The 230,686-nt window shown below is 69.4% G+C and carries 200 protein-coding genes, 2 tRNA genes and 11 pseudogenes (1 of these 213 cut by a window edge); 134 read left to right on the top strand and 79 right to left on the bottom strand.

The window, feature by feature from the left end; translation table 11 throughout:
* Positions 1-318 precede the first annotated feature (318 nt).
* The gene (locus ACIOHC_RS05325; protein ID WP_389636136.1) at positions 319-2,688 is read left to right on the top strand and encodes an N-6 DNA methylase; all 2,370 of its coding nucleotides are present in this window, start codon (positions 319-321) and stop codon (positions 2,686-2,688) included.
* Between the two features lie 867 nt (positions 2,689-3,555).
* Here the strand turns inward: ACIOHC_RS05325 and ACIOHC_RS05320 are convergent.
* From ACIOHC_RS05320 to ACIOHC_RS05305, 4 genes are all read right to left on the bottom strand, one after another.
* Positions 3,556-4,188, bottom strand: coding sequence for a hypothetical protein (locus ACIOHC_RS05320; protein WP_401841530.1), 633 nt, complete (start codon positions 4,186-4,188; stop codon positions 3,556-3,558).
* Positions 4,189-4,413: 225 nt separating this feature from the next.
* Positions 4,414-7,410 carry an NACHT domain-containing protein gene (locus ACIOHC_RS05315; protein WP_401841528.1) on the bottom strand — a complete coding sequence of 999 codons (2,997 nt, stop codon included), beginning with the start codon at positions 7,408-7,410 and terminating at the stop codon, positions 4,414-4,416.
* Positions 7,411-7,691: 281 nt separating this feature from the next.
* Entirely contained in the window at positions 7,692-8,021 is a 330-nt protein-coding gene (locus tag ACIOHC_RS05310; protein WP_401841526.1) for a MazG-like family protein, read from the bottom strand.
* Between the two features lie 26 nt (positions 8,022-8,047).
* Positions 8,048-9,025 carry a UDP-glucose dehydrogenase family protein gene (locus ACIOHC_RS05305; protein WP_401841523.1) on the bottom strand — a complete coding sequence of 326 codons (978 nt, stop codon included), beginning with the start codon at positions 9,023-9,025 and terminating at the stop codon, positions 8,048-8,050.
* Between the two features lie 26 nt (positions 9,026-9,051).
* Between ACIOHC_RS05305 and ACIOHC_RS05300 the strand changes: the two genes are divergently transcribed.
* Together ACIOHC_RS05300 and ACIOHC_RS05295 are read left to right on the top strand one after the other, a co-directional pair.
* On the top strand, positions 9,052-9,603 hold the full coding sequence (locus ACIOHC_RS05300) for an aldo/keto reductase (protein WP_401841520.1): 552 nt from the start codon (positions 9,052-9,054) through the stop codon (positions 9,601-9,603).
* A gap of 424 nt (positions 9,604-10,027) precedes the next feature.
* Positions 10,028-10,924 (top strand): hypothetical protein, encoded by an 897-nt coding sequence (locus ACIOHC_RS05295; RefSeq protein WP_401841517.1) that lies wholly within the window; start codon positions 10,028-10,030, stop codon positions 10,922-10,924.
* 123 nt (positions 10,925-11,047) lie between these two features.
* On the opposite strand, the gene ACIOHC_RS05290 is transcribed toward ACIOHC_RS05295, so the two are convergent.
* Both ACIOHC_RS05290 and ACIOHC_RS05285 read right to left on the bottom strand, forming a co-directional pair.
* Positions 11,048-11,965 carry a restriction endonuclease gene (locus tag ACIOHC_RS05290; protein ID WP_401841515.1) on the bottom strand — a complete coding sequence of 306 codons (918 nt, stop codon included), beginning with the start codon at positions 11,963-11,965 and terminating at the stop codon, positions 11,048-11,050.
* Positions 11,966-12,109: 144 nt separating this feature from the next.
* Positions 12,110-13,429: a tetratricopeptide repeat protein gene (locus ACIOHC_RS05285; protein WP_401841513.1), complete on the bottom strand. Its 1,320-nt coding sequence runs from the start codon at positions 13,427-13,429 to the stop codon at positions 12,110-12,112.
* Between the two features lie 271 nt (positions 13,430-13,700).
* Here ACIOHC_RS05285 and ACIOHC_RS05280 point away from each other — a divergent pair, with 271 nt between their 5' ends.
* The 6 genes from ACIOHC_RS05280 (at position 13,701) to ACIOHC_RS05255 (ending at position 18,274) form a co-directional block, all read left to right on the top strand.
* On the top strand, positions 13,701-13,886 hold the full coding sequence (locus ACIOHC_RS05280) for a hypothetical protein (protein WP_351071621.1): 186 nt from the start codon (positions 13,701-13,703) through the stop codon (positions 13,884-13,886).
* A 125-nt stretch (positions 13,887-14,011) separates the two neighbouring features.
* Entirely contained in the window at positions 14,012-15,919 is a 1,908-nt protein-coding gene (locus ACIOHC_RS05275) for a nucleotidyltransferase domain-containing protein (RefSeq protein WP_365691469.1), read from the top strand.
* Complete coding sequence (locus tag ACIOHC_RS05270; RefSeq protein ID WP_401841510.1) at positions 15,916-16,599, top strand: hypothetical protein; 684 nt, start codon at positions 15,916-15,918, stop codon at positions 16,597-16,599. Before ACIOHC_RS05275 ends, ACIOHC_RS05270 begins: the two co-directional genes overlap by 4 nt.
* Positions 16,600-16,605: 6 nt before the next feature.
* Positions 16,606-17,034, top strand: coding sequence for a hypothetical protein (locus ACIOHC_RS05265; protein WP_401841509.1), 429 nt, complete (start codon positions 16,606-16,608; stop codon positions 17,032-17,034).
* Positions 17,015-17,806, top strand: coding sequence for an SDR family NAD(P)-dependent oxidoreductase (locus ACIOHC_RS05260; RefSeq protein WP_351071614.1), 792 nt, complete (start codon positions 17,015-17,017; stop codon positions 17,804-17,806). Before ACIOHC_RS05265 ends, ACIOHC_RS05260 begins: the two co-directional genes overlap by 20 nt.
* Positions 17,807-17,836: 30 nt before the next feature.
* Positions 17,837-18,274: an NUDIX domain-containing protein gene (locus ACIOHC_RS05255; RefSeq protein WP_351071611.1), complete on the top strand. Its 438-nt coding sequence runs from the start codon at positions 17,837-17,839 to the stop codon at positions 18,272-18,274.
* 772 nt (positions 18,275-19,046) lie between these two features.
* Here the strand turns inward: ACIOHC_RS05255 and ACIOHC_RS05250 are convergent.
* Positions 19,047-19,526 (bottom strand): hypothetical protein, encoded by a 480-nt coding sequence (locus ACIOHC_RS05250; protein ID WP_401841506.1) that lies wholly within the window; start codon positions 19,524-19,526, stop codon positions 19,047-19,049.
* Positions 19,527-20,036: 510 nt separating this feature from the next.
* On the opposite strand from ACIOHC_RS05250, the gene ACIOHC_RS05245 reads away from it, so the two are divergent.
* On the top strand, positions 20,037-20,834 hold the full coding sequence (locus ACIOHC_RS05245; protein WP_401841504.1) for a hypothetical protein: 798 nt from the start codon (positions 20,037-20,039) through the stop codon (positions 20,832-20,834).
* Between the two features lie 197 nt (positions 20,835-21,031).
* Positions 21,032-21,976 carry a DNA-methyltransferase gene (locus ACIOHC_RS05240; RefSeq protein WP_401841503.1) on the top strand — a complete coding sequence of 315 codons (945 nt, stop codon included), beginning with the start codon at positions 21,032-21,034 and terminating at the stop codon, positions 21,974-21,976.
* Here ACIOHC_RS05240 and ACIOHC_RS05235 read toward each other — a convergent pair.
* Positions 21,973-22,641, bottom strand: coding sequence for a hypothetical protein (locus tag ACIOHC_RS05235; RefSeq protein ID WP_401841502.1), 669 nt, complete (start codon positions 22,639-22,641; stop codon positions 21,973-21,975). The two genes, ACIOHC_RS05240 and ACIOHC_RS05235, sit on opposite strands and share 4 nt — an antisense overlap.
* 704 nt (positions 22,642-23,345) lie before the next feature.
* Complete coding sequence (locus tag ACIOHC_RS05230; RefSeq protein ID WP_401841499.1) at positions 23,346-23,813, bottom strand: NUDIX hydrolase; 468 nt, start codon at positions 23,811-23,813, stop codon at positions 23,346-23,348.
* Between the two features lie 18 nt (positions 23,814-23,831).
* On the opposite strand from ACIOHC_RS05230, the gene ACIOHC_RS05225 reads away from it, so the two are divergent.
* The 12 genes from ACIOHC_RS05225 (at position 23,832) to ACIOHC_RS05170 (ending at position 31,562) form a co-directional block, all read left to right on the top strand.
* Positions 23,832-24,611, top strand: coding sequence for a GntR family transcriptional regulator (locus ACIOHC_RS05225; RefSeq protein ID WP_401841496.1), 780 nt, complete (start codon positions 23,832-23,834; stop codon positions 24,609-24,611).
* A gap of 138 nt (positions 24,612-24,749) precedes the next feature.
* Positions 24,750-25,082: a hypothetical protein gene (locus ACIOHC_RS05220; protein ID WP_401841494.1), complete on the top strand. Its 333-nt coding sequence runs from the start codon at positions 24,750-24,752 to the stop codon at positions 25,080-25,082.
* A 3-nt stretch (positions 25,083-25,085) separates the two neighbouring features.
* Entirely contained in the window at positions 25,086-26,432 is a 1,347-nt protein-coding gene (locus tag ACIOHC_RS05215; protein ID WP_401841493.1) for an FtsK/SpoIIIE domain-containing protein, read from the top strand.
* Between the two features lie 36 nt (positions 26,433-26,468).
* Entirely contained in the window at positions 26,469-27,167 is a 699-nt protein-coding gene (locus tag ACIOHC_RS05210; RefSeq protein ID WP_401841491.1) for a DUF2637 domain-containing protein, read from the top strand.
* A 15-nt stretch (positions 27,168-27,182) separates the two neighbouring features.
* Entirely contained in the window at positions 27,183-27,371 is a 189-nt protein-coding gene (locus ACIOHC_RS05205; RefSeq protein ID WP_376687911.1) for a mobile element transfer protein, read from the top strand.
* A gap of 19 nt (positions 27,372-27,390) precedes the next feature.
* Entirely contained in the window at positions 27,391-27,546 is a 156-nt protein-coding gene (locus ACIOHC_RS05200; protein WP_401841488.1) for a hypothetical protein, read from the top strand.
* Positions 27,547-27,569: 23 nt separating this feature from the next.
* Entirely contained in the window at positions 27,570-27,875 is a 306-nt protein-coding gene (locus ACIOHC_RS05195) for a SpdD-like protein (RefSeq protein ID WP_401841487.1), read from the top strand.
* 89 nt (positions 27,876-27,964) lie between these two features.
* The gene (locus ACIOHC_RS05190) at positions 27,965-28,516 is read left to right on the top strand and encodes a GGDEF domain-containing protein (protein WP_401841484.1); all 552 of its coding nucleotides are present in this window, start codon (positions 27,965-27,967) and stop codon (positions 28,514-28,516) included.
* A 100-nt stretch (positions 28,517-28,616) separates the two neighbouring features.
* Entirely contained in the window at positions 28,617-28,811 is a 195-nt protein-coding gene (locus tag ACIOHC_RS05185; RefSeq protein WP_401841481.1) for a hypothetical protein, read from the top strand.
* Positions 28,808-30,193 (top strand): replication initiator protein RepSA, encoded by a 1,386-nt coding sequence (repSA, locus tag ACIOHC_RS05180; RefSeq protein ID WP_401841479.1) that lies wholly within the window; start codon positions 28,808-28,810, stop codon positions 30,191-30,193. Before ACIOHC_RS05185 ends, repSA begins: the two co-directional genes overlap by 4 nt.
* Positions 30,190-30,402 (top strand): excisionase family DNA-binding protein, encoded by a 213-nt coding sequence (locus tag ACIOHC_RS05175; protein ID WP_401841476.1) that lies wholly within the window; start codon positions 30,190-30,192, stop codon positions 30,400-30,402. Before repSA ends, ACIOHC_RS05175 begins: the two co-directional genes overlap by 4 nt.
* Complete coding sequence (locus tag ACIOHC_RS05170; protein ID WP_401841474.1) at positions 30,402-31,562, top strand: tyrosine-type recombinase/integrase; 1,161 nt, start codon at positions 30,402-30,404, stop codon at positions 31,560-31,562. The genes ACIOHC_RS05175 and ACIOHC_RS05170 overlap by 1 nt, the downstream gene beginning before the upstream one ends.
* 51 nt (positions 31,563-31,613) lie before the next feature.
* On the opposite strand, the gene ACIOHC_RS05165 is transcribed toward ACIOHC_RS05170, so the two are convergent.
* Positions 31,614-31,687, bottom strand: a tRNA-Gly gene (locus tag ACIOHC_RS05165).
* A gap of 467 nt (positions 31,688-32,154) precedes the next feature.
* Here ACIOHC_RS05165 and dcd point away from each other — a divergent pair.
* Entirely contained in the window at positions 32,155-32,730 is a 576-nt protein-coding gene (gene dcd / locus ACIOHC_RS05160) for a dCTP deaminase (RefSeq protein WP_072487843.1), read from the top strand.
* A gap of 6 nt (positions 32,731-32,736) precedes the next feature.
* Positions 32,737-33,237, top strand: coding sequence for a phosphoribosyltransferase (locus ACIOHC_RS05155; RefSeq protein WP_351071609.1), 501 nt, complete (start codon positions 32,737-32,739; stop codon positions 33,235-33,237).
* 223 nt (positions 33,238-33,460) lie between these two features.
* Here the strand turns inward: ACIOHC_RS05155 and ACIOHC_RS05150 are convergent, their stop codons facing one another.
* The 3 genes from ACIOHC_RS05150 to ACIOHC_RS05140 all read right to left on the bottom strand — a co-directional run bounded on the left by ACIOHC_RS05150 (position 33,461) and on the right by ACIOHC_RS05140 (position 37,656).
* The gene (locus ACIOHC_RS05150; RefSeq protein ID WP_351071606.1) at positions 33,461-34,408 is read right to left on the bottom strand and encodes a Yip1 family protein; all 948 of its coding nucleotides are present in this window, start codon (positions 34,406-34,408) and stop codon (positions 33,461-33,463) included.
* 193 nt (positions 34,409-34,601) lie between these two features.
* Positions 34,602-36,869: a (Fe-S)-binding protein gene (locus ACIOHC_RS05145; RefSeq protein ID WP_351071603.1), complete on the bottom strand. Its 2,268-nt coding sequence runs from the start codon at positions 36,867-36,869 to the stop codon at positions 34,602-34,604.
* 97 nt (positions 36,870-36,966) lie between these two features.
* On the bottom strand, positions 36,967-37,656 hold the full coding sequence (locus ACIOHC_RS05140; protein ID WP_401841756.1) for a sugar transferase: 690 nt from the start codon (positions 37,654-37,656) through the stop codon (positions 36,967-36,969).
* Between the two features lie 467 nt (positions 37,657-38,123).
* Here ACIOHC_RS05140 and dnaK point away from each other — a divergent pair, with 467 nt between their 5' ends.
* From dnaK to ACIOHC_RS05120, 4 genes are all read left to right on the top strand, one after another.
* On the top strand, positions 38,124-39,965 hold the full coding sequence (gene dnaK / locus ACIOHC_RS05135; protein ID WP_365691472.1) for a molecular chaperone DnaK: 1,842 nt from the start codon (positions 38,124-38,126) through the stop codon (positions 39,963-39,965).
* Entirely contained in the window at positions 39,962-40,603 is a 642-nt protein-coding gene (gene grpE / locus ACIOHC_RS05130) for a nucleotide exchange factor GrpE (protein ID WP_351071598.1), read from the top strand. The genes dnaK and grpE overlap by 4 nt, the downstream gene beginning before the upstream one ends.
* A gap of 93 nt (positions 40,604-40,696) precedes the next feature.
* The gene (gene dnaJ, locus ACIOHC_RS05125) at positions 40,697-41,881 is read left to right on the top strand and encodes a molecular chaperone DnaJ (RefSeq protein WP_351071596.1); all 1,185 of its coding nucleotides are present in this window, start codon (positions 40,697-40,699) and stop codon (positions 41,879-41,881) included.
* Between the two features lies 1 nt (position 41,882).
* Positions 41,883-42,329 (top strand): heat shock protein transcriptional repressor HspR, encoded by a 447-nt coding sequence (locus ACIOHC_RS05120; protein ID WP_093899393.1) that lies wholly within the window; start codon positions 41,883-41,885, stop codon positions 42,327-42,329.
* A 99-nt stretch (positions 42,330-42,428) separates the two neighbouring features.
* Here ACIOHC_RS05120 and ACIOHC_RS05115 read toward each other — a convergent pair whose 3' ends face one another.
* A complete protein-coding gene (locus ACIOHC_RS05115) occupies positions 42,429-43,454 on the bottom strand; it encodes a helix-turn-helix transcriptional regulator (protein ID WP_401841469.1) in 1,026 nt (341 codons plus the stop codon).
* Positions 43,455-43,537: 83 nt separating this feature from the next.
* On the opposite strand from ACIOHC_RS05115, the gene ACIOHC_RS05110 reads away from it, so the two are divergent.
* Together ACIOHC_RS05110 and ACIOHC_RS05105 are read left to right on the top strand one after the other, a co-directional pair.
* Positions 43,538-43,885: a 5'-nucleotidase gene (locus ACIOHC_RS05110; protein ID WP_351071590.1), complete on the top strand. Its 348-nt coding sequence runs from the start codon at positions 43,538-43,540 to the stop codon at positions 43,883-43,885.
* Positions 43,882-44,202 (top strand): (2Fe-2S)-binding protein, encoded by a 321-nt coding sequence (locus ACIOHC_RS05105; protein ID WP_093899390.1) that lies wholly within the window; start codon positions 43,882-43,884, stop codon positions 44,200-44,202. Before ACIOHC_RS05110 ends, ACIOHC_RS05105 begins: the two co-directional genes overlap by 4 nt.
* A gap of 125 nt (positions 44,203-44,327) precedes the next feature.
* Here the strand turns inward: ACIOHC_RS05105 and ACIOHC_RS05100 are convergent, their stop codons facing one another.
* Positions 44,328-44,732, bottom strand: a complete 405-nt coding sequence (locus ACIOHC_RS05100) for a TIGR03618 family F420-dependent PPOX class oxidoreductase (protein ID WP_351071588.1) — start codon at positions 44,730-44,732, stop codon at positions 44,328-44,330.
* A 271-nt stretch (positions 44,733-45,003) separates the two neighbouring features.
* Here ACIOHC_RS05100 and clpB point away from each other — a divergent pair, with 271 nt between their 5' ends.
* The 7 genes from clpB to ACIOHC_RS05065 all read left to right on the top strand — a co-directional run bounded on the left by clpB (position 45,004) and on the right by ACIOHC_RS05065 (position 52,929).
* A complete protein-coding gene (clpB, locus tag ACIOHC_RS05095) occupies positions 45,004-47,604 on the top strand; it encodes an ATP-dependent chaperone ClpB (RefSeq protein WP_365691474.1) in 2,601 nt (866 codons plus the stop codon).
* A gap of 393 nt (positions 47,605-47,997) precedes the next feature.
* On the top strand, positions 47,998-49,263 hold the full coding sequence (locus ACIOHC_RS05090) for an MFS transporter (RefSeq protein ID WP_365691475.1): 1,266 nt from the start codon (positions 47,998-48,000) through the stop codon (positions 49,261-49,263).
* Positions 49,264-49,334: 71 nt separating this feature from the next.
* Complete coding sequence (locus ACIOHC_RS05085) at positions 49,335-49,895, top strand: YbjN domain-containing protein (RefSeq protein ID WP_351071581.1); 561 nt, start codon at positions 49,335-49,337, stop codon at positions 49,893-49,895.
* 380 nt (positions 49,896-50,275) lie between these two features.
* Complete coding sequence (locus ACIOHC_RS05080; protein ID WP_351086852.1) at positions 50,276-50,575, top strand: WXG100 family type VII secretion target; 300 nt, start codon at positions 50,276-50,278, stop codon at positions 50,573-50,575.
* A 66-nt stretch (positions 50,576-50,641) separates the two neighbouring features.
* Positions 50,642-50,938 carry a hypothetical protein gene (locus tag ACIOHC_RS05075; RefSeq protein ID WP_351086850.1) on the top strand — a complete coding sequence of 99 codons (297 nt, stop codon included), beginning with the start codon at positions 50,642-50,644 and terminating at the stop codon, positions 50,936-50,938.
* Positions 50,939-50,969: 31 nt separating this feature from the next.
* Entirely contained in the window at positions 50,970-51,668 is a 699-nt protein-coding gene (locus ACIOHC_RS05070; RefSeq protein ID WP_365691476.1) for a hypothetical protein, read from the top strand.
* Between the two features lie 10 nt (positions 51,669-51,678).
* Positions 51,679-52,929 carry a hypothetical protein gene (locus ACIOHC_RS05065; protein WP_351086846.1) on the top strand — a complete coding sequence of 417 codons (1,251 nt, stop codon included), beginning with the start codon at positions 51,679-51,681 and terminating at the stop codon, positions 52,927-52,929.
* Between the two features lie 144 nt (positions 52,930-53,073).
* On the opposite strand, the gene ACIOHC_RS05060 is transcribed toward ACIOHC_RS05065, so the two are convergent.
* A complete protein-coding gene (locus tag ACIOHC_RS05060; protein ID WP_401841754.1) occupies positions 53,074-57,456 on the bottom strand; it encodes an FtsK/SpoIIIE domain-containing protein in 4,383 nt (1,460 codons plus the stop codon).
* Positions 57,457-57,699: 243 nt separating this feature from the next.
* Here ACIOHC_RS05060 and ACIOHC_RS05055 point away from each other — a divergent pair, with 243 nt between their 5' ends.
* Complete coding sequence (locus ACIOHC_RS05055; protein WP_401841463.1) at positions 57,700-58,671, top strand: hypothetical protein; 972 nt, start codon at positions 57,700-57,702, stop codon at positions 58,669-58,671.
* Positions 58,672-58,674: 3 nt separating this feature from the next.
* Here ACIOHC_RS05055 and ACIOHC_RS05050 read toward each other — a convergent pair whose 3' ends face one another.
* The 3 genes and pseudogenes from ACIOHC_RS05050 to ACIOHC_RS05040 all read right to left on the bottom strand — a co-directional run.
* Positions 58,675-59,259, bottom strand: a complete 585-nt coding sequence (locus ACIOHC_RS05050; RefSeq protein WP_351086843.1) for a sigma-70 family RNA polymerase sigma factor — start codon at positions 59,257-59,259, stop codon at positions 58,675-58,677.
* A 144-nt stretch (positions 59,260-59,403) separates the two neighbouring features.
* Complete coding sequence (locus tag ACIOHC_RS05045; protein ID WP_401841751.1) at positions 59,404-60,267, bottom strand: LamG domain-containing protein; 864 nt, start codon at positions 60,265-60,267, stop codon at positions 59,404-59,406.
* 807 nt (positions 60,268-61,074) lie between these two features.
* Positions 61,075-61,266, bottom strand: a pseudogene (locus tag ACIOHC_RS05040) (Mu transposase domain-containing protein); the annotation flags it as partial.
* Positions 61,267-61,535: 269 nt separating this feature from the next.
* Between ACIOHC_RS05040 and ACIOHC_RS05035 the strand changes: the two are divergent.
* Positions 61,536-61,871 (top strand): hypothetical protein, encoded by a 336-nt coding sequence (locus ACIOHC_RS05035; RefSeq protein ID WP_401841462.1) that lies wholly within the window; start codon positions 61,536-61,538, stop codon positions 61,869-61,871.
* On the opposite strand, the gene ACIOHC_RS05030 is transcribed toward ACIOHC_RS05035, so the two are convergent.
* Both ACIOHC_RS05030 and ACIOHC_RS05025 read right to left on the bottom strand, forming a co-directional pair.
* Positions 61,872-62,405, bottom strand: a complete 534-nt coding sequence (locus ACIOHC_RS05030; RefSeq protein ID WP_401841460.1) for a hypothetical protein — start codon at positions 62,403-62,405, stop codon at positions 61,872-61,874.
* 568 nt (positions 62,406-62,973) lie between these two features.
* Positions 62,974-64,143, bottom strand: a complete 1,170-nt coding sequence (locus ACIOHC_RS05025) for a pyridoxal phosphate-dependent aminotransferase (protein WP_351084171.1) — start codon at positions 64,141-64,143, stop codon at positions 62,974-62,976.
* Between the two features lie 138 nt (positions 64,144-64,281).
* On the opposite strand from ACIOHC_RS05025, the gene ACIOHC_RS05020 reads away from it, so the two are divergent.
* The 16 genes from ACIOHC_RS05020 (at position 64,282) to ACIOHC_RS04945 (ending at position 81,540) form a co-directional block, all read left to right on the top strand.
* Entirely contained in the window at positions 64,282-64,650 is a 369-nt protein-coding gene (locus tag ACIOHC_RS05020; RefSeq protein WP_401841458.1) for a hypothetical protein, read from the top strand.
* A 352-nt stretch (positions 64,651-65,002) separates the two neighbouring features.
* Positions 65,003-65,524: a DUF2617 family protein gene (locus ACIOHC_RS05015; RefSeq protein WP_389636142.1), complete on the top strand. Its 522-nt coding sequence runs from the start codon at positions 65,003-65,005 to the stop codon at positions 65,522-65,524.
* An 85-nt stretch (positions 65,525-65,609) separates the two neighbouring features.
* On the top strand, positions 65,610-67,211 hold the full coding sequence (locus ACIOHC_RS05010) for a polyamine aminopropyltransferase (RefSeq protein ID WP_401841456.1): 1,602 nt from the start codon (positions 65,610-65,612) through the stop codon (positions 67,209-67,211).
* Positions 67,212-67,395: 184 nt separating this feature from the next.
* Positions 67,396-68,349, top strand: coding sequence for an SRPBCC domain-containing protein (locus ACIOHC_RS05005; protein WP_351084163.1), 954 nt, complete (start codon positions 67,396-67,398; stop codon positions 68,347-68,349).
* A gap of 22 nt (positions 68,350-68,371) precedes the next feature.
* A complete protein-coding gene (locus ACIOHC_RS05000; protein ID WP_351084161.1) occupies positions 68,372-69,169 on the top strand; it encodes an aldose 1-epimerase in 798 nt (265 codons plus the stop codon).
* 77 nt (positions 69,170-69,246) lie between these two features.
* Entirely contained in the window at positions 69,247-69,786 is a 540-nt protein-coding gene (gene pyrE / locus ACIOHC_RS04995) for an orotate phosphoribosyltransferase (RefSeq protein ID WP_351084159.1), read from the top strand.
* Positions 69,787-69,997: 211 nt separating this feature from the next.
* Entirely contained in the window at positions 69,998-71,029 is a 1,032-nt protein-coding gene (gene fbaA / locus ACIOHC_RS04990; protein ID WP_401841454.1) for a class II fructose-bisphosphate aldolase, read from the top strand.
* Positions 71,030-71,116: 87 nt separating this feature from the next.
* A complete protein-coding gene (locus ACIOHC_RS04985; RefSeq protein ID WP_351084155.1) occupies positions 71,117-72,292 on the top strand; it encodes a MalY/PatB family protein in 1,176 nt (391 codons plus the stop codon).
* A gap of 90 nt (positions 72,293-72,382) precedes the next feature.
* Complete coding sequence (locus ACIOHC_RS04980; RefSeq protein WP_351084153.1) at positions 72,383-73,945, top strand: DHA2 family efflux MFS transporter permease subunit; 1,563 nt, start codon at positions 72,383-72,385, stop codon at positions 73,943-73,945.
* Between the two features lie 93 nt (positions 73,946-74,038).
* The gene (locus tag ACIOHC_RS04975; protein WP_351084151.1) at positions 74,039-74,452 is read left to right on the top strand and encodes a DUF3151 domain-containing protein; all 414 of its coding nucleotides are present in this window, start codon (positions 74,039-74,041) and stop codon (positions 74,450-74,452) included.
* Positions 74,453-74,776: 324 nt separating this feature from the next.
* Positions 74,777-75,625, top strand: coding sequence for a tryptophan 2,3-dioxygenase family protein (locus tag ACIOHC_RS04970; protein WP_365693574.1), 849 nt, complete (start codon positions 74,777-74,779; stop codon positions 75,623-75,625).
* Positions 75,618-76,814: a kynureninase gene (gene kynU, locus ACIOHC_RS04965; protein ID WP_401841452.1), complete on the top strand. Its 1,197-nt coding sequence runs from the start codon at positions 75,618-75,620 to the stop codon at positions 76,812-76,814. The genes ACIOHC_RS04970 and kynU overlap by 8 nt, the downstream gene beginning before the upstream one ends.
* Positions 76,815-77,078: 264 nt before the next feature.
* Positions 77,079-77,954 (top strand): alpha/beta hydrolase, encoded by an 876-nt coding sequence (locus tag ACIOHC_RS04960; RefSeq protein ID WP_351084145.1) that lies wholly within the window; start codon positions 77,079-77,081, stop codon positions 77,952-77,954.
* 103 nt (positions 77,955-78,057) lie between these two features.
* Positions 78,058-79,542: a sensor histidine kinase gene (locus tag ACIOHC_RS04955; protein WP_401841450.1), complete on the top strand. Its 1,485-nt coding sequence runs from the start codon at positions 78,058-78,060 to the stop codon at positions 79,540-79,542.
* 5 nt (positions 79,543-79,547) lie between these two features.
* Positions 79,548-80,231, top strand: coding sequence for a response regulator transcription factor (locus ACIOHC_RS04950; RefSeq protein WP_351084143.1), 684 nt, complete (start codon positions 79,548-79,550; stop codon positions 80,229-80,231).
* A gap of 70 nt (positions 80,232-80,301) precedes the next feature.
* Positions 80,302-81,540 carry a cytochrome P450 gene (locus ACIOHC_RS04945; RefSeq protein WP_401841448.1) on the top strand — a complete coding sequence of 413 codons (1,239 nt, stop codon included), beginning with the start codon at positions 80,302-80,304 and terminating at the stop codon, positions 81,538-81,540.
* Positions 81,541-81,556: 16 nt separating this feature from the next.
* On the opposite strand, the gene ACIOHC_RS04940 is transcribed toward ACIOHC_RS04945, so the two are convergent.
* From ACIOHC_RS04940 to ACIOHC_RS04930, 3 genes are all read right to left on the bottom strand, one after another.
* Positions 81,557-81,886 (bottom strand): hypothetical protein, encoded by a 330-nt coding sequence (locus tag ACIOHC_RS04940; protein ID WP_351084139.1) that lies wholly within the window; start codon positions 81,884-81,886, stop codon positions 81,557-81,559.
* Between the two features lie 125 nt (positions 81,887-82,011).
* Complete coding sequence (locus tag ACIOHC_RS04935; protein ID WP_389636147.1) at positions 82,012-83,664, bottom strand: ABC transporter permease; 1,653 nt, start codon at positions 83,662-83,664, stop codon at positions 82,012-82,014.
* Positions 83,661-84,602, bottom strand: a complete 942-nt coding sequence (locus ACIOHC_RS04930) for an ABC transporter ATP-binding protein (RefSeq protein ID WP_365693578.1) — start codon at positions 84,600-84,602, stop codon at positions 83,661-83,663. Before ACIOHC_RS04930 ends, ACIOHC_RS04935 begins: the two co-directional genes overlap by 4 nt.
* Positions 84,603-84,703: 101 nt before the next feature.
* Here ACIOHC_RS04930 and ACIOHC_RS04925 point away from each other — a divergent pair, with 101 nt between their 5' ends.
* Both ACIOHC_RS04925 and ACIOHC_RS04920 read left to right on the top strand, forming a co-directional pair.
* Positions 84,704-85,246, top strand: a complete 543-nt coding sequence (locus ACIOHC_RS04925; RefSeq protein ID WP_351084134.1) for a MarR family transcriptional regulator — start codon at positions 84,704-84,706, stop codon at positions 85,244-85,246.
* Positions 85,246-85,464 carry a hypothetical protein gene (locus tag ACIOHC_RS04920; RefSeq protein WP_401841444.1) on the top strand — a complete coding sequence of 73 codons (219 nt, stop codon included), beginning with the start codon at positions 85,246-85,248 and terminating at the stop codon, positions 85,462-85,464. Before ACIOHC_RS04925 ends, ACIOHC_RS04920 begins: the two co-directional genes overlap by 1 nt.
* Before the next feature lie 46 nt (positions 85,465-85,510).
* Here the strand turns inward: ACIOHC_RS04920 and ACIOHC_RS04915 are convergent, their stop codons facing one another.
* The gene (locus tag ACIOHC_RS04915; RefSeq protein ID WP_351084131.1) at positions 85,511-86,368 is read right to left on the bottom strand and encodes a diacylglycerol kinase; all 858 of its coding nucleotides are present in this window, start codon (positions 86,366-86,368) and stop codon (positions 85,511-85,513) included.
* 186 nt (positions 86,369-86,554) lie between these two features.
* On the opposite strand from ACIOHC_RS04915, the gene ACIOHC_RS04910 reads away from it, so the two are divergent.
* Positions 86,555-87,838, top strand: a complete 1,284-nt coding sequence (locus tag ACIOHC_RS04910) for an adenylosuccinate synthase (protein ID WP_351084129.1) — start codon at positions 86,555-86,557, stop codon at positions 87,836-87,838.
* A 282-nt stretch (positions 87,839-88,120) separates the two neighbouring features.
* Positions 88,121-89,035, top strand: coding sequence for a glycoside hydrolase family 19 protein (locus ACIOHC_RS04905; protein ID WP_389636213.1), 915 nt, complete (start codon positions 88,121-88,123; stop codon positions 89,033-89,035).
* A gap of 85 nt (positions 89,036-89,120) precedes the next feature.
* Here the strand turns inward: ACIOHC_RS04905 and ACIOHC_RS04900 are convergent, their stop codons facing one another.
* Positions 89,121-89,942 carry an NAD(P)H-binding protein gene (locus ACIOHC_RS04900; protein WP_351084125.1) on the bottom strand — a complete coding sequence of 274 codons (822 nt, stop codon included), beginning with the start codon at positions 89,940-89,942 and terminating at the stop codon, positions 89,121-89,123.
* 138 nt (positions 89,943-90,080) lie between these two features.
* On the opposite strand from ACIOHC_RS04900, the gene ACIOHC_RS04895 reads away from it, so the two are divergent.
* Both ACIOHC_RS04895 and ACIOHC_RS04890 read left to right on the top strand, forming a co-directional pair.
* Complete coding sequence (locus tag ACIOHC_RS04895; RefSeq protein WP_401841747.1) at positions 90,081-90,686, top strand: TetR/AcrR family transcriptional regulator; 606 nt, start codon at positions 90,081-90,083, stop codon at positions 90,684-90,686.
* 292 nt (positions 90,687-90,978) lie between these two features.
* On the top strand, positions 90,979-91,863 hold the full coding sequence (locus ACIOHC_RS04890) for a glycoside hydrolase family 19 protein (RefSeq protein WP_351084123.1): 885 nt from the start codon (positions 90,979-90,981) through the stop codon (positions 91,861-91,863).
* A gap of 66 nt (positions 91,864-91,929) precedes the next feature.
* On the opposite strand, the gene ACIOHC_RS04885 is transcribed toward ACIOHC_RS04890, so the two are convergent.
* Positions 91,930-93,423 carry a helix-turn-helix domain-containing protein gene (locus ACIOHC_RS04885; RefSeq protein ID WP_389636214.1) on the bottom strand — a complete coding sequence of 498 codons (1,494 nt, stop codon included), beginning with the start codon at positions 93,421-93,423 and terminating at the stop codon, positions 91,930-91,932.
* A 413-nt stretch (positions 93,424-93,836) separates the two neighbouring features.
* Between ACIOHC_RS04885 and dnaN the strand changes: the two genes are divergently transcribed.
* Positions 93,837-94,964, top strand: a complete 1,128-nt coding sequence (gene dnaN / locus ACIOHC_RS04880; RefSeq protein ID WP_351084121.1) for a DNA polymerase III subunit beta — start codon at positions 93,837-93,839, stop codon at positions 94,962-94,964.
* Here dnaN and ACIOHC_RS04875 read toward each other — a convergent pair.
* Positions 94,873-95,555, bottom strand: a pseudogene (locus tag ACIOHC_RS04875) (MFS transporter); the annotation flags it as partial. The gene dnaN and the pseudogene ACIOHC_RS04875 sit on opposite strands and share 92 nt — an antisense overlap.
* A gap of 9 nt (positions 95,556-95,564) precedes the next feature.
* Between ACIOHC_RS04875 and ACIOHC_RS04870 the strand changes: the two are divergent.
* Positions 95,565-95,795 (top strand): annotated as a pseudogene (locus ACIOHC_RS04870) (helix-turn-helix domain-containing protein); the annotation flags it as partial.
* Positions 95,796-96,046: 251 nt separating this feature from the next.
* On the opposite strand, the gene ACIOHC_RS04865 reads toward ACIOHC_RS04870, so the two are convergent.
* The 3 genes and pseudogenes from ACIOHC_RS04865 to ACIOHC_RS04855 form a co-directional block, all read right to left on the bottom strand.
* Positions 96,047-98,038, bottom strand: a complete 1,992-nt coding sequence (locus ACIOHC_RS04865) for an Ig-like domain repeat protein (protein WP_351084119.1) — start codon at positions 98,036-98,038, stop codon at positions 96,047-96,049.
* Between the two features lie 142 nt (positions 98,039-98,180).
* Entirely contained in the window at positions 98,181-98,342 is a 162-nt protein-coding gene (locus tag ACIOHC_RS04860; protein ID WP_389636153.1) for a DUF397 domain-containing protein, read from the bottom strand.
* Positions 98,333-98,527: pseudogene (locus ACIOHC_RS04855) on the bottom strand (Scr1 family TA system antitoxin-like transcriptional regulator); the annotation flags it as partial. The gene ACIOHC_RS04860 and the pseudogene ACIOHC_RS04855, both read right to left, overlap by 10 nt.
* Positions 98,528-98,551: 24 nt before the next feature.
* On the opposite strand from ACIOHC_RS04855, the gene ACIOHC_RS04850 reads away from it, so the two are divergent.
* A complete protein-coding gene (locus ACIOHC_RS04850; RefSeq protein WP_401841767.1) occupies positions 98,552-98,737 on the top strand; it encodes a hypothetical protein in 186 nt (61 codons plus the stop codon).
* On the opposite strand, the gene ACIOHC_RS04845 is transcribed toward ACIOHC_RS04850, so the two are convergent.
* The 3 genes and pseudogenes from ACIOHC_RS04845 to ACIOHC_RS04835 form a co-directional block, all read right to left on the bottom strand.
* The gene (locus ACIOHC_RS04845) at positions 98,738-100,564 is read right to left on the bottom strand and encodes a serine/threonine-protein kinase (RefSeq protein WP_389636154.1); all 1,827 of its coding nucleotides are present in this window, start codon (positions 100,562-100,564) and stop codon (positions 98,738-98,740) included.
* 261 nt (positions 100,565-100,825) lie between these two features.
* On the bottom strand, positions 100,826-101,242 hold the full coding sequence (locus ACIOHC_RS04840) for a MarR family transcriptional regulator (protein ID WP_351086061.1): 417 nt from the start codon (positions 101,240-101,242) through the stop codon (positions 100,826-100,828).
* A 58-nt stretch (positions 101,243-101,300) separates the two neighbouring features.
* Positions 101,301-101,618: pseudogene (locus ACIOHC_RS04835) on the bottom strand (DJ-1/PfpI family protein); the annotation flags it as partial.
* Positions 101,619-101,759: 141 nt separating this feature from the next.
* On the opposite strand from ACIOHC_RS04835, the gene ACIOHC_RS04830 reads away from it, so the two are divergent.
* The 3 genes from ACIOHC_RS04830 to ACIOHC_RS04820 all read left to right on the top strand — a co-directional run bounded on the left by ACIOHC_RS04830 (position 101,760) and on the right by ACIOHC_RS04820 (position 104,982).
* A complete protein-coding gene (locus tag ACIOHC_RS04830) occupies positions 101,760-103,133 on the top strand; it encodes an aspartate aminotransferase family protein (protein WP_351086036.1) in 1,374 nt (457 codons plus the stop codon).
* 113 nt (positions 103,134-103,246) lie between these two features.
* The gene (locus ACIOHC_RS04825; protein ID WP_401841440.1) at positions 103,247-104,149 is read left to right on the top strand and encodes a GntR family transcriptional regulator; all 903 of its coding nucleotides are present in this window, start codon (positions 103,247-103,249) and stop codon (positions 104,147-104,149) included.
* Positions 104,150-104,331: 182 nt separating this feature from the next.
* On the top strand, positions 104,332-104,982 hold the full coding sequence (locus tag ACIOHC_RS04820; protein ID WP_351086063.1) for a hypothetical protein: 651 nt from the start codon (positions 104,332-104,334) through the stop codon (positions 104,980-104,982).
* A gap of 176 nt (positions 104,983-105,158) precedes the next feature.
* Here the strand turns inward: ACIOHC_RS04820 and ACIOHC_RS04815 are convergent, their stop codons facing one another.
* On the bottom strand, positions 105,159-105,938 hold the full coding sequence (locus ACIOHC_RS04815) for an SLATT domain-containing protein (RefSeq protein WP_351086065.1): 780 nt from the start codon (positions 105,936-105,938) through the stop codon (positions 105,159-105,161).
* A gap of 373 nt (positions 105,939-106,311) precedes the next feature.
* Between ACIOHC_RS04815 and ACIOHC_RS04810 the strand changes: the two genes are divergently transcribed.
* The 4 genes from ACIOHC_RS04810 to ACIOHC_RS04795 all read left to right on the top strand — a co-directional run bounded on the left by ACIOHC_RS04810 (position 106,312) and on the right by ACIOHC_RS04795 (position 108,201).
* Entirely contained in the window at positions 106,312-106,647 is a 336-nt protein-coding gene (locus ACIOHC_RS04810) for a YbaB/EbfC family nucleoid-associated protein (RefSeq protein ID WP_351086067.1), read from the top strand.
* A gap of 61 nt (positions 106,648-106,708) precedes the next feature.
* Positions 106,709-107,308, top strand: coding sequence for a recombination mediator RecR (gene recR, locus ACIOHC_RS04805; RefSeq protein WP_351086039.1), 600 nt, complete (start codon positions 106,709-106,711; stop codon positions 107,306-107,308).
* Entirely contained in the window at positions 107,301-107,549 is a 249-nt protein-coding gene (locus ACIOHC_RS04800; RefSeq protein ID WP_365694471.1) for a hypothetical protein, read from the top strand. The genes recR and ACIOHC_RS04800 overlap by 8 nt, the downstream gene beginning before the upstream one ends.
* Complete coding sequence (locus ACIOHC_RS04795) at positions 107,542-108,201, top strand: DUF5063 domain-containing protein (RefSeq protein ID WP_351086041.1); 660 nt, start codon at positions 107,542-107,544, stop codon at positions 108,199-108,201. The genes ACIOHC_RS04800 and ACIOHC_RS04795 overlap by 8 nt, the downstream gene beginning before the upstream one ends.
* A gap of 341 nt (positions 108,202-108,542) precedes the next feature.
* Here ACIOHC_RS04795 and ACIOHC_RS04790 read toward each other — a convergent pair whose 3' ends face one another.
* A complete protein-coding gene (locus tag ACIOHC_RS04790; protein WP_351086043.1) occupies positions 108,543-109,322 on the bottom strand; it encodes a DUF2785 domain-containing protein in 780 nt (259 codons plus the stop codon).
* Positions 109,323-109,747: 425 nt separating this feature from the next.
* Here ACIOHC_RS04790 and ACIOHC_RS04785 point away from each other — a divergent pair, with 425 nt between their 5' ends.
* The 4 genes from ACIOHC_RS04785 (at position 109,748) to ACIOHC_RS04770 (ending at position 114,514) form a co-directional block, all read left to right on the top strand.
* Positions 109,748-111,019: an aspartate kinase gene (locus ACIOHC_RS04785; RefSeq protein WP_351086044.1), complete on the top strand. Its 1,272-nt coding sequence runs from the start codon at positions 109,748-109,750 to the stop codon at positions 111,017-111,019.
* The gene (locus ACIOHC_RS04780) at positions 111,016-112,080 is read left to right on the top strand and encodes an aspartate-semialdehyde dehydrogenase (RefSeq protein ID WP_351086046.1); all 1,065 of its coding nucleotides are present in this window, start codon (positions 111,016-111,018) and stop codon (positions 112,078-112,080) included. The genes ACIOHC_RS04785 and ACIOHC_RS04780 overlap by 4 nt, the downstream gene beginning before the upstream one ends.
* Positions 112,081-112,439: 359 nt before the next feature.
* Entirely contained in the window at positions 112,440-113,012 is a 573-nt protein-coding gene (locus ACIOHC_RS04775) for a SigE family RNA polymerase sigma factor (RefSeq protein ID WP_351086048.1), read from the top strand.
* Positions 113,012-114,514 (top strand): hypothetical protein, encoded by a 1,503-nt coding sequence (locus ACIOHC_RS04770; RefSeq protein ID WP_389636157.1) that lies wholly within the window; start codon positions 113,012-113,014, stop codon positions 114,512-114,514. Before ACIOHC_RS04775 ends, ACIOHC_RS04770 begins: the two co-directional genes overlap by 1 nt.
* A gap of 83 nt (positions 114,515-114,597) precedes the next feature.
* Here the strand turns inward: ACIOHC_RS04770 and ACIOHC_RS04765 are convergent, their stop codons facing one another.
* Positions 114,598-115,497, bottom strand: coding sequence for an SURF1 family protein (locus ACIOHC_RS04765; protein WP_351086051.1), 900 nt, complete (start codon positions 115,495-115,497; stop codon positions 114,598-114,600).
* Positions 115,498-115,749: 252 nt separating this feature from the next.
* Positions 115,750-117,780, bottom strand: a complete 2,031-nt coding sequence (locus tag ACIOHC_RS04760) for a S9 family peptidase (protein WP_401841436.1) — start codon at positions 117,778-117,780, stop codon at positions 115,750-115,752.
* Between the two features lie 71 nt (positions 117,781-117,851).
* Between ACIOHC_RS04760 and ACIOHC_RS04755 the strand changes: the two genes are divergently transcribed.
* Both ACIOHC_RS04755 and ACIOHC_RS04750 read left to right on the top strand, forming a co-directional pair.
* Positions 117,852-118,688, top strand: a complete 837-nt coding sequence (locus ACIOHC_RS04755) for a methyltransferase domain-containing protein (protein WP_351086055.1) — start codon at positions 117,852-117,854, stop codon at positions 118,686-118,688.
* 103 nt (positions 118,689-118,791) lie between these two features.
* Positions 118,792-119,181, top strand: coding sequence for a nuclear transport factor 2 family protein (locus ACIOHC_RS04750; RefSeq protein ID WP_351086057.1), 390 nt, complete (start codon positions 118,792-118,794; stop codon positions 119,179-119,181).
* Between the two features lie 264 nt (positions 119,182-119,445).
* On the opposite strand, the gene ACIOHC_RS04745 is transcribed toward ACIOHC_RS04750, so the two are convergent.
* Entirely contained in the window at positions 119,446-120,252 is an 807-nt protein-coding gene (locus tag ACIOHC_RS04745; RefSeq protein ID WP_351086059.1) for an SGNH/GDSL hydrolase family protein, read from the bottom strand.
* Between the two features lie 788 nt (positions 120,253-121,040).
* Positions 121,041-121,211, bottom strand: a complete 171-nt coding sequence (locus tag ACIOHC_RS04740; protein ID WP_351083164.1) for a hypothetical protein — start codon at positions 121,209-121,211, stop codon at positions 121,041-121,043.
* Positions 121,212-121,455: 244 nt separating this feature from the next.
* On the opposite strand from ACIOHC_RS04740, the gene ACIOHC_RS04735 reads away from it, so the two are divergent.
* A complete protein-coding gene (locus ACIOHC_RS04735; RefSeq protein ID WP_351083165.1) occupies positions 121,456-121,959 on the top strand; it encodes an FBP domain-containing protein in 504 nt (167 codons plus the stop codon).
* A gap of 261 nt (positions 121,960-122,220) precedes the next feature.
* Here the strand turns inward: ACIOHC_RS04735 and ACIOHC_RS04730 are convergent.
* Positions 122,221-123,767, bottom strand: a pseudogene (locus ACIOHC_RS04730) (carboxylesterase/lipase family protein).
* Positions 123,768-123,865: 98 nt separating this feature from the next.
* Here ACIOHC_RS04730 and ACIOHC_RS04725 point away from each other — a divergent pair.
* Positions 123,866-124,351, top strand: coding sequence for a TetR/AcrR family transcriptional regulator (locus ACIOHC_RS04725; protein WP_401841434.1), 486 nt, complete (start codon positions 123,866-123,868; stop codon positions 124,349-124,351).
* A 171-nt stretch (positions 124,352-124,522) separates the two neighbouring features.
* Here ACIOHC_RS04725 and ACIOHC_RS04720 read toward each other — a convergent pair.
* Both ACIOHC_RS04720 and ACIOHC_RS04715 read right to left on the bottom strand, forming a co-directional pair.
* Positions 124,523-124,627, bottom strand: a pseudogene (locus tag ACIOHC_RS04720) (glyoxalase/bleomycin resistance/dioxygenase family protein); the annotation flags it as partial.
* Between the two features lie 60 nt (positions 124,628-124,687).
* Positions 124,688-126,088 carry an NAD(P)-binding domain-containing protein gene (locus ACIOHC_RS04715; protein ID WP_365694321.1) on the bottom strand — a complete coding sequence of 467 codons (1,401 nt, stop codon included), beginning with the start codon at positions 126,086-126,088 and terminating at the stop codon, positions 124,688-124,690.
* A 104-nt stretch (positions 126,089-126,192) separates the two neighbouring features.
* Here ACIOHC_RS04715 and ACIOHC_RS04710 point away from each other — a divergent pair, with 104 nt between their 5' ends.
* A complete protein-coding gene (locus tag ACIOHC_RS04710; RefSeq protein WP_351083171.1) occupies positions 126,193-126,558 on the top strand; it encodes a metalloregulator ArsR/SmtB family transcription factor in 366 nt (121 codons plus the stop codon).
* A gap of 117 nt (positions 126,559-126,675) precedes the next feature.
* Here the strand turns inward: ACIOHC_RS04710 and ACIOHC_RS04705 are convergent, their stop codons facing one another.
* The 5 genes and pseudogenes from ACIOHC_RS04705 to ACIOHC_RS04685 all read right to left on the bottom strand — a co-directional run bounded on the left by ACIOHC_RS04705 (position 126,676) and on the right by ACIOHC_RS04685 (position 128,910).
* Positions 126,676-126,894 carry a hypothetical protein gene (locus ACIOHC_RS04705; protein WP_389636160.1) on the bottom strand — a complete coding sequence of 73 codons (219 nt, stop codon included), beginning with the start codon at positions 126,892-126,894 and terminating at the stop codon, positions 126,676-126,678.
* 115 nt (positions 126,895-127,009) lie between these two features.
* Positions 127,010-127,311 (bottom strand): annotated as a pseudogene (locus ACIOHC_RS04700) (hypothetical protein); the annotation flags it as partial.
* A complete protein-coding gene (locus ACIOHC_RS04695) occupies positions 127,242-127,490 on the bottom strand; it encodes a DUF2180 family protein (RefSeq protein ID WP_365694326.1) in 249 nt (82 codons plus the stop codon). The pseudogene ACIOHC_RS04700 and the gene ACIOHC_RS04695, both read right to left, overlap by 70 nt.
* Positions 127,487-128,605: an ACR3 family arsenite efflux transporter gene (gene arsB, locus ACIOHC_RS04690; RefSeq protein ID WP_389636161.1), complete on the bottom strand. Its 1,119-nt coding sequence runs from the start codon at positions 128,603-128,605 to the stop codon at positions 127,487-127,489. Before arsB ends, ACIOHC_RS04695 begins: the two co-directional genes overlap by 4 nt.
* On the bottom strand, positions 128,602-128,910 hold the full coding sequence (locus ACIOHC_RS04685; protein WP_351083177.1) for a metalloregulator ArsR/SmtB family transcription factor: 309 nt from the start codon (positions 128,908-128,910) through the stop codon (positions 128,602-128,604). Before ACIOHC_RS04685 ends, arsB begins: the two co-directional genes overlap by 4 nt.
* 94 nt (positions 128,911-129,004) lie before the next feature.
* Between ACIOHC_RS04685 and ACIOHC_RS04680 the strand changes: the two genes are divergently transcribed.
* Together ACIOHC_RS04680 and ACIOHC_RS04675 are read left to right on the top strand one after the other, a co-directional pair.
* Positions 129,005-129,427, top strand: coding sequence for an arsenate reductase ArsC (locus ACIOHC_RS04680; RefSeq protein WP_351083179.1), 423 nt, complete (start codon positions 129,005-129,007; stop codon positions 129,425-129,427).
* Positions 129,424-130,480 (top strand): annotated as a pseudogene (locus ACIOHC_RS04675) (NAD(P)/FAD-dependent oxidoreductase). Before ACIOHC_RS04680 ends, ACIOHC_RS04675 begins: the two are co-directional and overlap by 4 nt.
* 86 nt (positions 130,481-130,566) lie before the next feature.
* On the opposite strand, the gene ACIOHC_RS04670 reads toward ACIOHC_RS04675, so the two are convergent.
* A complete protein-coding gene (locus tag ACIOHC_RS04670; protein ID WP_389636162.1) occupies positions 130,567-131,544 on the bottom strand; it encodes an SGNH/GDSL hydrolase family protein in 978 nt (325 codons plus the stop codon).
* Positions 131,545-132,146: 602 nt separating this feature from the next.
* Here ACIOHC_RS04670 and ACIOHC_RS04665 point away from each other — a divergent pair.
* The 6 genes from ACIOHC_RS04665 (at position 132,147) to pglW (ending at position 143,349) form a co-directional block, all read left to right on the top strand.
* A complete protein-coding gene (locus tag ACIOHC_RS04665; protein WP_389636163.1) occupies positions 132,147-132,668 on the top strand; it encodes an RICIN domain-containing protein in 522 nt (173 codons plus the stop codon).
* Between the two features lie 1,166 nt (positions 132,669-133,834).
* Positions 133,835-134,623: a hypothetical protein gene (locus ACIOHC_RS04660; protein ID WP_401841429.1), complete on the top strand. Its 789-nt coding sequence runs from the start codon at positions 133,835-133,837 to the stop codon at positions 134,621-134,623.
* On the top strand, positions 134,620-135,942 hold the full coding sequence (locus ACIOHC_RS04655; protein ID WP_401841426.1) for a 7-cyano-7-deazaguanine synthase: 1,323 nt from the start codon (positions 134,620-134,622) through the stop codon (positions 135,940-135,942). The genes ACIOHC_RS04660 and ACIOHC_RS04655 overlap by 4 nt, the downstream gene beginning before the upstream one ends.
* A gap of 152 nt (positions 135,943-136,094) precedes the next feature.
* Complete coding sequence (locus ACIOHC_RS04650; protein ID WP_401841424.1) at positions 136,095-136,508, top strand: hypothetical protein; 414 nt, start codon at positions 136,095-136,097, stop codon at positions 136,506-136,508.
* On the top strand, positions 136,508-138,709 hold the full coding sequence (locus tag ACIOHC_RS04645) for a caspase family protein (RefSeq protein ID WP_401841421.1): 2,202 nt from the start codon (positions 136,508-136,510) through the stop codon (positions 138,707-138,709). The genes ACIOHC_RS04650 and ACIOHC_RS04645 overlap by 1 nt, the downstream gene beginning before the upstream one ends.
* Positions 138,710-138,912: 203 nt before the next feature.
* Positions 138,913-143,349, top strand: a complete 4,437-nt coding sequence (gene pglW / locus ACIOHC_RS04640) for a BREX system serine/threonine kinase PglW (RefSeq protein ID WP_401841419.1) — start codon at positions 138,913-138,915, stop codon at positions 143,347-143,349.
* 28 nt (positions 143,350-143,377) lie between these two features.
* On the opposite strand, the gene ACIOHC_RS04635 is transcribed toward pglW, so the two are convergent.
* From ACIOHC_RS04635 to ACIOHC_RS04625, 3 genes are read right to left on the bottom strand one after another with little or no spacing between them, the layout of a single operon-like run.
* The gene (locus ACIOHC_RS04635; protein WP_401841417.1) at positions 143,378-144,862 is read right to left on the bottom strand and encodes a hypothetical protein; all 1,485 of its coding nucleotides are present in this window, start codon (positions 144,860-144,862) and stop codon (positions 143,378-143,380) included.
* On the bottom strand, positions 144,859-146,259 hold the full coding sequence (locus ACIOHC_RS04630; RefSeq protein WP_401841414.1) for a KGGVGR-motif variant AAA ATPase: 1,401 nt from the start codon (positions 146,257-146,259) through the stop codon (positions 144,859-144,861). Before ACIOHC_RS04630 ends, ACIOHC_RS04635 begins: the two co-directional genes overlap by 4 nt.
* Positions 146,256-146,768 (bottom strand): hypothetical protein, encoded by a 513-nt coding sequence (locus tag ACIOHC_RS04625; protein WP_401841412.1) that lies wholly within the window; start codon positions 146,766-146,768, stop codon positions 146,256-146,258. Before ACIOHC_RS04625 ends, ACIOHC_RS04630 begins: the two co-directional genes overlap by 4 nt.
* Before the next feature lie 162 nt (positions 146,769-146,930).
* Between ACIOHC_RS04625 and pglX the strand changes: the two genes are divergently transcribed.
* Entirely contained in the window at positions 146,931-150,674 is a 3,744-nt protein-coding gene (gene pglX / locus ACIOHC_RS04620) for a BREX-2 system adenine-specific DNA-methyltransferase PglX (RefSeq protein WP_401841410.1), read from the top strand.
* A gap of 50 nt (positions 150,675-150,724) precedes the next feature.
* Here pglX and ACIOHC_RS04615 read toward each other — a convergent pair whose 3' ends face one another.
* Positions 150,725-150,916, bottom strand: a complete 192-nt coding sequence (locus tag ACIOHC_RS04615) for a DUF397 domain-containing protein (RefSeq protein WP_401841407.1) — start codon at positions 150,914-150,916, stop codon at positions 150,725-150,727.
* Positions 150,913-151,800, bottom strand: coding sequence for a helix-turn-helix domain-containing protein (locus ACIOHC_RS04610; protein WP_401841406.1), 888 nt, complete (start codon positions 151,798-151,800; stop codon positions 150,913-150,915). The genes ACIOHC_RS04615 and ACIOHC_RS04610 overlap by 4 nt, the downstream gene beginning before the upstream one ends.
* 122 nt (positions 151,801-151,922) lie before the next feature.
* On the opposite strand from ACIOHC_RS04610, the gene ACIOHC_RS04605 reads away from it, so the two are divergent.
* From ACIOHC_RS04605 to ACIOHC_RS04580, 6 genes are all read left to right on the top strand, one after another.
* Positions 151,923-152,378, top strand: a complete 456-nt coding sequence (locus ACIOHC_RS04605) for an ATP-binding protein (protein ID WP_401841404.1) — start codon at positions 151,923-151,925, stop codon at positions 152,376-152,378.
* Between the two features lie 174 nt (positions 152,379-152,552).
* Positions 152,553-156,527, top strand: a complete 3,975-nt coding sequence (locus ACIOHC_RS04600) for a PglY protein (RefSeq protein ID WP_401841401.1) — start codon at positions 152,553-152,555, stop codon at positions 156,525-156,527.
* Positions 156,527-159,355, top strand: coding sequence for a BREX-2 system phosphatase PglZ (gene pglZ / locus ACIOHC_RS04595; protein WP_401841399.1), 2,829 nt, complete (start codon positions 156,527-156,529; stop codon positions 159,353-159,355). The genes ACIOHC_RS04600 and pglZ overlap by 1 nt, the downstream gene beginning before the upstream one ends.
* The gene (gene brxD, locus ACIOHC_RS04590; protein WP_401841396.1) at positions 159,352-160,683 is read left to right on the top strand and encodes a BREX system ATP-binding protein BrxD; all 1,332 of its coding nucleotides are present in this window, start codon (positions 159,352-159,354) and stop codon (positions 160,681-160,683) included. Before pglZ ends, brxD begins: the two co-directional genes overlap by 4 nt.
* Positions 160,680-162,803 carry a DEAD/DEAH box helicase gene (locus tag ACIOHC_RS04585; RefSeq protein WP_401841394.1) on the top strand — a complete coding sequence of 708 codons (2,124 nt, stop codon included), beginning with the start codon at positions 160,680-160,682 and terminating at the stop codon, positions 162,801-162,803. The genes brxD and ACIOHC_RS04585 overlap by 4 nt, the downstream gene beginning before the upstream one ends.
* Before the next feature lie 161 nt (positions 162,804-162,964).
* On the top strand, positions 162,965-163,624 hold the full coding sequence (locus tag ACIOHC_RS04580) for an HAD family hydrolase (RefSeq protein ID WP_401841392.1): 660 nt from the start codon (positions 162,965-162,967) through the stop codon (positions 163,622-163,624).
* Here the strand turns inward: ACIOHC_RS04580 and ACIOHC_RS04575 are convergent.
* A complete protein-coding gene (locus ACIOHC_RS04575) occupies positions 163,605-164,879 on the bottom strand; it encodes a transcriptional regulator (RefSeq protein WP_401841389.1) in 1,275 nt (424 codons plus the stop codon). The two genes, ACIOHC_RS04580 and ACIOHC_RS04575, sit on opposite strands and share 20 nt — an antisense overlap.
* Positions 164,880-165,095: 216 nt before the next feature.
* On the opposite strand from ACIOHC_RS04575, the gene ACIOHC_RS04570 reads away from it, so the two are divergent.
* Genes ACIOHC_RS04570 through ACIOHC_RS04540 form a run of 7 tightly spaced genes read left to right on the top strand, consistent with a single transcriptional unit; the run spans position 165,096 to position 171,699 of the window.
* The gene (locus tag ACIOHC_RS04570) at positions 165,096-166,346 is read left to right on the top strand and encodes a methionine adenosyltransferase (protein ID WP_401841386.1); all 1,251 of its coding nucleotides are present in this window, start codon (positions 165,096-165,098) and stop codon (positions 166,344-166,346) included.
* Complete coding sequence (locus tag ACIOHC_RS04565) at positions 166,346-167,284, top strand: phosphotransferase (protein ID WP_401841383.1); 939 nt, start codon at positions 166,346-166,348, stop codon at positions 167,282-167,284. Before ACIOHC_RS04570 ends, ACIOHC_RS04565 begins: the two co-directional genes overlap by 1 nt.
* The gene (locus tag ACIOHC_RS04560; RefSeq protein WP_401841381.1) at positions 167,281-167,997 is read left to right on the top strand and encodes a histidine phosphatase family protein; all 717 of its coding nucleotides are present in this window, start codon (positions 167,281-167,283) and stop codon (positions 167,995-167,997) included. Before ACIOHC_RS04565 ends, ACIOHC_RS04560 begins: the two co-directional genes overlap by 4 nt.
* On the top strand, positions 167,990-169,282 hold the full coding sequence (gene serS, locus ACIOHC_RS04555) for a serine--tRNA ligase (RefSeq protein WP_401841379.1): 1,293 nt from the start codon (positions 167,990-167,992) through the stop codon (positions 169,280-169,282). Before ACIOHC_RS04560 ends, serS begins: the two co-directional genes overlap by 8 nt.
* Before the next feature lies 1 nt (position 169,283).
* On the top strand, positions 169,284-170,306 hold the full coding sequence (locus ACIOHC_RS04550; RefSeq protein ID WP_401841378.1) for a glycosyltransferase: 1,023 nt from the start codon (positions 169,284-169,286) through the stop codon (positions 170,304-170,306).
* Positions 170,300-171,298 (top strand): hypothetical protein, encoded by a 999-nt coding sequence (locus ACIOHC_RS04545; protein WP_401841376.1) that lies wholly within the window; start codon positions 170,300-170,302, stop codon positions 171,296-171,298. Before ACIOHC_RS04550 ends, ACIOHC_RS04545 begins: the two co-directional genes overlap by 7 nt.
* The gene (locus ACIOHC_RS04540) at positions 171,295-171,699 is read left to right on the top strand and encodes an NUDIX hydrolase (protein ID WP_401841373.1); all 405 of its coding nucleotides are present in this window, start codon (positions 171,295-171,297) and stop codon (positions 171,697-171,699) included. Before ACIOHC_RS04545 ends, ACIOHC_RS04540 begins: the two co-directional genes overlap by 4 nt.
* Before the next feature lie 198 nt (positions 171,700-171,897).
* Here ACIOHC_RS04540 and ACIOHC_RS04535 read toward each other — a convergent pair whose 3' ends face one another.
* From ACIOHC_RS04535 to ACIOHC_RS04510, 6 genes and pseudogenes are all read right to left on the bottom strand, one after another.
* A complete protein-coding gene (locus ACIOHC_RS04535; protein ID WP_401841370.1) occupies positions 171,898-172,233 on the bottom strand; it encodes a hypothetical protein in 336 nt (111 codons plus the stop codon).
* A gap of 141 nt (positions 172,234-172,374) precedes the next feature.
* The gene (locus tag ACIOHC_RS04530) at positions 172,375-174,090 is read right to left on the bottom strand and encodes a relaxase/mobilization nuclease domain-containing protein (protein WP_401841367.1); all 1,716 of its coding nucleotides are present in this window, start codon (positions 174,088-174,090) and stop codon (positions 172,375-172,377) included.
* A complete protein-coding gene (locus ACIOHC_RS04525) occupies positions 174,087-174,575 on the bottom strand; it encodes a plasmid mobilization protein (RefSeq protein ID WP_401841366.1) in 489 nt (162 codons plus the stop codon). The genes ACIOHC_RS04530 and ACIOHC_RS04525 overlap by 4 nt, the downstream gene beginning before the upstream one ends.
* A 321-nt stretch (positions 174,576-174,896) precedes the next feature.
* Positions 174,897-176,189, bottom strand: a complete 1,293-nt coding sequence (locus ACIOHC_RS04520; RefSeq protein ID WP_401841364.1) for a hypothetical protein — start codon at positions 176,187-176,189, stop codon at positions 174,897-174,899.
* Positions 176,190-176,273: 84 nt separating this feature from the next.
* Complete coding sequence (locus ACIOHC_RS04515) at positions 176,274-176,972, bottom strand: ATP-binding protein (RefSeq protein WP_401841361.1); 699 nt, start codon at positions 176,970-176,972, stop codon at positions 176,274-176,276.
* Positions 176,969-177,887: pseudogene (locus ACIOHC_RS04510) on the bottom strand (hypothetical protein). The gene ACIOHC_RS04515 and the pseudogene ACIOHC_RS04510 overlap by 4 nt, the downstream one beginning before the upstream one ends.
* A gap of 625 nt (positions 177,888-178,512) precedes the next feature.
* Here ACIOHC_RS04510 and ACIOHC_RS04505 point away from each other — a divergent pair.
* The 4 genes from ACIOHC_RS04505 (at position 178,513) to ACIOHC_RS04490 (ending at position 181,906) form a co-directional block, all read left to right on the top strand.
* The gene (locus ACIOHC_RS04505) at positions 178,513-178,764 is read left to right on the top strand and encodes a helix-turn-helix transcriptional regulator (protein ID WP_351086281.1); all 252 of its coding nucleotides are present in this window, start codon (positions 178,513-178,515) and stop codon (positions 178,762-178,764) included.
* 203 nt (positions 178,765-178,967) lie between these two features.
* Complete coding sequence (locus ACIOHC_RS04500) at positions 178,968-179,327, top strand: helix-turn-helix domain-containing protein (RefSeq protein WP_401841358.1); 360 nt, start codon at positions 178,968-178,970, stop codon at positions 179,325-179,327.
* 30 nt (positions 179,328-179,357) lie between these two features.
* A complete protein-coding gene (locus tag ACIOHC_RS04495; RefSeq protein WP_401841356.1) occupies positions 179,358-180,881 on the top strand; it encodes a LacI family DNA-binding transcriptional regulator in 1,524 nt (507 codons plus the stop codon).
* Positions 180,882-181,063: 182 nt separating this feature from the next.
* Positions 181,064-181,906 (top strand): PE-PGRS family protein, encoded by an 843-nt coding sequence (locus ACIOHC_RS04490; RefSeq protein ID WP_401841354.1) that lies wholly within the window; start codon positions 181,064-181,066, stop codon positions 181,904-181,906.
* Here ACIOHC_RS04490 and ACIOHC_RS04485 read toward each other — a convergent pair.
* From ACIOHC_RS04485 to ACIOHC_RS04465, 5 genes are all read right to left on the bottom strand, one after another.
* A complete protein-coding gene (locus ACIOHC_RS04485; RefSeq protein ID WP_401841351.1) occupies positions 181,836-183,119 on the bottom strand; it encodes a hypothetical protein in 1,284 nt (427 codons plus the stop codon). The two genes, ACIOHC_RS04490 and ACIOHC_RS04485, sit on opposite strands and share 71 nt — an antisense overlap.
* A gap of 516 nt (positions 183,120-183,635) precedes the next feature.
* The gene (locus ACIOHC_RS04480; protein ID WP_401841349.1) at positions 183,636-184,127 is read right to left on the bottom strand and encodes a hypothetical protein; all 492 of its coding nucleotides are present in this window, start codon (positions 184,125-184,127) and stop codon (positions 183,636-183,638) included.
* Between the two features lie 436 nt (positions 184,128-184,563).
* A complete protein-coding gene (locus tag ACIOHC_RS04475; protein ID WP_401841346.1) occupies positions 184,564-185,073 on the bottom strand; it encodes a hypothetical protein in 510 nt (169 codons plus the stop codon).
* Between the two features lie 576 nt (positions 185,074-185,649).
* Positions 185,650-185,723: transfer RNA gene (locus tag ACIOHC_RS04470), tRNA-Pro, on the bottom strand.
* 112 nt (positions 185,724-185,835) lie between these two features.
* Positions 185,836-186,774, bottom strand: coding sequence for a metallophosphoesterase (locus ACIOHC_RS04465; protein WP_351086261.1), 939 nt, complete (start codon positions 186,772-186,774; stop codon positions 185,836-185,838).
* A 79-nt stretch (positions 186,775-186,853) separates the two neighbouring features.
* On the opposite strand from ACIOHC_RS04465, the gene ACIOHC_RS04460 reads away from it, so the two are divergent.
* On the top strand, positions 186,854-187,318 hold the full coding sequence (locus ACIOHC_RS04460; protein WP_351086259.1) for a GatB/YqeY domain-containing protein: 465 nt from the start codon (positions 186,854-186,856) through the stop codon (positions 187,316-187,318).
* A gap of 108 nt (positions 187,319-187,426) precedes the next feature.
* On the opposite strand, the gene ACIOHC_RS04455 is transcribed toward ACIOHC_RS04460, so the two are convergent.
* Positions 187,427-189,673, bottom strand: coding sequence for a transglycosylase domain-containing protein (locus ACIOHC_RS04455; protein WP_351077169.1), 2,247 nt, complete (start codon positions 189,671-189,673; stop codon positions 187,427-187,429).
* Between the two features lie 584 nt (positions 189,674-190,257).
* On the opposite strand from ACIOHC_RS04455, the gene ACIOHC_RS04450 reads away from it, so the two are divergent.
* From ACIOHC_RS04450 to ACIOHC_RS04440, 3 genes are all read left to right on the top strand, one after another.
* The gene (locus ACIOHC_RS04450) at positions 190,258-191,496 is read left to right on the top strand and encodes an IS110 family transposase (protein WP_401841742.1); all 1,239 of its coding nucleotides are present in this window, start codon (positions 190,258-190,260) and stop codon (positions 191,494-191,496) included.
* A 50-nt stretch (positions 191,497-191,546) separates the two neighbouring features.
* Complete coding sequence (locus ACIOHC_RS04445) at positions 191,547-191,849, top strand: hypothetical protein (RefSeq protein WP_351077166.1); 303 nt, start codon at positions 191,547-191,549, stop codon at positions 191,847-191,849.
* Positions 191,850-192,253: 404 nt separating this feature from the next.
* A complete protein-coding gene (locus ACIOHC_RS04440) occupies positions 192,254-192,604 on the top strand; it encodes a WhiB family transcriptional regulator (protein ID WP_187438703.1) in 351 nt (116 codons plus the stop codon).
* Positions 192,605-192,617: 13 nt separating this feature from the next.
* Here ACIOHC_RS04440 and ACIOHC_RS04435 read toward each other — a convergent pair whose 3' ends face one another.
* Together ACIOHC_RS04435 and ACIOHC_RS04430 are read right to left on the bottom strand one after the other, a co-directional pair.
* Positions 192,618-194,072, bottom strand: coding sequence for an ArsA family ATPase (locus ACIOHC_RS04435; RefSeq protein WP_351077185.1), 1,455 nt, complete (start codon positions 194,070-194,072; stop codon positions 192,618-192,620).
* A 242-nt stretch (positions 194,073-194,314) separates the two neighbouring features.
* Positions 194,315-195,313 (bottom strand): ArsA-related P-loop ATPase, encoded by a 999-nt coding sequence (locus ACIOHC_RS04430; RefSeq protein ID WP_351077163.1) that lies wholly within the window; start codon positions 195,311-195,313, stop codon positions 194,315-194,317.
* A 71-nt stretch (positions 195,314-195,384) separates the two neighbouring features.
* On the opposite strand from ACIOHC_RS04430, the gene ACIOHC_RS04425 reads away from it, so the two are divergent.
* From ACIOHC_RS04425 to ACIOHC_RS04410, 4 genes are all read left to right on the top strand, one after another.
* Complete coding sequence (locus ACIOHC_RS04425) at positions 195,385-195,543, top strand: DUF4177 domain-containing protein (protein WP_003967454.1); 159 nt, start codon at positions 195,385-195,387, stop codon at positions 195,541-195,543.
* Entirely contained in the window at positions 195,543-196,013 is a 471-nt protein-coding gene (locus tag ACIOHC_RS04420; protein WP_351077161.1) for a RidA family protein, read from the top strand. The genes ACIOHC_RS04425 and ACIOHC_RS04420 overlap by 1 nt, the downstream gene beginning before the upstream one ends.
* A gap of 199 nt (positions 196,014-196,212) precedes the next feature.
* Positions 196,213-197,121 (top strand): NUDIX hydrolase, encoded by a 909-nt coding sequence (locus tag ACIOHC_RS04415; RefSeq protein WP_351077158.1) that lies wholly within the window; start codon positions 196,213-196,215, stop codon positions 197,119-197,121.
* Positions 197,118-197,957, top strand: coding sequence for an MBL fold metallo-hydrolase (locus ACIOHC_RS04410; RefSeq protein WP_351077156.1), 840 nt, complete (start codon positions 197,118-197,120; stop codon positions 197,955-197,957). Before ACIOHC_RS04415 ends, ACIOHC_RS04410 begins: the two co-directional genes overlap by 4 nt.
* A gap of 142 nt (positions 197,958-198,099) precedes the next feature.
* Here ACIOHC_RS04410 and ACIOHC_RS04405 read toward each other — a convergent pair whose 3' ends face one another.
* Positions 198,100-198,774, bottom strand: a complete 675-nt coding sequence (locus ACIOHC_RS04405; RefSeq protein ID WP_014046869.1) for a Crp/Fnr family transcriptional regulator — start codon at positions 198,772-198,774, stop codon at positions 198,100-198,102.
* 496 nt (positions 198,775-199,270) lie between these two features.
* Between ACIOHC_RS04405 and nth the strand changes: the two genes are divergently transcribed.
* From nth to ACIOHC_RS04370, 7 genes and pseudogenes are all read left to right on the top strand, one after another.
* Positions 199,271-200,098: an endonuclease III gene (gene nth, locus ACIOHC_RS04400; protein WP_365694592.1), complete on the top strand. Its 828-nt coding sequence runs from the start codon at positions 199,271-199,273 to the stop codon at positions 200,096-200,098.
* Positions 200,099-200,160: 62 nt separating this feature from the next.
* Positions 200,161-201,009 (top strand): CoA pyrophosphatase, encoded by an 849-nt coding sequence (locus ACIOHC_RS04395; RefSeq protein WP_351077152.1) that lies wholly within the window; start codon positions 200,161-200,163, stop codon positions 201,007-201,009.
* An 88-nt stretch (positions 201,010-201,097) separates the two neighbouring features.
* Positions 201,098-202,303 carry a MarP family serine protease gene (locus ACIOHC_RS04390; protein ID WP_351077148.1) on the top strand — a complete coding sequence of 402 codons (1,206 nt, stop codon included), beginning with the start codon at positions 201,098-201,100 and terminating at the stop codon, positions 202,301-202,303.
* 72 nt (positions 202,304-202,375) lie between these two features.
* Positions 202,376-202,957 carry a transposase gene (locus ACIOHC_RS04385; RefSeq protein WP_401841340.1) on the top strand — a complete coding sequence of 194 codons (582 nt, stop codon included), beginning with the start codon at positions 202,376-202,378 and terminating at the stop codon, positions 202,955-202,957.
* The gene (locus tag ACIOHC_RS04380; RefSeq protein ID WP_401841337.1) at positions 202,905-203,351 is read left to right on the top strand and encodes a transposase; all 447 of its coding nucleotides are present in this window, start codon (positions 202,905-202,907) and stop codon (positions 203,349-203,351) included. The genes ACIOHC_RS04385 and ACIOHC_RS04380 overlap by 53 nt, the downstream gene beginning before the upstream one ends.
* Complete coding sequence (locus tag ACIOHC_RS04375; protein WP_401841334.1) at positions 203,338-203,535, top strand: hypothetical protein; 198 nt, start codon at positions 203,338-203,340, stop codon at positions 203,533-203,535. The genes ACIOHC_RS04380 and ACIOHC_RS04375 overlap by 14 nt, the downstream gene beginning before the upstream one ends.
* Positions 203,536-203,712: 177 nt before the next feature.
* Positions 203,713-203,889, top strand: a pseudogene (locus ACIOHC_RS04370) (M55 family metallopeptidase); the annotation flags it as partial.
* A 471-nt stretch (positions 203,890-204,360) separates the two neighbouring features.
* Here the strand turns inward: ACIOHC_RS04370 and ACIOHC_RS04365 are convergent.
* The 6 genes from ACIOHC_RS04365 to ACIOHC_RS04340 all read right to left on the bottom strand — a co-directional run bounded on the left by ACIOHC_RS04365 (position 204,361) and on the right by ACIOHC_RS04340 (position 213,163).
* Positions 204,361-204,564, bottom strand: a complete 204-nt coding sequence (locus tag ACIOHC_RS04365) for a hypothetical protein (protein WP_351077145.1) — start codon at positions 204,562-204,564, stop codon at positions 204,361-204,363.
* A gap of 106 nt (positions 204,565-204,670) precedes the next feature.
* Positions 204,671-205,792, bottom strand: a complete 1,122-nt coding sequence (locus ACIOHC_RS04360; protein WP_351077142.1) for an alpha/beta hydrolase — start codon at positions 205,790-205,792, stop codon at positions 204,671-204,673.
* Complete coding sequence (locus ACIOHC_RS04355; RefSeq protein WP_351077139.1) at positions 205,789-206,322, bottom strand: phage holin family protein; 534 nt, start codon at positions 206,320-206,322, stop codon at positions 205,789-205,791. The genes ACIOHC_RS04360 and ACIOHC_RS04355 overlap by 4 nt, the downstream gene beginning before the upstream one ends.
* 47 nt (positions 206,323-206,369) lie before the next feature.
* Positions 206,370-207,776: a Na+/H+ antiporter NhaA gene (gene nhaA, locus ACIOHC_RS04350; protein WP_351077136.1), complete on the bottom strand. Its 1,407-nt coding sequence runs from the start codon at positions 207,774-207,776 to the stop codon at positions 206,370-206,372.
* Between the two features lie 240 nt (positions 207,777-208,016).
* Positions 208,017-210,014 (bottom strand): acetate--CoA ligase, encoded by a 1,998-nt coding sequence (acs, locus tag ACIOHC_RS04345; RefSeq protein WP_365692917.1) that lies wholly within the window; start codon positions 210,012-210,014, stop codon positions 208,017-208,019.
* Between the two features lie 149 nt (positions 210,015-210,163).
* Complete coding sequence (locus tag ACIOHC_RS04340; protein WP_401841329.1) at positions 210,164-213,163, bottom strand: SulP family inorganic anion transporter; 3,000 nt, start codon at positions 213,161-213,163, stop codon at positions 210,164-210,166.
* A 285-nt stretch (positions 213,164-213,448) separates the two neighbouring features.
* Between ACIOHC_RS04340 and ACIOHC_RS04335 the strand changes: the two genes are divergently transcribed.
* The gene (locus ACIOHC_RS04335; RefSeq protein WP_351076998.1) at positions 213,449-214,840 is read left to right on the top strand and encodes a hypothetical protein; all 1,392 of its coding nucleotides are present in this window, start codon (positions 213,449-213,451) and stop codon (positions 214,838-214,840) included.
* A gap of 209 nt (positions 214,841-215,049) precedes the next feature.
* On the opposite strand, the gene ACIOHC_RS04330 is transcribed toward ACIOHC_RS04335, so the two are convergent.
* Complete coding sequence (locus ACIOHC_RS04330) at positions 215,050-216,045, bottom strand: ATP-binding protein (RefSeq protein ID WP_351076996.1); 996 nt, start codon at positions 216,043-216,045, stop codon at positions 215,050-215,052.
* A 102-nt stretch (positions 216,046-216,147) separates the two neighbouring features.
* On the opposite strand from ACIOHC_RS04330, the gene ACIOHC_RS04325 reads away from it, so the two are divergent.
* A complete protein-coding gene (locus ACIOHC_RS04325; protein ID WP_351076995.1) occupies positions 216,148-216,972 on the top strand; it encodes an oxidoreductase in 825 nt (274 codons plus the stop codon).
* Between the two features lie 579 nt (positions 216,973-217,551).
* Here the strand turns inward: ACIOHC_RS04325 and ACIOHC_RS04320 are convergent.
* On the bottom strand, positions 217,552-218,391 hold the full coding sequence (locus tag ACIOHC_RS04320) for an HAD-IB family hydrolase (RefSeq protein ID WP_351076993.1): 840 nt from the start codon (positions 218,389-218,391) through the stop codon (positions 217,552-217,554).
* A gap of 566 nt (positions 218,392-218,957) precedes the next feature.
* On the opposite strand from ACIOHC_RS04320, the gene ssd reads away from it, so the two are divergent.
* The 7 genes from ssd to ACIOHC_RS04285 all read left to right on the top strand — a co-directional run bounded on the left by ssd (position 218,958) and on the right by ACIOHC_RS04285 (position 223,986).
* Positions 218,958-220,019 carry a septum site-determining protein Ssd gene (ssd, locus tag ACIOHC_RS04315; RefSeq protein WP_365692939.1) on the top strand — a complete coding sequence of 354 codons (1,062 nt, stop codon included), beginning with the start codon at positions 218,958-218,960 and terminating at the stop codon, positions 220,017-220,019.
* Positions 220,016-221,164 (top strand): TadA family conjugal transfer-associated ATPase, encoded by a 1,149-nt coding sequence (locus ACIOHC_RS04310; RefSeq protein ID WP_351076991.1) that lies wholly within the window; start codon positions 220,016-220,018, stop codon positions 221,162-221,164. The genes ssd and ACIOHC_RS04310 overlap by 4 nt, the downstream gene beginning before the upstream one ends.
* Complete coding sequence (locus ACIOHC_RS04305; RefSeq protein WP_389636166.1) at positions 221,161-222,042, top strand: type II secretion system F family protein; 882 nt, start codon at positions 221,161-221,163, stop codon at positions 222,040-222,042. Before ACIOHC_RS04310 ends, ACIOHC_RS04305 begins: the two co-directional genes overlap by 4 nt.
* The gene (locus ACIOHC_RS04300) at positions 222,039-222,833 is read left to right on the top strand and encodes a type II secretion system F family protein (RefSeq protein ID WP_389636167.1); all 795 of its coding nucleotides are present in this window, start codon (positions 222,039-222,041) and stop codon (positions 222,831-222,833) included. The genes ACIOHC_RS04305 and ACIOHC_RS04300 overlap by 4 nt, the downstream gene beginning before the upstream one ends.
* A gap of 37 nt (positions 222,834-222,870) precedes the next feature.
* On the top strand, positions 222,871-223,092 hold the full coding sequence (locus ACIOHC_RS04295; RefSeq protein WP_389636168.1) for a DUF4244 domain-containing protein: 222 nt from the start codon (positions 222,871-222,873) through the stop codon (positions 223,090-223,092).
* 67 nt (positions 223,093-223,159) lie between these two features.
* Positions 223,160-223,492, top strand: coding sequence for a TadE family type IV pilus minor pilin (locus ACIOHC_RS04290; protein ID WP_389636169.1), 333 nt, complete (start codon positions 223,160-223,162; stop codon positions 223,490-223,492).
* 122 nt (positions 223,493-223,614) lie between these two features.
* Positions 223,615-223,986: an Rv3654c family TadE-like protein gene (locus tag ACIOHC_RS04285; RefSeq protein WP_389636170.1), complete on the top strand. Its 372-nt coding sequence runs from the start codon at positions 223,615-223,617 to the stop codon at positions 223,984-223,986.
* Here the strand turns inward: ACIOHC_RS04285 and ACIOHC_RS04280 are convergent.
* Positions 223,877-226,468, bottom strand: a complete 2,592-nt coding sequence (locus tag ACIOHC_RS04280; RefSeq protein WP_365692923.1) for a DEAD/DEAH box helicase — start codon at positions 226,466-226,468, stop codon at positions 223,877-223,879. The two genes, ACIOHC_RS04285 and ACIOHC_RS04280, sit on opposite strands and share 110 nt — an antisense overlap.
* A 78-nt stretch (positions 226,469-226,546) precedes the next feature.
* On the opposite strand from ACIOHC_RS04280, the gene ACIOHC_RS04275 reads away from it, so the two are divergent.
* The 3 genes from ACIOHC_RS04275 to ACIOHC_RS04265 form a co-directional block, all read left to right on the top strand.
* Positions 226,547-226,900, top strand: coding sequence for an STAS domain-containing protein (locus ACIOHC_RS04275; RefSeq protein ID WP_003967428.1), 354 nt, complete (start codon positions 226,547-226,549; stop codon positions 226,898-226,900).
* Between the two features lie 578 nt (positions 226,901-227,478).
* The gene (locus ACIOHC_RS04270) at positions 227,479-227,961 is read left to right on the top strand and encodes an ATP-binding protein (RefSeq protein WP_351076982.1); all 483 of its coding nucleotides are present in this window, start codon (positions 227,479-227,481) and stop codon (positions 227,959-227,961) included.
* A gap of 301 nt (positions 227,962-228,262) precedes the next feature.
* Positions 228,263-230,686, top strand: the 5' portion of a protein-coding gene (locus ACIOHC_RS04265) for a sodium-translocating pyrophosphatase (protein WP_365692925.1). Its footprint extends 57 nt past the window's final position; 2,424 of the gene's 2,481 nt are visible here — the first part of the coding sequence; it begins with the start codon at positions 228,263-228,265; its stop codon lies off the right edge, out of view.

Genomic DNA, 230,686 nt, shown 5'->3' with positions numbered 1-230,686 from the left:
CGGTTGGCGTCCCTACACGGTCCGTGCGTCAGCACCTCGTCACGCCATCGGGGTCAAAGAGGTGAGGGCCGACGCGCTTCCTAGGTACCCCATTAACAAAGTGAGACCTCTTGAGCCTCGCAAGTGAGCAGACAGGAGAAGTGTCAGTTAGAAAATGCCCAGCTCAAAGGCTCTTTGGCTTCTGAGTGTCGTACGTGCTGCTCAGGTTGTCTGGCCGCATGCTGTTGTGCGCACCGTCGGTGCGCGGCTTGACGCTCCCGTTGCCGCCTCCCTACGGTTCTTTCGTCGAGAGCAGCCAGGACGGTTTACGGGGGTTTCATGGACAGTACGGGTCACAGCGACGACCGCTTGCTGTCGAGGGCCGAGCTCGCGGAACTGGCAGGAGTGATGCGGCCTGCAGTTACCAACTGGCAACGTCGGCACCAGGGTTATCCAGAGCCGGTCCGGACAGGGGAAACGGAACTATTCAGCCTGCGGGCGGTCCTCGGTTGGCTTGATTCCCGCCAGATTCCGTCGCGCGCGCGTGCGTCCGATGAGCCGGTCGGGTTCACTTACGCCGACCGGGTACGGCGCAACCTCGTCGCATCAGGTGATGCGCGTCATGGCGCGGCTGCGTTGAGCAGTGAGGCAGCCAATAGCGGTGTGCTGGGCGACGAAGAGGAACGTGCGCGGCAACTGGCGCGGCTGCTGGGACCGATGGCAGATGCCGTGCGCGGCGGTGGATCGATGACGGACTACCTTGCCCTGCTCATCTCGCTGGTCTTCCTTCGGGTAAGCGGAAGCCCGCGCTCTGCGTCGCTCCCGCGTACGGCGCGGGCTCGATCCGTGGCTGCCACGGCGGCGTTGCTGCGGGAGATCGGGGAATCGGCCGACGAGGCACTGCGCCTGCGCGGTGTAACGCCGGGCATGCGCAGCGCTATTCTCAGGTTGGAGCCTCGGGAGTATGGAGATGTGGTTGAGGCGATCCGCATGACTGACGGTTTGGGGATCGACGAGTTCCGGCAGTTGGTGGATCAATTCGGCTCCCGAGCTGCGCTTCCCAGCGGAGAGTTCTTCACCCCGCGTGCCGTTGTACGGCTGATGCGGGATGCCGCTATAGGGGACGAACACTCTGCACAGCGCGTGTATGACCCGTACGTGCGCGCCGGAGAAATGCTCGACGGAGTCGCTGAACGCCTCAGTGGCGTCGTGCCTCTGACCCTGTGTGGTGAGAGCCCCCAGCGCGGCACGCTTCGGCTCGCCGGAATGAATCTCGCGCTGCATGGAGTCACGGTTGAGCTGGAGGCCGGCACCACGGCCCCATGGAATGAACGAGTCTGGCCGAACGGCCAACAGGCCGACTTGATCTTGACCAATCCGCCTTTCAACGCTCATGGAGCGGCGCCGAAGCCACGTGAGGGCATCGCCTGGCCGTATGGACAGCCTCCCCCCGGTAGCGCTGTCTTCGCCTGGCTCCAGCATGTCCTGGTCTCGCTCAAGGACGAGGGCCGCGCAAGCGTGGTGATGCCGGTTAGCGCAGGCGCCTCCACCGACCCCCGAGAGCGCGAAATTCGTAGCAGACTGGTGGAGGAGGGGGCTGTCGAATGCATTGTCGCGCTGCCGCCTCAGCTCTTTTCCCGAGCGCAGGTGTCTGTGTGTTTGTGGTTCTTGCAGCGTTCCACAGCGGTGCGCGAGGAGATCCTGTTCGTGGATGCCCGGGAGCTGGGCGACAAGGCAACGCGTGGACCCCGCGTCCTGCCTGACGAACACGTCGGTGCCGTCGTGGGTACCGTTCAAGCGTGGCGGCGAGGCACTGGTTTCCGCGTCGGTCGGCAAGGCGCGGGACATCTTGCGGTCGCTGCTCCGCTAGAAGCGGTTCGGGCTACCGCCTACTCGCTCAGCCCCGCCGACTACGTGGACAGATGGATGTCTGCGGCGTCGCCGCCGACTGATGCGGCGAAGGAGGCAGCAGCCACGGAGCAGACGCTCTCTGCGGCGAGGCGCCGAACGAAAGCCGTGGACGGCGCGGTCGATGCACTCTCGTTCGGGCCACTGCCGTCAGCCGCCACGTTCTCGTACGACGGGCTGCCTCGTGACTGGCATCGTGTACCACTGCGGGAGCTGGTCGATATCACAGCTGGTCCGTCCTACTCGCGCCTTCCAGCTGAGGTTCGTTCCGCGGAAGGCGATCTACCTGTCGTGATGCCCAAGCACCTGCGCGCGGGGCGTATCGACGATCGTGGCATAGAGAGGGTGACCGCGGATGTCGCCCGCTCACTAGCGCGGTTTCGTCTCAGCCCCGGAGACATCCTGTGCGTGCGCTCCGGCGCCCAGATGCCCCCTGCCTTGGTTGAGCCGGCGCAGGACGGCTGGTTGTGCAGCACCAACCTGCTGCGGCTGCGCAGCCTGGACTCAGGCGGGGAGCCGCTTGTCCTCCCGGGCTACCTGCTCGCCTACCTGTCGCTGCCAGAGACGATGCAGTGGCTCAGGGAGTGCGCCCGCGGCACTGCCGTCCCTTCCCTCAGCGCCACCACACTGGCACTTTTGCCCGTACCGCTGCCGCCCCTTTCCCGCCAGCGCCGAATCAGTGCGGCGCTGGATGCCATAGACGCACAGATCACTGCGCATCGCGAACTCATTCAGGCTGCGACGCACCACCGCAGCACACTTGCTGCGCATCTGATGACTGGCGTCCTGGTCCCGGAATGACGCGCTCTCGTTCTTGCTGTCCCTCCGCGAAGGAAGACTTCTGTGAATGCTCCGCCATCTGCGCCACGACCCGGAACGCGGTACCTGTGGCTACTCGTGGCAGCGCTGTTCTCGGTCGTGGTGGCTCTTATCGCCGGGATCCTGAAGACCAGCACTGGAGCTGGGCCCGCCGAGGCAGTTCTTTACGGCGGTACGGCCTTCGCCACATCGATGGGTCTCTGCCTGCTTGTCCTGTCCGCGGCCGGCCAATTTTGAATGAACTGCCGCGCCTTGCGGTACACCCTGCTGTGGGCTGGGTGCGTGCCCTGTGCGGCGGACGCGACGAACATGCCGATGGTCAGTCCGTCCGACCAGCCCGCGGACTCGGCGCGGGCCCGACGGCGCCGCCGCCACCGGCGATCGCACCGTAGATGCCGAACGCCTTGGCCTCCGTAGCGCCAGGTAAGCGGGTCGCCCATCCACCGCCGGATGTGGTGCACGAAGGGTGCGAGCTCTCTGATTGGTCCAGACAACAAAAAGGCCCCGGGCCATTGGCCTGGGGCTTTACATGGAGCGGGTGACGAGAATCGAACTCGCGCTCTGAGCTTGGGAATCACCCGGTACTGCTCCCGTGTATGGCGTCTGACCTGCGAGAACGTGCACCGGTGACCTCTTCCCTGCTGTTCCGTCAGCACCCTTGGTGACCGCTGTTTACCGCCCCTTCTGGCACGTAGTGGCACGGGCTCCCGTGCGGGCAACCGCTCTGACGGGGCTGCCCGGTCCGGGCTCCGTGGCCGATGCTGATCGCCGGGTGGTCACCATCAGAATGCGGTTGCTCAGACGCAGCAGGCCAGCACTCGGGGCGCCCTGGTGCGGTGTGTCCAGTCTTTACCACGGGGTCAGGTCGACTACGTGTACACCGTGGGGGGCGGATGTCTCTGTCACCCAGCGTTCCTCTTTGCCGATGAGCGAGGGCAGGGCGGCCAGCAGGGCGGTCAACGCGCCGGTGAGCTGTACGTCGGCCGCGATCAGACCGTCGGCCTCCTCGACTGCGAGGTAGAGGCGCATGCTGTCCTGGCCGGTGAAGAGGAACCCGCAGAGTGCTGGGCAGGGTGGGGTCTCGGTGAACGGCCAGGCCAGCGTGCGCAGCACGCGCAGCGCTGGATCCGTACTGGTCGGGTCGGCGGGTTCGAGGACGGTGGTGTCCACCGGGACCAGCGGCATGCTCATCACGGTCGCGTCCGTGCGGGGGAGAGGGCCGGAAGTGAGCGTGCATGTCCAGCCAAGTACCAGTGGGGCGGTCACCGGCTCCCCGTCCTCGTCCGACAACGGGACTTCATAGGCCACCAGTTCGTGTGGCGCCGCTGTGCCGGCGGCTCCGGTCACGACCCGAACCGCATCCCGCGCCGGCAGCACACCGCGCAGGAAGGTCCTCCCGGCAATGGGCACCACTGTGTAGTCGAGGAGGAAGCGTGTGATATGTGCCTGCTGCTCGACCGTTTCTCCGCCGGGGTCGTTCACTCGTTGATCTGGTCCGGGCACCTGTTCATACCCTTGCAGTGGGCCGTGATGACACCGATCTTCTTGCCCCTTCCCGCGTCGTACGCACCATCGGACGTGCGGCGGGCGTACTGCACGATGACCACGATCGTAACGAGCTTGGTCTGGTTGCGGGCGACCCCGTAGTACTCGAGTTTGCCTCAGTCACTCGTCCCTCGGGGTCGGTCACCTCGCACTTCACGTTAGCTAAATAGACGCATCTTCTGGTGGCTGCCTGGGCTCTGGAGCAACGTTTGCGGCCCGAGCTGTGTCAATGTCGCCCTTGATCCATCGGGTGATGAAATCTGAAACATCGGGGCTGAAATTGAGGCCGCGCAATGTTGCCATGGCGCTTGGACGCTCTTCGGGATTAATTCGTGCCCTAGCCCACTTGAGGACGACCCGTCTCATCTTTCCATCAGTGCGAGTCACTGCGGGAACCTCGTTGCCTTGGCGGTGTCGAATTACGCCTCGTCGGGAAATTAGTAGTTCTGCGATCGGAAGGAACATTAGGATCGATCCTTCCTTCAGTGGGCCGGACTTTCCGGAGACTGGACCATCACAGGCCCGAAGGATTGGCAGCAGAAGATTGTGTGAAAGCTCGGCCTCGCTTACCCACGGGCATGGTGCTGCAGGAAGCAGTTCCGCCAAAGCCTTGACGCAGTCAGCGGATGCGGAAATGCCAAAAAAGTCGCTAGAATCGATAAAACTGACACCCTCGCGAAACGAGGCATGGAATACGAATGGAGGGATGGCTGCAGCCCAGTAAGAGTTCTGGAATGCCCACAGTTGAGAGGTTCCGAACTTTTCAATCAAGACGCTCATGGAGACATTACCACTAACGGCCCCAAGGCGGGCAGCCCAAAAGGATGAGCCGTAATGCCGAGATATCAACGGTGCCAATTCTTCGCGCAGGTCATTCTTCACCCCACCCCATACTTCTGCGCTGCCAGAGGGAAGAGGGTTTGCGTAGGCGGTCGTGTAACTAGCGATTTCGTTGAAGAATAGCGCTGTTAGGAGTGCCTTATCATCCTCCGGGTAGCTAGCTACGGAAGCCCGAAGTGCTTCCTTTAGATTCTTGGAAACCATCTCAAGGTTTTCGGGGCTGCATTCCATTAGCAGGGCGATGGCTTCGAAATTAAAGGCCGAATCGCTGATGGACTCCAACGATAGGCGTACGGCCTGCTCGCAGATACTCTGAATAATCTGCGGGCGCGGTACCATGAATCCCAGTGATCTTGCCGCAAATGATGCCAGGTTGATCTTCTGGCTAAGCGAGTCGGTATCCTGGATGGCCGACAGGGTGAGCTCAAGGAAGTCATCCCCGCCATCGTCGACATTCTGGCTCAATATCTGCAGCGACAACTGCGCAACAACTTCCCACTCCTGGGCCGAAATGCGTCCATGGAGGACGTCGAAGAGTTTTTCCGGCGTGTAATGCTTCCGTACTAGTTGCGTCGCAGCGAAATATTCGAGGAATGTTCGGTGAGTGAAGGCGTAGAGATTCTGTTGTGTATCCGATCCCATGTCTGTGAGCACCCAGGCTCGACCCGTGCAAAAATCTACGAACTGGTTTGCGGCATCCTCGGCAATTGCCTCATCATCGAAACGTTTCTCCACGAGGAACTCAGTCATGAATGACACAAGTCGCGCACGAGTGAGCCCCTTTTGCGCCTTCGGGTCCGAATACATGCGGAGGGCCAGCGCGTTGAGGGCCTGTCGGACATGGGCGTTAAAAGGAAGGGGGATGACGATACCCCTCTGCTTGTCCCACCTTTCAAATAGGAGTTGGGCGCATTTCTGATATAGGTCTGGTCGATTAGACGGAATGTAGTGCTCGGTGGCGTAGATGCCGCACATCAAAGAAAGCATGAGCGGGTTTTTGCGCAGATCGGCTACGAATTGACTTTCGCGAACAAAGGCGGTGGCGAGTTCGCTGCGTCGCTTTCTCTCTACAGTTTGATCGAGGGCGAACCACTTTTCTGCATACGTCGCTACCTGGCTGTCGCTCAGTTCCGCCAGTGTTACTGCTGCAAAAAGACTCTCATCGAGAGGTGCTTCGCTGTAACCTACGCGCCGTGAAGTGACAAGTACGGGTGCGGATGGGTAACGATAAACGAAAGACTCGACGAATTCCGATACCTTCCGACGTAGGGATGTGTCAGTTAGTTCGTCGAGGCCGTCGAAAATTACCAGAGCTCTTCCGCTGCTGAGGAGGTATTCAATGGCGCCCTCGGGTGGTTCCACATTGTATGGGTTTCGGGAGATGGATTCGAGGAAAGTGACCATTGAATCTTTGCTCGCCCTGAACGCTTCGACGTAATCGCGGAGGACGAACAGTAGAGGGATTCGCGCAGTAGATGCAGGGAAAGAGGATCGGGCAATGTCGTAGGCAAGTTTGAGGGACAGTGTTGACTTCCCCCCTCCTGGGTCGCCCAGAATTACTACTCGGTGATGGTTTGCGATCACCTCATCGAGATCGCGAACATAGGCGTTATGTGATTCATTCTTCTTTGTGGCACTCCGCAGTTTGGGTTCAACGAACAGCTTGCTGTATGGAACCTTCCGAGTTGTACCAGCATGCGGGAGCCGCATAGTGGAGTGCAGATTCTTAATCTGATCGGCCAGCTGGACTTCGAAGTCGTGGTAGGTGGCGAGGCTGCTAAGGGTTGCCAACTGCTCAGCGGATTTCGCATCAGCGGCCGCGTGGCAGGCTGCGATTTTCAGCATCGAGGCGCGTGACTCAGGAGTGAACGTGTCTGAGGATTTAACTGTCTCTACTTGGGAAGTAGTCTTCTCAAGCAGAGCATTCCATAGTGCCTGGGTGATTTCTGCTGTGAGGTCTTCGTTTGGGACGCGAAGTGCCACGAGTTGCCGCAGGCGTTCTAGGGTGGAGTTAAGTTCCTTTCTCTCATTCTTGGCGCCTGCGCTAGCATAGATTTGCGTGGCGATAGAAAGTGCAATCGCCTGAAAATCGGGTGTTTCCAGAAACTCGGCGATCTGCTTGGCGGACTCTGGCGTGAGGTGGGGGCATAGGGCGTCGTAGGTAACGTCTGCGAGTGCCCGTCGCGTCTTGCGGTTCTTCCAACGTGCTGACAGTCCAGCGATAGGAGCGGCTGCCAGCTTCGCTGCTGCACCACCGGCCGCTCGACCGGCAGCGGGTCCACACGCGGTTGCTAGTGCCGCGCCCAGTCCGGTCAGCATTGTGAAGCCTCCATGCGATTAGTCTGCAAGCAGCTAGATTTGACGGCACGTTAGCAGTTCTGTGATGTCTGCGGAGGGGACATCATGGCCATCGCACCCGTGTTGGGTACCGAGCCTGAACTGGCCCTGCCATAGGGGCTGATGAGTGGGGATTGTCTGCGGTGTCACCGGAGGATGAGGGATCCGCTGGGTGACGGCCTGAGTGCCTATAACAACCCGGTCCCCCAGTGCTGCCGCCGACCGCTCCTTACAGTTGCGGCCGGCGGCGCGACTGAAAGCCGTCAGGCCGAAGGGCTGGCCTTCCTGCCCCTGCGGGTGCGGCGGTGGAGGATCTCGTCGAAGGTGGCGCGGGCGCCCGTGGGATCGATGTAGTGCATGGCCAGGAGAGCGGCGATGACGGCGCCGACCAGGTCGTTCTGGACCTCGGACCAGGTGTGGGCGTCGTTGCAGGTGGTGAGGCCCTTCAGGCCGTGGAGGGCATGCATGGCCTCGCCGGCCTCTTCGGCGACCTTGCCGACCTGGAGGGCCTTGAGCTCCTCGTCGGGGAGGTGGGCGCCTGCCGCTCGGCAGACGGCGGAGAGCTTCTCGATGTTGTCCCACAGGGTGTCCACGTCGGACCTCCGATCGATGGGTTCGGCTATTCCTGTGCGGGTCGTCCGAGCTGGCGTACGGTGCATCCGGCCATGCGCCAGGCGTCGGCGTCGATGAGGTTGCGGAGGTCGACGAGGACCGGGGCCGCGACCAGTGAGGCGAGGGCCTTGGAGTCGGCCTCGCGGAAGTGGGGCCATTCCGTGGCCAGGACGATGACTTCGGCGCCCTGGACGGAGGCGTCGAGGGTGTCGGCGTAGTCGAGTTCGGGGTTGCGGCGCAGTGCGGTGGGCAGGGCGTGCGGGTCGTGGACGGTGACGGTCGCGCCGCGCTGGTGCATCAGCGAGGCGATCGCCAGGGCCGGGGATTCGCGGACGTCGTTGGTGCCGGCCTTGAAGGAGGCGCCCCAGACGGTGACGCGTACGCCGTCCACCGGGCGGCCGAGGGTCTGCTCGATGAGCTTCAGCGCGGCGGTGGGGTGTGACTCGTTGACCTCCTCCGCCGCGCGCAGCAGGGTCGCGGCCTTGGTGGCACCCAGGGCGCGGGCGGAGGCGGTGAAGGCGCGGACGTCCTTCGGGAGGCAGCCGCCGCCGTAGCCCGGGCCGGCGTTGAGGCCGCCTCGACCGATGCGCGGGTCGACGCCGATGGCCTCGGTGAGCTGCTGGACGTCGGCACCGGCCGCGGCGCACATGTCGGCGACGCCGTTGATGAATGAGATCTTCATGCCGAGGTACGCGTTCGCGGCGCCCTTGATCAGTTCGGTGGTGGCCGGGTCGGTGACGAAGAGCGGGATGCCGTCGGCGAGGAGCGGCGCGTAGACCTGGCGTACGACGTCCTCGGCGCGGGCCGAGGGGACACCGACCACGATCCGGTCGGGGCGCAGGGTGTCGTCGATGGCGTGGCCCTCGCGGAGGAACTCCGGGTTCCAGACGACCTCCACGTCCTCACCGGCCGGGGAGAGCCGGGCAAGGAGTGCGCCGAGGTCGCGGGAGGTGCCGACGGTGACCGTGGACTTGCCGATGATCACGGTCGGGCGGGTCAGGTGCGGGGCCAGTGCGCGGGCGGCGCCTGGTCGCCAGCGTCCACCGCACCCTGCGCGAACTCGGCTTGGACCGCCTCAACTTCGTCGATCTGCGGCTCCACGAGGACGACAACGAAGCAGTGGCCGAACGATTCGGAACGCTCGCCGCCCTGTGGGAGGAGGGGCCGATCCGGCACCTCGGCCTCAGCAACACGACCATCGGGCAGCTCGCCAGTGCGCAGCGGATCGCTCCGGTGGCGGCGGTACAGAACATGTACGGCCTCTTCCACCGCCGACATCCGGAAGTCCTCGACGCCTGCACCCGGCAGGGCATCGCGTTCGTCCCGTTCTTCTCCTTGAAAAGCCTGGGGCGCCCCGAGCCGACCGAACCTCTCGCCCGGATCGCCGCCCGGCACGGAGCCTCTCCCGAACAGGTCAAGCTCGCCTGGACGCTGGCCAGGTCACCGGTCGTACTCGCGATCCCCGGCACTTCCTCGGTGGCCCACCTGGAGGACAACACCGCGGCAGCCGACCTGCTCCTCGACCCGGAGGACCTCGCCGCTCTGGACGCCATGTCGACCTGATTGGCGGGTCCCACAAAGACGAAGCCCCAGGTCGGCTGACCTGGGGCTTCGTTCAAGAGCGGATGACAGGAATCGAGCCAGCTGTGCTAGCAAGGCCCTTGCTCCGCACCATGCCTGTTCTCCGCGTCGTCAAGGATATTCGCCGGGTGCTGCCTTGTGTCGCGACGCAACCGCTTCCGCAGCAGAGCGCCCGCGGTCACCACAGCCATGGCTGCGAGCGACCCCAGCGCTTCGGCAATCACACCTTCACTGACTGCGGTCCAGGAAACCCCCAACACGGCAACTCCTTCAGGTCGTTCGATGTATCCGCTCCAGCGTGTGCCGTCCGGGGGTTCCCAAGACGCTGATGGACGGCGCCTGGCAACGTCGGACAGAATCGGACGGACTCTGACGCCGAGGGACACAGGGGGAGAGCGTGGCGCGTTTGAAGAGGCCGGACCTGCCCTTCGGCCCGCTGCGTGACCTCAACAACGCTCTGCACGACCTGCACCAGCGCGCCGGGCTACCTTCGGTTCGCGACCTCACCAGAAGCGTTGGTGCCGGGGTGGCCAGCAGGAGCCGCATCCACGACGCGTTCACTGGTAGTCGGCTTCCGTCATGGGGTCTAGTGCAGCTGCTGGCTCGTGCACTTGCGCAGACGGTGCCAGCTGGTGACACCGCCAAGGAGGAGAGAGACCTTCATGCTCTGTGGCTGATCGCCTCGGGTGCGGCCCACGTCGATCACCCGATCGAAGAGCCCACGGATCCACACCCCGCCGTAGGAGCACGTGCCATTCTCGCCATGAGGGTTGAGTGGGAGAGTCCAACTATGGTGGAGATTGGAGAGCGCCGTCTTCTTCGCCAGTACGTGACCAGCGCTCTTCAGGACACCGGCTACCAAGATGCTGCTATTTATCGGCACGATGGCAGTGCTGGCAGCACAGTCGCCTTGGCCCCCACCAGGGAGCGTCCGTCCCTCACGGCAGCGACGTTCTTGGCGTCAGTGGACTTCGAGCATCGCCGGCAAACCGAAAAGATGCGATTCATGGCTCACTTCACCCATTCCGTGGGTAATTCAACGCATGCCGGATTCGGGGTCGAGCAGGCTGTCGGAGAGCTCGAATCCTTCTGCTTCTCGTCACTTATCGAGCCGCACTGGCCTAAAGGGGCGGAGATGCCTATGTATAATCGCGACCGTCCAGTCTCCGCCATTGTGCACGGCATGGACTCTGGCCAAATCGGCGACTTCTGGGGTGGATGGACGTTGGTGCAGGTCGCTCTGCGCCCCGGATTTAGACCTGCCAATTTCTGGTTGCGAGAGCATGCAGAGACGCCCTTCTAGCAGGCGGACGCAGGGGGAATGAGTGTTGCTGGGAGTCTTCGTCAACCCGGCCCAGGGAGTCTCGGCTGCAACTTTTCAGCCGTGTGGCATGGGGCTTCACATGAACTATGCGAGGCTGGCGGCCTAGACGTAGCTGGGGACGCTCTCGTAGTACCGGTAGTGGTCTGCGTCGTAGGCGTCGTGACCCCGGTTGACCTTTCTGAAGGTGATCTCGAAGTTGTCGTATTGTCCGTCATCAAAGGAGACGCCATCGTCGCCAAGCTGCTGACGCAATGTGTACTCATTCATCGGCGGCTCGATCTCCTCGCGCTGCCAACTTCGATATCCGTGCAAGTAGTCGAGGTACCAGACGAACCCGCCGTGCTTGTCGTCGTAGAAGACACCCCGGGGGCGAATTTCGTGCCCAACGGGCAATGCGATCGAGGCGACTCTGTCCAGACGTTCGTCGATCCATTTGAGTGGGAATCCGACTGCGCTTCCGTGTCGGTTGGCGACACGGAGGTAGAAGCCGCGGGTGATACCGATGAAACGGTTGGGCTCGCTCGTGGCGAAGACTTTCCACCCGCTGGCTTCGGCGCTCACCGGGAAGAACCGCTGGGCCACCGCCCAGCCTCGGGGAGTGGCGAGCATGCGTTCAAGTTCCACTCCATCCCACACGTGGGTGTGCACGCCCTTGGTTCGCTCGATCGATTCCAGTCTGGACACCAGGGCGCTTGAGGGTTGGGTGGAGCAGACGAGGAGGAAGCCGTCGGCGTCGTGCTGCGCAACGGCATCCACGATGCCGCCGATACTCCCTACGTCTTCACCGTTGACCGAGCGCCCTGCACCATCCTTGGCATGTGTCATGTGCTTGCACGAGATCACCCATTTCCGCGTCTTCGCTCCCAGCAGGGCGACCCCAGGTTCTTCCAGCAGAAGGTCACGTCCGCCGTCCGCTCCCCGGCCGGACCACTTGGCCCTGTAGCCGAGAGCCAGTGCCAGCTCTCGGACTAGTTGCTCCAGGCCCTCGCCGTCCGGCGCCAACTCGTGAAAGTCGAGCATGGTGATCCTTGTCAGTGAAGTGCGGTGTCGGTCCGCGTGGTGCATGCACCCCGCACCGACTGGGCGGTTGACCTTCAGGTGGTGCCGGGCTGATTGGCTGAAGAACAGGCTTATCACCCGCTACTGACAGAGTTGGCACCGAGATCAGCCTGAGATGCGCGCTGCCTGCTCGCGGAGTTGCTGGGCCTCTGGAACTCCGGTGTACCGGCGCAGGCGGACTCGCATGTCTTGCAAGGCGGCCTGGACCTTCACCGAGCGGATGCCGTCGGCGCAGTCCAGGAACTCGCTCCAGGTGGCCATGGCGCCATCGACGTCGCCTTGGCGCAGGCGCACGCCGCCGAGGTCGGCGAGGACGATGGCGCGGGTGCGGCGGCGGTCGAGGCCGTGGATGTCGAGGGCGAGGTGGAGGTGTTCCTCGGCGGCGTCGAGGTCGCCGAGGCGGGAGAGGATCATGCCGGATTCGTGGGCCCAGCGGCCGGGGGAGTAGTGGGCGGCCCAGGAGTCGCCGGCTGCGGCGGTCGGCTTGCCGATGGCGGTCTCGGACAGGGCGAGGTGCTTGGTGGCCATGCGACGGTCGTCGTCCTGGGCGGCGGCGTTGGCGAGGGTGGCCTCGTAGTAGGCGACTGCACGCGGGTTGTCGAGGTGGCGGCCGTACTCCACGCAGGCTTCGCCGAGCTGGACGGCTTCGGCCCGGTAGCCGAGGTCGACGCACTGGACGGCGAGGCCGCGGAGAGCCGTTGCTGACAGTTCCGGATCGCCAGCCTCTGCCGCCAGGCGGAAGGAATGGGCGTAGTAGCGCTGGGCGAGGCCGCGCAGCTCTGGGGTGTCGCCTTCGTCCTGAGCCATCCAGCCGGCGAGGTGGACGAGCTGGGAGGTGGCGGCGAAAAGGTCGCGGCCGGTGGCTTCGGTGAAGTGGCCCTCCAGCCAAGGGGCAACGTCTTGGATGAGGTAGCGGACGGCCAGGTGGCGGGCGTGCCCGCCACCGAGTTCGGAGGCGGAGTCGCCGAGGGCCTTGACCATGTGGCGTACGGCGGCCACCTCGCCCTGGCCGACGCGGACCGCTCCGGGAAGGGCGGTCTTGGTTCGGCGGGTGATGCTGTCCATGTCGGGCAGGCTGAGTGCGGACAGCGCGTATCCGCTGGAGGCGAGGATGAACTCCCGGCGTTCCACGTCGCTCCTTCCCAGGTGCAGGACTGATGCAACGGTATCTGTGCGGGGTGCCGCAGGCGTGGGCTCCGAGAGGTTGATCGCCTCGGGATTCAGTGCCAGCACCTGCGCGATGTAGGGCCACCAGTGGCCGGGAGTTCGTTCGCCTTCTATCCACCGCCGGGCGTGCTGGCGCTGCAGGCGGCGCGGGTCGCCGCATTCAGCGAGGCCGAGAGCACGCGCCAACTCCGAGGGGCCCCAGCCGCGTTCTTGGCAGGCCCGCTTGATCAGTTCCGCGACGGCCGGGTTCCTCGGCACCCCGTCACCCCTCCCCACCTGGATTACGCGGGATTACGCAGGACTACATCCTGGGCCCTGTCCCGGGAGCGCGGCCCGTCGTTCACTGAACATCACTCCGCAGAACTCCGAATGGCTCGAATAGGCCCTGTTCAGGGCCTGTTGGCGCCTGCCCGGACACCTTGAGAGGAACGACGGTGGCGATGCCCCCTGACAACGCACGGACCCGCACGATTCCGCTCCCGCGTCAGCCCAGTGCGACACAAGGCTCCGCCGTCCGAGAGCCCGTCCGATGAGCCGTTCCCGCGTGCCCGACCCGCTGGAGACCGCCCTGAGCTGGGTGTGGGCCCTCGGCACGGCTGCCGGGCTCGCCATGGTCGGACATCTGGCCCACACCGAGCACTCCTCCGCACAGGTCCCGTTGGCGCAGGCGACGCTCAGCGCCGAGGACGTTCCGTTGGCCGACGGCCCCGTATAGGCACTCCGGCCCGTCCTTGCCTCTCGACCCGGGGGCGAGGTCGGAGCCCCATCGAGTTCTCGCCGCAGGGCGTTCACGGCGCCTTGCAGGCGTACCCGCTCCGCATCACCAGTGAAGGGAAGCCGATGTCCAGTCCGTACAACAGCGATACGTATCCCCTCCCCCTGTCGGTCGCGTTCAGCGGCCCCGACAACACGGGGAAGACCAAGCAGATCGGAATCCTCGCCCGGCGCATGGGCCGGGCCGCGACCTCTGCTGGCTCGCTCGACCACTACGACCCCCGCTGGGCCGCCATCAAGGCCGGCGGCATGGCCCGCTGGTGGTTCGAGACCGATCCGGTCGAGGAGGTCGCCGACGTCCTCGCCACCTCCTACCTGGAACGCTCCCGGCACCCCTTCTCCGCGCCGGTGCGCCTGCTGGACCGGGGCATCCCGATGCTGGAGGCGTCCGTCGCCGCGACGGTCGCCGTACGGGAGGATCTGGGCGCCGAGCAGGCCGCGGACCGGGCCCGACTCCTGCTGACCTCGTATGAGACCGACCTGCGTGCCGCTGAGGAGGGCGAGCACGCCCTCGTCCTTCTGCACTGCGACGACCCTGAGGAAGGCACCCGCCGGAGCCTGGCCCACGAGGCGACGGTCACTGGGATCTACGCGGCGTACCAGCGCCACCTCCACGAGCAGATCAACCGGCTCGTCGACGACGGTCGCTTCCCGACGTCCATCCGCATCGGCGACCGGCCGACCATCGCCGTCCAGGATGAGGTCCGCGGGCTCCTGGCACCCCTGCATCCGGAGGTGCCCGGGAGGGCTCTGGCAGGAGTGCATGTCACCGCGCTGGGCGGCATGTCGGAGAGCGGCAAGAGCACGGCCGGCGAGTACCTGCGTACCCAGCACGGCCACGCCCGCCTCAAGATCGGGTACCTCATCGAGGACGCGGCTGGCCGGGCGGGGATTCACGATCCGTACCGGCTGGGATCGGTCGTGCAGGCCGAGCTGATCGTGGACGCGCTGGACCGCTTCTGCCAGGCCCACCACTTCCTCGACTCCGTCAGCATCGAGTCGCTGCACGACTTCGACTCGACCGCCGAACTCGCCCGGATGCTCGGACCTCAGCTCACCATCGTCTACCTGGACGCCTGCGAGGCCACGCGCACCCGGCGGGGCACCGCCGGGGCCCAGGACGTCGCGGACCGCGACCTCATCAAAAGCGCACGAGGCGCAGACAAGATCGTCTCCATCGCCCACAAGGTCATCGGCAACGACGGGCCGCGCTTGGAGTTGGAGCGGCGGCTGGACCGCATTGCGCTCGACCGCCGCTGGCCGGAGCACCAGCCCTCCACCATGCCGGTCAACGCGCTCGGACTCCCCGTACACCTGGAGTCCTACCTGGCCGAATTTCTCGACCGCACCACCGGCCTGCGCCCGTTGATCGATCTGCTGGCCGTCACCGGCAGCGGCGCCCGGGGCAAGTACCAGCACGGCTGGAGCGACCTCGACGTCCTTGTCGTGGCCGACACGTCCTCCCTCGACGAGATGCGCCAGATCCTCGCGGATCTGGAGACCGAACTCGGCGGGGTCAAGCTGGGCATGACCGTACTGACCCGCGCCGAGTGCCGGGCCGGCGCCATCACCTCTCGACTCCTTCACGTCCTCGCTCTCATCGGCAGCGGGTCGCTGGTCCCCTTGTGGTCCACCCCTGGCCTGGCTCTGCCCGCTCCGGACGCGGCCACTGACGTCGCTGTAAGCCTGCGCGACGGCATCCAGGCCGCCATCGAGATCCGCCGCCAGTTCCTCAAGGGAAGCCCCGACCTCCGCGCCCTTTACAAGGTCACCGCGCTGCTCGCGAAGATTCAGCTCCGCTTCAGTGGGATCGAGTGCCCCTCCGACAGCGACGCCCTCACCGCCCTCCTCGACGCCACACGGCAGGACACGAGCCTGGTCACCACCGCCCGCACCGAGCCGCTCGCCGCCGAAGCGCTCGCGCTCCTCGTTCTCCAGGCTTGGCTGGACACCCTCCCTGGAGAGACACGGTGAGCGCGATCGCCCGACGGGCCACGGCAACAGCGGGTGTCTTCCACAAGCCGGTGGCGACCCGGGAGCGGGTCGCAGCCGAGGCGAACGGATGGGCACGGCTTGCCTCCCGTATGGCAGTTCCCGCCCTTCACGGGCAGATCGCGTTACCGGACAGGCAGCTCCTCGTCTACGAGGACGTCTTCGCCACCGGGCGGTGCGAGCTGCTGATGGGCGACGTGATCGCCCTCGCCGACCGCGATCCGGCCGTCCAGCCCCGCTTGAACCGCCTCGTGGACGGGGTCTGCGCCGACCTGCGAGCAGCGGCTGAGGAGACCGGGAAGAGCGTGCCGCTGTCCGAGTGCGTCCCGGACCTCTACCTCGACCGCATCCGCCCCGGTAGCCGACTGGACCGCTGGTACCTGCGCCGCGACCTGCCACTTACTTTGCCCCTCACCGATACGACATTCACCCTCCGGGAACTGGCTGACTTCACCCTCACTGCCAACGGCAGACCGCTGACGTTGAACGTCGCCGACACCATCGGCAACCTCCGCCTTGCCCTGGCTCCCGACCGCCGCAGACTCGCCGGTCTGACGCAGGGCGACCCCACGGAACCGAACATCGCCGACCCGCTGTGCTGGCTCGACTTCGAGTTCGCCGGGCGCAACACCGTCGCGGGCGAGGCCGCCAACCTGCTCTGATACCTGATGGCATTGGGTGGCTGGCTCGTCCCCCGCTACCAGCCCGACGTGTACGCCCGCACCCTCCGCCTCGCCCTGCCGCCCCTGGCCCGCCCGCGTGTCGAGCACCTGGAACTGCACTGGAGCAGTCGGCACATCGATGTCCGGTACTCCTGGAACACCGGCCCCGGCCGCGCTGCGGCCATCACCCGTGCCCTGGACAGCCTTCACAAGGAGAACGGCAGCGGCTTGGAGGAGATACGTGCCTTTCTCGCCCTGCGCGTCCTCGGCGTCATCCCGCCCTCCCGGCTCACCGGACACGACCTCCTGCTCGTCCTGATCAAACTCGCCGAGAGCCAGGATCCGCACACGGTGCTCGACACCTTCTTCACCACCACACCGGCCCCTCACCCCCACCCCGGTGAACGGAGCAGCAATGTCCCTACCCCTGCTTGAGTCTCCTCTCCAGACCCGGCCGCTCCAGGGCCGCACCGCCCTCGTCACCGGCGGGGCCACCGGCATCGGCGCCGAGATCGGACGGGCGCTCGCCGCCGCCGGAGCAACCGTGGCGGTCAACCACCTCGGCCAGGACCCCGACGTCCAGGCACTCCTTGCCGCCTTCGAGCGTGCGGGCAGCCCCGGGATCGCCGTGAACGCTGACCTGACCGATCCAGGCAGCGTCCAGACCATGGCCGGCCTCGTCCGCGCCGAGGTCGGACCCGTCGACATCCTGGTGAACAACGCCGGTTCCTACCCCCGCGTTGCCTGGCAGGACACCGACGAGACCGCTTGGAACTACTCCCTCGACGTGAACCTCACCGCTCACTACCGCACCTGCCATGTGCTCACCCCCGGCATGATCGAACGCCGCTGGGGCCGGATCGTGAACATCGGCAGTGTCAACGCCCGCGCCGGCCGGACGAACCTCGTCGCGTACAGCACCGCGAAGGCAGGGCTGCTGGGACTGACCCGCTCCCTCTCCCGCGAACTGGGCCCGTACGGGATCTGCGTCAACACCGTCATGCCCGGGGCCATCCAGGTCGAGGCCGAGAACACCCTCCCCGCCCAGCACCGTGCGCGGCCGGAGGACCAGATCAAGCGCCAGTGTGTTCCGCGCCGTGGTCGGCCCGAGGATGTCGCGGCCCTGGTGGCGTTTCTCGTGGGCCCCTCTGCCTCGTTCATCACGGGGCAATCCGTCCACGTCGACGGCGGCTGGCTGCTGCACTGAGACCACCAACAAGCAGGGAGACAAACCGAAATGATGGAACGAGTCCGCGCCGTCCTCGTCACCGCAGACGGCACGATGCTGGTCATCCGCCGCACCCGGCCCGGCATCCCCGAATACTGGGTCCTGCCCGGCGGCGGCGTCGAACCCAGCGACGAGTCCCGGGAGGCGGCCCTCCACCGGGAGATCCACGAGGAGATCGCGGGGAAGGCCGACATCATCCGCGTCCTCCACACGATGGAGTCCGACGATGAGCGGCAGCTCTTCTACCTCGCGCGCATCGCGACTTGGTCCTTCGATGACCGCACCGGTCCAGAGTTCAGCGCCGTAGGCCGCGGTGAATACGCGCTGGAAGAGATTCCGCTGACCATGGAGGGGCTCGACGGCATCGACCTCAAGCCCGAGGAGATCGCCCACGTCCTACGGGGAGCCATCAGTGCCGGAAGCCTCGGAGTTGAGGCATCGCTCTGAGCCTTGAGCCTTCGAGTACGTCAGCACGCCATCAGGGCCGACTCTGAGATGACCCGGCCCTGGTGGCGTCCGTACGCGCTACTGGCTTAACGTCGGCTCGATGCCGCACGCCCTGGGAGTAGTAACGGGAAACGAGCCGCGCCCGCGTCTCCTCGGGGCGAGCGGCGCTGCTACTGGACCAGCCGGAGCACCGGCTTCTGTTCCTGAACGTCCAGCAGGTTCTGCACCCTCTCGCTTGTCCACGCCAGCTCATGAGCCAGTCGGGAAACCGATAGGCCCGCTTCCCTGGCAGCCAGCTCGAAGGCTTGCCCAAGCAGCGAAGGCCGTTCACCGGGGAAGTTCGAGACGGATTCCGCGGTGAAGCCCGGCTGGCCGTCGAGAGCGCGTAAACGCTGATACGGCTGGCTGGCAGTCGCGTCGGAGATCAGCCCCAGCTCGCGGCATCGGTAGACGAGCGAGTAGAGGGAGACTCCCCGGAGCTCGGCACGCGAATGGCACGGGCCCTAAAAGTGGTCTAGACAACAAACAAGGCCCTGGTCTCTGACCAGGGCTTTCATTATGGAGCGGGTGACGAGAATCGAACTCGCGCTCTGAGCTTGGGAATCGCAGGCAATGCCATGCCAGCTCACCATCTGACCAGCAGCTATGTACCTGTTGGGTTGCAAGGGGCACTGCTTCGGTAGCCGCCGTTGACCGCGGTTCGCCGTACCAACTGGTGCGCATCTGGTGCGAGCCTTCTGCGGCTACGGGCTACCGTCCCGCCGGCTGCGTGTCATCGTGCCGTGATCGACTTGGCCGCTCCAAGATCAAGACGCATGACGGTGCGGAGCTCGGCCACGGCAGCATCAAACCTCTCCTCCATCTCCACATAGGCCGCGTCGTCGAGCGAGGCACCTGCCACGAGCAGGTCTCGGGTATCCCTCAGGACCACGAATGCTGATCGTGCGGCTTCCACGATCTCCGGTGGTGCGACGATGGCCAACTGGTGGCGGATCTCGTACGCACCAGGCGTCAGGAACACTTCACGGACCCTCCGTGGCCGCTCGGTAGCTGGGATGTCCTCCTGCGCGCACTCATTGAGCGCTGTCCGGATCCGTGAGAGCGCAGCGGTGTAGTCGGCATACATCTGCCTTCGCACGTCGAGGTCCTGGCCGGCACGGTCCCTGCGCCACCTAGCCCGATCAGCGAGCAAGGTGGAGCCAACCCCGATTGCCGCACCAAGTGCCGTACTGGCCAGCGATATCCACTCCATGACAGGAGAGGCTAGAACCTCCGCCTGTCGGCCGCCCGGCGGTTGCAACTCACGGCTGAAGCCCGTGCAGCTACGGAGCTTGGGAATCACCGGGCAGATTACAGAGAAGGAAGCTTCAGTCTGCGGAAAGCGCCACTTGGCCTGCCGTCAGATGGCCCATTTCGTGACCGCCACTGACCGGGGCTGTCCCACTGTTCTGGCACGAGTCTGGCACGGGCCCAACTCTTCATCGCAGCGCTTAGAGGTCAGGGCCGCTGTTCCGGCTTCGACGACGATCTTAGCGCCGAGGCTGCGTACGTGATACGTGCGCGGTCCTCCGACACGACAGCTCTCGTTGCCCGATCGGTGGTCACATTGCCGTGGACGGCGGCTGCCCGGATGCTCTTCATGGGGGTGGTCAGATCGGTAGCATCCTCGGGTCGGTGAGGAGCTCGGATCCGAGTTGGCTCTCTCATATTCGATCACGGCCGGAGACATAATAATGGTTCGTTGGTGAGATCGGAGGAATCTATGGATGATTTCAGTGCATGGTGGAAGCGACGAGAGGAAGAGCGTGCAGAGCGCCAGCGAAAACACGAGGAGCATCTGGAGTCACCGCAATATCTGGGACAACTGAAACGCCTGGATCGGCTGACCGAGGCTGCGATCAACCTAGTCTATATGTCTCACATGGGCATTACCAGAATTCCCCGAGCGGCCGACACATACCTCGTATACGCAGGAACAGACGATGAGCTTGAATGCATCGTGGCAATACGAGCGCTGGTTGCGCAAGGTGTGCACAATGTGGCGCGACGAGAGTGTCGATATCTTCTCGAGCAAGCGGTTAAGTTCCTCTACGTCGACCAGCAGTGTCCCAGTCTCGCCATAACTAGGGAGCAGCGGATCGACTTCCTCAAGAAGGAGGTTCCGCGGTCAAGTATCCAACCGATCTTTGACGTGGACCCACTGCTGCCACCGGAGGAAGTGAAGACATTCCGTGAGGAGGTCAAGGGCCGATGGTCTTCCCTTTCCGGAGTGGTCCACCCTTCGAAGGAACAACTAGACGAGCGAGCTGCAAGGGCCCGCAGGGGGGCATTTAGCGGTTTTGAGACCGTTAAAGACCTCGCGGCGATGAATGATCAGCTCGCAGCAGTCTACGATTTTTTGGGCGTGATGTGGTTGACGGCTGCTGGGCCCGGAATTGCGGGGGATTTGATACTGGAACTAGATCAGGCAGATTGGATCTTTCGTAAGTCCAAGTGGCTCACAAAGCTGAGTCGCCTATACGATTACAAACTCGAACGTCAGGGGAAATTGCAGAATTAGTTCGAATCGCGTGGCCATCGAGTATCTGGAGTGACGGTCCTCACGGGAAATTTCACTGTCGTTTTCGTTTCAGATGGGTACGAACAGGGCTGAAGATGTTAGAATTCCCCTGAGTGTAATGCTGATGGATCGAAAGGTGAGGATCGTCAAGGATGGACAGTTTGAAAAATATTAGAATCCCCCACCAGGGGCGAGTGGTGGAGATTCACGAAGGGGATGCTTATGACCTGTTGAATAAACTTCCACCAGAGTCCGTAGATCTAGTAATCACCTCGCCGCCGTACTGGGGGTTGCGAACTTACGGGCTCACCCATAACGAGAACATTCTTCAGGAGTGGCTTTCTGAAGGAAACGTCAAGGAGCAGGTCCCTTCTTACGACTGGTACCGCATGCACGGTGGTTGCCTTGGCATGGAACCAATGCCCGAATGGTATGTAAGTAATCTGGCTGACTTCTTTCAGCGGAGCGCGTCCGCCCTCAAACCGGGGGGCAGCCTCTGGGTGAACATCGGTGACACCTATTTCGCTCGCTGGTCCAGTATTCGCCTTGAGGGAAGGCAAGGGCTCGGAGATACACCTAGGATGCGCCGCAAGACGCCAATGGGTGGATTTCGCCAAGAGAAGCAGCTCCTTATGATTCCTGCGCGTTTCGCCATTGCTATGCAGGACAATCGCTGGATTCTGCGTAACGATCTAATCTGGGAGAAACGAAATGTTCCTCCTCGACCAGAGAAAGACAGATTGCGTTTGGCGCACGAGCATTTCTATCACTTCGTGAAGCGGCCGAAGGAGGGGCGCGCGAAGTACTACTACGACATGACGGCCGTCGAGGACGGTGCGCGCGACGTCGTCACTGTTAACGCCTCGTCGGGCTCAGATGGGCACTCAGCCACCTTTCCGGTCAAACTCATTGAACCGAGGATTCTAAGTTCGTGCCCGCCTGGTGGCGTGGTTCTTGACCCATTCTGCGGCACTGGGAGATCGCTCTCTGTTGCTGCGAAGAACGGCCGTAGGGCAATTGGTTTCGAGATCACCTCGCACTTTTCCAGTTCGGCGCGCAAGAATGTAGGAATTGACTTGCCCGAAGAGGTCGAGAATGAGGGCAAGAATGGGCTAGTGGACCAGGATGACGCCCTCTTTTAGAAAAGAGTGGGACCTGTTTCGGTTCGTTGCCGAAGTTGCGATGCCGCTTTTTGCTTCACTTTGGCCAAGAAATCTGTACGCACGGCGGGGGGGCGACCGCTTTTAATCATGGCGGTGGTGTAGTTGTCCAGGCTTGTGCGCACAGTCTCCACGTGAGGCATCGCTAGCCGGCCCCCAGGTTCTGTGGTTCCGTCGTAGTCGAATCCCATGAATGTGATGTCCCATTGGCTAGAGTCCCCCAGTGGAACAAAATTGATGCGTGAGCGTAGCTGCTCAAGGATCTTATGTTGCATTACCACGTAAAGCGGTACTGAGATTTGCTTAAGGTATTCGCCCTTTACTGCAACCTGCGTTCCAAGCCTTTTGTATACGTTTCCCGTATTGATTCCATAGTCGACCGTGTCGCGCCTATTCTTCTCCTCTGCTTCTTTGGTGAAGTACTCACGCCACAACTCCGTCTCACCTGCTTCCCAGGCTCGCCAAGCTGGCCCCACTCCGCCCCCACGCAGGTCGATTGCCTGGGTCTCGATAGCGATTGCTTTGACGCCATTGAGGTAACTTGGGTCATCTGCGTAAGCCACATAATCTAGGTTCAGTCGTGGGCTTTGTGTGACGGTAACTTCTGGTACGAGGCGTGCGGGTTGATCCCCGAAGAAGTCGCGCACGGCCCACTCTGTGGGCTTACCATCTAGGCGATGGTCGCAGACGGCGTATGTTTGTGTCTGATCGTCCCATGCGGCGGAGTACCTGACAGAGCAATATCCCATACCGTCATATTGCTTCTGCTTTTCGCATTCCCCGTTAGTGAAAGGGCAAGCCTTTTCGCTGCGGGCAGCTATGGCCTCAGTGGAAGTGCAGTCATGTGGATATCCGTAAGCTTCCGCAATCGGAAATACTTTTCCCCGGCCCTGCTGTTTACTCGACATATCTGCCCCATCCCCATGTCGTGCTTGTCGCCATGACGTGTTGCTGGGTGATCATAGTGTCGTCCGGGGGTCTTGCGGGATGTGTTGCCGGTTTAGGTCGGCGGAGCGGGTTTGGCCGGTGTCCTGCCCGGTTTGGGGTCGAGCATGATCAGGGGGCCGTACGCTGGCCGGCAACTCGGGCAGGCTGTGATCCTGCCCGGAATTTGAACGAGTGGCCCCCTGGTCTTGCTCGACGCGGGACCCGAACCGGGGAGGTGGCTAAAGCCGTGGAGCCGACCGCCCCAGCCGCAGCGGGTTTCTTCCCCACCACGGTGCTCGCTCCAGCCGCGCGACCGGCGTAGCCGGGGCCAGAGCGGGCCGAAGGCAGGAGCGTCGGGCCCCGGCGGTGAGCCGGGGAGCGCGCGGCGAGCGGAGCGAGGCGCCTTGATGAAGTAGGGAAAGTTCTACCGCGCTGGGATCAGGTGCTTGCCGTCGTGGCTCCGCACGTGGGGGCCTGCCTCGTCGAGGGCGTCCAGCAGGCGGATTGCGTAGACCTCGGACATCCGCTCGGTGATCTGTTCCGGGGTGAGCCAGTCGACTGCCGTCGATTCGGCGGACGTGCGCTCGGTGCCTCCGGAAGGCTTGCACCGGAAGACCATGGCGACGATGCCCCTGGCCGTGTTCTTGTAGACGCCCGTGAGCTGGTCGACCTCGACGTGAATGCCGGTCTCTTCCCAGACCTCGCGGCTGACTCCCTGCTCCGGGGACTCCTCCAACTCCAGCACCCCGCCCGGCAACTCCCATGTCCCGTTGTCCGCCCGGCGGATCGCCAGGAGTCGACCGTCCTCGCGCACCACCGCGCCCGCCACGGACACACTGTGCTTCGGCGTTGACGGGGCTTCTTGGGCGCTGTTACTCATGTACAGGAGCATAGGAGAGTGAGTAGGTCGATGGGAACAGCAGTAGGAGGTGGCAGGTCCGTACCTCGGTACGTTCAGATCGCCGACGAGATCGTTCGGCAGATCCGGGCCGGTGTCCTCAAGCCTGGCGACATGGTGCCGAGTGAGTCCGAGTTGGTCGACCGCTACGGCGTATCCGGCGGCACGATCCGCAAGGCCATGGTGGAGGTCCGCGCGAGCGGCCTGGTGGAGACCCGGCACGGCAAGGGTTCCTTGGTGAAGGCCCGGCCCCCAGTGCGTCATCGGTCCTCGGACCGGTTCCGGCGCTCGCATCGCAAGGGTGGTAAGGCCGCGTACCTCGCAGAGTCCGAGCAGGCCGGCGCGACCGCCAAGGTGAGTGTGCTGTTCATCGGCCCGGCTGACGCACCCGAGGACATTGCGGAACGCCTCGGCGTCGATACCGGAACGAAGGTGCTGGCCCGCCGACGTCTCTACTTCCGTAACGGCACTCCGGTCGAGACCGCTACGTCGTACCTGCCGTGGGACGTCGTGAAGGACATCCCCGAGCTGTTCTCCGAGAACCCCGGCCCCGGTGGGATCTACGCCCGGCTTGAGGACGACGGCCACGTCTTCGCGGAGTTCGTCGAGACCCTCCAGGCGCGGCCGGCCTCCAAGGCGGAGTCCTCCGAGCTGGCGCTGAGCCCCGGTGCCCCGGTCGTTCACCTCATCCGGAATGCCGTGACTGAAGAGGGCCGTGTGGTCGAGGTCTGCGACACCCTCATGGCTGCTGACCAGTTCGTTTTCAGCTACCGCATCCCCGCCGCTGACTGACGCACACTCAACTCACCTCAACCCGCTGCGAATTCTTCTTCGCGGCGGGTTGACTCATGTACAGGAGTGCTGCACTCTTCTTCATGTCACTCATATACATGAGTGACAGAGTCCAGCACTTCTAGAGGAGTGATCTCTGTGCGTGTGATCCCCGTCGACATGACCGGTGTGACCGTGATGGTGGCCCAGCCGCCCACGACGAAGATGCGGGACAAGAAGGCCGGCGTCGTCGCGGTCGACCCGGAGAGCGGCGGCACCCTGATGACCGTCGACGTCCTGTTCGTCGCGAACGGCAACGCTGAGGTCGTCTCGGTTACCGTCCCGGAGGCGGACATCTCCGGTGAGCTGGCCACGGGTACCCCGGTGGCGCTGACCTCGCTGGTGGCCCGGCCGTGGGAGAACGAGTTCAACGGTCAGAAGCGGCACGGGATTTCCTTCCGCGCCGCCGCTGTGACCTCGCTGGCGGGCTGACCCTTGACCGGCGGACAGATCACCGCGTTAGTCACCCTGCTGCTGATAGCCGTGGGCCTGCTGTTCCTGCGCCGTCTGCGGCCCGCCTGGTTCTGGGTCGTCTTCGCCGCCCCCGCCAAGCTGCTCCGCATCGCGATCACCTACCGGTCCGTGATGGAAGCGTGTGGGCTGGACGAACCGCCTTCCCGCATCCGGCTGACGATCGCTGCGGCAACTCGGCGGACGCCGTCCCGCATGCTGCCCCGTGTCACCCGCGTCCGGATCAACGCGAACGGGCTGGTTCTGCGGATACGGATGAGGCCGGGCCAGGAAGTCAGGGACTTCGAGACGGCGGGCGAACGGCTCCGCCACTCCTGGCGGGCCTATGCGGTCCACATGTCTCCCCTGCGGCCTGGATGGCTTCAGCTTCGGGTCATCGGATACGACGTGCTCCGGCGGGTCGTGATGCCGGACACCGGGAAGCCCGAACTGCTGCGTGTGCCCGTGTCCTTACGGGCTGACGGCCTCCCGCACTTCCGTGACTTCCGGGCCATCGCTCACGAACTCGTCATGGGGGCAACCGAGTCGGGCAAGTCGGTGTACCTGCGTGGGCTGATCGCAGGACTCGCCTCACAGCCGGTGGCGCTGGTCGGTATCGATTGCAAGTGGGGTGTAGAACTCGCACCGTTCTCCCGCCGCCTCTCCGCGCTTGCCTGCACCCCGGAGGAAGCCGCGGAACTGCTCGACGCCTTGGTGGCGGAGATGACCGACCGGTACGAGCTGATCCGGACCATCCAGCAGTTCGCCCCCGGCACGGGTCCCGAAGGAATCAGCTCGGACATCTGGGGCCTCCCCGATGACCTGCGACCGGTGCCCCTGGTGCTGTTCGTGGACGAGGTGGCGGAACTCTTCCTCGCGTCCACCGCAGCCGATGAGAAGCGGCGGGACCGGATGGTGACTCAGCTCGTTCGCATCGCCCAGCTCGGCCGGGCCGCCGGTATCTACCTCGAAATCTGCGGGCAGCGCTTCGGGGCCGAACTCGGCAAGGGCGCAACAGCACTTCGAGCTCAGCTCACCGGCCGTATCTCGCACCGGGTCAACGACGAGACCACCGCCAAGATGGCGCTCGGCGACATCAGTCCGCTCGCCGTCATGGCGGCCACTGCGATCGGCCCCGACCAGCGCGGGACGGCGGTTGCCGGTGACTCCTCCGGTGGCTGGTCCATCGTCCGCAGCCCTCTTCTCTCGCTCGACCAGGCCGTTGCCGCCTGTGCCGAGCACGCCCGGCTCACCCCGGACCTTCCCGGCCTCGCCGCCTTCCGCCCGCAGGGTGCCCCGGTCTCGTACGCCCTGGTCCCCGACAAGGACTGACCACCGACGCTCGCAATCCTGAAAGGAGGACCTGTCATGCGGTCATCGTTCCGCCTGGATGCCGTACTCGTTCAAGCCGTGATCGCCGGTGCTCTGTCCTTCTCCCACCTTCACGACCTGGCCCAGGCCGCCGGACAGAACGGCTGGAAGGCGTGGGCCTACCCGATCTCCGTCGACCTGCTGCTCGTTGCTGCCTGGCACCGGCTTTGCAGCCTGCGGAACACCGACTCGCCCCGGCGGGCCGCGTGGATCTGGTTCGCCGTCGCGCTCGCCGCGTCCCTCGGGGCGAACATCGCCACCGCCGGGCTGCTCGACCTGGCGGACGTTCCCAACTGGCTCCGCATCCTCGTCGCCGGGTGGCCGGCACTCGCATTCCTCGGCGGAACGCTCCTGGCCCATTCACCGGCTCCGACTGTGCAGAACGACGAACCGGCCCCGGTCCGGGACGCCGAACCTGAAGCCGAGCCTGAGCAACCGGTCCGCCCCGCCCCGGCACGCGATCTGCCCACCGCACCCGAGCCGTCCCACCAGGAGCCGGACGAGATCGCACCGGCCGCCACAGCGCCCGCTCTTCCTGCGGCTCCGTCCGTGCCCCCGGCCCTGATCGCCCACGCCCGAAAGCTCGCCGACACCCACCACGCCACGACCGGCCACGCCATCGACACAGACACCCTGCGCGCTCGCCTCGGCGTTCCCGCTCCGATGGCCGACGCCATCGCCGCCCAACTCGCCTGAAAGGAGGTGAACTCCATGGCCCGCAACCGCTTCTGGAACGTCGACCGCATCGGCCCCGTCCAGATCGGCACCCACCGCGACCGCCACGGCCGCGACGCCCACGCCGCCGCCTGCACCGCCCCCGGCTGCGACTGGTCCGCCGACTACCTCAACCGCGCCTCGGCCGAACTCGCCGCCCGCACCCACCGCTGCAACGCCCGCTGACTTCCGAGGAGATCACGTCATGAACGTCCCGCTCTGGCTCGCTCTGATCGTCGTCGGCGCACTCGGCATCAAGCTCGTCCGCCCGCCCATGTGGCTGGTCGCCGTCCTGCTCTTCGGCGGCTACCTCCTCGCGGACAGCTTCCTCGCACCTGCCATAGACAGCTTCAGCAAGTAACCGGCCCAGAAAGGAGAACCGCCGTGTTCAAGCCCAGGTACCCGCACTCCGACACCCACACCTTCGCCGTCACGAGCCACACATCCGCACCGCTCCCGGTGCCGACCGAGCACACCGAACGGCCGGCCACCGAGCCCGTGCCCGTCCGGCGCGGAGTCGTCGACATCGCTCGCGCCAACCCCGTCGTCGCCGTCACCGGGGTCGTCGCGGTCGGTGCGGTCGTCACCTCGATGCTGCTGGCCGTCGCCGTCACCGCGCTCGCGCTGTCCATCAGCGGCGTCGTGCTCCTGGTCCTCGTGCGCATGCTCCGCCAGGAATTCCACCGCTGACCGGCCTCCGGGCGGTGCCACAAGCCGCCAAGCATCGCCACCGCCCGGATGGCCCACGCAACCCCTTCCAACCGCATCGAAGGAGAACCGTGGACACCCAAGCGCTCGCCCTCGCCTTACCGCTCATCGGCTGGGCCTCGCACACCACCCTGCTCACCCACCGGCTCGCCACCGCCCGCCGGGACCCGCTTACCGGCCTTCGTACTCGCGCCGGATGGACGGCACTTGCCGAGCGAGTCATCCGCCGGCACCGGGACGCGGTCGTCCTCCTGCTCGACGTGGACGACTTCAAGAACCTCAACGACTCCCACGGCCACGCCGCCGGGGACGTCGCCCTGGCCGTCACCGCCGAACGCCTCGCCACCTGGTGTGGCCGTCACGGCATCGCCGGACGCCTCGGGGGAGACGAGTTCGTCGCCATCGCCCGCCGAACCCCGGACCTGGAGAGCCTCCACCGGGTCCTGCGTCAGCCCGTCGTCCACGCCGGGCAGCGGCTCCCGGTCTCCGTGTCGGTCGGCTCCTGCCACGTGACGGACCTGCCGGTCCGCAGTCTCTCCGACGCGCTCGCCGCCGCTGACTCCGCGATGTACGCGGCCAAGGGAACGGCCGGTCGACGCGGTACCCGTCCGCTCTCCCGCTGATCCAGCACTGACCGGCCTCCGGGCGGCGCACAAGCCGCCAAGCATCGCCGCCGCCCGGACGGTCCGGCCCCTTCCAACCGCAATCGAAAGGACCACCATCATGGCCCAGCACAGCCCTGCCCCGACGCGTATCTGCCCGGACTGCGACGGCTTCCCCGCCGTCGCCATCGACACCGGCACGCTCCTCGACGACGGCACTCGCGCCACCCTTCTGGTTACCTGCCGCCGCTGCCGGGGTACCGGCTCCACCCGCGCCGCCGCCCCGGCCCCGGTCGCCCAGCGGGAGCACGCGTGACAGACACCGCGACCCTCGCGGGCCTGGACCCGGCCACCCTCGGCGATCTGCTGCGGGTGGCCGGGGCCACCGGCTTCGACCGCTGGCGCGACCAGATCCGCCGCACCGGTGGCTGCTCCAACCCCATCCACCTGTCCGGCTGGACGCTCACCAAGGACAAGGCCACCGGCGAGACGCTGCACCGCTACTCCACCAGTACGGAGCCCGGTGGACGCCTCCGCGTCGCCTGCGGCAACCGTCGTGCCTCGCGTTGCCCGGCCTGCGCCTGGACCTACTCCGCCGACACGTACCACCTGATCCGCGCCGGACTTGCGGGCGACCAGGACAAGGACGTCCCCTCCACCGTCCGCGACCATCCCCGCGTCTTCGCCACGCTCACCGCCCCGTCCTTCGGGCCGGTCCACAACCGCCCCGACTCCGGTCGCTGCCGCTGCGGCACCGCCCACGGGCCGGACGACGATGCTCTCGGCACCCCGCTCGACCCCGACTCGTACGACTACGCGGGCGCGGTCCTCTTCAATAACCACGCCGGGGACCTGTGGCAGCGCTTCACCAACCGCCTCCGCCGGGAGATCGCCGCCCGCGCCGGGCTCACCCAACGCGAACTCAAGGAAGTGGCACGGGTCTCGTACGGCAAGGTCGCCGAGTTCCAGAAGCGCGGGGCCGTCCACTTCCATGCCGTCGTACGCCTCGACGGTCCGGACGGGGCCGACAGCCCGCCGCCCTCCTGGGCCTCCGTGCAGCTGCTCAGCGACTCCATCCGGGCGGCCGTCGTGCACTCGTACACGACCATCACCGTCCCGGCCGCCGCCGGCCAACCCGCCCGCCCGCTCCGCTGGGGCACCCAGCTCGACATCCGCCCCATCCGAGCCTTCGACGCCGGTACCGACATCACCGAACAGGCGGTCGCCTCCTACGTCGCCAAGTACGCGACCAAGGCCGCCGAGACGACCGGCACCGTCGACCGCCGGGTCGGCAACCGCGAGGCCCTGGTCCTCCTCGACGTACCCGACCACCCGCGCCGACTCATCGAAGCCTGCTTCGACCTCGATGCGCTCTACCCCGACCGGCGGCTGAGGGCCTGGGCGCACATGCTCGGCTTCCGCGGCCACTTCTCCAGCAAGTCTCGCCGCTACTCGACCACCCTCGGCGCCCTCCGCCAGATCCGCGCCGACTACCGCGCCGCCCAGCAACGCGAAGAACTCGGCCTGCCCGACCCGGATCAGGACTCGACCGTCCTCGTCCTCACGGACTGGCGCTACGCCGGACAGGGCCACAGCCCCGGCGAGTCCGTTCTCGCCGCCTCGATCGCCAGAGACCTGCAACTCAACCGAGAAACCGCCCGCGACGCCCTCGCCGCCCTGGAAGGAGACCGGTCGTGACTGACCTCCTGCTCACCGTCGATCAAGCTGCCGAACGCCTCGGCACCACCGCACGCTTTCCTCGCCGCCTCATCGCCGAACGTCGGATCGCCTTCGTCAAGGTCGGCAGTCACGTGCGCATCAAGGAGAGCGTCCTCGTGGCGTACATCGAGGGGAACACCGTTCAGCCCGTCCGTCGTCGTCGGACCCGCTACGGAAGGGCCGCCTGATGGGGAACGCGAAGGGAAGTCGTCGGCGGTTCGGTGCTGTGCGTCAGTACCGGTCCGGCCGCTGGACCGCGAGCTACCTGGGACCGGACGGGCAGGAGTTCCGCGCGCCCGAGACCTTCGAGACCAAGAAGGACGCTGAGGTCTGGCTCTCCCAGATCGAGGCCGATCTCACGCGTGGGAACTGGCAGGACCCGGACGCCGGTGCGGTGAACTTCAAGGAGTACGCCCTCCAGTGGGTGGACGAACGTGGCCTCTCCGCCACCACTGACGAGCTGTACCGCCGACTCCTGCGGCTCCATATCCTGCCCACCTTCGAGGGCCTGGACCTCGACGAGATCACCGCGCCCCGTGTACGCACCTGGCGAACCGAGCGACTGTCGTCCACCGGGGCAGCCACGACCGTGGCCAAGTCGTACCGGCTGCTCAAGGCCATCATGGAAACCGCAGTCGATGACGAGCTGATCCGCCGGAACCCCTGCCGCATCAGGGGCGCCGGAAAGGAGTCGTCCGCAGAACGCCAGATCGCCACCGTCGCCCGGGTCGACGCGCTCGCCAACGCTCTCGGCCCTCGCTGGCGACTGATGGTCTTCCTCGGCGCGTACGGGCCTCTTCGGCCAGAGGAACAAGCGGAGCTGCGCCGCAAGGACGTGGACCTGGACGAGATGACCATCCGGGTACGCATGGCCGCGCCCGAGCTGACCACCGGTCGCCGTGCTCCCGGCGATACCAAGTCGGAAGCGGGCAAGCGGATCGTGGTCCTGCCGGCCTTTCTCCGGACAGACCTCCGGCGTCACCTCGACTGGTACGCGGAAAAGGGGCCGGACGGACTTCTGTTCGTGGGGGAGAAGGGCAAGCCGTTCCGGCGGTCTACCTTCGGGCGGAAATGGCGCAGGGCTCGCGCGCTCGTCGGCATGCCGGACGGCTTTCGTTTCTACGACCTTCGTCACACCGGGCACACCCTGGCCACGCGGTCCGGGGCCACACTCAAGGACACGATGGTCCGGGCCGGCCAGTCGTCGGAGAAGGCCGCGCTGATCTACCAGCACTCGGATCTTGAGCGACAGCAGGAGGTCGCGAGCGGACTGAACGACTTCGTGCGCGCCGCCCGCGAGAGGGCCAAGGAGAAGCCTTCTGGTGCGGATCTGGTGCGGGACGCTTGAACTGGTCCAGACAACAAAGAAGCCCCCGGCCGCTGGCCTGGGGCTTTTTCATGGAGCGGGTGACGAGAATCGAACTCGCGCTCTGAGCTTGGGAAGCTCATGTTCTACCATTAAACTACACCCGCGTAACGCACCGATCGATCCGCTGCGTATCGTCACACACTGTACCCCATGCCAGGTCCCCGGCGTTCGAGCCGTGGGGCCCTTTTGTTGTGGGGGAGGGTGGATGCGGTTGCTGTGGGCGGGAGTTGAGGGCGTAGCGTGGGTGGTCGGAGTGCCGCCTGGAGTGGCGTCCTGTTCATCCCCTAATGTGGCTTTCTCGTCCAAGGCTTGTTGGGGAAGGGACTTGATGGACTCCATGGAGCGCACCGTCGTCCGCTGTGCCGAAGGGCACGTTTTCGCTACCGCTTCGTTCCCGATGCAGCAGCTCGGGTCCGGGCGGATCGGTCCCGGGCGGCTCATTCGCTGTCCTCGTTGTGCGCGGTTGCGGCATGCCGTGCCCGTGGTGTTCGAGGAGCGGTAGCGGCGGTGTCGGGCGCGCGGGGCGGTCCCGGATTGGGGCGGGCCCGCGCGTTCTGCGTATCCTCGGGGCGTGCTTCTCTCAGACAAGGACATCCGGGCCGAGATCGACGCCGGACGTGTTCGCATTGATCCGTTCGACGCATCGATGGTGCAGCCCTCCAGCATCGATGTGCGGCTCGACCGCTATTTCCGGGTGTTCGAGAACCACCGCTATCCGCATATCGACCCAGCCGTCGAGCAGGCCGATCTGACGCGCATGGTCGAGCCGGACGGGGACGAGGCGTTCATTCTGCACCCCGGTGAGTTCGTGCTCGCTTCGACGTACGAGGTCATTTCGCTTCCCGACGATCTTGCGTCGCGGCTGGAGGGGAAGAGTTCGCTGGGCCGGCTCGGTCTGGTGACGCATTCGACCGCCGGGTTCATCGACCCCGGTTTCTCCGGTCACGTGACCCTGGAGCTGTCGAATCTCGCGACGCTGCCCATAAAGCTGTGGCCGGGGATGAAGATCGGGCAGCTGTGCATGTTCCGGCTGAGTTCGCCCTCGGAGTTCCCGTACGGCTCCGAGCGGTACGGATCGCGTTATCAGGGCCAGCGCGGGCCGACCGCGTCGCGGTCGTTCATGAACTTCCACCGGACGCAGGTGTGATGCCCGATGAGTGTTGAGGTGCGGGAGAATCTGACGTACGACGGCTTCGGCCATGCCGTGCGTGAGCTGGCGCAGGCCGTGGCCGACGACGGGTTCGAGCCCGATGTCGTGCTGAGCATCGCGCGGGGCGGGGTGTTCGTCGCGGGTGGGCTCGCCTACGCCCTGGACTGCAAGAACATTCATCTGGTGAATGTGGAGTTCTACACCGGTGTGGGCACCACCCTGGAAATGCCGGTCATGCTGGCGCCCGTGCCGAACGTCATCGACTTCTCGGACAAGAAGGTCCTGATCGCCGACGATGTCGCCGACACCGGGAAGACGCTGAAGCTGGTGCGCGATTTCTGCATCGATCATGTTGCGGAGGTGCGCAGCGCGGTCATCTACGAGAAGTCGCATTCGCTCGTGAAGTGCGAGTACGTGTGGAAGAAGACCGATCGCTGGATCAATTTCCCGTGGAGCGTGGAGAAGCCCGTCGTGCGACGCAGCGGGCAGGTTCTCGACGCCTGACGCGCGAAACACCGCGCGTGCGTGATGCCCGATGGACCGTGGCCCGACGGTACGGGTGCGTGATGCCACTCCGGCCGGTGCGCGACGGGTGTCGGTCGTGAGGACGGATGGACGGACTGAAGACCCCCGGCGCACAAGAAACCCCCGGCGCACAAGCGCCGGGGGTTTTCTGTCCGGGTTCTGTCTGTCCGCGGACGGGACCGGTTTCCCGCTGGCGGGACCGTCAGATCGTGCCGAGCTTGATGATCGACAGCAGCGCGATCAGCTGGATCGCGGAGGCGCCCAGCGCCTTCGGCCACGGCAGGTCGTGCGATTTGCTCACCATCGAGGTGAAGAGCGCGGCCGAGGCCAGCCAGGTGATCCAGCCGAGGATCTGGACCAGGGAGTTCTCGCCCCCGAGGAAGAGGGCGAATATCAGGCGGGGCGCGTCCGTGATCGACATGATCAGCATGGAGAGGCCCACGGTCGGCTGCCAGGAGCCGTCGCCCCCGAGCTGGCGGGCCAGGGTGTGCGTGACCGCGCCGAGGACCAGACCGCCGATGACGAAGCCGATGCCCGTGATGACGACGTAGGGGACCGCGGTGGAGATCGTCGCGTGGATCGCGTCGTCCCGGGCCTGGTCGAAGCCGAAGAGGGCGAGCAGGCCGTACAGGAACGTGACGATGAGCGCCGGGCCCCAGACCGGGTAGTCGCGCATCTGCCAGAACGTCGGTCCCGGGCGCAGCACGATGCCGCTCAGCAGGTCCTTCCACGGCAGTCGCGGGCCTGCGGGCTGGGCGGGGGCCTGGCCGGCACGGTAGGTGTTGGCGTCGCCGTACGGGTCCTCACCGATGCTGAACGCCTGGGTGTGGCCGGGGGAGTTGGCGTACGGGTCGCCCTGCCGGGGGGACCCGTGGGGGTGGTGGGGCTGTTGGTACGGGTCGCCGAAGTACTCCGGCTCCCCGTGGCCGCCACCGTTGTAGCCGTTGCCGTTCCCGTAGCCGCCGTTGTGGCCGCCGTGGCGTCCACCGTTGTCGTACGGGGGCGGGGCGCCGTCGCCTCCCGTCGGCGGCCAGGGCTGCTGCCCGTACGGCGGTGGTGCCTGTGTGCCGTACGGCTGCTGCCGCGGTTGCTGTTGCCCTTGTTGCGGGGTGCGGTTGTCCCGGCCGCGTCCGATCCTGAATCCAGCCACGTCATCGAACGTACCCGGTCCGCGTGGGTGCGGTGAGAGGGCCCGGGGAACCTGCCCGCCATTGCGGCCGAGCTGTGACATCCCCTAGGGGAACCCTGGGGGCTGCCCCACGTGCGACGCGGTACGCAAGACAGAAGCGGCCGGTCCTGCCCCCGAGGCAGGTCCGGCCGCTTCTGTCGCACGACAGCCCGAGCTACTTCACCGGCTCCGGCTCCGGTGCGTCCGCCGACTCCGTCTCGCCGGCCGGGTCGGCCGGAGTCTTCACGGAGTCCAGCAGCAGCTGCGACACGTCGACCACCTGGACCGACTCCTTCGCCTTGCCGTCGTTCTTCTTGCCGTTGACCGAGTCGGTCAGCATGACCAGGCAGAACGGGCAGGCGGTGGAGACGATGTCGGGGTTCAGGGACAGGGCCTCGTCGACGCGCTCGTTGTTGATGCGCTTGCCGATCCGCTCCTCCATCCACATCCGGGCACCACCGGCACCGCAGCAGAAGCCGCGCTCCTTGTGGCGGTGCATCTCCTCGTTCCTGAGGCCCGGGACCTTCGCGATGATCTCGCGCGGCGGGGTGTAGATCTTGTTGTGACGGCCCAGGTAGCAGGGGTCGTGGTACGTGATCAGGCCCTCGACCGGGGTCACCGGGGTCAGCCTGCCCTCGTCGATGAGGTGCTGGAGCAGCTGGGTGTGGTGGATGACCTCGTACTCGCCGCCGAGCTGCGGGTACTCGTTGGCGATCGTGTTGAAGCAGTGCGGGCAGGTCGCGACGATCTTCTTCGCGGCCTTCGCCTTCTTCGTCGAGTCGTCCTCGTCGTCCTCGCCGAACGCCATGTTCAGCATGGCCACGTTCTCCTGGCCGAGCTGCTGGAACAGCGGCTCGTTGCCCAGGCGGCGGGCCGAGTCACCGGTGCACTTCTCGTCGCCGCCCATGATCGCGAACTTGACGCCCGCGATGTGGAGGAGTTCCGCGAAGGCCTTCGTGGTCTTCTTGGCCCGGTCTTCGAGCGCGCCCGCGCAGCCGACCCAGTACAGGTAGTCGATCTCGGACAGGTCCTCGACGTCCTTGCCGACGATCGGGACCTCGAAGTCGACCTCCTTGGTCCACTCGACGCGCTGCTTCTTGGCCAGCCCCCAGGGGTTGCCCTTCTTCTCCAGGTTCTTGAGCATGGTGCCCGCCTCGGACGGGAACGCGGACTCGATCATCACCTGGTAGCGGCGCATGTCGACGATGTGGTCGATGTGCTCGATGTCGACCGGGCACTGCTCCACACACGCACCGCAGGTGGTGCAGGACCACAGCACGTCCGGGTCGATGACGCCGTTCTCCTCGACCGTGCCGATCAGCGGGCGCTCGGCCTCCGCCAGGGCCGCGGCCGGGACGTCCTTCAGCTGCTCCTCGGACGCCTTCTCGTTGCCCTCCATGTCCTTGCCGCCGCCGGCCAGCAGATACGGGGCCTTGGCGTGCGCGTGGTCGCGCAGCGACATGATCAGGAGCTTCGGGGAGAGCGGCTTGCCCGTGTTCCAGGCCGGGCACTGCGACTGGCAGCGACCGCACTCCGTGCACGTGGAGAAGTCGAGGATGCCCTTCCAGGAGAACTGCTCGACCTGGGAGACACCGAAGACGTCGTCCTCGCCCGGGTCCTCGAAGTCGATCTCCTTGCCGCCGGAGGTCATGGGCTGGAGGGCGCCGAGCGCGACCGCGCCGTCCGCGTTCCGTTTGAACCAGATGTTCGGGAAGCCGAGGAAGCGGTGCCAGGCGACACCCATGTTGGTGTTGAGCGAGACGGTGATCATCCAGATCAGCGAAGTGCCGATCTTGATCAACGCGACGAAGTAGATGAGGTTCTGCAGCGTGCCGAGCGCGAGGCCCTTGAAGGCGAGGACCAGCGGGTACGAGATGAAGTACGCGGCCTCGTAGCCCCCGACGTGGTGGATCGCGCCCTCGAGGCCGCGCAGGGTCAGGATCGCCAGGCCGATGATGAGGATGACGTACTCGACGAAGTACGCCTGCCACGCCTTGGAACCCGTGAAGCGGGACTTGCGGCCGGCCCGGGAGGGCAGGTTCAGCAGCCGGATGGCGATCAGCACGAGGATGCCGACCGTCGTCATCAGGCCGATGAACTCGGTGTACATCTCGAACGGCAGCCAGTTGCCGATGATCGGCAGGACCCAGTCGGCCTTGAAGAGCTGCCCGTACGCCTGGAGCAGCGTCGGCGGCAGCGTCAGGAAGCCGATGGCGACGAACCAGTGCGCGAAGCCGACGATCCCCCACCGGTTCATCCGGGTGTGGCCGAGGAACTCCTTGACCAGGGTGATCGTGCGCTGCTTCGGGTTGTCGGTGCGGCTGCCCGCCGGGACCGGCTGTCCGAGCGTGACGAACCGGTAGATCTGCGCGACGGCTCGGGCGATGAGCGCAACGCCGACCACAGTCAGCACCAGCGACACGATGATCGCGGCGAGTTGCATTTGGGGGCTCCTCGGGCCTGCGAGGGTGGGATCCAGCGTCTGCGGACACTGGGACTACTAAGCAGTAACTTAATCAGTCTGTGCTGACACTATCCACTTATTCCGCCGCGCTGTAGCCGGACCGGCGGTGATCTGTGTCGCTCAGGTGTGCCTTGCCGCGTCGGGTGAGTCCGCGGACCGCCCGGTGCAGCGGAGTGTGTACGGCTCTCGCCAGGATGGCGAGGTCGAGTCCCACCCAGTGGTGCTCGGCGTAGTGCTGGTCGAGCAGGGCGGGTTCGTCCCACGGCATGCCGGAGCGGGAGCGTACCTGTGCCAGGCCGGTGAGGCCCGGTCTCAGTTCCTGCCGCCAGTCTCTCGCGGCGGGGACGGTGACGGTTCCCGGGGGCTCCGTGGTGGCGGTGGTTGTGGCTGTGGGTCCGCAGGGGTCGGCGGAGTCGGTGGCCTCGGCGGCCTCGGCGGGTCCGGCGGGTCCGGCTGTCCCGGCTCGGGCCTCGTCCGGCGTCAGGGGTTCGGGGCCGACCAGGGACAGCTCTCCCCTTACGACGTGCGGCAGCCGGGAGAGCAGGTCCAGCCGCAGCCGGCGGGTGCGCAGCGAGCGCAGTACGAAGAGGTGACCGCCCAGGCCGATCCGGGGTGAGCGGGTCAGTACCCCGCCGGAGGGGCGTCGTGCGGCGAGGGCGAGGGCGCCCGCGGCGAGCAGGGGGGCGGCGAGAGTCAGCAGGATCGAGCCGAGGGTCAGATCCAGTACGCGCTTGGCCGACGGCCACTCCTGCTGTCGCAGGCGCATGCGGGCCGACGAGAGGGCCGACAGGAGGCCCGGCGGGAGAACCGGCGTGCCCGCCGGGGTGCGGGCGGTCGCGTGGGCCCGCAGGTACGCCGACATGCGGCCCGGCCCGCGGTCGGACAGGTGGCCCGGCAGGCGTGCCGCGGCGCGTGCCGGGATGCGGCCCATGGAACGGTCCATCGGCCGGCCCTGTCTCTGTCTCTGCATCGTTCGCGCCTGCCTGGGGTGGGGTGGATCGAGTGCCGGTTTTGTGTGGCTCACGGCAATTTGTGACAGAACGATCCCACGACGCGATGATGGGGGCGGGTTTCCCGGCCCGCGAGGGAGCCGGTGTCGTCCGGGATCATCCGCCGCGCGTCAGGTGCATGCACGATAGTTGAGTCGACTCGACTCAAGTCTGTTGACACTGGGACGGGCGTCATGCATCCTTGAGTCAGTTCCACTCAAGTAGTCAAGCTGGAGGAATTGAAATGGCACGTGCGGTCGGCATCGACCTGGGCACGACTAACTCCGTCGTCAGCGTTCTCGAAGGCGGCGAGCCCACCGTCATCACCAACGCAGAGGGCGCCAGGACCACGCCGTCCGTCGTCGCCTTCGCGAAGAACGGCGAGGTGCTGGTCGGCGAGGTCGCCAAGCGCCAGGCGGTGACCAACGTCGACAGGACCATCCGCTCCGTCAAGCGCCACATGGGCACTGACTGGAAGATCGACCTGGACGGCAAGAGCTTCAACCCGCAGCAGATGAGCGCCTTCATCCTGCAGAAGCTGAAGCGGGACGCCGAGTCCTACCTGGGCGAGAAGGTGACCGACGCGGTCATCACCGTCCCCGCGTACTTCAACGACTCCGAGCGTCAGGCGACGAAGGAGGCCGGCGAGATCGCCGGCCTGAACGTCCTGCGCATCGTCAACGAGCCGACCGCCGCCGCGCTGGCGTACGGGCTCGACAAGGACGACCAGACGATCCTCGTCTTCGACCTCGGTGGCGGCACGTTCGACGTGTCGCTGCTGGAGATCGGCGACGGCGTCGTCGAGGTGAAGGCCACCAACGGTGACAACCACCTCGGTGGTGACGACTGGGACCAGCGCGTCGTCGACTACCTGGTGAAGCAGTTCGCCAACGGCCACGGCGTGGACCTGTCCAAGGACAAGATGGCTCTCCAGCGTCTGCGCGAGGCCGCGGAGAAGGCGAAGATCGAGCTCTCGTCCTCGACGGAGACCACGATCAACCTGCCCTACATCACGGCGTCCGCCGAGGGCCCGCTGCACCTGGACGAGAAGCTCACGCGCTCGCAGTTCCAGCAGCTGACCGCCGACCTGCTGGAGCGGTGCAAGACCCCGTTCCACAACGTCGTCAAGGACGCGGGCATCCAGCTCTCCGAGATCGACCACGTCGTGCTCGTCGGTGGCTCGACCCGCATGCCGGCCGTCGCCGAGCTCGTCAAGGAGCTGACCGGTGGCCAGGAGGCCAACAAGGGTGTGAACCCGGACGAGGTCGTCGCCATCGGTGCCTCGCTCCAGGCCGGTGTCCTCAAGGGCGAGGTCAAGGACGTCCTGCTGCTCGACGTCACCCCGCTGTCCCTCGGCATCGAGACCAAGGGCGGCATCATGACGAAGCTCATCGAGCGCAACACCACGATCCCGACCAAGCGCTCCGAGATCTTCACGACGGCCGAGGACAACCAGCCGTCCGTGCAGATCCAGGTCTACCAGGGCGAGCGCGAGATCGCGGCGTACAACAAGAAGCTCGGGATGTTCGAGCTGACCGGCCTGCCGCCCGCCCCGCGCGGCGTCCCGCAGATCGAGGTCGCGTTCGACATCGACGCGAACGGCATCATGCACGTCGCCGCCAAGGACCTCGGCACCGGCAAGGAGCAGAAGATGACCGTCACCGGCGGCTCCTCGCTGCCCAAGGACGAGGTCAACCGGATGCGTGAAGAGGCCGAGAAGTACGCCGAGGAGGACCACGCCCGCCGCGAGGCCGCCGAGTCGCGCAACCAGGGCGAGCAGCTCGTCTACCAGACGGAGAAGTTCCTCAAGGACAACGAGGACAAGGTCCCCGGTGACGTGAAGACGGAGGTGGAGACCGCGCTCACCGAGCTGAAGGAGAAGCTCAAGGGCGACGACACCGCCGAGATCCGCACGGCCACCGAGAAGGTCGCGGCCGTCTCCCAGAAGCTGGGCCAGGCGATGTACGCCAACGCCCAGGCCGAGGGCGACCAGCAGCCGGGCGCCCAGCAGGCCAAGGCCGACGACGATGTCGTCGACGCCGAGATCGTGGACGACGAGAAGGACGCGAAGGGCGGTGCGGTGTGACCGAGGAGACTCCGGGCTTCGAGGAGAAGCCCGACGTCCCCTCCGGCGCCACCCCCGGCGGAGCCGAGCCGAAGGACGCCGCTTCCTCTCCGGAGGAGGAGGCGTCCCCGGACGGGGACGCAGCACAGACAGTCGGCCTGACGGCCCAGCTGGACCAGGTCCGCACCGCGCTCAGCGAGCGCACGGGCGACCTCCAGCGGCTCCAGGCCGAGTACCAGAACTACCGCCGCCGCGTCGAGCGGGACCGGGCCACGGTCAAGGAGATCGCCGTAGCGGGTCTCCTGTCCGAGCTCCTGCCCGTGCTCGACGACGTCGGCCGGGCCCGCGATCACGGCGAGCTCGTGGGCGGGTTCAAGTCGGTGGCCGAATCACTGGAGACGGTCGTCGCCAAGCTGGGCCTGCAGCAGTTCGGCAAGGAGGGCGAGCCCTTCGACCCGACGATCCATGAAGCCCTGATGCACTCGTACGCGCCGGATGTCACCGAGACGACCTGCGTGGCGATCCTGCAGCCGGGGTATCGGATCGGCGAACGCACCATCCGCCCCGCGCGGGTGGCGGTGGCCGAACCCCAGCCGGGTGCGGCAGCCAAGGAAGAGAAGGCAACCGACGAGGAGAGCGGTGGCACCGAGGAGGTCTGACATCCCGTCTGACCACCTCGCGGCCCACCGCCCGGCCATGCGACCGCCCACCGGGCCGGTCGCATGGCCGATCGTCCGGAAGGAGGGACGTCGATGAGCACGAAGGACTTCGTCGAGAAGGACTACTACAAGGTCCTCGGCGTCCCCAAGGACGCCACCGACGCCGAGATCAAGAAGGCGTACCGGAAGCTCGCCCGCGAGTTCCACCCGGACGCCAACAAGGGCGACGACAAGGCGGAGGAGCGCTTCAAGGAGATCTCCGAGGCGAACGACATCCTCGGTGACACCAAGAAGCGCAAGGAGTACGACGAGGCGCGCGCCCTCTTCGGCAACGGCGGCTTCAGGGCCGGACCCGGGGGCGCCGGCGGCAACTTCAACTTCGACCTGGGCGACCTCTTCGGAGGGGCCCAGGGCGGGGGCTCGGGAGGCGGCGCCGGTGGCTTCGGCGGCGGCGGTCTGGGCGATGTCTTCGGCGGCCTTTTCAACCGGGGCGGCACGGGGACGCGGGTGCAGCCGCGCCGCGGCCAGGACATCGAGTCCGAGGTGACGCTCAGCTTCACCGAGGCGGTCGACGGGGCCACGGTCCCGTTGCGGATGTCCAGCCAGGCGCCCTGCAAGGCGTGCTCCGGCACCGGTGACAAGAACGGCACCCCCAGGGTCTGCCCGACCTGTCTCGGTACCGGCCAGGTGTCGCGCGGCACCGGCGGCGGTTTCTCGCTCACCGATCCCTGCGTGGACTGCAAGGGCCGGGGCCTCATCGCCCAGGACCCCTGCGACGTCTGCAAGGGCAGCGGACGGGCGAAGTCCTCCCGGACCATGCAGGTCAGGATTCCGGCGGGCGTCTCGGACGGCCAGCGGATCCGGCTGCGCGGAAAGGGCGGTCCGGGCGAGCGCGGTGGACCGGCCGGCGATCTGTACGTCGTGGTCCATGTCGACGCCCACCCGGTCTTCGGCCGCAAGGGCGACAACCTCACGGTCACCGTGCCCGTCGACTTCACGGAGGCGGCGCTCGGCGGCGAGGTGAAGGTGCCCACGCTCGGCGGTCCGCCGGTCACTCTGAAACTGCCGGCCGGCACCCCCAACGGGCGCACGATGCGCGCCCGCGGCAAGGGCGCCGTACGCAAGGACGGCACCAGGGGCGACCTGCTGGTCACCGTCGAGGTGACGGTGCCCAGGGACCTCAACGCCGAGGCCAGGGACGCACTGGAGGCCTACCGCAAGGCGACCGCGGGCCACGACCCGCGGGCGGAGCTGTTCCAGGCAGCGAAGGGAGCTTGAGGTGGACGGCCGACGACGCAATCCGTACGAACTGACCGATGAATCACCGGTGTACGTGATCTCGATCGCGGCCCAGCTCTCGGGCCTCCATCCGCAGACACTGCGCCAGTACGACCGTCTCGGTCTGGTCTCCCCCGACCGCACGGCCGGGCGTGGCAGGCGCTACTCGGCCCGCGACATCGAGCTGTTGCGTACCGTGCAGCAGCTGTCGCAGGACGAGGGCATCAACCTCGCCGGCATCAAGCGCATCATCGAACTGGAGAACCAGGTCGCGGCGCTCCAGCAGCGCGTCGCCGAACTCTCGGCGGCCGTGGACGGGGCGGCGGTGGCCATGCAGCAGCGCGAGGCCCAGGTGCATGCCTCGTACCGCCGCGACCTGGTGCCGTATCAGGACGTGCAGCAGACCAGCGCGTTGGTGGTCTGGCGGCCGAAGCGGCCGAAGGACTGAGCGGGCTCGACGCACCCGCACGACGCGCGAGGCCCGCCACCCGGTGGAGAACGGGTGGCGGGCCTCGCCCGTGTCCGCGCCCCCGACTCACGGAGGGCGTCAGAGTGCGTCGCGATCCGTGTCGTGGTCCAGGATTCCCGACTGCGCGATGAGGTAACCGAGTTGGGTGCGGCTGCCGCTGCCGAGTGCGGCATTCAGTTTGGCGATGTGCGCGCGGCAGGTGCGTACGTTCATCCCGAGGCGACGGGCGATGGAGTCGTCGACGTTTCCCTCGACGAGGAGCTGGGCGATGGAGCGCTGGACTCCGCTGATGCCCTTGGGCGCCTGTTCGTACTTGATCTCTTCGAGGAGTGGCTGCGCGCGGGTCCACAACTGCTCGAATACCTTCACCAGATACTCGACCAGCCCGGGGTGGCGCAGTTCCAGGGCGACTTGGCGGTCGTCCTGAGCCGGGATGAAGGCGACCGTCCGGTCGAAGATGATGAGGCGCTCTATGAGTTCTTCGAGGGTCCGGATCTCGACCTTGCCCTCGGCCAGACGTTCCGCGTAGGCAAGGGTTCCAGGGCTGTGCCGGGCCGTGTGCTGGTAGAGCGTGCGGATGCTGACACCGCGGTCCACCACCGAGAGGCCTCGTTCCAGGGCCTCGCTGAGGCGGTCCTCGCTCCGCCCGCCCCCGGGTTGGACGGTGAGGACTTCGGTGCGGCACTCGGCAGTGGCGAGATCCAGTGCCGCGTTGATCCGGTTGACCCCCTCCAGCACCGTGATGGCGTGGGTCGTCGTCGGGTCCTGGGCGCTGATGTCCATGAACGGTTCGAATGCTTCGGCCAGTTCGACGGAGTGCCGTCGGCGTTCCTGGATCTCGCGCTCTATGGGGTGAAGGCGCTGCGCCAGGGCGGCGGACGGCGGGACCGGACGGAGCCAGTCGGAGTCGTCGGGGTCCGGGTGCAGGAGCGTGAAGTCCATCAGGCAGGGCGCGGAGTCCACTTCGCTGCGAGCGATGCGACCGGAGCGAAGTGCGCTGGCGTAGAGGTGTTTTCCGGCGTCGCACAGTTCGGTGATCGCATGAGGATGTGCCTGTTTTGTGTCTCTTGTGGTCATACCTTCACCCCCCAGGTTCCTGAACATGCAAGAACATGATGCATTGACTCGGTGGTGTTAGCGCGCCCAGGTGAGACATCGTCTTAGGTGCGGGGGAGAAGAATCCACAAGTGAGGACGAAGCTGACTATGTATAAGCGAGTGCTTCGCTCGGTGCTTGCCGCCTCGTTCGTCGCGGCTTTGGGCCTTGGAGCAGTGGGTGCCGGCGACATTGCGTGGAACGCCGAGGCGGCAGCCGTGCCGGGTGACATCGCGTGGAGCGTCGAGGCGGCGCCCGCGCCTGGTGACATCGCCTGGGGCACACCGACCTCTGTGCCTGGTGACATCGCCTGGGTCACGCCGGCCTCCGCGCCGGACGACATCGCCTGGATCGCCCCGGGTGACATCGCGTGGAACATCGAGGCAGCGGCCGCGCCCGGTGACATCGCCTGGTCCGAACCGACTCAATCGGGCGCATGACCATCCCGCCGGACGACCGAACCTTCCGGCGCGAGATGGCCACGGCCTACCGATCAGGCTGGCATTTCATCGATCTCGTCACGGCCATCCCCCGCTGTGGCGACTCGCTGATGGTCACTCTGTTCGGCGACCCCATCGTTGTCGCACGTGAAGAAGACGACGAAGTACGCGCCTACCGGTGCCTCCGCAAGCCGCGGGGAGCCCCGCAGCCCGTCCGCTGCGCGATCCGGTACGACATGATCTTCGTCAACCTCGACCGGCGGGACCACCAGCTGTTCGAGCCAGAGACTATCTCCGCCACCCCCCGCAGTGCCTGAGCGATCCCCCGTCGTTACACGTCGCTCAGTCACTCCCCCACACAACGGCGCCATCGTGACCTGAACACGGTGGCGCCGTTGTGCTGCCCGGAGTCCTGTGCTGCCGGGGGTTCTCGCGGTCTCCCTCACGCCCTGCCGAGCGCCCGGTCCAGGGCGATCTCCATGACGACGCGGTCCGGGTTGGGCGACGGCGTGCGCCCGTAGCGTTCCGCGTAGCGGCGTACCGCGTCGGCGACCACCTCCGGCTCCGTGCGGACCGTCGCGCGGCCCTCCAGCGTCGCCCAGCGGCGCCGGTCGACCTGGCAGACCGCGACCCGGGCGCCGTCCGGTCCCGCCGCCAGGACGTTGGCGACCTTCCGCCTGCCCTTGCTGGTGATGATCCGGGCCAGCCCGGCCTCGGGGTCGTACGTCACGCCCACCGGCGCCACGTGCGGCGTGCCGTCGGGACGGAGTGTGGTCAGGGTGCACAGGTGGTGCTCGCGCCAGAACGCGAGGTACTCGGGATCGGGGTTCGTCACGTCGACTGCCATGGCTACAGCGTAGGCAGCGCGGGCCGGCCCCTGCGGTGGCGCGGGCCCGACCCGGCCGGTTGACTCGGTCGGGGCGGAAGCGGACTGCGGACTGCGGGGAGCCGAGGGCCGAGGGCCGAGGGTCGGGCGGGGGCAGGGCAGGGGCGGCGGGTGGGAACAGGGATGCCGGACAGGTGTGATGTGAGGTTGAGTGGAATAGACTCAACTTTGTACACGTTGACCTAGTCAGTGTTGTGGAGAGACCAGTCGACGCAAGGAGGAGAAAGCGCACGTGGACGCCGAGCTGACCAACAAGAGCCGTGACGCCATCAACGTGGCCACCAGCAGGGCCGTGAAGGACGGGCACCCCGATCTGACCCCCGGGCATCTGCTGCTCGCGCTGCTCGCGGGCGAGGACAACGAGAACATCGTCGATCTGCTCGCCTCCGTCGAGGCCGACCAGCTCGTCGTACGCAGCGAGACCGAGCGGCTGCTGGGTGCGCAGCCCAGCGTCACCGGGTCGACCGTCGCCCCGCCGCAGCCCAACCGCGAGCTGCTCGCCGTCATCGCGGACGCCGCGCAGCGCGCGAAGGAGCTCGGCGACGACTACATCTCCACCGAGCACCTGCTGATCGGCATCGCCGCCGTGGGCGGCCGGGTCGGTGAGATCCTGAGTGATCAGGGGGCCAGTGCGAAGAGGCTGCTGGACGCGTTCGAGAAGAACAGGGGAGGGCGCCGGGTGACCACACCCGACCCGGAGGGCCAGTACAAGGCCCTGGAGAAATTCGGTACGGACTTCACGGCGGCCGCGCGCGAGGGCAAGCTCGACCCGGTCATCGGACGGGACCAGGAGATCCGCCGCGTCGTCCAGGTCCTGTCCCGCCGCACCAAGAACAACCCCGTGCTCATCGGTGAGCCCGGCGTCGGCAAGACGGCCGTCGTGGAAGGGCTCGCCCAGCGCATCGTCAAGGGCGACGTCCCCGAGTCCCTGCGCAACAAGCGCCTCGTCTCGCTCGACCTCGGCGCGATGGTCGCGGGCGCGAAGTACCGCGGAGAGTTCGAGGAACGGCTCAAGACCGTCCTCTCCGAGATCAAGGAGAGCGACGGGCAGATCATCACCTTCATCGACGAGCTGCACACCGTCGTCGGCGCGGGCGCCGGCGGCGACTCCGCCATGGACGCCGGCAACATGCTCAAGCCGATGCTGGCCCGCGGCGAGCTCCGCATGGTCGGCGCGACGACGCTCGACGAGTACCGCGAGCGGATCGAGAAGGACCCCGCCCTGGAGCGCCGCTTCCAGCAGGTCCTGGTGGCGGAGCCGAGCGTCGAGGACACCATCGCGATCCTGCGCGGTCTCAAGGGCCGTTACGAGGCCCACCACAAGGTCTCCATCGCGGACTCCGCCCTGGTGGCCGCCGCGACCCTGTCCGACCGCTACATCACCTCCCGCTTCCTTCCCGACAAGGCCATCGACCTGGTCGACGAGGCGGCGTCCCGGCTGCGCATGGAGATCGACTCCTCGCCCGTCGAGATCGACGAGCTCCAGCGCGCCGTCGACCGCCTCCACATGGAGGAGCTGGCCCTCAAGAACGAGACCGACCCCGGCTCCAGGCAGCGCCTGGAGAAGCTCCGCCGCGACCTCGCCGACAAGGAGGAGGAGCTGCGCGGCCTCACCGCCCGCTGGGAGAAGGAGAAGCAGGGCCTCAACCGCGTCGGTGAGCTGAAGGAACGCCTCGACGAACTGCACGGCCAGGCCGAACGCGCCCAGCGCGACGGCGACTTCGACACCGCCTCCAAGCTGCTGTACGGGGAGATCCCCGGCCTGGAGCGGGAGCTGGCGGAGGCGTCCGAGGCCGAGCAGGAGGCCGCCAAGGACACGATGGTGAAGGAGGAGGTCGGCCCGGACGACATCGCCGATGTCGTCGGCTCCTGGACCGGCATCCCGGCCGGGCGTCTGCTGGAGGGCGAGACCCAGAAGCTGCTCCGCATGGAGGACGAGCTGGGCAAGCGCCTCATCGGGCAGACCGAGGCCGTGCGCGCCGTGTCGGACGCGGTGCGCCGTACCCGCGCCGGAATCGCCGACCCCGACCGGCCCACCGGATCGTTCCTCTTCCTCGGTCCGACCGGTGTCGGCAAGACGGAGCTCGCGAAGGCGCTCGCCGACTTCCTGTTCGACGACGAGCGGGCCATGGTCCGCATCGACATGAGCGAGTACGGCGAGAAGCACAGTGTGGCGCGGCTCGTCGGCGCTCCGCCCGGATACGTCGGCTACGAGGAGGGCGGCCAGCTCACGGAGGCGGTCCGCCGCCGCCCGTACAGCGTGGTGCTGCTGGACGAGGTCGAGAAGGCACACCCCGAGGTCTTCGACATCCTGCTCCAGGTCCTGGACGACGGCCGGCTCACCGACGGACAGGGCCGGACGGTCGACTTCCGTAACACCATCCTGATCCTGACCTCCAACCTCGGCAGCCAGTTCCTGATGGATCCCCTGACCGAGCCCGAGGTGAAGAAGGAGCAGGTCCTGGAGGTCGTACGGGCCTCGTTCAAGCCGGAGTTCCTCAACCGGCTCGACGACCTGGTGGTCTTCTCCGCGCTGTCCGGCGACGAGCTCTCGCACATCGCGAAGCTCCAGATCGACCGGCTCGCCGGGCGCCTGGCCGAACGTCGGCTCACCCTCGACGTCACCCCGGCCGCCCTGGCCTGGCTGGCCGAGGAGGGCAACGACCCGGCGTACGGCGCCCGGCCGCTGCGCCGGCTCATCCAGACGTCGATCGGCGACCGGCTCGCGAAGGAGATCCTCGCGGGCGAGGTCAAGGACGGGGACACCGTCCGGGTGGACCGGGTCGGCGACGGCCTGCTCGTCGGGCCCGCGACCTCGGGGAAGACCTTGTAGCCGGCGCACAGCCTGTTCGATGTCGTGTCCCCGGCCGGAAGACCACGTGTTCCGGCCGGGGACCAGGGGCTGTCCCGCAGTCGTCTGCGCCGCAGTGCGATCGACGAAGAATTGCGGTGATTTCGGGAGAACGGAATACCGGCCGCCGTCATCGATGATCCAGTGTTCAACATCGATATTGAGCCAAACGCTTCGCCCCGCGTCGGGGGGTGGGATCGCGTTGTCCTGCTCCGTCCCGGGCCGTATCGCCCGCCTCTGACAAGGGGCGTCCGCTCGGGCACCCGAAGTGCCCGCCCAGCGGCATGCGAGTAATCAGGACACCTCGGGTGGCCCGTCGTGACCTGCCCACAAGCAGGATTAGAGGCCGAATTCGGCAGCCGGTAGCGTGCCCGCATGAACGAGCAGATAGGCGATGAGATAAAACCGGGGCCCAAAAAGCCCAGATCTGACAATCTCTTTCACCTTGGCGAATTCCGTACCCTTTGGGCTGCTTATGCTCAGTCGATCCTGGGCGACCAGTTGGCACGCGTGGCCCTGTCGTTGCTCGTGTTCGAACGCACCGACTCGCCAGGATGGACAGCGGCGACGTATGCGCTGACCACCCTGCCCGCTCTGCTGTCCGGGGTGCTTTTGTCCGGCCTGGCGGACCGTTTCCCCCGGCGTACGGTCATGATCGGATGCGACCTGGTGCGGATGGCGCTGGTCGGGCTGATGGCCCTGCCCGGCACGCCGTTGCCGCTGCTGGCCGGGCTGCTGGTGCTGGCGCAGCTGGCCGAGGCACCCTTCGGCGCCGCGCAGGGCGCACTGCTGCCGACCGTGCTCGGCGAGCAGAGATACGAACGTGGCCAGCGGGTCATGCAGATCACTCACCAGGTCGGACAGCTGGTCGGTTTCGCCGGTGGCGGTGTGCTGGCCGCGTGGCTGGGCAGTCACCTCTCGCTGGGCGTGAACGCGGTGACGTTCCTTCTCTCGGCGATCCTGGTCCGGTTCGGCGTGAAGGCCCGCCCCGCGGCGAGTGCCGACGACCAGAAGACGCGGCTCGGCGCCCAGGTCGGCGATGCGGCCGTGCTGATCTGGTCGGACCGCAGGCTGCGGTCGCTGCTCGCGCTGGGGTGGCTGGCGGGGTTCGTCGTCCTGCCGGAAGGGCTGGCCGCGCCCTTCGCGGACGAGGCCGGCGGCGGGGCCTCCTCGGTGGGACTCCTGCTGGCCGCGCATCCGGCGGGAATGGTGTTGGGGGCAGCCCTTCTGGGGCGGGCCCAGGTCGGGGACGAGCGGCGGCGCCGCCTGCTCGGGCCGTTGGCGATCGGCGCGAATCTTCCGCTGCTCGTCTACTGGCTCGGCCCCGGTGTAGGTGTGGCCGTACTCCTGTTGCTGGTGTCGGGGGTGTGTTCCGCCTATCAGATCACCGCCGGGGCCACCTTCGTGCTCCTGACCCCGGCCGGTCGGCGTGGCCAGGCGCTGGGGCTGGCAAGGTCGGGGCTCATCGCCATGCAGGGGATCGGTGTGGCCTTGGGGGGCCTGGCAGCGGAGCTGTCCGGGTCGTCGGCGAACACCATCGGCGCGTCCGGACTCCTCGGAGTGCTGTGCGCGATCCCGGTCGCCGTTGCCTGGTCACGGGTGCGGGAAGCCGATGCGGGGACGATTCCCCGGAGGGCGTAGACCCTCTGGCGGCGAAACGCGGCTAGGGTCGTCGGCAGGAAACCACGTGCGATCCACAGGAGTACCCAGCGATGTCTATCGATCCGTCCTCGATTCCGAATTTCGGGGGCCAGCCCGAACCGCAGGCGGCAGGACCCGAGGGCCCCGTTGTCCCTGACCAGGACCTCGTCAAGCAGCTTCTCGAACAGATGGAGCTGAAGTACGTCGTCGACGACGAGGGCGACCTCGCGGCGCCGTGGGAGGACTTCCGCACGTACTTCATGTTCCGCGGTGAGGACGAGCAGCAGGTCTTCTCCGTCCGTACGTTCTACGACCGCCCGCACGCCGCGGACCAGCGCCCGGTCCTCCTCGACGCGATCGACGACTGGAACCGCCGCACCCTGTGGCCCAAGGTCTACACGCACACCCACGAGCCCGAGGAGGGATCCGAGGAGACCGAGGTCTCGGTCCGTCTCATCGGTGAGGCGCAGATGCTCATCGGTACGGGCGTCAGCCTGGAGCACTTCGTCTCGTCGACGGTCAGCTGGGTCCGCGCCTCGATCGAGTTCGACAAGTGGCTGCAGGAGCGTCTGGGCCTGGCGCCCGCCGAGGAGAAGACGGACGGCGACGAGCCGGCCGCTCCGGACGCCTGAGTCCCGTACGGCAGCGACACCCCGGCCCGGGGCGGCGGTCTCCACGACCGCCGCCCCGGGCCGGGCCGCGTTCCGCCGGGTCCCGACCCGACCGTCGACCGCGACACGAGGAAGGCCGGCGCGGCGTCGCGAGCCCGCCGGGAACGACGGGACAGGCCCGGGACCGGCAACTGACCTCGTCGCAGTCCGTTGCCGAGCAGATCCCGCTTGCGTCGCAGGTCGGCGCGGAAGCTGTCGCAGTACGTGCCCGGCAGACGCGGCGGCCCGCCACTTTCGTCACTGTTCCGCAACAGGCATGAACCGCCCCGCCGGGTGCCCCGTACAGCCCGGTGTGCGCGGCTCAGCGACCGCGGCGACCCGGAACGAGAGAAGGAACCGACATGGCCGGCGGCAACATCAAGATCAGCCCGGAAGAGATGCGGGAGGCGTCGATCTGGCTGCAGAACCAGAAGGACCTGATGCAGCAGAGCCTCCACGAGGCCAACACCAAGATGGACGAGATGGTCGAGGCGGCCTACGCGACGCCGGGTTCCGAGAGCAAGTTCCGTCCGTTCTGGGAGGAGTACAAGAACGGCACCGAAAAGGCGATCGAGGGCCTGCAGGGCGTCAGCGAGTTCATCAAGCAGGTCGCCGACGCGTTCGTCGACACCGACGACCAGACGTCCGGCTCCATCGGCTGACGTCCCCTTGTGTCCGGTCCCGCCCTTCTGCGGCGGGACCGGACGGCGGCCGGAGAGGAGGAACCGATGACCCGCATCAACGTCCCCATTGAGGACCTGAACGAGACGGTCAAGTCACTTGAGGACATCGGGGAACGGATCAACAACACCGCGCGGCTCAGCGACGTCGGATCGAAGGACGACGTGGGCGATTCGAAGCTCGCCGACTCCCTCGCCGACTTCGACCACGCATGGGGCAGGGGCCACGAGAAGGTGCAGGACAACGTGAAGGTCTTCTCCGAGAACACGAAGAAGATCTCCGACGCCTTCACGCAGACGGACGACGAGACCGTCAAGACGCTGGACGACTCCAAGAAGACCTGACAAGAGCCTGCTGGCAGAAGGGACATGCGTCATGACGCATCCGGTCACGGACCGGGCTACGGGGGCGCCCGCGCACTACAAGCTGCGCTACCCCGGCTCCTGGTGGTACCTGGACCTCGACCCGAGCACCCGGGACGCGTCCATCCGCCGCCGTATCGAGCACCAGGCGAAGGGGGTTCCGCAGCTCTCCCGCGAGCGGCTCGACGGCCTGATCCGCGACACCCGCCGGACCGCCCGCGAAGCCTACGCCCGGGGGGCGCTCCAGGCAGCGGGGATGGTCAGATTCCCCGGCGGGGACGCGATGCTCAGCGCCACGTCCGTCGTGCTGCGGATGCCCGTGCCGGAGGACCAGTCGGCGGATCTGGCCGAGGTGCTGTTCGGGGCGAGCATGCAGGCCGGGGACCCGCAGAGCAGCGGGTACCCGCCGCGCGAGGTGGATCTGCTGGAGCTTCCGGACGTCGGACCGGTCGGACGGATCGCCTCGATCGAGGACATCGACTACAAGGGCACGCCGGTGCGTACGGCGCTGCTGCACACGCTGTTCCCGATCCCGAACCGCCGGGAATACCTGCTGGTCTCCAGCTCCACGCCCAATGTGGAGCTCAAGGACCAGTTCTTCGAGGTGTTCGACGCCATCGCGGGGACGTTGCGCTTCGTGGAGGTCAAGAGCAAGGGCACGGCTGTGCCGGCCGCACAGAGCCCGCAGGGCACGGACGAGAACGGAAAGTGAGGGCGCGGCAATGGCGCGGCCAGCGGTGTCCGACTGGGAGACGGTCTTCGGGTTCTCGGACGACCCGACGCCGGGCGATGCGGAGATGCTCGCGAAGCTCGCGGGCCAGTACCGGTCCGTCGCCGACGACGCGGACCAGGCGCTCCCCATCGTCAGCGGCCTGAAGAACAGCCAGCTCGGCGAGGGCAAGGCCATGGACAAGCTCCGGCACAAGCTCGGGGACCTGGCCAATCAGGTGGAGAAGCTGCACAGTTCGTACGACAAGGCGGCCCGCGCGCTGGACACCTACGCCGACCAGCTGGGGGACCATCAGCGCAAGGCCGACAACGCCCTGGTCGAAGGGCGGGACGCCAAGGAGCGGCTGCAGCGGGCCACCGATGCCGCCGCCGCGGCGGGGTCCGTGATCAGCGGCCTGGACGCGGCGGATCCGCCCCCGCCGGACGACGAGGCGGCCCGGCGCAGTGCGCGGCTGGCCATGGAGGACGCCCGGAACGATCAGTCGGCGGCGCAGGGGGACGCCGACAGCGCCCAGCGGGATCTCGACGCCGCCCGCATGCTCGCCGAGGACGCGCGGGAGCTGCGCGAGATGGACGCCTCGACGGCGGCCCGCGCCCTGGACGACGCGACGAGCGAGGCGGTCCCGGGCAAGAGCCTGTGGGAGAAGATCAAGGACATCTTCAAGAAGGTGCTCGGCTTCATCAGCGCCGCCCTGGGCATCATCGCCATGCTCATCCCCGGATTGCAGGGCCTGGGGCTCATCCTGACGATCGCCAGTCTGGTCACCGCCGCCATCCCCTTCATCATGAACATCGTCGACAGTATTCAGTCGGGTGAGTGGGATGTGCTCGACATGGTCCTCAGTGGCCTGGGGCTGGTGCTCGGCGGCGTCGGCCTGATCAAGATCGCCAATCTGGGCGGGATCGCGAACACCCTCAAATCCGTCACGAACGACCTCAAGGCGATCCAGCTCAACATCAAGAGCGTGGTCCCCACCATCAAGGCGTTCACCGGGTTCAAGAACCCGGGCGACCTGGTCGCGAACCTGCTGAAGAACATCCCCGGTGGCGTGTGGAAGACACCGGACATCCTGAAGCAGCTGCCGGACATCACCAACATCTGGACGAAGACGGCGGGGTGGATCGACCAGAGCTCGAACCTCATCGGACTGGCCGGTCTCGCCTGGGCGATCAACGGCGCCGTCCCCAACGGAACGACGAGCACGATCAAGCACGACCCCAGCTACGTGGAGGGATCGACCTGATCCGGGCCGCGTCCCGTCATGCGTGAGGGCTCCCGCCCCGGCCGTCGCCGGGGCGGGAGCCCTCTGAGCCTGCCGGGTGAGCTTCGATCGCAGGCCGTCAGCCGTGGGACCTCACAGCCGGTGCCGGAACCCCCGCACAGGCGCTCAGCTCCCGGTCGGCGGAAGCACCGTCTCCGGGACCTGGACGGTGCGCAGCACGCCGTCGCCCAGGTGCAGGATCGCCCGCCCCGGGCGGGTCGCCCCCAGGCGGCTGCGGGGCACCTTGACGCCGATCAGTTCGCCGTCGCTCATGTTCTGCGGCTTCAGCAGCAGACCGCACCGGTTGCGGCGGGCCTCGGTGTGCCAGCCGGAGAAGCCGGAGGAGAGCCGGTCGGTCTGCCCGGAGATCACCAGGCCCCGGCCGTTCTCGGCACCGGACTTGGCGATCTGGGTGAGGACGGGCTCGGCCTTCGTCTTCAGCAGCAGGTCGGCGTCGTCCAGGATCACCACGGCCCCCTGAGGCGAGGAAGCCAGCGCCTCCTCCAGCGCGGTGGGGTCGATGTCGGACTCGTCGAAGACCGCGAGCACCCCGGGCCGTCCGGCGAGTTGGCGCAGCTGCGACCTGGCGGGCGCGCCGACGACGATCGGCGTCCCGGTCGACAGCAGCGACAGTGCCAGCGTCGCCAGGACGGTGCTGCGGCCGGAGCGGGCGGGCCCGGCGACGAGGAAGGTCGACGTGACGGCGAAGTCCGGCCCGGACGCGATGAGTTCGTCGCCGCCGACACCGGACAGGGCCCACCGTGCGGACGGCAGCGGCTGCGGCACGTACCGGATCGCCTCCTCCCAGGTGAGCCGGTCCGGCAGGGTGTCGACGCGGAACGGCCGGGTGGAGTCCGGCAGCTGGGCCGCCCGCTCGCGGCAGTACTCGGCGATCTGCTGGAGCGCCACGGCCTGCGCCTGGCCCTCCGGGTTGTCCGTGAGGAGCGCGATCTGCACCTCCGCCTTGTCGGCGGCACGGAACGCGCGGCCCGGCGGGATCTCGTCGGGCACGTTGCGCTGGGTGATGCCGATCATCCCGTACTCGGACTTCTCGTTCAGCTTCAGCACGAGCTTGTCCTCGGTGGAGCCGTTGACCCGGCTGGAGAACAGCGCCCGGTCACCGGTCATCACCAGGTGGATGCCGACGCTCGCGCCGTCCCGGAGCAGGGTCAGCACGGAGCTCAGCAGGTTCCCGGAGTCGTACTCGCCGAGCTGCTTGTCGAAGACCTCCCACCGGTCGATGAACAGCATGATGTGCGGCGGCCGTTCGGCCTCCGGCAGGGAGCGGCGGAGCTCCGGCAGGTCGGCGCTGCCGCGGGAGGCGAGCATCTCCTGGCGCCGGGTCAGCTCCCCGGACAGCCGGGCGAGCAGCCGGGCCACCCGGTCGGGCTGGGTGCGCTGGGTGATGGCCCCGCAGTGCGGCAGCCCCTCGATGGGCAGCAGCGCGCCGTTGCCGCAGTCGATGCCGTACATGTGCAGCCGGTCCGGGGAATGGGCGGAGGCCAGGGTGCCGGCGATGGTGCGCAGTGTCTGCGACCTGCCCTGCCGGGGCGAGCCGATGATGTGCAGGTGCCCGAGCGTCGCCGGGTCGATCACCAGGGGCAGCCGGGCCTGTTGTGCGGGCAGGTCCACCACGCCGTACGCGACGGGCGCGAGGTCGTAGTCCGAGGGCGGGGGCGCCGGCAGTTCGCCGGTGACCAGGACCTCGGGCAGTGGCGGGAGCCAGGGGCTGTGCTGCGCGGGGATGCCCATCTCCCGGTCCGCTTCGCGGATCGCCGTGACGAGCCCGGTGAGGTCGGTCTCCACCTCGGCGGGCACGGCCGCGCCGCGGGGCCGTGCCGGGAGCGGCTCGCCGAGCCGTTCCCAGCCGACCGTCACCGCCCAGGGTGCCGGCAGCGAGGTCGCCGCGGCACCGGGCCGACGGCCGCCGACCCGTCCGGACTGGAACGGCACGAGGGAGTTCTGGCCCAGGCGCACATAGGCGCGACCGGGGGTGCCCTGCGAGATCCCGGCGGCCTCGGGAGAGTTGAGGACGTCCGTGCTCTCGCCGGCGTCCGTCACCCGCAGCGCGATGCGCAGGTTGGTGTTGGCGCGGATCTCCGAGGAGACGACGCCGCTGGGGCGCTGCGTCGCCAGGATCAGGTGGATGCCGAGGCTGCGGCCCCGCTGGGCGATGTTGACCAGACCCTTCACGAAGTCCGGCAGGTCGCGCACCATCGAGGCGAACTCGTCGATGACGATGAGCAGCCGGGGCATCGGCGCGCGGCCCGCCGGGTTGCGCTCCAGCAGCTCGACGTAGTCCTCGATGTCCTTGGCGCCGGCCGCGGCGAGGATGTGCTCGCGCCGGGTGAGTTCCGCCGTCAGCGACACCAGGGCCCGCTCGACGAGGTGGGCGTCGAGGTCGGTGACCATGCCGACGGTGTGCGGCAGGTCGACGCAGTCCTTGAACGCGGAGCCGCCCTTGTAGTCGACCAGGACGAACGTCATCGCGTCCGGACGGTTCGCCACCGCGAGCGAGGCGACCAGCGTCTGGAGGAGTTCGGACTTGCCGGAGCCGGTGGTGCCGGCGACCAGCCCGTGCGGGCCGTCGCGCCGCAGGTCCAGGTGGAACGGGCCGTCCAGGGAGACGCCGACGGCCGCCCGGGTCGAGCGGCCCCCGGCCGTCCAGCGCGCCCGGATGCCGGCGGCCTGCGGCGGGTCGAGGGCGAGGACGTCGAGCAGCCGCGCGGAGCCGGGAAGCACCGCGGCCTCCTCGTCGGCCCCGCCCGGGTCCCGCAGCGGGCCCATCGCGCGGGCCAGCGAACGGCACCAGTCCAGGGACACCGCGTCGGGCCGGATCCCCCCGACGGTGCCCCTCCCGGAGCGTCCCACCCGTACGGTTCCGCCGGGCTCCTCGGCGACGACGGCGTGGCACTCCTCGGGCAGCAGCCGCTCCTCGGCGTCCAGGCAGACCGCGCGGACGCCGACGGCCGGTCCGTCGCGCAGGATCTGCGCCACGCCGGGCAGCGAACGCAGCCTGCGGGCTCCGTCGAGGATGACGAGCACGTCGGGCCCGGCGGGCCGGCTCCGCCGGTCCTCCCGTCCGGCGCGCTCGACGATCAGTGCGGTGAGCTCGGCGACCCGCCGGGCGCAGGTCTCCGTGCCGTAGCCGATGTTGGCCGGGGTGTCGCCGGACTTCTTGCGCACATGCGGCAGCCAGCGCAGCCAGGACCAGCCGTCCCGGCCCTGTTCGCCGGTCGTCAGCAGATGGATCTGGAGGTCACGGGGGCTGTGCAGGACGGCGGCCTGGGCGACCGCCCAGCGCGCCACGGCGCGCGCGGTCGGGCCCTCGCCGGCGATGCCCAGGACATCGTGTTCCCGCAGCGGAACGGTCACCGGGACGTCGTACGCGGTCCGCGGGTCCTCGCGGCGGTGTTCGTCCTTCGTCGGGTCCTGGAGCACCACGTCGGAGGCCAGATCGGCGGTTCCGACGCGCAGTTCGAGGAAGTCGGCGTCGGAGGTGCGGCGTTCCCACAGGCGGCGCCGGGGGCCGACGGCGGTCAGGACCACCTCGGCCGGGTCCGGGAAACCACGGCGCCTGGCGGTGCGTTCGGTCGCCAGGGCCTTCGCCGCGTCGCCCTCGATGCGTGCCTTCTTCTCCTCATAGGCGGCGACACTGTCGGAGTGGGTCTGGCGCCCGCTGCGCCGGCTCATCAGATAGTTGCCGAGGATCGCGACCGGGGAGAGCAGCCCGAACAGCAGCATCGACATACGGCCGAATACCAGCGCCCCGGCCCCCGCCATCACCAGCGGGGCCGCCGCGGTGATCCACGGGAGCGGCCGGGCGGCGGGCGGGACGGGCGGGGAGGGCAGGGTGAAGCGGGTGGCGTTCTCGGCCGGCCGCAGCCGCGGCGGCCGGTTGTAGTCCCAGCCGGTGCCGTCCTCCGACGGCTGCACGGCCGCGTCCGGCTTCTGCGGGAGGGCGAGTTCGAGCAGGCTGTCCCCGACGAGGAGCTGTGCGCCGGCCGGCCAGACGGTCGCCTCGGTGAGGTCCTCACGGTCCAGTTGCAGGGTGCCGCCGTCCGGCGCGGAGGCGTCGGGCGTGATACGGCAGCGTCCTTGGGGGCCCACCGCCAGGACGGCGAACGGACGGTCCGGTACGGCGCGCAGCACCTGGGCGGTCCCGTCGTGGGCCAGCCCGATCCGGTACTCGCCCATGTCGAGCCGGTGCACGGCGCCCGCGCCGGTCCCGCCGACCGCACGGACCTCCACCAGCCCGTCCGGTTCGGCCGACACGGTGCCCGCCGGGCGGCCCAGGCCCACGATGGCCGCGTGGTGCAGCGGCGCGTCCCGCAGCCGCGTATCGGCGGGCAGCAGCCGGTTGCCGGCATACAGGCCGAGGCCCTCCGGGGGCCGGTGGACGCCTCCCGCCCCGGCCAGCGCCTCCGCGACAGCGCGCACAGGCGTGTCGGGATCGGCGTCGAGGTGGACGTCGAACGCGTCACCGCCCTCCTCGACCACGGTCAACATCAACGACACGAGAACGTCCTCCAGCCGGCGTGAATGGGGGGCCTCGGCAGCCGCGCTCGGCGGCTGCCGTGCCACTGACGGGACCTACGGCGCCGGTCCGCGGATGGTTCACCCGGCGCACCGGTGAACCATCCGCCGACGGGCTCCGTAGTGGCCATCGGGTGCACGGCACAGCGACTGTGCCGCGCTCGTTCCCGACCGTCCCGGCTCCGCCGCCGGGGCGTCCCGACAAGGAGTCAGAAGATGATCTGGTACGTCCTGGCCGTGGTGCTGGGGCTGGCACTGATCGGGGCGGTGGCCGCGCTGATCGTCACCGAGCGACGGCCCCGCCCGCCGAAGCCCGTGCGACGGCCCCGCCGGCCGAAGCCCGTCGCCGCCTCGGCGGCCGTCGTGGGCCGGGAGGCGCTGGACGTGGTCAACGCGGGCCTGCGCCGGCTGACGGGCGAATGCCTGCGCTCCGGCCGGTCGCTGCCCGACCTGTATGCCGTCGCCTACTCCGAGGAGCGGCTCGCACTGCTGCTGGCCGGGGCCGAGGAGGTCGCCCCCGCGCCCTGGACTGCCGAGGCGGACGGCGAGCGCTGGACGATCTCGCCCGACGATCTGCACCGCCCCGGCCCGGAGGGCGAACCGGCCCTGCCGTACGCGCTGACGGTGACGGTGGGCCTGGACGGCCCCGACCGCGTACTGGTCGACCTCTCCCGGGCGGCGGGGCCCGTCTCGGTGGCGGGTCCGGACAAGGAGGTGCGCAGCCTGGTGCGGGCCGTCGTCACCGAGGCGCTCGCCGGCCCGGTGGGGGCGCTCGCCGAGGTCACCCTGGTGGGATCCCTGGCCGACGGCGGGCTCCTTTCCGGCGATGAGCCGCGGACCTCGCGGCTGCACAGCGCGGCCAGCCTGGAGGAGGCGTTCGCCACGGTGGCGGCGTCGGCGGGCACGGGAGCGTCGGAGCCCGGCTCGCCCGACGTCACCCAGATCTTCCGGCTGATCGAGGGCAGCAGCCGGATCGCCGTCCAGGGCGAGGCGCCGCATCTGTTCGTCGTGGACGCCTCGCAGCTCCCGCGACGGGAGGGGGCACTGGCCGGTCTGCGGCGCGGGGACGCGCTGCTGGTGGTCGGCGAGGCACCCACGGGGTGGCGCTGGCGTGCCGGTGCGGGCGGATCGCTCGACACCGGGCCGCTCGGCCTGGAGATCAACCGGCACGCGGGACGTCTGGCATGAGTGTCATCCGGCCTCGCGTTCCAGGCCGCCCGCGTACAGCCCGCGGCTGTGCAGCGCCTCGCGCAGGGCGCGGGCGGCGTAGTACGTCCGCGACTTGACCGTGCCCGGCGGCACGCCGAGGACCTCGGCCGTCTGGTTGACGCTGCGTCCCAGGTAGTGCACGTGCAGCAGGACCTCGCGCTGTGCCGGCCGCAGGTCCCGCAACGCGTCGATGAGCACCTGGGAGGTGAGCATGTGGTCCACGCCGTCGGCCACCGGCAGGTGGGCGAGTTCGGGTTCACCGATCTCCGGTGGTCTGGCCTGGCGGGCCCGGTGGCCGTCGATGACGAGATTGCGCAGCACGGTGAACAGCCAGGGCCGCACCGAATCCGCGGTCGGGTCGAGTTCCCCGGCGTGCCGCCAGGCGCGTATCGCGACCTCCTGGAGGATGTCCTCGGCGCGGTGCCAGTCGCCCTCCAGTCGCCGTGCGGCGAACTGCAGCAAGGCGCTGCCGTGGAAGTGGTAGAGCGCTCTGAGGAACTCGTCGGGGCAGGGTTCCGTGGTGCGGGGGCAGGGTGGTCGGTCTTCGGTCGAAGCGCTGGCCGACAAGGGCCTTTTCCTCTCCGGTCGTCTGTGGGGAAGACGGGTTCGGCCGGTTGCGGGACAACCGGCAGGCGCCGCCGCGAGCCGCGGTGCGCCCGTGCGGCGCCCGTCAGCCTGCGGCGGCGGTGAACTTGCCCCCGTCAGCGCCGGTTAGCCCGGCTCGCGAGAGGAAAGCGAGCTCACCTCACGGGATGTCAACTCCCGGTCGTAGACGTGTACGTCGGCGATGTCACCGTTCCAGTAGTCGACGGGCTTCCCGTCGAACTTGGCGCGCCCGATCACCACAGTGCCAGTGGGGTACACGTTGTTGGAGGCCACCCTGGTCCCCGCGAGCCGGCCGTCCACGTAGGTCCGCATCAGGTGGTCCTTCTGGCTGTACGTGCCGGTCAGGTGGTACCAGCGGCCGGGCTGCGGCTTCTCGGACGTCGCGACGGCGCGGGTACCGGAGAAACTGAAGGCGAAGTTCCCGTCCTGGCCGGAGTACTGGAGGAAGAATGCGCTGACCCGGTCGCCGTCCTCGGACAAGGCGGTGTGGAAGCCGTTCATGTCCTTGGGGGTGAGGCGCACCCGTGCGGCGACCGAATAGTCCTTGCCCGCGGTGTCGAGCCGGGTGCCGGTGTCCGCGTATCCGCTGGTGCCGTCCAGTTGCAGGGCGCCGCCCTCGGGGCCGTCGGTCCACTGCGTGCCGCCCCTGACCACGGCGTCGTGCGCGCCGGCCTTCGCGGTGCCCGACTGGTGCAGGGGCCACCAGCTGAGGCCCTGCAGCGACTCGGCGTCGCCACCCGGTTTCGGCGCGGGCGGGTTCGGTGCGGGCGGGTTCGGCGCGGCCGGGCTCGGCGCGGCCGGTTTCGACGCCGACGGTTTCGGCGTGGCCGGTTTCGACGCGGACGGTTTCGGCGTGGCCGGTTTCGACGCGGCTGGGCTCGACGCGGCTGGTTTTGCCTCGGTCTGTTCCTTCTCGGGGGCCTGGCCGCGCACCAGTTGGACGACGACGAAGGCCAGCGCGACGGTCAATGCGGTGATCGTAGTGATAAGCGCCCATCTGCGCGTCATGAATGTCCTCAGGAGGTGCGGCATAAGTGTGTCACTGGTGATCACGCTTCTGATGCGGAAGTGGTTCTGTGCGCCGTCAAGTTGTGACAGGCCTGTGAGCAGCGGACCTGTCCGCCTCTGGATGTGCGTCCGTGCGCCGGGGGATGCGGCGACGGCTTGTCCGGGGCGGTGGAGCATGGGGAATTGTGACGTTCCGGCGGCGCGGGCGCATCGTCCGCCGGCCGTTCCCGAGTGTTCACGACTCGGTCGCCGGCGTCCCGCCGTCCTTCCCCGGCGGTTCACCTGTGCGCGGTGGGGGTGGCGCGTGTCCCGTGGAATCCGCTCAACTCCGTTACGGCTGCCGGTGAGCGGTACGGCGGGCACGCCAAGACTTCGGGACGGGTTACCTGGGCACCCGGTTCCGCCCGGGGCGGCCGTTCGTCCTCGGCCTCCAGGAGCGGCTCCGGGGCGCGGGCTGCCGTTTCCGCCTCGCCGGCCTCGATGGCCACAACATCCGGGCTCGCTGACCCGGCCCTCACCGCCGCGGCGATCCCGATCCGCGTGGCCTCCTTGGGTAGGCGGCGGAGCAGGAGCAGGACCTCGGTCGAGGCCTGTGTTCCCGCAGCATCCCATGGGCAGCCCTGGCGGCGACCCGGAATGCCTTGTGGACGGGGGTGAAGGTGCCCTCGGCCCGCGCGGCTGCCGGCGCGGTGGAATCTGCAGGGCGCCCGGCTTGGCCGGCCGGATCTCCAAGTAGTCGAGGGCGTCCCGGTATTCGCAGCGCTCGGTCAGCCGTGGATGCCGGGCGACCACCTTGCGGCGCTCGAAGACCAGCAGCTCGTTGCCTTGCAGTAGGACACGCACCTGCTGGCCGATGAATCGGGTCGGAACGGAGTAGCGGCACTGAGGGACCGTGATTCGGCTGGAGCGGTCGACCTTCGGCGGCAGGGTGACCCCGCACTCGAAGTCCTCCGTCGGCATCGGTGCCAACTCGTCGCCTCGGCAGCGGAAGTTGAAGCCGATCGAGGCGAGTTTGCCCCGCAGACAGGCGGGCCGGCCGTGTGAGTCGTCGGGCGCCGGATCAAGTCGGTGAGGGCCCGTTCACGGCGAGGCGGTGGCGCAGGGGGCGGAAGGGGTACTACTGAGGGCGGGCAGGCCGGAGGGCCGGGCGAGCGCACCGGTCGACGCCTCGCCGGGTTCTTGCGTCCTGCAGGATTCCGTACGTCGGATTTCAACTCCGCAAAGCGGGTGTGCAATTCGATGCCGTGCGCGTGGATGGTGATGAAGGGCGGCGGCTCGCCCACCTGATGGAGGCGATCGCGGGTGGCGAGCCGGGGCCTGTCGTCGTCGAGGCGAACGGGCGGCGGGCGGTGTACTTCCTGGTTCCGGCGGGGAGCACGGTGGGCAAGTCCTGGCCCGAAGGGGTGATCACGCTGAACGCGGCGGCGGGCGGCATCGGTTGTGTGCCGATTCCCGCTCTGGCCGGCCGTACGTGGCCGTTGGTGTGGCACTTTCCGCCGACGGCGCCCGGCAGGTTCGTCCACGCCCTGTTGTTGCCGAACGCGGCGTGGGCACTGCTGGGCTGATCAGTCGGCTTTGGTGTACGTGAGCCTTTCGCCGGTCTCCGGTATCTCCCGGCTCAGGGTGCCGTTCGGGAGCAGGGTCAGCGTGGTGGCCTTTCCTGCGGTGCAGGACGACATGGGTTCGCCGATGGTGACCGTGGAGGGGCCGACTTCGACGGGGCCGCTCGGGGACGGTTCCGCGGTCAGGTCCGCCTTGAAGACGCAGTGGTAGGAGCCGCCGTTGTCGAGCGGGCCGTCCGCGGTGAGGGTGAGGACCGCCTGGCCCACCTTGCCCTGCTGGACGACGAGTTGCCGGGTGGAGTGGCCCGAGGGGTTGTCGATGGAGCCCGACCAGGTGCCGAGGTAGCCGGCCGGGATGGGGCCGTCGCTGTTCCTCTTCTCGTCGGCCGGGCTCGACGCGGCTGGGCTCGACGCGGCTGGTTTTGCCTCGGTCTGTTCCTTCCCGGGGGCCTGGCCGCGCACCAGTTGGACGACGACGAAGGCCAGCGCGACGGTCAATGCGGTGATCGTGGTGATAAGCGCCCATCTGCGCGTCATGAATGTCCTCAGGAGGTGCGGCATAAGTGTGTCACTGGTGGTCACGCGTCCGTTCCGGAAGTGGTTCGCTGTGCCGTCAAGTTGTGACAGGGCTGTGAGACAGCGGACCTGTCCGCCTCTGGATGTGCGTCCGTGCGCCGGGGAATGCGACGACGCCTTGTCCGGGGCGGTGGAACAGGGGGAGTTGTGACGTTCCGGCGGCGCGGGCGCATCGCCCGCCGGCCGTTCCCGAGTGTTCACGACTCGGTCGTCGGCGTCCCGCCGTCCTTCCCCGGCGGTTCACCTGTGCGCGGTGGGGTGCGGCGCGTGTCCCGTGGAATCCGCTCAACTCCGTTACAGCTAACGGTGAGCGGTACGGCTGCCGGCGAGCGGTACGGCGGGCACGCCAATGACTTCGGGACGGGCAGACTGCTCCCCCGACACCCGGCCCTTCGCCCCGGACTCCTCCGCGCCGCCCGCCCCGGCGCGTCCGGAAACGGCGCCGCGCCATTCGCCACCGGTCCCTCTTCCCTGGGGGACCGGTGCCGAACGGCGCAGGTGGCTCGGGACCGCGCCGGGGCGGACGGGTTCAGGACGCCAGGCGTCGCAGGCGGCCGACCGCCTGCTGAAGGACGTCGTCGCGCTTGCAGAAGGTGAAGCGGACCTGGCTGCGGCCCGCGTCGGGGGTGTCGTAGAAGACGGAGTTGGGGACGGCGACGACGCCGCAGCGTTCGGGGAGGGTACGGCAGAATGCGTAGGCGTCCTTCTCGCCGAAGGGGGAGATGTCGGTGGTGATGAAGTACGTGCCCTGGGGTTCGTAGACCTCGAACCCGGCCGCGCGCAGCCCGTCGCCGAGCAGATCGCGCTTGCGTCGCAGGTCGGCGCGGAAGCTGTCGAAGTACGTGTCCGGCAGGCGCAGCGCTTCGGCGATCGCGTACTGGAAGGGGCCCGCGCTGACGTAGGTCAGGTACTGCTTGGCCGTCCGGACGGCGGCGACGAGCGAGCCGTCCGCCGTGACCCAGCCGACCTTCCATCCGGTGTACGAGAAGGTCTTGCCGGCGGACGAGATGGAGACGGTGCGCTCCCGCATGCCGGGCAGGGCCGCGATGGGGCGGTGCGCGCCCTCATAGACCAGGTGTTCGTACACCTCGTCGGTGACGACGAGCAGGTCGTGTTCGACGGCGAGTGCGGCGATGGCGCTCTGTTCTTCGGCGGTCAGGACCATCCCGGTCGGGTTGTGGGGGGTGTTGAGGAGCAGGAGGCGGGTCCGCGGCGTGATCCTGGACCGCAGTTCGTCCAGGTCCGGGCGGAAGGACGGGGCGCGCAGGGTGAGTGGCACGCGCTTCGCGCCGGCCATCGCGACGCAGGCGGCGTAGGAGTCGTAGAAGGGCTCGAAGGCGATCACCTCGTCGCCCGGTTCGAGGAGGGCGAGCATGGTCGCGGCGATCGCCTCCGTCGCCCCTGCGGTGACCAGCACATCCGTGTCGGGGTCGACGTCCAGGTCGTAGAAGCGCCGCTGGTGGTCGGCGATCGCGGAGCGCAGTTCGGGGACGCCGGGGCCCGGCGGGTACTGGTTGCCGTGTCCGGCGCGCAGGGCCCGGACCGCGGCCTCGCGGATCTCTTCGGGGCCGTCGGTGTCGGGGAAGCCCTGGCCGAGGTTGATGGAGCCGGTCCGTACGGCAAGCGCCGACATCTCCGCGAAGATCGTCGTGCCGAACTCGGCTAGGCGGGGGTTGAGCAGCGGTCGTCCCTGGGTCATGGCCGCCATCCTGCGCGGAAGCTCTGGAGTTGCTCAAGTCTGCTTTGGCCGAACGGGGCCGGGGGCATCCCTCAGTCACGCGGGAAGCGCACGGAAGCGGGGGGACCTCGCTTCGGGGGATCGGAAGGACATGAGGTCGTGAGGACTTTTGTCGTAGTGGTGATCGCGGTGGCCGTGAGCGGACTGATCGTCTCGCTCATGGCGAGGGCCGGGAACAAGAAGAAGGCGCGCGCACGGAGTGCGCGCCGGGGTGCCGGCGGCGGCAGCGCCGCGGGTGGCAGCTGGTGGGCCGGTGGCGGTGACGGCGGCGGTGGTGGCTCGTCCTGCGCAAGCGTCGGCGGCAACCCGGGTGGTCACTCCGGTGGTCACTCCGGCGGTCATTCGGGCAGCCACTCCGGCGGTCACTCGTGCGGCGGTCACTCCGGGGGGCACTCGTGCGGCGGCGGTCACTCCTCGTGCAGTGGCGGCTCCTCGTGCGGCGGGGGCGGATGCGGCGGAGGCAGCTGACACGGGGCAGCTGATCCGTGACCGGGCAGGGCCACATGCCCGGTGCCGGACCCGAGCGGTCCGGTGCCCGACAGGTGCCCGGCGGGTGAACTGCCGCCGGGCACCTTTTTGTTGGGGCTTTCCGCGAGATCCCGGTGAACAGATGAACCGAGGGGCCCCCGAGGGGATGGAAACCACGTCAAGTTGGGTAAAAACACTGTGGACGCGGCTTACTTCGTGATTCCCTCGGTGGAGAGAACTTCCAGCCCTCGGACCTGAGTTGGACCTGATCGGGCGCCTCACCACCTCCCACGTGCAGCACGTCGGAGGCGTCCCCTGTCCATGCGTCCACGCTTGTTTGCGGAGCCGACCCATGCTCACGACCCTCCAGACGGCCTATTCCGACACCCGTGCTGCCGATTTGGCCTGGGCACTGGGGCGCGAACCGCTCCCCGCCCTGGCCGTGCTCGACCTCGATCTCGCGGGTGCCCGACTTCAGATGCGCCTGCTCGGCGCCTCCCATCAGGTGCTGCTCGAGGAGGACCGCGGCACCTGTTCCGAAACCGTGGCGTGCATCCCCGGCAGCAGCACACCGCTGCCGCTGGGTGTCGCCAAGCGGATCGGGGAGTGGGAGTACGAATTCGCGGCGCGCGTCGAGACACTCTCGGCGGGCTCGTTCGCGGGGCGTGCCCAGGAGCTCCTCGCGCTCGTGGCCGACCATCCCCACGGCCTCGCCGGGACGTTCCCCGGCAGCCCGCACGCCTTCACCGCCATGCTCGCCCAGCGGACGGAGGGCCAGGTGCGGTGGCGCACCTGGCACGCGTACCCGCAGGAGGGGCAGTTGGTGGTGACGCGCACCCAGGTGGGCGTGCGGATGCCGGCGGCAGCACTCTGACGCGGGCCCAACTCCGGCGTGAGCGCGCCACTTGCACCCTTGTGGGTGACAGTCGGCAACCGCTTCGTGACGTAGCGTTCGCCTCATGATCGACCAGCAGGTGTCGCTGCGAGGGGGCGGCGCGGCATGCCTTCCCGTACGACCGAGGACCGGTCGGTGTCTCGTGCTGGCCGCGGTCTTCGTCTGCGCAGCGTGCGGTCTGGTGTACGAGCTCGAACTGGTGGCGCTCGCCTCCTACTTGATCGGTGACTCGGTCACCCAGGCGTCCGTCGTGCTCTCCGTGATGGTGTTCGCGATGGGCGTCGGCTCGCTCCTCGCGAAACGTTTACGCAGCCGTGCCGCGGTCGGGTTCGGGCTGATCGAGGCGGTGCTCGCACTCGTCGGCGGCTCCTCGGCGCTCGTGCTGTACGCGACGTTCGCGTGGATCGGGGAGTCGCGGTACGCCCTGGTGGGGTTCTCGCTCGCGATCGGCGTCCTGATCGGGGCGGAGATCCCGTTGCTGATGACGCTGATCCAGCGTGTCGACCGGCAGGACGCGGGCGGGGCCGTCGCGGACCTCTTCGCCGCCGACTACGTGGGTGCGCTGGTGGGCGGACTGGCGTTCCCCTTTCTGCTGCTGCCGATGCTCGGACAGCTCACCGGGGCGCTGTTCACCGGCGCGGTCAACGCGGCGGCGGGTGGGGCTCTGGTGCTGTGGGTGTTCCGGCGGGACCTCGCCCCGCGCTCCCGGTGGCTGCTGGTCCTCGTCAACGTGGCCGTGATTGCCGTACTCGCCGTCGCCACCGCGCTGGTCGACGACTTCGAGCGGGCGGCGCGGCGCGCGGTGTACGGGGACGGGGTGCGGGTCGCGCTGCAGACCGGGGTCCAGGAGGTCGTGCTGACGGGGGCGGGCCGCAGCTCCCTGGGTCTGTATCTGGACGGGCGGCTGCGGGTCAGCGCGCGCGACGAGTACCGCTACCACGAGGCGCTGGTGCACCCGGCGATGAACGGGCCGCGCGCCCGCGTCCTGATCCTGGGCGGTGGCGACGGCCTCGCCGCCCGGGAGGTGCTGCGCTATCGGGACGTGCGCCGCCTCACCCTCGTCGAGCTGGATCCCGGCGTCACCCGGTTGGCCCGTACCGACCGCGCGCTCTCGGCGCTGAACGCCCACGCGTTCCGCGATCCCCGGCTGACCGCCGTCAACGCGGACGCGTTCAACTGGCTGCGGGCGGCGCACGGCGGCTACGACGTGGTGATCTCCGATCTGCCCGACCCCGGGATCTCCACCAGCACGAAGCTCTATTCGGCGGAGTTCTACGGCCTGGTCGCCGAGGCCCTCGCCCCGGGCGGCCGACTGGTCGTGCACGGGGGCCCGCCGGTCACCCGGCCGCATACGTACTGGACGGTGGAGGCGTCGATGAGGGCGGCGGGCCTGCATACCCGTCCGTACCGGATCAGCGGCCGGCTCTCCGACTTCGCGGCCGGTCCCGACCGGGCCACGCACCGGGCGCAGGCCCAGGACGGCTGGGGATTCGTCCTCGCGGGTACGGCCGCCGAGCCCGCGCTCCGGCTCTCCCCGCAGGCGCCGACGCTCCGGTCGCTGACGCGGTCCTCGCTGGTGCGCGCGGGCCGGGACGCGGAGAGCACGCGGCCGGGCGGGCTGCTGCCGTCGACGCTGGTGCATCCGCGGTACTGGGAGGACCGGTGAACCCGCCGCCCGGCGGCGCCGCGGAGCCGAACGGCTGACGGGCCCGGGAACCGCCGACGTGACGCGGAAGCGCGGACGTGACGCGGAACCGCCGAGGGGCAGCGAGACCGCCGAGGGGCCTCGGACCCCCGGCATGACGTGGAACCGCTGACGGGATGGCCGGGGCTGAGTAGGCTCGGTTTCCATGGAGCATGAGGTGTTCGTTCCGGTTCCGGCCCCGTCCCTGCGGCGGACGCTGGGCGATCCCGCCCGCGTCGCGCGCTGCGTACCGGGGCTTCAGCGGGACGCCGACGAGTCCGCCGGCCCGCTGTCCGGTCGGCTCAGGATCCGGGTCGACGGCCACACGATCACGTACCGGGGCGTGCTGCGGCTCACCGCCTCTGCGCAGGACGGTCCGGACGCGGGCGGGATCCTGGTGGCGGGCGAGGGCGTCGAGGCCAGGGGAACCGGCTCGGCGAAGCTGACGCTGACGGTCAGCCTGACGGAGAAGGACGGCGGCACGGCGATCGGTTTCGCGGGTACGGCGAGCGGTGACGGCCGACTGCTGGAGCTGGACCGGGCGGCGGCGCTCGCGGCGGCCCACCGGCTGCTCGACCGCTTCGCGCAGCAACTGGTGACGGAGACGCTGGCGGACGGCGTCGCTGCGGGTGAGGAGCTCGGCGAGGCCGAGCGGTCCGTCGGGGAAGCGGTGGAGCAGGCGATCGAGGAGGGGGCCGAGGAGGCCGACGCGACCGGCGCGGCCACCGCCCCGAGCTCCGGGCCGGAGGCCACCGACGACACGGACGACACCCCGCCCACGCACGACGCCGCCGCGGACGAGACGCCCTCCGCCGAGAAGCCGCCGGGCACGGGCTCCGTCTTCGAGGCCCCCGTGCCTCCGTCGTCGCTCGACCCCATGGCGGATGCGGAGTTCACCGTCCCCGACGGCCCCCCGGCCGAGGCGGCGCACGCTCGGCGCACCATGATCGGCCGCAGCGCCGAGGAGGTCGACCACGCGCCGCCGCGCGGGAGGTACGCGCCGGTTCCGTCACCCGATTCGACCACCGCGGGCGTCACGCTGCGCTGGGTCGCCCCCGCCGCCGCGCTCGCGCTTGCGTCAGCCGTCGTGGTGAGCCGGGCGTTGCGGCGGCGCAGGTAGCGTCGCCAGTAATGTCGTTCCGGTGAGTAGCAGCGAGAAGGACGTCCGGCTGTCCGTCGGCGACGCAGAGTTGACCGTGAACCCCGCCAACGGCTGTCGCATCAGCAGTCTGCGGATCGGTGGTACCGAACTGCTGCGGCAGGGGGAGCGGTACGGCTGTTTCCCGATGGTCCCGTGGTGCGGGCGCACCGAGAACGGGCTCTTCCACAACGGTGACGTCCAGCACCGGTTGCCGCTGAACTCCCCGCCGCACGCCATCCACGGCACCGGCAGGGACACCGCCTGGCGCACCGCCCGGGTGGGCGAGCGGGAGGCCTCGTTCTACTACGACCTCGCCGACCCGTGGCCGTATCCGGGCCGGGTGACCCAGACCTTCGAGCTGGCGGAGGACTCGCTCACGCTCGCGTTCGGCATCGAGACGTACGGGGACTCGTTCCCGGCACAGGCCGGCTGGCACCCCTGGTTCCTGCGGGACATCGGCGGCGGCGAGAACGTGGAGATCGCCTTCGACGCGGCCTGGCAGGAGGAGCGGGGCGAGAACCATCTGCCGACCGGCCGCCGCATCCCGCCGCTGCCCGGTCCGTGGGACGACTGCTTCGGGATGCCGGACGGCGTGGATGTGACGCTCATCTGGCCCGAGCAGTTGGAGCTGACCGTGAAGAGCCGGGCCGAGTGGGTCGTGATCTACGACGAGCAGGCCGAGGCGGTCTGCGTGGAGCCGCAGTCCGGCCCGCCGAACGGGCTGAACACCGACCCCCGGTACGTCACCCCGATCGAACCGCTGGAGATCGCGTCGACCTGGAGCTGGCGCAGGCTCTGACCCGGCACGGGTCCTGGCGCGGGCCCCGGCTCCGGCGCGGGCGCGGGCCCCGGGGCGCGCGCCTTAAGCTCGTAGCCATGACTGACGTACGTGCTGAGCTGCTCCAGCAGATCAAGGACAAGGCCGTGGTGCACGGCAAGGTGACCCTCTCCTCGGGTCTTGAGGCCGACTGGTACATCGATCTGCGCCGCATCACGCTGGACGGCAAGGCCGCTCCGATGGTCGGTCAGGTCATGCTCGACATCACCGCCGAACTGGACTACGACTGCGTGGGCGGGCTGACGCTGGGCGCCGACCCGGTCGCCACCTCGATGCTGCACGCCTCCGCCGCGCGCGGGCAGGAGCTGGACGCGTTCGTCGTCCGCAAGGCGCAGAAGGCGCACGGGATGCAGCGCCGCATCGAGGGCACGGATGTGAAGGGCCGCCGCTGCCTGGTCGTCGAGGACACCTCGACGACCGGGGGTTCGCCGCTGACGGCGGTCGAGGCGGTGCGCGAGGCGGGTGGCGAGGTCGTCGCCGTCGCCACGATCGTGGAGCGGGGTGCGGCTCCGGCCATCGCCGAGGCCGGGCTCCCGTACCTCCACGCGTACACGGTGGCGGACCTCGATCTGGCCTGATGTAGGGGTTGACCTGCGGTTTCTTTCGAGGGTGGGCTGTTTCACGTGAAACGGTCCGCCCTCGACGCATGCCCGCCGACCACTCGTCCGTGTACCGGGGGAAGGGCCGGGTGGAGCCGGAGCGAGAGTCTGGGAAGATGGGGGCGACGATGACGTCGCCCCCAGGTCAGGGAACCAGCACGCACACCCGCACATCCCAAGGAGCGGTCAGATGCCCATCGCAACCCCCGAGGTCTACGCCGAGATGCTCGACCGGGCGAAGGCAGGCAAGTTCGCCTACCCGGCCATCAATGTGACGTCGACCCAGACCCTGCACGCTGCACTGCGCGGCTTCGCGGAGGCGGAGAGCGACGGCATCGTCCAGATCTCCACCGGTGGGGCGGAGTTCCTGGGCGGCCAGTACAACAAGGACATGGTCACGGGCGCCGTCGCCCTCGCCGAGTTCGCGCACATCGTCGCAGCCAAGTACGGCATCTCGGTCGCGCTGCACACCGACCACTGTCCCAAGGACAAGCTGGACGGTTACGTACGTCCGCTGCTCGACATCTCCGCCGAGCGCGTCGCCAAGGGCCAGAACCCTCTGTTCCAGTCGCACATGTGGGACGGATCGGCCGAGACACTCGCCGACAACCTGGCCATCGGCCAGGAGCTGCTCGCCAAGGCCGCCGCCGCCAAGATCATTCTTGAGGTCGAGATCACCCCGACCGGTGGCGAGGAGGACGGCGTCACGCACGAGATCAACGACGAGCTGTACACGACCGTCGACGACGCGTTGCGCACCGCCGAGGCGCTCGGTCTGGGCGAGAAGGGCCGCTACCTGCTGGCTGCCTCCTTCGGCAACGTCCACGGCGTCTACAAGCCGGGCAATGTCGTGCTCCGTCCCGAGCTGCTGAAGGACCTCCAGGAGGGCGTCGCCGCCAAGTACGGCAAGGTGGTCGGCAGCCAGCCCTTCGACTTCGTCTTCCACGGCGGCTCCGGATCCACCGAGCAGGAGATCATCACCGCGCTGGAGAACGGCGTCGTGAAGATGAACCTCGACACCGACACCCAGTACGCCTTCACCCGCCCGATCGTGGACCACGTGTTCCGCAACTACGACGGTGTGCTGAAGGTCGACGGCGAGGTCGGCAACAAGAAGGTCTACGACCCGCGCAGCTGGGGCAAGTCCGCCGAGGCGGGCATGGCCAAGCGCGTCACGGAGGCCTGCGCCAACCTGCGGTCCACCGGCACCCGGCTGAAGTAGCCGCCGGTACGAAGCGCGGCCGTGGGCCCGGTACCCCTCGGGGTGCCGGGCCCACGGCATTCCGGAGAGAAGAAGTGAGGGATCCCTGTGAGTTCCAGCGCCCGCCATGACTTCGACACCGTCGTCGACCGCCGGGGCACCTGGTGCGTCCAGTGGGACGGGGTCGCGGACCGGTTCGGGGTGGACGGACTGCTGCCGTTCACCATTTCCGACATGGACTTCGAGACCGCACCGGAGGTGCTGAGCGCGCTGCGGGCCAGGCTCGACCACGGGGTGTTCGGCTACACGACCTGGCAGCAGGACGATTTCCGCTCGGCGATAGCCCACTGGTACGCGACCCGGTACGGGACAGGGATCGACACGGGGCAGTTGGTGTACGGGCCGTCCGTGCTCAACCAGCTCTCCCAACTGCTGCAGATGTGGACGGCCGAGGGCGAGGGCGTGGTCGTCCACACCCCGACGTACGACGGTTTCCGCAAGGCGATCACCGGGCTGGGGCGCGAGCTGCGGGGCGTGCCGGTGGGGGACACGGCCGCGCTGGAACGCGAGCTCGCCCGCCCCGACAGCAAGGTCCTTCTCGTGTGCTCGCCGCACAATCCGACGGGCCGGGTGTGGACGGAGGCCGAACTGGGCGAGATGTCGGCGCTCGCCGCGCGGTACGGGGTCCCGGTGATCAGTGACGAGATCCATGCGGACTTCGTGCACGAGGGGCGGGTGCATGTGCCGTGGACGCGGGTCGGCGGCGAGGGACGCTGGGCGCTGATCACCTCCGCGTCGAAGGCGTTCAACTTCCCGGCGCTGACCGGCTCGTACGGGCTGATCGGAGATCCGGTCGAACGGGCGGAGTTCCTGCGCCGGATGGAGACGGCAGAAGGGCTCGCCTCCCCGGCGGTGCTGTCACTGACCGCGCACATCGCTGCGTACCGGGAGGCCGGCTCGTGGCTGGACGAGGCCCGCGCGTACATCGCCGGGAACCTGGCGCTGGTCGCGGAACGGCTGAACGGGGCATTCCCGGAGCTGGGGTGGGAGCCGCCGCAGGCCGGCTACCTGGCCTGGATCGATCTGCGTCCGGCCGGGGTCGACGACGACGAGGCGTTGCAGCGGGTGCTGATCGAGCGCGAGAAGGTCGCGGTGATGCCGGGGGCGGTGTACGGGGCGGAGGGCTTCGTGCGACTGAACGTCGGGTGTCCGCGGTCCAAGGCGGAGACGGGCGTGGAGGCGCTGATCCGGGGTGTGCGGGCGGTGACGGGAAGGGCGTCGTAGGGCCGGGGGCCGACCACACCTCCGTGAGCATCCCCCGTCCCGATGGCCCGTCCGATGGCCTTCCCGGCGTGGAACGGGGATGCTGCTCGTATGTCTGACGCAGAGACGGGAGCCATCCGCGTCGCTTCTCCGACCGGACGGTGGGTCATCCTCACCACCGTCCTCGGCTCCAGCATGGCCCTGCTCGACTCCACCGTCATCAACGTCGCCCTGCCCCGCATCGGCAAGGACCTCGGCACCGACCTGGCCGCCCTCCAGTGGACCGTCAACGCCTACATGCTGACCCTCGCCGGGCTGATCCTTCTCGGGGGTGCCCTCGGTGACCGGTACGGGCGGCGGCGGGTCTTCGTGGTCGGAGTCGTCTGGTTCGCCACCGCGTCCGTCATGTGCGGCATCGCGCCGAACGCCGTCGTGCTGATCGCCGCCCGCGCTCTCCAGGGCATCGGCGGGGCGCTCCTCACACCCGGTTCGCTGGCACTGATCCAGGCGAGCTTCCATCCGGACGACCGGGCCCGCGCGGTCGGACTGTGGTCGGGGCTCGGCGGGGTCGGCGCCGCCATCGGGCCGTTCGTCGGCGGCTGGCTCGTCGACGGGCCCGGCTGGCGATGGGTCTTCCTGCTCAATGTGCCGGTCGCCGCGGTCTGCCTGCCGGTGGCACTGCGCCATGTACCGGAATCGCGTGACCCCGATGCACACGGGCGCTTCGACGCGCTGGGCGCCGTGCTCGGCGCGATCGCCCTCGCGCTGGTGACCTACGCGCTGATCGAGGCGCCGGGACAGGGCGCGTCCGGCGTGGTGATCGGGGCGGCCGTCGCCGGGATCGTCCTGGGGGCGGTGTTCGTGCAGGTGGAGCGGCGGCGGGCGGACCCGATGCTGCCGCCCTCGGTGTTCGCGTCCCGGCAGTTCACCGTCGTCAACATCATCACCCTCTGTGTGTACGCGGCGCTCGGCGGCTACTTCTTCCTCTCCGCGATCCAGCTCCAGGTCGTGGCCGGGTACTCGGCCCTCGGCGCAGGCACGGCCCTGCTGCCCACGACCGTGCTGATGCTCCTCTTCTCCGCCTCCTCGGGCGAACTGGGGCAGCGCATCGGGCCCCGTATCCCGCTCACCGTCGGCCCGCTGGTCGCCGCCGCCGGAATGCTGCTGATGCTGCGGGTCGGGCCGGGGTCGAACTCCGTCTCCGGCTACTTCACCGACGTGCTCCCCGCCGTCGGTGTGATCGGCGTCGGACTCGTCACCGTGGTGGCACCGCTCACCGCGACCGTCCTGGCCTCGGTGGACACGGCACGGGCCGGCCTCGCCAGCGGGATCAACAACGCGGCCGCCCGCGCCGCCGGGCTGATCGCGGTGGCCGCGCTGCCGCTGCTCGCCGGAATGGGCCCGGAGGCCTACCGGAACGCCGACGAGTTCGCCGTGACGTTCCGGCGGGCCATGCCGATGTGTGCCGGGCTGCTCGTGCTGGGCGCGGTGATCGCCTGGGCGACCGTACGGAAGCCTGCCGCGGCGCCGGACGAGGAGCGGAAGGCGCGACCCGAGTGCACGGTGCACTGCGGCGTCGTCGCCCCACCCCTGGAGCCCGAGCACGAGGACGTGGAGACGCCGGGCGCGAACCGGCCCTCGGAGCGGCGGCCCGGTACCGCCGGCGCGGACTGAACCTCATGGAGCGTGCGAACGCCCCGGCGCGAACTGTCTTCCCGAGTGGCGGCCGGGTACCCCGGCGCGCATGTGCCAGGCACACTTGAACCCATGTCGATCCACGAGAACCTGCTCGGGGGGCCTCCCCCGACCCACCTGCCCGACGACCCGGAGCCGCGCGAGCTGCTCGCCAACGGCACGGCCCCCGCCGATGTCGCGGCGAAGTACCCGACCTCCTCCCTGGCCTGGGCGCAGCTCGCCGACGAGGCGTTCGAGGGCGGCCGCGTCGTCGAGTCGTACGCCTACGCCCGCACCGGCTACCACCGCGGCCTCGACGCGCTGCGCAGGGCCGGCTGGAAGGGCCACGGCCCCGTACCGTTCGAGCACGAGCCGAACCGCGGCTTCCTGCGCGCCCTGCACGCCCTCGCGCGGGCCGCCCAGGCGATCGGGGAGCAGGAGGAGTACGAGCGCTGCTCGACGTTCCTGCGCGACTCCTCGCCGACCGCCGCCGAGACCCTCGGCTGACGACCTGGTGCACGACGGCGAGCGGGCTCCCGGCGTGCACCGGGCCGTGAGGGCTGTCCCGTACCTCAGGGTCCCCCATTCGGAGCAGGCCGGATCAGCGAGCCGGGACCGGTGCCGGGACACGCGGGCCCGGCATGATCCGGACGAGCGGCCCCTGCCGTACACGTACACCTTGTGACGTTCCGGACCCCGCAGATGTACCGGTATCTGCGGGGTCTGCGCGGTTGTGCGGGCTCCGTCTAGGATGCCGACAGGGGACCGGAGCTCCACCACCTCACGGAAGGGGCGGACCGCTACCCGGAAGCTCGTGTCGAGGAGACAGCAATGTCGACGATCCACCCCGACCCCGAAGCCACCGGTGCGCAGACCCCGCACCTCGACTTCGCGGGAACGACTCCGTACGAGGACTATGTCCAGGCCGATGTCCTGACCCACCTCCAGCACCCTCGCTCCGACGACCCGGGCGAAATGGTCTTCCTGGTCACCACCCAGGTCATGGAACTCTGGTTCACCGTCATCGTCCATGAGTGGGAGACCGCCGCGCACGCGCTGCGCGAGGACCGGACGGTCGTGGCGCGCGACGCGCTCAAGCGGTCGGTGCGGGAGCTGGAGGCGCTCAACGCCTCCTGGACGCCGCTCGCCCAGCTCACTCCCGCCCAGTTCAACTCCTACCGCGCCGCCCTCGGTGAGGGATCCGGCTTCCAGTCGGCGATGTACCGGCGGATGGAGTTCCTGCTCGGCGACAAGTCGGCGTCGATGCTCGTGCCGCACCGGGGCGCGCCCCGCGTCCACGCCGAGCTGGAGAAGGCGCTCGGCGAACCGGGCCTGTACGACGAGACGCTCGCGCTGCTCGCCCGGCGCGGGTACGCCGTACCGCAGGCCGTGCTCGGCCGGGACCTCACGCAGAAGTACGAGCCGTCCCCCGAGGTCGAGGCCGTCTGGACGGAGATCTACGCCAACCCCGACCAGAACGACGAGCTGGTCCGGCTCGGCGAGGCGCTGACCGACGTCGGTGAACTGGTGTGGCGCTGGCGCAACGACCATCTCGTCGCCACCCGGCGCGCGATGGGCTCGAAGACCGGGACCGGCGGTTCCGCCGGGGTCTCGTGGCTGGAGAAGCGGGCCACGAAGAATGTGTTCCCCGAGCTCTGGACGGCGCGCAGCCATGTCTGAGACCTTCGTCGCGCGTGCCGCGGCACTCGACGCGGCCGACCGGCTCGCCGATCTGCGCAAGCTGTTCACCCTCGACGACACCGTCTACCTCGACGGCAACTCGCTGGGCGCGCTGCCCGCCCATGTACCCGCCCGGGTGCAGGAGGTCCTCACCCGCGAATGGGGCGAGCTGCGCATCCGGTCCTGGGGCGAGAGCGGCTGGTGGACCGCGCCCGAGCGGATCGGCGACCGGATCGCCCCGCTCGTCGGGGCCGCCGCCGGGCAGATCGTCGTCGGCGACTCGACGAGCGTGAACGTCTTCAAGGCCGTCGTCGCCGCGAGCCGGCTGGCGCCGGAAGGACGCGACGAGATCCTCGTCGACGCGACGACCTTTCCCACGGACGGGTACATCGCCGCGTCGGCGGCCCGGATGACCGGCCACCGGCTCGTCCCGGTCGTGCCCGCCGAGGTGCCGGACGCCCTCGGACCACGTACCGCGGCCGTCCTGCTCAACCATGTCGACTTCCGCACCGGCAGGCTCCACGACCTGCCCGCGCTCACCGCCGCCGTGCACGCGGCGGGCGGGCTCGCCGTCTGGGACCTGTGCCACAGCGCGGGCGCCCTGCCCGTCGGGCTCGACGCGCACGGCGTGGACCTCGCGGTCGGTTGCACGTACAAGTACCTGAACGGCGGCCCCGGTTCGCCTGCCTACCTCTACGTCGCCGAACGCCACCAGGCGGCCTTCGACTCGCCCCTGCCGGGGTGGACGTCGCACGCCGATCCGTTCGGCATGACACCGGGGTACGTCCCGGCGGACGGTGCGGTACGCGGCCGGGTCGGTACCCCGGACATCCTCTCCATGCTGGCGCTCGAAGCGTCGCTGGACGTGTGGAACGGGGTGTCGATCGAGGCGGTGCGCGCCAAGTCCCTGGCACTGACGGACTTCTTCCTGGAATGCGTCGACGCGTACGCGCCCGAGGGCCGGGTCACCTCCGTCACCCCGGACGCGCACGCGGAGCGGGGCAGCCAGGTCGCGCTGCGGTGCGCGGACGCGGAACCGGTGATGAGCGCGCTCATCGGGCGCGGCGTCGTCGGTGACCTGCGGCGGCCGGACGTGCTGCGATTCGGGTTCACGCCGCTGTACGTGGGGTTCGCGGACGTGGAGCGGGCGGCGCGGGTGCTGGGCGAGGTGCTGGCGGACGCGGCCTGAGGCGGCGGCCGGGTCGGCGGGCCGGGGCCCGTTCCCGCCGGCTCCCGGCCCGCCGCGTCGTCGACGGCCGGGTCGGCGGCGACGTCCGGGTCGCCGTGGCGGGTTCGTACGGCGGGTCCGCGTCGTGGGTTCGTAGGGCGGGTCCGCGGGGCTGGTGCGCGGGCCGGTTCTGATGGTCCGCCGCCGGTACCGGCGGCCTTCCGTACTGGTACCGTCCCCGCAGGTCAGCCCAGTTGGGCTCAGAGACAGGACGGTTGGAGCAGCATGTCGGATTCTGCCGCGCGTGATCGTGACGCAGCCGAGACCGAGTCGGCCCTCTCGCACCCACCGGTCGCCCCCGATGCGTCCGCCGCCTACGGCAACCACCCCGACCAGCTGATCGACTTCTACGCCCCGCGCGACGGCCGGAGCGGTGCGCCGGTCGTGGTCGTCGTGCACGGCGGGTCCTGGCGGGCGCCGTACGACCGGCAGCACGTGTCGCCGTTCGCGGACTTTCTGGCCCGGCGCGGTTTCGCCGTCGCCAGCGTCGAGTACCGGCGCGGCGGCGAGATCCCGCAGCAACGGGGTTCCGGTCCGGTCGCGGGCCGCTGGCCGGAGACCCTCGACGACGTCGCCGCGGCGATGGACGCGCTGCCGGAGCTGCTGGCGCGGGAGCTTCCGGAGGCCGACGCGCGGCGGATCGTCGTCACCGGGCACTCCGCCGGCGGGCAGCTCGCCCTGTGGGCAGCGGCCCGGCACGTGCTGCCCGAGGGCTCGCCGTGGCGGCTGCCCGCGCCGCCGCCGCTGCGGGGTGTCGTCGCCCTCGCACCGATCGCCGACTTCGCCACGGCCGTCGAGCTGAATGTGTGCTCGGGCGCGGTCGTCCAGTTCCTCGGTGGAGAAGGGGACGTCGAGGAACGCTCCGCGCACGCCGACCCGGCCGCGCTGCTGCCCACCGGGATCGCGACGACGGTGGTGCAGGGCACCACCGACCTCGATGTGCCGCAGGCGGTCTCGGAGGCGTTCGTCGACGCGGCGGCGAAGGCGGGGGAGACGGTGGGGCTGACCCTGCTGCCCGACGTCGGCCACTTCCCGTTGATCGACCCGGCGACCGACGCGTGCGCGGTGGTGGCGGAGGAGCTGGCCCAGCTGGCCTGGTGAGCGGGGCCCGTCGGCGGTCGGGCCCGTAGTACTTGCGACGGACGGCGCAGGATCCGTATCACTGCTGACGACCCGGGCGGCGGTCGGCCCCTACCTTGGGAACGTGACCGAGACCAAGAGCAGAAGCCCTGAGTACCGAATGGCCGCGGGAACGCTGGGCGGCCTGCGGCAGGACCTTTTCCGTGACGCCTTCGAATACCGTCCGCTGGAGCGGATGCGGACCGACGGGCCACTGCTCCGGCAGCTGCCGGAGCGGATGCGCGAGCGTATCGCGTGGACGCCCCACGCGCTGGTCGTCACGGCCGCCCTGTTCGTGGTCCTCATCGGCCTGCTCTCGGCGGACTCCGGCGCTCTGCGTATGGCGGTCAGCACCGTCATGCTCATGCTGCTCCCGGCGATCACCGTACTGATGACGCTGGTCAGGCCGGTCGGCGCGTTCTGGATATCGATGGCGCTCACCCCGTTCGCGGCGGTCGTCGGCGGTCACTACTGGCCATGGGGGCCCAGTACCTTTCTCTCGCATCTGACGGTGCTGGTCGTGGTCGCGGCCCGGACCCGGCCCCGTACCGCCGCCTGGATGTGGGGGCTGACCTTGGCGTTCGGCGGCATGCTGGAGAACGTGGGCGGCTGGGACTCCTCCACCACCACCTCCGTCTTCGCCGTGGTCTCCGCGTTCGCACTGCTGGTGGTGGCCGTGGCCCAGATCCGGCGCGATGCGGAGCGCGAGGTGACCGTGCAGCGCACCGTGACCGCCGTCGAACGCGACCGGCGCACACTGCTCGAGGAGCGCACCACGATCGCCCGGGAGCTGCACGACGTCGTCGCCCACCACATGTCGGTCGTCGCGATCCAGGCCGAGGCCGCCCCGTACCGGGTGGAGAACCCGCCGCCCGAGCTGGAGCAGGCCTTCGCCACGATCCGGGAGAACGCGGTCGCCGCCCTCACCGAACTGCGCCGGGTGCTCGGTGTCGTACGGGCCGAGGACCAGCAGGCGCCGGATGCCCCGCAGCCCACCCTCGCCCAGCTCGACGGGCTCCTCGCCAATGTGCGCGAGGCGGGTCTGGAGACGGAGAAGACGGTCACCGGCGCGGTGCGTGAACTGCCGCAGGGCGTCGAGCTGTCGGCGTACCGGATCATTCAGGAAGCCCTCAGCAACACGCTGCGGCACGCACCGGGTGCGACGGCCAAGGTGGAGATCGGCTACGTGCTGGGCGGGCTCGGCCTGCGCGTCGTCAACGGGCCGCCGACCGGTCCGGTGAAGCCCTCGCCGGGTGCCGGTCACGGGATCACCGGGATGCGGGAGCGGGTCGCGATGCTGGACGGCGACATGACGGCCGTGGCGACGGCGGAGGGCGGCTACGAGATCACGGCCTTCATCCCGGTCCGGCTCGCCGAAGAGCCGCACGAGACACAGGGGCCGCACGAGACACAGGGGCCGCACGGGCCGCACGGCAAGACTGATGAGCCGTACGGGACGGATGAGCCGTACGGGACGGGCGAGAGGCTCGGGGCTCGGCTGGAGAAGCGGGAGATCCGGCCGGCGAAGGCGGAAGAGGCGGAAAAGGCGGAAAAGGCGGAAAGAGCATGACCGGCATGACCACCTCCACCTCCACCACTCCGCCCATCCGGGTGCTGATCGTCGACGACCAGATGATGGTCCGCGAGGGCTTCTCGGTGCTGCTCAACGCCATGCCGGGGATCGAGGTCGTCGGCGAGGCCGTCGACGGCCGACAGGCCATCGCGCAGGTCGCGGCGCTGCGCCCCGATGTGGTGCTGATGGACATCCGGATGCCGGAGCTCAACGGCATCGAGGCCACCCGCGAGATCGTCGCCGCCGACGCGGAGGCCAAGGTGCTGGTGCTGACCACCTTCGACCTCGACGAGTACGTGTACCAGGCGTTGCGTGCCGGGGCGTCGGGCTTCCTCCTCAAGGACGCCTCCGCCCGCCAGCTCGCCGACGGGGTACGGGTGGTCGCCTCCGGCGAGGCGCTGCTCGCCCCGACCGTCACGAAGCGGCTGATCAACGAGTTCTCGAAGCTCGCCGAGGCCCCGCGCCCGCCCGCCCTCGCCCGGATCGGCGACCTCACGGAGCGCGAGACGGAGGTGCTCGTCCTCATCGCGCAGGGGCGGTCCAACTCGGAGATCGCCTCGCGTCTGGTGGTCGCCGAGTCCACCATCAAGACGCATGTGAGCCGCATCCTGGTGAAGCTGGGGCTGCGGGACCGCACCCAGGCGGCCGTCTTCGCGTACGAGGCCCGGCTGGTCACGCCTTCCTGAGGGGGACCGGGGACCCGGGGGGACCGGGCGGGGGTGGTCGGCGGGCGGTGGGTCCGGTTAGCGTCCGCATATGCACCCGTCCCCCCGTTCCGTGGCCGATGCCCCCTTCGGCTCGTTCGACCCCTGGTCCCCGGCGTTCGTCGCCGACCCGTACCCCGCCTACGCCACCCTGCGCGCCGCCGGCCGGGTGCACTACTTCGAGCCGACCGACCAGTGGCTCGTCCCGCACCACGCCGATGTGTCCGCGCTGCTGCGCGACCGCCGCCTGGGCCGTACGTACCTGCACCGTTTCACCCACGAGGAGTTCGGCCGCACACCGCCGCCCGCCGAGCACGAGCCCTTCCACACCCTGAACGGACAGGGGCTCCTCGACCTGGAGGCGCCCGACCACACCCGGATCCGGCGCCTGGTCTCGAAGGCGTTCACCCCGCGTACGGTCGAGCAACTCGTTCCGACCGTGCAACGGCTGGCCGCCGGGCTGGTGGACTCCTTCGTGGAGGCGGGCGGCGGCGATCTGCTCAAGGCGGTCGCCGAACCGTTGCCCGTGGCTGTCATCGCCGAGATGCTCGGCATCCCGGAGTCCGAGCGCGCCCCGCTGCGGCCCTGGTCGGCGGCGATCTGCGGAATGTTTGAACTGAACCCGTCCGACGACACCGCCCGTGCCGCCGTGCGCGCCTCGCTCGAATTCTCCGCGTATCTGCGCGAGCTGATCGAGGAGCGGCGGAAGAACCCCGGTACGGATCTGATCTCCGCGCTCATCGCCGCCCATGACGAGGGGGAGCGGCTGAGCGAGCAGGAGATGGTCTCCACCTGCGTACTGCTGCTCAACGCGGGCCATGAGGCGACCGTCAACACCACGGTGAACGGCTGGTGGACCCTGCTGCGTCACCCCGAGCAGCTGGCCGCCCTGCGCGCCGACCACGGGCTGCTGCCGACCGCGGTCGAGGAGCTGATGCGGTACGACACTCCGCTGCAGATGTTCGAGCGCTGGGTGCTCGACGACATCGAGATCGACGGCACGGTCATTCCGCGTGGTTCCGAGGTGGCCCTGCTCTTCGGTTCCGCCAACCGCGATCCGGCCCGCTTCCCGGCCCCGGACACCCTGGACCTCTCCCGCCGGGAGAACCCGCACATCACCTTCGGCGCGGGCATCCACTTCTGCCTGGGCGCCCCGCTGGCCCGGGTCGAACTGGCCGCTTCCTTCGGCGAGCTGCTGCGCCGCGCCCCGAACCTGCGACTGGCGGCCGAGCCCGAGTGGAACCCGGGCTATGTGATCAGGGGCCTGAAGGGACTCCGCGTCGAGCTGTGACGGGGCCGGCCGGGGCTCAGCACTTCGGCCCACAGTTCATCGGCGGCCCGTCCAGCACGTCGAACGCCACTCCGAAGCCGGCCAGGGCCGTGAGGAGCACCGCCGCCCCGAGGGCAGGCCGCCACGCGCGCTGAACGAGGACGAAGAGGGTGAGCCCGGCCGCGATGCCGCCGAGGATCATGACCGGCAACCCGAGCCAGAGCACGTTCCACTCCGACTCGCCCTCGAAGCCGCCGAAGATGCCGCGTCGGCCGTACGGGGCCCAGGCGAGCATCCCGGCGGCGCCGCCGGCGGCGGCGATCGCGCATCCGGCGACCCCGCGGAGGGCTTCGCGTCGGTTGTCCATGATCTGGAGGACGCCTGCGCTTCGCCGGAAGGTTGCACCCTCGGGGCCTCGGGCCCCGGGTCCTCGGGGCCCGAAGTCCCGGGGCGCCGAAGTCCCGAAGCCCGGGTGACCGCCCACGGGCGCCGTCAGGTCAGGACATCGCGTCGCCGCAAGGCCCCCACCCCGGCCCCCACCAGCACCACCGCAGCCGAGGTCAGCGCCAGCACCGGGCCCCACTCCATCCCCGTGCCCCCCGGCAGCTTCGGCAGGTGCGTGAACGGTGACACGTCCATCACCGGCTGCGGCAGATCGATGGCGGGCCCGATCCACCCCAGCGCCAGGCAGATCCCGGCCACGCCCCACGACGCCACCGCCGCCTTCGGGAGCGCCCCGTACAGCAGGACCGCCACCCCGCCGAGCAACCAGACCGCCGGTAGCTGCACCAGCGACGCACCCAGCACGGCCGGGAGGTCGTGTCCGTATCCAGCGGCCAGGCCGAGGCCGCCGACCGCCATGATCAGGGCCGCGCCACCGAACGCGATGACCAGATGACCGGCCGCCCACCCGATCCGGCCCACCCCGCCCGCCAGCACCGGTTCGGCACGCCCGGCGGTCTCCTCGCCGTACAGCCGCAGCACCGACGCGACGATGTACAGCGCCGCGACCATCCCGAGCATGGAGACCATCGCCGCGAGGAACGCGTCGGTCAGTCCGGCCTGTCCGCCCATCCGCTCGAAGATCTCCCGCGTCTTCGCGTTGTCGCCGACGAGGTCCGCCGCCCCGCCGGTCAGTCCGCCGAAGACGGCACCGACCGCGGCGAAGGACGACGTCCACCCGGTCAGTGCACCGCGCTGGAGCCGCAACGCGAGTCCGAACGCCGTGGAGATCCGCCCCTGCGCGGGTCCGGGCCGGGCCGCCAGGAAGCTCATGCCGACATCACGCCGCCCCGCCAGGACGTACGCGAAGGCTGCCTGGACCGCGACGGCGCCCGCGATGAGCAGCAGCACCCACCAGCGCTCGTCCCCGTACGCGCGTACGTTCTGCGCCCAGCCGACGGGGGAGAGCCAGGTCAGTACGGACGAGCCGTCGTCCGTCGCCGAGTCGCCCGCCGCCTTCAGCACGAACGCGGCACCGATCACCGCCGCCGTGATCCCCTTCGCGAGCCGTGCGCTCTCGGTGAACTGAGCGGCGATCGCGGCGGTACAGGCGAACAGCAGGCCTGTACCGGCGACGGCTAGGGCGAGCGCCACCGCTCCGGCGCCGCCCGCGCCGGAGCCGGCCGTACCGGCGGCGATCACCAGTGCCAGCGCGGTGTCGGCGATCAGCGCGGCGAGGAGTGCGGAGGTCAGCGGGGCGCGGCGCCCCACCATGGCGGAGGAGAGCATCTCCTGACGGCCGGTCTCCTCTTCCTCCCTGGTGTGCCGGATGACGACGACCAGGCTCATCACGGCCGCCAGCGCCCCGCCGAAGCCGGCCATCCGCCAGCTGACGAGCCCGCCGACGGAGTCGTCGAAGACCGGCCCGTACAGCGCCCGGATCGAGCTGTTGCCGTTCATCGACGCGGCGAGCTCGGCGCGCTGGGCGGCGGTGTCGTACAGCGAGGCGAAGGACTTGCCGACGGAGGAGAAGGAGGCGCCGAGCACGAGCACCCAGATCGGCATCATGATCCGGTCGCGCCGCAGCGCGAGCCTCAGCAGGGTCCAGGTGCCGGTGAGCCGCCCGGCCCCGGCCCCGGATCCGGTCCCGGCCCCGGTCCGGCGCCCCGCACCGGCCGGTGCGGTCGTGGTCACGGCAGTCATCGCGCCGCCACCCCCACACCGTCGCCGCTGCCCGGCGTGCCCGCCGTGCCCGTCGCGTCGGACGTGTAGTGACGGAGGAAGAGCTCCTCCAGCGTGGGCGGGGTGCTGGTCAGCGTCCGTACCCCCGAGGCGGAGAGCGACTTGAGGACCGCGTCCAGCTTGTCCGTGTCGACCCGGAGCGTGACCCGTAGGCCCTGGACGTCGAGGTCGTGGACGCCGGGCAGCTGCGCGAGCCCGTCCGGAGCAGCGGCCAGTTCGGCGGTGATGTTCGTACGGGTCAGATGGCGCATGTCCGCCAGCGAACCCGTCTCCACCGTCCGCCCCTGGCGGATGATGCTGACCCGGTCGCAGAGCGATTCGACCTCGCTGAGGATGTGGCTGGACAGCAGGATCGTCCGCCCGCGCGCACGCTCCTCGGCGACGCAGCCCTGGAAGACCTCCTCCATCAGCGGATCGAGCCCGCTCGTCGGTTCGTCGAGGATCAGCAGATCCACGTCCGAGGCGAACGCGGCGACGAGGGCGACCTTCTGCCGGTTGCCCTTGGAGTACGTACGCCCCTTCTTCGTCGGGTCCAGCTCGAAGCGCTCGACGAGGTCGGCGCGCCGGGTCCGGTCGAGGCCGCCGCGCAGCCGCCCGTACAGATCGATCACCTCGCCGCCGGAGAGGTTGCGCCACAGCGTGACGTCACCCGGGACGTACGCCACCCGCCGGTGGAGCTCGACCGCGTCGTGCCACGGGTCGCGGCCGAGCAGCTGGGTGGCGCCGGAGTCGGCCCGCAGCAGCCCCAGGAGCACCCGGATGGTGGTGGACTTCCCGGAGCCGTTGGGCCCGAGGAAGCCGTGGACCTCACCGGTCTCGACCGTGAGGTCGAGGCCGTCCAGCGCATGCGTCCGACCGAACGACTTGTGCAGCCCGGCCACCGTGATTGCCTTCGTCATGTTTTTGAAGGTACGCTACGTTCACAAATTTGTGAAGTTAAGGAAGCGTATAAAGTTGGGTCACAGGCGGGGGTCGGGGAACCAGGGGAGACGATCGGGTCATGACCAGCGAATCCGAGCAGAACACGCGTGACGAGCGCGACGAGCAGGCCGTGTCGCGGTTCGTGGAGCGGTTCGCGTCGGAGATGACCGAGGCGGGGATGCAGCGGATGGCCTCCCGCGTCTTCGCCGCGCTCCTCGCGGACGACGACGGGTCGATGACCTCCGCAGAGCTCGCCGTGGCGTTGCAGATCAGCCCGGCGGCCGTGTCCGGCGCGGTCAATTACCTCACGCAGGTCAGCATGGTCGGCCGCGAACGCGATCCGGGCTCGCGCCGGGATCGCTACCGCCTGCACGACGAGGTCTGGTACACCACCTTCACCCAGCGCGACCGGGTGCTCACCCGCTGGGAGAACACCCTCAAGGACGGCGCCCGCACCCTGGGCGAGCACACCCCGGCCGGCGCCCGGCTCGCCGAAACAGCGGCGTTCTTCGAGTTCGTGCAGGAGGAGCTGGCCGGCGTGATGGAGCGCTGGCGCGTCCACCGCAAAACACTCGACCTCCCGGCGGCCGACGAGCGCGGGGGACAGAAAACGGGCGCCTGATGAGCGCGGGGGACAGTGCGCGGGCGCCCGACGAGGGCCCGGAGGCCGCGCTGGACACGCACAGCAGGGCGTACCGCAGCGTCCGGGTCTCGGGAGCGACCACGGCCGTCCCACGGCAGATCCAGCGCGACCGGGGTTCGGCCCGCCCCCGCGTCCGCCCCCGCGTCCGCCCCCGCGTCCGCCCCCGCGTCCGCCCCCGGCCCGGCCGCACCGCCTGAACCGCCCGACATCTCCGGCCCCCTCGCCTCGGTCCCGCGTCGGACGCTACCCCTCGTCCGCCGGCAGCATCAGCCCCCAGGCGCCCGCCCGTACCGTCCAGGTCCTCGTCCGGACCGGACCGGCGACCTGTATGTCCGCCCGGTAGCGGAAGTCCGCGCCCGAGACCGTGACGGCCTTCGCCTCCGCCGTGACCGGTTCGGCCGCCGGAGGGCGGATCACCACCTCCGCGAGGCCCCCGTCGCCGCCCTGCGAGGTCACCGTCACCGACTCGACCGGGCGGTCCAGATCGTTCAGCAGGACGCCGTCCGCCTCCACCCGCAACCGGTGCGTCGGTTGCGGGGCGGGCGGTGTCTGCGGGATGGGGCGCACCAGCGTGCGGACCAGGGAGCGGCAGGTGTCCCAGACCGCCGTGACCCCCGTATGGGCGGCCACGGCGCCCGGCAGCGCGCCCAGGGCCGGGATGTGCAGCGCCCCCAGGACCACGCCGTCGCTGTCGTCGACCAGCAGGTCCAGCCTGCGCACCGCCCCGTCCAGCGCGGTGCGCGCCGCCGCCACCGCGCCCAGCGGCACGCCGAGCGACCGGGCGAGTTCCAGCGCGGCCGAGGCGCCGACCGGGATCAGCGAGAGAGCGGCCTGGGCGGGCTCGCGCTCCCGGTGGAGCAGGGCCACCGCCCGCCGCAGCGCCCGGTCGTCGCCGACCACCACCGGGCGCCGACCGCCCCGGCGGGACAAGGCCCGCGCGAACTCCTCGGGACCGTCGGGCAGGCAGATCTTGGCGTGCGAACCGGCGCTCAGTACGTCCTTCGCGATACGGACGGACTCGCCGTCGGTCCGGCGGGCCATCGGGTCGATGACCACCAGCAGCTGGTGCGTACCGTCGCCGGGGGGCTGGGCAGCCGACACCTCGGTCCTTCCTCGGGTAGCATCTTGGTGCAAGAGCCCCTTGCGCTATTGCGCCAGGGGCTTCGTCTATTCCGGGGCACCCGGTTCGACGGTTCAGGCATTGCCGTACAACGACGTACGGCATGTACGACGTTTACGTACACCCCCTGACCTTGGACATGCCCCGCCCGGAAGGGGTGTACGCCTGTGCCCGCACTTGTGCTGCTCGGTGCTCAGTGGGGTGACGAGGGCAAGGGAAAGGCCACCGACCTCCTCGGTGGATCCGTGGACTATGTGGTGCGCTACCAAGGTGGCAACAACGCCGGCCACACGGTGGTCGTCGGCGACCAGAAGTACGCACTTCATCTTCTCCCCTCCGGAATCCTTTCGCCGGGGTGCACCCCGGTCATCGGAAACGGTGTCGTCGTCGACCCGGCCGTCCTGCTCTCCGAGCTGAGTGGGCTGAACGAGCGCGGCGTGGACACGTCCAAGCTGCTGATCAGCGGTAATGCCCATTTGATCACCCCGTACAACGTCACCGTCGACAAGGTGACGGAACGGTTCCTCGGGAAGCGCAAGATCGGCACGACCGGCCGCGGCATCGGCCCGACGTACGCCGACAAGATCAACCGTGTGGGCATCCGGGTCCAGGACCTCTACGACGAGTCGATCCTGGAGCAGAAGGTCGAGGCGGCCCTGGAGCAGAAGAACCAGCTCCTCGCCAAGGTCTTCAACCGGCGCGCCATCGAGTCCGGCAAGATCGTCGAGGAGATGCTCCAGTACGCGGAGCAGATCAAGCCCTACATCGCCGACACGACGCTTGTCCTGAACAACGCCATCGACGAGGGCAAGGTCGTTCTCTTCGAGGGCGGTCAGGGCACGCTGCTCGACGTCGACCACGGCACGTACCCCTTCGTCACCTCGTCGAACCCGACCGCGGGCGGCGCCTGCACCGGTTCCGGCGTGGGCCCGACGAAGATCAGCCGGGTCATCGGCATCCTCAAGGCATACACCACGCGCGTCGGTGCGGGCCCGTTCCCGACGGAGCTGCTCGACGAGGACGGCGAGGCGCTGCGCCGGATCGGCGGCGAGCGCGGTGTCACCACCGGCCGTGACCGTCGCTGCGGCTGGTTCGACGCGGTGATCGCGCGGTACGCGACCCGGGTCAACGGTCTCACCGACTTCTTCCTCACCAAGCTGGACGTGCTGACCGGCTGGGAGCAGATCCCGGTGTGCGTCGCGTACGAGATCGACGGCAAGCGCGTTGAGGAACTCCCGTACAGCCAGACCGACTTCCACCACGCGAAGCCGGTCTACGAGATGCTGCCGGGCTGGTCCGAGGACATCACGAAGGCCAAGACCTTCGCCGATCTGCCGAAGAACGCTCAGGCGTACGTGAAGGCGCTGGAGGAGATGTCCGGCGCCCCGATCTCCGCGATCGGCGTCGGCCCCGGCCGCACCGAGACGATCGAGATCAACTCCTTCCTGTAGGGCTTTTCGCAGGAGCGGTGAACGTGCCAGGAGGGCCGGGACGGCGAGTCCCGGCCCTCCTGGCGTCCGGTCGGTCGTCGCCCGTCAACGGGGCGTCCGACAGCTCGGCGCGCGGGGCCCCGCCCGCTCTCCGGAGCACCGGACCCTGATGGTCTAGACCTTGACAGGTTCAGACCATCAGGGCTTGAGTGGCGGGATGTCCGGACGGCCCGCCGACGTGTTCGGCGCGCCCCGTCGAAGGAGTGAGCTGCGCTGAACCGCATCAAGAGCCTTCTGACCGTGCTGAGCGCCGTCGTCGCGACGGCCGCGTTCCTCCCCGCCGCGTCCGCTTCCGCCGCCACGACGGCCGCCGGATCCGCTTCCGCCGCCACGACGGCCGCCGCGTCCGCTTCCGCCGCCACGACGGCCGCATCATCCGTACAGTGCGCGCCCGTATGGGATTCCTCGACCGCGTACTCGGCGGGCGGCACCGTCTCGCACCACGGTCGTAACTGGGCGGCCAAGTGGTGGACGCGGAACGAGAATCCGGGTGCCACGACCGTCTGGGCCGACCGGGGGGCCTGCGCCGGCGGCGTCTCGGACTTCGTCGTCGGCGAGGCGCAGTTCGACGCGATCTTCCCGGACCGGAACCCCTTCTACACGTACCAGGGACTGATCGACGCCCTGCGCGCCTATCCGCGTTTCGCGAACACCGGGACGCCGGCCACGCGGGCCCGGGAGGCCGCGGCGTTCCTGACCCACGCCGATTTCGAATCGGTCGGCCTGCGGTACGTGAAGGAGATCAACGAGGCCGACTACTGGCGCAAGTGCGACTACGGCCGGCCGTACGGCTGCCCGGCGGGGCGGACGGCCTACTACGGCCGCGGCCCGATCATGTTCAGCTGGAACTTCAACTACAAGGCCGCGGGCGACGCGCTCGGCCTGGATCTCCTGAACAACCCCTGGCTGGTCGAGCAGGATCCGGCCATCGCGTGGCAGACGGCCCTGTGGTACTGGAACACCCAGAACGGCCCCGGCACCATGACCTCGCACGACGCCATGGTCGGCGGTGCGGGCTTCGGTGAGACGATCCGTTCGCTCAACGGCGCCCTGGAGTGCGACGGCGGCAACCCCGCCTCCGTCGCGGCGCGAGTCGCCACGTACGAGCGGATCACCGCCGTCCTCGGTACGCCGCCGGGCTCCCGGCTGTCCTGCTGACGGGCCGGACCGCGCGGCGCCGCGGCCGGCCCGGGACGGTCGGTGGTGGCCTCGGCCGGAGTGCGCCGGGGGTCGGCCGGAGTGCTCAGCGGAAGGCCGCGGCAGCGCGTGCGGCCCAGGCGGCGAAGGTGCCCGGCGCCCGGCCCAGAACACGCTCGACATCGGGGCTCACCCGCTGCTCGTCGTCCGTGGGTTCGCCCAGGATGGCCAGCGTTCCCTCGACCACGGGAAGCGGCATGAACCGTGCCATCAGCGCATGGGCCTCCTCGCGGGTCTGCTCGGTGAACCGCACCGGTTCGCCCAGGGCGGCGGCGATCGCCGCCGCCCGCTCGCGCGGGGAGGTCGCGGCCGGGCCGGTCAGGGTGTATGTCGCGCCCGGGTGAGTGTCCTCGCGCAGGACGACGGCGGCGACCGCCGCCACATCCGCCGGGTCGACGAAGGGCAGACCGATGTCGGCGAACGGCGCCGCGGCCTCCCGCCGCTCGCGGATCGACTCGGCCCACGCGAGGGCGTTGGTGGCCATCCCGCCCGACCGCAGGACCGTCCAGTCGAGCCCGGACTCCCGCACCGCCGCTTCGAACAGCAGTGGATGCCGGTACGCCTGGGGGCGGGTCCCCGCTCCCTGCGAGGACAACAGCACCACCTTGCGCACCCCGGCGGTCCTCGCCACGTCCAGGATGCCGTGCGGATCGTCGCCCGCCACCAGCAGGAACAGCGTCTCGGCCCCGTCGAACGCGCCCTGCAGACCGGCCGGTTCGGCCAGGTCGGCGGCCACCGCCCGGACCCCCGGCGGTACGTCGGCGCCGGTGATGTGCCGGGCCACGGCGGTCACCGGCACCCGGGCATCGGTGAGGATCCGCACCAGCTCCCGTCCGACGTTCCCCGTCGCACCTGTCACCACGATCATGCCGGTCTCCTTCGTTGGAAATGAGTCGGTGGAATGAGTCGGTGAAGCGAGTGAGTAAGTTGACTGACTCACTTCGATGGCTGGACGCTAGCACGGCCGGGTCGGGTGCTGTCTATAGTCAGTCGGGTGACTGACTCAATGGATTCCCGGCGCCCTCAGGCCAAGGCCGCCGGCAAGCGGCAGCGGCTGACGGCCGCCGCCGCGCGGGTTCTGCACGAGCAGGGCGTGGAGCGCACGACCATCGCCGACATCGCCCGGGCCGCCGATGTCCCGGCGGGCAACGTGTACTACTACTTCAAGACCAAGGGGGAACTGGTCGAGGCCGCCCTCTCCGAACACACCAGGCACCTGGAGGAACTGACCGGCACCCTCGACCGGCTCGCCGACCCGCGCGAGCGTCTCAAGGGTCTGGTGGACGCGTGGGTGGGCCGGCGTGAGGTCGCGGCCCGTTACGGCTGCCCCACCGGCACCCTCGCCATGGAACTCGACAAGCGCGCCGAGGGTGGCCTCGATCTCGCGGCGGGCCGCGTCGTACGGCAGCTGCTGGACTGGGCGGAGCGGCAGTTCCGCGAGATGGGGGCGGCCGACCCCGAGGGTCTCTCGCTGGCGCTCGTCGGCGCCTATCAGGGCATGTCGCTGCTCTCCAGTGCGCTGCGCGATCCGGAGATCATGACGCGTGAGGGAGCCCGTCTCGTCGGCTGGCTCGACGCGCTGGACGCGCCCGCGGGCAACGGTGGTGGCTGACCGGCCGGCCGGTCCGTTGTTCCGCATGCTGGACGGGCCCGAAGGTTTTACCTTCGGGCCGCCCCATGTTCCGGACCATGATCCGGATTAATCCCTTCCGGAATCACTCCTGTTGGGGGCGGGTCCGGCGGTGCGAGGGTGTCGCGGCCCCGCTCCCGGGCACTCCTTCGGGGAATTTTCCCTGTCTTGGTCTAGACCTTGACAGGTTCAGACCAGCGGCGCTTGAGTGACCGTCAACCCCCCCATGGCGGCACACCGTCCAGCCGGTGCGCCGCGCCGAAGGAGTGATCACGTGATCAGACGCATCATGGGCCTGCTCGCCGCGCTGGGCGCGGTCGTCGCGATGCTTGTCGTCCTTCCCGCCACCACCGCAGCGGCTGCCGACTGCGCGGCACCCTGGAACTCCTCGTCCGTCTACACCGGCGGCGGAACGGCCTCCTACAACGGGCACAACTGGACCGCCAAGTGGTGGACCCAGAACGAGACCCCCGGCAGCTCCGACGTCTGGGCGGACCAAGGCAGTTGTGGCGGTGGCGGTACGGACCCGGGCAACCCGTCCGGCTTCGTCGTCAGCGAGGCGCAGTTCAACCAGATGTTCCCGAACCGGAATCCGTTCTACACGTACGGCGGACTGACCGCGGCGCTGAGCGCCTACCCGGGCTTCGCGAACACCGGCAGCGACACCGTCAAGCGTCAGGAGGCGGCGGCGTTCCTCGCCAACGTCAGCCACGAGACGGGCGGTCTGGTGTACGTGGTCGAGCAGAACACGGCCAACTACCCCCACTACTGCGACAGCAGCCAGCCCTACGGTTGCCCGGCCGGCCAGGCCGCCTACTACGGCCGCGGCCCGATCCAGCTCAGCTGGAACTTCAACTACAAGGCCGCCGGTGACGCGCTCGGCATCGACCTGCTGGGCAACCCGTACCTGGTCGAGCAGAACGCCTCGGTCGCCTGGAAGACCGGCCTCTGGTACTGGAACACCCAGAACGGACCCGGCACCATGACCGCCCACAACGCCATGGTGAACGGCGCCGGATTCGGCGAGACCATCCGCTCCATCAACGGTTCCCTGGAGTGCAACGGCGGCAACCCCGCCCAGGTCCAGAGCCGCATCGACCGTTACCAGGCATTCGTCCAGATCCTCGGCACCACCCCCGGTTCCAATCTGAGCTGCTGACCCCCGTACCCCCCACCCGACGGGGGCGTGCCCGGCCGCTTCGGCCGGACGCGCCCCCGTTTCGGTTCACCGGACGGCGCCGTCGGCTCCCGCGACGTCCAGCGCCCGGAAGGCCAGCCACAGGTCGTACCGCGCGCTCGGTGCCTGCAGCAGCGAGCGCTGAAGAGTGGATTCGAGACGCGTGAGGCGCTTGCGGACCCCCGGCACCGAAAGGCCCAACGCGGCGGCCGTGGGCCCGAGCCGGGCCTCGCAGTCCAGCCAGGTGCGCAGCGTCGTCCGCGGATCGGCGGTGCTCGGGGCGGCGCCGGACGCGGTGAGCGGGCGCAGTTGCTGGGCCGCCCACTCCTGGACGGCCGGCTCGCGCAGGATGTCGTCGAGCCGGTGGGGCGGCCGGGGCGCCGCCTCGTCAGGGGGGACCGCCCGCAGCACGGAGGGTGTGGCGCGCACGCGCAGGGCCAGATCGAGGGCGGCCTGGTCGGCGACCCGGCCCAGGTCGAGGCCGATCAGCTCGCCGATCAGCCGGAGCCGTGCCGTCAGCGTGTTCCGATGGATCTTCAGGTGCTGCGTCGCGTGCGTGGCGAACGCGAGCCAGGAGGCCAGCGTCGCCGAGAGTTCCTGGCTGCCCGGGTCATGGCTGCGCCGCGGTACGTGTGTGAGCAGCGGGTTCAGCAGCGCGTCCGCCCACCGTGCGCCGGCCGCGCCGACGACCAGGGCGGCCTCCGGCGCCGAGCCGAAGCGGGCGTGCCGTGCGGGCAGCCGGCGGGCCACGGCCAGGGCATGGAAGGCCTGGCGGTATCCGGTCGCGGTGTCGGACAGCGGTACGTCCTCGCTCGCCCCCACGACGCACTCGTCCACCGCGTCGGCTACCCGGCGGCCGAGTTGCCGTTCGGCGGCGGCGTCCGGACCGGCGGGCACGACAAGGATCAGATGACGCGCGTACACCGGACAGCGCACGATCCAGGACCGGCCGCCGGAGAGCTCCGCGCAGTTCCGCGCCACCTCGTCCCGGCGGCCTGTCGGGCACTCCACGACACACACCTGTACGGGGTCGGGCAACGCGGGCCTCAGCGCGCCCGCCACCTGATGCGCGATGGACAACTGGCCGGTCATGAGCAGATGCAGCACCGCCTCCCGGTTGCGCGACTCCGCCAGGTCGACGCGTCGGCGCTTGCGTTCCACGGACTCCGCGGCCCAGCACGTGGCGAGCGGCATCGCGACATCGGAGAGAAGCCCGACGAGGCCGTCCGGCAGCGGGCGCGGGGCGACGACGGCCAGGACCGGGGGAGAGGCGTCGGGCGGGCCGTCCAGGGGGAACAGCAGCACGGTGCGTGAACCCCGGTCGAACGAGAAGGAGCGCGCGCCGAGCGCTGCCAGTTCCCTGGCGCCCTCGGTGGCCAGCGCGGCGGCCTCGGCGGCATCGGTGACCGTGCTGTCCGGGCCCCGGACCACGCCGTGCAGGACGGTGCCGTCCCCGTCGAGCAGTCCGGCCCAGCCCTCCGCCCGGCCGGACACCCAGCGCAGCAGCTCCCGCGATCCGCCGGAACGGGCCAGCCGGTGCATCCGCAGTACGTCGTCGGCCCGTTCCCGCGCGTACACGCGCCCTCCGCTCCCCGCGCCGTTGCGCCTTCGTGCCTCCACGCTTCCGCGCTCCCGAAAAAACCGGAGTGCAGCGTACCGGGTCTGGCCGTGCGGACTGATACCTCCGGCGGCTCACACAGTGCGAACTGAATCTTTCTGTCGTGTACCCGAAGTCCTAGAGTCCGAACACGGTCGCGGGGCCCTTCGGGGGAGGGGCACACGGGGACGACGGCAGCGGCTCACGGGGGTGGCCGCTGTCGTCGGCCGCGGCCGGTCCTTCCTTCTCCCCTTCTCCTTCCTCCCGTTGTCGCTCCTGCTCCCGTTGTCAGTGGTGGCCCCTAGGGTCGGCTCACGATCAGGATCACGATCAGAGACGACCGGGAGAGGCCGCCCCCATGGAGTTCCGCATCGAGCGCAGCGCACTGACCGATGCCGTGGCCTGGGCGGCCCGCGTGCTGCCCACGCGCTCTCCCGTACCCGTGCTGGGCGGGCTGCTGGTGGAGGCGGCCGACGGCCGGCTGCGCATCTCGGGTCTCGACTACGAGGCTTCCGCGTGCATCGAGGTGGAGGCGGAGACCGTACGGGCCGGGAAGGTGCTGGTGATGGGCCGGCGGCTGCTCGATGTCTGCCGGGTGCTGCCCGAGGGCGCGGTGGAATGCGCGGTCGAGGGCTCACGTTTCTCGCTGGCCGGTGACAGTGCCCGATTCGGGCTCTCGGTACTGCCGTTGGACGACTATCCGTCGCTGCCGTCCCTGCCGGAGGTGCTCGGCGCGGTGGACGCGGAGGAGTTCGCCGCGGCCGTCGTCCATGTGGCGGTGGCGGCGGGCCGGGACGACACGCTGCCGACCCTGACCGGTATCCGGCTGGCCCTCGACGGCGACACGATGACGCTCGCCGCCACCGACCGCTACCGCTTCGCGGTACGCACGCTCCCGTGGAAGCCCGGCAAGGACGGGGTCTCGGTCGATGTCGTGGTCTCCGCCCGCAGGCTGACGGAGATCGCCCGCTCCTTCGGCGGGTCCGGAATGGTCCGGCTCGCGCTGGACGCCGGTTCGGTCGGTTTCGAACTGGCCGGGATGCGGACCACGGTGCGTCTGCTGGACGGCCGACTGCCGCGCCACGACAAGCTGTTCGCGATGAAGGACCCCGTCTCCGCGCTGACGGACCGGGCCCCCCTGGTCGAGGCCGTCAAGCGCGTCGCGGTGGTCGCGGAGGGTGGCAGTCCGCTCCAACTGACCTTCTCCGGCGGCTCGGTGCTGCTGCAGGCGGGTTACGAGGACGATGTCGCCTCCCAGCGTCTTCCGGCCGTTCTCGACGGCACCGATGAGCTGACGGTCGCCTTCAACCCCTCGTATCTGATGGACGCACTGGCCTCGTTCCACGCGCCCGTGATCCGGTTCGAGCTGCTGGGCCCCGGCCAGCGTGCGATGGTCACCGGGTGGGCGTCCAAGGAGGACGCCGTGGCGCAGGCGTCGCAGCCGGCGCACCAGCATCTGCTGATGTCGGCCCGGCCGCTGGTGTAGGACGGCCGGGCACGGGACGGGGCCCGGGTGCCCCGGGCTCCCCCAGGGTGCGCCGGAGAATCCAGCCGAAGGTGGGCAGCGCGATCAGCGGCGCGAGTGCGGTCTGCAAGGACGTGGCGTCGGCGACGGCGCCGATGAGCGGCCCCGCGATGCCGCCGATGCTGACGGCCAGGCCCAGGGTGATGCCGCTCGCGGTGCCCACACGCCGGGGCAGGTAGTCCTGGCCGAGCGTGACATGCAGGGAGAAGGGCACGTACAGACCGGCCGAGGTGAGGGCGACGAACCCGTAGAACAGCGGGCCGGGGACGAAGACCACACCGGCCACGGCGAGGACGCTCAGCGCGTAGGACCACTGGACGACGGGGATGCGGCCGTGGCGGGCGGCGAGCTTCCCCCCCCCGTCACGGTGCCCACGGCACCCCCGAGGTAGAGGACGAACAGCGCGGCCGTACCGGCGACTTCTCCTCCGCCGGTGCGCAGCCGCACGTACAGCGAGATGAAGGCGCTCAGGCCGACGAAGACGATCGATCGGCACACGATGGCCCCCGTCAGCTTCAGGAAGGACGCCCAGTCGTCCCGGCCGGGGCCCCGCTCGCCTCGGTGTCCGCCGCCGTGGCGGCGCGGACGTCGACGCCCCGCAGCGACCCCCGCCTCGCGGCCGTCTGCGAACTCCTGCACCACGACCCCGCGGACCCCCGCACCCTGGCGGCACTGGCAACCGGGGCAAGGGCCGGCGAGCGCACCCTCAGCCGCCTCTTCCGCCGCGAGCTGGGCATGACCTTTCCCCAGTGGCGCACCCAGCTGCGCCTCTACCACGCGCTGCGCATGCCGGCCGAGGACATGCCGGCGACCACGGTCGCCCACCGCTGCGGCCGGTCCTCCACCAGCGCCTCATCGACGTCTTCCGCCACGTCTTCGGCCACCCCCCGGCACCCACAACCGCCGCCCCTGACCGACGGGGTGCCGTGGCGGGAGCGCAGGGGAGGGCGGAGGAACGCGGGGGAGCGCGGACATGGGTGCGGGGCCGGACGACCTGCCCGGCCCCGCACCCTTACCGCCCGCTCGTGGGCCCGCCCGTCCGGCTACTTCGTGAAGATGAAGTACTTCCAGGCGCCGTGGGTGGTGGAGTTCACGGTGTCGCCCGAGGTGCCGTTCACGTACGAGGCGCGGACCCGCATCCGGTACCCCGTGTCATGGGTGCCGGTGAGCGTCACGACGGACTTGCCGTCGGTGCCGAGCTTGAAGTACTGCGAGCCCGCGTCGTACCACCTGCCCTGGTAGTAGAGCTGCAGGGACAGCTTGTGCGAGCGGTTCTTGTAGTAGGTCATCGTCGTGGTGAAGACCGGGTTGGTCTTCTTGTGGAAGTACGCGTAGGACGTGGAGCCGATCTTGGCCGTCTTGTACTGCTTGGAGACGGAAGTCGAGACCTTCACCTTGGCGTACGCGGTCGACGTGACGGTCTTGGACGCGTACCGGCCGTCGCCCCTGAAGACGGCGGTGACGGTGGTGTCCCGGGTCATGGCGACCGTGGTGGACAGATCGCCCTTGGAGTTGACCTTGCCGGTCTTCACCAGCTTCTTCGGCTTGTCCGCACCGAACGGGTCCACCCACAGCTCGACGGCGCGGTTCTTGTACGTCTTGCCGAGGTGCGCGGTGAACGACACCTTCGCGCCGTAGGAGTACAGCGCCTTGTTGCGGTTCAGGGTGAGCGAGGGCACCGTCCGGGGGACGGCGACCTTGCCTGAGCCGGACGCCGCGGAGTGGGTGGCGTCGCCCGCGTACGAGACCTTGTACGTGACCTGGCCGCCCGCGGTCGGGGTGTCGGCGAAGGAGAAGCCGCCGTCCGGCTTCAGTGCCACCGAAGGGAGTGCCTTGCCCTTGGGCGACTCGATGTCGGTGCGCGTCACCGTGGCCTCGGCGCCGGCCGGGAACGCACCGTCGGACTTCACCCGGCCGGTGACGGTGAGCTTCTTGCCGAGCGCCGACTTCGCCGGGGCGCTGACCGTGACGGTGGTCGCGGACTTGACGGCGTCGGTGAGCACCCGCAGCGAGCGGACGCCGTTGCTGTTCGCGGTGATGGCGAACAGGCGGCTGGTGTCCGGCGCCCAGGCCAGGCCCGCGTCCTCCAGGGTGTCCGAACCGCTGCTGTTCCCGGTGTTGGGGAACTCGTACGTCCGGATCGGCTTGCTGGTGACACCCGGCTTGTAGACGTAGACGTCCGGGTCGTACCAGGCGAACGATCCGGCGGCGACCATGCCGTTCGGAGCGATGTCGACCGCGTTGGGGTACGAGGTGGACGGATACGCGATCCCAGGCGTGAGGTCCGTTGCGCTGTACGCCTGGTGAAGGTACGGAGCGGCGCTGGCCACCACGACCTGCTTGCCGTCCGGAGTCAGCGCGAGGTCGCGCAGATTGCCCCCGTCCGTGGACCGGAACGCGGTGCGTGTGGCCGTACCCGAGGACACGTCGTACACGGCCAGATACGTCGGGCTCTGGGTCTCGATACCGGCGGCCAGTGTGTCCGGCGCACCGGGCGTCGATGCCAGGGTCGGGGCCGCGTACCAAGTGCCGTTCGTCTCGTGGTCCAGGGTGACGACCGGCTCGGCGCCGGACAGGTCGAGCGAACCGATGTGGCCCGAGCCGCCCCCGCCGTACCCGAACCAGAGCTTCCCGCCCGCCAGCGCCGGGAACTTCGGGTCGGTGCCGTTGCCGGTCGAGTACCGCGCGGACTCCTTGAGAGCCGCGGTGTCGATCGTCACGATGGCGTCGAGGCCCGGCACAGCTGCGTAGAGCGTGCCGGAATCGGCGGAGAGTTCGAGACCGGTCACGCCCGGCAGAGACGAGATCGTCGAGACGACCGCGCCGCTGTAGTCGGTGACGAGGACCTTGCCGCCGGTCGGATCACTGATGAAGACCCGCTGGTGCACACCGTCCGCGACGATGTCACCGACCGATGCGGCGGGAAGGATCTTGCTGGAGTCGGCAGCGGCCGGATTCGCCGCACCGCCGACCAGGACCACTGAGCTGAAGAGGACCGCGAGCGAGGTCGCGGCCGAGATTCTGCGCGTACGCAAAAGGATGTCTACCCCCACGGTGAAAGGGCCGCGTGGCACCCGGAGATGAGAGCGGGGTGCGGCCCGCCACCGCAGGGTATGGCATGGCGTCCACATCTCGTACACATATGTGGGGCCGGTGTGCTCCCGGCCCCGCGATACGTCAGTCCGCCCAGGTGAGGGACGTCGACCAGGTGTCGGGGGCGACCGCGAAGGTGGGGCCTTCGGGCGCCTTGGAGTCCCGGACGTGGACGGCGTGGGGGCAGGTGGCTACCTCGATGCAGTCACCGCCGTTGGCTGCGCTGTACGAGGACTCCGGGCGCACTCGACGAGGTACCGCATCTGCTCCCGCATGATGTCTCTGTCGCCGAATACCCGGGTGGGCACGGACTCTTCCAGGACCAACTCGATGAGCGCCTTGGGATCCCGGTCGAAGAGCGCCTTGCGAGCCAGCCGTGCTTCGACGAGTTCCTCCACTCGTGCGTCGGGAAGCGGGGGGTAGCCTCCGCCTTCCTGGTTCCGGCGGGGAGCACGGTGGGCAAGTCCTGGCCCGAAGGGGTGATCACGCTGAACGCGGCGGCGGGCGGCATCGGTTGTGTGCCGATTCCCGCTCTGGCCGGCCGTACGTGGCCGTTGGTGTGGCACTTTCCGCCGACGGCGCCCGGCAGGTTCGTCCACGCCCTGTTGTTGCCGAACGCGGCGTGGGCACTGCTGGGCTGATCAGTCGGCTTTGGTGTACGTGAGCCTTTCGCCGGTCTCCGGTATCTCCCGGCTCAGGGTGCCGTTCGGGAGCAGGGTCAGCGTGGTGGCCTTTCCTGCGGTGCAGGACGACATGGGTTCGCCGATGGTGACCGTGGAGGGGCCGACTTCGACGGGGCCGCTCGGGGACGGTTCCGCGGTCAGGTCCGCCTTGAAGACGCAGTGGTAGGAGCCGCCGTTGTCGAGCGGGCCGTCCGCGGTGAGGGTGAGGACCGCCTGGCCCACCTTGCCCTGCTGGACGACGAGTTGCCGGGTGGAGTGGCCCGAGGGGTTGTCGATGGAGCCCGACCAGGTGCCGAGGTAGCCGGCCGGGATGGGGCCGTCGCTGTTCCTCTTCTCGTCGGAGGGGGAGTGGTCCGCGTCCGGGGAGTCCGAGGAGGAAGGGGACGAGGACGCGGTGGGGGACGGCTTGGGCGTCGGGCCCTTTTCGCTCATGACCGCGTACACGGACCCGCCCGCGCCGATGGCGACGACCACTGCGATCACGATGAGGGCGATCGTCGCCGCCTGTTCGCGCCGGGCGGGTTCGGGGCCGGGCTGCGGGGCCGCGCCGGGGTAGAGGGGGCCGTACGGGGGCGTGGTGCCGAAGCCCGGCTGGTGCGGCGGCCCGGGGGGCTGGGGATGTTGCTGCGGGTATCCGTGACCGGCATGGCTCTGCTGGGCGGGCGGTTGCTGTGGACAGCCGTACGAAGGAGAGGGCGGCGGGCCGAGGGGTGGGGTGTGTGAGGGCGTGCCGACCGTCGTGGGGGGTGTGCGGTCGGCGCCGGGCGGCGGCCCGGGGGCGGGGCGGTCTGTGGACGGTGCGGGCGCCGCGGACGCCTTGTCCGGGACGGGGGCCGGTGCGGCCGTCTCCTCCGGGTCCTCGGAGTCCAGCAGTTCCACGGCGTGGCGCCCCAGTTGGGCTATGAGCGCGCCCGGGAGCCAGGGCTCCGCCGTATCGCCGTCGGCCAGGCGTTCCAGGATGGCGTCCGTCGTCGGACGGGCGGCCGGGTCCTTGTGCAGGCAGTCCCGGACCAGTTCGACGAGGTCCACCGGGACGCCGGCCAGGTCCGGGTCCTCCTGCGCGATCCGGAACATCTGCGCGTGCACGTTGCTGTCGGACGCACCGAACGGCTGGCGGCCGGTCGACGCGTACGCCAGGACCGAGCCCAGACAGAACACATCGCACGCCGGGGTCACGCGCTCGCCCCGTACCTGCTCGGGGGCCATGAAGCCGGGTGAACCCAACAGGGCCCCGGTGCGGGTGAGTCCGCCCTCGGTGACGGTGTCGAATGCGCGGGCTATACCGAAGTCGATGACGCGCGGTCCGTCGATGGTCAGCAGGATGTTGGAGGGCTTGAGATCGCGATGGATGAGCCCGGCGGCGTGGATCGCCCGGAGGGCGTGGGCGAGACCGGCTCCCAGGATGTGGACCGAGCGCTCGGGCAGGGGACCGTACTCCCCGGAGGCCTTCCCCACGAGGGCGCCCGCGCGGCCGGTGACGGTGGCCTGGAGGGAGGGTCCGGCGACGTATCCGGTCGCCACCCAGGGCACGGCCGCCTCGGTGTCGGCGTCCAGCACGGGGGCGGTCCAGGCGGAACCGACCTGGCGGGCGGCCCGCACCTCCTGGCGGAAGCGGTCGCGGAACTCCTGCTGCTCGGCGAGATCGCCGCGTACCAGCTTGATCGCGACGGTCCGGCCGCGGTCGGACCGGGCCAGATAGACCTGACCCATGCCGCCCACGCCGAGTCGGCCCAGCAGACGGTAGGAGCCTATGCGTTGCGGATCGGTGGAACCGAGCTTCTCCATGGCGTGCGTCCTCCCCCGTGCGGCGATACGCCGGAACGCGTCGAGAATAGCGGCGTGCGTCGCGCCCCGGCGGGACCGGATTGTCAGGGACGTCCGGGGGTGCCCGGCGGCTCCTCTCCGGCTCCGTCCGCGGCCCGCAGGACGGGCCGGAAGCGCCCGCTCGCGCCCCCTTTCGGTCCGTTCGGCGACCGAGGAGAGGGGCGGCCGCCCGGCGGTCCCGGTTCTCACCGCGCGCCGCGCCCCACCGCGCGGGCCCGCTGCTCACCCGGGCCGCTCGTCCCCGCCTTCGTTCCCGGTCACCGCCTCCACGGCCGCCGACAACCGCTCCAGAACCCGGGCCGTCTCCGCCGACTCGGCCTCCCCGAGTTCCGCTGCCAGCCGCGCGGCGAACTCCGCGTGGCCGGGATCGATCCGGGACACCGCTGCCCGGCCCTCCTCCGTGGGGCTCAGGAGCTTCGCGCGCCGGTGGGCCGGATTCGGTACGTACTCGGCGAGCCCTCTCCCGACCAGCAGATCCGCGATCCGCTGCACGCTCTGCCGCGTGATCCCCATGGCGCGGGCGATCCCGGACACGGACAACGGCTCCGCCAGCACCGCTCCGAGGACCTGCCACCATGCCGCGGTCAGCCCCGCCGGCCGGGCCAACGTCTCCGAGACCGCGAGGAATCGACCGTTCAGCCGGAAGACCCCGAGGGCGGTGCGGCTGAGCGCGTCCCGCTCTCGCGCTGCTCATGGCTCATCCCTGCAACACCTCGTAGGCACGCGCGTCCGAGTCGTGGAAGAGCCGGTACCAGGCGTCCAGCTTCGCGCCTTCGTACACCCCGAGCCGGGCGAAGACCTCACGGGCGAACGCGACCGGTTCGGTCGGGCCGGCCGTGATGAGGTCGCCGTCCGTCACCGCGTCCGCGTCGACGTACCGCTCACCGCCCCCGTGTCCCGTGGCCGCGAGGTAGAACGAGACCGCGCTCGTGTGCGTGCGGTCGTCGAGCAGACCCTCGCGGGCCAGCCCCGCCGTCGCACCGCAGATCGCGGCGACCGGCACTCCCGCGCCCAGGGATGTCAGCGTGCTGTCATGACGACAACCTGCCGTCAATAATGTGATGTCGCGCCGACCCGACACCCTGCCCACCTGAGGGCCTCACGCCATACAAGGTGGCCATGTCGGGCCGCTCCCGACGCGGCCTACGCTCGCCGCATGACCCCTCATGCCCCTCATGCCCCGCATGTCGACCCCGCTGCCGGCGCGGCCGTGAAGGCCGCCGATCGCGCGCACGTGTTCCACTCCTGGTCCGCCCAGGGCCTGATCGACCCGCTCGCCGTCGCCGGCGCCGAGGGGGCGTACTTCTGGGACTACGACGGCAACCGCTACCTGGACTTCACCAGCGGCCTCGTCTACACCAACATCGGCTACCAGCACCCCACCGTCGTCGCCGCGATCCAGGAGCAGGCGGGCAAGCTCGCCACCTTCGCCCCCGCGTTCGCGATCGAGGCGCGCTCCGAGGCCGCACGCCTCATCGCCGAGCGCACCCCGGGCGACCTGGACAAGATCTTCTTCACCAACGGCGGCGCCGAGGCGGTCGAGAACGCCGTCCGGATGGCCCGGCTGCACACGGGCCGTACGAAGGTGCTCTCCGCCTACCGCTCGTACCACGGCGCCACCTCCACCGCGATCAACCTCACCGGTGACCCGCGCCGCTGGCCGTCCGACAACGGCTCGGCGGGTGTCGTCCGCTTCTGGGCCCCGTTCCTCTACCGCTCGCCGTTCCACTCCGCGACGGAGGCCGAGGAGTGCGCCCGCGCGCTCCAGCACCTGGAGGACACCCTCGCGTTCGAGGGCGCCGCCACCATCGCCGCGATCATCCTGGAGACGATCCCCGGCACGGCGGGCATCATGACGCCGCCGCCCGGCTACCTCGCGGGCGTCCGCGAGATCTGCGACCGGTACGGCATCGTCTTCATCCTGGACGAGGTGATGGCCGGCTTCGGGCGCACCGGCAGGTGGTTCGCCGCCGACCACTTCGACGTGGTGCCGGACCTGATGACCTTCGCCAAGGGTGTCAACTCCGGTTACGTGCCGCTCGGCGGTGTCGCCATCTCCGCCGAGATCGCCGCCACCTTCGAGACCCGCGCCTACCCGGGCGGACTGACCTACTCCGGTCACCCGCTGGCCTGCGCGGCCGCCGTCGCCACCATCCAGGTGATGGAGGACGAGAAGGTCATCGAGAACGCCGCCCGCATCGGCGAGACGGTGCTCGGGCCCGGTCTGCGCGACCTCGCCGACCGCCACCCGTCGGTCGGCGAGGTCCGCGGCCTCGGCGCGTTCTGGGCGCTGGACCTGGTCCGCAACAAGGAGACCCGCGAGCCGCTGGTCCCGTACAACGCGTCGGGCGAGGCCAACGCGGCGATGGCGGCCTTCGGCGCGGCGGCGAAGAAGAACGGCCTGTGGCCCTTCATCAACATGAACCGCACCCACGCCGTTCCGGCCTGCAACGTCACCGAGGCCGAGGCCAAGGAGGGCCTCGCGGCTCTCGACGTGGCGCTGTCCGTCGCGGACGAGTACACCGTGTAGCGGCAGGGCCCGCGCGGCCCGGCGGTGCGACGCCCCTCCCCCTTCCCCTGCCCGGATCCGGGCAGGGCGGCCCTGCCTTAAGGTGACCGAAAGCGAAAAAGGGGAGGGGCGCCATGTGCGCGAGCGGAGCTGTGACCCGCAGTACGCTGCGGCAGCAGATCACGGACGCGCTGCGTGACGAGGTACTTGCCGGGCGTCTGCAGCCGGGACGGGAGTTCACCGTCAAGCAGATCGCCGAGCAGTACGGCGTCTCCGCGACACCGGTGCGCGAGGCGCTCTTCGATCTCTCCGCGCAGGGTCTGCTCGAATCGGATCAGCACCGCGGTTTCCGGGTGCGTGAGTTCACCGTCGACGACTACCGGTCGATGGTCGAGGCACGGGCGCTGGTCATCGACGGAGTCATCCGCGCCCTCTTCCGGGAGCCGACGCCGTCGGCCGCGCAGGTGGTGACGTACCGGGAGGGTCTGGTCCCCGTACGCCGCAGGGCCCAGGAGGCCGCACGGGCGGCGCGCGGCGGCGATCTCGACATCCTCATCGGCTACGACCTGCGCTTCTGGCGAGAGCTGGGCGCGCTCATGAGCAACTCGTACATCAACGACTTCCTGCACCGGCTGCGCGTCCAGGCATGGGTGTTCGCGGTGCCGTATCTGCGCCATGACGCGGGAGCCCGGGACTGGCTCTGGCACGGCCATCCGGAACTCGTCGCGGCACTCACGCTCGGCGACCACGACGCGGTGCGCGCGGTGATCGACGACTTCAACGCACACGCGTTGAGCTGGGCGGACCGGCTCGCGGCCGGAAATCCCGGACAGCCGGACCATGACCCGCAGCCGGCAGGACAGCCATTAGTGGGGGAGCCCCCGACGGCGGAGCCTTCGGCGGCAGAGACTTCGGCCGGGCGGTCCTCGACCGGGCCGACGGGACCGGCAGGGCCGACGGGACCGGCAGGGCCGACGGGGCCGACGGAACAGGCCTCGGTCGCCAAAGGGCCGGAGCCGCGGCGTCCGGCCGGCTGACCGCGCCGGCGGTGTCGGCGGCGCGGACGTGCCCCGGGCGCGCGAACCGGGGGCGCGGGGGCACCAGGCCTCCACCGCCCCCTACCCGTGAGCATCGGCCACTGTGCGCGACGGGCCCGCCGCATTACGCTGGCCCGACCGTCTGAAGATTCCGATGCGCACCCGTGGGAGAGCGAGACTTCGTGGCCTGTGACCTGTGGCTGGTCCCCCTCGTCGATGTGCTGTGCCACAGCCCCGACAACCCGTTCGCCGAAGAGATCGCCGTCTACGACAGGGCGTTGAGCGAGGCAGGACTGCCGCCCGTTCCCGTGTACGCCTACATGCCGGGCCTGACCGGAGACGTCGCCCCGGTCGCGGGGTTCGACTACGACGCGCTGCACTTCCTGCGCCGCGCCTATCTGCTCCAGCTCAGCGGCCTCGCCGTGACACCCGTCGACGAACTGGGCGGGGACTACCAGCAGTTGCTGGAGATGTTCGAGGTGACGGCCCAACAGTCCCACCTGGTCTGGCACTACGACCACGCGGGGGCGTACGTCCCGCTGGACTTCGCCGTTCCGCTCTCCGACGACGACCTGCTCGCGGGCGGCGGCCCGCTCGGTTCCGCGCACGGGCTGCTGCGGGAGCTGGAGTTCGTCGCCCCGTCCATCGGCATCGACCCGGCGAATCCGCCGGCCGCCCCGCTGCCGCCCATCGCGCCGACCTCCCTGGAGGAGCCGGCGGGCCCGATTCTGTACGACGACAGTCCGTTCGCGCGTGAGCGGCACGTCTGGCTGGGCCTGCACGCGGCGGCCACTCGCAGCCTCGCCCAGGGCTCAATGATCATCTTCAGCTGAGACGCACAGCGGCCGGAAGGTGCACAGCGGCCGGACGACGACGGCCAGAAGATGACGGCCGGACGATGACGGCCGGACGACGACGGCCAGAAGATGACGGCCGGACGATGACGGCCGGAGGCGGCGGGCCGTGGCGCCGGGACGGGCCGCACACCTCCTCAGTCACCGCGGTGGGATCACCGCGGTGACTCCGGAGGCCGTTGCCTCGGCATGTTCGGCCGGGTCATCGTCTGCATCGGGAACCGTCCCGGCAGCACCCCCTGGTCCGTACGCCCCCCGTTCCCGCTGCCCGAAGACAGCGCCTGCATCCCCATCGGCGCGGGCCCGGCCCGGAACTCCACCATCCAGTCCGCGGTCTCGGTCCGTACGAGTTCCGTGATGTCCTCCGAGAACCGCCGCAGCACCCCCAGACAGCGCTCGGCCGCCTCGCTGGCCGTCCCCTCGGTCGGGCCGAGCACCTCCCGTACGCACTCCGACGCCCAGTCGAACTGCAGCACCTGAAGGCGTCGCTGCACGGCCTGGGCGGTCGCGAGGTTCCTTATCCAGCCCGAGGTCAGGCCGAAATACCGGTCGCTCGCCATGCACGCGGCGCCCAGCAGCAGCGACAGATAGCCCCAGCCCGCCGCCCCGCTCAGCGCCCCGGTGAGATCGAGTAACGGCAGCGCGGCACCCGCGACCGCCCCGGCCGCCGTGCCGATCCGCAGCATCCTGGCCCCGCGCCGCTTCCGGATCCGGTCGCCCAGATACCAGTCGGCGGTGCGCAGCGCATCGGCCTCGACCCAGCGGTACAGCTCGTCGAGGCGTTCGGCCGGTTCCCCCCAGTTGCCGAGCGGGAACGGTTTAGCGGTCAGATCCCCGCCCCGCGCACCCCGGCCGCGTGCGCCGGAGCCAGAACCGGAGGGACCGGCCGAGCCGGCCGAGCCGGGCTCGTTGCGGGGCGCCCCTTCGGGCTGCATCTCCGGCTGACTCACCGGGTACTCCTCTGCATTCTGCGTAGCGACGCCTGATGTGTGGTGGTGTGTGTTCGGTGGTGGGCTGATCACTGCTCTCCGGCGTGGCCGACTGTCCCGGGTACGTAACCTTGCGTGACGGGCGGTGTGCCTAGGTGTCCTGATGCGTATGCCCTTCCTACCGCCGAATGGTGGGCTGCGGGGTCGGAATCGCGGCATTCCGGGGTGTACAGGGCCTGTGATCAGGTATAGGAGTCCACCCGACGCTGTTTGAAACTCACTCGAAAGAGTTGCTCGCCAGTGGGTGGGGCGCACTGCGCGGTGACCACGTAGGCTCGGCGTACCGAAACATTTTGTCGTCGAATTGCCAGGAGTGACCGTGATTCCCGGTGGTGGTCAGCCCAATATGCAGCAGTTGCTGCAGCAGGCGCAGAAGATGCAGCAGGACCTCGCCACGGCCCAGGAGGAGTTGGCCAGGACCGAGGTCGAGGGCCAGGCGGGTGGCGGTCTGGTGAAGGCGACCGTGACCGGCTCCGGAGAGCTCCGCGCTCTGGTGATCGACCCGAAGGCCGTCGACCCGGAGGACACCGAGACGCTCGCGGACCTCGTCGTCGCCGCGGTCCAGGCGGCGAACGAGAACGCGCAGCAGCTCCAGCAGCAGAAGCTGGGCCCGCTGGCCCAGGGCCTGGGCGGCATGCCTGGCCTCCCCTTCTGACCGCGCGAACACGAACTCGGCGTTCAGCTCATCCAGGATCAGGAGAAGGAAGGCGTTCCCGTTGTACGAAGGCGTTGTTCAGGACCTCATCGACGAGTTGGGCAGGCTGCCCGGCGTCGGTCCCAAGAGCGCGCAGCGGATCGCCTTCCACATCCTGCAGGCCGAGCCGACCGATGTGCGCCGCCTCGCCCATGCCCTCCTGGAGGTCAAGGACAAGGTCCGGTTCTGCTCGGTCTGCGGCAATGTCGCCCAGCAGGAGCAGTGCAACATCTGCCGGGACGCGCGCCGCGACCAGACGGTCATCTGCGTGGTCGAGGAGCCGAAGGACGTCGTCGCGATCGAGCGGACCCGTGAGTTCCGGGGCAGGTACCACGTGCTCGGCGGCGCGATCAGCCCGATCGAGGGCGTCGGCCCCGATGACCTGCGCATCCGTGAGCTGCTGGCCCGTCTCGCCGACGGCTCGATCACGGAGCTGATCCTCGCGACCGACCCCAACCTGGAGGGTGAGGCCACCGCGACGTACCTGGCGCGGATGATCAAGCCGATGGGCCTGCGGGTCACCAGACTCGCCAGTGGTCTGCCGGTGGGCGGCGACCTGGAGTACGCGGACGAGGTCACCCTGGGCCGCGCCTTCGAGGGGAGGCGCCTGCTCGATGTCTGATGCACTCACGACCGCGACGCCCGCCGCATTCACGACCGCGACATCAGGCGCACTCACGACCGCGACGCCCGCCGCATTCACGACCGCGACATCAGGCGTACTCGCGGCCGCGACGCCCGCCGCATTCACGACCGCGACGTCCAATGTTCTTGCATCGACTCACGACGGCTTTACGTTCAGCGACGCTATGTTCTACTCACCGTTCGCGACCGTGCCCACGGGAGGTCCCCTCGATGTCTGACGCCACGCTGAACTCCGTCACGCAGGACCCGGACGACTTCGCCGTCCAGATCGCCGACCAGATCAAGACGTTCATCGTCGCGGTCACCGAGGTGTCCAAGGTCGAGGAGCCCGAGGAGGCCGTCCCCGTCCTGCTGCTCCAGATCTCCCAGCTGCTGCTGGCGGGCGGCAGGCTCGGTGCGTACGAGGACATCGTCCCGGACGAGCGCTACGAGCCGGACCTCGGCGCGGAGCCGGACGCCGACGGCCTGCGCGAGCGGTTCGCCGCCCTGCTGGAGCCGATCGACGTGTACTCCGAGGTCTTCGACCCGTACGAGCCCCGCAAGGCCCCGGTCCCGGCCCGTATCTCCGACGACCTGGCCGACCTGGTCACCGACCTGCGCCACGGCCTGGCCCACTACGAAGAGGGCCGCACGACCGAGGCCCTGTGGTGGTGGCAGTTCTCCTACTTCTCCAACTGGGGCTCCACCGCATCCGCCACCCTGCGCGCCCTCCAGTCACTGATCGCACACATCCGCCTCAACCAGCCCCTCCAGGAACTGGACGGCCTGGACACCGACTCGGAGACGGTCGACGACGAACTGGCCGAGGAGGCGGGCCGGGTGATGGCCGCGGAGATCGCGGGCCCGCTGGGCCTGCGACCGGTGCAGTAGACCGGTAGGCCGGTAGGCAGTAGTGCCCGCCGGCTGTCGGGCACTGCGGGCCGGGGGCGCCCACGGCTGCCGGGTCCGGCAGCGGCGCCCGCGGGCTTCCGGGGGTGCGTTCGTCCAAGGGCCTGTGCACCGCGCCGTCCACCGTGATCGATCCGGACGTGGCCCCGAGTGCGATGAGTTGAGGCGCTCGCCGCCCTGCGCCGGGACGCCGGACGCCCCGGCCACCACCTCGGCCGCGCAAAAAGCCACATCGGCCTCCGGTGCGCAGCACGGTCCCCGTACGACCGCCTCGTGCGGACCGGGCCATACGACGCGGGTGCGATCGCCTCAAGGCTGTGCGGCTATCCGGCGTACGGGGAAGGGACGGCGAGTGCCGCCGCCACGGCCTCGCGTACCGCCGCGGCATGGCCGAGGACCAGCGGTTCGCCGGTGTACGGGTGCGGCCGGACCCCTCTGCCGGCGAGCAGGTGGAGCACCCGCAGCGTCCGCATGGTGTTGGAGGCGTGCGCGGGAACGGGGCCGGGCTCTCCGGCCTCGAAGTCGGCGACGATCGGCTTCAGCCACTCCACCGACTGCTGTTCGGTCAGCTCCGGCCTGGTCAGGGTCAGGGCGATCGCGAGGCCGAGCCGGTCGTCCTCCATGGCGTCGAAGAGATGGGTCGTGGGCGCGATCAGCCGTGCGCAGGCCAGGTCCAGCAGGGGTACGGGGTCGGTCCGGGGGCAGCGGCCGAGGGCGCCCAGGAGATCGGCCCCGTGGGCGACGGCGTGCAGCCAGCCAAGCTTCGCGTCGTACCCCCGAAGGTCCGTCTCGGCCGGATACCACCGGGCGAACGCGGTCTCCCAACTCCGGTCGTAGTCACCCCGCCGTACCAGTGCCGTGAGGATCAGAGGTGCGAATGTCCTGCTCTGAATCTCGGGGTCGGTGAAACGGGTCGCCATCTCGGAGCCGAGAGAAGCCCGTATCGCCGACGGGAGATCGGGGATCCAGCGGCTCAGCAGCACGTATGCCTGCTCGTCCCGGACGACCGGGTCGGCGGAGCGCAGACCGGCACTGAGCTCGGCGACCAGCTCCGGTGTGGGGCGAACGGTGTCGTCGAGAAGGAGGTTCCGCCAGTCCGTCACGCGGATCAGCCTAGGGGTTGTCCCGGCCCCCGCTCACCCCCGTCGCACCGCAGGTCACCCGCCCGCGTGGACGGGAGAAGCGGCCAGGGGGACGGTGACCGGCGCGAGGAGCGCAGGGAGTCGGTGAGCACATGGGGACGGCATACGCATGGTGGGGGCCTCCGAGGGGCGGACTGTGGGGTTCCGGTCCACGCTGGAGGGGGCGGCTCCTGAATCGAGGGCCCGGCTCGCCATATGTGTGGGCTGGACCACATGAGGGAGTGCGCACCCGATCGGCGGGCAGCAGCCCCGTACGAGCAGTTCGGAGCGACACGCCGATGATCACGTGCTGAGCGGGACATCTCACCATGTGATATCGGCGGGGCGTTTCCGGACTGCTCGTTAAACTGAGCCGACCGCAGTAATGGACTGAGCGAGGAGCGCACGTGGGCCTTGTCGTGCAGAAGTACGGAGGCTCCTCCGTAGCCGATGCCGAAGGCATCAAGCGCGTCGCCAAGCGAATCGTCGATGCCAAGAAGAACGGCAACCAGGTGGTTGTCGTGGTGTCTGCGATGGGCGACACGACGGACGAGTTGATCGATCTCGCCGGGCAGGTATCCCCGATCCCTGCCGGGCGTGAGTTCGACATGCTGCTGACCGCCGGAGAGCGGATCTCCATGGCCCTGCTGGCGATGGCGATCAAAAACCTGGGCCACGAGGCCCAGTCGTTCACCGGGAGCCAGGCAGGCGTCATCACCGACTCGGTCCACAACAAAGCGCGCATCATCGATGTGACGCCGGGCCGTATCCGTACGGCGCTGGACGAGGGGAACATCGCGATCGTCGCGGGGTTCCAGGGTGTGTCCCAGGACAAGAAGGACATCACCACTCTCGGCCGCGGCGGGTCCGACACCACCGCGGTCGCACTGGCCGCCGCGCTGGATGCCGAGGTCTGTGAGATCTACACCGATGTGGACGGTGTCTTCACCGCCGACCCGCGGGTCGTCAAGAAGGCCCGGAAGATCGACTGGATCTCCTTCGAGGACATGCTGGAGCTGGCCGCGTCCGGCTCCAAGGTGCTGCTGCACCGGTGCGTGGAGTACGCACGCCGCTACAACATTCCGATCCACGTCCGCTCGTCCTTCTCCGGACTGCGCGGAACCTGGGTCAGCAACGAGCCGCAAGGGGACCAGAAGGTGGAGCACGCGATCATCTCCGGAGTCGCCCATGACGTCTCCGAGGCCAAGATCACCGTCGTCGGCGTGCCCGACAAGCCGGGCGAGGCCGCCGCGATCTTCCGCGCCATCGCGAATGCCGAGGTCAACATCGACATGGTGGTGCAGAACGTCTCCGCCGCGTCGACCGGTCTGACCGACATCTCGTTCACGCTGCCGAAGGCCGAGGGCCGCAAGGCCATCGACGCCCTGGAGCGCAACCGCGGCACCATCGGCTTCGAGTCGCTGCGCTACGACGACCAGATCGCGAAGATCTCCCTGGTCGGCGCCGGGATGAAGACCAACCCGGGTGTCACGGCGGGCTTCTTCGAGGCGCTGTCGGACGCCGGGGTGAACATCGAGCTGATCTCCACGTCCGAGATCCGTATCTCGGTGGTCACCCGCGCCGACGACGTCATCGAGGCCGTGCGCGCCGTGCACACCGCCTTCGGCCTCGACAGCGACTCCGACGAGGCCGTCGTCTACGGGGGCACCGGCCGATGACTGCCCGCCGCCCTTCGCTCGCGGTCGTCGGAGCGACCGGGGCGATCGGCGGCGTCATGCTCCAGATCCTTTCGCAGCACGCGGATGTCTGGGGCGAGGTGAAGCTGATCGCCTCGCCGCGTTCGGCCGGCCGCAAGCTGGTCGTGCGCGGTGAGGAGAGCGAGGTCCTCGCGCTCACCGAGGACGTGTTCGACGACGTCGACGTGGCGCTGTTCCTGGTGCCCGACGACGTCTCCGCGCAGTGGGCGCCGATCGCCGCCGCCAAGGGCACGGTCGTCATCGACGACTCCGCCGCGTTCCGGCTGGACGCGGACGTTCCGCTGGTCGTGCCCGAGATCAATCCGCATGCCGTACGGATCAGGCCGCGCGGCATCGTCGCGAGCCCGAACTGCACGACGCTCTCGCTGATCGTCGCGGTCGGTGCGCTGCACGCCGAATTCGGGGTCCGGGAACTGGTCGTCTCCTCGTACCAGGCCGTGAGCGGGGAGGGCCGCGACGGCGTCGCGGCGCTGCGCGAACAGCTGTCGATGGTGGCCGGTACGGAGCTGGGGACGAAGCCCGGAGACGTACGCCGGGCCGTGGGGGACACGGAAGGCAGTCCCTTCGCCGCGCCGGTGGCCCTCAACGTGGTGCCCTGGGCCGGGACCGAGGCCGGGGACGGCTGGTCGTCGGAGGAACTGGCGATCCGCCAGGAGTGCCGCAAGATCCTGGACCTGCCGAGCCTGCGGGTGGCGGCGACCTGTGTGTACGTGCCCGTCATCGCGACGCACTCGATGTCCGTGCACGCGCGGTTCGAGAGCGAGATCGCGGTCGACCGGGCCCACGAGATCCTGGCGACGGCGCCCGGTGTCGTGCTCTACGACAGCCCGGCGGCAGGGGACTTCCCGACGCCGTCCGACGTCGTCGGTACCGATCCGACCTGGGTCGGGCGGGTGCGCAGGTCGCTGGACGATCCCCGGTGTCTGGAACTGTTCGTCTGCGGCGACAACCTCCGTAAGGGCGCGGCCTTGAACGTGGCGCAGATCGCCGAGTCGGTGGCCGCCGAATTCCCCCGGTCCTGATCGAACCTGTTTTGTACTCTCTGTGAATGCCCTGTGAGCAAGTTGAAGGTCTGAACCTCTTGAGCTGGGGTGTTGAGGTGTCCGACGATGACCTTCCGGCCCACTGCAACCGTTGGCCGGAAAGCGCGCGTCTATGCGGTCACCTCTTGCGCGGCGGGGCGCATATTCGGGGCATTTGGGGAAGAGCAGGTACGTATGAGGGCATGTCGCACTGCGTCAAACGCGGTGCCGCGCGCGTACAACCCTGACGGGGGGAAACGTGTCCAACTGGCGTGGCAGAGGTTCTCGATATCACAGTGGTGGGCCCCCTGCGCGGCGCTTCGGTGCGTCCGCTCAGACGGCCCCGCGCACCCGGCGGTATGCCGGTGATCGCGCCCATGCCCGCTGCGCGTCCGGCGCGGCTGCCGTCGCAGCGCGAGGGCGCTGAGGAGAGCGTGGCTGCCGGAACCACGGTCGACCACCTCACCGAGACCTATCGCGCCCATTACCGTTCGCTGCTCGGTCTCGCGGCGCTGCTCCTGGACGACACCGCCTCGTGCGAGGACGTGGTGCAGGAGGCGTTCATCCGCGTGCACTCGGCGCGCAACCGGGTACGGGACCCCGAGAAGACGCTCGCGTATCTGCGCCAGACCGTCGTCAACCTGTCGCGTTCCGCGCTGCGTCGCCGCATCCTCGGGCTGAAGTTGCTCTCCAAGCCGATGCCGGACATGGCGAGCGCGGAGGAGGGCGCGTACGACCAGTTGGAGCGGGACGCGCTGATCAAGGCGATGCGTGGGCTGCAACGGCGCCAGCGGGAGGTGCTGGTGCTGCGTTACTTCGCGGACATGACGGAAGCTCAGGTGGCCGAGACGCTCGGCATATCCCTGGGCTCGGTCAAGGCTTACGGCTCCCGTGGGATCGCGGCGTTGCGCGTTGTGATGGAGGCGCAGTGATGAGCCGACGCGATCGCAGGGACGACAACGGCCACGAGCACGAGCCCCGGATTGACCGGACTGGAAACGGAATTGTGAACGACGGGCCGGAGAACACCCCGGACGTGAACGCGGACACGGACGATTCGACCATGGACGATTCGGACCTGAGCGGATCAGCCGTGAACGACTCGGACACCGATGATTCGGACACGGACGGCACGGTCGTGAATGACTCGGCCGCGGACGGCTCGGACAGGGACGGTTCGGCCAGGGACGGTTCGGCCGCGGATGCGGATGTGCTCCGTGCAGATGGTGCGGATCGTGAGCGTCAGGGTCTCGTGTCCGTGGGGGGGACGGACGAGGCCACCGGGGCCGCTGGGACGGCTGTGACGGCTGAGCTCGGGGGACTGAGCAGCCTCTTCGGCGCGGGCGCGTGCTCCGGCATGGGGACGGGGTCCGGTACGGGCATGGGTTCCGGTGCGGGAGACGGCGGTGGCACGGGCATGGACGAGGTCGCACTGCGCCGCATGCTGCACGGGGCCGTCCAGCACATCGAACCCCGCGACGGCACCCTCGACCACCTGTATCGAGCGGTGCCCGCCCGGCGTGCCAGGCGGCGGCAGGCCGTCGTCGGCATGGCGGCGGCTGTCCTGCTCATCGGCACCGCGATCCCCGCCTTCGTCCATGTCGCGAACTCCGACGGCTCGAACGCCGCCAATCCCGCGATAGCCGGGCACGGCGAGCAGGCACAGGGTGGCAACGGCACCGAGAGCGGTGCGGGAACCGGCGGGAAGAGCAACGGCGGCAGCAGCGACGAGCAGGGCAGCGGTCGGAACCAGCCCACGAGCACGAGCAGCCCGTTCGACAGCCGTGGCCAGGGCTCCGACGGCAGTCTGGCCGGCGGGGTCTCCGACCCGGCCGCCTCCGCGGCAGCCTCGATGCCGACCTGCGACCCGGGCCAACTCGCGGTCGCCTCGGCCGAGACGGGCGCTGCCGGAGCCGACGGCACGGTGTACGGGACCTTCCGGATCGCCAATGTCTCGGGCACGGACTGTTCGGTGAGCAGCAGCGGCAGCGTGGGCTTCCAGGCGATGGGCGCGGCCGACCCGGCGAGGATCACGGTCGTCCAGCACACCGCGGGTGACGCGGCCTCCGGGCTGCCCGACCCTTCGCAGGAGCAGGGGACGGTGCTGCTGAAGCCGTCCATGGCGTACGAGGTGAAGTTCGCCTGGGTGCCGAAGGACACCTGTCCGACCGCCGGAGGCTCACCGAGTCCGACACCGACGGAAGGCGCGGGCGGCTCGGGCGGTGCCGCTGCCGCCGGTACCGGTGCGGGGAGCACCGACGGGGCCACGGAGACGGCTCCGCAGCTCGGCGGCGAGGACGGCGGTGGAACGCTGGACGGCAGCGTCGCCGTGACCCACACGCCGGAGGCGGGGGCGCCGGTCGCGGAGACCAAGATCGCCAACGCCTGCTCGGGCACGATCTACCGGACCGGGGTGCTCGCCCCCGCGACGTGACGCGGGGATGCGGCGTACGACGCACGCCATACGCGTGAGGGGGCCGACCGGTTGAACCGGTCGGCCCCCTCACGCGTATGCCCTCAGCCGGCGTCGGCGCTCACATGGGGATCGGCTGCGTCGGTCGTGTCGGTGCGGGCGGTGGCATCGGTGGGGGCGGTGGCGATGGCGGGCCGGGTGCCCGCTTCGGTGTCCGCGGTCGAGCCCGTGCCCGCATCGGTGTCCGAGACGAGGCCCAGTTTCAGGTCGCGGGCCGCTTCGGCCTCGCGGCGGACCAGCCGGAACCACATGAAGAGCACGAACCCGGCGAAGACGAACCACTCGCCGGTGTAGCCGAGGTTCTGGAAGGCCTTCAGGTCGAGCCCGGTGCCCTGCGCTGCGGCGGCCGGTACGGGACGCAGCGAGCCGGTGGCGTCGGTGTCCTGGAGCGTCACCCAGGCGTCGTAGACGTCGTACGGGACGAGGTTGACCAGGGACGCGGCGCTGATCATGCCGAGCTGGCCGGGCGGGAGTCCGCCGCTTGAGTCGACGCCGGTGGTCCCGGCGTTCTCGGATGCCTGAAGGTCGCCGGTGACCGTGACCTCGCCGGTCGGTGCGGCGGGTACGGCGGTGTGGCCGGGCCGGCCGGGCAGCCAGCCACGCACCACCGGCAGGGCCTTGCCCCCGTCCGTACGGAGCATGTTGAGGACGTAGAAGCCGCTCTTGTCGTCCAGCTTCCGGCCGGGCACCAGGAACTGGTCGGCGTACCGGCCGGTGGCGGTGGCGGGGCGGCCCGAGGTCACCGTGTCGACGGGCAGGAGGTCGTCGATCGGCTTGGCGGCCCTCGTGCCGGGGGCGGGCTGCTTCTCGGCGGCGTCGTGCGTCTGCACGCGGTCCTCGAAGCGGCCGAGCTGCCAGGTACCCATGAAGATGCAGAACGGGATGGCCAGCACGACGAAGAGGTTGATCCCCCACCATCGCGGGGTCAGCAGGAACCGGTACACCCCTCCACGGTACGGTCCCCGCTCCGGTCGCCCGGCGCGGGGTGCCGAACCGGGGCGCGGCATCGCCGCCGACGGAGCCCCGGAGAGAGCCCCGTGGTGTCCCCGCGCGGTGGTTCCCACCGGCAGCCCACCCCCGCCCTGCCCCGCCCCGCAGCGTCGGCCGTCGCCGCATCGCTTCCGCTTCGCTCTCCATTGCCCGACGGGCTTGAGACGGCCGGTGGTGGGCCGGGCGAAAGGAAGAGGTGGGCGTCCCTACTCGCCGGCCGGCATCGATTCGCCGGACGGGCTCGAAGGAGCGACGGCAGGGGCGGGGGAGGGGACGGTGGCAGCGGCGGGGACCGCGGAGACGGCGGGGACGGCGGAGGCGCCATCCGCGGCCAGGTGGCGTCGGGCGAAGCCGAGTTCCAGGCGGACCTGCTTGATCCGCTCCTCCACCACGAGCGAACCGTGCCCCGCGTCGTACCGGTAGACCTCGTGCACCGCGTCACGGCCCTTCAGCCGGTCCACATAGTTCTCGACCTGGCGGATCGGGCATCGCGGGTCGTTGACGCCCGCCGAGATGTAGACCGGCGCACGGACGGCGTCGACGTACGTCAACGGGGACGAGGCCTCGAAGCGCCCGGGAACCTCCTCCGGAGTGCCGCCCAGCAACGTCCGGTCCATCGCCTTCAGGTCCTCCATCTCGTCGTGATACGCCGTGACGTAGTCCGCGACCGGGACCGCCGCCAGGCCCAGGGCCCACTCCTCCGGCTGTGTGCCGAGGCCGAGCAGGGTCAGATAGCCGCCCCAGGAACCACCGGCCAGGACCAGCTTCGCCGGGTCCGCGAGATTGGACTTCACCGCCCACTCCCGTACCGCGGCGATGTCCTCCAACTCGATCAGGCCGACCCGGTGCTTGAGCGCGTCCGTCCAGGCACGGCCGTATCCGGTGGAGCCGCGGTAGTTGACCCGGACGACCGCGTAGCCGTGGTCCACCCAGGCGGCGGGGCCGGAGGCGAAGGCGTCGCTGTCGTGCCAGGTCGGGCCGCCGTGGATCTCGAAGACCGTGGGGAACGGCCCCTCGGCCGGGGCGGCCGGCCGCTGGACGAGCGCGTGGACGCGGCCTCCGGGCCCGTCCACCCACACGTCCTCCACGGGCACGGATGCCGGTGCCTTCGGGCCGGGCGGATCGAGGACCACCGCACCCGAGGTGGACCGGATGACGGGCGGCTGCGCGGCCGACGACCACAGGTACTCCACCGTGCCGTCCGGCCGGGCCGTGGCACCCGACACCGAACCCGTGGGGGTCTCAACCCGGACGGGAGCGCTGCCCGCCCCCGGCTCGTACCGCCACAGGTCGCTGCGGGCCTCGAAGCCGTGCACGATCAGCAGGGCGGAGGCGTCCGGATACCACTCGGCGCCCACGTCACCGGGCAGATCGATCGCGAGGTCCGTCTCCGTCCCCGTCATCGGGTCCCAGATCATCGGCTCCCAACGGCCCCGGCGCTGATGCCCCACCAGCAGCCTCGTGTCCCCGGCGACGGGGGCGAAGCCCAGCACGGAGAGGCCCAGTTCCTTGGTGCCGCCCTCGGTGTCGTCCAGCTCGGCGACCGTCGACCCGTCCGACCGCACCACACGCAGCGCGGAGTGCATCGCGTCGCCGTGCTCGGTGTGCTCCAGGGCGATCAGCGTGCCGTCATGACTGAGGTCGCCGACGCCGGCCGACTCGCGGTGCCGGTAGATCTCGACGGGCGCGGCCCCGGGCCGTACGACGTGGATCGTCGTCCCGTCCTCGTCGGTCGAACGGCCGACCACCGCCGTCCCGTCCCGCCCGATCGCGAGCCCGGCCGGGTACGAGGCGCCGAGACCGGGCGCCGCCGGCTCGTCCACCGCTTCCTCGCCCTCGCCGGCGCGGAACGGCTGACGCATCCACACCCCGAACTCGTCCCCGTCGGTGTCGTTGAACCACCAGATCGACTCACCGTCCGGTGTCAGCACGCCGTCCGTCGTCCCGTTCGGCCGGTCGGTCACCTGACGCTGCTCGCCGGTGGCGCGGTCCCACGCGTACAGCTCGTACGTGCCCGTGGCATTGGAGACGAACAGCGCGCGGTCCGGTGCGTCCTCCGCCCAGTCGGGCAGCGACACCCGCGGCGCGCGAAAACGCTGCTCCCACTCCGGAACGGAGGCCGATGCCGATGCCGACGCCGATGTCGATGTCGATGTCGATGCCGGAGTCGGGGCCGGAGCCGGTGCGGAAGCGGTCGTCGGGGCGGAAGGAGCCGTCGAACCAGTGATCTCAGTCATGTCCCCCATTCTGCGCCGGAACGCCGACAATCCGTTCGCATCGTCCGCAGCCTGTGGATAACCTCCCGGACATGCATGCTCCGACCCCCGCCGACTGGCACGATGCCAACCGCGCGCACTGGGACGAACGGGTCCCCATCCACGCCATGAGCGACTTCTACGACCTCGAATCCTTCCGGGCAGGCAAGGACGCCCTGCGCGACTTCGAACTCGCCGAGGTCGGGGACGTCACCGGCAAGTCGCTGCTGCACCTGCAGTGCCACATCGGGGTCGACACCCTCTCCTGGGCCCGGCACGGCGCCGCGCACGTCGTCGGTCTGGACTTCTCCGAACCGGCCGTCGAGACCGCGCGCGGCCTGGCCCGCGAACTAGGGTTCACCCAGGACCGGGCGGCCTTTGTCGCGGCCGACGTCCATGACGCCGCTGAGGCCGTGCCGGACTCGTCGTACGACATCGTCTACACCGGTGTCGGCGCGCTGAACTGGCTGCCCGACACCCGTCGCTGGGCCGAGACCGCCGCATCGCTGGTGGCGCCCGGCGGCTTCCTCTACCTCGCGGAATTCCATCCGATCACGGACTGCCTCGACGATTCGACCGGCACGAAGGTCGTGCACGACTACTTCAGCCGTGACGCGTGGGTGGACGAGTCGCCGGGCACGTACGCGGACTTCGACGCACCGACCGTCCACAACCGCAGCGTCGAATGGCAGCACCCGATCGGTGACGTGGTGTCGGCACTGGCGGCTGCCGGGCTGCGGATCGAGTTCCTGCACGAGCACGACATCTCGCTGTTCGCCCGCTTCCCGTCGCTGGAGCGGCAGGACGACGGCTCCTACCGTTTTTCCGCCGATCGTCCGCGCATCCCGCTGATGTACTCGATCAAGGCGTCGCGCCCGGCCGACTCCTGACCGAAGGCCGGTACCAGGGCCCAAGGCCGATGTCCAGGGCCGACGTCCAGGGCCGACCCAGGGCTCAAGGCCGATTGTCAGTGGTGGGGTTCAGACTCGAACCATGACCACGACTGCTGATCTGCGCACCGCGGTGGAGACGTACTGGACCGCGGCCGATGCCCGCGACTGGGACACCTTCGCCACGACGCTCGCCGACGGGGTGCTGTACGACCTGCCGCAGACCCGCGAACGCATCCGCGGGAAGGAGCGGTACGTGCGGTTCAACCGGGAGTACCCGGGGGACTGGCGCGTCCGTGTCGAACGGGTCGTGGCCGACCGGGAGGGGCAGCAGGCCGCTGTCCGGACGCTCTTCACGGTCGGCCTGCAGGAGCTGCACGCCATCCACTTCTTCACGTTCGACGAGGAGGGCCGGATAACCGGGATCACGGACTTCTGGCCCGAGCCGTACGAGCCCCCGGCGGGCCGGGAGCACCTCGTCGAACGGTACTGAACCGCCCGACGGGGGACAGGAGACGCCGACTGCGCTCCGCCTGGCGTCCGGCCGGTCGTCCGTGACCCGGAGTCCGCCGCCGCTCGCCCTTGTTCCGCACCGACCGGGCACAGCCGCCCGGACCCGGAGAGATCCGCCCGTGGGGCGTGGCGACGCGCCGGGGCTTCGAACAGCGTGGCCGCGCCCGAACGCAACAGGAGCGCGGCGGGCCGCCGGAAGTGCCCTGGCGACCCGCCGCATTCCTGTACCTCCCTCGCCCGCGTCCTACGCGGCCGAGCGGAAGGCCGGAAGGTAGCCGCCCGACTGCCCGGCGGCCTTGGGGTGGTACGAGTTGTAGATCGGGATCGACACGCTGTGGAGCCAGGCGTCGCCGGAGCACAGCTCATGTCCGGTGAATTCGTCGACCACGCTGGAGAACGTGAATCCGGCATTGGCCGCCTGCTTGGCGATGACGCCGTTCAGGACGTCGGACGCGTTGTTGATGGCCGACCGTTCCTTCTCCGAGAGCCCGGCGATGCAACTGCCGCTCAGCTGGTAGAAGCGCGGGTAGCCGAGCACCACGACATGCGCCTGCGGGGCCCGCGAGCGGATGGAGCCGTAGAGCGAACTCAGGCCGGAAGGAAGGGAGTTCTGGATCTGCGAAACGGCCGTGCTCACGCTGCTCAGGCAAGTGGCCTCGCTGGACAGCACGCAGTCCTGCATGACATCGGCGAAGCCGACGTCATTGCCGCCCGCGGTGACGCTGACCAGGCCGGTGGAGGAGTTCAGCGCGCCCAGCTGGCTGCCGGCCACGGAACTCGTCGTGGCGCCCGAACAGGCGACGAAGGCGAAAGAGGAAGGTGAGTTCGCCGCTGCCCAGAGGTAGGGGTAGGCATTGGTGCTGCGGCGGCAGTCACCACTGTCGGAAAGGTAGCTCCCCGCGCCGACACCGGAGGAGTACGAGTCGCCGAGAGCGACGTACCCACCGGCGGCGGCCGAGGAGGATGCCGAGGCCGGCTGGGCGATGCCCAGGGCGGCCACGGCGGCGAGGACCAGAGTGGATGCGGACGCCCAGAATCTCCGTACTGACATGGCTGTCAGCCCTCCGAAGTGTGGGGGGTGGGTGGGGGGTTGATTGAGCGCCACGTTTCTAGCAGCTCTTGGTACTCGCCGGTAATGGCTGAGCAAGAACTGGTCTGATTTGCCCGAATGATCGTTCGGTAGCGGTAGCTCCGCGCGTAGATAAACCTCTCGACGCGCCCGGATCTTCGCGCGGCGAGCGCGCATCCGGACAGCGGAGTCGGGCCTGCGGGCGTGGGGGCCCCAGGGCCGGGTGGGTCGGTGATGCCTCAGAGCCTGTCGGGTGGCCTCCGACCGGGCGGCCACACCCTGGCACGTACGCTTCCCGCGTTGTCGTCGGTCGCCGACGCTCCGCGTCGACTCCCTTCTCCGTCTTGGAATCGCACGCACCGGACCGCGTCCGCCATCCGGTCCGAGGTCACCCGACAGGCTCTCGGTCGTTCGCGTCCCCTCAAGCCGCTCGCTGCGTGCTCGACGTGTTCATGCGGCGGGGCGCGGCGGGCCCTCTCGCCTCGAACCGGAGCGTCCGGCAGCAGCGATGGGTTCTCTGTAGGGAGGGGGTGACGCCGACCCCGCTGCCCGGCGTGCGGGACAGCGGGGTCGGCGGGGTGGGTGGCGGGTGGGGTCGCGGTGGGGTCGCCGGGGTCGTCAGGGAGCCCCTCGTCTCCATGCCCTCATGGATCCGGACGCCACGCGCTGCGACCGAACCGTGGGCCCCACGAAAGCGCCCCCTGTGGAGCGGTCGACCCCGGGTTTACGGGGTTGCCGCCACAGAGGGCGTTCTCGTGGATCTACGGGGATCAGTTGTGGCCGAACCTCCGCTGCTTCCGGTGGGAGACCTGTTCTGAGATCGAGTGCACCGTGTCCCGGGGAGCCGTCCGCTGCGTCTGCTCCTTGGTCTCAGGAACAGCGCTGCGTTCGTGGCCGCCGGTGCGGGCACCCCGGTTCTGCCGACTCTGCTTCTTGCCCACGATCGTGCCTCCTGTAGCGGATCTCGGACGATGGGCCACTACTAGATTCGCATATGAGTGCGAACCGTGCATATCGGGTAGCTGTTGCAGGGGGCGCTCACATCGACACAGGTGTGGGAGGAGGGGCCGATGTGCGTACGACACGGTGCCGCGACGGGCCGGACCGGGCCGACCCCGTGGGGCGGTCCTCTGCTGGCAGATATTGAGGTGCGGCCAAGTCGGGGCGGACTTAGAGTCGTCGCCCGTGGAACCGCTCAGTGAGACACAGATCCGTTCGTCCTTCGTGAACTGCACCAAGGGCGACGCGGCGCGGCTGCGGCTGCCGCTGGACTTCGCCGAACTGCCTTGGGAGGAGCTGGACTTCCTGGGCTGGGTGGACCCGGGAGCGCCGCTGCGGGCGCATCTCGTGCTGCCCCGGGAGCAGGGTCCGTTGGGGATCTCGTTGCGTGTGCCCTCGGTGGGCCGCACCAGCGCGGTGAAGTCCAGCATGTGCCAGATCTGCCTGACGGGCCACGCCTCCTCCGGGGTCGCTCTGCTCGCCGCTCCGTTGGCGGGCGCCCGGGGTCGGGAGGGGAACACGGTCGGTATCTACATGTGCGCGGACCTCGCCTGCCCCCTGTACCTGCGGGGCAAGCGGCAGCCGAGGCTGCGTTCCGGGCGGTACGAGGAGTCCCTGACCCTGGACGAGCGTCGCGCGCGCATGTGGGGCAACCTGGATGCCTTCGTGGCCAAGGTCGCCGTGGCGTGAGTGCTGATGGGCCTGTCCCGTCACCTCGCGGGGAACCCGCGTGACCGACGGAGTCACCGGAGCTGTGACGGGATCGGTCACCACGTGTCCGCCGATGCGCTCCGGATGACAAGGCCGTCGTAGGGCATGCGTGTCTTCATCGCCTCGACAGGTTCGAAGAGGACGTCGGCCCTCGGGCCGCCCCCGACGGGCTTGCCGCGCAGCAGGAGTTGGCTGTGACCGAGGGGGTGCGGATTGCCGTACCGGTTTGCCGGAGCCGGATCACCGAAGGATCTTCCAGAAGGTGTAGCCGTGGTCGGCCGCGAAGTCCGCGCGCTGCCAGGCTTCGGAGGACAGTGTCTGCACGTATCCACGCCCACCGAGGAACGTCGGCCAGCTCGTCCTGCCCGAAGCGGCGAAGCCCACCCATGTGTGGAGCATCCGGTCGCGGAACCCCGTCTGCTCATCCTTGACGTTCTCGAAGAGGGCCAGGTCGAACAGGTAGGGCAGTTCCGCCATGTGCTGGGAGCGTGGGTCGAAGCTGGGGGCCGGATATCCCTCGAACCAGGGGGTGTCGCGTTCGCTGAACTCGTACATCCGCGTCGGGGTCCACCTCGACAGCAGGCGTGCGGTGTCGGGTGTCGGGACCGACCATGTCGCGTCGGTGCGGGCCGTGGCCACGGCTTCGCCCGCCGAGGCGAACCTGCTCAGGGGACAGCGCTTCAGCACGGCGTCGGCCCGGTCGCCGAACTGCTCCCGGATGGCGGGCTCGTACTCCTCGGGCTTCATGGGTGAGGCACCCGGGGCCAGTTCCTGGCCGAGGACACGGCCGCGTTCCTCGTCGTGGTTGACCCCGACGAGCACGGGTACCCGGTGGAACCTTCCGGTACGCAGGGCCGCGGCGGGCGACAGCGGAAGCAGCCTCGTCCCGGCCACCGGACGGGGCTCGTTGAACGCTCCGTACGCCTTCAGCAACTCGGCCACCGGCGTCCTCCGCAGACAGGCCGCTGTGTTCTGCTCGCAGCCCACCGCGGTGACGACCCGCTCGGCGTCGGCCTCCGCCTCGGCCTCGGTCCGGGTGCCGCCGGTGGCGCAGGGCGCACTCTGCACGACGGCCCGGTCGAAAAGCCCTGCCGACAGGGGGAGGCGAGGTGGTCGCAGACGCTGTAGCCGCCGCCGGACTGGCCCGTGATCGTGACGTTCTCCGGGGCGCCGCCGAAGGCAGCCGCGTTCGCGCGTACCCAGCGCAAGGCGGCCTGCTGGTCCTGGATTCCGAGGCCGTCCGCGCGGGGCAGGGAGGGATCGCTGAGGAAGCCCATGACACCGAGCCGGTAGTTCATCGAGACGACGACCGCACCGCTGGTGGTCAGCCGCTCGGGTCCGTACAGGTCGCCGGTGCCGTACATCAGGCTTCCGCCGTGGATCCACACGATCACCGGGCGTTTGCCGTCCGTCTCGGTCGGGGTGGTGACGTTCAGACAGAGGCAGCCCTCGCTCGTACTGGGAACCCCGATCGGGAGCCCTTGCGGCTGCGCGCAGGCGGCGCCCGGGGCGGTCGCCTCACGGACTCCGGTCCAGGTAGCGGCGGGCTCGGGCGCTTGCCAGCGCCGTTCGCCGACGGGCGGGGCGGCGTACGGGATGCCCCGGAAGCTGCGTACCTGCCCGTCGACGCTGCCGCGCACCTTGCCATGGGTCGTGCCGACGACCGTACTGCCGGTCGGTCCCGGCTGCGCGGAAGCAGCAGCGGTGGGGACGAGTCCCAGCCACACTCCGAGCCCCAACGACAGAGCGGCGACAGACCACTTGGAGACGTTCTTGGCGCATGTCATGGCAAGGACCGCAGAAGACTTTGCGCGACCGCGCAATACATATGTATAGATCGATCGCCTGAGGCGTTCGCGCGGGCCCGGTGTTACGGTCCGGGGGCATGGGAAACCGCGAAGCCCTGCTTGTCGGCGCCAAGGCGTGTCTGCGGGAGAAGGGGTACGACCGCAGCAGCGTCCGTGACATCGCCACTGCGGCCGGCGTCAGCATGGCCGCCATCGGCTACCACTACGGCTCCAGAGAGGCGCTGCTCAATCAGGCCCTGTTCGAGATACTCGATGAATGGGGGGACGCGATGGGCCGGGCGCTGGTCCCCGATGCCGACGGTTCCACGAAGCGTCACTTCGAGGAGATGTGGGAGGGGTTGATCGCGGACTTCGGGGCCCACCCCGATCTGTGGCTGGCCTCGGTGGAGCTGTTCATGCAGGCTCAGCGGCAGCCGGAACTGCGTGCAGCCCTGGCCGATGGCACCGCCCAGGGGCGCCGGGGCATGGCGGCGATACTCAGGGGCGTACCGGAGGACCAGGTCCCCGAGGAATCCGTGAGAACCATCGGCAGCGTCCAAGTCGGCTCATGTCGGGCATGTTGATCCAGCACCTCAGCGACCCGGCGGCCGCCCCCACCGCCGACGAGGTTCTCGAAGGGCTCCGCGGCCTGGCCGATCTCGCACGCTGACGCCGCAGCGGAGCGCGGGGAGCCTCGTGATGCCGACGCGCAACAGCCAGCACCCCGGGGGGTCGGCGATGGCGAAGTCGGCTTAGCCGTAGCACAGTTCGGCCGGCTCGGTGCAGAAGAGCTTGCTGTGGAAGGCGATCGAGGCGGGAAGGTCGGGGGGGACGCGCAGGGCGAGCTGCACTCGGGACATGACGATCCTCCTGACGCAGAGTGGAAGCGCCCCGGCCGTCAGGTGGCCGGGGCGCGCTGTTCAGGCTCCGCAGCAGCCGCCGGACGACGACGATTCCTCGGTGGCCGCGACCGGCAGAGAAACGCCGACGCCGATCTGTACGAGTGCGGGTGCCGGAGCGGCGCAGCATCCTCCGCCGTCGGCCTGGTCGGCCGCCGGGTCGTCGAAGAGTCCCGCGCCGCCGCAGACTCCGGTCTCGGGAAGGGTGAGTTCGACCCGGTCGGCGGACTCGATGTCACCGGCGATGGCGGCGGTGACGGAGCGGACCTGCTCGTAGCCGGTCATGGCCAGGAAGGTCGGGGCGCGGCCGTAGGACTTCATACCGACCAGGTAGATGCCGGAGTCGGGGTGGGAGAGCTCGCGGTGCCCGTGGGGGTAGACGGTGCCGCAGGAGTGCTGGTTGGGGTCGATGAGCGGGGCCAGCCCGGTGGGAGCTTGGAGGCGCTCGTCGAGGTCGAGGCGGACCTCGGAGAGGAAGGACAGGTCGGGGCGGAAGCCGGTCAGGACGATGACCTCGTCGACCGGGTCGAGACGGCGCCCGTCCTCGCCGACCAGGATCAGACGGCCGTCGCCGTCACGCTCGATGGCCCCGGTACGGAAGCCGGTGACCGCGTCGGCGTGGCCGTTGTCGACAGCGGTCTTCGCGGCCAGGCCGAGAGCGCCGCGGGCGGGCAGCTGGTCGGCGGTGCCGCCGCCGAAGGTGGAGCCGCTGATGCCGCGGCGCAGGATCCACACCGCGTGCGTGCCGGGCTCGTCCTTCGAGACGTCGGCCAGGGTGGCCAGGGCGGTGAACGCGGAGGCGCCGGAGCCGACGACGGCGGTGCGCTTGCCGGCGTAACGGGCGCGGACGGCGGGGTCCTCAAGGTCGGGGACGCGGTAGGTGATGCGGTCGGACGCCGTCTTCTCGCCGAGGGCGGGCAGGCCGTCGGCCCCGGCCGGACTCGGGGTGGTCCAGGTGCCGGAGGCGTCGATGACCGCGCGGGCGAGGACACGCTCCTCACCGCCGCCGGCTGTGGTGAAGTGGACGACGAAGGGCTGGGCTTCGCGGTCGGCGTCGACGACGCGGTCGCGGCCGGTGCGCGACACCCCGGTGACCGTGGCGCCCAGGCGGACGCGCTCGCCCAGCACATCGGCCAGGGGCCGGAGGTACTGCTCGGCCCAGTCACCACCGGACGGGTAGGCGGCAGCGTCGGGCTTGGTCCAGCCGGTCGGTGCCAGGAGCTTCTCGGCGGCCGGGTCGGTGACCTCGCCCCAGGTGGAGAACAGCCGCACATGCGACCAGTCACGCACTGCGGAAGCGGCGGCCGGACCGGCTTCCAGGACCAGCGGTTCGATGCCGCGCTCGACCAGGTGGGCGGCGGCGGCCAGCCCGGCGGGGCCGGCGCCGATGACGACGACCGGCAGGTCTGCAGTGGTGGTCATGACGGTGATCTCCTCCGAGATGGGCGGCTGCTCCGACCGCTGTTTCGATTGCTGTCGATGTCTGGAGCTTGCCACTCGGTATCGATGAGTGTCAACATAGACGCGTGTCGAAGTCAGAGGTTGTGGAGCTGTCGGTCCTGGACGCGGGGGCTGTGGTGCCGTGCTGCCCGCCGATCACCGCCGGGGAGCTGTCGCAGGGCGATGCGGAGAAGATGGCCGCGATGTTCAAGGCGCTGTCGGACCCGGTGCGGCTGCGTCTGTTCTCCAAGGTCGCCTCGCATCCGGGCGGCGAGGCGTGCGTGTGCGACATCTCCGACGTCGGTGTCTCCCAGCCGACCGTCTCCCACCATCTGAAGAAGCTGCGCGAGGCCGGGCTCCTGACCTCCGAGCGGCGCGGGACCTGGGTCTATTACCAGGTCGCCCCGTCCGTCGTGGCGGGCATGTCCGCCATGCTCGACCTGCGGAGCTGATCCTCCGGACCGCGCCTGCGGGTCAGCCGGTGCAGTCGGGTGGACAGCAGAGCGCCAGATACGCCTGGAGGGGGAGACGCGCTCGGCCATGGTGGCTCCGTCGGCTCTGTAGCAGCCTCACCCTTGTTCTCCCCGGCCGGGTACTCGTCCTTGCCCGGGATGCGCTTCCCCGACGCCCCGGACCGCTACCCACGGTTCGGCTTCGGCCTGGTCGGTGACCACCCGTGTGACGACATCGGCCGCCTGCAGCCCGGCCGCCTCCAGCGCCTGCTGCAACCGGCCGGCAGCCAGCTGTTCGTTCGGGCAGTCCTGCGCGACCACGACCTCGATCCGCATGCCTCCAGCATGCCGCAGGCGCTCAGGACAGTAGCTCGGCGATCTGCCGGACGGCGTCGCGTGCCGGGCGCCCCACGCCGATGAGGGTGGCGGAGACCGGCCCCGTCCAGTCGCCGTAGGCGGTCAGGTACTCCACCACGTGCCCGGCGTCCGGGTACTCCTGGCCCGGTCGGGCGGGCATGATGCGGCCGGGCGGTGAGGAGTACACGGCCGGGGAGGAAAGGTGCAGAGGGAGTCCCAGGTGTGCTGCCGGGCCCCGCCGGGCGCGCCCTGTGCGTCGAGGATCACGAAGTCCAGCTTCTTGCGGCGCAGTTGGTACCCGGCGGCGGGCCCTGCCTGCCCGCCGATCACCACGACGTCCACCGTGCCGGTCGCGGGGCCGGAACCGCTGCGGTCGGTGCCTCGGCTGCGGCACACACCGGGCACAGCACCGTCCGCGCTTCGGCCTCACGGGGGGCGCCGGTCAGGCTGCCCCGTCGCACGCTCCGGGTCGCGATGCGGGCATGCGTCGCGCAGACTCCGGCTCCGCAGCCCTGGCAGACGCCGACAGTGGGGCTGTTCGTTCCCGCGGTGCGGCAGTCGAAGCAGTGCGTCAGCCGTCCCTTCCCGGGGTGGTGAGTGCCGCGGGCGTGAACTTCTCGCGCCAGGCCAGCGCGACGTGCACGAGTCCGATCAGTACGGGCACCTCGATGAGCGGGCCGACGACTCCGGACAGCGCCTGGCCGGACGTGACGCCGAAGGTGGCGATGGCGACGGCGATGGCCAGCTCGAAGTTGTTGCCCGCCGCGGTGAACGCCAGCGTCGCCGTGCGGTCGTACGCCAGCCCCAGACCCTTGCCGAGCAGGAAGGTGCCGAAGAACATGATCGCGAAGTAGACGAGCAGCGGCAGCGCGATCCGGGCCACGTCCAGGGGCTGCGAGGTGATCGTCTTCCCCTGCAGCGCGAACAGGGTGACGATCGTGAACAGCAGCCCGTACAGCGCCCAGGGCCCGATCTTCGGCAGGAATTGCTGCTCGTAGCCTTCGCGGCCCATCTTCTGCTCGCCGATGCGGCGGGTGAGGAAGCCGGCCAGCAGCGGGATGCCGAGGAACACGATGACGTTGAGGGCGATGTGCCAAACGGAGACGTCCAGGCCCTGGCCGTCGCCGAGGTTCAGCCACCGGGGCAACAGATCGAGATAGAGCCAGCCCAGCAGACCGAACGCGATCACCTGGAACACAGAGTTCAGCGCCACGAGGACGGCGGCGGCTTCGCGGTCGCCGCACGCGAGGTCGTTCCAGATGATGACCATGGCGATGCACCGGGCGAGGCCGACGACGATCAGGCCGGTGCGGTACTCGGGCAGGTCCGGCAGGAAGATCCACGCCAGCGCGAACATGACCGCCGGGCCGACGATCCAGTTGATGACCAGCGAGGACACCATCAGCTTGCGGTCGCCGGTGACGGTATCCAGCTTGTCGTAGCGGACCTTGGCCAGCACCGGGTACATCATCACCAGCAGACCGAGCGCGATCGGCAGCGAGATCCCGCCGACCTCGATCTTCGCCAGCGCGTCGTTCATCCCGGGGATCAGCCGCCCCAGCCCCAGACCGACGGCCATGGCGAGCAGGATCCACACCGCGAGACAGCGGTCGAGCGTGGAGAGCTTCCTGACGATCGACTCATCCCCGGCCGCCGCCGCGGCGGTGGTGGTGGATTCGGTGGGGGTCACGGGCAGGCCCTCTTGTTCGCGGCCGCGGTACGGGCGGACTCGGCCAGCGCCGCGAACTGCTCGGAGAGGCCGGCCAGGACCTCGGGCCGCAGCTTGTAGTAGGTGAAGCGGCCGCACGGCTCGGTCTCCACCACGCCGGCCTCGCGCAGCACCTTCAGGTGGTTGGAGAGGTTGGTCTGCTTCGCGCCGGTCTCCTCGACCAGGTGCGTCGTGCAGAGCGTCTCGCGGGCCAGCAGGGTCACGATCCGGAGACGGAGCGGATCGCCCAGCACCCGGATCAGATCAGGATCGACTGAAGTCAGCATGTACTGATACTCTCACATCATTGTCTGCTGATACCAGCGGGAACTGAAGTCATTGGCAGCTGGTCCCGCCGTGCGACGAGAGAGAACGATCAACATGGCCGAGTCTTCCGGCAAGCCGTCCGTCCTGTTCGTCTGCGTCCACAACGCCGGCCGCTCCCAGATGGCCGCCGCCTGGCTGACCCACCTGGCCGGGGACCGCGTCGAGGTCCGCTCCGCAGGCTCCAACCCCGGCAACGGCGTGAACCCGGCCGCCGTCGAGGCCATGGCCGAGGTCGGCATCGACATCTCCGCCGAGGCCCCCAAGGTCCTCACGATCGACGCCGTCCGCGAGTCCGACGTGTGCATCACCATGGGCTGCGGCGACACCTGCCCCGTCTTCCCCGGGAAGCGCTACCTCGACTGGAAGCTCGACGACCCGGCCGGCCAGGGCGTCGAAGCCGTCCGCCCCATCCGCGACGAGATCAAGACCCTGGTCGACGGCCTGATCGCCGAGATCGCCCCGGAGACCACGGCGTGAGCGGCATGCACGACGTCGTCGTCACCGGCTCCGGCCCCGCCGGCTGCACCGCCGCCCTCTACGCCGCCCGTGCCCAGCTGGGGCCCGTGCTGTTCGGCAGCAGTATCTTCGTCGGCGGCTCCCTGACCACCACCACCGAGGTCGAGAACTTCCCCGGCTTTCCCGGAGGCGTCGACGGCCCCGACCTCATGGACACGATGCGGGCCCAGGCCGAGAAGTGGCCCAGGCCGAGAAATGGCCCAGGCCGGGAAGTTCGGCGCCGAGATGATCGACGACGACATCACCACCGTCGACCTCACCGGCCCCGTCGAACTGCTCACCGACTCGACCGGCACCGTCCACCGCGCGAAGACCGTGATCATCGCGACCGGCTCCGGCTACCGCAAACTCGGCATCCCCGGCCAGGAAGAGTTCTCCGGACGGGTGTCCCGGTGCGCCACCTGCGCCGGATTCTTCTTCCGCGACCGTGACATCGTCGTGGTCGGCGGCGACACCGCCATGGAGGAAGCCGCCTTTCTGACCCGCTTCGCCAAATCCGCGATCGTCGTCCACCGCCGCTCCGCCTTGCGCGCCTCGAAAGTCATGCGGAACCGGGCCTTCTCCGACGACAAGATCTCCTTCGCCTTCGACACCGGGGTCGCCGAACTCAAGCAGGACGGACGGGGCCATGCTCGGCGGGGTCGTGGTGCGGGACGTCTTCACCGGTGCCACGCGCGAACTCGCGGCCACCGGCCTGTTCCTCGCGATCGGCCACGACCCGCGCACCGAGATCTTCGGCGGCCGGCTCGACCTGGATGATTCCGGCTACCTGAAGGTCTCCTCCCGAGCACCCGGACGAACATCCCCGGCGTCTTCGGCGCAGGCGATGTCGTGGACCACACTTACCGGCAGGCCATCACCGCCGCCGGCAGCGGTGCCTCGGCGGCCCTGGATGCCGAGCGCTATCTGGCCGCACTCCGAGTTTCGGCAGCGCCGGTTCCAGTGAACTCCGTCTCGGCGCGCCTCCCGACGGAGGCGAAGGGACGAAGGCGCGTGGCGCGCCATGGTGGGTAGACGCTCCTTGGTCCGGGCGCCCGGCTGCCGGAACCGCCCGGCTGCCGGGCCGGAGGCGTTTCATGCGGGATGGGGGGCTGGGGATGTCAGTCCACGCCGATGCTGTTCAGGATCGCCGCTGCGACGTGATCGGCGGCGTTGCGGTGGCCGCGGGCATTGGGGTGCACGAGAGCCGGCTGGTGAGAGTCGCTGGTGAGGATGCCCTCGACCCACTTGCCGGAGTCGCAGACGCTGTGGTTCCGGGAGGAGTCGTAGAGGTTGACGAAGCCGACCGCGTCCTGGGTGCCGGCCGACTTCTCGATGACCTTGTTGAGGGGTTCCAGGACGTCCTGGCGCAGCCAGTCCAGGTCCCCTTGGGTGATCGGTCCGAACTGCTGCAGGTCGTTGTACCGGCACTTGGAGGTGTCCTTGGGGATGACCGTGGGGTAGCCGACGGCCAGGACCTTGGCGTGCGGCGCCCGCTCGTGGAGCACGGCGAGCATCTCGTCGTACTCCTTGCCCACCTTGGTCAGCCGGCCGGGGATGTCGTCGGCCAGGTCGTCCCGGCACGGGGTGCCCACGCCACCGCTGCCCGCGCCCAATTCCAGACAGGTGCGCAGGATGCCGTCGAACCCGAGGGTGTTGCCGCCCACCCCGACAGTGACCACGTCGGTGCCCGGGCCCACCGCCTCGGACTGGGGCGGCACTGCCGGGAACGGATAGTCCGGGTCTTCGGAGAAGGGCGGCAGGTGACGGCCGATCGGCTCCTGCGCTCTGAAGGTGACGTTCTCGATCGTGGCGGCGCCGCAGCTGACGTTGATCAGGTCGAACAGGGAGCCGAGGTCGCGGTCGATGACCTGGGGGTAGGACTGGTCGGTGCGCTCGCAGCCGTCGCGGGGGACTTCGAAGGTGTCGCCCGCGGCCGGGATGACCCCGGCGGTGTACGAGTCGCCCAGGGCGACCCACTGGTGCCTTGCCGCTGCGGCTGCCTGGGGTGCGTCGGCGAGTTGCGCGGGGACTTGAGCGCCTGCGGCGAGAGCAACGGCGCAGCCCAGTACGGCGAGTCGAGTACGGACGCTTGCCACGAATTCCTCCAGGGATACGGCAGAGATACGGCGTTGGTGACGTCACGAGCCTAGAGGGATCGTCACACAGTGCCGTAGATCCAATACGGACAGTCATTGTTGATCGTGAGACTCAGGCCGTCAGCGGGGAGGGCTCTGTGCGCTGACCAGTCACGACCTGTTGCGTGACAGGCTCAAGCGCTGATTTGTGCGATGCGGAGCAGGACCTGATCAGCCCGCACGGTCCCGGCCTGTTGCGCGGCTCTCGGCGGCTGTCCTATTTGTGATCACGGATGCACTCGCCCACCGCCCTCACCCGAGGCGCTGTTTCGGATGGCTACTGCCGACAGGGGCCGGTGCCGCCGCCGCTACTCATGAACATCGAACATCGGTCGGTCGGCTCTGTTCCCGGGTCGTCGCGACGGTCACGGCCCCGCTCTGCCGGAGACGTCACCATGATTTGCCCATGGCTCCGACGGATGGGTGATCTTGCTTCGCTCTAACGGGGGGTGCCTGGAGATATCCCTGCCGGCGACCGAGAGCGGCATCCAGGATGCATGGGCGCCGACTGCCGGTCTCGTGGCGGTGCTGTCGGTTCCCCTCCAACGATTGGGATTGTGCTCATGGCTTCCTTCCTTTCTCCTCGCTGCCTCGGCTCCGTCACTGGCGCGGCGCTCGTGCTCGCCCTCGGCGCGGGGGTGCCGTCCTCCGTGGCGGCTCCTGCGTCCCGGGCTGCCGATGGGATGTGCCTGGACGTCGGCAACGGCCGCAACAACGGCGATCACGCACGCATCTGGCAGTGCGTCAACCACACGAACCAGCGGTTCGTGATCACCAATGGACAGATCAAGGTTGAAGACACGATCGGCACCGGCAAGGAGATGTGCCTGGACGCCGGCAACGGCCGCGACAACGGTGATCGTGTACGCATCTGGCAGTGCGTCAACCACACCAACCAGAAGTGGATCATCCGCAACGCGCAGATTGTGCTCGCCGACACGATGGGACGGCCCAAGGAGATGTGCCTGGACGCCGGTAACAGCCGCAACAACGGTGATCGTGTACGCATCTGGCAGTGCGTCAACCACACCAACCAGAAGTGGGTCATCCAGCGGGGTTACATCAAGGTCGCGGACACGATCTGATCGGCTTCTTGACCGCGCCTCGGCTCTGGCCTCCCGGGGCCGAGGCGCGGTGGCGGTTCGGTGCTCCATGAACCCAGGGGCGGACGGGCCCGGACGCCGATGCCGGTGCTTGGAGGTCCGGATGAATCCTGAGCGGACACCCGGTGCCTTTCCCCGAAGGCGGGATCGCGCCCTGGCGGGCAGTACAGCCACCAGCGAAGATGTCCGTCATATCCACTGACCAGTACATCGTTCCCCTCCGCTCGACGCGCTCGGCGTCCGTGGTGTCGGCCGTGATCCTGCTCGCTTCCGCGGTCGAGCTCGCCCACCACGACTGACACTGGCGGCTCGGAAATCTCGCGGGGGCTTCCAGTACCTCAACCTGCCCATTCTCGGTGCGGTCGGCGAGATGTCTCCCGTTGATGGTCGGGACATGCAGGGCGGCACCCCCAGGCCGGTTCGCCTCTGCGTGGGGTGATGGGCGGGACGGCCGAGCCGGAGCCGACCGAAGCCGGGCAGCAAGCTGGGAGACCCCGACCAGGATCTTCTCCCGGATTTCTCCCAAACGATCTCCAGGAACCACTCAGGGGCCTGATCCACTAGGTGGATCAGGCCCCTGACCTGGTATTTCAGCTGTCGGGGTGGCGGGATTTGAACCCACGACCTCTTCGTCCCGAATGAGGTTCGGTGGGGATTGCCACCGGCCGGATTGCTGTTTGGCCTGGTCAGGGCGTTGGGGTGCGTTGGTCTCGGGTGGCGTCGAAGGGGGTTGGGGAGCCGGTTGGCTCCCAGATGGCTCCCAGCGGGATCTCAGCCAGCGACTGCTGAGTCCGTCCTTTGCGTCGTGTCCACGGAGGCCGACCGCGGCGAGTAGAGCGGCCCTCCGCTGAACCACGCGGAGTTGGCCTAGCGTTCCGCAGCAAGCGCGAACCGCACGACACACGGCGCAAGAACCAATCTTGCCAGCCCTGACCTGCCCGGGGTCGGGGGCCTGCGCGATGTCCGTGACCCAACGCTACGTCTGGTCGCGCTCTCAGGCACATGTGTAACAGAAAGTGATATTCCTGGCCGGCTGACCGCCGGACCGGTCCGCGCCGCGCTGGCCGAGTCCCGCTCTACCTGGGGACCGTCCGGTCTGATGCCATGACTGGGAGACCGGGGCGGGACACCATCGGGTTGGGGGTGCTATGGGGACATCCACGCGGTGGAAGGGGCCGAGCGGCGACCGGTGGAGCTCCGCTGCGAGGCGGCTGGCGCGCTGGCGAGACGACTCGCGCAACCCGGACCAGCGGCTGGAGGAGATCGCCGCGGACCATCTGCGTGCCCTGCACGAGACGCTCCGTGCCGACCGATCGGCTTTCGGGTTGTACGACACGGCCTGTGCGGCCGGTGAGCGGCTCGCCGGGGCCCTGGGCTCGCTGGCCGCCGAGGGCGCGGAGTCGGCGGACACGCTCGTCGCACGTCTCATCTCGGAGGTCGGCGGAGACGGCGGCACGCTCGCCGACGCCGCGGTGCGCAGGGGGGTGGCCGCTGCGGTCCGCGATGTCTGGGACAGGCACCCCGAGCTGGACGACGCCATGGACGCGGGTGCCGCGGGCGGTGGCTTTGCCTGGGACATCCTGTGCGATCTCTACCAGGCGTTCTTCGCCGACATGGTGGGGGAGTTCCTCCGGTCTGTTGTCGCCGAGCACGTCAAACTGGCGGTGCCGGTGCTCATCGCGACCGATCCGGAAGGCAGGATCGCCGACTGGGTCGCGGAGAAGGTGGTGGACCTGGTGCCGAATCCCTGCGAGGAGTCCGTCGAAGCGACGGACCCTGCACAGGCTCTGGAAACCGCGCAGTTGGTGGTGGGCGCTGTGGAGGATCCGTCGGCCGCACTGCCCAAGATCGCCGAGTTGCTGGTGCCGCGGGCGGTCGGAAAGGTGCTTGGCCTGATCACCGAGGAGATCACCGGCGAAGAGGGAGCTGCGGCGTGACCGATTCCGACGACTTCCTGTGGTGGCGCGGCCCAAGGAGCGACCGACCTCGTGGCGACCGCTGGACGGAGATCGGTGAGGAAGCCTTCCAGGAACAGGAGCGCCGCATCACCGGCCGGCACTATCTGCCCGGTCCTGTCCCCGACTGGGCTGAGGATCTGTTCCGCGTCGCCAGGGCCGCGTTCATCGCCGACAAGTACGTACGCCGGACCGGAGCGCAGGACCGGTGGACCCGCCGCATCAGCCTCGCCGTGCCCGTCACGGAACACGAGCGGTGGGGAAGCACGGCTGTCCGTACCCACCTCATTGCCCTCCTGCAGGTCCTCACCGGGGACCTCTGGAACGTGGACTTCCGGCCTCTCACCGGTCACTACGTCGAGGAGGCGATGGTCTCTCCCGACGACCCGCGTGCATCGGAAGTCGCTTTGTTCTCCGGTGGACTGGATTCCCTCAGCTGGGCTGCCACCCGTTCGCGCGCCAACGAATCCCGACCGCTCCTGCTCGTGATGTTCCGCGAGATCGGCCTGCTGCGTCTCCAGCAGCGGGTGTACAAGGCCGTCGAGCGACTGGACGGAGCACGGCCGGTGCTGCTGTTACCGATGAGCCAGACCCCAGCGGGCGACGGCTCGGGGTCACGGCTGGAGACCTCCTCCCGCACACGTGGTCTGCTGTACGCGGCGGGCGCGATCCGCGCGGCCGCCGCGCACGGGGTGGGCACCGTCCACATCCCCGAGAACGGCCAGCTCGCCCTCAATCCGCCTCTGACAGCAGCGCGTTCGGCAGCCTGCTCCACGCGTTCCGTGCACCCGCGGACACTGGGCATTCTGAACGCCTTGGTAACTGCCGTGAGTGACACAGAGAGCACGGTGCAGGTGGTTAACCCCTTGGCACGGCTGACGAAAGGCGAGGTATGCAAGGTCGGGCGTGATGCGGGCCTCACTACGTCCGACCTGGAGTCCACCTTGAGTTGCGGCAAGCCGCCATCCCGCCGAAGTGGCGGCCCTCCTATCGCCAACTGTGGTGTCTGCTTCCCGTGCCTCGTGCGCCGCTCCGGGCTGCTCCACGCTAGCGGCACCGACGACACCCGGTACGAGGCATTGCCATGGGCGGATGACCTACCTTTTGACCGTGGTGCCGACTGGCGCGCACTGCAGCGGTGGCTGCTTGGTCGGTACGCCCTTACGGACGTCCTCACCGATACCCCGCTGCCGCCGGACATGGATCCGGTGGTTGCCTTCGACTTGATCAGGCGCGGGCGGAAGGAGCTGGAGCGCCTGCTTCGGATCGCGGCTGTCGCTGAGGCCGCTGACGCAGCGTAGTCGGCAGCGTGAGGTGCGCATCAACGGCGCGAGTCTGAGGTCCAGTTGGGACGTATTCTTCTCTCCGGGCTGAGAGCTGCGGCAGGAGTGATGGTTCCGTATCCATTTCTTGCCGTGAGCGCCGGGTAGCAGAGGCAACAGGGGGAGACGTCGTGGAGATTCAGATCACGGTCGATACGCAGGGCGACGACGCGGCGACACATGATCTGTACTACTGGCTGCGGCAGGATCGCGAACTCCGGCGTCACATGGAGTTCGAACTGGCACGAGCCTCCGAAGCCTCTGATCGCATGAGCGCGGGCGAGATCATCAACATGTTCGTCAGCAATGGAATTGCCGCGGCAAGCTTGCTGGTGAACGTCGTGGTCGCCTGGCGAGCAGCCCGCCCTTCGCAGCCCGGGGCCGTGACCTTCGAACGCGGCGGTATGACAGTGACCGTGCAGGATACGTCGGGCGACACGTTGCGCCGCGTCGCAGAGCTGTTGGCTTCCGAACCTCACGGCGGAGAGCCCGAGGCCACTGGTGCGGGACAGCAGTCGGCTCCGTCGGGCTCCGGGAATCGGTGATGGGGCTGCCCAACCCCGACAGAACCCGTGTGGTGCTGATCGGTGCGGATGAGTACCAGACCTTCCCGGGCCTGCCGGCAGTGCACAACAACCTCGTCAGGCTGGCAGAGCTGTTCACGTCTCCGCAGGCTGGGGGCCTGCCTACTGGTCATTGCGTGACGGTGCGTAACCCCGCTGACCGTAAGGACGTGCTCGATGCCGTATACCAGGCGGCGAGCGAGGCGACAGACACGCTGGTGGTGTACTTCGCCGGCCACGGCATGCGGTCACCCGATGGCTCTCTCTACCTTGCACTGGGACATTCCGAGCAAGGGCGCAAGTTGTACGAGTCAGTGGCGTTCAGCGACCTCCGTGCTGAAGTGCTGGAAAGCGCGGCGCCCAGAAAGGTCGTGATCCTCGACTGTTGCTACAGCGGTGCCGCGCTGGAGGGATACATGGGCGGGTCGGATGAGTTCGCGGACCAGACTGCCATCGAGGGCACCTGTGTCATGACCGCGTCAGCCGCGACGCAGGCGGCCATGGCGCCCGTGGGTGCGCCCTTCACCGCGTTCACCGGTGAACTTGTGCGAGCCGTTTCCGAGGGCATTCCAGAGGTGTCGGGTCCACTCGACATGGACTCTCTCTACCGGCACGTCAGCCGTGAACTGGCCGCAAAAGGCATGCCGGTGCCTCAGCAACGGGCCGGTGACCAGGGGCACGCCATCGCGCTGTTCCGGAACAAGTGGAAGCGGCCTCGGGAGAAGCCCACGCTCGCGGCTCTGCGAGAGGAATGGTTCCGTGCGATCCAAGAAGGGCTGCTCTGGCATGTGCGGGATGTTCCGGCACTCGGCAAGGGGCGACTGCGCACCGACTTCGGTGATCACGGGCTCCTCGGCTCCCTGCTGATCGCGCGGATCGCCGTCCGGCTCGCCCGGGGTGAGAGGAGGGCGAGGATCTGTGACTGGCTCGCCGCCAGTCCGTTTTTCACAGCGCCCGGCCCTGATGGCGATGAGCTCAACGAACTCATCGCCAAGGTCCAGTTCGGGTTCGAGCACGACGGGCTGGCCACCACCGTTGTGGTTCTCGACGGCCTGGGCCTGCTCTCCTGGAGCCCGGAGAGCACGGACATGCTCCTCATCGAGTACTGGGCAGCCCAACGAGGGCGCACGATGCCTCGCACACGAGTGGAACGCGAACTCAGGGAGCTGTGGCACAGCACGGACTCTCGCGTCCACGCGGCACTCTCGGCGCTGCCGTCCTCTCCACTGGAGGCATACCCCGACGTGTGGGAGAGGCTGAAGGGCGAGCCGGACTTCCGTGTCGGCAACGTCGGAGCCATGGCGCTTGGCCGGCTTGGCGGCGACCGTGCCTGGGATCGGTGGACGTCCACCCGCCCCTGGAGCATCCTCAAGGCTCGCCACCTGGTGAGCCTCGGCGGAGATCTCGCCCGCTGCCAGGCTGCGCAGCGTGCTCTGGGCCGTCTCCTCGATCAGGCACCTTCCGGCGACGAGTTCCGCGGTGTCCTTGAGCGTGCCGCAGAGATCATCCGGGAGCAGTTGGAGTACATCGCCCTGGCGGTGGAGGGCATGAGTGCCATCGAGTACGAGCTACTGCGCGAGCGCAGCCAGGACGAACACTTCCAAGACGGCTGCCTCGCCACCTTCCAGCAGCATCTGCTGGAGCGGAGGTACCAGTCCTTCACCCCTTTCCCCGAGCATGTGGCGACGCACGGCACCTGGGGTCCGCTTCCATGGTGGTCGATCGCCCTTCACGACGAACGCGAACAACGGGCAGCGCAGGAACTGCTCGCCCGTGGCGGTATGCAGCTGGGCGTCACAGCCAAGAGCCGAGACGCCGACGAGCTCGTCATCACCTGCCAGGAACCCGGGCCCTCGCGCATCACAGCCCGCCTCCGCTTTCATCTCCGCGACGCCGCGCACGCCTGCGAGCTGCTCCTTCTTGCCCGTCGGCAGAAGGTGGCGGTGGATTTCCTCTCGGAACACATCGACGAGTGGGACGATCGCGAGGTCAACCTCATCGGCACGTTGCCCATCGACCTGGGCGGCGATCTCGGAGCCACCCTTGCCGACATCGCGACCCACGCGCTGCGTCGACTCATGCCGGGCGCATCGGGATCAGCCTTTCACGATGAAGGGGTTGCGTCGCTCGACAGGCTCCTGAAGTCATCACGGCTCCCGCAGATCTGCCGTCATCCGAGGTAGAGGCTGTTGCACGCGTCGTGGCCGGCTGTGGGTGCCGCGCCGGGTGTGAGACGTCGCCGGTGCGCGGCGAAGACGGCACGTACCCGAGCCGGACGGCCGCTCGGTCTCCGTCCACAAACCGGTTTCGGCTCCTCCCCGTCGCGATAGGCTCGACCAGGCACTTTTACACGTGGTCCGTGAGGAAAGCCTGGGGAGGCCGGACGGTGACAGCTCAGTCAGGCACGTCGGCACCGAGGCCCGGTGCGCCCAAGCCGGGCCCGCCGCGTCCCGCCCGGCAGTGGTTCCAGGAGCGCCCCTCGCCGTACCCGTGGGAGCAGGACGCGCTGGACCATGTGCGTGCTCTCATGCCGCAGGCCGAGCCGTTCCGCGCCTGGGCCACGTTCTCCTTCACCGCGATGTCCGGCCGCGTCAACGAGTGCGATCTGCTGGTTGCCGTTCCCGCCGGACTCTTCCTCATCGAGATCAAGGGGCATCCGGGGCAGCTCCGCAACACCGGGTCGACCTGGAACTTCCAGGGACCCGACCGCATGCGGACCATCAACAACCCCCTGCACCTGACCGACCTGAAGTCCAAGGAGCTGAAAAGCCAGCTCCAGTGGGCGGCTCGCAAGCTGGGCCTCTCCGAGCGGGTGGTCCCCCGCGTCGAGCCCGCCGTGTTCCTGTCGTCACCCGACCTGGAAAGCCACCTGGACGAGGTCCAGCAGATCAAGGTCTACGGCCGGGACGACGGCGGCAGCGGCCTGAAGCGGATCTGGCAGGACTTCCTCGGCCTGCCCCCCGACCGTCCCGACCGGCGTATCACGCCGGAGTTCTCGCGGCACACCCTGCCGCAGTTGCTGAAGGCGATTGGGATCCGCCAGTCCACGGCACATCTCCGCTTCGGCGACGCCTGGAAGATGGAGCCGCACCCGCTCGACGCGGGACCCTCCTGGGAGGACCGCTTGGCCACCCGGGACGACGGCCTCGTCCAGGAGGAGGGCCGGGTCCGCATCTATCTGGTGAGCCAGATGGCGACGGAGGCGGCCCGCAAGGCAACCGAACGCGCCGCGCGCCGCGAGTACCAGGTGCTGCAGGGCATCACCCACCGCGGCATCGTCGACGCGCTCGACTACCGCGAGCACCAGGGCGGACCGGCGATCCTCTTCCGCCACCGTCACGGCGATCTCCGCCTCGACCAGTACCTGGACACCTACGGCGGCAGGCTCACCCCCGAGATCCGCCTGGACCTGGTCCGGCAGCTCGCCGAGGCGGTCCGCTACGCGCACAACCGCTCGCTCTACCACCGGGCGCTCGCGGCCCGCTCCGTGTACGTGTCGTTCCGGGCCGACGGGGCCAACCCCGAGCTGCGGATCACCGACTGGCAGACCGCGGCGCGGGACTTCGACAGCAACGCCACGTTCTTCCGCTCCATCGGCGGCTCCGCCCTCGACGCCGCCCTGATCGAGGACGCGGCCCGCGTCTACCTCGCCCCCGAGTCGGACCAGCCGTACGCGGACCCGGCCGACCTGGACATCTTCGGTCTCGGCGCACTGGCCTACCTGATCCTCACCGGCCGCCCTCCGGCCACCCAGCGCAGTGACCTCGCCGAACGGCTCCGCAGCGACGGCGGGCTCCGCCTGTTCGCGGTGGCCGACGGCCTGCCCGACGCACTCGACGACCTGGTCTTCCGGGCGACCCGCGCCGACGTCGACGAGCGCCTCGGCTCGGCCGAGGCTTTCCTGGACCTGCTGGACGAGGCGGAACGCGCCGGCATCCTCCCGGACTCTCCGGCGGCGGCCTGCGTCGATCCGCTCGAAGCGGTGCCCGGTCAGGCGCTCGACGCCGAGTGGACGGTACGCCGTGTCCTGGGCACCGGTGCCACCGCCCGCGCCCTGCTGGTGGAGCGGGCCACGGAGGACGAGGACGGCCGCACCCAGATCGACGAGCACGTCTTCAAGGTCGCCCTCGACGAGGAGAAGGCGGGGCGGCTGCGCGCCGAGGAACGGGCGCTGCGCAAGGTCGGCGGCGGCTCCGTCGTCCAGCTGCGCGGCGAGGGACTGCGGGAGCTCGGCGGCCGGACCGTCCTGGAGCTGGAGTACGCCGGCGAGCAGTCGCTCGGCGAACGGCTGCGCGGCAAGGGGCAGCTCAGCTACCACGACCTGGAGCGCTTTGCCGACGACCTGTTCCGCGCCCTGGACCAGCTCGCCGCGCAGGGCGTGCGCCACCGCGACATCAAACCGGACAACTTCGGCATCCAGCGCCGCAAGGACCGCACCCGGCAGCTCAAGCTGTTCGACTTCTCCCTGACGGACGCGTCCGACCGGGATGTGAAGGCCGGCACGCGCGGCTACCTCGACCCGTTCCTCGGCTCGATGCGCCGCGCCCACTACGACGACCACGCCGAGCGGTACGCCGCCGCCGTCACCCTCCACGAGATGGCGAGCGGCGAGCGTCCGCTGTGGGGCGAGGGGCAGCTCGATCCGCTGACCAACGAGTCGGCCGAACTCCACGTCGCCACCGAGCTGTTCGAGCCTGCGCTGCGCGAGGGACTCACCGTCTTCTTCCAGCGTGCGCTGCACCGCGACACCGAGCAGCGCTTCGACACGCTGCGGCAGATGTGGGACGCGTGGCGCGAGGTGTTCCGGGCGGCCGACGCGACGGCGCCCGCCACGACCCCCTCCACCGTCGGCAGCCCCTCCGACGACCCGCTGGCGGCCCGCGACCGCGCCGCCGCGGCGGCCGACCTGACGACGCCGCTGGACGCCGCCGGCCTGTCCCCTCGTGCCGTGTCGGTGGCCGGCGGGCTGGGCGCGACGACGGTCGGCCAGCTGCTGGACATCCAGCCCTACGCCATCTCCAAGGCGCGTGGCGCGGGAAACCTCGTCCGCAAGGAACTCAACCGGCGTCGCAGGCAGTGGGCCACCGTGCTGCGCCCGGCGGCGCCGTACGCGCCCCGCAGGCAGGCGCCGGACGACACCGGACGGAACCACTCCGCCCCCGGCGGCGAGACGGGCATCCTGTCGATAGACGACATGGCCGCGCTCCTCGCCCCCGAGCCGGGTCGCAAGGGCTCCCACCGTGCTGACGTCGTACGCCTCACCCTGGGCCTGCCCCTGGACGACGGCGGGCTGTCCCCGCTCGGCGCATGGCCCGTGCAGGCCCGGATCGCCGACCATCTGGGCATCAAGCAGACCTCCGTCTCCCGCCACCACCGGAACGAGATCAGGAGGTGGACCGAGGCCGACTGGCTGGCCCCGGTCCGCACCGAGCTGACCGAGATCGTCGAGGCTGTCGGCCGGGTGATGACCGCCGACGAGGCCGCGGCCGAACTCCGGGCCCGCCACGGCGCCGGGCCGGACGCTCCTGCGAGGACGCTGGCCAGGGCCTTGGCCGTCGTGCGGGCCGCTGCCGACGCGGAGACCGCCGAACGCCAGGACGAGGACCCCGCCGGGCAGCACGAGCCCCGCTTCGCCGTGCACCGGCGCGGCGACACCGTCCTGCTCGCCGCTGAGTCCCTGCCGGGCGCCGACGACCCCAGCCCGCGCGAGCTGGCGGACTACGCGGCGCTCCTCGGCCAGGCCGCCGAACGCCTGGCCCGGCAGGACCCCCTGCCCGGCCGGGGCGAGGTCCTGCGTGCCCTGCGGTCCGTGCCCGCGCCCGACGGACTGGCACCGCTCGCCGACACCCGCCTGGTGTCCTTGGCCGCCGCGACGGCCCCCGGCGTCGCGGCCACGCCCCGGCTGGAGCTGTACCCACGTGACCTGAGCCTGGAACGGGCGGTGCGCATCTCCCAGGCGGGCGCGGGCGTCCGCCGCGACCGGGGGATCACCGTCGCCGAGCTGGTGGCCCGCCTGCGTGCCCGTTTCCCGGGTCTGGACCTGGTGTCGGGTTCCCGGGAACCCACCCATGTGGAACTGCTGGACGCCCTCGAAGGCGCGCGGTTCGACCTCGTGTACCACGACGAGGCGGAGAAGTTCTTCCCCAGGGCGCCGGAGTCGAGGGGGCCGTGGAGCTCCACCGGCGCCCTCACCAGCTACCAGCCGCCCTCCCCCGTGACTCGGGCCGACCGCCAGGACCCGCACGGCCCGCTGCGGGAGCGGCTGACCGCCGTGGCGGAGCGGGGCGGGTTCCTCGCCCTCACAGTGAAGCCGAACGCGTTCGCGGGAGCGGCGGAGACCGTGGCAGCCGCCTTGCCGGTCGAGGCCGTCGACCTGTCGGACTTGTTCCTCACCGCCTTCCACGCCCTGGCCGCGGAGAAAGGACAGGATTGGCAGAAGGTCCTGCGTGCCGACAGCCTCTCCACCCCCGGCAGCATCAAGCCGGGGCTGGCGTCCTTCGTCCGGGTGGTCTGGCAGCGCGTCGAGCAGGCGGTGCTCGCCCGCGCCGACGCGCCGCGCACCGTGCTGTTCCTGCACGACGCCGGCCTGGTCGCCCGCTACTGGGACGAGGGCGGCCACGCCTTCCTCGTCCGGCTCCAGAACACGGCACGCCGCCCCGCCGACGCCCCGCACGGCCTGTGGCTGCTGTGCACGGTCGAGACGCGCGCCCAGGAGCCGAAGCTGGACGGCCGGACGGTGGAGGTGATCGGCGGCGACGGGGAACGGGCGCACCTGGACCAGGAGTTCCTGGACACGCTGCGGGTGCCGGCCGGCACGGGCTGAGCGTCGGCAGGACGGCACCGGGCGCGGCTCAGGACTTGCGGGGCACCCCGCCCTTGCGGCCGATGTTGAACGCCAGCCGGTACACGTCGGGGAGGTCGAGTGCGCCGCTGGTGCGTTTGGTCAGGACACCGAGTTCCACCAGTTCCTCTATGAGCGCGAAGGGATCGTCGGCGGCACGGGGGCCGCTGCCCCCATCACGTCCTCCCTCAGGTCCCTCGGCGCCTCCGTCGGCGGCGACCATGTCCCGAAGGATGCCAGTAAGACCACCCTGCTCCCACAGGAAGCGGACGTGTGACGGCTCCATGGGTACCTGTTCGCCCTCAAGCTGTCCGATGGCTGCGGCGGCCCAGCCGATGTCCTCCTTCAACTCGTCCACCCGGACCCGCGACGCCTCGTGCAGGCTCTCTCGGAGCGCCTCGTAGTGCAGCGGGTACGGCTGCATGGCGTACCGCGCCGCCGTCAGGTCCGCAGCCGTGCGCAGCGCGAGCAGCCAGGTCCTTGGGCTCACGCGTCCCTTGCCGTCCTGGAGATGGTTCGGAACCCAGGTGAAGGTGTGACCCTTGCGCCGGTCGGTTCCCATGTACGGCCCAGCCAGGGCGATGAAAGCCTGCTCCTGGCACTTCTCGTCGGCGATCAGGTCGACCGGCGCGACAAATCGCCCCTCACCTTGCACCTCCCACTTGCCGTACTGTGCCCGGAACTTCTCCGCCTCGGTACTCGGATGGTTGCCCAGCCGGTGGAAAAGCAGCCCGTAGAGGTTCTCTCGGCTCCACGTCAGGTCGGCCGCGTTCGCTCCCAGTTTCGAGGCGTCCGGGAACGTCTTGGGGGCGCTGTCGTACATGTCCGGGCGTACGAAGATCTTGGCGCGCAGCGCCCCTGTGGTCAGCCGCAGTTCCAGCGCCACCTGGAACAGCGCCGATACCAGCCGGTCGGCGGTCGTGCGGTCCGCGTGAAGATGGTCCAAGGCGTCGAAGAGCAGCACGCGCGTCTCGCCGCTGTCCCGGGCCTCCCGGTCGGCTTTGCCTAGCGCGTCGTCATACGCGTCTTCGTTCGCCGCGGCCCAGCGGATACGGTCGGACCAGTCAGGAATGCTCGCGATCTCCGGTACGTCGAGCGCCATCATCACGACTGCGTGCCAGAAGATGTCATAGCCCTCGGGATCAACCACGTCCCGCAACAGCCTGGCGATTTTGCGCTTACCCGGGTAAGGGGTCTCACTGTTGCCGCCTGTCCTGAACCCGGTGGTGACCCGGACCCGCCGGAGCCGCGGCATCATGTATGACTGTGCGGCCACCTCCCTCAGCTCGGGATCGATCAGCGCCTTCGCCCAGTACGTCTTGCCTGTGCCGCGCGCGCCCCGGACCACGGTCACGTCCGGGTCGAGCGCGAGGCGGTGGCTCGACGGGGTGAACAGCCGCCGCAGGTCCGGACCGTCCGTGTCCGCGTCGAGTGCGGCACCGAGGGCCCTGGCGATTAGAGTGCGGTACTCGTCGGTGGTCGGTGCGGCGGTCATGAGGACTCCGGGGCGGGGTGCGGATTCGGCAGCAGACGCTCCACCGTAGTCGTGAACGTCCGGTACGCAGCCTCGACGAACGGCAGCTCGGGCCAGTCCCGGCTGCGCAGGGGGTCCAGCCCCACCAGGTCGTTGCCGAAGAGGATGGGGACGGGGGCGTGCGGCGCGTCGTTGTCCTCCAGCGGAGGGTGATACGGCTCGTCGCTCTCCTCGTCCGTGCCGTCCTCGTCCGTGTCGAGCTGGTCGTAGAGCGTGTCGGCGAACAGCTCCTGGGCGCGGTCGCGCAGGGCGGGCAGCCGCTTCGCGTCCCCGGCGGAGTGGAACATGGCCGCCACGATCCGCAGCCGCTCCCTCAGCTCCCGGGCCAGGGTGGGGCGCTGCTGCCACTGCGTGAACAGCATCTTGTAGCCCTCCCAGGTGGAGGGGTTGTCCACCGCAAACAGCAGGGCAAGCCCGCTGAGATGGGTCAGGGTGACCGCCGCGATGTCGTGCATGCCGGCCCTGCTGTCCAGCAGGACGACGTCCGGTGCCCGGGACAGCGCGGTCACCTGGTCCTCGCAGGCGGCGATGGCCTGCTCCAGCCGCGCGGCGAACGGCCGTTCGCCGTCACCGGGGTTGAGCCCGGCGAGATCGCTGTAGATGCGGTTCAGCTTGGCGAGGTAGTCGTACGGCTCGCCCTCCAGCGGCGAGCCGCCCGCGGGTGCGAGCCACACCTCTCCGTTCCCCTTGACCGGCAGCGCGGTGCTCCGCGCCACCAGCTCCAGCCCGTCGGCGTTGCCGACACCGGCCTCGACGAGGTGGTCGACGATGCCGTGCCGGGGGATGCCGGCGGGGTCCTCCAGCAGGTTGGAGATGCCCGGGGACTCCAGGTCGAGGTCTACTACGAGCACGCAGCGGCCCGTTCCGGCCAGGTACCTGGCGAGGACGGCGGTGGCGGTGGTGCGCCCCACCCCGCCCTTGAAGCCGTACAGCGCCACCCGCCGGTCCCGGCGCCCTGCGGCCCCGTCGGACGGGGCGGGAACGCTGCGGGCCCAGTCGGTGCCGATGACGGTTCGCTCCAGGACGTGCACGCTGCCCGTTCCGGAACCCTGCCGAGGGCTGACCGGCACACGGTCGTCGGCGTCGAAGTACAGCTCGGGTGCGAACAATTTGTCGGCGAAGAGGACCGGTTCGAGCCCGGTGAAGGGCCGGGTGGAGGCGGTGAACGCGTCCCGGAGCGTCACCACGGCCGGATCGTCGTGCGCGAGCGGGCTCCGCCGGTCGTCGAGGAGCAGACAGGCCCTGCCGAGCACGTCTCGGGTGACGACGACGTCCGTGCCGAACTGTGCGGCGGCCTGCTGCGCGTGGTCGAGGGCGGCCTGCCAGGCGGTGTCGAACCGCACGCGGGAACTGCTCATGCGCGGGTCCTCGTCCCCAGGATGCTCGCCTGCTCATGAGCGGCGATGAGGTCGTACGCGGCCTTCAGATGCCGGCCGATCACGGTGTCGGTGATCGCGGTGCCATCGCAGTAGCGGTCTCCGACGTCCCAGCCGGCGAACGGGTTGTTCCAGATGAGCTGGGTGAATAACGCTCCCGACCCGCCCCCTCGGCGGCGGTGGGCGACGGCGGTGAGGTGCTCCCAGAGTTCCGGCAGGTGCCCGTGTTTGTTCGTCCACTGAGGCTTCTTGCGGGAGCGGTCCAGGTACTTCACCTCCGGATGCTCCGGCTTGTTCCACACGTCGAGCCGGGACCCGAGGAAGTCGATCAGAATGGCCTTGACGGCGCACTCCGCCGCCAGCCCGGCCAGATGGTCGGCGGATATCCGCAGGTCCTTCTCGGCGGCCAGCGTGGCCGCGCGATAGTGGTTCCTGCTCGCCGTCGCGAACGCGGGCGGCGGCGGTGTCGCTGAGGGTGTCGAGGCCGTCACGACGATCACTTTAACGAGCCGACCAGGAGGGTCGCGGGGCTTTTCCCAGATCGCGACGACCCTGGGCCGCCGTACGGGGGCGCGGGTGCGGCAGGATGGGAGGTCCGGTCCGCGGCTGCCGCGGTGGGGCGCTGACGCGGTGCAGGGAGAAGGAAGCGAAGAGTGACGGTGACGACTACGGGCACGGACAAGACGACCCTGCTCAAGGACCTGAAGAAGCTGGTCGTCGACCTGGAGGACGATCTGCGGTCGCGCAGCATGTCCGAGGAGGAGTTCCGCACCCGCTTGGACCGTGAGTGGCGCGAGGCGAAGGAGGCCCGGCGCACCGCCCTGTCCTACCCGGCCTGGCGCGACGAGCGCGTCACGCAGGCCGCAGTGGCGTGGGTGCTGGGCTGTGTCTTCGTCCGCTTCTGTGAGGACAACGGCCTGATCGACGAACCGTTCCTCGCCGGCCCCGGCGAACGCCTCGCCGAAGCGGAGGCCCGGCACGAGGCCCACTTCCGCACCTACCCGCACCACAACAACCGCGACTGGCTCATCGAGGCGTTCCGCCACCTGGCGCGCACCAACGAGACGGCCGCCGGCCTCTTCGACGAGCGCCACAACCCGCTGTGGGGCCTGACCCCCGGCTACGAGACGGCGACGGAACTGCTGATGTTCTGGCGCCGTTGGGGCGCAGACGGCGAGATCCGCTACGACTTCACCGACCCCGAATGGGACACCCGCTTCCTCGGCGACCTCTACCAGGACCTGAGTGAGCACGCCCGCAAGACGTACGCGCTGCTCCAGACCCCGGAGTTCGTCGAGGAGTTCATCCTCGACCTGACCCTGGAACCGGCGGTCGCCGACGACGGGCAGGGCTTCGGCCTCAACCCCGCCTGGACCGGCCCCGACGGCCGCGAACGCCGCGGCCTGCGCACCATCGACCCGGCGTGCGGCTCCGGCCACTTCCTGCTGGGCATCTTCCACCGGCTCCTGGACAAGTGGCGCCAGGCGGAACCTGGTACGGACGCCTGGACGCTGGTGCGCCGGGTCCTGGAGTCCGTCCACGGCTGCGACAAGAACCCCTTCGCCGCGAGCATCGCCCGCTTCCGGCTTCTGGTCGCCGCGATGCGCGCGGCGGGCGCCCGGCGACTGGCGGACGCGCCGCCGTTCCCGATTAACGTGGCCGTGGGTGACTCGCTGCTGCATGGCCGGGACGCGGCCGGCATCCAGACCGACCTGGACACGCTGTTCGCGGAGGCGGTTGTGGGTCGCGAGGAGGGGGAGGCGTACGCGTACGCCACGGAGGACGTGTGGGAGTACGCGAAGCGGGTCGACCTGCTGGGGCGGGGGTCGTATCACGTGGTGGTGGGAAACCCGCCGTACATCACGGTGAAGGACAAGCAGGAGAAGGAGAATTACAAGAAGGGCTACGACGCCTGTACTGGCCTCTTCGCCCTGTCTGTGCCGTTTGCGCAGCGCATGTTCGAGCTTGCGGTGAAGGGAGCGGGCGGGCGGCAAGGCGGTGGTGGATTCGTCGGGCAGATCACTGCAAACTCGTTCATGAAGCGTGAGTTCGGCCGTAACCTCATCGAGACAGTCTTCCGGAACAGAGTCGAGCTCTCGCACGTCATTGACACGTCGGGTGCCTACATTCCGGGGCACGGAACTCCCACGGTGATTCTGGTGGGGCGTAACCGTGTGCCCAGCGGTAGCCGGTCCATCCGGGCGGTGCTGGGTGTACGGGGGGAGCCTGAGCAGCCCAAGAACGCTGCTGAAGGGCGGGTTTGGAAGGAGATCGTCACCTACGTCGACCGGCCTGGCAGCGAGAGGGACTGGGTCTCGGTGGCGGACTTCGATCGCCCTCACTTCGCCGAGGCACCTTGGTCGCTGAGTGGTGGCGGCGCCTCTGAAGTGTTCGGTCAGCTTACGGTTGCGGGGTCAGATCTGCTTGGCTCGCGCGTGAAGCTGATCGGACGCACGACGCACTCAGGCGCGGACGAGGCGTACTTCGCCCCGCCCGGTAGCTGGACTAGGCACGGAGTGCCGGAGGGCCGGGTGGTGCCCTTGGTGGAAGGCATCGTCATCCGGGACTGGGACCTGGAACCCGTGACCGAAGCGCTGTTCCCGTATGGGCAGAGCCTGTCCGCGGACCTCTCCGACGCTGCGTCCCAGCGACTGCTGTGGGCACAGCGCAGCATGCTCCGGCTGCGCCGAGAGCCCGGCGGCACCCACGAGGAGATCGGGCTGACCTGGTACGAGTGGAGCCGGTGGCATCCGGAACGTTACTCAGTTCCTCTGGGTGTCGCCTTTCCGTTCGTGGCGACGCACAACCACTTCGTGCTGGACCGGGGCGGAAAGGTGTTCAACCGAACCGCTCCCGTGATCAAGCTGCCCGAGGGGGCCGGGGAGGACGAGCACCTGGAGTTGCTGGGGGTGCTTAATTCGTCGGCGGCTTGTTTCTGGCTGAAGCAAGTCAGCCAGTCCAAAGGGAACGGCGGCATCGGTGGCGGCATCTCGGACGAGTTGTGGGAGCACCGTTTCGAGTTCACCGGCACCAAGCTGCAAGAGTTCCCTCTCCCAGCCAAGCTTCCGCTGCACCTCGGCCGCGTCCTCGACGCCCTGGCACAGAAGCTCGCAAGGTTGGAGCCGTCGGCCGTGGCCGTGACCGTCGTGCCCACGCGGCAATTGCTCGACGAAGCCAAAGCCGAACACGCGAAGATCCGTCGCCGTATGATCGCCATCCAAGAGGAGCTGGACTGGCAGGTCTACGGCCTCTACGGGCTGCTTACCGACCACGAAGTCGCCCGGACTGTGACCCCGTCGACCGACCTCGACATCATCCCCGAGGCCAAGCTCGGCGAGCGCGCCTTCGAGATCTTTCTTGCGCGGAAGGCAGAGGTCGGCGAGATGGAGACCGCCTGGTTCACGCGTCACGGCTCGACCCCCGTTACCGAGATCCCCGCCCACTGGCCGGACTGGTACCGCGAGATTGTTCAGGCACGCATCGACCTCATCACGCGCCGCAAGGACATCGCCCTCATCGAGCGCCCCGAGTGCAAGCGGCGCTGGGCGTCCGAGGCATGGGAGAAGAAGGAACGCGCCGCGCTGCGGAACTGGCTGCTGGACCGCTGCGAGGATGAGGACCTGTGGTTCGAGGTGCGTGATGGGCTGCGGCGCCCTCGGACGCTGACCGTCAACAACCTCGCCGACCGGCTCGGTTCCGACCCCGACTTCGCAGCCGTCGCCGCGCTCTACGCAGCCGACCACTTGAAGAAGCCGGACCTCCCCCTCGCGCAAATTCTCAACGAGGTCATCGCCGATGAGCACGTCCCCTATCTCGCCGCCATGCGCTATAAGGACTCCGGCCTGCGCACCCGCCGCGAGTGGGAGAAGGTCTGGGAGAAGCAGCGCGAGGAGGACCGCACGGGGCAGCGCCTCGACATCGACCCGCCCACGAAGTACAAGTCCTCGGACTTCCTTAGGCTGTCCTACTGGTCCCACCGCGGCAAGCTCGACGTGCCCAAGGAACGGTTCATCTCCTACCCGGAGGCGGGACCGGACAGCGACTCCACGCTGATGCTCGGCTGGGCCGGCTGGAACTACAAGGACCAGGCACTGGCCCTCACCCAGCTCATCGACACGCGGGTCAGGAGCGACGCCTGGGGCGCGGAACGCCTTGTCCCGCTGCTCGCTGGGCTGCGCGAGGTCATGCCGTGGGTGCACCAGTGGTACAGCGCGTACGACGACGAATGGGAGGGCTCACCGGCCGAGGACCTGGAGGCGGAGTTCCAGCGTTACTTGCGCACCCACGGGGTCAGCGAGGCGCAGATGAGGGACTGGCGCCCGGTACGCAAGACCCGTGGGCGGAAGCCTGCGCAGCGCAAGGAGACGCCCGGGCAATCCGCGCCGGCCGACGAGTAGAGCTGGAGGGGAGAGCGGCCCTGCGCTCTCCCCGGCCGTCGGCAGGGTGCTCAGTGATCGTGGCCGGAAGCGTGCGCGGTGAACGCCGACCAGGCGGTGAGGGACACGAGCAGGGGTCGGATCCGGGTGTCCTTGGAGTCCCGTACGTGGACAGCCTGCGGGGTTACGGCCACCTCGACGCAGTTGCCACCGCCGCCGCTGCTGTAGCTGCTCTTGAACCAGACCAGTTTGGTGGTGCTCATAACGCTCCTCGCATCTGCTCCAGCAGGCTCGCGGTGGCCGTTCGGCTGAGAGCCTGCGAGCGCATCTTTCCATAGCGTCGGAGCATCGCACTGACCAATTTCGGGTCGGTGACGAGGGCGCTGGTGTCGTGCGCTTCGACGTATCCCACCCACTTGTTGTCCTGGGTTTCCGCCAGATACTGCGGTCCCTCGAACCCCGAGTGATCTTCCTGACGCAGCGGCATGACCAGGATCTCGACGTTGCGACGACTGCCCTGCTCCAGCAGGTTGTCAATGAGAGCGCGAGTAACCTCACGGCCTCCCATCCTGCGTTCCAGCAGTGCCTCTTCGATCACGAAGGAGAATTCCGTGTTGGGGCGCTCGGCGAGGAGATGCTGCCGTTCCAGACGGGCGGCAACCTGTCGCTCGAACTGCTCCTCGCAGAGGGGTGGCAACCTGCGGTCGAAGATGGCCCGGATGTACGGCTCCGGCTGCAACAAACCGGGGATCGCGCAGGCTTCGTACGCATACAGCGACACCGCCTCCTCCTCGATTCCTGCCCACTGCCGGAACCACGACGCCAGCCCCGCCCTCCGCGTCAGACTCCGCGCCGCAGCAGCCAGCACCTTCGCCGCAGCCGCACCCAGCGCCGACTCGGCACGCTCGGGGAGATCCCCCGGAGGGAACCGCTTGCCCTGCTCGATCTTGGCGACGTAGTGTGCGGAGTACTGCACCCGCTGCGCGAACTCCTCCTGGGTGAGGCGGGCCTCCTCCCGCAGGGCCTTCAGTACGGCCCCGAAGGTCTTGAGGCTGTCGGACAGGTCGTGCTCCCCGTTGGAGCCGCCCGTACCGGCGCCTCCGCCCGTGCCCCCGATGCCGACCCCGCCACCGTTGCCCGTCGCCATGCAGCCCGCCTCCATAGTCACGCACGGTGACCCGCCCAGTCCAGCGGGTGAACCAGTACAGGCGTAGCTGTACCAGCGTCGGTCCTGTTCGGCGGGGTCGCGGCGGCGGGACGGTGAACCCCATGCCGACACAACAACCCCAAGTCGCCGTCACCGTACGTGCGTTCGCCCAGCGCTTCTCCGCGACCCGTCGCGGCGCCCGCCTCGCCCGCAGACTCGCCGCGCATCAGTTCGACGCCTGGGGTGTGCCGCACGGCACCTCCGCCTTCGACGCCGCCGTACTGATCGTTGCGGAGCTGAGCGCCAACGCCGCACTCCACGGACGCGTACCGGGGCGGGACTTCGCGCTGCGCCTGGTCCACGCGTCCGCCGCCGGGCTCCTGCGCGTCGAGGTGTCCGACACCCACCCCGCCCTGCCCGTGCGGCTGCTCCCGCCCGCCGATGCCGACGGAGGCAGGGGACTGCTGCTGGTCGAGGCCCTGGCCTCCCGCTGGGGGGTGGCGGAGCGCACCGGTCCCGGCAAGACCGTGTGGGCGGAGCTGGACCTCCGTCCGGAGGCGGCCGGGCACCCCGGGTAGCCGCGCCGGGCGGTCAGCGCCGCACTCGTCACCCACTGTGAGGCTCCGTCCCGGAAGCGGTTGCGATCTCCCCTCCCGCTGTCGGACCTACCTGGCAAGATGGACGTCGCGCCGAACGCCAGTGGGGGGCGCTGTCCGGGCCGGCCGCCAGCACAGTGAGGGAATGATCGTCTGATGTCGACCACAGAGCTGTTCCTCCGGGATGTCATCGCCATCAAGGAGGACGTCCACGCGGGCGATTTCAAGGTCGACCTCTCCCAGGGCTTCCACGAGGCCGACGAGCGGGTGGCGGAGTACGTCGTCACCGAGCAGTTGCGGAAGGCGTTCCGCAAGGCGCTCGGCATCGTTGCCAAGGCCGTCCGTACGGGCGACTCGCACGCCGCCTACCTGCACGGCTCCTTCGGCGCCGGTAAGAGCCACTTCCTGACCGTGCTGCACGCCGTGCTGAACGGCCATGAGGGGGCGTTGGACAAGCCGGGGCTGAAGGAGGTCGTCGCCGAGCACCGGGACTGGCTGGGCGGCAGCCGGTTCCTGATGGTGCCGTACCACCTGGTCGGGTCGACCGACCTGGACTCGGCGCTGCTCGGCGGGTACGTCCACACCGTGCGGGAGCTGCACCCGGAGGCGCCGACCCCGGCCGTCTACCGGTCGGACGCCCTGCTTGCCGACGCGGCCCGGCAGCGGACGTTCCTCGGTGACGACGACAAGTTCCGCCAGTGGCTCGGCGCCGGGGCGACGGCCACCTCCGGCGGCGCGGGCGAGGACGACGAGGACGACCTGCCGGGCATCGACGGCGGAGCCGACCTGCCGGGTACGGGCAGCTGGAGCACCGCCGAGCTGGACCGTGCCTTCGCCGCGCCGCCCGGCAGCGAGGAGCGGGAGCGGCTGGTGTCGGCGCTGCTGACCGGGCCCATGGCCGCGTACACGCAGGCCGCCCGCGGTGACGCGCAGTCCTTCATCCCGCTGGAGAACGGCCTCAAGGTCGTCTCCCGCCACGCGCAGTCGCTCGGTTACGACGGTGTCGTCCTCTTCCTGGACGAGCTGATCCTGTGGCTCCAGGCACACATGGGCGACCAGGACTTCGTCCGCGACCAGGTGCAGCGGCTGGTCAAGCTGATCGAGTCCGCCGACAGCGGCCGGCCCGTGCCGATCGTCTCCTTCATCTCCCGCCAGCGCGACCTGTCCCAGTTGATCGGCTCCGACGTCGCGGGCGCCGACGTACAGAACCTGGAACAGCAGGTCGACTACCTCGCCGGCCGGATCGACGTCGTGGAGCTGGAGGACAGCAACCTCGTCGAGATCATCAAGCACCGTGTGCTCGCGCCCCGTCCGGGCATGGAGCAGGCGCGCGACGACGCGTTCAAGCTCGTGGAGTCCTCGCGGGACGAGGTGCGGCAGGTGCTGCTCGACGCGCAGGGACGCACCGAGGCGAGCTGGGACGACTTCCGCACCCTGTATCCGCTGTCCCCGGCGCTGCTCAACGTGCTGGTCGACCTGTCCGGTGCACTGCAGCGCGAGCGGACCGGTCTCAAGCTGGTGCAGGAGCTGCTGCGGCGCCACCGCGACGACCTGCGGCTCGGCCAGCTCGTTCCGATCGGCGACCTGTGGGACGTGATCGCCGAGCGGACCGGTGAGGCGTTCACCGCGAAGCTCCGCAAGGAGTCGGAGATCGCGCACCGCTTCCACGCCCGCGTCCGCGAGCACCTGCTGACGAAGTACGGCTCGGCCGACGACAAGCGCTTCCAGACCGACGAGCGCCTGGTCAAGACGCTGCTGCTGGCCTCCCTCGCGCCCAACGTGCCTGCCCTGACCCGGCTCACCGGCGGCCGACTCGCCGCGCTGAACCACGGCACCATCAGGACCCGGGTGGGCGACGCGGGAGCTGTCGCCGTGAAGCGGTTGCAGGAGCTGCAGGCCGAGGGCTTCGACGGCGAGCTGCGCAGCGAGGGTGACCCCGCCGACCCGGTCTTCCACCTGCACCTGTCCGACCTGGACGTCGAGCCGCTGCTGGAAGAGGTGCAGGGCGTCGCCGACCAGGACGGCTACCGCCGCCAGTGGATCAAGGACCAGCTGTGGGCGGCGCTGGGCATTCCCGACGCCCAGGCGTTCGTGTGCGAGCGGACGGTCGTCTGGCGCGGCACCAAGCGCACCGTCGAGTTCGTCTTCGGCAACGTCCGCGACCCGCACCTGCCGGACGCCGAGTTCGCGCCGCAGACCGACGGCAACATCCGCTTCGTCTTTGACTATCCCTTCGACGACCACGGCCGCTCGCCGATGGACGACGTGCAGCGGGTGGAGCGGATGAAGCGCGCTGGGAAGACGGCGCCGACGATCGTCTGGCTGCCGCACTTCCTGTCCGAGCAGAAGGCCCGCAGCCTCGGCCGCCTCCTGAAGATCAACTATCTGCTGGAGCGCGACCGGCTCGACGACCACACCGCGACCCGCCCCGCCGAGGAGCGCATCCAGATCCGCAACCAGCTCAAGGCGTCCCGCGACAGCCTGACCACTCAGCTCGCCGACGCGCTGCTTCAGCTCTACGGCATCAACCGGGCCGAGCCCGGCACCGCCGGCGCCGAGGTCCCCGAGGGCCACCACCTGATTTCCCTCCAACCGGGCTTCACCCGCACCCGGCCCGAACCGGCGGTCGGCTTCGAGGAGAACCTCCTTCTGCTCGCCGACGGGCTGCTCGGCGCCCGCCACCCCAAGCACCCCGACTTCGACCCGCGGCTCACCCGCAAGGCCGTCACCACCCGCGAGCTGAAGACCACGCTCGAATGGATCACCAGGGCGATGGAGGACGGCTCCCGGCGCGTCGTGGTCGACAGCCAGCAGATTCCGGTGGTCCGCCGGATCGTGCACGCCCTCCAGCTCGGCGAGGTCCACGACGGGCCGCTCAACGTCACCACCGACTGGCGCCTGCGCATCAACAAGAAGGCCGCCGAGACCCCCGACGCCGGCCCGGAACTGTCCGTCGACGACATCCGCCGTTGGATCGAGGACCTCGGCTACACCGGCCTCGACCGCCACGTCAGCAACCTGATCATCGCCACGTACGCCCTGCTCGACGACCGTACCTGGGTCTACCAGACCTCGCCGCTGCCCAAGGCGCCGGAGCTGGAGCGGATCGGCCCCGGGTACGGACTGAGGGCCGTGGAACTGCCCACCGAGGACGAGTTCCACACCGCGCTCGGCCGCGCCGGGACGATCTTCGGAAGGACCGTCTCCCGGGTCCTGTTCGCCCGCAACGTCGCCCGGCTCGCCGAAGGCGTGCGCGCGGTCGCGGAGGAACACCGCGTGGCCCTCGGCGAAGTGCGCACCCTCCTGACACAGCACGCCGCCCCCCTCGGGCTGACCGGGCCCGGCGGCGCCGACGCGCCCCGTCTGAAGTCCACCAAGGCCGCCGCCGACCTCGTCGCCCGGCTGCTGCGCACCACCGAACCGGCCGCGTGCGTGCGGGAGCTGGCTGCCGCCGCGTACGACGTGACCGACGAGGAGATCGCGGGCGCCCTGCGGCACGCCCCGGAAGTGGCCGCCGCGCTGCGCGGCACCCAGTGGTCCCTGCTGGAGGACGTACGCCGCGACCTCGCCGTACGACAGGACGGCCTCGGCGAGCGAGCGGCCAGGTTCCTGGACGAGGTGCACCGCACCGCCCGCGAGCACGAGCAGACCGTTTCGCTCGTGCCCGTCCTGGACCGGCTCCCGGACACCGTCATGGCCCTGATGCGCGAGGCCACCCGCCTCGCCCAGCCCGCACAGCCGTCCACTCCGCCCGTGGCTCCGGTCACCCCGGAGCCGACCGCCGAGGACGTCAGCCTCACCGACCACGGCAAGCCCTCCGTCCCCTCGACGCCCGTGCCGGACCGGCCCTCCACGCCGGACGACGCCTCCCGCGGCCAGGGCGGCGCGCAGACCGCCGTCCTGGGACAGGCCGGTCGCAGGCAGACCGTCCACCTCGTCGAGCCCACCCAGCTGGAGGCGACGCTGGCCACCACGGTCGCCGGGATCGATGCCGAGATCCGCGCCTACCTCGCCGCCCACCCCGGCACCCGCATCCAGGTCACCTGGCAGCCGGTCACCGACACCGGGCCCGGGACCGACGGTTCCGCCGGAACCCAGCCGGAACCGGGCGGCGAAGGGACCACCGGCTGATGGCCCCGGCCCTGCCCCGGGTGGGCCGCCGTACCGTCGAGGCCCTGCTCGCCGCGATCGCCAAGGACTTGGGCGAGCGTAGCCTCGTGCTCGTCCACGGCCAGTACGCGCCCGGCTCCCCGCCCCGCTTCACCGTCACCCTGGAGGGCGAGGCGCGGCGCGTCCACGTACGGAACGAAGCCTCCGTCCTCGGCGTCGTCGCCGCCCTGCGTGAGCACCGGAGCGCAGCCGCCTCCTCCGACGTGCTCGTGGTGACGACGGGCCTCGACGACGAGCAACTCGGCTGGGACGTGCGCGGCAGGGCCGTACGGCGCAAGACCCTCACCGTCGAGAACGCCGAGGTCGTCCTCCAGCGCTTCGGCGCCACCGCCCTCGACCCGCGCATGTACCGCGAGCGGTGGCTGCTGGAAGCCCTGGTCGAAGCGGAGCCCGCCGAAGACGGCTGGCCGCGCGTCGGCGGAGTGCTTACCCGGGACGCGGCACTGCGCGCCCTCGCCGCCGAACGACTCGGCCTGCGCGCGGTGCACGCCTCCTCCGGCCAGGACGGCCAGGCCACCCTCGACGCCGACACGCTGCTCGCCTGGTCGCGCACACCCGCCGGACCCCGGCGGTTCGCCGAACTGGGCGCCACCGAGCGCGCCGAACTGAAGAAGTGGCTCGCGGAGATCGCCGGACCGGCCGTTCCCGTCCTGCTGTCCCTCGCCGAGGCCGGACTCGGCCACGACGCCCTGCCGCTCGGACTGCTCGGCGCCGCACTGCGGGACCCCGCCGCCCAGCCCGACACGGTGCTCGCCCTCGGCGGACTGTTCGGGCAGGTCATGCCCCGGCGTTCGGAACTCGCCGTGTTCACCGACGCCGTGGAGGGAACCCTCACCCGCTGGATCGCCGACGCCCGCACCAGCCAGGACGCCCGTCGGCGCGTCACCGCCGTACTGGACCGGGCCGACGGGCTGGCCGACAAGGCGGGCCTCACCCTCGGCCTCACCGCGAGCCGCTTCCTCCCCTCCAGCTTCAGCGCGCAACTGCGCCGGACCGTCGCGGAAGCCCTCCGTTCCCCGGCCGCCGGCCAGGCCACGCTGGCCGACCTGCTCGGCCACGCCCTCGCCGGCCTCCGCCCGGACCACGTCCAGGCCGCCGAGACGGCCGTACGGGTGGCACGCTGGCTCAGCGGCCCCGAGCCCGCCGTCACCGGCGTGGCCGCTGCCGTACGGGCCCACGTCTGCGACTGGGGCTGGGCGGACCGGGCACTCACCGTCCTGTGGGCGGGCGACCCCGACGGCGACCTGGAGACCGGCCGGGACCTGCGGACCCTCTACGAACAGGCACGTGAGCGCAGGCAGCGCCTCGATCGGGAGTTCGCCCCAAAGCTCGCCGCCTGGGCCGCGCACGCCACCGCCCAGCACCCCGACGGCTGCCTCGTCGTCGAGAACGTCCTGGACACCGTCGTACGCCCGCTCACCGGCCGGGCCGCTCCGCTCCTCCTCGTCCTCGACGGCATGAGCAGCGCGGTCGCCGCCCAGCTCGGCGAGGAGGCGGAACGCGATGGCTGGCGCGAGATCGTGCCGCGCCCGGAGGCAGGAGAGATCCCGGCACGGCTCGCCGCCGTCTCGATGCTGCCCTCGATCACCCGCGTCAGCCGTGCCTCACTGCTGACGGGTGAGGCAGCCGATGGCGGCCAGTCGACCGAGACGAGCGGCTTCACCGCCTTCTGGAAGCGGCGGCGCAAGCCGGCGGCCCTCTTCCACAAGGCCGCCATCGGCGGCGAGGCGGGCCACGCGCTCTCGCACGAACTCATGACCGCCCTCGCCTCGGACGCCGTGGTGGGTGTGGTCCTCAACACCATCGACGAGGCACTGGACAACGGCCGACACGGCCGCGGCACCACCTGGTCCCTCGCCGAAGTCACGCACCTGCGCGAACTGCTCGCCGCCGCCCGCAGCTACGGCCGCCCGGTCGTCCTCGTCGCCGACCACGGACACGTCCTGGAGCGCGGCAGCAGCTCCGACACCCCGACGGCCGCCGCAGAGGGTGCTGCGTCCGCCCGTTGGCGCACCGGTGACGCCGCGGGCGAAGGAGAGATCGCTGTCCACGGCCCGCGGGTGCGCGAGGGCGGGGGAGCGGTGATCCTGCCGTGGCGCGAGGACATCCGCTACACCGGACGGCGCGCCGGGTACCACGGCGGAGCCTCCCTGGCCGAAGTCACCGTCCCGGTGCTCGTCCTGCTGCCGGCCGGGGAGGAGGCCCCGAAGGACTGGGTGCCGCTGCCGCGCGAGCTGTCCACGCCGGGCTGGTGGCGGACGCACGTCACGCGTGACGTTCCTGAGTCCGCCGCCATTACCGCTGATCAGCCGGAGGTCTCCTCGCCTGCGCGGCCCCCGGCGCCCTCCGAGCGCGCGCCGGCCGCCGAGGCACGGCCGTCCGCCCGGACGGAAACCGGACCGCCGGTGGCCGAGTCGCTGGGCAGCACGGTGGTGAGCAGCGAGGTGTACGCGGCCCAGAAGGAGTACGTCCGCAAAGCGCCCGAGGCGAAGGTGGTGGCCGCGGTCGTCGACGCGCTCGTCACAGCGGGCGGGACGATGTCCCCGGCCGCGCTCGCCGCGGCGATCTCCGCGACCGGACGGGTCCGCCGCAACATCGAGGGGTTCGTCGCCACGGTGCAGAGGCTGCTGAACGTCGAGGGGTATCCCGTCCTCGGGTTCATCGACGGCGGGCACGCGGTCAAACTCGATGTACCGCTCCTGCGCGAGCAGTTCCTGCCGAAGCCGAAGGACGACGAAGCGGACGGGCAGACGGACGAGCCGGCGAGCCGGGGGGAGGAGAAGGCGTGACCGACCCCGCCTCCGTGAGCGCGGTCCGGCGCCGCGAGGTCATCGACGCCCTGCGGCGCGGCACCGTCCCGCAGTCCGGTCTCGACCTGTTCGCGGTCGGACTGGACCGGTTCGAAGCCGCCCTGGACGACGACCTGGCCACCGTCACCCGTGGCGGTGCCGCCTTCCACGCGGTCCGCGGCGACTACGGCTCCGGCAAGACCTTCTTCGCACGCTGGCTGGCCGAACGCGCCAAACGCGCGGGACTCGCCACCGCCGAGGTGCAGATCTCCGAGACCGAGACACCGCTGCACCGGCTGGAGACCGTCTACCGCCGGCTCACCGAGCGCCTGGCCACCGCCACCCACCAGCCCAGCGCACTGCGCGCGGTCGTCGACTCGTGGTTCTACACCCTGGAGGAGGAGGTCCTCGACGGCTCGGAGATCGACGAGGACGACGAGGAAGCCCTCGCCGAGGCCGTGGACACGCTGATGGAACGCCGGCTCGCCGACGTCGCCCGCACCACGCCCGCGTTCGCAGCCGCCCTGCGCGGCTACCGCCGTGCCGTCACTGCCGGGGACGGCGCCACGGCGGAAGCCCTGATCGCCTGGCTCGGCGGCCAGAAGTCCGTGGCCGCCTCCGCCCGCCGTGCCGCCGGAGTGCGCGGAGACCTCGACCACTTCGCCGCGCTCGGCTTCCTCCAGGGCCTGCTGACCGTGCTGCGTGACTGCGGACACCCGGGGCTGCTCCTCGTACTCGACGAGACGGAGACCCTGCAACGCGTCCGCGGCGACGTCCGGGAAAAGGGCCTCAACGCACTGCGCCAGCTCCTCGACGAGATCGACGCCGGACGCTTCCCCGGTCTCTTCCTCGTCATCACCGGGACCCCCGCGTTCTACGACGGCCAGCAGGGCGTCCAGCGGCTCCCGCCCCTGGCCCAGCGGCTCGCCACCGACTTCACGACCGATGCCCGCTTCGACTCGCCCCGCGCCGTCCAGCTCCGCCTGCCCGGCTTCGACCTGCCGCGACTCGGGGAACTCGGCCGGAAGGTGCGGGACCTCTACCGGGGAGCGGCACGTCATCCCGAGCGTGTCACCGCGCGGGTCGATGACGCCTACGTGGGCGAACTCGCCACCGCCGTCACCGGAGGTCTGGGCGGCAACGTCGGCATCGCCCCCCGCGTCTTCCTGCGCAAGCTCGTCGCCGACGTCCTCGACCGCGTCGACGAGTTCGAGGACTTCGACCCGCGCAAGCACTACCAGCTCACCGTCTCGGCTGGCGAGTTGACGGACACCGAACGCAACGCAGCCGCCGACCGGGCGGACGACATCGAGCTGGAACTGCCGTGACCGCCGCCGACGGCCTGGAACCGGCACTGGTCCACCACATCGTCAACACCCTGGGCTGGAAGGACCTGCGCCCGCTCCAGAAGGCCGCCGTCGCGCCACTCACCGCGGGAGACGACGCCCTGCTGCTGGCCCCGACGGCCGGCGGCAAGACCGAAGCCGCCTGCTTCCCCCTGCTGTCCCGGATGCACGCCCAGGGCTGGTCCGGCACATCGGTGCTGTACGTGTGTCCCCTCAAGGCGCTGCTGAACAACCTGCTGCCGCGCGTGGAGACCTACACCGCCTGGCTCGGCCGGACCGCGGCCCTGTGGCACGGCGACACACCGGCCGGCGCCCGGCGGCGCATCCTCGCGTCCCGGCCCGACGTGCTGCTCACCACCCCCGAGTCACTGGAAGCCATGCTGGTCAGCGTCAACGTCGACCACACGTCCTTCTTCTCCGGCCTGCGGGCCGTGGTCGTCGACGAGGTCCACGCCTTCGCCGGCGATGACCGCGGCTGGCACCTGCTCGCCGTGCTGGAGCGCCTGCAGCGAGTCGTGGGCCGCTCCCTACAGCGCGTCGGTCTCTCCGCGACCGTCGGCAACCCCGAAGCCCTGCTCACCTGGCTCCAGGGATCGGGAGCAGGGCGGCGCCCCGGTCGCGTGGTCGCGCCCCACCTGTCCGAGGCACAGCCGACGCCGACTTCCGTACCACCAGGTGACATCCAGCTCGACTACGTCGGCTCGCTCGACAATGCGGCCACGGTCATCAGCGCCCTCCACCGTGGCGAGAAGCGGCTCGTCTTCTGCGAGTCACGGCGCCTGGTCGAGGAACTGGGCGCCAACCTGCGGGCCAAGGGCGTGACCACGTTCCTCTCGCACGCCTCCCTCTCCCTCGACGAACGCAGACGTGCGGAGACCGCGTTCGCCGAGGCGCGCGACTGCGTCATCATCGCCACGAGCACCCTGGAACTGGGCATCGACGTCGGTGACCTGGACCGAGTCATCCAGATCGACGCCCCCACATCGGTCGCCTCCTTCCTGCAACGCCTAGGGCGCACCGGGCGCCGCCCTGGAACCATCCGCAACTGCCTCTTCCTCACCCTCGACCAGGGTGGACTCCTGGCCGCCGCAGGGCTGTTGCTCCAGTGGTCGCGAGGCTGGGTGGAACCGGTCACCGCGCCGCCCGAGCCCCGGCACATCGTCGCCCAGCAGTTGCTCGCCCTCTGCCTTCAGGAACACCGCGTCGGAGACCGGCTCTGGCAGGAGTGGTGGAACGGTTTGGGACCGTTCGGAGGGCCAGCCGAGCCGATCGTCCGTCATCTGGTCGAGGAGGGATACCTGGACCAGGACGGCGGCATGCTGTTCATCGGCCCCGAAGCCGAACGGCGTTTCGGCCACCGCCACTTCATGAACCTCACCGCCGTCTTCACCGCGCCTCCGCAGTTCACCGTCCTCCAGGGCCGCACCGAGATCGGCCGCACCGACCCCGCCCTGCTCACCGAGCGGGTCGCCGGCCCCCGCAGGCTCCTCCTCGCCGGCCGCAGCTGGCAGGTCACCTACATCGACTGGCGCCGCAAACGCTGCTTCGTCGAGCCGGTCGACGGCGGCGGAAAGGCCAAGTGGAGCGGCACGGGCTTCGGCCAGGGCACCTCCTTCGAGGTCACCCGCGCCGTGCGCGAGGTGCTGCTCGGCACGGATCCGCCCGTCGCCTTGACTCAACGCGCCACCACAACGCTCGAGGAGGCACGTGAGGTCTTCCTGGAAAAGGTCCACCCGGGCGGCACGTTGATCGTGCGGGACGAATCGGGGCAACTTCGCTGGTGGACCTGGGCAGGCCACCGGGCGAACGCGACTCTGGCCGCCACGTTGGAGGGGATCGCGGTGCCAGCCCAGCGCATCAACGATCACTGGATCCGTCTGCGAGAAGACCTCACTCCACCGGTGTGGAAGGAAGTGCTGAGCGAGGCTCCGGACCGGCTCTGCCTTCCCCCTGTCGACGAGCGGGCGGTGCGGGGACTGAAATTCGGGGACGCGTTGCCGCCGCGGCTGGCAGAGGCGACGCTGTCGGCCCGGCTGGCCGACTTGGAGTCCACCGCAACTGTTATCGCTGAACCCGTGCGTTTCGTCTACACAGGTGCGTAGAACCCGGATGGCCGTGCGCGCCCAGTTGGCATTCTTGCTGAGACTGGCATTCGGTGCGGCCTTGTGCGAGGCGGCTCACCAGGGGAAGTGACACGGTCGAGGTCTGTGTTGTCCGAGAGGGCCGCTTCGCCCGTCGTGCCGGACCGTCTAACCTGCGGAGCATGATTCGTGCGGTGGTATTCGACGTGGGTGAGTGCCTTGTTGACGAGACCCGGGAGTACGGGACGTGGGCTGACTGGCTGGGGGTGCCACGGCACACCTTCGCGGCCATGTTCGGGGCGGTCATCGCGCAGGGACGTGACTATCGCGAGACGTTTCAGGAGTTCCGGCCCGGGTTCGATCTGACCGAGGAGCGAGAGAAGCGCGCGGCTGCCGGACAACCGGAGTGGTTCGGCGAGGATGACCTGTACCCGGACGTGCGGCCCACGCTGGCTGCTCTGCGTGCGGCGGGGCTGTGGGTGGGCATCGCTGGGAACCAGACCGTGCGGGCCGGCGGCTTGCTACGGGGGTTGGATCTCCCTTCCGACCTGATCGCCACCAGCGATGACTGGGGGGCGTCGAAGCCGGACGTGAAGTTCTTCGGCCACGTCATCGAGGCGACGCCTGCCGAGCCGGGTGAGATCCTGTACGTCGGCGACCGGCTCGACAACGACATTCGCCCGGCCGTGCAGGCGGGGCTTCTGGCAGCTCTGATTCGGCGTGGGCCGTGGGGCACGATTCAGCAGCGTGACCCGGATGCGGACTCGATCACTACGATGCGCATCGACTCGCTCGCGGAGCTGCCTGAGAAGATCGACAAGTTCAACGCTGGAGAGCGCTGACCGTCGTGCCCCAGTCGTAGAGACGATCGTCGAGGTCTCGGACGCACTGCTCGTTCTGCCATGGGGCGAGCGTGCGTCGGACTTCGCGGATGCGCTCCATGCCCGTCGCGTACCAGGTGATGGCGAGCTGGTCGAGGGCTTGTACGGCGTACTGGCATGCCGCCTCCGGATGGCTGTCCGCGGCTTCGACCGCGGCGAGATCGCCGAGGACGACCGTGCGCTGCTTGTCCGACTCGGGTGGCAGGTCGTCGAGAACCTCCTGAAGGGTCTGGCGGGCTTGCGGCAGGTGGCCGGCCTTCAGCTGCGTGTTCCCCTTGAATGCGGACAGGCGCACTCGGCTGAACCAGTCCAGCCAGTCAGGAGTGGGGTGCTCTGAGCCCGAAGAAAGGGCGTCCTCGGCGTGACTGATCAGGCGGAGCGCCGCCCGGGGATCGCCGCATCGTGTCTCGCATTCCGCCTCGACTGCGTCCAGCCATGCCCAGAGCTCCGCGGAGGCGTCTCCGCGTCGAGCGTAGGTGCGGGCGGCCATCATGCGCTCGATCGCCGCGTCACGGTCATCGGCCCAGCCAGGGACGAAGGCCATGTGCGCGAGGATGGCCGATCCGAGAAGCGGATCGTCCGCCTCCCCCGCCGCCTGCAGGGCACGCAAGAGGGTCTCTGAGGATTGCTCGGGCTGGCGTAGGTCGAAGAACTCGATGCGGCCAGCCAGGAGATAGGACTCGGCGAGTGCGCCAGCGAGGGTCTGGCGAGCAGGGTTCGCGGTCTCAGACAGGAGAGCGCATCCCAGACGGGCGTGTTCCAGGACTGCGGGGTGAAGTACGGCCGGGGCCACGGACCAGTAGAGGTGCCGATGGGAACGGGTGACGGCCTCGAAGTCCTTGCCCACCGTGACCGGCTGCCTTGTGATGCCCGCCTGCGCAGGGACGCTGGCTAGCCGCGCACCCGTCAGGGGGGTACGAGGGGTGCTGCGGACCGCCGAGCCCGCAGGGCGGCTCTCGGTTCCCCAGGGCGGGGTGAATCCCAAGTCCTCCATGCTCTGGCCCAGGAGGTGGGTCAGGACTCGGTGGACGTCAGGCTGTGGCCAGGGCGGTGTGGCGGACTCCCAGCGCCGGATCTGACGGACGCCGACAGCGAGCCCCCTGATGCCCAGCTTGGGTGCTGTCTTGGTGATGGCGTCGGCCAGGGCCTGTTGCGAGTTGTATCCGGCAGCCAGGCGAGCGGACTTGAGTCGGGTGTTGCCTGCGGGACGGGACATGAATCTCCTCCGGGACGAACTCTCGTCAGAGAGTGACATGCGGTGTCCCCGTCGCGGCGCGAAATCATCCACGAGAAGCCAATAAAGCCCTGTGGAAGTCCTCTTGATGACCTGTCAGAGCCCTCGAACAGGACCTGCAGGGCCCGGATAGTTGCCATCTCCGCAAGTCCCAGTAGCGCTCGTCTCTGCCCTGTCCCCCGTGAACGGGAGTTCGTGATGCCTCGTACGAGCACGACCATCAATCACAGCCACCTCGTCATCGACACCGGCATGACCAAACCGGACGCGACGACCATCGTGGAACGGAAGGGCCTCGGCCATCCGGACACCCTGGCCGACCACCTCGCCGAGCGGCTGTCCCGCGCCTACAGCCACTACACCGTCCAGCGCTTCGGCGCCGTGCTGCACCACAACTTCGACAAGCTAGCCCTCCTCGGCGGGGCCAGCGAGGTCCGGTACGGCGCCGGCCGGATCACGGCCCCGGTGCGCGTCCTGGTCAACGGGCGGGCCGCGCCAATGTGCGGGGGCGAGAGGATCCCCGTCGAGGAGATCGTCGAGGCCGAGGTACGCGCGTTCTTCGCCGAGAGGCTTCGCGAGGTCTCGGACCACCTCGACATCAAGTTCAACATCACCAGCAATTCCAGCCCCGGTGCCGTCCTCACCGGCGACGAGGTCCCGGACCGCACCCGCTGGTTCAACCCCCGCTCCATCGACGACCTGCGCGAGCGGCGGGTCCGGCTGTCGAACGACACCTCGCTCGGGACCGGATGGGCGCCGGAGAGCGCCTTCGAGTCGTTCATCCGCGAGCTGGTGAACCACTTCTCCGGCGAGAACGAGTTCACGCTCTCCCACGCCTGGTGCGGCTCCGACGTCAAGCTCATGGGCTACTGGGATGGCGACCAGGCCGACGTCGTCCTGTGCGTGCCGCAGAAATCGCGCCACGTCGTCAGCCGCGCCGAGTACGTCCGGAACACCGAGAGCGTTCTCGCCGAGTGCTACCGGCTCGCCGGCCTCAGGCTTCCTGGCGCCGAGGCCCGCTTCCGACTCAACGCCCGCGACGTACCGGAGAAGGACGAGCTGTACCTCACGTACACCGGCAGCTCGATCGAGTCCGGAGACGAGGGCGTCGTCGGTCGCGGTAACCGCGTCAACGGGCTCATCACGCCCCTGCGGCCGATGAACCTGGAGGGCGCCAACGGCAAGAACCCCGTCTACCACGTCGGCAAGCTCTACAACATCGCCGCTCAGCGCCTGGCTCAGCGGCTGCACGAGGCCACCGACGGCCACGCCGAGGTCCACCTGGTCAGCACCACCGGCCAGCGTCTCGACCAGCCGTGGCGCATCCTGATCCGGCTGTCCTCCCCGGACGTCGAGGCCGACAAGGTCCAGGCCCTCGTCGCCGAGACCTTGGAGGGCTTCCCCGCCCTCACGGACGAGCTGGTCTCCGACGGGATCGTGCTGAGCTGATGGCTAGACGCACGCTCGGAGATGTGCCTTCGGGATGCCGGGAGCGGTTGCTCGCGCACTACGGACCATCGGTTGAGGAGTGGCTGGACGCCGCCCCGGGCCTCCTGGCCGAGGCGGCCAGGCGATGGAACCTCTCGCTGAGGAGTTACCACGACGCGGGACACGCCTCGGCGGTCGCGCTCGCCGTTGCGCCTGACCGGAGCCGCTTGGTGCTGAAGGCGTGGGTGGAGCCCATCCGATACCGCCACGAGACGGCCGCCTTGCGGGTATGGGCCGGCGGCCCGACCGCGAACGTGGTCCACACCGCGGATGACCTGTCGGTGGCTGCCCTGGAGCTTGTCGGTGGGCAGCCCGGGGGTGACGTCCGTCCTGTACGCGAGACGCAGGCGGTGGCTGCTGCGATCCACCGGCTCCACACGCTCGGTCGGCGGTCGCTCGGACCGGGCGTGCCCAGCCTGGCCGGCTTCCTCCAGGAGGTCGTCCTACCGCGCGTCCACCGAAGGATGCGGGTCCTCGACCTCGGCTCCCACGGACGGCTCGCGAGGGAGGTATGCCACGAGCTCGCGGGCCTGCGCGAAGTCCCCGCCCGGACGACGGTCCTGCATGCCGACCTGTACGCGGAGAACGTGATCTTCGACGTGGAGCAGCGTCCTCGTCTGATCGATCCCCATCCTGTGGAGGGTGACGCGGTCTTCGACTGGGCCTTCTGGAGCGTCTACTACGACCTCGAACGAGGGATGGCCGATCGGCTCGCCACGACCGCCCGGATCTCCCGTATCCCCGTACCGGAGATCACGCCCTGGTGCAGGGCGCTCGCGCTCGATGGGCTTCTCTACTACACAGAGATCGGAGACCCCGCGAGGCCGAAGATCGCGGCGGTGCTGTCCTCTCTGATGGCTTTCGGAACGGGGACGTTCGGAATGGGGCGGGACCGATGACGACGTACATCCTTCGCCACGGCCAGACGAACTACAGCAAGCGTTACCTCGTCAACGGCGATCCGGGTAAGCGCATCCACCTCAACGAGGAAGGCCGGCAGTCCCTGAGTCACGCCTGGACCACACTCCCCCTGCACTCCGTGGCCACATGGCTGACCAGCGAATTCCCCCGGGCTCTCCAGACCACCTCGCTGCTGATGGGCGTTCCGTCCGCCGGGCTCGTCGTCGACGCGCGGCTCAACGAACTCGACCACGGGCAATTCGAGGGCGGCCCTTTCCTTGACTACGCCGTCTGGCTCGACGCCCATGGAGCCGATGAGCGCCCGCCCGGCGCGTCCGAGTCCCAGCGTGAGGGCATCCGGCGGATGTTCACCGGGGTGCTCTCCGCCGGCGAGCACCCCGGTCCCAGGGTGCTCGTCGGCCACGGCCTGATGGTCTCCGTCCTCCTCTGGTACCGCGAGCGCACCGAGGGGGAGCCCATGCCGCTGTTCTTCCCCGAGGCCCCGTACGTCGAACCGATCGCCATTTCCGACGACGAGCTGCCCGTTCTGATCACCGCCCTCCTGGACGATCTTGATTCGGGCATGTTCGAGAAGATCACCGGCGCCGGTGGCACGGCCATATTCCGGATCAGCGAGGGGCCGGCGGTTGCTACCGTCGATTCGGTATCCCCATCCCATTCGCTGGATAAAAAGGATCTTCCTCATGCATGACGCCCGCGCCCTGATCGAAATGGGTGCCGAAGCTGTTCGTCGGCTCGCTCGTCGCGGCTACTCCCTGGACCTGTCCCAGCTGGAAAACCTCCAGTCCCGGCGCAACCAGAACATCCGCTCTGCCGACGAGCTGCGGGCGGAATCCAAGCGGGTGGCGAGCGAGGTCCAGCAGACCGCGAAGCAGGGTGGGGACATCAGCAAGCTGAAGGAGCGCGCCCGCGAGCTGAAGGACCAGATCCGCGAGATCGAAGCCGGACAGGAGGGGATCGAGGCCCAGCTCCGTGACCTGCTCCTGAGCATCCCGAACTTGCCGGACGACTCGGCCCCGGACGGCGACTCCGAGGAGTTCGCCATCGAGGTACGGCGCGTCGGCACGCCCCCCGCGTTCACCTTCGAGCCGAAGGACCACGTCGACCTCGGCGAGGCCACCCGCATCCTCGACTTCGCCCGGGCGACGAAGCTGTCCGGCCCCCGCTTCGCGGTGTCGCGCGGGGCCGGCGCGGCCCTGGAGCGCGCCCTGGCCACGCTCTTCCTTGACATCCACACCCGTCGGCACGGGTACGTCGAGCACTCCGTGCCCTTCCTCGTCACGCGCAAGACGATGACCGGCACCGGGCAGCTGCCGAAGTTCGAGGAAGACCTGTTCAAGACGGGCGTGGCAGACCGCGATCTGTTCCTGATCCCGACGGCCGAGGTCCCGCTGACCAACCTCTATGCCGACGAGATCATCCCGCCGGCCGAGCTACCGCTGGCCATGACCGCCCACACACCGTGCTTCCGCTCCGAGGCTGGCTCGTACGGCCGGGACACCCGCGGTCTGATCCGCCAGCACCAGTTCGCCAAGGTTGAGATGGTCAAGATCGTCGACCCGGAGACGGCGGACGCCGAGCTGGAGACGATGGTCGGCCACGCCGAGGCGTGCCTGAAGGAGCTCGGCCTCGCCTACCGGGTCATCAAGCTGCCTGCCGGCGACACCGGCTTCTCTGCCCAGCTCACCTACGACATCGAGGTCTGGATCCCGAGCCAGAACACGTACCGCGAGATCTCGTCGGTCTCCAACTTCGGCACCTTCCAGGCCCGCCGCGCCAACATCCGGACCCGCGGCGAGGACGGCAAGCCCAAGCTCGTCGCCACCCTCAACGGCTCCGGCCTGCCCGTCGGCCGCACGCTGGCCGCGCTCCTCGAACAGTGTCAGCAGGAGGACGGCTCGCTCGTCCTTCCCGAATCCCTCTTCCCGTACCTCGGCTTCCGCCGGATCAAGGCGGACGGAACACCGGAGGCATAACGTGCTCGTCGGCGTCTGCGATTTCCCTGGTAGCTACGCCTTTCCGCCCGCCGGCTACGGCGGGATCGAACGATGGCTGTGGGCGGTCGCCGTAGGCGCCCGGGCCGCAGGCGCCGACGTACACCTCCTCGGGCCGGGCTGGCTCGCGGACCTGGAGAGCGACTGGGTCCGCAAGCCGGTCCGCCTGGAGGACATCACCCCCGGATCGCTCGCCGAGCGCGACGTCCGCGACACCAAGTACGACCTCCTGGTCGTCGGGCACGAGTACCCCTCGCTGCCCGCCTGGACCCGCACCTGGAACTCGCTGGACTGCGACGTCGCCACCTTCCAGCACTCCCCGGTCTTCCAGCACACCACCACCGCCTTCGACGGCAGGCGCTCCCGGCTGTACTGCTACTCGCCCGAGATGATCGAGCGGTACGCGGACCACCGGCCGATCCCCGAGCTGGCCGTACACCTCGGCCTCGACGAGGAGGAACCGTCGGCGATCGTCGGACGCGACCTCGTCTGGCTCGGCCGCGTCGACGCTGAGAAGGCCCCCCACCTGGCGGTCCGCGCCGCCCAGATACTCGGCCGCCGCATCCGCGTCGTCGGCCCGGTCTTCGACCACGACTATGTCCAGAGCCACGCTCGCCTCTTCGACGCGGACCACGTCGAGTGGATCGGCGAACTCGGGGGGTCGGCCAAGACGGTCGCCATCCGAGACGCCTCCGTATTCGTCTACACCTACGCCCGCACGTACGTGGAAGCCGGCGCCGCCGTCTTCGGCGAGTCCCTCCGCGCCGGCACCCCCATGGCCGCGCTCACCTGGCGCACAGGCACCTGCGCCGAAGCGGCCCTCTGCGACCAGACGGGCGCCATCACTGTGGCCGACCCGGACGAGGACGACGAGACCGCGGCCCAGCGACTCGCGCGCGCCACCGAGCAGGCGGAAACCCTCGACCACCGGCAGGTTCAAGAGATCGGCCAGCACCGCTTCGACCCCGCCCGGCACTTCCTGGCGATGGCATCACGGTCGTGCTGACCGGCACAGCTCATACGACCGGAGACGCGCTGGCCTCGCGGATACCCTCCGTACTCCGTGGCGCGTTAGCCCACCCGCAGTGGGAGTTCACCATCGACGGCCCCCACGTCGACATCCTGCATCAGCGGCGAGGCACCCCGTACCGCCCGCCGCGCCGGCCGCCCTCGTGGAGGGAACTTCTCCGCAGCCTGGAGACTGCCTTCGCCTACGTCGGCGCTCCACGCGACGACTGCCTCCCGCTCCGCTGGGGGCGCGACACAGAACTGACCATCTCGGCGATCCAGGCCCTCGACCCGCTCCTCAAGGACGGAAGACCCCAGACGTACCGACGGGGCTTCCTCCCCCAGCCGGTCGTCCGCTTCACCGGTGAACGCGACCCCTCCGGCGACCTCCGCGACGGCTTCCTGACCTCCTTCGTCAACATCTCCCGCGTCCAACCTGTAGGACGGCTCGACGAGTACGGCGCGATTCTCGATGGCTGGTTCTCCGTCCTCTCCCAACTCGGTTTCCACGCCCGCCATCTGAGCGTCCACGGGACCCTCACCCCCTGGCGACGACGCGAGGTCGCGGGTATCACGCTGCACTTCCGCCACCTCGGGCTCGACCTCGGCGACATCGTCCTGCTGTGGAACACCGATGACCCGACCCGCATGGCCGTAGACCTGGGAACCGGCCTGGAACGCCTCGCCTGGGCACGCACCCAGCAGCACTGGCACGAGCTGGTCTACGGAGGCTTCGCAGGCGCGGCACCACCCACCACGCTGGACGCCATCCGCACTGCCACGCTCCTCCTGGGCAGCGGGATCACCTCCGCGCCCCGAGGGGCCGGGGGTGTCACCCGGCGGGTCATAGGCACGATCGACCCCGAAGCGGTACGCCTCGGTGTCAGCGCCGTAGTTCGCGAGGCACACGGCTACTGGTCACTCTTCGGTGCCCTACGTGCTCCGTGGCCGCAGATCGCTTGTGCCATCGAGGAAGAGGTACGCAGATGAGGGAAGGGCACCAGCGGCCCATCGCCGCAGCCATCGTGGTGCACAAGGGACGCGTGCTCATGGTGCGGCGACGGGTCAGCGAGGGCCGGCTCTCCTGGCAGTTCCCGGCCGGGGAGGTAGAGCCAGGGGAGTCTCGCGAGGACGCCGCCGTGCGGGAGACCCAGGAGGAGACCGGCCTGGACGTGATGGCGGGGAAGACACTCGGTGAACGGGTGCACCCGGCCACCGGCCGGCTGATGTCCTACACGGCCTGCGGGGTGGCCGGCGGGAGCGCGTACGTCGCGGACACCGACGAGCTGGCCGAGCTCGCGTGGGTTACCCACGCAGAGATTCCGCAGTACGTCCCGTACGGGTTGTTCGAGTCGGTGCAGGAGCACCTCGACGCGGTCCTGAACCGCTGACGAAGGTCGCTGAGGGCGCCGGAGGAACCTGCGAGGCGATGTGGCGCCCGGTGTCTCCTCCAAGCTGGCGGCCGGACAGGTGTTCTCGTGGTCTGGCTTGAGCGGGGCCGGCCGACTGGATGACGGCGTGCGGCCGGTGGCGGGGAGGTCTCCTGGCCACCGGCCGCCGGTTCCTGCATGGGCGCCTTGCCCATGTGCTCAAGCCTCGTGCGGGAGGAAGCCGTCGGCGTCCGCAGCGATGATGGTGGCCAACCGGTCGTACTCGATGAGGTCCTCGTCGGTCATGAAGGGGACGAGTGCTTCATGGTGCTGTACGACGTACTTGAACAGGAGCTCGGCCAGTAGGCGCGAGGCTGCCGCTGCCTCGGCTCCGGCCTCGGGGTTGTGGACGTGGGCGCCTGCGGCTTGGAACTCTTCGAGGTTGGCGTCATCGGCGAGGGCCTGTTCCTCCTCGGTGACGGGGCGTCCGTCGAGGTGGCGGAAGGTGCGGGTACCCGAGGGACGATTGAAACCCGTGTCGAACAGCAGAGCCATGACATGGGGCGAGGGGTGGAGGCGGGCATAGGGATTCTCCTCAAAGGCGCGGGGTGGATGCCGATGCGCCCATGGTCCGGAGAATCCCCGGTTAGCCTAACCGGGGATTCTCGGCTACTTTTGGCCGCTCAATTTCACGGTTCATCGTCGCCGCGGGGGACTATTCGCGGGCCTGGTCCCGGTTTGCGCGGCCCGTTCCGGCGAGGAGACGCCGTGGTTTTCTCGGGCGCGCTGGCCCTGGGAGTCCTGAGAGTCTGCTGGGAGGTCGGCCATCCGCCGCAGCCGCCACACGAGCGCGTCGCTGATCCGCGCCGCCGTGTCCAGTTCCCGTCGTGACGCTGCCTGAGTGAGCAGGGCGTCGGGACTGCGGCCGGCGGTCTGGGCCCCGGCGAGGGTGGCCGCGAGGGCGGGCCAGCCGGGTTCGGCAAGGATTCGGTCGGCCAGATCAGGCAGCGCGTTGCGCAGTGCGGCGGAGTGGCGCCGTTGCCGGGACGGGGCCAGGCGGCGGCCACGCTGGTGGAGCACGCCTATGGGCTGCTCGGCGGCGGCCTGGTAGGCCACACGCAGATGCTCAGCAGCCTGGTTGGCAGCCTCGGCTTGCTGGGCGTGCTGCCTCTTGGCGTGCCAGTGCGCGGTTGCGGTGATCAGGAAGAACAGCATGTCGATGGTCATCGCCGTGGTGGCGCCGTCCTCGCCCCAGCCAAGGGCCGGGCCGCTGTGGACAAGGTCGCGGGCGGCTTGACGCAGGGCGCGGTCGTGGCCGCGTGCGGCGCGGATGTGGGAGCGGGTAGCTCGTTCGAACGCGGTGGCGGCTGCCTGTAGTTCGTGGCGGGTGTGGGCGGCGGAGGTCTTGGCGAGGGCGTCAAGGACTTCCCCGGTGGCGGCGATCTGTGCGGCGATGACGCCGTCGTCGCCGTGGTCGATGACGAGCAATGCTTGCCAGGCGGCGGTGGTGGCGCGGCGCCGGGCGGACGCGGGCCCGGTCACCGGCGGCAGGGCCGGCTGCTGGGTGGCGTCGTCCGAGGGCTGGGTCCAGCGTTCGCGGATGCGGGGCAGGGAGAGGTCCGGGGCGAGCTTGGAGCCGGAGTAGAAGACGGGCTCGCCCTTGCCATTGCGGTCGTCGGGCAGGGCGACGGTGTAGCCGAGGGTGTCGCCCGACGGTGCGATGCGGCGCCGGATGAGCAGACCGGCCGCAGCGAGGCGGCCGAAGAACTCCTCCCCGCTCGCCGCGCCGGCCACCGACCGGCGGACGGTCTCGCGGAGTTCTTCGCGCGGGGTGCGTTGCCGGTTGTGGCGGTGGGCTTTGTGGCGTTCGGCGCTGGTGGGGCGCTTGGCGGCGGTGCCGTCGCCGGCCGCCACGCGCTGCAGGTTGTAGTCGGTTTCGATGTGGCGGCATTCGGCCTGGGCGCGCTTGGCGGAGCGGTGGTGGTCGGGGCGGCGGCCGTCCTCGCGGACGAGTGTGGCGATGAGGTGGATGTGGTCGTCGGCGTGACGGACGGCTGCCCAGCGACACCCTGCGCCGTCGCCGGGGTCGACGCCGGTGGCGGCGATGACCCGGCGGGCGATGTCGGCCCACTCGGTGTCGGTCAGGGTGCGGTCACCGGGGGCGGCGCGGACCGAGGCGTGCCACACGTGCGTGGCGGGACGCGTGTCGTCGGTGAGCAGGTGCAGAGGCTCGTCCAGAAGGCGGGCGAGGTCGTCGAGGCAGGCGTTCGGATCGCGGCTGGGGTCGGGGGCGAGGCCGTCGAAGGAGGCGACCAGGTGAGGGTCGGTGTGTTCCTCGCGGCGGCCGGGGCCGTAGAGGTAGGCGAGCAGGCGGGCGGTGTTGCCGCCCTGATTGTGGATGGAGGGGATCAAGCGGCGGTGCCCTCGGCGTTCGGATCGGTCATGCGGGTGGTGATGTGGCGGATGCCTTCGACGGCACGGTGGACAGCGGCGATGGTGCCCTCCAGGCCGTCGGGGTAGGCGCCGCTGTTGAGGGCGCGGGCGGCCTGGTTGAGGTTGTTGTTGGCGTGGCCGAGCTGGCGCCGGAGCGCGAACAGGGTGGTCAGGGTGTCCTGACGGCTGGCAATGGCGGCGGCGGTGCGGTCGAGATCGCGGGCGGCGGCGAGCCCGCTGTGGGCGAGGAAGCCGGCGATGCTCATGCCGACGGTTTCGGCGCCGGCGGCGACGAGCTCGAACTCGGGTTCGCTGAGGCGGACGCTGTGCGCGCGGCGCTGCTTGGGGGCGCGGATACGGGCTTTGCCCCGGCGCCTGCCAGGCTGCGGTCCGCCCTCGGTCGCATCCCCTCCCTCCCGTGCCCCCTGGCGCGGGAGGCTGCCCGCCACCCCCGGGGCGCGCACGGGTTCGGACGCACCCCCTGCGGGGGAGTGTCCGAACCTCCAACTTGCTTCGCCTGGGGCTGGGATGGCTTGTGTCTCGTTCTGGTGGTGGTCCGGGCTGCTGGTGCACGAATCGTGCATGGAGAGAAGCTCCTGGTGGGAAAGGGGGGATTGGCGGATCAGGCCGGCTGATGGGCAACAGCCCTGCTTCCCACTGGTTCGAGGGGATTCGCTGGGGAGGGCCGTGTCTGGCATAGCGGCGCGAATGAGGGGGCTGGGGCCAGGCGGAGCTGATGGTCCGCAGGTCCCCGTGCCAGCGTTTCTGACTGACCGGATATCCGGTCAGCCCGTGGGAAGGCTGTTCTTGGCGCCCCGCTCAGCGGCTAGGAGCCCCTTGAGTTCGGTGAGCCGGTTCTCGGAGATGGTGAGTTCGGCGTTGCGGATGGCGTTCCGTAGCACGGTGCGGGTCCCCGTTCCGTGCACTGCAATGGCCTCGCGGCCGATGGCGAGTAGTTCGTCCATTTCGGCACCGGGAGGGCGTCCGTAGCGTTGCGTCGTAGGGACGTCCTCTTCGGAGCGCGACTCGGTGCTCTCGGGAGTGGGTGCCGAATCGTGCAGGGGAAGTTGGCTCTGCACGGATCGAGGAGGCAGGAACTCGGGACGAAGCCCAGGGGCGGGGTGTTCCGTGGCTTCCTCGGTCTCCGAGGCGTAGTCGGCACCCGATCGGCTGCGTGGGTGTCTCGTCCCGACATGGCGCGTGGCGTCCCCGCCTGGAGTGAAAGCGGTCCAAGGCGATGGCAGTTCGATCGTGGCCAGCGCTGTCGCGTGACGGCGGACGGCGAGCTGGTGCAGCAGCACTTCGCGCTGGCGCTGGTCGATGCCCACCGAGGCTCGGGCGATGGCCTGTGACAGGCGTCGTGAAGTGCGCCGGCCTCGCCAGCTGGCGCGCTGCTTTTGGGTTCGCTCCGCTAGGTGCGCGGCCAAGGCGACGGCTCGGCGGGTGGCACGGTCGCGGGTGATCTGCGCGGCATCTCGATCGCGTTCGGCGATCCCAAGACGGGAGAGCAGGCGTTCGCGTACTTCGCGTCCGATCCGGGCGAGGACGCTGTGGGAGGCGGCCTCGGGCGTGCGGATGCGCAGTTCGATGCCCATGGCCTGATGCCAGAGCAGTGCGGCCAAGACCGGGCCCACGAAGGCCCGCACCGTGCCGCCGACCATGCCCGACTCGGCGTACGCGGGGATCACCTGCACAGCGGTGATCACCCAGGTCAGGACGCCGGGCAGGCCGGGTGCCTGCTTGGGGCCGTGTAGGTTCTGCCGCGCCAGCAGTGCCGTGGCGAAGAGGGCGAGTTCGGCGGCGGCGAACATTGCGGTGCGCTCGGCGGTTCCGCTCATGTCCAGGTAGTCGGCGGCGAACCGCCAGCTGGTGTCGGCGCTGTAGGTGGTACAGCCGACCGCGGCCAGCGCGGCGACCATCACTGCGGGCGTTCCGGGCTGTGGCTTCCTGCGGTTTCGGGTAGTGCGTCGGCGGATCAGCAAGCCGACCAGCAGCACCGTGCATGCGACCAGGAGGGCGGTAAGCGCGAGAGAGATTGCGGTCCAGCGCCCGAGTGCGGGCAGGGCGAGTTGCGTCATACAGGGGGTCTCCATAGGCCCGCCGAGCCGTGTGGGCAGGCGTAGGTGCGCGGGCGGGCGGTGAGGTGGGGCGGCGCCGTGCGGTCAGGCGGCGGGCTGGCGTCTGCGGTCGGCGCCGGTGAGGACGACGGTCGTGGTCATCTCGGCGAGACGGGAGGCGACGCGGTCGCCGACGGCGTCGCGCAGCGCGGCGGTCGGCAGATTGGTCGTGATGAGGGTGGGGAGCAGGTCGGTGTAGCGGCGGTTGATCAGCCGGTACGTGATCTCCTCGGTCCACTCCGACTGCTTGGCTGCGCCGAGGTCGTCCAGGATCAGCAGCGGGCAGCTGCCGAGAGTGGCGAGGTCGCGCTCGGCGTCGTGGCCGGGGCGTGGGCGCAAGCGGGCGTACAAGTCGGCCGTGGTGGCTGCCTCCCACCGCAGTCGCACACCGGCAGTCAGCAGCGACCGCACCGCGCCGTACGCCTGGTGCGTCTTGCCGGTGCCGGTGGGCCCGGCGATCAGCAGGGACGGTCCGAGTGCGATGCCCCGGGTGCCGCTCGGGCCGGGCCGGGCGGCGAGGGCCACCTCGTCGACCCAGGCGGCAACCTGCTGGTGGCCGGCGAGGGCGTGGCGGTAGCGGGGCGGGATGCGGGCCTCGGCCAGTTCCAGCGCGGTCACCCGCTCCGAAGGGGCCTCGGCAGGTGAGGTAGTTGGATCGATGCCCCGGTCGGCGAGGATCGAGTCGAGGCGGGCCGCCAGGGTGTTGATGCGCTGCGGTTCCCGGCTGGTGGTGGCTGTGGTCACAGCTGGCCCCCGTAGGCCGCCTCGACGTCAGCGGGCGCCGGGTTGGTCCACGCTCGGTGCGGGGCGGCAGCTGCCCGCGGAGCGTTCATGGCCTCGTTGACCAGGCTCGGCAGCAGGCTTACGGACAAGCCCTTGGCACGCATGCGGCTCATCCCGGCGCGGATGTGGTCGGGTGCGACACCCTCGCCGAGCAGTTTGGTGACCACTCGGCCGAGGTGGCCGAGCACGTCGCTGGGCGGCCGGTGTTCGCATGAGGCGACGTACTCGCCGACCCAGATCCTTGACCGAGGTCGAACTCGAGGCAGCCTGGGGCGCGGGGGCGCTTGCGCTCCCCACCGGAGGTGATCCTAGATCCAGGATCCTAGGTCCTAGATCCGGACCCTGAGTCCTCACTGCAATCTCCCGGCGTTGTGGTGAGGGCTCACTGAAATTGCCCTGACCTGCGGTTTCCCGGTTCACGGATGGCTCGCTACGTTCGCGGTACCCCTCAGGGCTTCCCCCATGAGGGCTCACGTCCTGTTCACGGAGGACTCCGTGAACAGGCGGGGCGACCTCGGCCGATCGGCCGCCCTGGTGGCGCGGGCAAGCCGGGCAGCGGCTGCCGCTGGGCCGGTTGATCTTCTGGTGGCGAGCCCAGGCGGCGATGTGCAGGTATCGCTTGCCGTCGTCACCCTCGTACCGGCAGATCAGACCGGCACCGTCGAGCTGCGTGAGGTCGTCCTCGACCTCCAGCGGGCCGTGCTCGGGGCGCAGGGACCACAAGGCGCCGGCGATGACGGCCGCCTGGTCGCGAAAGCGGCCATGGTCGTCTGCCTGGGTGAGCAGGCCGAAGAAGGTCCGCTCGGCATGGACACTCACCGCGGCGAGCGACTCGGAGATGAAGGCTTCCGGCTTGATGGTGCGTATCCGCGCCACGTCTATCGCCCCGCCTTCGTGGGCAGAGCAGAGGAGTTCGGCGACGAGGATGCGACTACGGCCACGAAGGCAGTAGCTTGTTGGGGCATAGACGGTTCCTCACCCGGTGGCGTTGCAACCGCCACCGTCTTGATCGTTCAGGTACGGGCGATATCGGTAGGGACTTCTTGGCCCCCGGCGTTGGCCCGCCGGGGGTTTTTCATGTGCTCGGCGCCGCAGGAGTTCCGGGCGCATGGCCAAGACAGCCACACCCTCCCCGCACAAGTCCAGCATTCTACCGAGAAAGCAAACAGCTCTCGGCGAACGCGTCGTGCGCGGCTTCCCTAAAACGGTAAACCCGAATTGGCGGTTGACGAAGAAGCGGCATAAAAGGGGCAACTGGTAAACCAGTTTTGGTGCGGCTTTGGCGGACGTGCGATGTGGCCGGGCGATGCAGGAACCCCACGTCAGAGACCCGGTAGGCGATGGGGCATCAGGGTGGTTGGAGAAATTTGGCCAACGGCGGATTCCGGGCTATGTTGCGTCGCTCGCGGGACTCAGGGGACCAGATCTGACAACAAAGACGCGGAATATAGCAGCGGATCGCCGGTTACCGAAACCGCGCAGTCGAAGCTACAACTGACCCATGCCTGAAAGCCCTCTGGGAATTGGTCCGGCCGGCGTGCTGACCGCCCGCGCCATTGTGTGTGCCCGCACAGCACGCGGATTCGCCCAGCGTCAGCTGGCCGAACGGGTCACCGCGCTCGGCCGCCCCATGACCATCACGATGTTGTCCCGCATCGAATGCAGACAGCGCCGTTGCGATGTCGACGACCTCGTCGCCATCGCAGCCGCTCTCGGCGTCTCGCCGCTCGCCCTGCTCGCCGAGACGAGTTAGCGGAACGAGCCCTTACGGCGTTGCCCAGGTGGGCCAACACCCGGCAGCCGCTACGTACATCACCTCGCCCGTACCTGAACCACCAAGACCGGCGTATCCGTATCCGCACGGCCGCGCCAGAGAAGGAACCTCCTTGCTCCGAGAGGCCATTCCCCCTGCCCTGTTGCCCTTCCGCCTCCGTACCGCGAAGGAGGCGATCTCGCGTGGCTGAGCAGCCAGGCACCGAGGTAGCGCTGTCCCGCCTCTACCTCCCCGAGGAAATTGCTGCTGTTCTCGGCTGCTCCGCCTGGTGGGTCAAGGACCGGGCCCGTCGGCGGCTGATCCCCTTCACCCGGGTTGGCCGCGCGTATCGCTTCACTGCAGAACACCTCGCAGAGATCATCCGGCTCCATGAGGAACGGCCCGCACGGGCGTCCCAGCCGTCCACAGCTCGGACCGCCGCAAAGGCACACGGCCAGCAGGCGAACGCGCCCCAGCGCCCCCAGCTTGCCGCACCGACAACCCGCCTGCGGGCGCGGCCTCCGTACCGCGTCAGGCAGAGCCAGTTCAGCACCGTCGCCTGACGCGACCACGTATCAAGGGAAAGGAGGAGCGTGGGTTTCGCGGAGAAGCGCGGAAACTACTGGCGCGGCCGGTACAAGACCGCACCTGGCAAGCACCTCACGGTCATCGACGAGAGTGGCAAGGCGATCAAGTTCGCCACCAAGGGCGAGGCCCAGCGCGCCGCGAGCGAGGCCGAGAACAAGTACCGGCGCGGCGACTGGCGTGACCCGGCACTCGGCCAGGAGACCTTCGGCGAGTACGCGAGCCGCTGGTACGGCGCCCAGGACCTGGCCGCCTCGACGATGCAGAACTACAAGCGCCACATCGAGGAGCACCTGCTCCCCGACTTCGAGGACAAGGGGCTTGCCGGCATCCTGCGCATCGACGTCGATGTCTGGGAGAAGAAGGAGAGGGCCGTGTACGCGGCCTCAAGCGTCAAGACCTGGCGCTCGACACTCCACTTGATCTTTGAGGACGCGATCGACGAGGGTCTGATCACGTCCAACCCGGCGGCCAGGAGGCGCGGGCGCGGCAAGCGCGCCGGCCGCTCACGAGACCGCGGGCCGGAGAAGGTCGTCACCGACGCGGTCGGCATCCTGCTGACCGCCGAGAGAGCCGCCCTGCTGTCGGGCCGCGATGACGAGTTCGTCGCCGTCGTTCTCAAGGGATACACCGGCAAGCGCTGGGGCGAGATCGTGGGCCTGGAGACCGAGTTCGTCCGTCCCGGGGCTGTTCGGGTCGAGTGGCAGCTGTACGAACTCGACTCGGGGGAGCTGGTGCGCTGCCCACCCAAGGACGACAGCTACCGCACCATCGACTCCATGGACTGGCTGTCGGCCCTGGTCGCCAACCACATCGCCCGCACGAAGCCGACTCCCTGCTCGTGCCACGGCAGGACCTACGTCTTCCGCGGGCAGGGCACGGCTCGTACGGGTGGCCACCTGGGTGCGAAGCTCGTCGACGTCGCGCGCCTGGCCGGTGTCTCCACAGGGACGGTGTCCAATGTCCTTAACCGCCCCGACCACGTCGCCGAAGCCACGCGGGTACGGGTCCAGAAGGCCATCGCGGACCTCGGTTTCGTACGGGGCGGCGCGGTGCCGACGCACGCAGCCCACTGGCGCAGGAACGGTTTCGCGACATGGCTGTTCACCCCTGCGGTCTCAGGCTGGTACCCGAAGAAGGCGCCGCAAGAACCACGGCCTGTGCCGCTACTTGGCGAACCTTGGCCTGGTGTCCCGGCGCGAGGGCGCGGCGCCAGTGCGCGGGCCGACTCATGCTGGCTCCCGATCGCCAAGGGCCTCACACCCCACGGGCTCCGCCACACCCACCGGACCATGATGGAGGACCTCGGCACCGAGAAGGTGCTCATGGACGAGCGCATGGGCCACATCGACGGATCGGTCTCGGCGCGCTACGCCCACGTCACGCCCGGCATGCGCAAGCGGCTCATGCTCGGTCTGACCGAACAGTGGGAGGCGGCTCTAGACGCGCGGCTTGCCATGCGTCCCACGTCACCGGTGCGCGTGCTCGATGACCTTCTGCGTGCACGCAGGCAGGCACTTGACCTGGCGTAGTGCCAGCGGTGAGTTGCGCCTGTGCCCCCTACGGGGCACAGGCGCTTCCTCGTCGCTCGAAGCGCGCTGGGCCTACCCACCGGGCCTGATCACGTCGACGGGAATCTGGGGCGCTCGGTTCCTTCTGGTGGTTTTGGCAAATCGACGGGCACCGGCATCAACAGACCTGGCTCAATAGGCACATGGAGATTGGCGAGCACTGGGCATACCGCGCGAGACCGAAGGAACTGGGCAGCGCGGTTCGCCAGGTAGAGATCGTTCGTGTGGGCGGCCCCGGCAGGACTGGCTGGGTCCACGTGCGGTTCCTCGAAGGCGAGGCCGCCGGCCTGCAGGAATGGGTCAATCCCACTTCCCTCGTTGCGCCGTGGGCGACGGTCGAAACGTTCCGCGCGGACGACAAGGCGGAACTGGCATTGGCCGAGGCATCGCGACACGTGAGAGGCAGCACAGACTTCGAGGCCGCGCGGCTGATCCTCGGGTTCGTCCGACCGAAGAGCAAACTGCGCCTACGACGAGGCGTCCCGGACGCCGGAATTCTGGACATGGGCCGGTTGGATGAGACCGCACCGCTCGTCGGCAGGGACGCCGCGGAACTGCGGGACGACCCTATGGTCTACGAGAACCGCGACGGCCTGTGCCTGGCCGGTTGGCCGGTCACAGAACGCCTCGCCCGTCATGTTGCCGACCGCCTCGCCGACACGATCCTGCCGGAGGTGGACCGCAAGCAGCAGAGCCTGGAGCAGGAACGTGCCCAGTCCTCCTGGTACTCCTACAGCCGCCGGGACGACCGCAAGCTGGACGCGGAAGCGGCCATCCTGAGGGCCGTGCGGGCGTGGTGCGGCGAGGACAAGTCCGAGCGCTACGACGAACTGGTCGCCCTGCGCGCCGAGGTCATCCGGCTCGGGCAATTGGTCGAGCGCGCGGTGACAGCCCTACGCGACCGCGGGCATGGCGTCATCGCCTCCACCATTGAGCGCGACCTTGGCGTCCATATCTCCAGCCTTGGTCCAGACGTTCGTCGCTGAAGTCGCGCCGCCCGTCTGGCTCCGGCTTGGGTGGCGCGACTTCCGCCTGAGACTTCTCCTTCTTCGGTAGCTCCTCCTTCTCCGGCCGCTGTGGGTGCCAGCCGTCGAGAAACGGCCGCAGCTGGTTTCCCGTCGGCTGCGCGTGGAAGTTGTAGCCGGCAAGTCCCCTGCCGCTCATGGTGGGGTCGAGCCGGTCGGCCTCGGCCTTCCCCCACGCCGACCACTCCCGCAGCCTTTCGGCGTCGAGGACGTCGTCGGACGTGACGGCGGCTTCGTCCAGAGCTGCGCAGAAGTCCCTCACCTCCCCCGCAGTTCGCCACTGCTCCAAGGCCGTGCTGAAGCGCTCGGCCCGCACCGCGTCCACGGCCTTGATCGACGCGACGCTGACGGCCGCCTCCCACTCCCGCCGCCTCCGCTCCTTCTCCTCCGCTTCCCGCAGACGGCGCTCTTTCTCCTGCTGCTCCCGCTCCTCGCGCAGTCTCTGCTGCTCCGCTTCCCGCTCCTCCCGCAGCCGCCGCTGCTCAGCCTCGTGCTTCAGCCGAGACCGCTCCTGTTCTTCCGCACGCGCCTTGAGCGCTCGGAAGACCGAACCAATCTGGTCCTCCAGCGGCTTCTTGACGGTGTCGGCCCAGTCCTTGTTCCAGCCGTAGCCCGACTGCTGGGTGAATTGCAGCTCAAGCTCGCCGGACGGCTCAAACCGTTGCGCCGGAGTGACCCGCTGCCAGTCGTAAGTACGTCGGCCCGGCCGCTCGGGCACGTATCTGACCTGTTTCTGCCGCTCGCGGAAGCTGATCTCGTACGTCCTGCCGTGGATGGTGAGAAGGGGTCTCGGCTGCCTGCGTTTCTTGGACACCGCGATCTCGCCATGGCGGACGAGGGCCTGCTCGGCGAGGAGCCGGAGCAGTGAGAGCACCCGGGGGAGGACCTCCTCGGAGATCTCGAAGGCACTGTGGTCCGCGGTGACCGAGGCGATCACGTCCTCAACGTCGGTGATCACACGGCTGCGTGCCAGGCGGATCCGGTTCCACTCGGTGTCGTCCTCGCCGGTCGCCCTGAGCAGGCCGAGGAAGAAGTCACCCTTCGTCCGCCCGCTGTGCCTGAGGTGGTATCCCGCGGGGGCACACTGCCGCGCCGCGTCGAATGCTCTCCGGTAGCGGGCCCGCTCCTCTTCGCTCGGGTTCGGGACGCGGAGGAAACGTCCGGCCTGCTGCACTTCGGCGATCAGGGCAGCTCCGACCTTCGCCGGTGAGGGGCGCGGGGGCTTCGCAGCACGCGCAGGTTTCGTCTCGGATGACGGCGCCGTCTGCCGACCACGGGGAGGGCCAACCTGTGGATTCGGCTCGGGGGCCGTCGAACGCTGCCCGCGCGGAGCCCGCTCCGGCCGATCAGGGTGATGCCCGTGCTCCAGGTAGAAACGCCCGTCATTGGTGATGTCCGCCTGCCACCTCCCGCTCTGCTTCGGCATGGTGATCAGACCCCGCCCCTTGAGGGCGCGAGCGGTGGCAGCAAGTTCCGGGCTGTCTGAGGTGACAGGCTCCGTCCCGTCCCCGATCCGGGTGAGCAGGGTCAGCTGACGATCATTGAGTGGCGACCAACGGTGCATGTTCACGGTCGTACCGTCTGTGCTTGCGTCAGCACAACCCGTATCAGACGATTCTTACGGCGCCTGAGAAGGATTCGGGGGCGAAGGCGCTGACAGCTCCTGGCTGAGGCGTGACGGGCTGCCCGGCTACATCTCCTCTCTCAACCGTGCCCAGGTGTGGGTGTCCAGACTGTCGTGCGGGCCGATGCGGGAGAGTTCGGTGCCATCGCGGCCAAAAGCCACGATCACGGGACGGGCTCCGCGGTTGACTTGCTGGGACGTCCAAGCGGCGACGAGCTTGCGCTCCTCGGGAGCGGCGATCCGGCGGTTGCCGATGAGGATGTGGCCGACGTCCCGCCCGAGATGGACCGCGGCACAGCTGATCCATGGGGCCGTGGCGAAGGAGTGCGGCGGGTCGAGACTGCGGGTGAGGCTGAGCGCGCCCCCGCCGCCGCGGACCTCGATCACGTCGACGTCGGCAGGGTCATCCACCGGACCGCTGCCGCCGCCCACGTACCGCCACTGCTCGTCGTACCACTCCAGAAGCGCGGTGTGCTCACGCGCCCGCGAGGACTTCGGATGCCAGACAATCCAGACCGCCCCGACACCAGCGGTATTGTCGATATCGGCCGAGATCACCGCCAGAACCCGCCGCGGAATCCATCCCGGTTGCGGCTCCCCACCCTCCAGCACACGCCTCACTACGCCCGGCAGTAGAGATTCCACCCAGCGTCCCACCCACAAAGCCTCTCCCCATGCCCGCATGCGCCTGCGATACCCGGTGCGCCAGGACATCAAGCCTCAGGTTCCTGGGGTAGCGGCTCACAACCATTGGCGCATCGCAGCGATTTGGACGGTCGCTTATCGTCCGATTCCGCTAGCGTCCCGCCCGGTGGCTCCTTCTGTCGGGTACTGTCCCGGGCGCCGGCGGCACACTGATGTGTCTCGCATGGGTGACCCGCTCGGTTGCCGTGCCCCGACTACAGGCATGGCGGCGTCGCTGGCATCACGTGTCGTGGGGGTGCGCCGGTGAGCTCAGCAGCCCTTGGGCTGAGGCCCGCGGCATGCGAATATTTCAGGTCGCCTGGTCGGTTTGAAGGCGTTCGTTTTCCTCCTCCAGGAGGGCGATGCGCCGTTCCAGCTCCGCTCGGCTGGGCTTGCTTGGCGCCGTTGGTGTCGCGGTTTGGACCCGGGGAGGTTCGCCAGCGAGGCCGATCGGCTCGAACGCAACGATCGCCGAGGGATATTTGCCGCACTCGGGGCACGTCGTAGAGCGAGGCGGCTTGTCGTTCTCCGCATGACACGAGGTCGTAGCAACGTGCCCGCAGTAGAGCCGCACGCGCCACCGCATGATCTCGTGGGGTGGCGTTTTGACCGACTTGATGCGCTTCCACGCCTCGCTGAGCCGCTCGTTGTGGGCGACTGCCCGCACGGGGTCTGCGTAGACCTCGTCCAGGTGCTTGGCGACTTGCTCGTGGGCGGCCCGCTGGATGTTTTCCAGGTCCTTCTGCCACCGGTGATCGTGCCGGGTGAGTTCGTACGCCTGAAGCGGCAAGCCATGGCTCTTGTATCCGATGTTACGCATGAGACGCACCGTAGATTCCTGGCGCCGGGGGGCGGGGTGAGGAACGCTTCTGATCGGTTTCAAGCTCGCCCTGACGGCATCAATTCGCAGGTGGTCCTGGGATGGTCGTCAGGGTCTGTCTCTTCGATCACGGTCGGAGCTCGATCAAAAACCGTTTGGACTCCTGACGTGTCGCTCTGTGTGCCTGAACGGCTGGTTGACACCGGGGACTGCGAACCGGACGAGAACGGCCTGTTCTAAAGTCGTTACGAATGCAGGACCGGTAGGTCGACCTGGGGCAGCGCTTCTCGGTCCAGCGCTTGGGCTGGCGTCCGAGGGGGCTGTGACTTCAGGCTCCCCGGCAAGACGGAGGAGGCCACCCCGGTGCTGTGGCCCGGCTGCTTGATCACACGGCGAGGTGCCGCTGGGTGCCCGTCTCGGTAAGCGTCTCGTCGGGCCAGCCGGCAAGCTCGTCGGCTGGCCCTTGGGAGCCGGATTCCCAGGTCGGCTCCCAAACGGCTCCCAAAAGAGCCCTGGAAACCACTCAGGGGCCTGATCCACTAAGTGGATCAGGCCCCTGACCTGGTGTTTCAGCTGTCGGGGTGGCGGGATTTGAACCCACGACCTCTTCGTCCCGAACGAAGCGCGCTGCCAAGCTGCGCTACACCCCGATCACCGCCGATGTCCCGGCGACATCGATTACTTTAGCCCACCCGCGCCCGCAGACGAAATCCGGTTTACGTGCCGCTGAGGGCGGGGGAGGGGCGAGGCGGCCGTGGCCGATCAGCCGCGGGGTGTCAGGGTCAGCAGGGTCGCCTCCGGGGGGCAGGCGAAGCGGACCGGGGTGTAGCGGTTGGTGCCGCAGCCCGCGGAGACGTGGAGGTAGGCGCGACGGTCCTCGACGGAGTGGGTGGACAGGCCCTTGACCCGGTCCGTGTCCAGGTCGCAGTTGGTGACCAGGGCCCCGTAGAAGGGGATGCAGAGCTGGCCGCCGTGGGTGTGACCGGCCAGGATCAGGGGGTAACCGTCCCTCGTGAAGGCGTCGAGGGAGCGCAGATAGGGGGCGTGGACGACGCCTACGGAGAGGTCGGCACCCGTCTCGGGGCCGCCGGACACCTCCGCGTAGCGGTCGCGCTTGATGTGCGGGTCGTCCAGGCCGGTGAAGGCGATCTCCAGGCCATCGATCTCGAGGCGGCCACGGGTGTTGGACAGCCCCAGCCAGCCCGCCTTGTCGAAGGCGTCGCGCATCGGCTCCCACGGGTTGTGGACGACGCCGACCGCCGGGGTGTTCCCGTTGAGGCCGTGTCGGCCCTGGGCCTTCTCGAAGAGGTAGCGGGCCGGGTTGCGGAGCTTGGGGCCGTAGTAGTCGTTGGAGCCGAAGACGTACACGCCCGGGAACTCCATCAGGGGACCGAGCGCGTCGAGCAGCTCGGGCACGGCCCCGGGGTCCGAGAGGTTGTCGCCGGTGTTCACGACGAAGTCCGGGCGCAGCCCGGCCAGCGACTGCAGCCAGGCGCGCTTCTTGCGCTGCCCGCTCACCATATGGATGTCGGAGACCTGGAGCACGCGCAACGGGCGTGCCCCGTCGGGGAGTACGGGGATGGTGACCCGCCGCAGGCGGAACGAGCGGGCCTCGAACCCGGCGGCGTAGGCGAGGCCGGCCATGCCGACCGCTGCGCCGACTGCCGTGATTTTCAGGGGTACTCCGTAGCGTGCGCGCATGCGCCCATCGTCGCAGACGCTGTGCGGCGCGAAGAAAACCGGCGGGCGCCTGCCGCCCCGTACCTGCCACAATCAGCACATGACCACGCTCAAGTCCAAGCTCAAGGAAGACCTCACCACGGCCATGAAGGCGCGTGACGAGCTGACCTCGTCCACGCTGCGGCTGACCCTCACCGCCATCGCGAAGGAGGAGGTCAGCGGCAAGACGGCGCGTGAGCTCTCCGACGACGAGGTGCAGAAGGTGATCGCCAAGGAGGCCAAGAAGCGCCGTGAGGCGGCCGAGGCCTTCGCCAAGGGCGGCCGGGCCGAGCAGGCCGAGCGCGAGAGGGCCGAGGGCGAGCTGCTCGACGCGTACCTGCCGAAGCAGCTGAGCGACGACGAGCTGGGCGCGATCGTGGCGTCCGCCGTCGAAGAGGCGAGGGCCGCCGGGGCCGAGGGACCGCGGGCCATGGGCGCCGTGATGAAGATCGTGAACCCGAAGGTCGCGGGGCTCGCGGACGGCGGCCGGGTGGCCGCCGCGGTGAAGAAGCTCCTGGCGGGCTGAGGCGACGCGCCGTACGGACCACGGACGGGGCTGTACGCGAAAAGGTGGGGCGCCCCGGATCGGGATCGATCCGGGGCGCCCCACCTTCATGCGCGCGTGCCGTACGGGTCAGGGGCCCTGTGTGCCGCCGTTGGTCTGACCGCGGTGGCCGCCCTGGTTCCCGCCGGTCAGGTTCGGCGGGATGCTGATGCCGGGGAACGGGTTCTTGTTGCCGGGCTTCTTGCCGGGCTTGCTGCCCCCGGCGCCCCGCCGGTCCCCCTCCCTGTCGTCGCGGTCGTCGCCCCTCGGCGGGTCCGGGATGTTGACGGTGTTGAACGGGGGTGCGGCCACTCCGTTGAGGGCGCCCGTCATCGCGTCCCGCCAGATGGGTCCGGGGACCTGCCCGCCGTACACCTTGTCCTGGTACACGCCACCGATGGTGACGTGCTCCATCTCGACGCTCTGGGACGGGCTGCCGACCCAGACCGCGCCGGACATGTTCGGCGTGTAGCCGACGAACCAGGCGTTCTTACGGGAGTCGGTCGTACCGGTCTTGCCCGCGTTGTCGCGGCTCTGGAGGCCGGCTTCCTGGCCCGTACCGGAGTCGACCACGCCGCGCAGCAGGGTGTTGATGGTGTCCGCCGTCGTCTGCGACATCGCCTGTGAGCAGGTGGTCTTCGGCACGGGCAGCGAGGTGCCGTCCGCCTTGTTGACCGATTCGATGGCGATCGGCGTGCAGTACGTGCCGCGGTTGGCGAAGGCGGCGTACGCGCTGGCCATCGTCAGCGGCGACAGGCCGTTGGACCCGAGCGTCAGCGTGGACGGGTTCTGCGGCAGCTTGGTGCCGTCGCCCTGCACCACGCCCAGCTTGTCGGTCATCTGCGAGACCGGGCACATGCCGATGTCCTGGAGCATCTGCACGAAGTAGGTGTTGACGGACTTCTCCATCGCCTCCCTCAGCGCGTACGGCCCCCTCTCGGACTCGTTCTCGTTCTCCAGGTGATACTTCGGCACGCCGTCGTTGACCCACGGCTTTTCGCAGGACTGCACCGTGTCCGGGTAGTCCATCTCGTACGGGGACGGGTAGACCTGGGTGGCCGGCTTGCCGCCCTCTATGGCCGCGGCGGCGAGGAAGGGCTTGAAGGTCGAACCGGTCGGGAAGCCGTAGTTCGAGCCGCCCATGCTCTTGTTGACCGAGTAGTTGTACTGCGTCTCGTTGGGCCCGAAGCCGTATGGCTTCGACTGGCCCATTCCCATGATCTTGCCGGTGCCCGGCTGGACGAGCGTCACGGCCGTGGCGACCTTGTCCGACTTGTAGACGTGGCTCTTGATCGAGGCCTGCACCGACTGCTGGGACTGGGGGTCGAGCGTCGTCCGGACCGTCAGACCGCCCCGGTTCCAGATCTTGGCCCGGTCCTCCTTGGTCTTGCCGAAGGCCGGGTCGGTGAGGAAGACGTTACGTACGTAGTCGCAGAAGAAGCCCGCCCCGCTGACGGCCGTGATGCAGCCGTTCTTCGGCTTCTTGACCTGCAGCTTGATCGGGGTGGCCTTCGCCTTGTCGGCCTCGGCCTGCGTGATGTCGCCGATGTCGGCCATGCGCTGGAGCACGGTGTTGCGTCGTTTGGTCGCCTCCGCCGTGTCATTGACCGGGTCGTAACGGCTCGGCGACTGCACGATGCCGGCCAGCAGCGCGGCCTCCTCCAGCGTCAGATCCTTCGCCGACTTGGAGAAGTAGCGCTGGGAGGCGGCTTCGACGCCGTACGCCTGCTGCCCGAAGAAGGTGATGTTCAGGTAGTTCGCCAGGATCCGCTTCTTGCCGAGCTTCTCCTCGACCTGGATCGCGTACTTCAGCTCCTGGATCTTGCGGCCCATGGTCTGCTGAGTGGCCTGCGCGACCTTGTCCGGGTCGTCACCGGCCTCCTCGATGAAGACGTTCTTCACGTACTGCTGCGTGAGGGTCGAGGCGCCCTCCGCGGTCCCGCCCGTCTGCACATTGCGGTTCAGTGCGCGCAGGATGCCCTTGAGGTCGATCGCCCCGTGCTCGTAGAAGCGGGCGTCCTCGATCGCCACGATCGCCTTCTGCATGTACGGCGAGATGTCCTTCAGCTTGACCACCGTGCGGTCGCGCGAGTACACCGTGGCGATCATTCCGCCCTTGCTGTCCAGGATCGTGGTGCGCTGGCTCAGCGGCGGGGTCTGAAGATTGGCCGGGATCTCGTCGAATCCCTGGACCGTTCCCTTGGTGGCAAGCCCCAGGGCTCCGGCGGCCGGCAGCGCGATGCCCGCGAGCACGACTCCGGAAAGTGCGGCGACACCGAGGAACTTGGCGGCCTGCTGGGTCGTCGTGAGACCCCCGCCCGAGCGCTTCTTTGGCATGGGGGCAGCCTAATCCGTAGTTATGAGCGTTCCGCAGGAGCGGGTGCTTCTCGGAGCGTTCGAGTACCAGACCGTGACATCCAGGTGCAGCCGGGCTGTCGAGGCCTCAACGTAGATCGGTGCGCGGTCGTGGTGCTCAGGGTGGTGGCGGTCACGTGGGCGCCAGACGGACGCCTCCTGGACGCTGGGCCTCGACGCCTACTCGTAGATCGGGCGGCGTCTGGCGCCTTCGTGGCCGTCACCACCTGGAGTTCTTTCGCTCGTCGGCGTCGGACGGACATCTGAAGCCAGAACGTTCCGCGAGGCCTCGGCTGAGACCGGGTGCCGTCCGGCGCCGCCGAGCGTCAACACCCTCAACTCGATCACTCGTTGGTGTTGGTGGTGCGAGCCCACCGCACGGTGACCTCTTGATACGCCCGAGCCGCCGAGCTCCCGCATAGACCGAGGCCCGTGGGGTGCGCTGGTGTCACGAACGGCTAGTGAGGTGGCGGCCCGACCGTGGTGCGGTCGAGGCCTGGGATTAGGTCGCTGCGTGGCCCGCATGCGCTCGTGACCAGCGCAAACGCCGATCTCTGGGGAGGGGAATCTTGATCTACTGCGGAATCGACTGGGCGGAACGAACCCACGACGTCGCCCTGGTCGACGACACCGGCCAGCTGCTAGCCAAGCGCCACATCACAGACGACGCGGCCGGCTACAAAATCCTGCTGGAACTGCTCGCCGAGTACGGCGACACCGACGAGAATCCGATCCCGGTCGCGATCGAAACCTCCCGCGGCCTGCTGGTGGCCGTCCTGCGGACCGGCAAGCGCAAGGTGTTCGCCATCAACCCGATGGCCGCCGCCCGCTACCGCGACCGGCACAGCGTTTCGCGCAAGAAGTCCGACCCCGGCGACGCCCTCGTCCTGGCGAACATCCTGCGCACTGACATGCACGCCCACCGGCCTCTGCCCGACGACTCCGACCTCGGCCGCGCGATCACCGTCCTGGCCCGCGCCCAGCAGGACTCTTTGTGGAACCGGCAGCAGCTCGCCAACCAGCTCCGGTCCCTGCTGCGCGAGTACTACCCCGCTGCCCTGGACGCCTTCGCCACCTGGACCAACGGCCTGTGCCGCCCCGAGGCCCGCGAACTCCTCAAGACCGCCCCGACCCCAGCCCGGGCCGCGCGGCTGACCCGCACCCAGATCCAAGCCGCGCTCAAGCGAGCCGGCCGCCAGCGCGGCATCGAAGCCGAGGCCGAGCGCCTCCGCGAGGTCTTCCGGGACGAGTGGGCCCATCAGCCTCCGCTGGTCGAGGACGCCTTCGGCAAGCAGATGCTCGCCCTCCTCATCCAGCTGGACGCCGCCTGCACCGCCGCCGACCAGCTCGCCGAAGCGGTGGAAGATGCCTTCCCCCAGCACCCGGACGCCGAGATCCTGCTGAGCTTCCCCGGCCTCGGCATCCAGCTCGCCGCCCGCGTCCTGGCCGAGCTCGGGGACGACCGCACCCGCTTCGCCGACGCCCGCGGCCTCAAGGCCTACGCCGGCTCCTCACCCATCACCCGCGCCTCCGGCAAGAAGTCCGCCATCACCAGACGCTGGGTCAAGAACGACCGGCTCAACCACGCCGGCTACCTCTGGGCCTTCGCCTCCTTACGGGCATCGGCCGGGGCCAACACCCACTACCGACGCCGACGTGAACAAGGCGACTGGCACGCAGCCGCCCAGCGCAACCTCTTCAACCGCATGATCGGCCAGCTCTACCACTGCCTCCAGAAGCGTGAGCTCTTCGACGAACAATCCGCGTTCCCGACACCTTCGCTTGTTGAGGCGGCGGCAGCCTGACCAGCCACGATGCCTTGCCCGCAGTATCGAAGGCGGCCGATCATTCGCCCATGAGACCCGAAGTGCAGACGTTCGTCACCGACGGCCCGCTCCCCGACTGGGACGCGAGCGAAGAAGAGATCGACAGGCGTGTCACGCAACTCGAAGCGATTGCGAAGCCGGTCACGGGAGAGGAAGCCCGAGCGCTCGTCTCCTGCTTCGGCCCGGACGACTGCTACGGCGTCGCCTGGACCCTTCTCCACCTCATCGAGACTGGCCCCAACCCCGTACTGGCCACCGACCCCGGACCGGACGCCAACGAGTGGCACCAGCGGCTCTACCTCCGCGCCGTGAACGGAGGACTCATCCCGTGAACTTGACGGCATAGCAACGTGAGGTGTCTACGTTCTCATTCGCCGGACACACGTATATGCGTTGGCCTAAGCTGCTCTCAACTGTCACAGCAGTCCCGTTGCGCATCAACCCCCGTGCGCGATTCGGCCACACGTTCAGGCACTCCCGAATTCACCCCCTGTGTCATCGAACGTCCTTTGTGATCCAGGGAATCTGTCCGGAATTCAGGGGGGTAGTCACGTATGTCCTCACCTCACTCCCCTGGGTGATCTGCCGCATACGCATAGTCCGTTCGGGCCATCCAAGATTGGGCCCGAAGGGGGTGTTGTGCTGTCGCCGCCTTCCGTAACGTCCTCAACTGGCAGCGGTGAATATGCCGCTACCGCCGTGGGGGAGCCTCGATTCGGGAGAGGACGGCGCCGTGATGGGCTGGGTAACCGACTGGAGTGCGCAGGCAGCCTGCCGCACTACTGATCCGGATGAACTGTTCGTACAAGGGGCAGCGCAGAACAGGGCCAAGGCGGTGTGCACCGGATGTCCGGTGCGGACCGAGTGCCTGGCCGACGCGCTGGACAATCGCGTCGAGTTCGGCGTGTGGGGCGGAATGACGGAGCGGGAGCGTCGCGCACTGCTGCGCAGGCGGCCCACCGTCACGTCCTGGCGCCGGCTGCTGGAGACCGCGCGCAGCGAGTACGAGCAGTCCGCGGGCATCCTGCCCGTGGCGATCGGACTGGACGACGACGAACTCCACGAGAGGTACGCCGCGGTGGGATAGGGCGAACGGGCGGTTACGCAGCTCCGGCCGGGGCGGAACCGGTCGCGAGCCGGTCCCCGATGGCCCGGAGTCCTGCGAGGTCATGTACATCACCGGGCAGCGCGGCCACTTCGGTCACGGCGACCTCGGGATGCAGTGCGGTGAAGCGGTCGCGAGTGTGCCGCTCGCGCGCGACTACCTGCATACGTTCCGCGTGCAGCCGCAAAAGGCCTGCGGTCAGCTGCTCGACGGAAGCGGTCTCGGGAACGGGAGCGGTCCCGGAAGCCGGTCCCGGATCCCCTTCGGAGTCTCGGGTCGTTTCGGGGTCCAACTCGCGGTCTTCGATGTCCTTCTGGGTGGCAACGAGGGCGGTGACGGCTTCGGGGGAGGCTACCGACCAGTCGGCCGGGTCACGAAGTCCAGCCTTCCCGGCCGTCTGATCCACAATGCCGACCCCGTCAAGATTTTCTGCGGCTGCCAGGGCGCGCTCGGCGGAGAGCCGGGCGGCGTCGCTGCCGTGGACACGGTTGAGCACCAGACCGGCCAGCGGCATCTCCTCCGCGGCCAGCCGTTCCACGAAGTACGCCGCCTCGCGCAGCGCGTCCCGCTCCGGTGTCGCGACGACGAGGAACGCCGTACCGGGCGCCTGGAGCAGTTTGTACGTGGCGTCGGCCCGGGTCCGGAAGCCGCCGAACATGGTGTCCATCGCCGCCACGAAGGTCTGCACGTCGCGCAGGAACTGACCGCCGAGCAGCTTGCCGAGGGTGCCGGTCATCATCGACATGCCCACGTTGAGGAACTTCATCCCGGCCCGGCCGCCCATCTTCGCCGGGGCCATCAGCAGCTTGATGAACTTTCCGTCCAGGAACGAGCCGAGCCGCTTGGGCGCGTCCAGGAAGTCCAGTGCGGAGCGCGACGGCGGGGTGTCGACGATGATCAGGTCCCACTCGTTGCGCGCGCGCAACTGGCCGAGCTTCTCCATCGCCATGTACTCCTGCGTGCCCGCGAAACCGGCCGACAGGGACTGGTAGAAGGGGTTCTCCAGGATCGCGCGGGCCCGCTCGCCGTCCGCGTGAGCCTCGACGATCTCGTCGAAGGTCCGCTTCATGTCGAGCATCATGGCGTGCAGTTCCCCGGCACTCTCGCTCGTGATGCCCGGCACCTGGCGCGGGATGTTGTCCAGCGAGTCGATGCCCATGGACTGGGCGAGCCTGCGAGCCGGGTCGATGGTGAGGACGACGGCCTTGCGGCCCCGCTCGGCCGCCCGTACGCCCAGCGCCGCGGCGGTCGTGGTCTTGCCCACTCCACCGGAACCGCAGCACACGACGATGCGGATCCCGGGGTCGTCCAGCAGCGCGTCGATGTCCAGCACGGGGGCGAGCGAGGATGCGGGGTCCTGGGCGGTGGACGTGGTGGCGGCTGCGGGCTTGTCCGTGGTGGCGGTTGCGTCGGTGTCCGTTCCGGCGGCTTTGTTCGCGGAGGTGGACATGGGCGTGCACGTGGACGCGAAGGTGGACGGGACGGCGTTCTCGACCCTGTCCCTGCCTGTGACCCAGTCCGCGGGCACGGACGTGCCTGTGCCCGCGGACGTGGCCGTGGTGGAGACCTCGGCAGCGGGCGAGTCCGGGGCTGTGTCTATGCCTGTGGCAGTGGTTGCGGCCGATTCGGTGCCGGTGCTGGTGCCGGTACCCGTGGTGGTGCCGGTGCCGGCACCCGTACTCGTGCCCTGTGTCACGTACCCACCCCTTGTCCCGGCCCTTCGCCCGCCCCGTCCTCCACGCCCTGCTTGCGCAGTTCGGTCGCCAGGTCGTAGAGCCCGGCGGGGTCCATTCCCTCGCCGATCAGCGGGAGTTCGTACCCCGGCAGCTCCAGACCAGCGAGCACCGCACGCTGCTCGCGCTCCAGCTCGACCCGCTGGGCGTGCTCGGCAGCCTGCTCGACCAGAGGGCGCACGAGCCCCGCGGAGCCGGTCACGCCCGCCCGCGTCAGCGCCTTGGCGATCTCCTTGCGGCGGCCTCCGGCGGCGGCGCGCAGCGCGTCCTCGTCCAGCAGATGCGGTCGCACCATGTTCACGATGACCCGGCCGACCGGCAGTTCGGCGGCCCGGAGCTCCGCGATGCCGTCCGCGGTCTCCTGGACGGGCATCTCCTCCAGCAGTGTCACCAGATGGACCGCGGTCTCGGGGGACTTCAGCACCCGCATCACGGCCTGTGCCTGATTGTGTATCGGGCCGATCCGGGCCAGCCCCGCCACCTCGTCATTGACATTGAGGAAGCGTGTGATGCGCCCGGTGGGCGGGGCGTCCATGATCACGTAGTCGTAGACGTACCGGTTCTGCTTGTCCTTGCGGCGTACGGCCTCGCAGGCCTTGCCGGTCAGCAGTACATCGCGTACGCCGGGCGCGATGGTCGTGGCGAAGTCGATCGCACCGAGCTTCTTGAGCGCCCGGCCCGCGCTGCCGAGCTTGTAGAACATCTGGAGGTAGTCGAGAAGGGCGCGCTCCGCGTCGATCGCGAGGGCGTACACCTCGCCGCCCCCCGGCGCGACGGCGATCTTGCGCTCCTCGTACGGAAGGGACTCCGTCTCGAAGAGCTGGGCGATGCCCTGCCTGCCCTCGACCTCCACGAGGAGGGTGCGCCTGCCCTCGGTCGCGAGGGCGAGCGCGAGGGCGGCGGCGACCGTGGTCTTACCGGTACCACCCTTGCCGCTGACGACCTGGAACCTGCTCACGTATTCGAGCCTAACCAGTCGGGCCACGGGCTACGCACGAGGCTGTGCGTGCCAGGCATTACAGTCGGGCCATGACCAAGTGGGAATACGCGACCGTGCCCCTTCTCGTGCACGCGACGAAGCAGATTCTGGACACCTGGGGCGAGGACGGCTGGGAGCTGGTCCAGGTCGTTCCCGGCCCGAACAACCCCGAGCAGCTCGTGGCCTACCTGAAGCGGGAGAAGGCGTAGTGGCGGGCTCCGTCGAGGCGAAGCTCGCCGAGCTCGGGCTGACGCTGCCGGACGTCGTACCGCCGCTGGCCTCGTACCAGCCGGCCGTTCAGTCCGGGGTGTACGTGTACACCTCCGGCCAGCTGCCGATGGTGGACGGCAAGCTCGCGGTCACCGGCAAGGTCGGTGCGGAGGTCACACCCGACGAGGCCAAGGAGCTGGCGAAGACCTGCGCGCTCAACGCGCTGGCCGCCGTGAAGTCCGTGGCGGGCGACCTGGACCGGATCGCACGCGTGGTGAAGGTCGTGGGCTTCGTCGCCTCGGCCGCCGACTTCACCGGCCAGCCGGCCGTGATCAACGGTGCCAGCGAGCTGCTGGGCGCGGTCCTCGGTGACAAGGGCGTGCACGCGCGCAGCGCGGTGGGCGTTGCGGTGCTGCCGCTGGACGCACCGGTGGAGGTCGAGGTCCAGGTCGAGCTGGTCGGGGCCTGAAGCAGCGGAGGGACTTGAGCCGTATGTTCCGCTGCGGGCCCTCGGCGGGAGGCTGTCCGCCCGCCGCCCGCTGATCCGTCCGTTGTCGGCTCTCCGATCCCGTCCGGTCGTCACGACCGGGCGGGATCATGTGTGTACGAGGCATGTACGGATCAACATGCCTCTCGAACATCGTCGCGGTTCCGGATAGCCTCCGGCCATGTCCAAGTCCAATGGTCAGTGGTACCCACCGGAATGGCCCGACCGGATCCGGGCACTCGCCGCCGGTGAGCTGACGGCCGCGACCCCGAGGCGTGCCGCGACCGTGATGCTGCTCCGGGATCCTGCCGTCGGCACCGAGGGCGGCCCCGCGGTCCACATGCTGCGCCGCCGCTCCTCCATGGCCTTTGCCGGCGGGGCTTACGCCTATCCGGGTGGCGGAGTCGATCCGCGCGACGACGACCGGCTCGTCGACTGGGCCGGACCCGCGCTGGAGAGCTGGGCCGAGCGGCTCGGTGTCGACACGGGGGCCGAGGCCCAGGCCGTCGTCTGCGCGGCGGTCCGCGAGACGTACGAGGAGGCGGGCGTCCTTCTCGCCGGCCCGACCGCCGACACGGTCGTCAGTGACACCACCGGCGCCGACTGGGAGGCCGACCGAGAGGCGCTGGTCGCCCGGGAGCTGTCCTTCGCGGAGTTCCTGGACCGACGCGGTCTGGTGCTGCGCTCCGATCTGCTGGGCGCCTGGGCGCGCTGGATCACCCCCGAGTTCGAGCCGCGCCGCTACGACACCTGGTTCTTCGTCGCCGCGCTCCCCGAAGGCCAGCGCACCCGCAACGCCTCCACGGAGGCCGATCGCACCGTGTGGATCCGGCCCGGCGAGGCGGCCGACGGGTACGACAGGGGCGAACTGCTGATGATGCCGCCGACCGTTTCGACGCTGCGGGCGCTCAGGCCGTACGGGACGGCTGCCGAGGCCCTGAAGGCGGCGGATTCCCAGGACCTCGCCCCCGTGCTGGCACAGGCGCGGCTGGAGGGTGATGAGCTGGTGCTGAGCTGGCCGGGGCACGACGAGTTCACCAAGCACATCGCGCGCGGGCCGGCCGGTGGCGGGGGAGGTGAAGCCGTATGAGCGACGCGGCCGCGCTGCCCGGACAGCCACGCGGCGGCGTCCTGTCCGGCCCGGCCACCACTCGTACCGTCAATGTCCTGGCGCCCAACGCCTCGGCGATGACGCTGGACGGCACCAACACCTGGATCGTCGCCGAGCCGGATTCCGACCTCGCGGTCGTCATCGACCCGGGGCCGCTGGACGACGTGCATCTGCGGGCAGTCATGGACACCGCGGAGCGGGCGGGCCGCCGGATCGCGCTCACTCTGCTCACCCACGGACATCCCGATCACGCGGAGGGCGCGGCACGCTTCGCCGAGCTGACCCGTACGAAGGTGCGTGCCCTGGACCCGGCGCTGCGCCTGGGCGACGAGGGCCTGACGGCGGGGGACGTGATCACCACCGGAGGGCTGGAACTGCGTGTCGTGCCGACCCCCGGGCACACCGCGGACTCGCTCTCGTTCCATCTGCCCGCAGACAGGGCGGTGCTGACGGGGGACACGATCCTCGGACGCGGCACCACGGTCGTCGCGCATCCGGACGGGCGACTCGGCGACTACCTCGACTCGCTGAGGAGGCTGCGGTCGCTGACCACCGAAGACGGCGTGCACACGGTGCTGCCGGGCCACGGCCCGGTCCTGGAAGACGCGCAGGGCGCGGTCGAGTTCTACCTCGCACATCGCGCGCACCGGCTCGCCCAGGTGGAGACGGCGGTCGAGGCCGGGCACCGGACGGCGTCGGAGGTGGTGGCGCAGGTGTACGCGGACGTGGACCGGTCCCTGTGGCCCGCCGCGGAGCTCTCGGTGCTGGCGCAGCTGGAGTACCTGGGCGAGCACGGGTTGATCCAGGACTTCTAGGCCTCCGTCCCGGGACGGACATGCGCGAGGCCCTGCCGGGAGGCAGGGCCTGGCGCAGGCAGTCAGGACTTCGCCCGTCCGTATCCGTCCGTCAGTCCCGTCCGGACGGGACGTGTCCCGCGGACCAGGGGCGGACGAGGGGCTAGCGGGACCGCTTCGCCAGGCGCTCCACGTCCAGCAGGATCACGGCGCGCGCCTCCAGGCGCAGCCAGCCGCGGCCGGCGAAGTCGGCGAGCGCCTTGTTGACCGTCTCGCGGGAGGCGCCGACCAGCTGGGCCAGCTCTTCCTGGGTCAGGTCGTGGACGACGTGGATGCCTTCCTCCGACTGGACACCGAAGCGGCGTGACAGGTCGAGGAGGGCGCGGGCGACGCGGCCCGGGACGTCCGAGAAGACCAGGTCGGACATCTGGTCGTTGGTCTTGCGCAGTCGGCGGGCGACGGCGCGCAGCAGCGCGGTGGCCACCTCGGGGCGGGCGTTCAGCCAGGGCTGGAGATCACCGTGGCCGAGGCCGAGGAGCTTGACCTCGGTCAGCGCGGTCGCGGTGGCCGTACGCGGGCCCGGGTCGAAGAGCGACAGCTCGCCGATCAGCTCGCCGGGGCCGAGGACCGCCAGCATGTTCTCGCGCCCGTCGGGGGAGGTGCGGTGGAGCTTCACCTTGCCCTCCGTGACCACATAGAGGCGGTCGCCCGGGTCGCCCTCGTGGAAGAGCGCGTCGCCGCGTGCGAGGGTCACCTCACTCATCGAGGCGCGGAGCTCCGCGGCCTGCTCATCATCGAGCGCCGCGAAAAGCGGGGCGCGCCGCAGAACGTCGTCCACGAGTTCTCTCCTTGTCGGCCTGTTCCGGGAACCGTGGTCCCCATCATGCCGGACGGTAAAACAGTGCGATCAATCACAAACCAGTTTGACGCACGGACGTGCCGAACCGTGCGGCAGGGGGCCGATCGGGGGTGGATACATTGCGACCGGGGCGGATGGCGGTGCGTGGCTCTAGGCTGGCCGGGTGTCCAGATCGCCGGTGAGAGCGCAGGCCAAGGGGGCTGGTGGGGTGTCGGAAGGCCGTGATTCCGCTGTGGGCGAACAGGCTGGGAGCAGTCCGGAAAAAGCGACAAAACGTGCTGCGGTCGGGCGTGCCTTGAAGGCCGGAGCGCAGGCAGCGGAGAAGCCCGTGACCAAGCCTGCGACCAAGCGGACGGCGAAGTCCGCGGCGGAGCGAGCCGCGAAGCCCGCGCCGAAAGCCGCCGGGAAATCCGTCGGGAGAACCGCCACGAAGGCCGCGTCCGAGTCCACCGCGAAGACCACCACGAAGACCACCGTGAAAGCCGCGCAGGCAGGAGCGCAGGCCGGAACGAAGGCCGGAACGAAGGCCGGAACGAAACCGGAATCGCATCTGGCGATGGTCCGCCGGGCCCGCAGAATCAACCGTGAGCTCGCCGAGCTCTACCCGTACGCCCACCCCGAGCTGGACTTCAGGAACCCCTTCGAGCTTCTCGTCGCCACGGTGCTCTCCGCCCAGACCACCGACCTGAGGGTCAACCAGACCACCCCCGCGCTCTTCGCCGCCTACCCCACCCCCGAGGACATGGCCGCGGCCGTCCCGGAGGAACTGGAAGAGCTCATTCGGCCGACCGGCTTCTTCCGGGCCAAGACCAAGTCCCTGATAGGCCTCTCCGTGGCGATCAGAGACAATTTCGGGGGTGAGGTGCCGGGGCGCCTTGCTGATCTCGTCACGCTTCCCGGGGTCGGCCGCAAGACCGCCAATGTCGTTCTCGGGAATGCCTTCGGCGTTCCGGGCATCACGGTCGACACCCACTTCGGGCGCCTGGTCCGCCGCTGGAAGTGGACGGAGCAGGAGGACCCGGAGAAGGTCGAGGCCGAGGTCGGCGCGATCTTCCCCAAGAGTGAGTGGACGATGCTTTCCCACCGCGTCGTCTTCCACGGCCGCCGCATCTGTCACGCCCGCAAGCCCGCCTGCGGCGCCTGTCCGATCGCCCCGCTCTGCCCGGCGTACGGGGAAGGCGAGACGGACCCGGAGAAGGCCAGGAAGCTGCTGAAGTACGAGATGGGCGGTCAGCCCGGCCAGCGGTTGAGCCCGCCGCCGGACTACCCGGGCAAGCCCGCGCCGGCCCTGGGAGCCGACTGACGTACTGCGCTCGCTCCGGAACGAAATGCGTGACGACAGGCGTTGTGAGACGAGGGGTGCCTATGAAGACGCACGAACAGAGCACGCAGGAGCAGAACGCGCAAGAGCAGAACGCGCACAAACGGAGCGCGCACGAGCAGACGCGGCCTGATCGTGTTGCGGAGGCTTCGACGGCGCCTGCGGCGGTCAGCCCGGCGGCGGCCGTTGCGGCGGCCGCCGCAACGGCGGATGCGGCACACGACTCCGCCGTCACCGTCACGGCCGAGGGCCTGCCCGACTGGCTCGATCCCGTGGCCCGTGCCTCGCGGACCATCGAGCCCGACCAGCTCAGCCGCTTTCTGCCGCCCGAGAGCGGCGCCGGGCGGCAGTCCGCCGTACTCGTACTGTTCGGGGAGGGCGAACGAGGGCCCGAGCTGCTCCTCATGGAGCGAGCCGGAAGCCTGCGTTCCCATGCTGGGCAGCCTTCCTTCCCCGGTGGCGCCCTGGACCCGGAGGACGGCGACCAGGCGACGACAGGGCCGCTCAGGGCCGCGCTGCGGGAGGCCCGGGAGGAGACCGGCCTCGATCCGCGCGGAGTCCAGCTCTTCGGCGTGCTGCCCCGGCTCTACATCCCCGTGAGCGGCTTCGTCGTGACGCCAGTCCTCGGCTGGTGGCGGTCGCCGAGCCCGGTCGGCGTGGTCGATCCGGGTGAGACCGCCCGGGTCTTCACCGTTCCCGTGGCGGATCTCACGGATCCGGCCAATCGCGCGACCACGGTCCATCCGAGTGGCCATCGGGGCCCGGCATTTCTGGTCGAATCCGCCCTGGTCTGGGGTTTCACGGCCGGAGTGATCGACCGCATTCTCCACTTCGCGGGCTGGGAGCGCCCGTGGGACACCGCCAGGCAGGTGCCGCTCGACTGGCGCGCATGACAGGCTGACCCCCGTGCTGCGCCGTCCGGCCCCGCCCGGACCCAGCCGAACGAACGGGCCCGGTGACGAATCTGCGAGGCTATAGACGGTGAACGTGCTGGACATCCTGCTGCTGGCCGCCGCCGTGTGGTTCGCGGTCATCGGCTATCGCCAGGGGTTCGTCGTCGGCATCCTGTCGGTGATCGGGTTCCTGGGAGGCGGCCTCGTCGCCGTCTATCTGCTGCCGGTCCTGTGGGACCAGCTGACGAACGGCTCCGAGGTCTCATCGACCGCCGCCGTCGTGGCCGTCGTCATCGTGATCGTCTGCGCCTCGGTGGGGCAGGCATTCACCACCCACCTGGGAAACAAGCTCCGCCGCTACATCACGTGGTCACCCGCGCGCGCCCTCGATGCCACCGGCGGCGCCCTGGTCAACGTCGTCGCGATGCTGCTGGTCGCCTGGCTCATCGGTTCGGCGCTGGCGGGCACATCACTGCCGACTCTGGGCAAGGAGGTCCGCAGCTCCTCGGTTCTGCTCGGTATCTCCCGCGTGATGCCCAACCAGGCCTCCACCTGGTTCACGGACTTCTCCTCCGTCCTCGCGCAGAACGGCTTCCCGCAGGTCTTCAGTCCCTTCGCCAACGAGCCGATCACAGAGGTCCGCGCCCCGGACCCGGCGCTGGTCGGCAGCCCCGTGGCGGCCCGCGCCAAGGAGTCCATCGTCAAGGTCGTCGGTACGGCCCCGAGCTGCGGCAAGGTTCTCGAAGGCACCGGTTTCGTCTTCTCCGACCGCCGGGTGATGACCAACGCCCACGTCGTCGGCGGCGTCGACGAACCGACCGTCCAGATCGGCGGCCAGGGGCGGCTGTACGACGCGAAGGTCGTCCTCTACGACTGGCGGCGGGACATCGCCGTACTCGATGTACCGGATCTCCACGCGAAGCCGCTGAAGTTCACCGACACCGACCACGACGCCCGGACCGGGAACAGCGCCATCGTCGCGGGCTTCCCGGAGAACGGCTCGTACGACGTACGTGCCGCGCGTGTCCGGGGCCGCATCGACGCCGATGGCCCGGACATCTACCGCCGGGGCACCGTTCGCCGCGACGTGTACTCGCTCTACGCGACGGTCCGGCAGGGCAACTCCGGCGGACCACTGCTGACCCCCGACGGAAAGGTGTACGGGGTCGTGTTCGCGAAATCGCTCGACGATCCCGAGACCGGCTACGCCCTGACGGCCGACGAGATCCGCCAGGACATCGCGCACGGCCGCTCCGCCAACCAGCAGGTCGACAGCCAGTCGTGCGCTCTCTAGTAGTACTTCGTCAGGTTGATTTGATCTTGGTAGTCGTGGCGGTGCATGCCACGGCTGGTGGATCTTGGTGAGGTGGAGAAACTCCGCGGGGACCTCGGTGATTTCGTGGCTGAGGTCTTCGCGTCCCTGACGCGCAAGGACCAGCGCCGGCAAGGAGATTGCTATCTGCGGGGGCTGATGCTGGACGGGCGGCGCAAGTCCATCCAGCCGATGGCCGGGCGGCTTCCGGACGGCAACATGCAGGCCCTGCAGCAGTTCGTCAGCCAGTCGCCGTGGGACCACGTCCCGGTGCTGCGGAAGATCGCGCGGAAGATGACCTCCGCCATCACCCCCGAGGCATGGGTGATCGACGACACCTCGTTCCCGAAGTCCGGCGACCAGTCGGTGGCCGTCTCCCGGCAGTACTGCGGCGCGCTGGGCAAACGCTCACCCTGCCAGGTCGGAGTGAGCATCCACGCCGTCACCGACCGGGCTTCGTGCCCGCTGTCGTGGCGGCTGTTCGTGCCGCCGGAGTGGGACGACCGGGATGATGTCCGCAGAGGGGCGGACCGGTCTCCCGCCGGAGGTCGGGCACGTCGAGAAGTGGCGGCTGGCGATCGACATGCTGGACGAATCGACCACCTGGGGACTTGCTCCGCAGGTCGTCGTCGCTGACGCCGGCCCCGGCCAGTCCGCCGCCTTCCGTCACGCTCTGCGCTCCCGGCACTTGGACTACATCGTCGCCGTGCGCGGGGACGATGTAGTCCACCCCTTCGACGCGGAACCGGTGGCGCCCGCATACAGCGGCGCCGGCAGGCGCACTCTGCCCCGCTTCCGCACCGGCACGCTCGCCCTTCACGAACTCGCCACCGAGGAAGGCCACCAGGCGTTTCGGCAGGTCACCTGGCGCCAGGGAAGCCGCGGCGCGATGCGCTCGCGGTTCAGGGTCCTGCAGGTGCGGCCCGCCGGGAGGACCCCGCGGACGCTCGCCGCCGCCGACGCCGGAGGCGGAGCCGCCTGGGCGGCCTGCTGCCGGCCGAGATCCTGCTGGTCGAATGGCCCCCGGTGAGAACGCACCCACGGACTACTGGCTCACCGGCCTCCCGCCCGACACCCCGATCCGTAAGCTCGTGCGTCTGGCCAAGATCCGCTGGCGCATCGAGCACGACTACCGCGAGATGAAGCACGGCCTCGCCTGGACCACTTCGAAGGCCGCACCAGGCGCGGCTGGCACCACCACGTCACCCTCGTGACGCCGCCCACGCCTTCCTCACCCTCCGACGCCTCGACCCGAAAGCCGAAGCGCCGGCCTGACCTTCTATCAAGTCTTCGACACCCTCCAGGACCTGATACGGGCCTGGACCGGCGAATGCCCCACCTGCCACCGCGACATACCAACACTCGTACCGACCTGACCAAGCCCTACTAGTCGTATTGCCGGGCGTTCCATGGGCGGGATCGGTCTCGACGCCACCGTGGCCGGGCACATGGGCGTGCCGGGCGTGCTGTTCAGCGGCGACGACACCGCCTGCGCCGAACTGAGCGAGGAGGGACGTCCACATGCCGGATGTGTTCGGGTGTTTCGGCAACGCGGCCAGGTGCCGTAGCCGTCGTCGTGCGCCCGTCATGGAGTACAGGACAGCCCTCATGGTCTCTTGTTCGGATCACGCCGGGCTTGCGTCCCGGTGCCGCGCCTTGCCGCGTTGTCGTCGGCGGCCTGTCCGGCCGGCTCAGGGCACGGAAGCTTCCGTCATCGCTGCCGGGTCGGCCTGTGCCCGGACCGGGTGGCCCGTCCGGCCCGACACCGGACCGGAAGCGGGAACGCGTCCGACCGGCGCGAAGCTCACCCCTCGGCCGACGGGCGTTCCCGCTCGCGGCGCGAGATGTGCGCGGCAACTCCGGGTGCGTGCGGGCGCTCCCAGCACGCTCGCCGCGCGCGGGCGCATCATGTGTGCTGAGTGAGCGCGTCCGTGTGCACGCGCATGTGCGCTGCCCGTGTACTGGCCGGTGGCAGCCGGGAGACAGCGGTGCAGGCCCCGCCCGGCCGGTGAACGCTCACCGGTCGGCCGGGGCAGGCCTCATCCGCGTGGGTGGCGCAGTCGCGCCGAGACCCAGCGGGCCCGTCGGCGCAGAATGCGCGGAATGCCGAGCTGGGGATCATGCAGAACATGCATATCGTGCACCCGGCCCTGAGGGCCGCCCCCCTCGTGAATGCTCGGACCCGCCGTGGCGGTCGAGCGACGGTTGCGTGCTGCGTCACCGAAGTCGTGCGTCCAGCCCATACCCCGACGTCTGCCCGTGCCTCATGGTCGGTAACCGCCCATCCGTCAGCCAATTGGCCTATGCGCCGGGCAATTGGCTGTTCGTCGGACAACTGTGCCCGTACGGCTACCGATCAGGCTCGGGATCCTTGAGCCAGTTGATGAGTTCGGCCGAGAACCCGGCCGGATCCTCTTCGTGGGGGAAGTGACCCAGACCGTCGAAAAGTCGCCAACGGTACGGCGCTTCGACATACTCGCCGGAGCCCGCCGCGCTCCGCGTACGGATCGCCGGATCGAGTGAACCGTGCACATGCAGTGTGGGTACCCGCACCGGGCGCTTCATCCGCCGGTTGAACTGGATTCCGTCCGGACGGGCCAGGGAGCGGACCATCCAGCGGTACGGCTCGATCGAGCAGTGCGCCGTCGACGGGATGCACATTGCGCGACGGTAGACGTCCACCGCCGCCTCGTCGGGGAACTCCGGGGTCCGGGGGCCCGACCAGTCGTGGATCAGCCGGCCCACCAACGCGGCGTCGTCCGCCACGAGCTGACGCTCCGGTACCCACGGGCGCTGGAAGCCCCAGATGTACGAGCCCGCCCGGGTCTGTGCGAAGTCGGAGAGCATCGAGGAGCGCCAGCGGCGCGGATGCGGCATCGAGGAGACCACGAGGCGGCGGACCAGCTTCGGCCGCATCACCGCAGCCGTCCATGCGAGATAGCCGCCCATGTCATGGCCGACGAGGGCCGCGTCCGGTTCGCCGAGGGAACGAATCACCCCGGTGATGTCGAGCGCCAGGTTGGCGGGGTCGTACCCCCGCGGCGTACGGTCGCTGCCGCCGACTCCGCGCAGATCCATCGCCACGGCGCGGAAACCGGCGTCGGCCAGCGCGGTGAGCTGGTGCCGCCAGGTCCACCAGAACTGCGGGAAGCCGTGCAGCAGCAGCACCAGCGGCCCCTCGCCGAGTTCGGCGATGTGGAAGCGGGCGCCGTTGGCCGCCACGTCCCGGTGGGTCCACGGCCCGTCGAGCCGCACGGGCCCACCGGCGCCCACCGGGCCGGGTGACGCGGAGGAACTCGGCGGGCCGGAGGGATCGCAGGAGCCGGAGGGGCTGTCCACATCCGCCCGGCAGTCCACGTCCGCCCGGCCGTCCAGGCCGGCAGCCCGGCCGTCCGGACTTACCTGACCTTCCGGGTCTACCGGTCCTACTGGTCCTACTGGGTCGGATGCGCTGGAATCGGGGACCGTCATGTGGACGAGCGTGCCACAGCCGGCGCCTTGTCCTGGACCGGAGCCTTCTCCAAGGCCTTGTCCGTCCGTGTGCTTCCCGTGACGGCCGGACGGCTCGCCCCGGCCGTCACGGCGGGCCGGGGGTGCGGCTTGACGCCCTGCAGCACGGCCGCCGTCTGCTTGGCCGAAGCGATGGACTTCTCCGGCGGCTTCACCTTCTTGAACTTGGCGACGGCGAACAGCGCGAGCAACGCACCCAGAACGATGAACGCGGCGCCCACGATCAGGAACGACCAGGCCAGTCCGAGCCCCAGGTAATGGATGCCGTACGCCGCCGCGAAGCTCAGCACCGGGATCGCGAACAGAACCAGTACGCCCGCGATGATGAACGCCACGCTCCCGGTCGCGCCGCGCTTGACGTCCTGCCGCACTTCGGCCTTGGCCAGGGCGATCTCGTCGTGCACCAGTGCGGACATCTCGGCCGTCGCCGCAGCGACCAGCTGTCCGAGACTGCGGTCGGCGCTGCCCGCGTTGTTGCCGGGGTCGCTCATCCCTGACTTCCTCTCCTGCTCTCCTGCTCAACACATCTGGTGTCAGATCATGCCGGACTGTCCGGCTTGTTGCTCGCTGCCCCCGCCAGTTGGGCAAGGCGGCGGTGCTCGGCCGCCTTCTTCTCGTAGATCACGGCCATGCGCAGGTGGTACTCCGGGTCGCCCTGTTCGTACACGTCGGGCACACCGTCCTCGTCCTCGTCGAGTTCCTCGGCCTCGTGCAGCGTCCGGTACTTTCGGACCCGGAGTTTGAGCAGTACACCGGAGAGTACGGCGGCTGTCAGGGAGCCGAGCAGCACGGCGGCCTTGATCTCGTTGATCGTGTCCTCGTCGCCGGCGAAGGCCAGCTCGCCGATGAGCAGCGAGACGGTGAAGCCGATGCCGGCGAGCGTGGCGACCGCGAAGACGTCCGCCCACGCCAGGTCCTTGTTCAGCTCGGCCTTGGTGAAGCGGCTGGCCAGCCACGTTCCGCCGAAGATGCCTGTCGCCTTGCCCACGACGAGCCCCAGGACGACACCGAGCGTCTCGGGCCGGGTGAAGACGTCCGCCAGTGCGCCGCCGGAGAGGGAGACACCGGCCGAGAAGAGGGCGAACAGAGGCACGGCGACACCGGCCGACAGCGGGCGTATCAGGTGTTCGATGTGCTCGCCGGGGGAGCGGGTCTCGCCCTCGCGCCGGACGCATCGGAGCATCAGGCCCATGGCGACACCGGCGATCGTGGCGTGGATGCCGCTGTTGTACATGAGGCCCCAGATGACCAGGGCGAGCGGTACGTAGATGTACCAGCCGCGCACGTTCCTGCGCAGCAGCAGATAGAAGACGGCCAGACCGATGAAGGCGCCGAGCAACGCGGTGAAGTTGATCTTCTCGGTGAAGAAGATCGCGATGATCAGGATCGCGAAGAGGTCGTCGACGACGGCGAGAGTCAACAGAAAGGCGCGCAGCGCGTTCGGCAGCGAGGTGCCGATGACCGCGAGGACGGCGAGCGCGAAGGCGATGTCGGTGGCGGTGGGGACGGCCCAGCCGCCCGTGGAGCCTCCGCCGAACACCGCCACGAGTGTGTAGACGGCGGCCGGAACGGCCATTCCGCACAGCGCGGCGACGACCGGGAGAGCGGCCGCCTTGGGGTCGCGCAGTTCGCCCGCGACCAGTTCCCGCTTGAGTTCCACGCCCGCGACGAAGAAGAAGACCGCGAGCAGCCCGTCCGCCGCCCAGTGCTGCACGGAGAGATTGAGGCCCAGCGACCCGGGACCGAAGTGGAAGTCGCTGACGGCGGCGTAACCGGATCCGAAGGTATTCGCCCACACCAGGGCGGCTATGGCGGCGACCAGCAGGATGACCCCGCCGACGGTCTCGGTGCGCAGGGCGTCTGCGAGATAGTTCCGCTCGGGCAGGGACAGACGCCCCAGAAAGGTACGGCGCGGGGAAGGGGGTGCGGGGGTGGGCGCGGCCACGAGGGAGGACCTCCGGGTCGGTAAGGCAGCGATGGCATGGCTGATGCACTTGCCGACCAGACTTCCCGGCACACCCTGTGGAGATTTCTTATTGCTTTGTTGACGCGCCTGCCACTGTACCCGGGGTGCGCGGATCTGTATGCGGTGATCGTCACCTTAAATGCCCGAGGGGCACCCGGCGCGTTGCCGGGTGCCCCTCGGGGACGTACGTGCTGCGGTCGCCCTGAGAGGAGGCCGGGCTCAGTCCTCGGAGGAGGAGGACGGCAGCTGGGTCTGGATGAGGTCCATCACCGAGGAGTCGGTGAGCGTCGTGACGTCGCCCAGCTCGCGGTTCTCGGCGACGTCGCGCAGCAGGCGCCGCATGATCTTGCCGGAGCGGGTCTTCGGCAGTTCGGCGACCGGCAGGATCCGCTTCGGCTTGGCGATCGGGCCGAGCGTGGCGCCGACGTGGTTGCGCAGTTCCGCGACGAGCTCGTCGGAGGCGGTGGCCGTACCGCGCAGTATCACGAACGCGACGATGGACTGGCCGGTCGTCTCGTCGGCGGCGCCGACCACCGCGGCCTCGGCTACCGACGGGTGCGACACGAGTGCCGACTCGACCTCGGTGGTCGAGATGTTGTGCCCGGACACGAGCATCACGTCGTCGACCCGGCCGAGCAGCCAGATGTCACCGTCCTCGTCCTTCTTGGCGCCGTCGCCCGCGAAGTACTTGCCCTCGAAGCGCGACCAGTAGGTGTCGATGAAACGCTGGTCGTCGCCCCAGATGGTGCGGAGCATCGACGGCCACGGCTCGGTGAGGACCAGGTAGCCGCCCCCGCCGTTCGGAACCTCGTTGGCCTCGTCGTCGACGACCGTGGCGGAGATACCGGGCAGAGCGCGCTGGGCGCTTCCCGGTTTGGTCTCCGTCACACCGGGCAGCGGCGAGATCATCATCGCGCCGGTCTCGGTCTGCCACCAGGTGTCCACGATGGGGCACTTGTCGGCGCCGATGTGCTTGCGGTACCACATCCACGCCTCGGGGTTGATCGGCTCACCGACCGAACCGAGGACCCGGAGACTGCTCAGGTCGAACTTGGCGGGGATGTCGTCACCCCACTTCATGAACGTACGGATCGCGGTCGGCGCGGTGTAGAGGATCGTGACACCGTACTTCTGCACGACCTCCCAGAAACGCCCCTGGTGCGGGGAGTCCGGCGTGCCCTCGTACATGACCTGCGTCGCGCCGTTGGCCAGCGGGCCGTAGACGATGTACGAGTGGCCGGTCACCCAGCCGATGTCGGCGGTGCACCAGAAGACGTCGGTCTCCGGCTTGAGGTCGAAGACCGCGTTGTGGGTGTACGCCGCCTGCGTGAGGTAGCCGCCGGAGGTGTGCAGGATGCCCTTCGGCTTACCCGTCGTACCGGAGGTGTAGAGGATGAAGAGCGGCTGCTCCGCCTCGAAGGCCTCGGGGGTGTGCTCGGCGGACTGCCGTCCGGTGATCTCGTGCCACCAGACGTCACGGCCCTCGGTCCACGCGGTGTCCTGGCCGGTGCGCCGCACTACGAGGACGTGCTCGACACCGTCGATACGGGAGACGGCGTCGTCCACTGCGGGCTTGAGCGCGGACGGCTTGCCGCGGCGGTAGCCGCCGTCTGCGGTGATGACGACCTTGGCGTCCGCGTCCTGGATGCGGGCGGCGATGGCGTCGGCGGAGAAGCCGCCGAAGACCACCGAGTGCGCGGCGCCGATCCGGGCACAGGCCAGCATCGCGATGGCGGCCTCGGGGATCATCGGCAGATAGACGGCGACCCGGTCGCCCTTGCCGACACCGAGCTCGATGAGCGCGTTCGCGGCGCGCGAGACCTCGTCCTTCAGGTCGGCGTAGGTGATGGCGCGGCTGTCGCCGGGCTCGCCCTCGAAGTGGATGGCGACCCGGTCGCCGTTGCCGGCCTCGACGTGGCGGTCCACGCAGTTGTACGCGACGTTGAGCCTGCCGTCCGCGAACCACTTCGCGAAGGGCGGGTTGCTCCAGTCGAGCGTCTCGGTCGGCTCCGTGGCCCAGGTCAGGCGACGAGCCTGCTCGGCCCAGAAGCCCAGCCGGTCCGCCTCGGCCTGCTCGTACGCCTCCGCTTTGACGTTGGCATTGGCGGCCAGATCGGCAGGCGGTGCGAACCGCCGCTCCTCCTTGAGCAGATTGGCCAGGCTTTCGTTGCTCACGACATCTCCCATTCCCAGGGTGTCCGTTGTGTCCCGGGGCATAGCTCATCAGGCCAAAGGCCGGGTGACAAGTGTCTGCCCGGAATTGGTTTAGACCTGTGTCTCGTGTATGGAGACACGATCCCGCCTCCATGCGTGGTGCGATGTGGAGACGGGGCCACAAGGTCTCACGGACCGGATGTGGGTGTGGTTCAGACGCCGGTACGTTCCCGATCGCCCGGACCGGAGGGATCACCCGGGGCGGTGGTGTCCCCGGAGGCGTCCCGACTGCCCGAGGTGCGGGATTCGGTCGGGGGACGGGGGTGGCCGGAGGTGGAGAATTCGGCCGGGGTGTCGGTGGTGCCGGAGGCGGGGAATTCGGCCGGGAGGTCGGTGGCGCTGGAAGCGTGGGATTCGCCCAGGGCGTGTCCGCCACCCGAGGCTCGTGCATCGGATGCGGCATGGGCGTCACCGGGGCCCACGCGGTCGAAGACCTCGTCGAGGGCCAGCCCGGCACTCGCGTCCTCCGCCAGCAGATAGGCCTGTGCCTCACCCACGTGGAAGTACATCCCGTGCAACTGGAGCGTGCCGTCGGCGAGCCGCCTCGCCACCGATTCATGGGCGCGCAGATGGTCCAGTTGCTGGATCACATTGGTGAGGCAGAGCTGCTCCAGCGAATCGGCCGGCAGCCGACCGGAGATCCGGGCCCAGGCGTGATGCCGCGACGCCATCCGCTCCAGGCTCGGCAGCCCGTGTCTCAGCCAGCGCCACAGGGAGGTCCGCGGAGTGTCCGGATCCGGCCTGGCTCCGAGCAGCGCCTGCATCGCGCCGCAGCCGGAGTGGCCACAGACGGTGATGGAATCCACCCTCAGCACATCCACCGCGTACTCGATCGCGGCGCCCACCGAGTCGTCACCCGACTCGGCGTCCGGCGGCGGTACCAGATTGCCGACGTTCCGCACGGTGAACAGATCACCCGGGCCGCTGGCCGTGATCATGCTGGTGACCAGGCGGGAATCGGCGCAGGTGATGAAGAGCTGGGAGGGGCGCTGGCCCTCGCGGGCCAACCGGGCCAGCTCCTCGCGTACCAGCGGGGCGGTGTTGCGCTGGAACGAACTCAGACCGTTGACCAGGTGGTTGCCCCCGGTCCGACGCGGGGTGGTGGTGGGTGAGGCGGCCGGGGCGGGAGCGCTGGGGGCTCCTGACGCGGGGACGGAGGTGTCGTCGGTGCCGGGAGCCGGGCTCCGGGCGGCGCCCGAGGCGGGGTCCGCCCCGAGGCGGTCGTCGCTGAAGGGGCTGTCCGGGCCGTGACGGGTCTCGGGCGGCTGCTCGGGCCGGTCGTGGCAGTGATGGTTGCGCCACGGTGTCCAGGGGCGGCAGCAGGAGTGCGCCGCTGACGCGGGCTCGGCGATCCGGCCGCCGGACCTCCCGGTGAAGACGACCTGGCCGCCGTGGGCCGTCTGGGCGAGGCTCCAGTCCTGGATCGTCTCGTACGCCGCATGGTCCATGAAGAAGCCGTCCAACTCGACGACGGCATCCCCGCCCTGCGGCAGCTGGGCGAGAGTCCGGCTGAGGCGAGGCACCGCGAGGAACGTCAACTGGCCCCGTACGACGACCAGATGCTGTCCGCCCTGATCGATCACGGTGATCCTGGTCCGTGCCAGCCTGTGCAGGGCGACGGCCACGGCCACCGCGATGCCGATCGCCACGCCCTTGAGCACGCCGAACAGGATTACTCCGGTGATCGTCGCCCCGTACACCGGGAATTCCCGGTGCTTATGGACATTGCGGATGTGGGCGAAACTCACCATCTGGATGCCGACCATCATGACCAGCGCGGCGAGCGCGGCGAGCGGAATCCACTCCAGCACGGTGACAAGCAGCCCCGTCGCGAGCACCACCCAGACACCGTGCAGCACGGTGGAGGCACGGCTCGTCGCCCCGGCACGCACGTTCGCCGAACTGCGCACCGCGCCACCGGACACCGCCAGCCCGCCCACCAGCCCGGACAGAGTGTTGGCGATGCCCTGGGCCCGCAGCTCACGATCGAGATCGGAGCGTCTGACGGGTGGTGGGGCGGGTGTCGTCGGCGGGGCCGAGGGTGCCGGTGCGGTCAGGGACGGGGGCGGAGGTGAAGAGGGGGGCGGAGGCGGAGGCGAGGTCGAGCCCGGGCCGGAACCCGAGGTGGGGGTCGAGTTCGGGGACGGTTTCGAACCCGGGGTCGGGGTCGAGACCGGGGCCGATCTCGTCCGCGCCCTCGACGCCGAAGCCGGTTCGGGCGCCAAGCCGCCCTTGGACCGGGCGGAGGTCCGCTCCCCGGCGCGATCGGCCGAGAGTTTGTCCACGGCGACTGCGGCGAGCAGTGACTCCAGGCTTGCCACCAGCATCACCGTGAATACCGCGGTGGCCAGGGCGAGTACCGGACCGTGCGGCATTTCCGGCAGGGCATGCGAGCGCCAGGACGGCAGATCGACCCGGGCGATCCCGGGCGCCGCGACCGAGGCCACCGCCGTCGCGGTCACCACCGCGGCGAGGGCAGCCGGAATGCGCCGTACCATTCGACCGATGTGTCCCGGAAGCCGTGGCCACAGGACCAGAATCGCGATGGTCAGCAAGCCGATCAGCGGGGCGGCCGGACTCACCCGCCCCAACTGGTTCGGGAGCGCAAGGGAGTTGGCGACCGCCGAACTCTGCGGCGAACCGCCGAGAACGATGTGCACCTGGGCGAGGGCGATCGCGACGCCGATTCCGGCGAGGGTGCCATGCACGATGGCGGGGCTGACGGCGAGGGCGCTGCGCGCCGCCCGTAGTGAGCCCAGCAGGATCTGCAGCAGTCCGGCGCCGATGGTGATCGCGCAGGTGGTGCGCCAGCCGTAGATCTGGATCAACTCGGCTGTGACCACGGTCAGTCCGGCGGACGGTCCGCTGACCTGGAGGGGTGTGCCGCCGAGCAGCCCGGCGACGATGCCGCCGATCGCGGCGGAGATGAGACCGGCCTCCAGCGGGGCGTCCATGGCGACGGCGAGGCCGAGCGACATGGGGACGGCGAGCAGGAAGACCGTGATCGATGCGGACAGGTCGGCGCCCGCGATGCGGAATCGTCCGCCGCGTGGTGGCGGTGGCGGGCTGTGTGGTCGCTTGACTCCCGAGGCGCGGTGTGGGCGCGAACTGCGGGATGTGTGGTCATGACGAGTGGGGACGCAGGCAGACATGTTCCCGTCTCCTCCGGGGCAGCGCGGTCGCGGAACGTGGGGACGCGGCCGTGGGTCACGGCGTGCAGCGGCGGGATCTCTCAACTCTCAGTAAATAGATCGTAATGGAGAGTAAAGGCTTGTGTCCATCATTGAGGACAAATGGACTAGTCAATCGCGCATTCAAGTGAATAGGCAGCTTTTCATGAGGTATGTCGTACTGATTTCTGTAAAACCGTGTGCGACCTTGGCCGCGCGGGTCGGGATATTTCAACGCAAGTCACCTGCGAGGAAGAGGGCGGGCGGATGCTGGCTGTCACGAGGGGTGTCACGAAGGGAATCGCCGCCGGACGGGTTGCCCTGGGCGTCATGGTCGTTGCGCTGATCGCGGGAATGGCCGGCTGCTCCTCCGGTCCGGATCCCGTCGTCGGAGCCGCCGGGCCCGGCGCCGCGAAGAGGGACGCCGGGGCGCGGAAGAAGAACCCTCAAGTCGCGCCCAAGAGCCCGTTCCGGCTCATTGGCGACGGCTCCACGGCCTTCACGGGAATCCAGCCGAAGCAGCCTGTGGCACAGCGCCTGGCGCCCGGCCGGAAGCCGCCGCAGTTCGTGGTGTTCTCGTGGGACGGCGCCGGAGAGGACAGCCAGAAGCTGTTCTCGCACTTCCGCGAGGTGGGCAGGAAATACCACGCGAACATGACGTACTTCCTCAGTGGCGTCTACCTGCTGCCCGAAGACAAACGCGAGCTCTACGACCCGCCGAAGCACAACGCCGGCAGCTCCGACATCGGCTTCAACGACACCGAGGGGATCCGGAACACCATCACCCAGGTGCGGGGTGCCTGGGAGGACGGCGACGAGATCGGCACCCACTTCAACGGCCACTTCTGCGGCCCCGAGGGAGGCGTCGGCACCTGGTCCGTCGATCAGTGGAAGAGCGAGATCGACCAGGCCAAGTCCTTTGTGAGGAGCTGGAAGACCAACGACCCCGGCCTCAGAGGTGAGAAGCCGCTTCCCTTCGACTACGACAAGGAACTCGTCGGCGGCCGCACCCCTTGTCTGGAAGGGCGGAAGAACATGGTGGCCGCAGCACGGACGATGGGGTTCCGATACGACTCCAGCGGCGTCGACAACCAGGTCTGGCCGAAGAAGAAAGAGGGCATCTGGGACCTGTCGATGCAGCTCGTCCCGGTGCCGGGGCGCGAGTTCGAGACCCTCTCGATGGACTACAACTTCATGTTCAACCAGTCCGGTACGACCCAGGGCGATCCGAGCCGGCACGCCTACTGGGGCAAGCAGATGCGTGACGGCTTGATCCAGGCCTTCGACCGCGCGTACGAAGGAAACCGCGCTCCGCTGATCATCGGCAACCACTTCGAATCCTGGAACGGTGGCACATACATGCGCGCCGTCGAGGAGACCATCGCGACGGTCTGCACCAAGAAGGGCGTCCGCTGCGTTTCCTTCCGGCAGCTGGCCGACTGGCTGGACGCACAGGACCCGGCAACGCTGGCGAAGCTCGGAACACTTGATGTCGGACAGGCTCCGGCGAAGGGCTGGGCGGAGTTCCTCGGCGAAGCCGGGAACGCGGGGGCGGAATCCGGCAGGGAGTCGGATTCCGGCACCGCGTCGGATGTGGGCAAGGCATCGGGCGTCGGCAAGGCTCACGCGGAGTCCGGCACGGATCAGGCCGGCCGCTAGCTAGCTGATTGACATCACTCTCCGGGCGCGCTCTCCTGGCGTGCCTGTCGACCGGGCTCGCCGACCGCGCGCTTGGTCAGCCCGGTCGGGACCGTCCGGCGGTTGCGCAAGGCGGCTGGGTAGCGCGCCTTTCGGCCGTGACCGGCAGGCGAAGGCGCAACGGCACCCCGGCGGGAAGAGCGCGTGCTCCAGGCCGGGGCGCCGGCCGATCAAGCAGGCTGAGCGGCGCTGTCCTGGGCGAACCGTTCGTCGAGCACGAAGGCCGGGTCGACCTGGGCAGCCAGATCGGCACCCGTCTTCTCGTTGCCCCAGCTCTCCGCGTTCTTCAGATGGAAGTGCACCATCTGTCGTGTGTAGCGCTCCCAGTCCCGTTGCTCGTACGAATCCTCCGCCGCGTTCTGCAGCGCTTGCAGGGCCATCCGGTTGTCCGCCTCCAGCAGTTCGAAACGGTCGGGCCTGCCTTTCTCCATCGCGCGGACCCAGTCGGAGTGCCCGACGCTGACCAACAGGTCGTCCCCCACCTCGGCACGCAGGAAGTCCAGATCGTCCTCGCCCTGCACCTTGTTGCCGATGACCTTCAGTGCGACCCCGTAGTCCCGCGCGTACTCCTTGTACTGGCGGTAGACCGAAACACCCTTACGGGTGGGCTCCGCGACCAGGAACGTCATGTCGAAGCGGGTGAACATCCCGGAAGCGAAGGAGTCCGAGCCCGCTGTCATGTCGACGACGACATAGTCGTCCGGGCCGTCGACGAGATGGTTGAGGCAGAGCTCGACCGCACCGACCTTGGAGTGGTAGCAGGCCACGCCCAGGTCCGACTCCGTGAACGGGCCGGTGGCCATCAGCCGGATCTCCCCGTCGTCGAGCCGGACCGCGCGGGCGCACGCGTCGTAGATCGGGTTGTCCTCGCGGACCCTCAGCAGCCGCGAGCCCTCGCCGGGCGGAGTCGTTTTGATCATCGTCTCGACGGAGGCGATACGGGGGTTGCTGCCACGCAGATACTCCTTGATCAGCGGTAGCTGGGCCCCCATGGCGGGCAGTGCCGCGGCCTCCTGGTCATCGAGACCGAGTGCGGCTCCGAGGTGCTGGTTGATGTCGGCGTCCACCGCGACGACATGGGCTTCATTGGCGGCAAGGTGGCGGATGAAGAGCGAGGACAGCGTGGTCTTGCCGCTGCCGCCCTTCCCTACGAAAGCGATCTTCATGTTCACCTAGGGTAGCGGTGCAAGTGCGGACTGCTGTCACACTTCGTGAAGATGGCCACTCCCGGGCGGTATCCGAGTGAGGGACGCGTAGCCTCCCTACTTATGAGTACGACTGCCTCTGATCCGCTTGCCACCCTGGGCGCTCTGCCGGGAGTCGCCGATGCGGTGGACTCCGTACGCAAGGCCGTCGACCGGGTCTACGGTCACCGCGTCATGCGGCGCCGCAGCAACGAGGTCACCGCGGAAGCGGCCCTGCGCGGCGCCCGTGGCTCGGCGGCGCTGTCCGGTGCCGACTGGAACCTGGAGGAGGTACGTCGGCGCACCGATTTCAGCGGCGACGGCGAGGCGCATGTGATCGGGGCCGCCCTGAGGCTGACCGCCGAAGCGGGTCAACTTCTTTCCATCTGGCGGCAGTCGCCGCTGCGCGTCCTCGCGCGTCTGCATCTGGTTGCGGCCGGTGGCGCGGAGCCCGAGGAAGCTGTCGGCCGGCCACGGCTGGCGGGCGAACCCGTCGACGAGCCGCTGATCGAAGCGCCGCTGCCGGACGCCGACGAAGTGGCCGGGAGGCTGGAAGGGCTCTCCGGATTGATCCTCTCGGGTACTGCGGCGCCCGCACTGGTGACGGCGGCGGTCGTGCACGGTGAACTACTGGCCCTGCGCCCCTTCGGCTCGTACAACGGCCTCGTTGCTCGGACCGCCGAGCGGATCGTGCTGATCGGGAGCGGGCTCGACCCCAAATCGATCTGCCCGGCCGAGGTGGGCCACGCCGAACAGGGCCGCGCAGCGTATCTGGCGGCGTTCGACGGCTACCTTTCGGGGACGCCGGCCGGGATGGCGGCCTGGATCGCGCACTGCGGGCGCGCCGTGGAGCTGGGTGTCAGGGAATCGACGGCAGTGTGCGAGGCCCTTCAGCGCGGCGCCGCCTGATGGGGCGGTGGGACGCCGACGTGCCGCGATGGGGCGGGCCTGTGGCGCATGGGCTCCGTCGGCGTGACTTCGTCGCTGTGACTCCGGATCCCCGGCTCGGGTTCGTAACTCCACCGCGATAACTTCATCCAAGTAACTTCTCGGCCCCGTAAAAGGGTTGCGGCGGTACCGTCCTCGGTACCGCCGCTGGCATGTCTACCCAGTTACCATGCGTCCTCGATATGTGCCCATCAGGTCGGGGACTTTGCCCGTTCCCTGGTGCGGCTGGCCCGTAATCGACGGGTCGACGTCGCGTGGGTGCTCGGTTTTCATGCTCGGTCCGTGGGGCCTTCTCTGCGTTACAGGTAATCCTCTCGGATGTCCTTGGTCTCGCGGGCCGTTGAGTCCTTTGTACTCCAGCCCCGGGGTGAGCGGTAGTGCTGGCCACACTTCTTTACTTTTAGGTTCAATTACGGGCGAGTTGGGCAAATGGGTCTGGTGGGCGAACGGGGCCGATCGGCTGGGGTGTTCGTTGGTCGGGCGGCCGCGGAGAGAGGGGCGAGGAAGGATGCGTTCGGAGAGCATCGTTCGGCCCCGGCTTCAGAGCGAGGAGGTGGTGGAGCGGCGGCGGGAGGTGTACCAGACGAGTCCCGCTGTGACGGCCGCCGCGCCCACCGCTGCCGCTGCGACCAGGGCGGGGCGCGGTGGCAGCGAGAACGAGGGCAGTCGTTGCTTGAGTCGGACCGGTCGGTCGAAGACGAGAATCGGCCACTCGCGGAGGGTCGCTTCGCGCCGCAGCGCACGGTCCGGATTGACCGCGTGCGGGTGTCCGACCGACTCCAGCATCGGTACATCGGTCGCGGAATCGCTGTAGGCGTAGCAGCGCGACAGGTCGTATCCCTCCGATACCGCGAGCGCCTTGATCGCCTCGGCCTTCGTCGGCCCGTACGCGTAGTACTCCACTTCACCGGTGAAACAGCCGTCCTCCCCGACGACCATTCGAGTGGCGACGACGCGGTCGGCGCCGAGCAGCTCGCCGATCGGTTCGACGACCTCGGCGCCCGAGGTCGAGACGATCACCACGTCGCGTCCGGCGGTGTGGTGTTCCTCGATGAGCGTCGCTGCTTCGTCGTAGATGATCGGGTCGATCAGATCGTGCAGGGTCTCGGCGACGATTTCCTTCACTTGTCGGACGTTCCAGCCCTTGCAGAGTGCGGAGAGGTATTCCCGCATCCGCTCCATCTGGTCGTGATCTGCACCCCCGGCAAGGAACACGAACTGTGCGTACGCGGTGCGCAGTACAGCGCGGCGGTTGATCAGTCCGCCTTGGTAGAAGGACTTGCTGAAGGTCAGCGTCGAAGACTTCGCAATGACCGTCTTGTCCAGGTCGAAGAAGGCTGCTGTGCGCGGCAAGAAGCGGTTTTCCACAAGGCAGAGCATAGGGGGCCACCATTCGGCGTAAACTCTGGCGCGTGGGTTTGCCTGAGAAGGCTCTCGGGTACACCATGGAAGTCACGGATCGTTCGCGACCGTGCTAACCCGGTCCGGCTCCTCCCCCCCCGAGTCGGCCGTGGGGACGACCCCCGCTCTCCCCCCCGGCGGGGGTCGTCGCATGTCCGGACGCGTTTCTGCTGTTCGGAATCAGGCATTCTGCCTCCATTTCGGCCGTGACGGCCCACTTCTCGACCCGCTCTCGCCATCATGAACCGTCACGGTGTGTAGCGGAAGGGGTGCTCTCCGGAAGTCGCCGGTATGGGCGACGGAGATATTCACAACGACGGAGTTGTCCACAGTTTTCGAGCAAGATCCACACGATTTCCCGAAGCGCTGCACGGTGATTCCAGCCGCGAAGTCCGCGGGTCGTGGAATCGCCGATCTCGGAACGCTCCGAGATCATCGCGAACCGCGATGAAGGTGCAGTGAGAAGGGGGGCGGAGATCGTGGCTGATTCCATCGCACGGGATCGTCTGCCGATCGCCGAAGCGCGGCAGGGTGGACCGCTGATCGTGACCGAGGATGTGGAACTCCTCGATGATCTGCTGAGGCTGTGTGCGGCCGCCGGAGCCGAACCGGAAGTTCATCATTCGCTGCCTGAACGCAGGGGCGGTTGGGAGCAGGCGCCGATCGTTCTCGTGGGGGACGATGCCGCTCAGCGGTGCCGCGGAGCCGTGCGCAGGCGCGGCGTGATGCTGGTCGGCCGGGACCAGGACGCTCCGGATGTCTGGCGTCGCGCCGTGGAGATCGGGGCCGAGTATGTGCTGAGGCTGCCCGATTCGGAAGGTTGGCTCGTCGACCAGATCGCCAACGCGGCGGAAGGCGTGGGCCGGCCGGCGCTCACCGTCGGGGTGATCGGCGGACGGGGCGGTTCCGGCGCGTCCACACTGGCCTGCGCCCTCGCGGTGACCGCAGCCAGGGCCGGGCGGCGGACGATGCTGATCGACGGTGACCCGCTCGGCGGGGGCATCGATGTGCTGCTGGGCGGGGAACGGGCCGAGGGCATGAGATGGCCGGATTTCGCTCATTCCAAGGGGCGAGTCGGTGGACGCGCGCTGGAGGAGTCGCTGCCCGCACTGCACGGGTTGCGGGTGCTCAGCTGGGGCCGCGACGACTGGGTGGTCGTCCCGCCCCGGGCCATGCAGGCCGTGCTGGCCGCCGGGCGCAGGCTCGGCGGGGTGGTGGTCGTCGACCTGCCGCGCCGGGTGGACGAGTCGGTGGCCGAGGCTCTCTCGCAGCTGGACCTCGGGCTGTTGGTGGTCCCCGGGGAACTCCGTGCGGTCGCGGCGGCGAAACGGGTGGCGTCGATGGCCGGGGTGGTCCTGAACGACCTTCGGGTGGTCGTCCGCGGCCCGTACGCGGCGGGTCTAGACGAGCGGTGGGTGGCGCAGGCGCTCGGCTTGCCGCTCGCCGGTGAACTCCCGGTCGACGGCGGGCTCCTGGCGGACCAGGACGATGGCGCGCCGCCCGGCGGCCGTGCGCGCGACCCGCTGGCCAGATTCTGTACGGCGTTCTGGGAGCAAGCCCTCGTCCCGGAGGGTGCGGGCGGACGTGCCGGAGGAGGTGCGTCGTGACGGAGACGCTCCTCGACGCCGTACGGCAGCGGCTGGCGCAGAGCGGCGCCGCCCCGACCCCGGCCGGGGTCGCGGCCGCGCTGCGAGCCCAAGGGCGACTGCTCGGCGATGCCGAAGTGCTCGGTGCAGCCGATGAGTTGCGCGGCGAACTGGTCGGCACCGGGGTGCTGGAGCCGCTGCTCGCCGACCCGGCGGTGACGGATGTGCTGGTTTCCGCACCGGACCGGGTATGGGTGGACCGGGGCGGCGGGCTCGAACTCACCGGGGTGAGCTTCCGGGATGCCGCGGCGGTGCGCAGGCTGGCGCAACGGCTGGCGGCCGTGGCGGGTCGGCGGCTGGACGACGCCCGGCCCTGGGTGGACGCTCGGCTGCCGGACGGCACCCGTATGCATGCGGTGCTGCCGCCGGTGTCCGTCGGCTCGACGTGCCTGTCGCTGCGGGTGGTGCGGCCGCGGGCCTTCTCGCTGACGGAGCTGGTCGCGGCGGGGACCGTGCCGCCGGGTGGTGACCGGGTGCTCGGGGCGCTGGTGGAGGCCCGGGTCTCGTATCTGATCAGTGGGGGGACGGGGGCCGGGAAGACGACCCTCCTGTCGAGTCTGCTGGGTGCCGTCGGGGAGCGTGAGCGAATCGTGCTCGCCGAGGACTCCGCGGAGCTGCGGCCGGATCACCCGCACGTGGTGCGCCTGGAGTCGCGCCCCGCCAACCAGGAGGGGGCGGGGCGGGTGACCCTTCGCGACCTGGTGCGGCAGGCGTTGCGCATGCGGCCCGACCGGCTGGTGGTCGGAGAGGTCAGGGGTGCTGAGGTCACCGAGCTGCTGGCCGCCCTGAACACGGGCCACGAGGGCGGCTGCGGGACGGTTCACGCGAATGCCGCCGAGCACGTTCCGGCCCGCCTTGAGGCATTGGGCACTGCGGCGGGGCTGGATCGGACGGCGCTTCACAGTCAGTTGGCGGCTGCGCTGTCGGTGGTGGTCCATCTCGTGCGGGACCGGACCGGACAGCGGCGGATCGCCGAGGTGCAGGTCCTGGAGCGTGATGCGGCCGGGCTGGTGGTGACCGTACCGGCGTTGAGCTGGGGTGCCGACGGATTCGTGCGGGAGCGGGGTTGGGACCGGCTGCGGTCGCTGATCGGGGGTGCGCTGTGAGCGGTGGTGCGACGACGGTGCTGTCGGAGAGCGCGAGTTGCGCGGCGGTGCTGTCCGTCGTGGTGGCGGCTTGGCTGGTGGTGGCGCAGGACCAGCGGCGACGGGGGGCCCGGGCGCTGTTCGTCGACGGGGTGGTCGAGTCTCCGTCGCGTGCGCGCTGGGAGCGGATTCGGGCAGAGGTCCGGCAACGGTTGCGCCGACGACGGGAGTGGCTCTGCCTGCCGGGGGCACTGGCCATCGCTGTACTGGGGAAGTCCGTGCTGCCGTTGCTGGCAGGGATGGTGGCGGTGCCGTTGACGGGGCGGTGGCTGCGGAGACGGGCCCTGACGCAGGAGCGGGAACGCGGGGCAGCTGGGGTGGTGTCGCTGTGCGGGGTCGTCGTGGGTGAGCTGCGGGCCGGGCAGGAGCCGGGGCAGGCGTTGCTCGTAGCTGTCCGCGGGACCGGGGCGATGGGGACGGCGGAGGCCGGTGTGTCGGCTGCGGCGCGGTTCGGTGGCGATGTGCCGGCGGCGCTCGGGCAGGCGGCGCGGGAGCCGGGTCTGGACGGGCTTGCCGGGGTGGCGGCCTGCTGGCGGGTGGCGGTGGACGGCGGGGCCGGGCTCGCCGCGGGCCTGGACCGCCTGGAGGGCGCACTGCGGTCCGAGCGGCGCAGACGGGAGGAGTTGCGGGCTCAACTGGCGGGTGCCTGGTCGACGGTGGCCGTGCTGGCGCTGCTGCCGGTGCTGGGCCTGGGGCTGGGAGCGGCACTCGGGGCCGATCCGTTGGCGGTGCTGCTGCACACACCGGCCGGGCTCGTCTGTCTGGTGGTGGGCGGAGCGCTGGAGGCGGCCGGGCTCTGCTGGGCCGGCCGGATCGTACGGGCGGGGGAGACGGCGTGAACGCCGCCACCGGAGACTTCGCCCACCGCACGGCGGCTCTGTGGGCGGTCCTGGGCACGGTCGCGTATCTGGCCCTAGCCCTCACTGGACGGCGACGGAGGCGGGCGGTACTGCGTCGGGGTGCGGTGCTGCTGTCGACCGGCCAGGAGCGGCGCCGACGCGGGTGGACGGTGCCCGGGGCGCGGGCGAAGGAATGGATCACGGTCCTGGGTGCCGGGGCGGCGGGCGTGATCCTGGTCGGCGGCCTGCCGGGGTGCGTGATCGGGTTGGCAGGGGCGTTCGGTGTCTGCCGGTGGCAGCGGACCCGGTGTAGGCGTCAACCGGAGGCCGGGGCGGCGGAGGCGGCGGAGTTCGCGCGCCAACTCCCACTGGCGGCCGACCTCCTGGCGGCCTGTGTCTCTGCCGGAGCCGGCCCCCGGGAGGCGGCGGAGGCAGTGGGGGAGTCGCTGGGCGGACCGGTCGGCGTGCGCCTGGCGCGCACGGCGGCGGAGATCAGGCTCGGTGGTGAACCTGCGGTGGCCTGGAGGAGGTTCGGGGACATACCGGGCGCTGGTGCGCTGTCCCGTTGCCTGGACCGGGCGGGATCGACCGGGGCTCCGGCGGCGGAACCGGTGGCGCGGCTGGCCGAGGCGATGCGGGCCGAGCGGGCGAGTGCGGCTGTGGCACGTGCCCAGCGGGCCGGCGTGCTGATCACCGCACCGGTCGGAGTCTGCTTTCTGCCTGCGTTCCTGGCGGTCGGGGTGGCTCCGGTGGTGATCGGGCTGGCGACCGGTCTGCTTCGCGCCGGCTGAAGGAAAACCACCAGTAAATATCCATTCCATATGAATTATGGATTTCGCGGGGGTCGAAATGGTGCAACGAATCAGGGGCTGGGTGCGGAGCCTGGTCGGCCGAGTCCGGTCGGACAACGGAATGACGACATCCGAATATGCGGTGGGGACGATCGCGGCCTGTGCGTTCGCGGCGGTGCTCTACAAGGTGGTCACCAGCCAGCCGGTCATGTCCGCGCTGCAGTCGCTGCTCAAGGACGCGCTCGATGCGAAGTTCTAGGAAAGGTTCCGGGGCGTGCGACGGGGGTTGCGGAAGTGCCGCGGGCGAGTCCGGGGACCGGGGTGCGGTGACGGCGGAGGCGGCCGTCGCGGTTCCGGTGCTGGCGGTGTTCGCTCTTGCGCTGGTCTGGGCTCTGATGGCCGCCTCCGCCCAGATCCGGTGTGTGGACGCGGCCAGAGCCGGGGCGAGGGCGGCGGCCCGCTCGGAACCGGAGGCGCAGGCGCTGGAAGTCACCCGTTCAGCGGCACCCGACGGGGCTGAAGTCGCGATGGAGCGAGCCGGGGAGCTGTGGCGGGTACGGGTGTCGGCGCCGATGCCCGGACTCGGCCCACTGGCCCTGACGCTGCATGCGGACGCGGCGGCGCTCGCCGAGGACACGGTGGGGGCGACGACGCAGTGACGCGGAAGGGAGAGGGCATTCGGAAGACCGTCAGCGGGTGGCTGCACGGGCAAGGGAGGTGCGGCCGCGACCGGGAGCGGGCCCCGGACCGGGACGGAGGTCTCGCGACGGTGTGGGTGGCGATGACCACGGCGACGTTGTGCGCGGTGTTCGCCGTCGTGCTGGCGCTCGGGCAGGTGGTGGTCGCCCGGCACAGGGCCGGTGGAGCGGCGGACCTGGCAGCCCTGGCAGCGGCCGACCGGGCCCTGCGAGGGCCTGAGGAGGCATGCGGGGCGGCAGAGGAGGTCGCCGAGGCACAGGGGGCGGTGGTGGTTCTGTGCACGGTGCGCGGTGAGATCGCCGATGTGACGGCCGGCGTGCGCTTCGGGCCGTACGAGCCGACGGTCAGATCCCGGGCCGGCCCTCCGGTGGCCGTTCACGACCCTCCGGAGCCGCTGCCTGCGGTGGCTCCGGAGGGAGCAGCTCCGCGGAGCGGGGCGGCCCCGCCGCCCTAGACGGTTCCGGAGGGTTCGGCGAACCCCCGGAGTCCGGCGGAGCGGATCGGAGGAGTTCGCCGAGCAGGCGTACGGCGCCGCGTTTGTGCAGCGGATCATTGCCGTTGCCGCACTTGGGGGACTGGACGCAGGACGGGCAGCCGGCCTCGCATTCGCAGGACGCGATGGCCTGACGGGTGGCGGTCAGCCATGCACGGGCGGTGTGAAAGGCCCGCTCGGCGAAGCCGGCGCCGCCCGGATGGCCGTCGTACACGAAGACCGTGGGCAGCAGGGTGTCCGGGTGCAGAGGTACGGAGACACCACCGATGTCCCATCGGTCGCAGGTGGCGAAGAGCGGCAGCATCCCGATCGACGCGTGTTCCGCGGCATGCAGGGCGCCGCCCAGGATCTCCGGGTTGACACGCGCGGCGTCGAGTTGGTCCGGGGTGACCGTCCACCACACGGCGCGCGTGCGCAGAGTGCGAGGCGGCAGATCCAGTTTGGTCTCGCCGAGAACCTCACCGGTGATCAGCCTGCGACGCAGGAAGGAGACGACCTGGTTGGTGACCTCCACGGAGCCGTAACAGAGCCGCCCGTCGCCCCATGGGACCTCGGTGTCGGTCTCCAGCACGGCGATGGCGGTTGTGTCGCGGGCGGTCGTCGAGTACGGCGGGTCGGCTTCCTCCACCAGGGCCACGGAGTCCTCCAGATCCAGCTTCCGGACCAGATAGGTGCGGCCCTGGTGGAGATGGACGGCGCCTTCGTGAACGGCGGCGTGTGCGGCCGATTCGTCCACGGTGCCCAGCAGCCGCCCAGTGCCTTCCTCGACGATCTGGACGGGGCGGCCGCCCTCGCCCCGGATGTCGGTGAGATCGGCGGCGCGCTCGCGGCGGGTCCAGTGCCAGCCCGATGTCCGTTTGCGCAGCAGCTTCGCGGCCTCCAGCTGCGGCAGCAGTTCGGCCGTGGCCGGGCCGAAGAGCTCCAGATCGGGCTCGGTGAGCGGGAGCTCCGCGGCGGCGGCGCACAGGTGCGGGGCGAGGACGTACGGGTTGTCCGGGTCGAGCACCGTCGACTCCACGGGCTGCTGGAACAGCGCCTCGGGGTGATGGACGAGGAAGGTGTCCAGCGGGTCGTCGCGGGCCACCAGGACGGCCAGGGCGCCCTGGCCGGAGCGACCGGCGCGGCCGGCCTGCTGCCACAGCGACGCCCTGGTGCCGGGATAGCCCGCGATGACGACGGCGTCCAGACCGGAGACGTCGACGCCGAGTTCGAGGGCGGTGGTCGCGGCCAGACCGAGCAGCCGGCCGGAGTGCAGGGCGCGCTCCAGGGCGCGGCGCTCCTCGGGGAGATAGCCCCCTCGGTAGGCCGCGACCCGGGAGGGGAGGGAGCGGTCCACCTCGGCGAGGCGCTCCTTGGCGATGACGGAGATCAGCTCAGCGCCACGCCGGGAGCGTACGAAGGCGACCGAGCGGACGCCTTGGACGGTCAGATCGGTGAGGAGGTCGGCGGTCTCGGCGGTGGCGGTACGGCGGACGGGCGCGCCCTTCTCGCCGTGCAGTTCGGTCAGGGGCGGCTCCCACAGGGCGAAGACCAGTTCGCCGCGGGGCGAGGCGTCGTCGGCGACCTCCTGGACCGGGAGACCGGTGAGGCGGCCGGCCGCGACGGAGGGCTCCGCCGCGGTGGCAGAGGCGAGGAGGAAGACCGGATTCGATCCGTAGCGGGCGCACAGGCGGCGAAGGCGGCGCACCACCTGGGCGACGTGGGAGCCGAAGACACCCCGGTAGGTGTGGCACTCGTCGATGACCACGAAGCGCAGGGCGCGCAGGAAGGAGGACCAGCGCGGGTGGGACGGGAGTATCCCGCGGTGCAGCATGTCGGGGTTGGTCAGCACGTAATTGGCGTACTGACGCACCCACTCGCGTTCCTCGACGGGGGTGTCGCCGTCGTAGACCGCAGGCCTGACGGAGTTGCCGAGGGGAGCGGCGAGTTCCTTCACCGCCCGCCTCTGGTCGGCGGCCAGGGCCTTGGTGGGGGCGAGATACAGGGCGGTCGCGCCTCGGCCGTTCGGGGCCGCGGAGCCGTCGAGCAGGGCAGTGAGGACCGGGGCGAGGTAGGCGAGCGACTTGCCGGACGCCGTGCCAGTGGCGATGATCACGGATTCGCCGTCCAGGGCGTGCTCGGCGGCGGCGGCCTGATGCGCCCAGGGGTGGTCGATTCCCGCCTCCTGGATCGCGGCGATCACTTCTGGCCGGATGCGATCGGGCCAGATGGCATGGGTTCCCGTACGCGGGGGCAAGTGCTCCGTATGAGTGATGCGCGCGGACCGGCCCGCCGCTGCGGCGAGCCGGTCGAGGACCATGGCGGGAGAGGGGCGGGAGTCCCTGTTCTCGGCCGGTCGACTGGGGCGGTGATTCTTGGCCATCGGCACCGAGTGTGTCACTGGCGTGACGGACAATGGTCCCAAGGCGTCGTGCATGGCTGCTGGTAAGTGATTGAATGCCATCGCGGCTGGCGATCCGTCCCCCGGCTCCGCCGGGGAGACCGAGGGGCGACCGCTCGATAGCAAGGTGCTGGAGGATCCGTGGACCTGTCCTTGTCGACTCGCAATGTGTCCGGCCCTGGTGGCGACCGTACGGTCGTCGAGGTCGGTGGCGAGATTGATGTGTATACCGCGCCCAAGCTGCGCGAGCAGTTGGTCGAGTTGGTGAATGACGGCAGCTACCACCTGGTTGTCGACATGGAAGGCGTCGACTTCCTCGACTCCACCGGCCTCGGCGTGCTCGTGGGCGGCCTGAAGCGTGTCCGGGCCCATGAGGGCTCGTTGCGCCTGGTCTGCAACCAGGAGCGCATTCTCAAGATCTTCCGGATCACCGGTCTGACCAAGGTGTTCCCGATTCACACCACGGTCGACGAGGCCGTAGCGGCCACCGACTGACGCCCGGTCCGTGGCCGGTCCGCTCGTCGGATCGGCTGCAGACCGGTCCGGTGGCCGACCGCAGTACCGGCAGCTGTCACAGGCGACCGGTGCAACGCCGGCGGGCCTGGCGGCCGATTGGATCGAAGGCAGCCAGGCAGCCGGCCGGATGGTGGGTCAGCGGAGCGGTCAGTGGCCGGGGAGCCGAAGGCCGGAGCCCCGGACCGGTCGAACGATCGTCCGAGCAGCTGGTCGGTGTCCGGTCGCTCGGCAGTCTGTCCGCCATCCGGCGGCCGAGGGTCCGACGGGCAGGATGCCGGTCGGTCGCCGGTTGTGCGGGGCCGCTGGGAATGGGCTGACCGCCGGGTGGGATTCTCCCGGCCGGTCGGCAGCTGCAGGTCGGCGGGCCGTCTGCGCGGCGGTCGACGACCAGCTCGGTCGGCCGACGGGCTCGTCGGTTCCGGAGAAGGGCCGGAGCGAGACCGCCAGAAGGCCGGAAGATCGAACTGAAGACCGGGAAAAGACCGGAAGAAGAGCCGGGGACCGGGCAGCGTGCCCGGGTCCCTGGGGTGCACGCCCGTACGTCTGAAGGGGATCGCATGGCCACCGTTGAACTCCGCTTCAGTGCCCAGCCCGAACACGTCAGGACGGCCCGCCTCGTGGCAGCCGCCGTGGCGCGCCGGGCCGGTGTCGACGAAGCCGTGCTCGACGAGGTCAGACTCGCCGTCGGTGAAGCCTGCAGCCGCGCAGTCGGGCTGCATCGCAGTCATGGCATCACCGCTCCCGTCTCCGTCGTTCTGACCGAGGAGGAGAAGTCCTTCTCCATCGAGGTCGGCGACGAGGTGCCCGGACCGGGCATCGAGTCCGCTTCCGGTGGGCCCGCCGGAGCCTCTGCGGCACGCGGCGCCACGCCCGGCGTGGGGCTCGATGAGCCGGAACCCGAGACCGACGCTGATGGCGAGGACGAGATGGGTCTCGCGGTCATCAGCGGCCTCGTCGATGATGTGGAAGTCAGATCGGGAGTCAAGGGTGGAGTGATCCGTATGAGCTGGCCGAAGACACCCGTGACCGTGCTTCCCTGAGGATCCGCAGGCAGGCGCCACAGGCGGGTACGTCTGTGGCGATCCCGCCGGATGTCTTCTCGGATCAATTCCTTGATCCGCCTTTCGAGGCCCTGCTGAGCAGGGCCTCTTTTCATTTCCGTCCGATCAATGATCTACGGAAAATGTGCCTGCCCCATTACTGTATTCGGGTCGATCCACTGTTGCGATCATTTGTCGATCCACCCGCGAAGGTCAATTACATTCACCGCGCACTGTTTTGATCAGCTTCTGCTCCTTACAATCCGTCCACGTCTTGAGCGCTGAGCGTCAAGGAGGACGTATGGCGGAGTTCTTCAACACCCCACTGGCAGGACTGACGCAAGATTCCGCATTTTCCGCACCTTCCGGTTCCGCACCTTCCGGTGTCACACCCTTTGATCGACCCGTGTCGCTCGCGGACGCGGTGCTCACCCATGACAACCGCGTCATCGTGATCGTCATCGCGGTCGTCGCCGTGGCCGCGCTGGTCGTAGCCCGGCTGCTGGTGCGGCAGGTGCTGGCGGCCGGTGAGGGAACCGACCGCATGAAGGAGATCGCGGCCGCCGTCCAGGAAGGCGCGAATGCCTATCTGGCCCGGCAGTTGCGCACCGTGGGCGTCTTCGCGGTCGTGGTCTTCTGCCTGCTTCTGCTGCTTCCGGCCGACAACTGGTCGCAGCGTGCCGGCCGTTCGTTGTTCTTCCTGGTGGGTGCGCTTTTCTCGGCGGCCACCGGATACATCGGCATGCGACTCGCCGTACGGAGTAATGTCCGTGTGGCTGCTGCTGCGCGTGAGGCGACTCCCGCGGAAGGTGAACCCGAAAAGGATCTCACCGCTGTTTCGCACAGAGCGATGAAGATCGCTTTTCGTACCGGCGGCGTGGTCGGCATGATCACCGTGGGTCTCGGCCTGCTCGGCGCTTCCTGCGTCGTCCTCGTCTATGCCGCCGACGCGCCCAAGGTGCTGGAGGGCTTCGGTCTCGGTGCCGCGCTGATTGCCATGTTCATGAGGGTCGGTGGCGGCATCTTCACCAAGGCCGCGGACGTCGGTGCCGACCTGGTCGGCAAGGTGGAGCAGGGCATCCCGGAGGACGACCCGCGCAACGCCGCCACCATCGCCGACAACGTGGGCGACAACGTCGGTGACTGCGCGGGCATGGCGGCCGACCTCTTCGAGTCGTACGCCGTGACCCTCGTCGCCGCGCTCATCCTCGGCAAGGCCGCCTTCGGCGACTCCGGACTGGCCTTCCCGCTGATCGTCCCGGCGATCGGCGTGGTCACCGCGATGATCGGGATCTTCGCGGTCGCCCCGCGGCGTGCCGACCGCAGCGGAATGACCGCCATCAACCGCGGATTCTTCATTTCCGCCGTGATCTCGCTGGTTCTGGTGGCCGTGGCGGTCTTCGTCTATCTGCCGTCCTCGTACGCGGATCTGGGCGGTGTCACCGACAGCGCCATCACCTCGCACGGCGGCGACCCGCGGGTCTTCGCCCTGGTGGCCGTCGCCATCGGCATCGTGCTGGCCGCTCTGATCCAGCAACTGACCGGCTACTTCACCGAGACCAACCGCCGTCCCGTCAGGGACATCGGCAAGTCCTCGCTGACCGGCCCGGCCACCGTCGTACTCGCCGGCATCTCGCTCGGTCTGGAGTCCGCCGTCTACACGGCGCTGCTGATCGGTCTGGGCGTCTACGGGGCGTTCCTGCTCGGCGGCACGTCGATCATGCTGGCGCTCTTCGCGGTGGCCCTCGCCGGGACCGGGCTGCTCACCACCGTCGGTGTCATCGTGGCCATGGACACCTTCGGCCCGGTTTCCGACAACGCGCAGGGCATCGCGGAGATGTCCGGTGACGTCACCGGAGCCGGTGCTCAGGTCCTGACCGACCTGGACGCCGTCGGCAACACCACCAAGGCCATCACCAAGGGCATCGCCATCGCCACCGCCGTCCTGGCGGCCTCGGCGCTGTTCGGCTCGTACCGCGACGCGATCGCCACCGCGGTCGGAGACGTGGGGGCCAAGGCCGGGGAGATGACACTCAGCCTGGACATCTCGCAGCCCAACAATCTGGTGGGTCTGATCCTCGGCGCCGCGGTCGTCTTCCTCTTCTCCGGGCTGGCGATCAACGCGGTGTCCCGGTCCGCCGGGGCCGTGGTCTACGAGGTGCGGCGGCAGTTCCGCGAGCATCCCGGGATCATGGACCACAGCGAGAAGCCGGAGTACGGGCGGGTCGTCGACATCTGCACCAAGGACGCCCTGCGCGAGCTCGCCACGCCGGGCCTGCTCGCGGTCATGGCGCCGATCGCCGTCGGGTTCACGCTCGGTGTCGGGGCGCTCGGTTCGTATCTCGCGGGCGCCATCGGTACCGGCACGCTGATGGCGGTCTTCCTCGCCAACTCCGGCGGCGCGTGGGACAACGCCAAGAAACTCGTCGAGGACGGTCATCATGGCGGCAAGGGCAGCGAGGCCCATGCCGCGACCGTCATCGGTGACACGGTCGGCGACCCGTTCAAGGACACGGCGGGGCCGGCGATCAACCCCTTGCTCAAGGTGATGAACCTGGTCGCGCTGCTCATCGCTCCGGCGGTGGTGCAGTTCAGCTACGGGCACGACGCGAGCGCCGGTGTGCGGGCGCTGGTGGCGGTACTCGCCGCCGCCGTCATCGTCGGAGCGGTCTATGTCTCCAAACGGCGCGGGATCGCCGTGGGGGACGAAGAGGGCCCGAGCGGT

It is taken from the genome of Streptomyces sp. NPDC088252 (assembly GCF_044740965.1).
Taxonomy (GTDB): Bacteria; Actinomycetota; Actinomycetes; order Streptomycetales; family Streptomycetaceae; genus Streptomyces.
This window is presented reverse-complemented; position numbering and strand designations above follow the sequence as displayed.

Coding starts and splice junctions, on each gene's coding strand:
- ACIOHC_RS04900 (WP_351084125.1), bottom strand. CDS start 89,942: ATGATCGTGGTGACAGGTGCGACGGGGAACGTCGGACGGGAGCTGGTG.
- ACIOHC_RS04445 (WP_351077166.1), top strand. CDS start 191,547: ATGAGACCCGAAGTGCAGACGTTCGTCACCGACGGCCCGCTCCCCGAC.
- ACIOHC_RS04615 (WP_401841407.1), bottom strand. CDS start 150,916: ATGAGCACCACCAAACTGGTCTGGTTCAAGAGCAGCTACAGCAGCGGC.
- ACIOHC_RS04270 (WP_351076982.1), top strand. CDS start 227,479: ATGGCCACCGTTGAACTCCGCTTCAGTGCCCAGCCCGAACACGTCAGG.
- ACIOHC_RS05315 (WP_401841528.1), bottom strand. CDS start 7,410: ATGCTGACCGGACTGGGCGCGGCACTAGCAACCGCGTGTGGACCCGCT.
- ACIOHC_RS04815 (WP_351086065.1), bottom strand. CDS start 105,938: ATGCAGCCCGAAGGGGCGCCCCGCAACGAGCCCGGCTCGGCCGGCTCG.
- ACIOHC_RS04460 (WP_351086259.1), top strand. CDS start 186,854: ATGACCACGCTCAAGTCCAAGCTCAAGGAAGACCTCACCACGGCCATG.
- ACIOHC_RS04830 (WP_351086036.1), top strand. CDS start 101,760: ATGACCCCTCATGCCCCTCATGCCCCGCATGTCGACCCCGCTGCCGGC.
- ACIOHC_RS05085 (WP_351071581.1), top strand. CDS start 49,335: ATGTCTATCGATCCGTCCTCGATTCCGAATTTCGGGGGCCAGCCCGAA.
- ACIOHC_RS04635 (WP_401841417.1), bottom strand. CDS start 144,862: ATGACCGCCGCACCGACCACCGACGAGTACCGCACTCTAATCGCCAGG.
- ACIOHC_RS05185 (WP_401841481.1), top strand. CDS start 28,617: ATGGCCCAGCACAGCCCTGCCCCGACGCGTATCTGCCCGGACTGCGAC.
- ACIOHC_RS04325 (WP_351076995.1), top strand. CDS start 216,148: ATGAGTACGACTGCCTCTGATCCGCTTGCCACCCTGGGCGCTCTGCCG.
- ACIOHC_RS05280 (WP_351071621.1), top strand. CDS start 13,701: ATGAGCCGTTCCCGCGTGCCCGACCCGCTGGAGACCGCCCTGAGCTGG.
- ACIOHC_RS04435 (WP_351077185.1), bottom strand. CDS start 194,072: ATGTCCACCTCCGCGAACAAAGCCGCCGGAACGGACACCGACGCAACC.
- ACIOHC_RS04520 (WP_401841364.1), bottom strand. CDS start 176,189: ATGACGCAACTCGCCCTGCCCGCACTCGGGCGCTGGACCGCAATCTCT.
- ACIOHC_RS04535 (WP_401841370.1), bottom strand. CDS start 172,233: ATGGCTCTGCTGTTCGACACGGGTTTCAATCGTCCCTCGGGTACCCGC.
- ACIOHC_RS05230 (WP_401841499.1), bottom strand. CDS start 23,813: ATGCTCCTGTACATGAGTAACAGCGCCCAAGAAGCCCCGTCAACGCCG.
- ACIOHC_RS04340 (WP_401841329.1), bottom strand. CDS start 213,163: ATGTCTGCCTGCGTCCCCACTCGTCATGACCACACATCCCGCAGTTCG.
- ACIOHC_RS04560 (WP_401841381.1), top strand. CDS start 167,281: ATGACGACGTACATCCTTCGCCACGGCCAGACGAACTACAGCAAGCGT.
- ACIOHC_RS04975 (WP_351084151.1), top strand. CDS start 74,039: ATGTCGATCCACGAGAACCTGCTCGGGGGGCCTCCCCCGACCCACCTG.
- ACIOHC_RS05325 (WP_389636136.1), top strand. CDS start 319: ATGGACAGTACGGGTCACAGCGACGACCGCTTGCTGTCGAGGGCCGAG.
- ACIOHC_RS04945 (WP_401841448.1), top strand. CDS start 80,302: ATGCACCCGTCCCCCCGTTCCGTGGCCGATGCCCCCTTCGGCTCGTTC.
- ACIOHC_RS04395 (WP_351077152.1), top strand. CDS start 200,161: ATGAAGACGCACGAACAGAGCACGCAGGAGCAGAACGCGCAAGAGCAG.
- ACIOHC_RS04415 (WP_351077158.1), top strand. CDS start 196,213: ATGTCCAAGTCCAATGGTCAGTGGTACCCACCGGAATGGCCCGACCGG.
- ACIOHC_RS05250 (WP_401841506.1), bottom strand. CDS start 19,526: ATGGAGTGGATATCGCTGGCCAGTACGGCACTTGGTGCGGCAATCGGG.
- ACIOHC_RS05060 (WP_401841754.1), bottom strand. CDS start 57,456: ATGTTGACCGTGGTCGAGGAGGGCGGTGACGCGTTCGACGTCCACCTC.
- ACIOHC_RS04705 (WP_389636160.1), bottom strand. CDS start 126,894: ATGCGGATCGAGGTCGTGGTCGCGCAGGACTGCCCGAACGAACAGCTG.
- ACIOHC_RS05205 (WP_376687911.1), top strand. CDS start 27,183: ATGGCCCGCAACCGCTTCTGGAACGTCGACCGCATCGGCCCCGTCCAG.
- ACIOHC_RS04355 (WP_351077139.1), bottom strand. CDS start 206,322: ATGAGCGACCCCGGCAACAACGCGGGCAGCGCCGACCGCAGTCTCGGA.
- ACIOHC_RS04605 (WP_401841404.1), top strand. CDS start 151,923: ATGCCGACACAACAACCCCAAGTCGCCGTCACCGTACGTGCGTTCGCC.
- ACIOHC_RS05225 (WP_401841496.1), top strand. CDS start 23,832: ATGGGAACAGCAGTAGGAGGTGGCAGGTCCGTACCTCGGTACGTTCAG.
- ACIOHC_RS04360 (WP_351077142.1), bottom strand. CDS start 205,792: ATGACGGTCCCCGATTCCAGCGCATCCGACCCAGTAGGACCAGTAGGA.
- pyrE (WP_351084159.1), top strand. CDS start 69,247: ATGACTGACGTACGTGCTGAGCTGCTCCAGCAGATCAAGGACAAGGCC.
- ACIOHC_RS04885 (WP_389636214.1), bottom strand. CDS start 93,423: ATGCACCGGCTGGCCCGTTCCGGCGGATCGCGGGAGCTGCTGCGCTGG.
- ACIOHC_RS04685 (WP_351083177.1), bottom strand. CDS start 128,910: ATGCTGACTTCAGTCGATCCTGATCTGATCCGGGTGCTGGGCGATCCG.
- ACIOHC_RS05015 (WP_389636142.1), top strand. CDS start 65,003: ATGCTCACGACCCTCCAGACGGCCTATTCCGACACCCGTGCTGCCGAT.
- ACIOHC_RS04285 (WP_389636170.1), top strand. CDS start 223,615: ATGACCACGGCGACGTTGTGCGCGGTGTTCGCCGTCGTGCTGGCGCTC.
- ACIOHC_RS04335 (WP_351076998.1), top strand. CDS start 213,449: ATGCTGGCTGTCACGAGGGGTGTCACGAAGGGAATCGCCGCCGGACGG.
- ACIOHC_RS04575 (WP_401841389.1), bottom strand. CDS start 164,879: ATGTCCCGTCCCGCAGGCAACACCCGACTCAAGTCCGCTCGCCTGGCT.
- ACIOHC_RS04630 (WP_401841414.1), bottom strand. CDS start 146,259: ATGAGCAGTTCCCGCGTGCGGTTCGACACCGCCTGGCAGGCCGCCCTC.
- ACIOHC_RS05025 (WP_351084171.1), bottom strand. CDS start 64,143: ATGACCCAGGGACGACCGCTGCTCAACCCCCGCCTAGCCGAGTTCGGC.
- ACIOHC_RS04570 (WP_401841386.1), top strand. CDS start 165,096: ATGCCTCGTACGAGCACGACCATCAATCACAGCCACCTCGTCATCGAC.
- ACIOHC_RS05260 (WP_351071614.1), top strand. CDS start 17,015: ATGTCCCTACCCCTGCTTGAGTCTCCTCTCCAGACCCGGCCGCTCCAG.
- ACIOHC_RS05055 (WP_401841463.1), top strand. CDS start 57,700: ATGATCTGGTACGTCCTGGCCGTGGTGCTGGGGCTGGCACTGATCGGG.
- ACIOHC_RS04295 (WP_389636168.1), top strand. CDS start 222,871: ATGGATTTCGCGGGGGTCGAAATGGTGCAACGAATCAGGGGCTGGGTG.
- ACIOHC_RS04960 (WP_351084145.1), top strand. CDS start 77,079: ATGTCGGATTCTGCCGCGCGTGATCGTGACGCAGCCGAGACCGAGTCG.
- ACIOHC_RS05070 (WP_365691476.1), top strand. CDS start 50,970: ATGACGCATCCGGTCACGGACCGGGCTACGGGGGCGCCCGCGCACTAC.
- ACIOHC_RS04665 (WP_389636163.1), top strand. CDS start 132,147: ATGGCTTCCTTCCTTTCTCCTCGCTGCCTCGGCTCCGTCACTGGCGCG.
- ACIOHC_RS04925 (WP_351084134.1), top strand. CDS start 84,704: ATGACCAGCGAATCCGAGCAGAACACGCGTGACGAGCGCGACGAGCAG.
- ACIOHC_RS04970 (WP_365693574.1), top strand. CDS start 74,777: ATGTCGACGATCCACCCCGACCCCGAAGCCACCGGTGCGCAGACCCCG.
- ACIOHC_RS05090 (WP_365691475.1), top strand. CDS start 47,998: ATGAACGAGCAGATAGGCGATGAGATAAAACCGGGGCCCAAAAAGCCC.
- ACIOHC_RS04565 (WP_401841383.1), top strand. CDS start 166,346: ATGGCTAGACGCACGCTCGGAGATGTGCCTTCGGGATGCCGGGAGCGG.
- dnaJ (WP_351071596.1), top strand. CDS start 40,697: ATGAGCACGAAGGACTTCGTCGAGAAGGACTACTACAAGGTCCTCGGC.
- ACIOHC_RS05210 (WP_401841491.1), top strand. CDS start 26,469: ATGCGGTCATCGTTCCGCCTGGATGCCGTACTCGTTCAAGCCGTGATC.
- ACIOHC_RS04645 (WP_401841421.1), top strand. CDS start 136,508: ATGGGGCTGCCCAACCCCGACAGAACCCGTGTGGTGCTGATCGGTGCG.
- ACIOHC_RS05255 (WP_351071611.1), top strand. CDS start 17,837: ATGATGGAACGAGTCCGCGCCGTCCTCGTCACCGCAGACGGCACGATG.
- ACIOHC_RS04825 (WP_401841440.1), top strand. CDS start 103,247: ATGTGCGCGAGCGGAGCTGTGACCCGCAGTACGCTGCGGCAGCAGATC.
- acs (WP_365692917.1), bottom strand. CDS start 210,014: ATGCCCCGGGACACAACGGACACCCTGGGAATGGGAGATGTCGTGAGC.
- ACIOHC_RS05265 (WP_401841509.1), top strand. CDS start 16,606: ATGGCATTGGGTGGCTGGCTCGTCCCCCGCTACCAGCCCGACGTGTAC.
- ACIOHC_RS04845 (WP_389636154.1), bottom strand. CDS start 100,564: ATGGAGAAGCTCGGTTCCACCGATCCGCAACGCATAGGCTCCTACCGT.
- ACIOHC_RS04490 (WP_401841354.1), top strand. CDS start 181,064: ATGGAGATTGGCGAGCACTGGGCATACCGCGCGAGACCGAAGGAACTG.
- ACIOHC_RS04375 (WP_401841334.1), top strand. CDS start 203,338: ATGGCCCCCGGTGAGAACGCACCCACGGACTACTGGCTCACCGGCCTC.
- ACIOHC_RS04780 (WP_351086046.1), top strand. CDS start 111,016: ATGACTGCCCGCCGCCCTTCGCTCGCGGTCGTCGGAGCGACCGGGGCG.
- ACIOHC_RS04725 (WP_401841434.1), top strand. CDS start 123,866: ATGGGAAACCGCGAAGCCCTGCTTGTCGGCGCCAAGGCGTGTCTGCGG.
- ACIOHC_RS04895 (WP_401841747.1), top strand. CDS start 90,081: ATGGATTCCCGGCGCCCTCAGGCCAAGGCCGCCGGCAAGCGGCAGCGG.
- dnaN (WP_351084121.1), top strand. CDS start 93,837: ATGGAGTTCCGCATCGAGCGCAGCGCACTGACCGATGCCGTGGCCTGG.
- ACIOHC_RS04600 (WP_401841401.1), top strand. CDS start 152,553: ATGTCGACCACAGAGCTGTTCCTCCGGGATGTCATCGCCATCAAGGAG.
- ACIOHC_RS05245 (WP_401841504.1), top strand. CDS start 20,037: ATGGATGATTTCAGTGCATGGTGGAAGCGACGAGAGGAAGAGCGTGCA.
- ACIOHC_RS04920 (WP_401841444.1), top strand. CDS start 85,246: ATGAGCGCGGGGGACAGTGCGCGGGCGCCCGACGAGGGCCCGGAGGCC.
- ACIOHC_RS04745 (WP_351086059.1), bottom strand. CDS start 120,252: ATGTCAGTACGGAGATTCTGGGCGTCCGCATCCACTCTGGTCCTCGCC.
- ACIOHC_RS05145 (WP_351071603.1), bottom strand. CDS start 36,869: ATGCAACTCGCCGCGATCATCGTGTCGCTGGTGCTGACTGTGGTCGGC.
- ACIOHC_RS04795 (WP_351086041.1), top strand. CDS start 107,542: ATGTCTGACGCCACGCTGAACTCCGTCACGCAGGACCCGGACGACTTC.
- ACIOHC_RS04475 (WP_401841346.1), bottom strand. CDS start 185,073: ATGCGTAACATCGGATACAAGAGCCATGGCTTGCCGCTTCAGGCGTAC.
- ACIOHC_RS04935 (WP_389636147.1), bottom strand. CDS start 83,664: ATGACTGCCGTGACCACGACCGCACCGGCCGGTGCGGGGCGCCGGACC.
- ACIOHC_RS04775 (WP_351086048.1), top strand. CDS start 112,440: ATGCCGGTGATCGCGCCCATGCCCGCTGCGCGTCCGGCGCGGCTGCCG.
- ACIOHC_RS05105 (WP_093899390.1), top strand. CDS start 43,882: ATGACCATCCCGCCGGACGACCGAACCTTCCGGCGCGAGATGGCCACG.
- ACIOHC_RS04660 (WP_401841429.1), top strand. CDS start 133,835: ATGGGGACATCCACGCGGTGGAAGGGGCCGAGCGGCGACCGGTGGAGC.
- ACIOHC_RS05075 (WP_351086850.1), top strand. CDS start 50,642: ATGACCCGCATCAACGTCCCCATTGAGGACCTGAACGAGACGGTCAAG.
- ACIOHC_RS04800 (WP_365694471.1), top strand. CDS start 107,301: ATGTCTGATGCACTCACGACCGCGACGCCCGCCGCATTCACGACCGCG.
- ACIOHC_RS04940 (WP_351084139.1), bottom strand. CDS start 81,886: ATGGACAACCGACGCGAAGCCCTCCGCGGGGTCGCCGGATGCGCGATC.
- dnaK (WP_365691472.1), top strand. CDS start 38,124: ATGGCACGTGCGGTCGGCATCGACCTGGGCACGACTAACTCCGTCGTC.
- ACIOHC_RS04930 (WP_365693578.1), bottom strand. CDS start 84,602: ATGACGAAGGCAATCACGGTGGCCGGGCTGCACAAGTCGTTCGGTCGG.
- ACIOHC_RS05100 (WP_351071588.1), bottom strand. CDS start 44,732: ATGGCAGTCGACGTGACGAACCCCGATCCCGAGTACCTCGCGTTCTGG.
- ACIOHC_RS05155 (WP_351071609.1), top strand. CDS start 32,737: ATGAGTGTTGAGGTGCGGGAGAATCTGACGTACGACGGCTTCGGCCAT.
- ACIOHC_RS04755 (WP_351086055.1), top strand. CDS start 117,852: ATGCATGCTCCGACCCCCGCCGACTGGCACGATGCCAACCGCGCGCAC.
- ACIOHC_RS04580 (WP_401841392.1), top strand. CDS start 162,965: ATGATTCGTGCGGTGGTATTCGACGTGGGTGAGTGCCTTGTTGACGAG.
- ACIOHC_RS04540 (WP_401841373.1), top strand. CDS start 171,295: ATGAGGGAAGGGCACCAGCGGCCCATCGCCGCAGCCATCGTGGTGCAC.
- ACIOHC_RS05140 (WP_401841756.1), bottom strand. CDS start 37,656: ATGCGCCTGCGACAGCAGGAGTGGCCGTCGGCCAAGCGCGTACTGGAT.
- ACIOHC_RS05080 (WP_351086852.1), top strand. CDS start 50,276: ATGGCCGGCGGCAACATCAAGATCAGCCCGGAAGAGATGCGGGAGGCG.
- ACIOHC_RS04680 (WP_351083179.1), top strand. CDS start 129,005: ATGGCCGAGTCTTCCGGCAAGCCGTCCGTCCTGTTCGTCTGCGTCCAC.
- ACIOHC_RS05290 (WP_401841515.1), bottom strand. CDS start 11,965: ATGCTCGACTTTCACGAGTTGGCGCCGGACGGCGAGGGCCTGGAGCAA.
- ACIOHC_RS04980 (WP_351084153.1), top strand. CDS start 72,383: ATGTCTGACGCAGAGACGGGAGCCATCCGCGTCGCTTCTCCGACCGGA.
- ACIOHC_RS05005 (WP_351084163.1), top strand. CDS start 67,396: ATGGAGCATGAGGTGTTCGTTCCGGTTCCGGCCCCGTCCCTGCGGCGG.
- ACIOHC_RS04750 (WP_351086057.1), top strand. CDS start 118,792: ATGACCACGACTGCTGATCTGCGCACCGCGGTGGAGACGTACTGGACC.
- ACIOHC_RS04410 (WP_351077156.1), top strand. CDS start 197,118: ATGAGCGACGCGGCCGCGCTGCCCGGACAGCCACGCGGCGGCGTCCTG.
- fbaA (WP_401841454.1), top strand. CDS start 69,998: ATGCCCATCGCAACCCCCGAGGTCTACGCCGAGATGCTCGACCGGGCG.
- ACIOHC_RS04455 (WP_351077169.1), bottom strand. CDS start 189,673: ATGCCAAAGAAGCGCTCGGGCGGGGGTCTCACGACGACCCAGCAGGCC.
- ACIOHC_RS04465 (WP_351086261.1), bottom strand. CDS start 186,774: ATGCGCGCACGCTACGGAGTACCCCTGAAAATCACGGCAGTCGGCGCA.
- ACIOHC_RS04770 (WP_389636157.1), top strand. CDS start 113,012: ATGAGCCGACGCGATCGCAGGGACGACAACGGCCACGAGCACGAGCCC.
- pglZ (WP_401841399.1), top strand. CDS start 156,527: ATGGCCCCGGCCCTGCCCCGGGTGGGCCGCCGTACCGTCGAGGCCCTG.
- kynU (WP_401841452.1), top strand. CDS start 75,618: ATGTCTGAGACCTTCGTCGCGCGTGCCGCGGCACTCGACGCGGCCGAC.
- ACIOHC_RS05065 (WP_351086846.1), top strand. CDS start 51,679: ATGGCGCGGCCAGCGGTGTCCGACTGGGAGACGGTCTTCGGGTTCTCG.
- ACIOHC_RS04425 (WP_003967454.1), top strand. CDS start 195,385: ATGACCAAGTGGGAATACGCGACCGTGCCCCTTCTCGTGCACGCGACG.
- ACIOHC_RS04320 (WP_351076993.1), bottom strand. CDS start 218,391: ATGCTCTGCCTTGTGGAAAACCGCTTCTTGCCGCGCACAGCAGCCTTC.
- ACIOHC_RS05010 (WP_401841456.1), top strand. CDS start 65,610: ATGATCGACCAGCAGGTGTCGCTGCGAGGGGGCGGCGCGGCATGCCTT.
- ACIOHC_RS05200 (WP_401841488.1), top strand. CDS start 27,391: ATGAACGTCCCGCTCTGGCTCGCTCTGATCGTCGTCGGCGCACTCGGC.
- ACIOHC_RS04715 (WP_365694321.1), bottom strand. CDS start 126,088: ATGACCACCACTGCAGACCTGCCGGTCGTCGTCATCGGCGCCGGCCCC.
- ACIOHC_RS05170 (WP_401841474.1), top strand. CDS start 30,402: ATGGGGAACGCGAAGGGAAGTCGTCGGCGGTTCGGTGCTGTGCGTCAG.
- ACIOHC_RS05115 (WP_401841469.1), bottom strand. CDS start 43,454: ATGTTCAGGAACCTGGGGGGTGAAGGTATGACCACAAGAGACACAAAA.
- ACIOHC_RS05030 (WP_401841460.1), bottom strand. CDS start 62,405: ATGACGCGCAGATGGGCGCTTATCACCACGATCACCGCATTGACCGTC.
- ACIOHC_RS04440 (WP_187438703.1), top strand. CDS start 192,254: ATGGGCTGGGTAACCGACTGGAGTGCGCAGGCAGCCTGCCGCACTACT.
- ACIOHC_RS04950 (WP_351084143.1), top strand. CDS start 79,548: ATGACCACCTCCACCTCCACCACTCCGCCCATCCGGGTGCTGATCGTC.
- ACIOHC_RS04760 (WP_401841436.1), bottom strand. CDS start 117,780: ATGACTGAGATCACTGGTTCGACGGCTCCTTCCGCCCCGACGACCGCT.
- ACIOHC_RS04610 (WP_401841406.1), bottom strand. CDS start 151,800: ATGGCGACGGGCAACGGTGGCGGGGTCGGCATCGGGGGCACGGGCGGA.
- ACIOHC_RS04380 (WP_401841337.1), top strand. CDS start 202,905: ATGCTGGACGAATCGACCACCTGGGGACTTGCTCCGCAGGTCGTCGTC.
- serS (WP_401841379.1), top strand. CDS start 167,990: ATGCATGACGCCCGCGCCCTGATCGAAATGGGTGCCGAAGCTGTTCGT.
- ACIOHC_RS05275 (WP_365691469.1), top strand. CDS start 14,012: ATGTCCAGTCCGTACAACAGCGATACGTATCCCCTCCCCCTGTCGGTC.
- ACIOHC_RS04365 (WP_351077145.1), bottom strand. CDS start 204,564: ATGGGCTGGACGCACGACTTCGGTGACGCAGCACGCAACCGTCGCTCG.
- ACIOHC_RS04330 (WP_351076996.1), bottom strand. CDS start 216,045: ATGAAGATCGCTTTCGTAGGGAAGGGCGGCAGCGGCAAGACCACGCTG.
- ACIOHC_RS04280 (WP_365692923.1), bottom strand. CDS start 226,468: ATGGCATTCAATCACTTACCAGCAGCCATGCACGACGCCTTGGGACCA.
- ACIOHC_RS04505 (WP_351086281.1), top strand. CDS start 178,513: ATGCCTGAAAGCCCTCTGGGAATTGGTCCGGCCGGCGTGCTGACCGCC.